The organism is Romboutsia hominis, assembly GCF_900002575.1.
Lineage (GTDB): Bacteria > Bacillota > Clostridia > Peptostreptococcales > Peptostreptococcaceae > Romboutsia_C > Romboutsia_C hominis.
Window position 1 is genome coordinate 1,903,158 of sequence record NZ_LN650648.1, and the last position, 230,686, is coordinate 2,133,843.

Genomic DNA, 230,686 nt, shown 5'->3' on the forward strand with positions numbered 1-230,686 from the left:
AATTCACTAACTAATATTTCATTAGCACTATTTAATACAGCTGAATATGTTCCACCCATTTTTAATGTTTCATATGCTAGTTTTAAGCATGGGAATGTATCCATGTCTGGATTTTCAAATGTTAATGTAGCTATTTTGGCTAAATCTAATCTTTCAAAGTCACATTCTATTCTATTTGGATATGATAGTGCATATTGTATAGGTAGTCTCATATCAGGGCATCCTAGTTGTGCTATTACTGAACTATCTATAAATTGTACCATTGAATGTATTATACTTTGTGGATGTACTACTACATCTATTTTGTCATGTTCTACACCAAATAGCCATTTTGCTTCTATTACTTCAAGTCCTTTGTTCATTAGTGTTGATGAGTCTATACTTATCTTTCTACCCATTGACCAGTTAGGATGTTTTAGTGCTTGATTTTTAGTTACATTTACAAGTTCTTCTTTAGTTTTTCCTCTAAATGGTCCACCTGATGCTGTTAGTATTATTTTTTCTATTTCTTTGTTATTTTCTCCATTTAAGCATTGGAATATTGCACTGTGCTCGCTATCTACTGGAAGTATACTTACTCCCATTTTTTTAGCTTCACTCATTACTAAATCCCCTGCACATACTAATGTTTCTTTGTTAGCTAGTGCTATATCTTTTCCAGCTTTTATTGCTTCTAGTGTAGGAACTAGTCCTATCATTCCTACTATTGCAGTTAATAATACATCTATTTCAGGAAGTGATGATATAGTTTTTAGTCCTTCCATACCACATAATACTTCTATATTTATGTCTGATGGTATCATTGATTTTAATTTTATGTAAGAACTTTCGTTGTATACTGCTACGTATTTTGGTTTAAATTCTTTTATTTGTTCTAGTAATAAGTCTACACTACTATTTGCACTTATTGCTACTACTTCAAATTTATCTTTATGTTGTCTTACTACGTCTAGTGTTTGTTTACCTATTGATCCAGTTGACCCTAGTATTGATATTTTCTTCATTTTGCTTCCCTTTCTATAATTTACTTTATTCATTATTATATTATAACACTATTTATATAATTTTTATCTAATTTGAATATATTTTCAACTATAAAAAATAAGCCTTAGTATTTAACTAAGACTTATATTATAAAAAATTCGCTTTGCTAAAATTCATTATATTATAAAGAATGATATTGCATAGTATATAAATGGTGCTACTAGTATAACACTATCAAATCTATCTAATACTCCACCATGACCTGGTATTAGTTTACCATAGTCTTTTATTCCTACGTATCTTTTTATTGAAGATGCAAATAAATCTCCAAATTGTGCTACTATACTTCCTACACTCCCAATTATAACTAATGGTAATATATTTATATTAAATATATATCCAAATACTATACAACAAATTGTGCTTCCAAGTATTCCACCTATGCTTCCTTCTATGGTTTTTTTAGGACTTACTTTTGGTATAAGCTTGTGCTTACCAAATAAATATCCACTGAAGTATGCAAATGTATCTGTTGCAAATGATATTATAAATATTAACCATACATATAAATGTCCAAATTCAAAATCTTTAAATGTTAATACTATAAAATCTAAAAATATTGCTATGTATATAATACCCATAAAAGTTATAGCTATATCTATAATGTTATTTTTACATCTTAATAAACTAATTATTGATATTAAAAATAATATAAATGCTACTGCATATGTATACTCTAATCTTAAATTAAATATATTTTTAAATGTCAAGTATATAGAAAATATATATCCTATATAATAAATTGGATGTATTTCCTTTGATTTAAAAGCTTTATAAAATTCATTAAGTGCAATAGATACTACTAAAAGTTCTGCTAAATATAGTGGTATTCCCCCAATTATAATGAATATAAATAATGGTACTAATGCTAAACCTGCAATAATTCTTGTACGCATAAATTAATCTCCTTACTTTAGGCCACCAAATCTTCTGTCTCTTTTTTGGTACTCATATATGGCTTTTTGTAGTTGTTTTTCGTTAAAGTCTGGCCAGTGAACATCTGTAAAGTAAAATTCAGAATATGCTGCTTCCCATAATAAGAAGTTACTTAATCTCTCTTCTCCACTAGTTCTTATTATAAGATCTGGATCACTTATAGACTTTGTACTTAAATAACTAGATATTGTATCTTCTGTTATTTCATCTATACTTAGTTTACCACATTTTTCATCTTTTAGTATATTTACTAAAGCATCTTTTATATCATTTCTTGCACCATAATTAAGTGCTAAGTTTAGATTAACTCCAGTATTGTACTTAGTTAATTCATATGCTCTTTCTAATTCATCTATGCATGCCTTTGGAAGTTTAGATGTATCACCTATTGTTGTTATTTTAACATTATTTTTGTGAAGTTCCCTTACTTCATTTTTTAGATATGTTGAAAGTAGGGTCATTAAAGTATCAACTTCAAGCTTTGGTCTTTTCCAATTTTCAGTTGAAAATGCATATAATGTTAAAGTTTTTACCCCTAGTCTATTACATTCTTTTAGCACTTTTCTAATAGTTTCTACACCAGCTTTATGTCCTGCTGTTCTTGGTAGAAATCTAGCCTTTGCCCATCTTCCATTTCCATCCATTATTATAGCTATATGATTAGGTACTCTGTCTAAATCTATATCATAATGCATATTGTACCTCCTAAATACGAATCTGACTCCTATTTTAAGGAGTCAGAAAAGTATGTTACTAATATTTTTACACCTTCAGAAGTCTCAGATATTTTTATGACCTTAGGAACTATTAAAGCTTCTTGATCTTTTTTACCCTTTATCTCTTCTATGGTATATTTTATGTTTTTGTCTTTAAATGTGTCTAAAACATCATTTAAGTGAAGGCCTAATAGGTTATAATATTTTTCCAATATTATACCTCCATTATATCCTTTTCTTTAGCAGCTGCAACAACATCTACTTCTTTTATGAATTTATCTGTTATCTTTTGAACTTCATCTTGTGCTTTTTTAAGTTCATCAGCAGTTAATTCTCCATCTTTTTCCATTTTCTTTAAATTATCGTTAGCATCTCTTCTTTCATTTCTAAGTCTTACTTTGAAATCTTCAGCTGTTTTATGAGCTTTTTTAGCTAACTCTTTTCTTCTTTCTTCTGTTAATGCTGGTACTGATATTCTTATAACTTCACCATCATTTGTTGGGTTAAGTCCTAAATCAGAGTTTCTTATAGCTTTTTCTATTTCAGCCATAGAAGATTTGTCCCAAGCATTTATCATTAAAGTTCTAGCTTCTGGAACAGATACTGCTGCCATTTGGTTTATTGGAGTTGGTGTTCCATAGTAGTCAACTCTTATTTTATCTAACATTTGAGCATTAGCTCTTCCTGTTCTTATTGTAGTGTATTCATATTTTAATGCTTCTATTGTCTTAGCCATTTTAGCTTCTAAGTTCTTATGTATATCTAATTTCATATTTTTCCTCCTAAATATTTTTATCTATATAAACATTATATGCTAATTTTACATTATATAAAATACTTTAGCTATAATTTTAGTTTCTATTTTACTGTTGTACCTATATTTTCTCCCATAACTGCCTTCATTATGTTTTCTGTTGATAATTCAAATACTTTTATAGGTATTTGATTATCCATACATAAAGATGTAGCAGTTGAGTCCATTACTTTTAATTCTTTTTGAAGTACATCTAAGTAAGTTAATTCATCAAATTTAACTGCATCAGCATGAACCTTTGGATCTTTATCATATACTGCATCAACATTTTTAGCAAGTAATATTACTTCAGCTTCCATTTCTGCTGCTCTAAGTGCTGCTGCTGTGTCAGTTGAGAAATATGGATTTCCAGTTCCTGCACCAAATATTACTACTCTTTCTTTTTCTAAGTGTCTAACAGCTTTTCTTCTTATATATGGTTCTGCTATTTGTCTCATTTCTATAGCAGTTTGTACTCTAGTTTGTACATCCATATTTTCTAGTGCATCTTGAAGTGCCATAGAGTTCATAACTGTAGCTAACATTCCTATGTAATCTGCAGTAGTTCTATCCATTCCTTCAGAAGTTCTTCCTCTCCAGAAGTTTCCTCCACCTACAACTACAGATACCTCTACACCTATTTCTCTTATTTTCTTTATAGCAAGTGCTATATCATTTACTATATCGTTATTTATTCCAAATCCTCTATCACCAGATAATGCTTCTCCACTAAGCTTTAGTAGTACTCTTTTGTATTTTGGCTCGATCATTAGAAAATCCTCCCTAAATTTACATTTATCTTATTTTGCTATTGTTTTTGTATTTTTTAACATTATATAAAGCTTTTAGCTTAATATAATGTCTTTTCCTTAAAAAAAGGAGAACACTTAAGTGTTCTCCTTTGGTCATTACTTAAGTTGCTTAGCAACTTCTTCTGCAAAGTTTTCTTCTTTCTTCTCTATACCTTCTCCAACTTCGAATCTAACTACGTTTCCTAAAGCTATTTCAGTTCCTAACTTCTTAGCAGTTTCAGCAACTAATTGCTTTATAGTTAAATCTCCGTTTTTAACGAAAGGTTGCTCTAATAAGCAAACTTCTTTTAATTGCTTTTCAAGTCTTCCTTTTATCATCTTCTCAACTATGTTAGCTGGCTTTCCTTCGTTTAAAGCTTGTTGAGTTAATATTTCTGTTTCATGTGCTATGTATTCTGGATCTACGTCATCTCTTGAAACGTATTTTGGGTTCATAGCAGCAGCTTGCATTGCTATATCTCTTCCCATTGCTATAACTTCTGCATCTCTGCATGGAGTTATCATTTCAACTAAAACACCTATTTTTCCTCCACCGTGGATGTATCCAGCAACTTGTCCGTTAGTAGATATCTTAGCGAATCTTCTTACGTCTAATTTTTCTCCTATTGTAGCTATTCTGTTGTTTAATACTTCAGAAAGTACACCTTCAGCATGATTTTCAGCTAATAATTCAGCAACTTCTGTGTTTTCTGTAGCTAAAGCCATTAAAGCAACATCTTTAACGAAAGTTTTGAAATCTTCGTTTTTAGCAACGAAGTCAGTTTCTGAGTTTACTTCTACTATTGAAGCAACAGTGTTATCTTCATTTATTTCTATAGCAACTAAACCTTCAGCAGCTATTCTATCAGCTTTCTTAGCAGCTTTAGATAAACCTTTTTCTCTTAGTATATCTATAGCTCTTTCCATATTTCCTTCAGCTTCTTGTAAAGCTTTTTTACAGTCCATCATTCCTGCGCCTGTAGATTCTCTTAATTCTTTAACCATTTGTGCAGTTATAGCCATTTTGAGTTCCTCCTATATACTAGTAAAGGTAAGGGTGACCCTTACCTTTTAATTTTGTAGATTAGATTTAGATTATTCTTGATCTTGTGCTTCTTCTTCTACTTCTTCTTCAGCACCTTGTCTACCTTCTATTATAGCGTTAGCCATAGCTCCAGTTATTAATTTAACTGCTCTTATAGCATCATCGTTACCAGGTATAGCGTAATCTAATTCATCTGGATCACAGTTAGTATCTACTATACCGAATACTGGAATTCCTAATCTGTGAGCTTCTTGTATAGCTATGTTTTCTTTTCTTGGGTCTACTACGAACATAGCTCCTGGTAATTCAGGCATATCTTTCATACCGTTTAAGTATTTTTCAAGCTTTTCTTTTTCAGCTCTTAATTTTATAACTTCTTTTTTAGGTAAAACGTCGAATACACCTTCGTTTTCCATTTTTTCTAATTCTCTTAATTTGTTTATTCTTGTTTGTATAGTTTTGTGGTTTGTTAACATTCCACCTAACCATCTTTCGTTAACGTAGAACATTCCACATCTTTCAGCTTCTTCTTTTATAGCATCTTGAGCTTGCTTCTTAGTTCCTACGAATAAAACTGGCTTTCCGCTTTCAGCTATTTCTTTCATAGCTTTGTAAGCTTCTTCAGCTTTCTTTACAGTTTTTTGTAAGTCTATTATATATATTCCGTTTCTTTCTGTGAATATAAATTTAGACATTTTAGGGTTCCATCTTCTTGTTTGATGTCCGAAGTGAACACCAGCTTCAAGTAATTGTTTCATTGATATTACTGACATTTTTTTCCTCCTGGTTTTTAACCTCCGGCATGATCAACTCCCAAAAAAACCTATTAGGCACCTTTTTAGGATCCCATTGCCGTGTGTGATTTTATTTTTTTACCTTTAGTAGTATATCATATCAAATTTTAAAATACAATATATTTTATGATTGATTTTATGTTTATTTTTTTCATTTGTTTTTGTTTGAAAATTTCTATTTCTTCTATTATAAATTATTCTTTATTTTTATATATTCTATACATTTTATTAGTCAGCAAATATCATCTTTATTCTATTTTTAAAGCTTACTTTATCTATATCATTATCACTTACTATATTTACACTACCTAATACTTCACCACTATCTGTAAAATATTTTATAACCCCTAATACATCTCCCTTTTTAACTGGGTATTTTATTTCTTTAAAAGTTATTTGAGATTTTAGCTTTTCTTCTTTAGATAATATTGTATATAATTCTTTGTTTGTTACTAATTTAATTTCTAGTTCATCTATACCTTTTATATACTTTTTACCTATTAATTTATTTTTGTCCATTACCTTTTTGGTGCTAAAATTTTCTTTTCCATAGTTTAGCATACTAAGAGCTGCTGATAATCTTTTTTGCTTATGATTTGCACCTAGTGTTACTCCTATTAGTCTATGCTCTTTTTCATTATTGTTATCTTCTTTTACCATCATAGAAAAAGATAAACAATATCCAGCATTTCCTGTATATCCTGTTTTAATTCCATCTACATTTGGTGATGTACTCATTAATGCTGAGTTTGTGTTATTTTTACAAAAATCTCTTTCTGGATAACTATATGTTCTCATATTAGTTATACTTACAACTTGTTTTTCATAATTATCAAACATAAACTTTCCAAGCTTTGCAATGTCTCTTGCGCTTGATATATTTTCTTTTGGTGGCTTTGTTTTATCATTAAGATCATATATAGGAAGTCCATGTGGATTTACAAAGTGAGTATTTGTCATACCTAATTCTATACACTTTTCATTCATAGACTTTACAAATTCCTCTTCACTTCCTTTTATATGTTTTGCTATTGCCACTGCTGCATCATTTCCTGATACTATCATTAGACCTTTCATAAGTTCAATTAAAGGTATTTTTTCACCTTCTTTTAAATGATAACTAGATCCTCTTACTTTAGCTATAGATTTGTCTACAGTTATAATATCATCTTTTTTAACCTTTCCTTCTTCTATAGCTTCTATAGCTAGTAAAAAGGTCATCATCTTACTTAAACTTGCTAGTGGTCTTTTAGCATCTGCTTCTTTTTCATACAATACTCTTCCAGTTAACTGGTCTATAAGTATTGATGATTTTGAAAACTTATCTACTCTATTGTTGTCATCAGAATAACTAAAAGTAGGAGTTAAAAATGCACAGATGACAATACTTACAATTAATTTTTTTACTCCTTTTTTCAATAACTTCACCTTCTTATATTGATTAATAAGTCTATATTATTTTTTTCCTATTTTGAAAATAATATATCAGTTATTATTTTACATAATAAATTTTTCAAAAAAAAATCAAACAGAAAACTAAAAATTTTCTGTTTGCTTTTTTGTAGTATTTATTTTCCTAGTATTTGAATTTCAATTGTTCTTCTTCCCCAGTTATAACATTCACTTTTACTATTCATATATATATCTATTTTATTTCCTTTTATAGCTCCACCACAATTATTTGCTATAAATGTTTTATTAAAATAAGGTATATATACTTTTGTTCCATATGGTATTACTTTAGGATCAACTGCTATTGTTCCCCATACTGGTTTTTGACCTGTTGATGTTATTCCATACCCTGTATAAGCAGTTGCTACAACATTCATTTTTTTGCTTGTTGTTCCTGTTGATGAGTTGTTGTTTTGATTATTGTTTGATTGATTTTGATTTGCTTTTATATAACGAGTACTTGACCACCCTATTTTTCCATCATGTAATTTTACTTTATACCACCCATTGCTGTTTTGAAGTATTGTTACTTTTTCATTTCTTACTACTTTATCAACTACCCTATATTTTGTTGATGGACCACTTCTTACATTTAATCTTGAAGTTGTTACTACTCCTAGTGTATCTGCAAATGTATTAGTCATTCCTAGTGCAAATATACATATACTAAATAGAAAACCCAATATTATCTTTTTATTTTTCATAGAAGCATTCCCCCATTTATAAAATTAATTTGTAACTATTTTGTAACTTTATATTTATATAGTAGCTAACTATTATCCATTTGTAAACTATTTTTAGGAAATTATTTACAAATAAGTTACATTTTTAGAATTTTAAAAAGGTCTACTTAATAAAAAATTTTTATTTATAATAAATTAAAAGCTACCTAAAACTTAGGTAATATTAACTATTTTATAGTTTAAAACCTATTTTAGATAGCTTTATTTTTATCTATTTAAAAGTATAAAATAATGACTTTCCATATTTATCTTTTCCATACTCTTTTATAGATTTTTGTACATCTTCTGACTTATAATAATCAACTAATTTATCTGTTATTTCTTTCATATTTTCTTCTAACCCATTTATTGTAACTATACTATATACATTTTTTAAACTTTCATCAGCATCTTTTACTAAACTTAAATCTAAATTTTCCTTAGTTGCTAAGTAAGTTCCTATATCTGTTAATGTATATGCACCCATTTCACTAGCAGTTTGTAAAGTAGATGCCATACCCTTACCTACTTCTTTGTAGTTCTCAAATGAATTTTCTTGTCCTATATTTTCCCATATAGATAATTCTTTTGTATGTGTTCCTGATTTATCTCCTCTAGATACAAAGTTTAGATTATTTTCTTTAATATATTTAAAAGCATCTTCAACGCTCATTTTGCTTATCTTTTCATTATGTTTTCCATCTTTTGGACCTACTACTACAAAGTAGTTATACATTATTTCATGTCTAGAATCTCCATAACCTTCCTTTATAAACTCTTCTTCTTTAGACTTAGCATGTACAAATAATACATCTGCATCTTTTCTCTTTCCTAATTCTAAAGCTTCTCCAGTTCCCTTTGCTACAACTTTAACATCTACATTATTTTCTTTTTCAAAATCTTTTAAAGTTTCTTCTAAAAATCCTGTATCATCTAAACTTGTTGTTGTAACTAATTTTATATCTTTTGGACTTTCACTTTCTTTTGTGTCTGTAGATGAACATGCTACCATAGATAAACTAAGTATACCTACCATTAATAATTTGGTTATTTTTTTATTCATTTTTTCTCCCCTTAATCTTTAAAATTTCATTACCCCATTAAAAAATACATCCGATTCATAAGTGTCTATATGTTTTAAGTTTTCCATAAATACTATGTAATCACTTATTTTTTTTGCTTGCATAAAATCATGTGTTACTAATATTACAGTTTTTCCTTCTTCTTTTAATTTAAGTATCTCTTTTTCTGCCTTTTTGATAGTGTTTAAATCCATGTTAGCCATAGGTTCATCTAGCAAATTGTACTCTTTATTCATTATTAAACTTCTTATAAACTGAGCTTTTGCTATTTCTCCACCAGATAACTTTTTTACATTGGTACTTAATTTTTTATTTAAGTCAAACTTATCTATCAATTTATAAAGATAGGATTTGTCTTTTATAAATTGTTCTTTACCATATTCATATATGTAATTAAAATTATCCATTAAGCTCCCACTTAAAAATCTACTTTCTTGTGGTGTATATGATAAATATTTATATATATTTTTATTATTCATACATTCATTATCTATATATTCATCATTTATAGTTATACTTCCATCTTGAAAATTTTCTATATTGTAGATTATTTTTATTAATGTACTTTTCCCACTTCCATTGTGTCCAACTATGGAATATATCTTACCTTTTTGAAAATTTATATTGTCTACAGTTAATACGCCTTGATTTTCTATTTGTTTTTTTAATCCATAAATACTTATCATCTTTACTCCTTATATAACCGACTGCAATTTCTTTATAATAATTGTAGATATTGTGGATATTGTTAATAGTATAAATGCTATTACCAAAGATTCATCAAAATCCCCCATAGAAGTTGAAAGTGCTATATATGTTGTCATAACCCTAGTTGAGCCCTTTATATTTCCACCAACTAACATAACAGCGCCAACTTCTGAAATTCCTCTACTAAATGTAGTTATACAAACTGTTAATAGATGATACTTTATTTCCTTTAAAAATATTTTTGGTATATTTTTGTCTTCTATTTGAAGTACCTTGCACGTTGTTAAAATATCTCCTCCAAATTTATTTAGTAAATCTATTATTAAACTCATAGCCATAGGTATCAAAAGCATAGCTTGTGCTATTATCATAGCTACAGGTGTAAATAATAATTTAAATTCTCCTAAAGGTCCTTGTCTTGATAACATTAAAAACACTAAAAGCCCCATTATAACTGGCGGTGTACTCATTAGTGCATTTACAAATGTTATTATATATTTTTTAAATCTAAAGTTTTTTAAGTATATAACTATACTTAATACTATTGCAATTATCATAGCTATCATAGTTGCTGTTGTTGTTACTATTAATGATAAGCTAATTATTTGAATTATATCATTTACTTCCATATTATCTAAATTGTCTTAATCAACCATTAACATAACAGAACTTGATTTTATAACACTTGTTACTTCATCTCCAACTTTAATGCCTAGATCTTCAATAGCATCTATTGTAACAACAGATGTTAACATTTGACCATTTATATCTATTGTTACTTTGGCATTTATAGCGCCCATTTTTATTTCCTTTACTATTCCTTTTAATTGGTTACGTGCACTTAGTTTCATTTTTATTTGCCCCCTCATTTGCTACTTTATTATATTCACTTTGAAAGTATATCATCTACCTTTTTTTACAACAATATAGTTTCGTTCATCTTTTTCATCGTTTTTTCTGTTTTATTATTACTTTTTTTACTACAAATTAATTTTTTATAATTTTAATTTTTATATAATTTTATTTTTGCATTTAAACATATAAAAAAGACCACTTTTTGTGGTCTTATAATATACTAAGTATTGTTATAAATACTAAACTAATCATTGATACTGCTAATAATATTTTACGTTTTTTAATTTTTTTGGGCCTTTCTATTGTTTCTTCTATATCTTCATTAATTTCCTCAGTATCTATTATATCTGCTTTTTCATACATTACATTACTTAAATCTATTAATATATCTTGTAAATATTCATATTTTTCATTTCTACTTAATAATTTTTTTATAATATTTATAAATTTATCATTGCCATTGATCGCTATATTTTGGTTCCAATTAATACCTTTATCTATGTTTTTTAGCATTTCTTCCTCATTTTTACCTTCTTCAAAAGGAAGCTTTTTAAATATAGATTCAAATAGTATTATTCCTAAGGAAAATAAATCACTATCTAAGTCAGTGAAATTTATGCATAGCTGATGTGGACATAAATATCTAAACTCTCCCCCAGCTCTTATATTTATTCCATTATTAGCTTTTGTTGTTTGGAAGTTTAATAAGCGTATATTATAATCTTTATCTACAAGTATATTAGTTGGGTTTAAATTTCCATGATACACATTATTTTCGTGAAGTATTTCTAATGCTTTTACAATCTGAGTTGCTATATTTATTATAGCTTCTAGGTGTAAATAGTTCCCATTTATCATATTTACTAAGGTTATTCCATTATAATATTCACTTACCATATAATAAAGTGTTGTAAGTTCTGTACAGTGAACACCTACATCGATGGTTTTTGATATGTACTTTGAGTGTATGTTATTTATCATAGTAGTTTCGTCTATTAAGTTAGTTATAAAATTACTTTCCATATACTCATTATGTTCAACTACCTTTATAAGTACTTTTTTATTGTCAAATACATCTCTTGCTTTATATATTTTATTTAATTCAAGTTGCCCATCGCAGTTTAAAAGTTCATATCTATTGCCTATAAAAGTCACATATTCCCCCCCTTTCTAAATTCTACTATTAATATTATATGTTTAATTATATCAACATTTGTATCCTTTTTCCATATGTTATATATTCATATGATTTTTTATATTATTCGGAGGAATTTTGATATTTTTTAGTGTAACTTAAATTTTCTTATTATTTATTTTCTTTTAATACAATTATTTTAATAATGTTTTTATATTTTATATATAAATATTTAATAATTATAAAATCTACTTAAGTATTTTTTTGTGTACCTATTTAAAATTTATTTTACTTATTTATGTACTATTTCTTACAAATTATAAAGTATTTATATAATTAATTTTACCCTTTTATAATCTTTATCTTTACTTTGTTTTATATTTAGATATTTTTAGGTATATTTTAACACAATTTATAATAATTTACTGTTGAACTGTTATAAAAGGAATTTAAAATATAAAATTTAATACTTATATATACTCTTATAAAGTGTGGTGATTTTAATAAAAAAAATACTAATTCCTATAATTACCTTTTTTAGCTTTTTTGCTTTAGGCTTTAATAACTCAACTTCTTCTAATTACAAGTCTGATATAGTTGTCAAGGGAATAACACTTAAAGTATCTCTTATTCAAACAGCTTATGAGTTATATAATGTCAATGTAAAAAATCCAAAAGAGTTTAATGAAGATTTATATAAAAGTACTTCTTACGATGCTTATAAGCATTATATATGGTTAAAAGATACTTATAATGATATGGATGATGATTTGAAAAATTCTCTTTATGATATATTTACTACAAATGATTCTTGGAGCTACTCTAATGCCGTTATAGGCTTAGATGATAATTCATCTTTAGAAGATATAATTAAAACTATATTAAATGATGATTATTTAAATTTATCTCCTTCTTTTTGTAAGGAGTTTGATAATTTTTTTACATCTTTTTATGAAGATTATTTTAAGTCTTATTTTTATAAAAACAAAGCTACCTATGAAAAAAAAGCTAATGATATAAATAATCTTTTAGCATCTAAAAAAGTAGATATTATAAATTTTATAGAAAGTTCATCAGGATTAGATATTGATAGTGGTTACTCATATACATTTTACTATTCTTTAAATCCTATTGAATCACAAGGATTTAAAAGCAATAAAAAATTAATATCAACAATACCTAAAAATACGCCTTATAAAGATATAATAAGTATTCCTCTTCATGAGTTTTCTCATATAATATTTGAATACTTTGTTAATAGTGATGAGTTTTTAGATGCTTATGAAAAATTAAAAGATGATAAAAAGCTAACTAAAATGTATGATAAAGTAGGAAAATATGCTTATAATTATAAAGACTTTTGCTCAGAAAACTTAATAGAAGGTTTTTCTAAATTCTTAAACTATAGATACTTTCAAGGAGTTTATGAAGAAAACATATATGTTTATGATTTAGATTTTTATAGATATTTAAGAAAGTTAAATTTTAATCCGCAAGCTTCATCTTTAAAAGATGTTAGTATAAATTTTTTGGAAAAAACATTAAACTTATACCCTTAAGCATCAATTATATACCCTAATTTAATCCCCTCTATATTTATAGAGGGGTTATTTTTAGCCACCATATCATTTTAATGATAATAAAACCTTACACATTGTATTTATCTCTTCTTTAGATAAATCATCAAACTTAGATAACCTTTTTACAATATCTTTTATTAACTCATTTTTATAATTTTCTTTACTATATATTACATTATCAGTATAAATAATTTTAGATTTTCCAAGGCTTTTTTTAATCAATTTACTATTTTTTTTAATCATTTCTGCTTTTCTTTTTCTTACCTCTTTTTTTATAAAGTAAGTTGATAGTGTAGATGTAACAGAACCTATAAAACCAATTCCCATTATCATAAGTATAGATGCAGTTAATTTACCTAATGTACTTATTGGATATACATCTCCATATCCAACTGTTGTAAATGTAACTATACTCCACCAAAGGGCAGCTCCTAAACTCATATTTTCAACAGATGACATTACGGTTGCACTTATTAGCACAATAATTATTGCTATACCTATAGTGTAATTAAAGTTATTAGTTTTCATAAATTCTGATAGTTCATTATTAGTACGTTTTATTATAGCAAGTAGTCTTATAACTCGAGTTATCTCTGATACTCTTGTTACCCTTCCTACTTTTAGTATATCTAAAGCTCTAAAGACTTTAAATATAGAGTAAAGAGGTATTATAGATATTAAATCTATTAAGTTTTTCTTAAAGAATTTTTTCTTATTTTTACTTTTATAAAGTCTAGTAAAATAATCTATTACAAATATTGACCAAACTATGAAATCTATAATTTGAAATACTAATCTAATTTGATAACTTAAATCTAATGTAAGTTCTAATATTAATATTATAGCTATAACTATAGATAAAATAGCCATAGCCAGATTATATGCAATATATTTTCGTCTCATATATTATTAATAGTATAAATAACTTCCATTTTCAAAGTGCCAATTTCCCTTATAGCCTTTTTCATATGCTCCTATTTCAAAATGAAGCATTGATATTCCTAAATCCACATCTTCATAGTTATGATTTTTTTCTTTTATTACTGCTTTTACTTTTTTATTTTTTAGTTCATATCCTATTTCTTTTTTATTTAAAGCACTTGGAGATTTTTTAGAAAGATTTATACCATTTAAAACCCAATCCGGTAATTCTTCATCTTTTTCTATTATAATATCAGAATTTTTTCCTTTGCTTATAGATTTTACAACTTTCTCTTTTATAGAAAGTTCTTTAGGTGAATGACCTATAGCTATTATACACACTAGCTCTTCTTTATCATTAAATTTAATATGTTTTTCACATTCTTTTTTATCATATGTTCCCCCAATCCAACATGTTGAAAGTCCCATAGCTACAGCTTGAAGTACTATCATTTCTCCATAATATCCTATTTTTTGCTTATAATTTAAATTTTTACTATTTCCAACTAAGCCTATATAAGATTTAGCACCACTTATAAGTCCATAAGATGCCTTAAATCCATTTAAGCCTTCATCTCCATTTTTTATAAATTGTATATTAAGTGAAGATTCCTTATTTATTTCATCTATCAAATTAATTAATGTTAATATATCACTATCACTTATTTCTCTATCACTAAAAGTTCTTCTAGATATTCTTTTGTCTACAGCCTCTATCCAAGCTTTTCTAATTTCCATATAATATCTCCTTTCTATACAGACTTATTATATAGTTTGTATATTTTTTTCTTTTATATTTATGTCCTCAAAAAAATCTTTATTATCACCTTTATGAAGTATTTTATCGCAAGTCATATTTATACCTATAGCTCCTATTGGTGCAGTTATAAGTACACTTAAAATAGCAATAGCTTGCATAATATCACCACCTGCAACTCCCATTTCTAAAGGTATAGAGGCCTTTGCTGATTGAACAGTTGCTTTTGGAAGATATGCTATCATACAAAATACTTTTTCTTTTATTGTTAAATTAGTTCCTATTAAGGATATAAATACTCCTATTGAACGAACACTTAATGATATTGTAAGTATTATAACTCCTACTATAAAATATTTTCCTACTAATGTAGGATTTATAGCTATTCCCACAAATGTAAATAAATAAAGCTTTCCTATTTTCCAAAGTCTATTCATTGTATCTAAGATTTCTTTAGAAATGTCTTTCATATAGTTTCTTATTAAAAATCCGTATACCATAACAGCAAGTAGTGAGTTAAATACCTCTACATGTAAGTTTTTTTCTATAAATCTCATACCTATACATGTTGAAAATGCTATTATTACTTTTATATTTTTATTATCAACTTTAGATATTATAAGCTTACTTATTTTAAATATTATAAAACTTAATACTAAGCTTATTATTATAGTAAGAGGTATTATCATAATTTGATTAAATATAGATACACTTTCTCCTATAGAACTTTTAGTGTATAGTGTTAAAAATGTAGTAAATAATGTTATAGCAACTGTATCATCACAGCTTGCTCCAACAAGTAACATCTGTGGTATAGCTTTATCTTGGCCTAACTTTCTCTCAATTAGTGATACCATAGCTGGAATAAGTACAGCAGGGCTTACTGCTGCTATTATAAATCCAAGTATAGCTCCTTGTATAAAAGTAAAATCTAAAAATATAGTACACAAAAATGCTATTGTAAATCCTTCTAGTGTTGCTGGTATTATACTAAGTAGTACTGCTGGTCTTCCTATTTGCTTTATTTGAGATACATTTATCCCAAGCCCACCTATAAATAATACTGTAACTAATGCTATATCTTTTATACCTGAAGATACTTCTAGTGTTTCTTTTGGAACTAAATTAAATATAGATGGACCTATCACCATCCCTAATACCATCATTCCTATTAAAGATGGTAGCTTTACCTTTTCTACTAGTTTTCCACTTATATTTGCTAATATCCCTATTATTACCAAACTAATTAATATAATCATAACTTCCTCCTTTATTTTGTAGTTCGCAAAAAAATAGACTCCTACCCTTATAAAAAGAGTAGGAGTCATTAGCTTTCGCATTTAATGGCGAACTCCATCGCCTATTTAATTAATACTTATATATGATATCATACAATGTTTTTATAGTAAATTGTTTTTATAATACTTTATATTATCTTTAGTTTAAATGTTTAATATATTTTTTATATTAACTTGTTGTGATACTATATTTATATACTATTACTAGGGGAGGTTAGTTATGATTGAAATGACTATAAAGGAACTTTTTGATGTAGGAGTAAGTTTTGAAAGTGCTGTAGGGGAAGGTACTAAATCAGAAAGAGCTAGAATACCGAAAAATTATGCTAGAATAAATTTACCTAAAGAAATTGAATCAAAAATAATGAATATTGATTTAGAATTAAATTTTTTGATCTCAGGAGAAATATGGTGTCCTGATTTTCAAATAAATACAACAATACTTAAAAAGTTTTGTGATTTAAATCCAAACTTTAATATATCTGTTATAACTATGGCTCGTGGTAAAAAATTTTTACCTCCTATATTAAATATTGATAAAGAAAATTTTAAAGGTCCTACTATAGTGGTTTTAGATAAAAATTTTAATATTATAGGATACTTTGAAGAAAGACCAAAAGCTGTTAAAGATGTAAAAAACTTTGATGATATAAAACTTGATTACTATAAAGGAAAATATATACTAGATAGCGTTAATGATTTGCTTGATATAATATGTAATATATAATTTTTATTATATTTCCTAGCTAGTACTAATATATTTTAATAAATGGCTTATCTTTTAGCTATATTAGTACTATTTAGGGGGTGTTTTTTTATTATTATAGAATTAAATATTTTACAAACGTTAATATTAGCTATTTTTATGCTTTTAATTGGTAGTATTGTTAAAGAAAAGGTAAGTGTGTTAGATAGATTTTGTATCCCTTCTCCTGTTATTGGGGGACTTTTATTTTGTATATTAAACTTACTTTTAAAATTCTTTAATATATGCACTATAACTATGGATACTAGTTTGATGAGTTTTTTTATTTCTTTTTTCTTTACTATAGTTGGTCTTTCTTTTAGCTTTTCATTAATAAAAAAAGGAGGCAAGGACTTATTTAAATATTGGATACTCTGTGGTATATTATCATTTTGTCAAAACCTACTAGCAGTAGTTTTAGCTAAATTTACTGGTATACACCCCTTACTTGGCCTTATGTGTGGGACTATATCAATGGAAGGTGGACATGGATATGCTGCATCATTTGGCTTTACTATAGAATCTCTAGGAGTAGCTAATGCATCTAGTGTTGGAATAGCATCAGCTACCTTTGGTCTAATATTTGCAGGGCTTTTAGGTGGACCTGTCGGAAAATTTCTTATAGAAAAAAATAACCTAAAATATAATAATATTAATACTTCTTTAATAAAAACATACACAAAAAACATATCCTTAACTAGAAATTCTTCTACTTTAAATTCTACTTCATTCTTAGAACAAATTTTAGTTGTTTTTCTTTGTATAAATATTGGTGAACTTATTTCTAATATAATATATACATCTACTAATATATTAATCCCTACTATAAGTGTATGCATATTTATTGCCGTAATATTTAGAAACTCTAATGATAAATTTAAAATTTTAAATCTTGATTTTGATATTTTAAATTTACTTAGTGATATTTCCTTGGGAATATTTTTGACCATGGCACTTATGAGTATTGATTTATTTAAGCTATCTAGTTTATTTGGCCCTATAATAATTATTGTTGTATCTCAAGCAATTTTTATAGTGTTATTTGCAATATTTGTAGTATATAAAGTTTTAGGTAAAAATTTAGATGCTGCTATTATGGTAAGTGGGCTTATAGGACATGGGCTTGGTGCTACTCCAAATGCATTAGCTAATATGAGTTCTGTATGTCAAATATATGGTGAATCAAAAAAAGCATTTTTAATAGTTCCTTTAGTTGCTGCATTCTTACTTGATGTATTTACTATGCCTTGTATATTATTTTTTATAAATATCTTTTCTTAAATTTATTTAAATGATTAAAAATTTTTAAGTATTGCCATACTATAAATATAATTTGCTATAGGAGGTAATAATATGGAAACTAATTTACTATGTCTAGAAAAAGAATGTGCTTTCAATAAATCTGGTAGCTGCTATGCTTCTCATATAAAAGTAGAAGGATATGATGCTTACATAACACCTGAAACTTATTGTGATACATTTAGAGACTCTTCTTCTTTTAGTTTGTCAAATTATGGTGGAAATATATCCTTAACAAGTACTCAAAATATTTCATGCAGTGCTGATAACTGCAAATATAATATAAGTGGTGGATGTAGTGCTTCTTTTGTTCAGATAAATCCACAAAATGCTAACTGCGAAACTTTTATTACAAAATAACAAAATTCGCTTCGCTCATGTCGCCAACGACTTTGTCCGTTGCTCAAAATATCATTTTTTACATTTTCAAACCTATTGATATATATTATTTTCATGAGTCATCAACAGTTTTATGCTTAATGTAATTTCCTTTAATGTAAAAAAAGGATAGATTTTATCAATCTACCCTTTTTTTATGCTACTTGTTTTAATTCTTCAACTTCTTCTAGTACCCCTAGTTTCTTAGCTACTAGTTTTGTTGTACTTGCTTGAACTATAAGAGTTACAAGTATTGTCATAAATACTACTGAAGATATTATTTCGTATCCAGGAAGTTTCATTGATACTATTATCCCTGATAATGCTGCTGGTATTACTCCTGTTTCTCTAACCCACATCATAAATAATCTTTCTTTAAATTTCCATTTAGCCTCTTTATCAAATGCTGTACATATTAAAACTACAAGCGGTCTTGCTATAAACATTAATACTAATACAACTATTAAAGATTCCTTCCAATAAGCAGAGAGTGATGTTAAATCAACTTGTGTTCCTAGGACTACAAATATCGCCATACGACATAATGCTCCTACACTCTCTCTAAATAAGTGCTCTGAATGGAAGTCATGTTCTGGTACCCAAAGTCCAAATATTTTTTTATTTCCTGCTATAAGACCTGCTATAAATACTGCCATATATCCACTACCATGTAATAATGTAGCTACTTCATAAGCTAATGCAACTTTAAGTACTGACATTATTGGTGCATATGAATGGAATATTCCCCATTTTTTATCTGATATTAATAATGAGAATATATACCCAACTGCCACACCAACAACAACTCCACCTAATGCAGATATTAATAATTCACCTGCACTTTTACCAAGAGAAAATTCTCCACTAGTTATTATTCCAAGTAATGTTGAAACAATTATAGCCCCTACAGCATCATTGAATGCTGATTCACTAACTACAGTTTGCTTTATTTTATTTTTTATAGTAACTTGTTTAAATACTGGTATAAGTGCTGCTGGGTCTGTTGATGCTATAACTGCTCCCATTAAAAGAGCTGTCATAATTTCTATATTAAATATTTTTCCTGCAAATACTCCTACAACTACAGTAGATATTAAGACTCCAATAGTTGCAAGCATTCCTACACTTATCTTGACCTTGTTAAGTACTTTTAATTTAACTTCTCTACCACCTTCATATAATATAAATGCAGATCCAAATGTAAGTATTAAATTATTTTCAATAGGAAAAGATTCTATACTAATTAGGTTTAAGACTGCTGGTCCTATTATTATCCCTGCTATTAAGTATAATATAACATCAGGTACTTTTATTATTTCACTCACTTTTCCAAGTACAATACCTGTTATTGCAATTGCAGCAAATATTAGTAACAATCTATTAGTTGCAATTGCTTCTAATGTATTTTCCATAATATCATCTCCCTTTGTCGTTTTTGTAAGTTTTTTGTCGACAATTCTAATTATATTACCGCAAATTGATGCAGTCAACCTTTTTATACAAAAATTAATTTAATTTATTATATTAATATTTCTAACCTTTTATTTTATCAAAAGCTTATATATCTAAAGTCACTTTAGTTATTTTCAAAAAAAGTGTTAAGGTATTTATCAACCTTAACACTTTTTAATTATTTATATACTCTATTTTCATATACTTTTTTAATTAATTTCATATATATATCTTTTTCTTCTTCATCAAAATCATGAGTTACTTTATCAAACCATTCTTTAAATATACCACTTAATGAACCTAAAGCTTCCTCACCTTTTTTACTTAGTGTCAGCCTATATACTCTAGTATCTATTTTATCTTGTTCTTTATTTACATAGCCAAGTTCTACAAGTTTTTTTATTCCTCTTGTTACCATAGCCTTATCTATATTAAGTTCTATAGCTATTTCATTTAAACTTATTCCACTACGTCTTTCTATTAAAAGTAAGTATCTTAAATTTGATATAGCAAAATCATAATCTTTTAACGCATTTTCTGCATACTTTCTAAAATCTTTATTTATTTCCATTTTATACTTATTTACTAACTCAATTTCCACCTTTTCACCTCTATAAAATTACTAGTTCACTCTATTATATATGATAGGATCTATAAATCCAAATGTTATTTTTGAGTTTTTGTAAAAAACTTCACTTACATATAATGTATCTTTTTCTATTCTCTCTTTTAACACAAATTTTACCTCTTTTGAAAAATAACTAACACTTTCTCCTTCAAATACTCCGTCTTTTTCAAAGTATACCATAGGTGTAAATTTGTTAGATTCTTCTAGAGTATTATAATCTAATTTTAAATCTAAGTTATCATTTCTAAAATCTTCTTTTGATATATTATTAGGTATTTCATATGATTTTAATACTACTTGATTATTTTCATTTAATTCAAATAAAAATAAATGAGGTAATATATTTTTTCTCTCTCCCATTTCATAATAGCTTTCTTCTATTATAAAATATCCTTTAAAGTCTTTTGGTAAATTTATTATTTTATCATTTGCTATACCATTTATATGCTTAGCTTTTGGGTGAGTTAAATTACCTTCTTGTTTTTGTTTATGTATTTGTTTATCATTATTAAATACTCCACATAAATTTTTTACAAACATTTCTAATACATTCATACATATTCCTCCTTTTTAGTTGATACAATCAATAATTTTTATTGATATTTATACCCCATTTTTATTTTTTCTACCAATTGAAAAATATTTCTTTATTACTTTTATACTTATGTAATATATTGCTATTATTTATATTATCATTTTTTAGATAAAAAAGGTGAATTTATATTCACCTTTTTTATTTAGACAATTTAATTAATATATTTATTTAAAAAACATAATATTTATTAAAGTCGATACTACTGTCATACTAAACCCTACCATAATCTCATAAGGAAGTAATGTAAATCTCTCTTTTATACCCATATTTACACTCTTTGCACTTGTATGAAATAATGATCCATGAGGTAACTGCTCAAAAGCACTAGAACCTGCATTTACAATGCTTGCTCCATTTAAAGCTGAAAATCCTGAACTTATTATAGCTTCTTTAAAAGTTGATGATGCTATAGTTGCTCCTGCTGTTGATGATGCCGTTGCTAAAGACATTAGCATCCCAGATATTGGTGCTAATAAAAATTGTGGTACGCTTAATACTTCAAGTACAGTTATTGTACTATTTTGAAGATTAGACATTTGTATAATACCTGCAAGTGTTCCTGTTCCTATTAATAATATACATACTCCTTGCATTTGGCTAACTCCATAGGCTAAATAGTTATTTAACTTTTTAATATTTCCTGTTGCAATTACACAAACTATTCCTCCTAAAGGTAGTGCTATTAATGGATCTATGGAAACACTAGATATATTACCTAGAAATAATAACCATATAGATACTAAAGGCCCTATCAAAGATCTAAATAAAGTAGGCATTTCCTTTTTTTCTTGTAATATATTACTTTGTTCAAACTTGCTACCTTTATCTATAATCAACTTAGTTAATATTACAGTTATAAATATTCCACATATAGCAGGCACTATATTTGATGCCATTACATTTAATAAAGTTATATTAAAATTTTCTGATACTGCTAAAGTGTTTGGATTTGGTGATATTATATTTCCAGCCTTTCCTCCTCCAGCTAAAGCTAAAAGTATAGATATTTTAGAATAAGATAACTTATTTCCTATGTACATACCTATAGGTGCAACAGTTATAATAGCTACATCTAAGTTAACCCCAACTCCTGCTAAAACCATAGTTGATATAGCTATTCCTAAAATGGCTTTATCTGTTCCTAATAACTTAATTATTTCTTCAGATATCTTATTTACTGATCCTGTTTTTATCAAACATCCTGCTAATACTCCTGATGCTAAAACTCTTAATATAGATGGTGATATATCTTTTGCTCCATTTATCATATACTCTACAGTTTGTGATAAATGACAACCTCCAATCAATCCACCAACTAAAGCTCCTAACATTAAACTATACACAGGTTGAAATTTCTTAATTATAAGAATTATAGCTGTAAAAAGTCCAAATATTGCCCCAAAAGTTGTTATCTGCATACAAATCCCCCTGTTAAATTATATTAAACTAATTAAATTTTATTTAATAAGTTTAATATAATTTTATGTTTTTACTACTATTTTGTCAACTATATATTAATTAATTAAATTCTATTTAACATTTATTAATATGCATTTTATGCTATAATAAATATATTGTTTAAGTTTTATAAAAATTTTAACTAAGGTGATTAATTATGAATGATTTAAATATTGGTATTAAAATCTGTGAAATAAGAAAAAAACAAGATTTAAGCATAAGAGACTTAGCTAAACTAGCAGGTGTTACACCATCTTTACTAAGCCAAATAGAAAGAGGGCTTGCTAATCCATCAGTTAATTCATTAAAATCTATAGCCTCTGCTTTAAATGTTCCACTATTTACTTTCTTTATGTCTGAAGTTGATAAAAGAAATTTAATAGTCAGAAAAGATAATAGAAAAAAAGTTATTCTTCCTGGAAATAATGATGTAGTCTATGAAGTATTATCTCCAGAAATTAATGATAATTTTGAATTTGCTATAATGAACCTATCTCCTAACACTAGCTCTTGTACTAATTTTATAGAACATAAAGGATATGAGATAGCTTATATATTAAGTGGTGAAGCTAACCTATACATAGATGAAGATAAATTTACTTTATATGAAGGTGATAGCGTTAAAGTTCCTATTGGTTCTAGACATCGTTGGGAAAATATAACAAATAATGATACTAAAGTAATATTTGCCGTTATATTATAAAAAGAGCCTAATGGCTCTTTTTATCTATGTTTTAAATATACACTATATTCTTTTATTGTTTCATTTATATTTATAGTTATTAAATACTCGTTATAGTGTGCATTATAAGGCTGTTTATATTTTAAGTTTATTACAAATTCACTATCTTCTAATTCTAATAACTCACTATCTTTTAAAAATTTTCTTTCTATCAATTCTAAAACTCTTTCCAAATAAATCTCCCCCTATAAGTATTTACCACTTATATACCCATTAATATATTTTACTATCTCTGTTTATATATTTTTAAAGTTTATCCTTTTTCTTATACATTTTCCAAGTATATACGCTAATCCTACTTTTATAAAATCTACAATTAAAAATGGTACTACACAAGTTAGTAGACCTTTAAAAAAACTTACTCCTGCTATTAAGCTAAATTGAAAAGTACCTATTATATAGCTTATAAAAAGTGCTATTAACATTGAAAGTAAAAGTAATATATTATTTTTATATTTTTCAAAAAAATATCCAACAATATATGAAACTATAGGAAATGATATTAAGAAACCTCCTGTAGGTCCAACTAATACACCTATTCCTCCACCCATTTGAGAAAATACAGGTATACCTATTAGTCCAAGGCTTAAATATATAACTTGAGATAAAAAACCTAACCTAGGACCAAGTAATATTCCACAAATCATAACAGAAAACATCTGCATAGTAAGTGGTACAGTTGTAAAAGGTATTGGTATTGATATTTGAGCAAGTATAGCTGTTAAACTTGCAAATATAGAACATATAACTAATTCTTTAGTTGATAATTTCATATTTTTCTCCTTAGTATTTATACTATAAAAGGATTATACCAAAATTAACTACATTTTAGTACAATCCTTTAAAACTATATATTACTAACTTTTCTTTATTATATCTTTATTTAACTATTTTTTATAACTTTAAATAAAAACACCATAGCAATTTTGCTATGGTGCCTTATTTATTATAAAACTCTCTTAGCTCCTACGTGAGCATTTTTCCAGTAACTATTGTTTATACTAGTCTTTTGAACTACATCTCCTGGTTTTGGAGCATGTATCATTTGTCCATTACCTATATATATACCAACATGAGTTATTCTTCCACTTCCATCAGTACTAGAGAACATTAAGTCTCCTGGTTGTAAGTTATTCCAACTTACAGATCTCCCTACACTATATTGAGCTGTTGAAACTCTAGGTAATGTTATTCCAACTTGCTTATATACATAGTAAGTTAATCCTGAACAGTCAAAGCTATTAGGTCCTTCTGCTCCCCATACATATGGCTTTCCTAGTTGTGCCATAGCTGTGCTTAATACCTTTTGTACTTTGCTTTGAGATGTTTGTCCATTGTCTGAACTACTATTACTTCCTGAACCTGTATTTGAGTTAGATAAGCTTATATAGCTTGAACTTCCCCATCCTACTTTTCCATTTGATAATTTTACTTTATACCATCCATTTGAGCTTTCTAATATATCTACTCTATCACCTTGATAAGCTTTAGTTATTACGCCATAGCTAGTGCTTGGGCCACTTCTTATATTTAAAGCTGCTGTTGTTATTGTTCCTTTTTTACCTGTAACAGGTGTAGAAATTTCTCCACCATTATTTGCATTATTTCCTGAACCTGCACTTGAGTCAGATAAGCTTATATAGCTTCCACTTCCCCATCCTATTTTTCCATTTGATAATTTTACTTTGTACCATCCATTTGAACTTTTTTCTAATATTTCTACCTTATTTCCTTCGTATACCTTAGTTATTATACCATAGCTAGTACTTGGGCCACTTCTTATATTTAAAGCTGCTGTTGTTATTGTTCCTGTTTTTCCTGTAACAGGTGTAGAAGTTTCTCCACCGTTATTTGCATTATTTCCTGAACCTGCATTTGAATCAGATAGGCTTATGTATCCACCATGACCCCATCCTGATTTTCCATTTGAAAGTTGCACTTTATGCCATCCATTTGAGCTATCTAATATCTTTACTTTGTCTCCTTGATAAGCTTTAGTTACTATAGAGTGAGATGTAGATGCACCGCTTCTTATATTTAAAGCTGCAGTTGTTATTGTACCCATCTTTCCTGTAACTTGGTTTGAACTATTGTTACTGCTAGATCCAGATACACTTATATAGTTTCCACTTCCCCATCCTATTTTTCCATTTGATAGTTTTACTTTATGCCATCCATTTGAGCTTTCTAATATTTCAAGTTTATCTCCTTGATGAACTTTTGTTACTATTGAGTAACTTGTACTAGGTCCACTTCTTATATTTAATGTACTAACTGTTACAGTTCCTGTTTTTCCATCTGCAAACGCACCTGTAGTCCCCATAGCTAGTCCTACTGTAGTAGCACAAACTGCTACTGCCACTTTTCTATCTAACATTTTAAACCTCCCATTTTTATTTCTTATACAATATATAATTTAAAGTTTTTATTCTCAAAATAATTCTTATATATATTATATACTTTATTTGTAAATTTGTTATGAATTTTTTTACATTTTTTATATTTTTTTATATTTTTTTCATTATTTTTAGTAAAAATGGGTATAATATTGTTTGATTTTTAATTTTAATTAATTCTTTTTACTATTTCGTATATATCCTTGTCGAATTATAGTATCATTTCTAACTTTTTTATTTATTATATTTATCTTTTTATTGCTATATTATTTTTTATAAAAAAATAAAACACTAAGAAATTCTTAGTGTTAATCTAATATTATTTTTATAATATCTCCATTCTTTCTTTCTAGGTGTGCAACTTCACCACTTATATTTTCATCTAATGCTCTTGTAACTAAGCTTATAAGTTTTTTACCATCGACTATATCATCTAAATCATTAAAAAAGTCTAGTGCATTATTTTGTATCATTTTTTTTACAAAGTTAACGGGTAATTTTATATGAATTTTATCTCCATTATGAGATAAGACTTTTACTCTTAAAAGCTTTTCATCATATACTCTTTTTATACTTTTCCCCATATAAATACTCCTTAATACTATATTTTCTTAAAATTTTTAATTACATATTTCCAAAATTATGTTTATTAAAATCCTTTAAGGGAATATAATTTTTATGTAATATAAAAACTTATACTTAATCTATATTTTATACATACTTTTTTTATTACTAATTGAACATTTTTTTATTTTGAGTTTATAATAATTTTATGCTAAAATCTTTAATTATAATATTTAAGGAGATGAAAGTTTTGTTTAATTATATAAAATTTGCAATTTATCAGTTAATTGGCTTTCTAGGAACTTTACCTAAATTGCTTAAATATAAAAATAATCCTGATAAATATACATCAAATGAACAATTTGATGTATTAAAATCACATGCTCTAAAATCACTAAAGTTAGTTGATATAGATGTAAATATTTTAGGAAAAGAAAAAATCCCTAATGAGCCAGTTTTATTTGTTGTAAATCATTCTAGTATGTTAGATAGTTTTATACTAATTTCTAGTGTGGATAGACCTATCGGGTGTGTTATAGCAGATGAGCCTATTTGGAGAAATATTCCTATTTTAAAAGATTGGACTAAACTTATAAAATGTGTATACATAAATAGAAAAAATAATAGAGAAGGCATAAAAAGTATTATACAAGCATCTAAAAATATAACCTTAGGACACAGTATGGCAGTATTCCCAGAGGGTGATTTAACTTGGGTAAAAGAACCTAATTCTTTAGTATCAACTTTTAGAAGTGGTGCTTTAAAAATAGCTTATAAGGCAAATTGTCCTATAGTTCCTTTAGTTATAAAAAACTCTCAAGGTATTTATGATGGCTATGAACCTATCGGTAAAATTCACTCAAAATCTATAGAGGTTGAATTTTTAGACCCTATATACAAACATATAGATAATACTAAGTTAAAATCTAGTATATTAGCTGACCATATAAAAAATAAAATGGAAGATAAAATGTTAGAGTTTAACTATAAAGAAGAAAAGAGTATGGCTTAAACCATACTCTCTTTTAATATTTTTACTTCATCACCTATATTTATAGTTCCTTCACTTATAACTTTTACAAATATACCTTCTCTAGGCATAACGCAGTCACCTGTAGTTCTTTTTATTTCACATCCTCCATGGCATTTTTTACCTATTTGAGTTACTTCTACTTCACATTCACCTAGAGTTAATCTAGTTCCTACAGGAAGTTTGTATACATTTATTCCTTCTGTTGTTATATTTTCTGCAAAATCACCAAATTTTAAATGATCAAATCCTCTTTCTCTCATTTTATCTATACTTTCTTTTGCTAGTAACGATATTTGTCTATGCCAATTTCCTGCATGTGCATCATTAACTATTCCATGATTTATTTTTAAAGTAGCTTTATCTACAGGTACTTTTACTACACCTTTTTTTTCACTTATATTTATAGATACGATCTTAGCCATACTCCCCATCCTTTTTTAAAATTTGAAATTTCCAGACTTACCACCACTTTTTTCTAGCAGATGTACATCCTTTATTACCATTTTTTTATCTATAGCTTTGCACATATCATATATTGTAAGTGCTGCTATTGTTACTGCACTTAAAGCTTCCATTTCAACACCAGTTTTTCCCACTGATTTACACGTTGCATATATATTTATTATATTCTCTTTTTCATCTATATTAAAATCTAAATCACAACCTACTAAATTTATCTGATGACACATAGGAATATTCATTGGTGTATTTTTAGCACCCATTATTCCTGCAACCTGTGCTACTGATAATACATCACCTTTTTTAACTTGTCCATTTAATATCTTATCTATTATTTCTTTATTTACTAATATGCTAGCTTTTGCAGTTGCAGTTCTTTTTGTATTTTCTTTATCTCCTACATCAACCATTTTTGCATATCCCTTTTCATTTATATGAGTTAGCATATTATCCTCCTATTTGATACATACTCCTTTTAGTATCACTAACTTTATTTTCATTTAAGTAATGTCTTTCTGGTTTGTCTAATATTATCTCTTTTAATACTTCTCTAAAAATTAATGGCTTATTTAAGTAGTATTTTATATCATACTCTTCTTCTGAATGAAGACATAATTTAATAGTTCCATTTTGAGTTATTCTTATCCTATTACACTCACTACAAAACGAACATGACATAGGAGTTATTATTCCAACTCTTCCCATTGAATCTTCTAATTTGTAGTATTTAGCAGTAGAATTTTCACTACTTTCTATTTTATATAATCCATCTATTTGACTTATCACATCTTGTATATTAACATATCCATTTCTATATATTTTACTAGCCTCTCCTAAAGGCATAAGTTCAATAAATCTTACATCAATATTATTAAATTTTGTCATAAGTATAAAGTCTGGTATTTCATTTTCATTAAATCCACTTATAAGTACACAATTTATTTTAACTTTCATTCCAAGTTCTAAGCATCTAGATATAGATTTTAATACTTCTTTTATATCTCCATTTCTAGTAATACTTTTATATTTATATTCTTTTAATGAATCTAGACTTATATTTACAGTTCTAAGACCACTTTCATATAATTCATATGCCATATCATAAAGACCTATTCCATTAGTAGTTATAGCTACATCTTTTATATTACATTCTTCATAAGTGTATCTTATAATTTCTGATAAACCTTCATATAATAAAGGTTCTCCTCCTGTAAATCTAATTTTTGTTATTCCTATTTGCGATAATCCATTTATAATAAATTTATAATCATTTAAACTAAGTGTATTTTCGTATTCATTAAAGCTTACATCATCTGGCATACAATAAACACATCTTAGATTGCATTTTTCAGTTAAAGAAATACGTGCATAATTTATATTTCTTCCATATTTATCAATCATAACTAGCTACCCTCTTTTTTGCCTATTTTATATAACTAATTATATACTATTTTTAGTTGTAATGGCACATTCTGTTGCCTCACCTTTTAATATTTCTATTCCATGGGGTAATACATCTAACACAAACCCTAAATTTTCTATTGCACCTTTAGGGCTTCCTGGCAAGTTAATTATAATAGAATTGTTTCTTATACCACTTATTCCTCTACTAAGTATTGCTTTTTTAGTTATTTCACTAGATTTTAATCTCATATATTCACTTATACCTGGAATTTCCCTTTCTAAAACTTCTTTTGTAGCTTCTGGTGTTGTATCCCTTTTAGAAAAACCTGTTCCTCCATTAGTAAGTACCAAATCAGCTATATTATTATCACAAATATTTATAAGTTCTTCTTTTAACATGCCCTTATCATCTTTTAACAGATTATAATGTACTACTTTGTATTCATTATTTTCTTCTATATACTCTTTTAGCTTTTTTCCCGTTATATCTTCTCTTTCTCCTATATATCCTTTATCACTAAGTGTTACTATAGCTACTTTAAACATATTTACCTCCCAATTTTATATTATTTAGTATGTTTTCTATGTGATAATTCCCCTTTATTTTTTACTAATAATAATTCAGCCATTATACCAAAGGCTATTTCTGAAACATCATTTGACGATATATTAAGACCTACAGGTGCATATACCTTATCTAATAATTCTTTTTCTACACCTTCTTTTAAAAGTTCTCCTTTTAATGTATTCCACTTTTTCTTACTTCCTATCATGCCTATATAAGAAGGATTTTTCTTTATTATTTCTCTTAATGCCTCTAAATCTTTTTCATATCCTCTAGTTGCAATTATTACGTATGTGTTTTCATCTATATTTATATCATTTAATATATTATCTATATTTCCAGAATATACTTCATCTGCACTTTCAAATCTTTCTTTATTTGCAAATTCTACTCTATCATCTACTATTATTTTATAAAAGTCTAATGTATTTGCAATTTTATATATATTATAACCTACATGTCCTCCTCCGACTATCAAAAGTCTTGGTCTTGGTTTAAATACTTTTATAAAGCCGCAAACCCTTCCACCACACTGCATAGGAGTATCTTTAGAATTTTCATCTAAAGCATGTTTAAATGCTCTATCAAACCCACTATCTAATGCTTTTTTACATTCAATTATCACTTCGTGTTCTAATATTCCTCCGCCTACAGTTCCTAGTATACTTTTATCGTTAAAGTACGCTAGTGTAGCACCTACTTTTCCTGGACTAGAACCTTTTACTTCAGTTATAGTTGCAAAAGCTACCTTATTACCACACTTTACTTCTTTACTTATTCGGTCTAATATCATCTCATCCATAATTACTTCTCCTATCTAGCTTTTGACTATTTATTATAAAACCTTACAACTTCCTCTAAAACACTTCCAGCTATACATCTAGCTTTATCTGATATTGTATAACAATTATTAACTTCTTCAATTCTTGGGTCTATATCTAGTATTTTTAATCCTTTTACTATATTAGACTTATTTCTTATAATTCCTCTTAAAACTCCATCTATATTTGCTTTTACATCAATTTTTTCATTATCTTTGTTTATTATATAAGCTAGTACCTCGTCTTTTTTTACTACACTTCCTATACTAGCTATATTTTCTATAATACCACTTTCTTTTGCATACCCGACTCTTTCTTTTCCTACACCATTTATAATTCCTGGTGTAGAAGTATTTTTTAGAGCATATCCACTATTTATGATTTTTCCTAAATTATGACCTCTCATAGTCTCGATTACTATGTCTACATCTTTACCCGCACAAAATCCTGGGCCTAATGCAATAGTGAGTTTAGCCATATCTTTATTTGTCCCTAAATTTTTTTTAGCTAGAATACAATCTATTACTATATCTGGTTTTAAATGTTTTATATACTCTCCTTTTTCATCAACAACTAAAGCTACATTCTTATCTTTTATGGCTTTTTTTATCTCATCTATATTATTACAAAACTTTGCACAAACACCTTCAACACTAAATTCTCCTTCATAAACAGCTTCACTAAAACTTACATTTCGCCTTATTGCTAATGGTTTTTCAACTTCTAAACAAACCACATCAAACCCACATCTATTTAATCTATGTATTACTCCACTGGCTAAATCTCCTGCACCTCTTACTACTATCATATTTCGACTACCCCTCCAAACATTTATCAATATAAATATTTTTATTAATAGTATTATACAATACATTTATATTTTTTTATATATTATAATTCGTAATTATTAAATATAATAATGTTTATTAAAAGCTTTAATTTTCATACAAAAAAGTATAGCCATACATATTAGTATAGCTATACTTTCTAGTTTAATATTTATCATACTTATCAAAATCTTCATTTTTCTTTTCTTTTTTTCTTTCTATTATTTTAACTATAATAAGTACTATACTTCCAACTATAATAACAAAAGGTGTTCCTACAGCAAGTATTAAAGCTATTATGAGCCCTATATTACTCATCAATAACAACTCCAGTACCATATGCTAACATTTCAGCAGCTCCTTGCATAACTGCTGCTGATGTTAATCTAAATCCAATTATTGCATTAGCACCTTGTGCTTTAGCATCTTCTACCATTCTAGCTATTGCTATTTTTCTAGCTTCTGCTAACATCTCATCGTATCCTGTAAGTTCTCCACCAACTAATTGCTTAAAACTTGCACCTATATCTTTTCCTATATGCTTTGCTCTAATTGTACTTCCTTTTACTAATCCCTTAACTTCTATAATATTCTTACCTGGTATACACTCTGTAGTTAATATTAACATATATATCCTCCATCTTATTTTATACTAAAATATTTTCCTATTACTAATGAGTATATATTATTCACCTATTTTATTCTATAAACTTTACTATTTTAATATAAAAAAATACCGATAAAAATTATCGGTATTCTTTAAACTATTTCTAAATTATTTTCCCCTGATTTTATACTAGAGTTATTTTTGTTTTTAGTACTTTTTCCTATAAACTTTCCTAGCTTTATATTTCTAAATATAGTAGATACAAATATTATACCTAATGCTAATGCACCAGATATTGCTAATGTATTTACCCCATATTCTATAGCTTTCATATAATCTCCTACTATAAACTGATACATTGTATTATATACTCCATATCCTGGAACCAAAGGAATAAGGCAACATACACTTAATGTTGTAGCTGGTGTTTTATATATTCTTGCACATATTTCGCAGTATATACTAAAGCATATAGCAGATATAAAATATGATATTACATCTGATCCTATACAATGTAGAGAAAATTTGTATGAAAACCAAGCTATTCCTCCACCTATTCCTGCTACTATTAGTCGCTTTCCTTTTATATTAAATATAATTCCAAATCCTATTCCTATAAAAAAAGATGCTATTGATTCTATAATCATACTACATCCCTCCCATCTGAAGATACATACTTATTACAAATCCTGTGCCAACTGCAATAGATACACCTATTAATAAAGCTTCTGCGACCTTAGTAAGCCCTGATATTAATTCTCCTTGCATAATATCTCTTATAGAATTTGTAAGTGCAAGGCCTGGAACTAAAAGCATTATACTTCCAGCTATTATTTTATCTATCTCATGTATAAAACCAATGTCATACATTAATACAGAAAATATAGCTACTACTCCTCCACATAAACTATTTATAAAAAATTCATTTAATGATGATTTGCTTAATTTGTTATATATATATTTTATTATTATACCAATTATAAAAGATCCTAAAATAGCATTAAAATTACCACCAAACAATAATGTAAACATAGCTGTTGATATACCTGAAAATAATAATACTGTATTATCCTTATACATATCATCGTTACATATTTTTTCTAGTTCTAGTTCACATTCATCTATGCTTAATTTATCATGATATATCTTTCTCGAAAGAGAATTTATATTATGAACTCTATTTAAATTTACACCTCTTGAGTTAATCCTTTTAACTACTGAATATATCTTACCATTAAGAAATATAGAAACCATTACCGCTGTAGGGGTTGCAAATACTTCTACTTCGTCTACATCAAAAGACTGACAAATCCTTGATATGGTTTCCTCTACTCTATAAGTTTCTCCTCCACTTTGAAGCATAAGCCTTCCTGCATTAGATGAAAAATCTAAAATTCTATCAATGTTCATAGTACACCCCCTTAAATTCACACAGATTCCATTATAGCATAATATTTATTTTTTATATTATGTTTTTGTATATTTATAATAATAAAAATTTTAGATAAATTTAGAATTTTTAAATGTAAATACTAAAGCAATATACGTTAATTTATGTTTTAAATAAAAAAATAAACTATAAAAATTAAATTATATAACTTTTATAGTTTATCTTCATTATTATATATCACAACATGCAATTCCAAGCACTCCAGGTCCTGTATGTGCACATATGCAGCTTCCTATATTTACAACAACAATGTCTTTTACATTTAAATTTTCACATAAATTATTTTTTAATATTTTTAAATCTCCTTCATTATCTCCATAACCAATTATTATAGTCTTATTAGTTAAATCTTCACCTTGTTGTTCTTTTATAATTTCTACTATATTGTTTATTACTTGTTTTTTACCTCTCGCTTGTGAAAAATGTTTAACTAATCCTTCATCTAAGCGAAGTATTGGCTTTATATTTAACATATTTCCTATTGTAGCCTTAGCTAAAGACATTCTACCACCCTTTTGCAAATACTCTAGCGTTTCTACTGTAAATAAAACAGATAAGTTATTTTTTAAATTTGTCAGATGTTTTATTATCTCTTCTATACTTTTGCCTTCTTTAGCTAACTTAGCTGCACTAAGTACTAAGCATGTACTTCCTATAGATAATGATAATGTATCAAATGTGTGTATATTTTTGTTTTCTATATCATTTTTAGCCATAACAGCACTTTGATATGTACCAGATGCGTTAGATGATCCTCCTATATACAAAATCTCTTCATATTTATCTATGTATTTTTCAAATGCATTTTTAAATGACATATACGTAACTTGAGATGTTTTTGGTAAACTTTCATTTTCCCTTAGCATTTTATAAAATTCATCTTCAGTTAGATCTACTCCATCTATATATTCTCTACCATTAAAAATTATGCTAAGTGGTACTACTTCTATATCATATTTATCAATAAATTCTTTAGGTATATCCGATAAGCTATCACATATTATTTTTATATTATTCATTTTTCCTCCAACTTTTTAACTCTTCTTTTATATCTAAGTTATTACTTTAAGTTTTAATACCAGGTATTAATATCTTAGCATAATAATATTTTTATTTCAATATTTTAAAGTTAATTTTTTACATATTTTAGATTATTTCCAAAATATTCATTAAGTTACATAAAATTTAATTTAACATAAAAAATAGCTTGATACTTTTTAGCATCAAGCTATTTTTTATTCAATATTTTATATATATTTTTCAAGTATTACAGCTCTGATATTTTCATACTTTATATAATCTGGTAGTGACTTTTTTATTACACTTATCTTATCTTCAGAAAACCTTTCACATGCATCTAATATCATTGCTTTATCTTTTTGTTCATACATACTCTCTAAATCTATATTAAAGTTTATGCAATTTCCTTCTTTTATATAATCATATATATATCCTAAAACTGTAGAAAGAGATGTTTCTATTTCTTCACATACATATTTTATATCATTCCCTTGATTCAATAAATCTAGGGCTATTTCATTATTTTTTCTATTTTCTCCATCTATTATAAGCTTAAGTCTTTTTTTATCTTCCCACTCTGGTCTTATATTTTTTTCATTTATATATGAATTTACTACATCTAATATACTTTCACCGTATCTATTTATTTTAACTGGACCCATACCACCTATATCTTTTAATTGTTCTTTAGTAGTTGGATACCTCCCACTTATTTCTTTTAAAGAATTTTTGCTAATTACCATATAAGGTATAGTCTTTTCCTTTTTTGCTATATCTTTTCTTAAATCATCTAAAATATTATATAGATTTTTATCTGTAGTAACTTCAAAATATTCATCTTTAATTTTTGTGTTGTCTTTTTTATTTGTATTATTATCTAATACTTTTTGTTTATCAATATTGTTTCTATTTATATAGGATTCTATTACATCTTTAAATCTAGAACCATACTTTTCATACTTTACTTCGCCTATACCAGATACACTAAGCATTTCTTCTTTTGATGTAGCATAAATACTTGCCATACCTTTAAGAGTTGCATCTCCAAATACCATATATGGAGCTATAGATTCTTCTCTTGCTATATTACTTCTTAAGCTTACTAATTCTTCGTATAATTCATTTTCTACATACTTAGACTTACTTGCTTTAGCTTCTTTTAATTCAACTTTTATTTCCTTTTTTATAACTCTCATTGATTGTTCATTTAATTTTATAGTTGGAAATGTTCCTCTATGTCCTAAATTTTCTACTATATCTAAAAATCCATGTGATACTAATGTATTTATAAAGTTTTTTAAATCTTCACTAGAGTACTTTTTCATAAGACCATAAGTTGATAATTTATCAAATTCTAATTCTAATACTTTTTTATTTTTAGAACCCCTAAGAACATCGACTATCATGGTTATTCCATAGCTTCTTTTCATTCTAGCAATACAAGATATTACCATCATAGCATCTAGTGTCTTATCTACTACCTCTCCATCATTTAAACAGTTGCTACAGTTATTGCATTCATCTTCCATAGTTTCTCCAAAATAATCTAGTATACATTTTCTATAGCAATCACTAGTATATATTAAATCTACCATTTGCTGAAGTTTAGTATATTTAGCTATCTTTCTTTGAGGATTTTCTATGGACGCTTCCACTAAATATTTTTGCGTATGAACATCTTGTGGAGCAAATAATAATATACACTCACTTTCTTCGCCATCTCTTCCTGCTCTACCTATTTCTTGATAGTAGTTTTCTATACTTTGTGGCATATTATAATGAATTACCCATCTTATATTTGGTTTATCTATTCCCATACCAAAAGCATTTGTTGCTACCATTATCTTAATATCATCATTTATAAACTTTTCTTGATTTTCTTTTCTTGTTTCATTACTAAGACCTGCATGATATTTAGATACTAAATAACCTCTTTTTAAAAGTCCATCATGTATATTTTCTACTTCTTTTCTAGTTGATGCATATATTATCCCACATTCATTTTCATGATTTTTAACATAATCTAATAAGTATTTATTTTTAGCAGGGGATTTAATTATATTTATAGATAAATTTTCTCTATCAAACCCTGATATAAATACTTTTGGATTATTTAAATTAAGTACTTCTACTATATCTTTTCTAACTTCATCACTTGCTGTAGCTGTAAAAGCCGTTACTATTGGTCTATTTCTTAAGTTATTTATAAAATATGGTATTTTTTTATAACTTACTCTAAAATCATGTCCCCATTGTGATACACAGTGTGCCTCATCTATCGCAACTTGACATACAACTTTATCATATATTACTGTTAAAAAATCAGAACTATCTAACCTTTCTGGTGCTACATATAATATTTTGCATTTATCATTTTTTATATTGTTAAGTACTTTTTCATATTCACTATTTGAAAGAGAACTATTTATGTACTCAGCTTCTATTCCCATAACCTTTAGTGTATCTACTTGGTCTTTCATAAGTGATATAAGAGGAGATACAACTATAGTTATTCCCTCTAGTACCATGGCAGGTATTTGATAACATATGGATTTACCTCCTCCTGTTGGCATTATAGCAAGAACATCGTTATTATTAATTATAGAATTTATAATATCTTCTTGCCCTTTTCTAAAGTTTGTATATCCATAATACCTATTTAATATATCTAACGGTGTAATATTCATTTATAACCCTCCTAACTGCATAATATATCCTTTGGAGTATTTAGATCTTAATTAATTTTAATTCTATTAATTTACTTTATCTTACCACAAGATTTTAATTTTAACTATTTAGTAACTACAAAATTTATATATTTAATATCTATATATAATTTAACTTCATTATAGAAAAAGCTTATATTATGTATTTAAAATTTTCAATATTCATATTATTAAGTAGTAATAATATATTAAATTCTCTTAATACTGGAGGAATTTATGTTAAAAGAAACCGAATATCTTTCTAAAGAAAAATATAATCTACTAAAAAAATATAACCTTCAATTAAATGATGATTTATATTGGGAATCAAACCATAAGAAATACCCTAAAGTTAAATTTTTTTCCAATAAGTTTGCTAAAAATCACTCAACTCTAGCTTTATTATTTTATATACACAAGTTATGTTATGCTAAAATAAAGTATTTTGAAAAAAATTTCAATAAATATATACCTTATAAATATGACTACAAAAAAGGATTTATAGAGTGTGAGCTATTTGATATGGAGTTTATGTTGCATATTCCTAGTAATGTAATTATTGATATTAGAAACTTACAAGAAATTAAAAATATAGATGAGTTTCATGATTTTTGTAGATACCTAGAAAGCTATGAATTATAATTAAAATTAATGATTTTAACTAAAAAAGTGCCTTTTAATTAAAAGGCACTTAAATTTATTCAATATTACATACTCTTTGTTTTTCTTATTTCAGTATTGTTCCAACACTGAACATTTTCAAGTCCTTTTATATTTGATGCATCAAATACTGGACTTTTAATTCCATTTTTCTTTTGATTAGTATAATCTTCAAGTGCTATAAAAGCATATTTTCCTAAAAGAGCTATTGCTATTAAGTTTATTATAGCCATAAGGGCCATAAATACATCTGCTAAATTCCAAACTACATCTACTTGAACTACTGAACCAAATAAAACCATACATACAACTAACACTCTAAATATATTTAAAACAGTTTTATTGCTATTCATAAACTCTATATTTGATTCTCCATAGTAATAGTTACCTACTATTGAACTAAAAGCAAATAAGAATATACATAAAGCTATAAATATATGTGCAAAACTTCCTATATGAGAAGATAGTGCTGCTTGAGTTAACTCTATTCCACTTAATCCACTAGTTGAGTATCCTGGATATAAAAGTACTATAAATGCTGTACATGTACAAATTAAGATAGTATCTGTAAATACTCCAAGTGTTTGTATTAATCCTTGTTTAACAGGATGTGATGTATCTGCAGTTGCTGCTGCATTTGGTGCACTACCCATACCAGCTTCATTTGAGAATAGTCCTCTTTTTACTCCAGTAAGTATTATTCCTGCTGTCGTACCTACTGACATTTCTCTAAAATTAAAGGCATTTTCAACTATAAGCTTAAGTACATTTGGTATTTCACCTATATTTATTACAACTACAAATAATGCTACTAATATATAAAGTCCTGCAAATATTGGAACTATTATCTCAGATACTTTAGCTATTCTATGAACTCCTCCAAATATAACTATTGCTGTAAGTATTGTAATTATTATCCCTATAGTTAATCTATCAATTCCAAATGCTGAATTAAATGCAAGTGAAACTGTATTAGCTTGAACAGCATTAAATACAAATCCAAAACATATAGTTATTAGAATAGAGAATAATATTCCCATCCATTTTTTGTTTAGCCCTTGTTCTATATAATAAGCAGGTCCACCTCTAAATCCATCTTTGTCTTTTATCTTAAATATCTGTGCTAATGTACTTTCAACAAAACTTGATGCAGAACCTATTAATGCTGTTATCCACATCCAAAATATAGCACCAGGTCCTCCAACTACAACAGCCATAGCAATCCCTGCAATGTTACCTGTTCCAACTCTAGATGAAGTACTTATACAAAATGCTTGAAACGACGATACCTGTCCTTCTTTTTTATTTTCCTTAGATGCACCTTCTCCTAAAAGCTTAAACATTTCTTTAAAATATCTAAATTGTACAAACTTAGTCTTAACACTAAAGTAAATTCCAAGTGTTACTAACATAGCTATTAATATATATGTCCATATAAAATCGTTAATGCTTAATATTAAGCTATTTAAATTTTCCAATTTCAATCCCTCCTAAATTAATTATAAATACTTTTATATAATTGCCCTTTTTAAAAATATTATTATATATTTCAAAAATTACTGGCTAATAAATATTTTTGAATTAATATTTCTTTTTTATTCATTATAACTATATTTTCAATACTTTTCAAGTCATTTTTTGCATAATTAATTTTTCCATTTGCAAATTTCTAATTTTACAATAAATTCAATTTAACTTAAACCATTGATTTTAGTTATTTTACTAACTTTTCTAAGTGTCTTTTAATTTTATTTTATTATGTTAATTTATTTTATAGGTAAGTTATTAATATAATTATTAACTTATCTCTTTATTAATATTAGCTTGTATCATATCTACATTTATTGTAAAAGTGTTTTTTATAACAGATGTATTGAAATATGGCATAAAAAAAGCACTTAGATTTTAATCTAAGTGCTTTTTTTATTAATTATTCTTTTTTTGTTCTATTTTTAATTTATCTAAATAAGCTACTGCATTTAATGCTGCTATTTGACCTTGACCAGCTGACTTTATATAAGAATATGGTTTACCAACACAGTCTCCTGCTGCAAAGCATCCATTTATACTTGTGTTCATATTAATATCAACCTTAATATGTGGTCCTTCTGTCTCTATTCCTGGCACTAATGATTTAGGCGAAGCACTATCTTTTATTACAAATACTCCATCTACGTCTATTTCTTGTTGTTTTAATTCTACTTTATTTACTAAATTTTCTCCATGGATTTGAACAGGTCTGTCATTTATAACTTCTATAGAACTATCTAAACCATCTGAAGATCTCATAAGACCTTCTCTTTTATACATAGGTATAAAGTAAGTCTTTGATGCTATTTCACTTAAGAAGTTAGCTTCTTCTTCAGACTCTTTATTATAACCTATTATAGCTACTTTTTTATCTCTATATAAAGGAGCATCACATGTTGCACAATACCCTACACCTTTACCTAGAAATTCTTCTTCACCTTTTATTGGCTTACCATACTCTACACCTGTTGCAAGTATAACTGTAGTAGCTTCAAACATTTCATCCCCTGACATTAAAGCAAAGTAATCTCCCATAGCATATACGTTATTTATTTTTTTATCTACTATTTCAATATCCATGCTTTCTATATGTGCTTTAAATTTATCTCTTAAATCTTCTCCACTTATATCATAAAATCCTAGATAATTCTCTATTGATGGAGCTTTTACTAATTTATTACTTAAATTATCATTTCCAAATACTATTATATTTTTATTTCTTATTTTTGCATTTATTGCAGCAGAAAGTCCTGCTGGTCCACTTCCAATTATTGCCATATCATATCTCATATTAACCACCTATCATTTTATAAATGTGACTTAACTTTTGATTTAATTGCTTCTTTTGGCATAAATCCTACTAATGATTCTACTGGTTTTCCATCTTTAAATATCATCATTGTTGGTACAGTAGATATATTAAATTTTTGAGCTATTTCTAAGCTTTGATCTATATCAACTTTTATAAATTTTGCATCATCCATTTCATTTCCTAATGATTCAAATACTGGTGCTAACATTTTACAAGGTCCACACCAAGTTGCAAAGAAATCTACTACAACTACCCCTTTACTTTCTTCTACTTCCCCTTTAAATTGTGATGTTTTTATTATTTTAGCCATTTTCTTACCTCCTAAATACTCTCTTATCTATAATATGAATTATATTACAATATAGTTATTATTTGTAACATTAATTTATATTATTTATATACCCCCTATATATATCACTAAACAATTTGTTTATCTAGGGATTATTAGTTTAAAATATGTATACTCATTTTCTTTAGAATCTACAGTTATTGTTATACCAAGATTTATAGCAATCATTTTTGCAATAGATAATCCTATTCCTGAGCCATCTATATCTTTATGTCTTATACTATTGCTTCTAAAAAATCTGTCAAATATATAATCGATATCTTCTTTTTTTATACCCATTCCAGTATCTTTTATATATATTATAATATCGTTATTTTGTTCATAAGCACTTATTGATATACTATCCCCACTTTTTGTGTATTTAAAAGAGTTATCTATAAATATTAATAATAACTGTCTTAACTTATTTTTATCTGTAAATATTTTTTTATTCTTTAATTTAATGTTAGTATGAAATTCTTTTTCTTGAATCTCTGCTATATCTGCATAATTTTTACTTATCTCATCTATCATTATATTTATATCTACATTTTCTTTTATAATATCATTAGTACTATCTTCTTTACTTAATGATAATAAATCACTTATCATCTTCTTTATTCTTCTTGTTTCTTTCATAGCATCAGCTATAGATTCAACTTCATCAGATATAGTACTATCTGGATGCTTTAATAAGCTTTCTAACTTTGAAGATACTATGGCTATTGGAGTTCTAAGCTCATGAGATGCATCCTGAACAAATTTAGCTTGATTATTCCAAGCAGTTTCTATTGGTATTAGTGCTTTTTTAGTTAAATAAAGTGCTACAAAATATGTTATTATTACAGCTACTAATACTCCTATTATAAATACAAATATAAGTTGTTTTAACGAGTTTCTTTCCGAATCTATATTTCTTATTATTTGTATTTTATATTTACCAATATCAATGTTTAATTCTCTAAAAGTATATCCATTTTCAGTGTACGTAAAGAAAGTATCATTCTTATTATTTTTAGGTCTTGGTAATAGTTCATTAAAATAGCCATTTTCTGTGTAATATCTTATTCTATTTCCCTCATAAACATAGACCATATTACTTGGGTCTTTTAACACTATTGGATAAAATATAGATCTATTATTAAGTTGCATAGTTATATTTTCTAATTCAGCTTTAAGATTTTTGTCTATATTGCTATATGTAAGTCCTTTAAAGTAAGAATATATAAATATAGAAAATATTATAAGAAATGCTACTACTACAGCTATATTTATTTTTATTAAACGATTTTTAGTTTTACTAAATACATTTTTATTTATCATCAAATATATAACCTACTTTTCTTTTAGTTTTTATATAGTTATCATATCCGTACTTGCTAAGCTTCTTTCTTAAATTGCTAACATAAACCTCAACTATTTCTATAGTAGCATCTGAGTCTATTCCCCAAATTCTATCATATATTTGTTCCTTTAAAAGTATTGTTCCTTTATTTATTATAAAATACTCAAGTAAATTAAACTGCTTATTTTGAAGATTTAAATCTTCACCATTTATAGATGCAGTTTTATTATTTGTATCTAAATATAAATCTTTAAATACAATTTTATTATTAGATTTTATTTTTCCATTAGTCCTTAACATTGCATATACTCTTGCTACTAATTCTTCCATATAAAATGGCTTTGTTAGATAATCATTTGCTCCTATCTCAAATGCTGATACCTTATCGTTTAAACTTTCTTTAGCAGTTAAAATAAGTACTAATGTATCTATTCCGTTTTTTCTTATAGACTTTAATATATCTAATCCTGATATATCAGGTAACATTAAGTCTAGTATAATTAAATCATATATATTTTGTTTAATATTGTATATGGCTTCTTCTCCAAAACTACATGAATCTATTTCAAAATGATTTTTTAGTTCCTCCTCTAGACTTTCTAAAAGTTTAGAATTATCCTCAACAATTAAAACCTTCATACCAATCTCCTTAATTTTAATATAAGTTTATTACTATTAATTTCCTATATAATATAAATAATTATACAATACATATATATATTTTTAAAACATTTACAGTCACCAAATAAAAAAACCTAATGTATAGCTTATAATATAAACTTAACAATAGGTTTTTCATCATTTTTAATCATAATTTTATTTTTCCTCATATTTAATGTATATAACTTTTACATCTTTAACACTGTCTAATATAGGAATGTCTATTTAAAGCCTTACTTATTAACTTTGAATATTATTTGAATTATAAGTATTTATTATGTTTACAAATTCATCAATAGAAACGACATTGTCTTTTACCATAAACTCATTGTAGTACCAATTTGCAAAATCAGGGTTAGCTAATGTTGAGTTTAATTTTTCAAAGTCTATCTCTTCTTTATTGTAATTATTTTCATTCATGTTTACCACCCCTTTTTATTTAACCTTATTATTAATCATATAAATACGATTTATTCACTTCAATCCCCTCTTTTTTATTTGTATACTTAACCCTTTATAGTAAATGTTTATTTTCCTTTAAAAAGTTTTTTAATGCTTGAGTTATTATTTCTTGTTTAGTAAAACTTGAATTACTACATAACCTTTCAAAATCTTCCCATATTTTTTTATCTACCCTTATGCTAGTTGATTTTAGTTCATCTATATTATTTTTTTCTATTACTATGTCTTTTTTAGAAGTTTTTGTCTTAGGCTTTATTGCCTTAACATCCCTAACTTGTAAGTACCAATCATATACTTCACATAACTTGTCCATATCCTCAGGTGTTAAATTTACTTTCTTATCTCTTTTAGGTTTTTGTGTTTTTCTTTTAGTATTATTTTTTTTACATTTTCCTTTTTTTCTATTTTTGTGTTTTTAATTTCATTAAATTCTATTTGTTTTTTCTCTTCTTTTATGTCATCTTTTAATTCGTACTTTCCATTTGTTAATTTGTACCCTTTTTTATTTAAGTAACTTCTTAATGTTTGTGGTTTTATCTCCATCTTATCTGCTATATCTTGAAACTTTAAGTTTTTATTTTGTAGTTGCAAAAATATTTTTATTCTTTCGTTTGCTGTCATTTTTTTCTCCTTGTAATTTAGTTAATTTATACCTACATATTATCATAAGAGTTTTATTTAGACAAAATTATGTGTTATAGTTTATATTATATATTTTTATTGTATTTTAAAATAATAATTTATTTTTTTATTATATTTTATGTATTCAATACTTTTTAGAGGTAATATTTTCATTTTTTTAAATTCAATTAACATTTACTGTAAACTTTCTTACATATTTTAAAATAATAATACATTTTTCTTTTAATTTTAGCATTTTTTTAACAAAACTATTTACAATTGTCGAAATGTGCTTTATAATCAAAATTGTCTTAAGATTTCTTTAAGTAAATATGACGTTAAGGAAAACAATACCTTAAGCAAATAAAACATTACATTTATATACTTAGGAGGAAAATTAGCATGATGCAAATACTTACAAGTACAGCATTATTATTAGTTGTACTGGCATTATTCACATTATTTAGTTACAAGGCACCTCACGGAATGAAGGCAATGGGTGCATTAGCAAGTGCTGCTTGCGCAAGTTTCTTAGTTGAAGCATTCCACGCTTCGCTATTTGGACAACAATTTGGTATATCTTTCTTAGAGAAAGTTGGAGCTGCTAACGGTTCTTTAGGTGGTGCAGCTGCTGCTATATTAGTACCTTTAGCATTAGGTGTATCTCCAGTATACGCTGTATTAGTTGGTTTAACAGTTTCAGGATTTGGAATACTTCCAGGATTCGTTGCAGGATACTTAATATCATTCGTTGTTAAGTTCTTAGAAAAGAAAACTCCTGCTGGTCTTGATTTAATAGTTATAATATTAATTGCTGCTCCTTTAACAAGAGCAATAGCAGGATTTATGGATCCTATAGTTAATGATACATTAATGCAAATAGGACAAGCTTTAACAGCTGCCTCTACTACATCTCCAATATTAATGGGTATAATACTTGGTGGTTTAATAACAGTTGTTGCTACTGCTCCATTATCATCAATGGCTTTAACATCTATAATAGGATTAACAGGTCTTCCAATGGCAATAGGTGCATTAGCAGTATTTGGTTCTTCTTTCATGAACTTTGTATTCTTCTCAAAAATGAAATTTGGTTCAAAGAAAGATACAATAGCTGTTGCTATAGAGCCTTTAACTCAATCAGATATAATAACTGCTAATCCAATACCAGTATTTGTTACTAACTTCATAGGTGGAGCATTATCAGGTGTTGTAGTTGCATTAGTAAGTTCTTATGTTGCACCACTTGCAATAAGTGTTCCTGGTATGGCAACTCCTATAGCTGGTTTCGCTGTTGCAGTTGGTCAAAACGGAACTCCTGCTTTAATAGCTGCTGTTGGATGTATAGTAGTTAGTATAATAGGTGCTTTAATAGGACATACATTATTCAAAAATACAAAAATACTTACTGCTGATGAGATACGTGGAACAGAAGAATCTTCTGCAGCATAATATATAAAAAAAAGAACGTAGATAATTCTACGTTCTTTTTATATATATTACTATCTTACAACTTTTCTCGTTAGAGTTCCTATACCTACTCCCATCATAATGATTCCTACAAGCATTTCAATATTTGCTACCATGTATGCTACTTCTGTGGGCTTTGAATTGTTAAACCCAACAGCTCCAAACATACCTACACTTAAATTTATAACCTCATTAAAATCTTTAATAAACTGTTTTAGGTTCCATGTACCAATATTACTTAAACTATATTTTATAACCTGTCCATCTAACTCAATACCTACTGCTAAAAATATAAATGCAAATATTATCATTATTACTAAAGATGATAATACACAAAGCCAAGGTCTTTCTCCATACCCACATGCTAACCAATATATATACGAATTTATTTTAGGTAAAAATTTAACACATTTTCTTTGTGTACATTTACCTATATAATAATATTCTCCAAAATTATTATTCAAGTTATTTTCCTTAAATTTTTCGGACAAAGTTTTATATGTCATATATATACCTTCATATTCATTTTTATCCTTAACTCTAGGTTCAATTTTATCAAAAAATGTTTTAGCATCAAATTTAGTTGTAAATTTATCATCAAACATTATATCTTGTATATATGTATTTGAAATTTTAAAGCCTGAAAGATCACAATCTATAATCTCAAACATATCAATTTCACTATTTATTATAATTGAAGATTTTAAATATGTTAATTCAAAACTTGTGTTACTAATCTTACATTTTTCGAAAATACAATATGATAAGTCACTATTTAAAAATTTTGCATATATATCACAATTATAGAAACTACACCCTATATTGTCTTTTTTATTTAAAGAAGGTCGTTTTTCACTTCCTTCTTTTATGAATATACAATTTTCAAATACAACTCCTCCACCGCTAAAATTGCAATCATTAAAAGTACAACCTATAAATGTGCAGTCTTTGAATTTAATATTTTTAAAATCACATTTTCTAAATTTAGCGCAAATTATATCTTGCTCTACTATTTCATAAAAATCTTGTTCGTCAAATATACCATCTTTGCCGATTAGTTTATCTTTTATTTTATTATAGCTATATTTTGAATTATTATCATAATCATTTAGTTCTATTTTTTTTGTAGTTGCATCTTTATAAAATGTTTCGTTATTTTTTTTTCTATTTGATAATTGTTCATTCACTACGGCCTTTTCTTCTTCAAAATTTATATATCCCATAGAATAACTCCTTGCTTTTAGATGAAAAGAAAACGTAAAATATATTTTACGTTTTCTTTTTTTACAATTATTATTATCTTATTTTATAATTATTATTCTATATAATACAAACTCTATTATTTTAAATAAAACTAATCCATAGTATAAATAATATTATCAACTTCTTCATACGTTTTCTTACCTAATACATGTATACCTATAAATGTAGCTAATAAAGCTATTGGTAATACTATATAAACAGGTATACCAAGTCCTGCCGGTATATATCCAAATAATACTGTTATTACGGCTGTAAATAATGCATAAGGCATCTGTGTATTAACATGATCTATATGATTACATCCAGCTCCCATTGAAGACATTATTGTAGTGTCAGATATTGGTGAGCAGTGATCTCCAAATATAGCACCTGTTAATACTGCACTAGTGCTAACTACTATAAACGACATCTCTGGATTTATAGAATAAGCTAGCGGTATTGCAAGAGGCATAAGTATTCCCATTGTTCCATAGGCTGTTCCTGTGGCAAATGATATTATAGCTCCAAGTATAAATACTACACTTGGTAATAAAAAATTTGGTAGTGTTCCAGATAATAATGTTACTAAGTATTTAGCTGTTCCTAGTTCTTTTATAACAGAACTTAATGACCATGCAAGTATTAATATAACCCCAGTCATAATAAGTCCCTTCATTCCATCTATCCAAGCATCTATAGCTTCAGAGATTGTAAGTATATTTTTACTAACTCCAAGAACTATGCCTACAATACTTGCAAATAAAGCTGACTGGAATAATGCAACCGAAGCATCTGCTCCACTAAACGCCTCTCTTATAGCATCAAATGAATATGGAGAATTAGTAAATAATTGTATTAGATTTTGGTTATCTGAGTTCATAGCTGCTGTGTATCCGCTATAATAAAAAGAAATTAACGCAGCTATTATTAATGTTCCTATAGGTATTATTGCATTCCATGAACTTAATTTTATACCTTCTTTTGGCTCTAAATCAGAATTATCATTACTAACATTGTTTGAATTGTTATTATTTTTATTAACACTTCGGGCTTTAATTTGAGCTTCTCTCATTGGTCCAAAATCCTTAGCTAGAACTGCTGATATAACTATAAATGCTAATATTAATATATTATAAAATCTATATGGTATGGTATTTAAAAATACTCCAAATGCATCAGCTTCTACTCCTATACCGTTAAATGCATCATTTATAAGTCCAACTTCAAGACCTATCCATGTAGATATTATAGCAAGCCCAGCTATAGGTGCAGCTGTAGCATCTATTATAAACGCTAGTTTTTCTCTTGATAGTTTCATTTTGTCTGCTACTGGTCTAACTATAGGACCAACTATTAATGAATTTGCATAATCATCAAAGAATACTAATAATCCTAAAAACCATGCTATAAGTTGAGTCCCTCTAGCGGTCTTTGATCTTTTGGCTAGGCTCTCTGCTATAGCTTTTGCACCACCCATTCTAGCTACTAGGCTTATAACCCCACCTATAGCTAAAACTTGAAGTATTATACCTGCATTCCATGGATCTGCTAATGAATTTAATGCCCTATTTACTATATCTAAAAATGCATTAACAAAAGCAACTATAACATTTCCAGATGACATGTTTATTATAAAGCTTCCTGAAAATATACCTACAAATAACGATATTACTACATTCTTAGTTATAAATGCTAAAACTATAGCAACTAATGGTGGTATTAAAGTTATCATCTTAAGTCTTTCTGAATTTATAGTTGATATATCATCCCCCCCTGCAAATACTAATGGCATAGACATCATAAAAATTATAATAGTCATTAATAATACCCTAAAATTTCTCTTGCTTCTCATAAAACTTCCCCCTTAAAATTGTTTAGTCTCTAGTGAATATAAGGGTATAAAAAATTCGCTTCGCTCATGTCGCCAACGACTTCGTCCGTTGCTCAAAATGTCTTTTTTACGCTCTGCAAACTGATTGGTATTACTCAACTTCAATAATTATCCACATTCTTTAAAGTATCATATTTTCCTAAAGCGTAAAAAAGTCTTGAGTATACACTCAAGACTTATAAATTTTTACATAAAGTTATACATTAACTTTTTAGACACAGCAATATAACTATACCTATGTATAAATTTTTCTCAAATGTAGCTCTTCACAAAATAAATTGTGACAGTGATACATATATTTTATGTACCCCCAGGCATATAACCTTAAAGCATCAGCTATACCCTTCGGCAATAGTTCCTTTCCTAATGATTCTACGCGCTTAACTCCTCATTAGTACTTTTAAATATTGCGACCTCTACCCTTTTTATTTTATTCACTTTTATTATTAATAGTATATATACCTTTATTTTTATTTTCAAGTATAAAAGATTTTTTTTATATCATTTATAAATAATATATAATAATTTTGTTATTTATATTTAAATTTATAAATTATTATACCTTTTGTAAATTTTTTTATAAATAGTAAACATACTAATTATGAGGTGATTTTATGAAAAAATTTTTATTTATAACTTTATTATTAACTATATTTTTTAATCCACAAAATATTTTCTCTTTATCTCCAATATATACCCCCAAAGAACCTATGCCTCTACCTTATTCTTATGATTCTCTTGAACCTTATATAGACAAAGAGACTATGATCTTACATTATGATAAACATTATAAATCTTACTTAGATAAATTAAATAATGCCATAAAAGGATACCCTGACCTTTATGCTTGTAGTATTTCTGATTTATTAACTTGTCTAGATTGTTTGCCTAGTGAAATAGCTAAAACTATAAAAGATAATGGTGGAGGAGTATATAATCATGAATTTTTCTTTGAAATAATGTCTCCTAATAGGAAAAAATTACATGGAAAATTAAAAAGTGCCATAAACAGAGACTTTAAATCTTTTGATAATTTTAAAAATGAATTTAATAAAGCTTCACTAAGTGTATTTGGATCTGGATGGGCATGGCTTGTATCTGATGACTCTGGAAATCTATCGATTATAACTACTCAAAATCAAAATACTCCTATTACATTAAACTTAAAACCTATAATTGGAATCGATGTATGGGAACATGCTTACTATCTAAAGTATCAAAATAAAAGGGCCGAATATATAAATAATTGGTTTAATATTATAAATTGGAGTAAAGCGGAAGAAAACTATATTCAAAATCTAAAATAAAAATTTATAATAATTTGTAGATTTTAAGTATATTCAATCCTTTTAAAATTATATTTTAAAAATAGTTTTTGAAAATTTTTACAATTTACTATATAATTAATACAAATATAATTATCAATAATATTATACTATCACCTAGGAGGTTTAATGGTAAAAGAAACTCATACTAAGGGAGGCTATATATTTGCACTTTTAGCGCTCCCTTATTTATATAAAACATTTTTAAATAATTATAGTGTATTTTATAAAGCTATTTTGCTTTTAATATACACATATTTTGCATATATAGGTTCATTATATCCTGATATCGATATGAGAGGTTCTTATATAAGTAAAAGATATCCTATTATATATAAATATTTTGGTTCTAGATTTAGGCATAGGAGCTTTACACATAGTCTAATTTTTATATCTTTACTTGCTTATGGTTTCAATTTTTTAATAAAATCTACAGATAGTAATATAGTATTTATATGTGTATCTTGTGGCTTTTTAGTAGGATATGTATCTCATCTAGTTTTAGATCTGCTAACTAAGGAAGGTATAGAGATTTTTTACCCTATAACCATTAATTTTTCATTCCTTCCTATAAAAACTAATTCTAAGACAGAAAAGTTAATATGCAAAGCTTTAAACTTTATAGTTATATTTTTACTAGGATATAGATTTTATATATTACTTTAATAACCCACCTAATATTAGATGGGTTATTTTATATATTCTATACATTTTCAGTTTCATTATCTTTTTCATGATTCTCTAAACTTTTCTTAACTTTATTACCTATAGTCCATGATAAAAATACTAATAAACAAAATACTAATATTTTAACAGGACTGTTTATAAAACCTTTTATGTCACTCATTGGATAACTTATAAATAAAAACATTATAAACTTTCCTGATAGCATTGCAGGTATAAAACATTTAGGATCCACTTTACAAAATGCAGATGCTATTGTTACTAAAAAACTTGGTACAAAGGGACAAGAATAAGCAAAAAATAGTAACTTAAATCCTTTTTTGTCCATCCATTTTATTGCTTTATTTACTTTTTTATTTCTAAATTTATTAAATAACTTATTATCGTTAAATCTACTAATAATTAAAAATAGCAATGCAGTACCTAAACCAGATCCTATCCAAGATAGTACAAGACCTCCAAATAGCCCAAGTAAAAGTGCATTAGCTCCTACTATAGCCATAAGAGGAAGTATAGGTAAAAAGCTTTCAATAAAGCTTGCTAGTAATCCTATTATCATGGTTAAAATCCAATAGTTTTGTGCAAAATGATTTAATTCTTGAATATATTCCATAATCTATTTCTCCTTATGTCTATTATATATTATAGTATACACTATTTTCACTTAAATTCACCATATTTTGACTAAAACTTCATATAACAATTGCTGCCATTTAACCTTTAAATAGCTCCTTCTAATATATTAATTAAAATAAATAAAAGCTAATACAGATAAACTTCCGTATTAGCTTTTATTTATAGACCTAAATCTTCCTTTTTCACATGTAAATCCATTTGTGGATAAGGTATGCTTATATTTTCTTCATCAAATCTTAATTTGACCTTCTCTAATAGGCTAAAATGTATATCCCAATAATGTTCCGATTTACACCATACTTTAACTATAAAGTCAACAGAACTTGGACTATGAGCACTAACACCTATAAATGGTTTAGGATTATCTAAAACAAACTCTTGTTTTTTTACGATATCCGTTAATACTTCCTTAACATGGAGTATATTATTTTCATATCCTACACTAAATGTTAAATCAACTCTTCTTTCTTCCTTTGCTGAATAGTTTATTAAACTACCATTTGACAATGTTCCATTTGGTATTAATATTAACTTATTGTCTATAGTTGTCAATTTAGTATAGAATAACCCTATTTCTTCAACTGTACCTTCATAAACTCCAGTTTGTATATAATCCCCTACTTTAAATGGTCTAAGTAATAATATTATAAAACCACCTGCAAAGTTAGATAAACTGCCTTGAAGGGCTAAACCTATGGCAACCCCACCAGAAGCTACAATCGCTGCAAGACCTGTCAATTTAACATCCCAATAGCCAAGAATTCCTATAAATAATATAACTTTTAACACACCTGCTGTTAATGACTGTATGAATCTTCTTAATGTTATATCAACATCTCTTTTTTCTAAAAATACTCCAAATTGTTTTACTACCTTTTTTATAATCTTTAATCCTATAGATATAACTATAAGACCTATTATAAGCTTTATTCCATATTCAGTAACCCATCCTATAAATTTTTCAATAAGTGTATCAAGTGGCATTTTACTCATTTGTTGTACCTTACTCGACACTTCTTTTGCTATTGCATCTGGATTTGTCATTTATAACCACCTCTTTTAAAACTTTCGACTTTTTACTCATACATATTACCTTATTTTTTGCAATATGTCTATATAATACAATTATTTCAAAAATATAACTATTTAAAATTATAGGTCCTTTTAATTAGCTATTGTAACTTTAACTCACATATTACCTAACTACAATATTTATCCACATTTTTAAAATATCATAATTTCCTTAAGCGTAAAAAAAGGTTGCCTAAGTTTAGACAACCTTTAAATATATTATAATTTATTTAGCATCAAAATGTCTTTGTAATAAACCTAAGAATGCTTTACCATGTCTTGCTTCATCTTTACACATTTCATGTACTGTATCATGTATAGCATCAAGTCCTAATTCTTTAGCTCTCTTAGCTATTTTTAATTTTCCTTCTGTTGCTCCGTACTCTGCATCTACTCTTGCTTTTAAGTTAGCTTTTGTATCAGCTACAACAACTTCTCCTAATAATTCTGCAAATTTAGCAGCATGTTCTGCTTCTTCAAATGCTATTCTCTTATAAGCTTCTGCAACTTCTGGATATCCTTCTCTATCAGCTTGTCTACTCATTGCTAAATACATTCCTACTTCTGTACATTCTCCAACAAAGTTTGCTCTAAGTCCTTCTAATATTTCTTCGTCTATACCTTTAGCAACCCCTATTCTATGCTCGTCAGCCCAAACCATTTCACCTTTCATTTCTTCAAACTTATCAGCTCCAACTCCACATACTGGACATTTCTCTGGTGCAGTTTCTCCTTCATGTATATATCCACATACTGTACAAACAAATTTTTTCATAATTTTATTCCTCCAAATTTATATAAATTTTATTTACTTTCTTTTAACATACTATATATATACCTCATATACATTGTTTTAAACATTTATTTGCATATTTTTTTATTTTTTAATCTATATTTTATAAATCCATATACTATAGTTATTATTAATAATAAAATAACCATTATATATGAGTATTTAGTAACTAAAGACATTACAAATTTTAAGTTATCTCCTAAAACATAACCTATACTTATTAATGAAGTATTCCAAATCCCTATTCCTATAGCAGAACACATCATAAATGTAAATATATTCATTTTTATAGACCCTGCTATTATTGACACAAATGTCCTAGCATAAGGTATTACTCTAGTTAAAATTACTGATAATTTATCATGCTTTTTTAACCAAATATAAGATGAGTTTATAATTGATTTGGTCTTTGGATACTTTTCACCTATAGTATCTATTAAAGGCTTTCCAAATTTAAATCCTAGAAAATAATTTAGCAAGGAACCTATAACCCCACCTAAAGTAGATACTACTATTACATTTACAAATCCAAAGTTATATTTATATGCAAACATACCTGCAATTGGAAGTACTACTTCACTAGGAAGAGGTACATTAGCATACTCTAGTGCTACTATTATAAATATACTTATAAGTCCATAATTCATCATAAAATGTTCTATTATATTTTTTAATTCCAATAATTTCACCTCTTTATATTTATATAGTAACAGTGATTAATATATAAAAAGACTACCTGTATAAGGCAGCCTTTATATTCTATATATTACTTAGCATCAAAATGTCTTTCTAATAAACCTAAGAATGCTTTACCATGTCTTGCTTCATCTTTACACATTTCATGTACTGTATCATGTATAGCATCAAGTCCTAATTCTTTAGCTCTCTTAGCTATTTTTAATTTTCCTTCTGTTGCTCCATACTCTGCATCTACTCTTGCTTTTAAGTTAGCTTTTGTATCAGCTACAACAACTTCTCCTAATAATTCTGCAAATTTAGCAGCATGTTCTGCTTCTTCAAATGCTATTCTCTTATAAGCTTCTGCAACTTCTGGATATCCTTCTCTATCAGCTTGTCTGCTCATTGCTAAATACATTCCTACTTCTGTGCATTCTCCAACAAAGTTTGCTCTAAGTCCTTCTAATATTTCTTCATCTATACCTTTAGCAACCCCTATTCTATGCTCGTCAGCCCAAACCATTTCACCTTTCATTTCTTCAAACTTATCAGCTCCAACTCCACATACTGGACATTTCTCTGGTGCAGTTTCTCCTTCATGTATATATCCACATACTGTACAAACAAATTTTTTCATAATTTTATTCCTCCAAATTTATATAAATTTTATTTAGTTTCTTTTTAACATACTATATATATACCTTTTGTTTTTTTATTTAAACATGTTATTTAAAATTTTTATGTTTTTTATACAATCTGTATATTTTATCTAAATAGTTTTAGTTATTTTTTACATTACTAAGAAAACATTTTTTTGATATTATTAAAATATAAAATGAAATTAAAATATAGTTGTTAAAAGGGGGAAATGGTAATGGCTAAGGTAATTTTAAAAAATATATGTAAATCATATTCAAATGGATTTAATGCAGTAAAAAATGTAAATATAGATATACAAGATAAGGAATTTGTAGTACTAGTTGGACCATCTGGCTGTGGTAAGTCTACTACGCTAAGAATGATAGCAGGCCTTGAAGAAATAAGTGATGGTGAACTTTATATAGGAGAAAATTTAGTAAATGATGTAGATCCTAAAGACAGAGATATAGCTATGGTTTTTCAAAACTATGCACTTTATCCTCACTTGACAGTATACGAAAATATGGCATTTGCTCTTAAACTTAGAAAATTGCCTAAGGATGAAATAGATAAAAAGGTTAGGGATGCAGCTAAAATATTAGACTTAGATCAATTATTAGATAGAAAACCAAAAGCACTTTCAGGTGGTCAAAGGCAAAGAGTTGCACTAGGGCGTGCTATAGTTCGAAACCCAAAAGTATTCTTAATGGATGAACCTTTGTCAAACTTAGATGCAAAACTTAGAACATCAATGAGAACAGAAATAACCAAACTTCATAAGTCTTTAGGTACTACATTTATATATGTGACACATGACCAAGTTGAAGCTATGACTATGGCAGATAGAATAGTTGTTATGAAAGATGGTATAGTTCAACAAATAGATACTCCACAAGAAATATACGATAAACCAAACAATATGTTCGTTGCGGGATTTATAGGCGCTCCACAAATGAACTTTATAAATGTTATTCTAACTGAAGTAAATGGAGAAATACATGCAAAAGCTGATGGTTTTGATATAGCATTAAATAAAGGTGAATCATCTAGTTTAATAGAAAAAGGATATATAGGTAAGGAAGTTGTTCTAGGTATAAGACCTGAAGATATACATATGGAAGATATATTTGTCGAAAATAGCTTAGATAGTACTTTTGAAGCTACTGTTGAACTTGGGGAACTTATGGGTGCTGAAATATATGCTTACTTAAAAACAGGTAATCAAAGTATAACTGCAAGATTTGATGGTAGGTATAGAGTTAAAATGGGAGATAAATTAAAACTTGCTATGGATAAACATAAAATACATATATTTGATAAAGAAACACAAGAAGCTATAAATAAATCTCTAGTTTATATATAAATATTTCTAAATTAATGATATATTTAAAGTAGGATGATTAATCATCTTACTTTTTTAATTGAAAACTTCAGGGGTGGTCTTCATGCAAAATTTGATACAATTTATAGAGGGAAAGACAAATAAAAAAATTAATTTTTTCGAGTATAATAATCAAAGTATTAGCAAAAACCAAAATGTAGTAACATTTAATGATAAAGCTTATGTTATAGAATTTATAGAAGATATAACTATAGATAATATAAAAGGTTATTTTTATATATTCTATCAACAAGACTGTGAACTAGATAATTTAAAGGGAATATTATATAACTTATATGATAATATAAAATTATTTTTATATGAAAATTTATTAATATTAAATTCAGATTATAAATTAGATATTAATTTTCATACACCAGAAATAATAGAATCAGAGACTTATAGAAATACTTATATTATTAATTTAGGTGAAATATATGATATAAATATATTTAAGTCTAGAGTATCTATTTTTAATGAAATACCTAAAGACTTCCTTATAAATAACACTTTTTTTAAAAACTACATAACTTTAAATGATTTAATAATATATAAATCTATATATTTTATAAAACACGACAGACCTTTTTACGATTTGATAGATTTTGAGTCTATAAAAACAATGGATATAAACTTGTTAAATACAGGAATATGCTTTATAGAAAATGATCAAAATATTTCTAAAACTTCATCATCATTATTTTTACATAGAAATACACTTATATATAGATTAGATAAAATTAAAGAAATACTAAATCTTGATTTGAAAAACTTTAAAGATGCTTTAATTTTTTATTTAACTATAAAATCTTATATAAATTTTAAATAATAATTTTTGCTTTAACTATTAACAGCTTAATATATTTAAGCTGTTTTTATTTTGCCTAATCTACTTATCACTAAATTACGAATATTTTTATCATATTTTTTATAAAATAAGATTAGCTATAACTTTAAACAAGGAGGATATTATGGGATTTTTAACTATATTTTTTACAGCATTTGCACTTTCAATGGATGCATTTGCCGTATCTCTTACAAAAGGTATGACTCTAAAGAATATAAATTTTTGGCTAGCTTCTAAAGTAGCTTTTTTCTTTGGATTATTTCAAGGCGGTATGCCTTTAATTGGTTATTTATTAGGTGTAAATTTTGAAAGCTATATAAAAGCATTTGATCACTGGATTGCTCTAATTTTACTAAGCTTTCTCGGTTTGAAAATGATTTTAGATGCAAAAGACAAACCTGAAGATACTACTTCATATTACATAAATAATAAAGATCTCATTATATTGTCAATTGCAACTAGCATAGATGCACTTGCTGTTGGAGTTAGTTTTTCCTTTTTAAGTGTAAATATAATTCCTATATCTATTACTATATCTTTAGTTACATTTATAGTATGTTTTTTAGGTGTTTTATTAGGAAAAAAAATTGGTAATTTATTCAAATCATCTGCTCAAATAATAGGAGGAGTATTACTTATTTTAATAGGTTTGAACATATTCAATAATCATACAGGTATTATAAATTTACTATTTTAATATATGTTACAATTTTTTAACTTTACTTTTTATTGTATAAATAATATAATATAAAATAGTTCTAAATCTAACCTTATTTAGTCAACATGGAGGTGTAAAGACGTGAAAAATATTTTTAAAATATATAAAAAAGACATAAAGGATATTTTTACAAACAAAGTATTGTTAGTAATAATACTAGGACTAACTGTCTTACCATCATTATATGCCTGGTTTAATATAAAGGCATCTTGGGATCCTTATGGTAGTACTAAAAATATATCAGTTGCTATAGTTAATAATGATAAAGGTACTGAAATAAGGGGTAAGGATATAAATGTTGGTGATGAATTAGTAAAAAAACTTAAAGAAAATGATAATTTAGGTTGGAAATTTGTAGATAAAGCTGACGCAATAAATGGAGTTAAAAAAGGTACATATTATGCCTCAGTTGAAATTCCAGAAAGCTTTTCTAAAGATTTAACTTCATTAACTTCTGATGAAGTCAAAAAAGGTAAGATAATATACACAGTTAATGAAAAAATAAACGCGATAGCCCCTAAAATTACAGATAAAGGTGCTTCAACTATACAAAATGAAGTTAATCAAACAGTAGTAAAAACTGTTAGTCAAATTATATTTGAAGTATCTAATAATTTAGGTATAGAACTTGAAAATCAGCTTCCAAAGCTATCTAATTTAGAAAGTGAACTTATAGATGTTCAAAGTAAATTTAAAGATATATATAAAACTGTAAATCTTGCTTCAGATGCTACAGATAAAGTACAAGATCTTGCTAAGGAATTAAAAAAAGATGTTCCTTTAATAACTTCTACTATATCTAATACTAAAAAGTTAGCATCAGATGTAAAAGTATTTTTACAAGATAGCAAAGGTAGCTTAGATAAAGTTGCTCCTGTAATAAAAGAAGATTTGCAAATAGTATCTAAAGTTTCATCAAGTGCTTCATCAAATATATCATCTATAATAGATGCGATAAATAACGGTGCTGATAATGTACCTCAACTTATAGATAGCTTATCATCAAAGCTTTCTACTTTATCAAGTACAAGTAATACAGTACTAGACTTTTTAAATAAACTAAATGCTATTAAACCAGGTGGGCCTCTAGAAAATGCTATATCATCTTTACAGTCTATAAATAATAGCTTAAATAATGCTACTAACGCTTTAAATGCTATAAAAGGACAGATTGCAAATGGAGAAAAACCATCTTTAGATAAGTTAAATAGTGTATTAAAGGTTGTAAATGATGTAAACCAAATTTCTACATCAATTTTAAATAATTTTGATTCAAAAATAATAAATCCTATAAATAACATATTTGAGGGAAGTTTCAATACTGCTAATGAAGTTATTAGTGTGTTAGATAAAGCTCAAGCAAAACTACCTCAAGTTGAGGATATACTAAATACTACGATATCATTATCAGATAGTGCGAAAGATAATATATCATTTATAAGAAAAAAACTACCTATAGCTAAATCAACAATTGATGAATTAGTTAATGCTATGAAAAAAATAAACTCAAGTGACGATGTTAATGAGTTAATATCATTACTAAAAAGCGATGCTATAAAGCGTGCTGAGTTCTTAAAGCAACCAGTAGAGCTAGTTACAGATAAATTATATCCAGTAGCTAACTACGGAGCTGGTATGACTCCATTTTATACAGTATTATCTTTATGGGTTGGTGTACTTTTACTAATGTCATTACTGTCTGCTAATGTACATGGAGATTACAAACCATTTGAGATATACTTTGGTAGAGGACTTACTTTCTTAACTATAGCTATAATACAAGCTTTTATCGTAAGTGCTGGTGATTTATATATTCTAAATGTTAAAGTTATTGATCCTTTATCATTTGTATTATTATCAATGTTTACAAGTATTGTATTTACAGCTATTGTATACTCATTGGTCTCTATATTTGGAAATGTAGGAAAAGCAATAGGTGTAATACTATTAGTTATACAAGTTGCTGCATCAGGAGGTACTTTCCCTATACAAGTTACTCCTCCATTTTTCCAATACGTAAACCCATTTTTACCATTTACTTATGCTATATCTGCTCTTAGAGAGACTGTAGGTGGTATTTACAAACCAGTATTGATAAAGGATATATATGTATTAATAGTATTCTTAATAATACCTATAATATTAACTATACTATTTAAAGGTATTATTAATAAATATACAAAACCTATAAGTGATAAATTTAATGAAAGTGACTTAACTGGACATTAAAATTTAATATAAAAGATTAATATATAAAAATATATATAAATCAAAAAAGTCTTCCTAAAATCTTTAGGAAGACTTTTTACTATATTAATATTTTATGTCATCGTAATGTATACCAACTCCAGGTCTATGCTTATTTTCTTCTCGTTCTTCATGTTCTCTTTCTTCTATTGCTTTATTTACATATCCTTCTAACTCTTCTTTACTTACATTTGTACAATTTTCTTCTATTATTCTATTTGAATTAAATTCATCTACTTTGGATTTTAAGTCATCGTCAAAACTATCCATGTCTTCATCACAACAATAAGCTCTGCTATCATAATCATCATAATAATAAGATTCATTTTTATAATCATTACAACAATTGAAATTTTTATTCATTCTTTTATTCTTAATAGCCTTATATGCAAAATAGCCCCCTAATCCAACTAAAACTCCTCCTGTATATACTAAGGCTTTTTTACTTTTTACGTTGACTTCATTTTTCATTTTACGTTTAACTAAGTACTTTACCATAGAACTTTTTCCTCCTTAAATGTCATATACTATATTAATAGTATTTGTATTATCTAATAAAAAATTCTTCTATTAAAAATAAAAAATAACCCTTAAATTAGGGTCATTTTTTTTTATATACATATATATAAGTTATAATTAAAGTTAATACTTCAGCAAACACAGCACTTAACCATACTCCATTTACACCTAAGAATATGGGAAGTATAGTTATACCTATTACAATTAGTATAATCCCTCTTGATAATGATATTGCATTAGATAATATCCTATGTTCCATGGATTGATAATATGCTCCATTAACTATATTTATCCCCATAAATATAAATGCTAAGAAGTAATATCTTATGGCATTCACAGTTATATCTACAATCTGACCTTTTTCACTTGTAAACACTCCTACTATAAATTGTGGAAATAATATACCTATAATATAGAAACTTAATCCAACAATTATAGAAGTCTTCAGACCTTTTTTTCTTACTCTCTTTACTCTATCTATCTTATTTGCACCATAATTTACACTTATTATAGGTTGCATAGCTTGTGATATCCCCGTAAATATAGCTGCTGCTACTAAAGATACATTTGCTATTATACTATATGCACTAACACCTATATTACCTACTATATTTAGTAATTTCAAGTTAAATATAAATATTACTATTCCAGATGATATTTCAACAATAAAGCTTGGTAAACCATTAAATAGTATCCTTGATATATCTTTTACATTGATTTTAAATTTTATAAATCTTAAGCTACATTTTTTAGATATAAAGTGAGTTAAAAGTATTAATAGGTTTATAAGTGATGCTATTGATGTAGCTAAACCAGCACCTTTTATACCCATATCAAAAATAAATATTAGTAAATAATCCAAAATAACATTAGATAAACCACTAGTTACAGTAGCTATCATAGCAAGTCTTGGATTATGATCATTTCTTATAAAAGCTGATGTAGTATGAGCTAAGATATAACTAAATGAAAATATTAAAACACCACTTAAATACTCTTTTACCATATATATATTACTTATATTAGCCCCTAGTATATACCCTATTTTCTCAGTAAATATTTTCCCTAAAGTAGATAATGTAATTCCTACTAAAATAGCTATTATAATAGATTTTGTAAATATCCTTTGTGACTCAACTATTTCTCCTTTTCCTCTACTTATACTTAAGGCTGTAGCCCCTCCCATACCAAACAAAAGCCCTAATCCATTAAATAGATTAAATATAGGTATACATATATTTAAAGCAGCTAATCCATCGCTTCCTATACCTTGTCCTATAAACATAGTATCTGCTAGTATACAGAACGATACTGCTAGCATACCCAAGACACTATTAATTAAATACTTATAAAATAACTTATTTATATCTGAATTTAAAAATACACTTTCTTTATCTTTCATTAACTTCTCCTCATACATATATTTATATATAGTATTTGCTATAATGAAAGTATATTATTCATATTAGTAAGCATTCTATAAGCTTATATTTAATATATAGATATGTTTTCTAATAAATAGTAAAAAAAATAATGACATAAAAATATGTCATTATTTTTTGTGTTTTATACTATTTTAAATGGATTTAAATCTATATTACTTTTTAAAACTTCTATATCATGTATATCATCTAAAAATCTCTTCATAACATCCTTAAATATATCTTCAGTTTCAAAGTGCCCACAATCTATTATACACATCCCCATGTCTATTGCATCTTGTGCATCATGATATTTAACATCTCCAGTTATTATAACTTCACAACCACTTCTTTGAGCTTTCTTAACCATATCAGCACCAGAACCTGTAACTAAAGCTATTTTACTTATAGTAGTATCTAAACTACCTACTACTCTAATATGTTTCATATTTAGCTTTTCTTTTATAGAATTACTTAAATCTTTTAAACTAATCTTTTCTTTTAACTTAGTAACTCTACCTAAACCAACTGAATTTCCTTTATTCTCTAGTTTATATAAATCATAAGCTACTTCTTCATAAGGATGAGCATTTATCATAGAGCTTAAGACTCCGCCTAATATTTTTTGAGGTACAATAGTTTCTATTTTTACCTCTTTAACACATTCTATCTCTCCTTTTGTTCCTATAAATGGATTTGTGCCCTCTAAAGGCATAAAGTTACCTTCTCCTCTTGATGTAAAACTACAGTGACTATAATTTCCTATATGACCTGCTCCTGCTTTTCCTAAAGCATTTTTAACCTTATCTATATGAGTCTCAGGAACATAAACTGCTAGCTTATATAATACTTCGTTATTTGTAACTTCTAATACCTTACAATCTTCAAATCCCATTAATTCCATGAAGTAATCATTTAAACCATCAAATGCTATATCAAAGTTTGTATGCATAGAATAAAGTGCTATATCATTTTTTATTAATTTATGTATAAGTCTTCCTTTTAAATCCGATGTATTTATTTTATTCATCTTTTTAAATATAAATGGATGATGAGTTATTATTAAGTCTATATTATTTTCTATAGCTTCATCTATAACTCTTTCATTTGCTTCTAGAACTACTAATACTTTTTTAATATCACTGTTAAAATCACCCACTAAAAGGCCTACATTGTCCCAGTCATAAGCTAAGTTTAATGGGTATTTAGCTTCTATATTTTTTATAAGACTTTTAAGTAACATAATATCATTCCCCTTATAAAGTTTTTAATTTTTCTAATTTAGATATATTAAGTCTACTATCTTCTATTTTCTCATCTATCCCTTTTCCACTTTTTCCTTCTAATTTATTAAGTATTGAAGTGTATGTATGTATTCTTTTATCTATAAACTCATTTAGTAATTCATCTTTATTTTCTATAAGTTTATTTCCTACTTCATAAAATATTTCATCTTCTACATTAGTATTTTTCCCAGTATATTTAGCCACTATTATTTCATATATTCTGAAATCTTCTCTAACTAAAACCTCATCTAATATCTCATATCCATTATTTAATAAATATTTTCTAAGTTCTTTTTGTGCTTGCATTGGTTGAAGTATAAATTTTTCAGTACTTTGTGCTACTTCTATATTAGCTTCTAGTAATTCACTTATAAGTATTCCACCCATACCTGCTATTATAACTTCATCAACTTCACCTTTCTTTAATACTTCTATACCTGAGCCTAATCTTAAATCAACTTTATCACTCAAATTATTATGTCTAACTTCTTTTCTTGCATTTTCAAGGGGTCCTTTATTAACATCTGCAAGTATTGCAAAATCTATGTATCCTTCATTTAATAAATGTACTGGTATATATCCATGATCTGTTCCTATATCAGCTATTTTTTTACCTTTAGTAACTAAAGATGCTATTTTTAATAATCTATCTGTTAACTTCATTTATGTAGTCCTTTCCTTATTTCTTATATGCAAAAAAACGCCTTATATAAAGGCGAGTTTTTGTATAGTCTAGTCTAAGTAGTCTTTTAATTTTTTAGATCTACTTGGGTGTCTTAATTTTCTTAAAGCCTTAGCTTCTATTTGTCTTATTCTTTCTCTTGTTACATCAAACTCTTTACCAACTTCTTCAAGAGTTCTTGCTCTTCCATCTTCAAGACCAAATCTTAATTTTAATACTTTTTGTTCTCTTTCATTTAAAGATCCTAAAACTTCTTCTATTTGTTCTTTAAGTAGTGAGTATGCTGCTGCTTCTGCTGGTGCTGGTGCTGCATCATCTTCTATGAAATCTCCTAAATGGCTATCTTCTTCTTCTCCTATTGGAGTTTCAAGAGATACTGGATCTTGAGCTATTTTCATTATTTCTCTTACTTTTTCTTCTGTCATATCCATTTCTTTAGCTATTTCTTCAGGCTTTGGATCTCTACCTAATTCTTGAAGAAGCTGTCTAGATACTCTTATTAATTTATTTATAGTCTCTACCATATGTACTGGTATTCTTATAGTTCTTGCTTGATCAGCTATAGCACGAGTTATAGCTTGTCTTATCCACCATGTTGCATAGGTACTAAATTTGAACCCTTTTTCATAGTCAAATTTTTCAACAGCTTTTATAAGACCTAAGTTACCTTCTTGTATTAAATCAAGGAAAAGCATACCTCTTCCTACATATCTTTTAGCTATACTTACAACTAGTCTTAAGTTTGCCTCAACTAGTCTTTGTTTAGCCATTTCGTCCCCTTCATTCATTCTTCTAGCTAATTCTACTTCTTCATGTGGCTTAAGTAAAGGTATCTTACCAATTTCTTTTAGATACATTCTAACAGGGTCGTCTATACTTATACCTTTAGGTAATGATAAATCTATAGCTTCTAATTCCATAGGTGTATCTTCTTTTGATAACTCTTCATCTACACCATCTTCTAGTACATCTATATCTAAATCATCATCTGATGAGAAATTAATATCGGCATTTTGAGGTTTACTTTCTATAACCTCTATACCTAAGTTTCCTAAAGTTTCATATAAATTTTCTATTTGATCTTTATCAAGTTCAGTTTCAGAGAAAGCTTCCATTATTTCCCCTAAAGTAAGAGATCCTTGCTTTTTACCTTTTTCAATTAATCCCTTAGCTGTTATTCTTTTTGATTCTTTTTTATTTGTTTTATTTTCCACACTCAGACCTCCCTTCATTAAAGCTTTTGTAGCATTCTTCTTATTTCCACGATTTTTAAAGCAATTTCCATAATCTTACCATCTACCTCTTTCGTGTCACTATTATTTTTATTTTTTTCAATTTCTTTTTGTTCTTTTAATAATCTATTCATTTTTTCATTAAGAGTATTTTTCTTTACATTCTTAATAATATCATCTACACCCTTGACATTATTCAAGCTCATATTATTCAATGATATATTTTCTATATCTTTAATGTATTCTTCGGATATGTTTAAACTTTTAATTTTGTCAATAGTTATTTTGTCCAATTCTTGATTTTTAATTATCCAATTTAAAATTTCTTTACTTTCATCTAATAAAAAATCATTGTCATTTACTTTTAGTACGATTATATCTCTTAGTTTTTTATCTTCTATCATTAATTTTATAAGATTTTTCTCAACAAACTTTTCTCCATTTGTTATAATCTTAGGTTTTTCTATTACAACTTCGTCTTTTTTTATATATTTACTTTTTTGGTATTTATTATTTCCATTTTTATTATAACTTTTTCCATATATTTCCCTTTTTATGGAATCTATACTTATTTGTATTAAATCACTTAAGTATTTAGTATAATAGTCAATTTCAACAGGACTTTTTACTTTTTTTATTATTTTAGATGCCTCTTTTGCAAATTTAACCTTATCTTCATCTTTATTTAGATTAAATTGTTTTTTTAGATTATTTATTCTAAATATTATTTGATTTATTGACTCATCTATTGCCTCTTGGTATCCTTTAACTCCATATTTTCTTATAAATTCATCTGGATCTTTGCAATCCTTTAAATTTAATACTTTAACATTTATATCTATATCACTTAATATTTCTATAGCCCTTAATGTAGCTTTTATACCTGCTTCGTCCGAATCATATGATATAATAACATTATCAGCATATCTTTTAATTAACATACCTTGTTCTTTAGTAAGTGCCGTACCTAACGTAGCTACTACATTTTTTATACCATATTGATAAAGAGATATTAAATCCATATATCCTTCAACTAATATCAAAGTCTTATTTTTTATTTCTTTCCTTGAGAAATTAAGGCCATATAAATTATACCTTTTATTAAACGTTATTGTATCTGGGGAATTTAAGTATTTAGGTAATGAATCATCAAGTACCCTACCTCCAAACCCTATAACATTTCCTCTATAATCAAATATGGGAAACATAACTCTATTTCTAAATTTATCATAAATTTTGTTACTTTCTTTTTTATGTGCTAATAGCCCACATTCTATAAGATCTTTGTTACTATAACCTTTTGATGTTAAATAGTCCATAAGTGAATTCCAAGATGCTAGTGAATACCCAAGTCCAAATTTTTTTATGATTTTGTTATCTAATCCTCTACTTCTTAGGTATGCATATCCACTATTTTTCTTAGTGTGTAGGTTAGAAAAATAAAATCTAGCCGCTTCTGTGTGTATATCTTGGAACTTTTTTATCTTTTCTAATTTTTTCTTAGATTCTTCATCCATATTAGTATTAATTTCAATTCCATACTTCTGAGCTAAAACTTTTACTGCATCAATAAAATCTAGATTTTCCATCTTCATAACGAAGTTAATTACATCTCCACCCTCTCCGCATCCAAAGCATTTATAAATTTGCTTAGATTCATTTACATAAAATGATGGTGTTTTCTCGCCATGAAAAGGACAAAGTCCCTTATAGTTTATCCCAGATGATTTAAGCTCTATATACTGGGATATTGTGCTTACTATGTCACATCTACTTTTAACTTCTTCTATTATATCTTTTATATCATTCATATTATCACCTTCTGGTGTAATTTTTTCTAACATTACTATTTTACATTATATTTTAAATTTGTCAAATCCTCATTATACACAATTCGACTTTTTTTGTTAACATCCTTCTTATTTTTTTATTTTTTTATTATTTAATTCTATCTATATATTTATTATACGTTATTTATCTACAATTTTAAAATATCACATATTTTTTGAATTAAATATGTCTTTTGCAGATTAAATCTATTCTTATATAATTTTTCCTATTTTAATATAAATACCCTTATTTTTTAATATTAATTAAATTAATTTTAGCAAAATAAAAAAAGAGGTAATTACCTCTTTTTTTATAAATTAATTGAATTCATTAAATCTTCAAATTCATTAAAGTGAAGTGACTGCATACCATCTGATAATGCATTTATAGGATCTGGGTGAACTTCTACCATTATACCATCAGCACCTGCTGCAAGAGATGCTATAGACATTGGTTTTACTAAATATCTTACTCCAGTTGCATGAGATGGATCAACTACAATAGGAAGACCTGTCTCCTTTTGTATTATAGGTACAGCTGCTAAATCTAATGTATTTCTAGTATAATCATTATATGTTCTAATTCCTCTTTCACACATGATTATTTTTTGATTTCCACCTATGGCAATATATTCTGCTGCTCCTATCCACTCACTTATAGTAGATGATAAACCTCTTTTTAACATAACAGGCTTATCTTGTTTACCTACTTCAGTAAGTAAACTAAAATTTTGCATGTTTCTAGATCCAATTTGAATTATATCAGCTACTTCATATAGTTTATCTAATTCTCTTGCATCCATAAGTTCAGTTATAACAGGCATTCCTGTTTCTTTCTTAACTGCTTTTAATATTTCTAATCCTTCTTCTTTTAATCCTTGGAATGAATTAGGAGATGTTCTAGGCTTATATGCTCCTCCTCTTAAAATATTTGCTCCTTTTGATTTAACAAATTTAGCTGTTTCTAAGAGTTGTTCATAACTTTCAATAGCACAAGGTCCTGCCATTACAAGCTTATTTTCCTTTACTATTAGCTTAGAGTTTTTATCCGTATTTATCTCAATCCTTATGTTGTCATCAAACAAATTTTTCTTCATCGCCTACGTACTCCTTTACTTGTTCTCTCTCCTCACAAGTTAGCGAATTTAAGTATTCCTCTATAGTTTTATTTTTAATTTTTAATTTTTTATTTAAATCCATAAGAGGGATAAGCACAAATGCTCTCTCACTTATTCTTGGATGAGGTATGTATAAATTTTCATCCTTCAATATTATATCATTGAAAAATAATATATCAATATCTATAGTTCTTGGTCCCCATCTTATAATTCTTTCTCTATTTAACTTTTGTTCTACCTCATGACAAAACTCAAGCAAGTCATATTCATTTAAACTTGTTTCTATTTCTAAGCACATATTTAAAAAATCTGCTTGGTCAGTATATCCCCAAGCCTTTGTTTCATATATCTTAGATTTTTTTAAAACTTTTATTTTACTGTTATTTTGTATTAATTCACAAGCAGAGTCTAAGTAATTAAGTCTATCCCCCATATTTGTTCCAAGACCCAGATATACTTTATTCATCTTTATTTCTCCTTATTTCAACGCCGAAATAGTCATATATTCCATTTACTGGAGCCTCTGGCTTTTTAACTCTAACCATTATGCCTTTAACTAAATCAAACTTCTCAAGTACTTCTTTAGCTATATTTTCTGCTACTGCTTCGATTAAATTAAATCTCTTATTTTCTACAATTTCTTTTACTACAACATATACATCAGCATAACTTACTGATTCATTCATATTATCACTTATTCCTGCTTTTTTTGTGTCTACATTTAATTCTATATCAATAAAAAACTTTTGACCTAATACACTTTCTTCCTTTAAAACACCATGATATCCATAAAAACCTAGGTTATTCATTAATATTTTATCCAATTTAATACCTACTTTCTATATATAGCATCAGCCATTTTTGCTGCCATTAAATTTTCCTTAACATCATGCACTCTTACTATAGAGATACCATCTCTAATACCTAAAACTGTAGTTGCTATAGTTCCTTCTAATCTTTCTTTTGGCTCTACATTTAATACATGTCCTATTACTGACTTTCTAGATGTTCCTAAAAGGATAGGATACCCTAATGAATTTAATTCATCAAGTCTTCTTAATACTTCTAAATTTTGTTCAACATTCTTTCCAAATCCAATACCTGGATCTAGTACTATTTTTTCTTTTTTTATGCCTGCATTAAGTCCTATTTTTATACTTTCTAATAAGGATTTTTTCATTTCTTCTATAATATCACCATCATAATTAGTACCATCTTGGTTATGCATTATACAAACGTGTGCATCATATTTTGCAATAGTACTTGCCATATCTTTATCCTTTTTTAGTCCCCATATATCATTTATCATTTCAACACCTAATTTTAAAGCTTCATCGGCAACCTTAGCTTTATATGTGTCTACTGATATGGGAACATTTACTTCTTTTTTTAATTCCTTTATAACTGGAATGATTCTTTTTATTTCTTCGTCAGCTTCAACATATTTATGACCTGGTCTTGTTGATTCTCCACCTAAGTCTATTATATCTACACCTTCTCTTACCATTTCTTTAGCACGATTTATAGCTTTATCTATATTATTAAAGTCACCGCCATCAGAAAAACTATCTGGTGTAACATTTAATATTCCCATTATATAAGTTCTCTTTGAGTAATCAAACATTTTTAATCTCCTATTACTTCATAGTTATTAAGCTCATAGCTTCTGCTCTAGCCGCTATGTCTTTTTCAAATATACCTCTTACTGCTGATGTTATAGTTTTTGAACCTGGTTTTTTAACACCTCTCATAGTCATACACATATGTTCAGCTTCAACAACAACTATAACTCCATAAGGTTCTAATTCTTGCATTATTATATCCGCTATTCCCTTAGTTATTCTTTCTTGTAATTGTGGTCTTTTAGCGAATGTTTCAACTACCCTTGCCAATTTTGAAAGACCTGTTAATTTACCGTCTTTAGGTATATATGCTATATGAGCCTTTCCAAAGAAAGGAACTATATGGTGTTCACAGCATGAATAAAAAGGTATATCTCTAACTAACACTAATTCTTCATGACTTTCATCTTGGAAAATTACTTTTAAATGCTCACTTGGGTCTTGATGAAGACCTGCAAATATTTCTTCATACATTCTAGCTACTCTATCTGGAGTTCCTATTAGCCCTTCTCTATTTGGATCTTCTCCTATAGCTTCTAATATGTCTCTTACAGCTTTTCTTATTTTATCTTTATCTACCTTGCTCATTGGTTTAGCCCCCTTGATTAGTAAGTTATTTTTATGTTTTTGCTTACTTTTATATTATTAAATGCGTAATTATGCACATTTAGTAAGTCTTCATATTTTTTTGTTTTTAGCGTTTGTTCAACTAAATTATATAGATTTATATCTTCTTTTTTTAGTGTACTAAGTAGTTTTTTATCTTTAGGTACCCACTTATTGTTTATAGTAAAATACCCAACTATTATATCTTTTAAATATAAATTCGTCAAAAACTCAAATTCAAAAAAATCTATTTTACTATTATTATTTATTCTATCTAGATTACCTTTTATTTGAGATTTTAAAAACTCTTTTTCGCTTTGTGAAAGTTTTTTAGGCCCTTCGCTTAGCTTTTTTTTACATATGCTTATTAAGTCTTTTGCTTCATCATTTAAATCGTATAATATTTTTGGATTTGACATTTCTTTTAAGAAAAAATACTCTCTTGAATCTATTAACTTATAAATACCTTCTTTTGAAAAAATATTTATATCAAATTCTAAGTTATCTATAGTTTTTATAATTCTAGTTTGAGTATTCCCCTTACTAACTATTACAAATATATCAAAATCATTTATAATCATACTACTATTTTCTATATCTATACTCTTAGAAGAACCTACTAAAAATACACTTTCTGTATTTTCATAACTTATAATTTTTTCTATTTCTTTAGTATATATGTCATAAACCCTATTTCCCATTTATTTCTCCTAATTTCTATTTATATATTTTATCTTTATATGCTTTTGTTATTTTATCAAATAATTCATTTCTATTATTGAATTTGATACCTTCTATCTCAATAACTTTCATCATTTCCATTATGCTATTTGTTATAAATACAAAGTCAAATTCTTTAATTTCATCTATGTTTATATTAGTTTCTAATAGTTGTATATTCAATTCGCCACAAATTTCTATAATCCTTCTTTTTACAGTTCCACTAAGTATAGGAAATTTATCACTTATAGTAAATATCTGTTTATCTTTAATGAAAAATATATTGCTCATAGAACATTCTAGTATGTTATCTTCTGCATCTAAAAATATACCATCATCATATCCATTTTCAGTAGCATAATTTTTAGTATATATATTTTCAAAGTAATTAGTAGTTTTATGTCTATGTATTATACTATCTCCTCTTCTTATAGGGGATATATTTAATCTAAATCCAACTTCATACATTTCTTTGTTATATAGTATATTTCTAACCGATATATTATATCCTTCATCGAATACTGTTAATCTTAAGGCTTTATTTTCAATATTATTCTCTTTAATATATTTTAATATTTCTTCTTTGTAAAATTCTTTATCATTATTAATTAAAATGTTTAACTCACTAAGTGAGTTAAACATTCTATCTATATGTATATCTATATCTATTGGGCTTTTATCTACTTTTATAGTTTCAAAAACCCCTATTCCAAATTTAGCTAAACTGCTAGAAAAATTCACATTATTCTTCATAATAGCCTCTTAATGCTTTCATTATAGATTTTGCTTTATCTAATGTTTCTTGGTATTCATCTTCTGGATTTGAATCCCAAGTCATACCTCCTCCAACTTGGAAGTATACTTTCTTATCTTGTTTTATAATAGTTCTTATTGCTATATTTAAATCCATATCACCATTAAAACCTATATAACCTATAGAACCTGTATATATATTTCTTTGAGTAGGTTCTAATTCATCTATAATTTCCATAGCTCGAATTTTAGGTGCTCCTGTTATAGATCCTCCAGGGAATGTTGCTTTTATAACATCCACACAACTTCTGTTATCATCTAGCTCTCCAACTACTGTTGAAACTAAATGATTTACATTTGCATATGGTTCTATTATAAATAATTCAGGTACCTTTACCGTTCCTATTTTAGATATTCTTCCTATATCATTTCTTTCTAAATCTACTATCATAAGCAGCTCTGCTCTATCTTTTTCACTATTTCTAAGTTCTTCTTGTAATCTTAAATCTTCCTCTTTTGTTGTTCCTCTTGGTCTAGTTCCCTTTATAGGTCTAGTTTCAACTTTTTTATCTATACATTTTATAAATCTTTCTGGAGAGTTAGATAATACATTAGTATCTTCAAAGTTTAAAAAAGCTCCAAATGGTGCTGGACTTATATTTCTTAAATCTCTGTAAAGTTCATAACTAGAAAGTGTAGTTTCTCCTTCAAACCTTTGAGTAAGATTTGCTTGGTATATATCACCTTGTTTTATGTAATCTTGTACTTTTCTAACTGAATTCATAAATTCTTCTTTAGTAAAGTTTGATTTAAGTTTTATAGGATTAACTTCTATTTTTTCATAACATATAGTGTCTATTCCCTTTTTAGTAGCTTCACCAATTCTTTTTTCTATATCAAGGGCTATTTTTCCCTCTTCCTTTTCATTTAAATTTGGTGTGGCTATATATGTCTTTTCTTCTAAGTGATCTATGACTATAACCCAATTGTATAAGCCAAAATATAAATCATAAACATTTGTATCATCTTTTGCAGTCCTAGGCAATTTTTCCATATAATTTCCTAAATCATAAGATAAATATCCAACTGCTCCGCCAATAAAAGGAAGGTGTGTATTATTTTCAACTTTATATTTATTTAATTCTTCTTGTAGATTATCTAGTGGGTTATTCTCTGTATTTTTATATTTAATAATCTTAAATGGGTTACTACTTATAAATGAATATCTACCTAGTTTATTAGGGTCCATTGCACTATCTAATATAAAACTATTACTATCATCTTTAAATATAGTAAATATTTCAAATGAGTTTAATTTAGTATCTATTAATTTTATCATTATGCTTGTCCCCCTAATCTAGCTTCGTTTATAAAGTTCTTAAGTATGTCATGCCCTTGTTCTGATAAAATAGCTTCTGGGTGAAACTGTACCCCTTCTATTAGATATTTTTTATGTCTAATTCCCATTATCTCATTTTCATTTGTGATTGCAGTTACTTCTAGTTCTTCTGGAAGATTTTTTGTATCAACTACTAAAGAATGATATCTAGTTACATTTAAAGGATTATTAAGACCTTTAAATACTCCTTTATTTGCGTGGTTTATGCTATGTACTTTTCCATGTACTGGCTTTATAGCTTTTATAACATTAGCACCAAATGCATATCCTATAGTTTGATGACCTAAACAAATACCTAGTATTGGCTTTTTACCTTTAAAATAATTTACAACATCAATACATACTCCTGCTTCATTTGGTGAACATGGTCCTGGTGATAAAACTATAATCTCTGGATTTATTCTTTCTATTTCTTCTATCGTTACTTCATCATTTCTTTTAATTATGATTTCTTCACCTAGTTCACCTATATATTGTACTAAGTTATATACAAAAGAATCATAATTATCAATCATAAGAATCATATCTATTGCCCTCCCCTAAATACTACTTTTTATTATGTTTATTCTCTTTAAGTATCTCCTATATACAATATTAATTATATATTTTTATAGAAATCTATGTCAATATAGTCATCTTTGGTCTAATTTTTTATATTTATTTATATAAAAAAAGAGAAGCTATAAACTTCTCTTTACTACTTTATATCCACTATTATAATATTTTTCTTTTTTACCTTTTTGTTTTCTAGCCTCTATTAATTCTTTAATATGATTTATATAATCATCGTCATCTGAAATTCTAACAAGACTAGATAAATAATATACATCTGTGCTTTTAGGTATTTTTTTATTTATAACCAAATCTATTGCCGTTTTTGCTGCTTCAAAATGTTTCAAATGTGTGTGACCTTCTTGAAAATCCTTTTTAGTATTATATACAACATACCCTTCTTTTACTTGAAATATTATAAAACCTTTTTTTTCATATATTTTATTATACATATATTAAATCAATCCTTTTCAAGATAGTCTTTAATATATGTATATTATCTCTTTAGTCAATTGTTTCGTTTTTTTATTATTTTTACATTATTTTTAAATTATTTTTTAGATATATCTTAATAGTAAAGTGTATATATTATAAATTATTGCTATATATTATTATTTCATATATATTAGCTATTTTCTATCATTTCTGATACAGTTACAAATTTATATCCTTTTTCTATCATCTTAGGTATTAGTATATCTAGAGCTTCTACAGTGTTATTAGTTGCGTAATCATGTAGTAATACTATATCTCCATTTTTTACATTGTTTATTATTGTATCTGCTATTTTATATGCTTTAGGATTTTGCCAATCTCTTGCGTCAACAGTTGTCCAAAGTACTATTTTATATTTATATTTACTTGCTATTTGACCTAAAGTTTTTTGATTATAACTTCCGTATGGTGGCCTAAATAAAGTAGGCTTTACCCCTACAACCTCTTTAATTATTTTTTCACATTTTACTATTTCATCTTCTAATTGTTGTTGACTTAAATTACTTATATCTGGATGATTAAATGTATGATTTCCAATCTCATGTCCTTCTTCTTTAGCTCTAATAATAGGCTTTGGATACCAATTAACATGTTTTCCTGCTACAAAGAATGTTGCTTTAACATTATATTTTTTTAATACATCTAACACTTCATTGGTTTCTTTTGGATGTGGACCGTCATCAAAAGTAAGCGCTATTAATTTTTTATCTCTTGAACCATTTTTTATAAATACTTTATCATTACAACTTACTGGATTTTTTAAACTAGCAATTAGCATTATACTTATTGCTATTGTCATAACTTTTATTATGCTATGCTTCATATTATGTCTTCCTTTCAGATTATATTATCTATAAAAGTTTTGAGTGTAATAAATATTATAATCTCCTCCAAATTCAACTCCTACTCCTATACTATTATAATTACCTAAAATATTTTTTCTATGTCCTTTAGAATTCATTAATGCTTCATGAGCATATATTGCACTAGTTTGACCTGCTGCAATATTTTCTCCTGCACTTATATATTTAATACCTTCTTCATTCATCCTATCAAAGGGTGTTTCATTTTCTTTATTAATATGATCAAAGTAGTTTTTATCTACCATATCTAAGCTATGTTTTTTTGAACTCGTAGTAGCCATTTCACTGTATTTTAACTTATTTAATCCATTTTTTGCTCTCACGCTATTAGTTAAATCTATAACTTGCATTTCAAAACTCTTTTTTAATTTTTCGCTTGGGCTTGCATATATAGATTTCATATCACTTTCATTTTTAGAATCTATAACTTGATATGAACATATTTTATATTCATCATGTATATCATAAAAGAATGTTATATATTTATTATTTATCTCTATTATGTCATATTGACCTTCCGAACTAATAATATATTTAATATTTCCTTTTTTCTTATATTCTATAGGTGTATACAACTTCCTTACATCATCTCTTTTATCACCTATATTTATATTTTCTGTTTCACATGAATTTAATGAATTACTATATATTCCTTTGACAACTTCATCTTCAATACCTACCATAAAAAAATTATTATAATCATTATTATATATATACCAATTAAATCCATATTCACTTTCATCTATTCTATCTGGTTGACCAAATAACGATAATAATTTTTCTTTACGCTCTCCAATTTTTATATTATAAATGTCTTTTGTATTACTAATATTTATAGACTTATTATTAACATTATTATTTGCATCTATCTCTTTTTTGCTATTATCTATATTTAAATTAAAAAGTAATAAGCTTGTTATTACTCCTCCTATTAATAATATACTTTTCAATGTATCACTCTCCCATACAGTTTATATTAGGATGATAGACATCTTTAAAATTATCATACATAATATATACTATATGTGATAATTTTAATAAAAAAATAACCTAGCGTTAAATAACGCAGGTTATTTTATATAAGAAAATATTTCATCCAGTGTTCTATTACATATTGATGGTTTATCAAATTTCCAAGTGCCTTCATATACCAATTCATCATCTATATAAAATATTCCAACACCATGCTTTTTCCCATGTGCAAATTCACCTTCATATCTTTTTCCATTTGGCCATATATAGGTTCCTTTACCATGAGCTAAATTATTTTTCCATTCTCCTTTATATATAAGTTCTTTTTCATGATCATAGCACTCGCCAATACCCTCCATTTTATTGTATTTAAACTCTCCAAAATATATACATCCATCACTCCATGTATATACTCCTACACCATGTCTTTTCCCACTACACCACTCACCTATATATTCATTACCATTACTATATACCATTTTTCCTATTCCGCTCATTAAATCTTCTTTAAACTCACCTATATACATATTTCCATTTGTAAATATGCATTCTCCATTTCCATCTTTCATATTATCTTTAAACTCACCACTATATTCTATTCCTTCTAAAAATGTGTATATTCCTTTTCCACTCATCTTGCCATCTATAACTGTTCCTATATATACATCTCCATTTGAAAAATTGTATACTTTACTAGCTGGTCTTCTTTGTTTTATATCACTTTCAATTGTATTCTCTTCTTCTATTGCTTTAACTTCTTCTTCAGTAGCAACTTCTTTTTTCTTTGTCTTTAACTTTTGTATAAATTTAACTTCTCTTTTTATATTATTTATAAACTTTACATACTGATTATATATATCAAAATATTCATTAGATAAACTCATATTATGTTTCTCCTATCAAATCTAAATTTATTATAGTCTAAACTTATTATATATTATAAATTATATACTTTTCTATATATTTTTAAATATAATAGATTTACATGAAATAAGATATGTTAATAAATTTATGTCATTAAAAAAGGATATATCTATTTGATATACCCCTTTTTATAACTAATTTGTGCCATTCTAATTCACCAAATCCAAATACGTTTATATTTAACTGTAGAGTTAAGTATATTTAATCAATCTCATCTATATTTTAGTTATATTTATTTTTAATTTTATAAGTACTTTTCTTTAAATCCTCTACCCTTAACCTCACTTACATCATTTACAGATATAAATGATTTTTTATCGTATTTTAAAGCAATTTCCTTTATTTTAGGTATCTCATTTGATGATACTATGCAATATATAAGTTTTTTCTTCTCATGAGTATATGCACCTTCAGCTTCTAAGAAAGTTACACCTCTATGAAGTTCACTCATTATCTCTTTTGCTATACTATTGCTTTCTCTAGATACAACCATAACTGACTTTTGATAATTCATAGCATCTTTCACAAAATTCATACAGTATGCACTTATAAACATACCTATTAATGTGTATAATGCTAAATCCATTCCAAATAATACTCCACCTATAGATACTATTAGTATATTTATAGATAGTGTTGTATCTTTCATGGGAATATTTTTCTTAAATTTCAATATTGCAGCTAATATATCTGTACCACCTTGTGATGATTTTGTTCTAAATACAATACCACTTCCAATTCCTGATAATATCCCTCCATAAACACTTTGAAGTAATACATCATTTATAGGTATATATTGAGCTATATCTTGAGTTATACCTAGTAAAAAAGAAAATATCATCATGTTTATTAAACTAGATATACAAAATTCTTTTTCTAAGTATATAAACCCTAATATAAATATAGGTATATTTATTAAAAATGTTAAAAGACCTATGTTTATTCCAGTTAAGTAATTTATAGCTGTAGAGGCACCTGGTACTCCCCCACTTAATAGATGCGCTGGTCTTAAAAAACCATTGACACCTATACATGCTACAAGCATTCCACCTATTACCACTAAATATCTTAAAAAAGCATTATCTTCTAAAGTGGTGTTAACTTTGCTCATTTTGTTCTCCCTTCAATTCGACCTAAACAAATCACCTAATAAATCAATAGGTAATTTAAATTATGCTTCTCTTTATTCATTGCACATGATATATTATATTATTTTTTTTTAATATGTCTAGTTAATTTTTTTTACCTATTTTACTTTTTTTTAACTTTTGAATAATTATAAAATTATTTAGCAATAAAAGATTTAAACGAATAATTTCTTGCATAATATATAAATACTGAACAATTTAATTCACAATAAAAGGCAAGAAACATATTTTGTTCCTTGCCTTTTATTGTGTAATATATACTTTTTAATTTGAAAATATTTTATTTTAACCTTCATTTTTTGATATTTTAGTATATATATTTTCATTTATAAGAAAAAACTTTTTATATCATATTGATTATTATAGGTATTAATATGACTGTAATTATCCCAGATATACCTATAGATAATCCACTCATAGCACCTTCTATTTCTCCTAATTCTAAAGCCTTTGATGTTCCAAGTGCATGTGCTGATGTTCCAAGTGCTATTCCTTTTGCTACAGGATGTTTTATTCTTCCAAGCTTAAATACAAGCTCTGCCATTATAGCACCAAGTATACCTGTAAATATTATTGCCACTACAGTTATAGACTCTATACCATTTATAGTATTAGTAAGAGATAATCCCATAGGTGTCGTTATAGATTTAGGTATTAAAGAATTTATTATACTAATATCTGCATCTGTAAAACCAGCTATTATCTTTATAGAAATAAATGATACTACTACACCTGTAGTTATACCTACTAATATTTCTAGTATATGTTTTTTAAATAAGTCAAATTGCTTATATAATGGTACTGCTAATATAACCGTTACAGGACCTAAAAAGTAATTTATACTATCTGCACCTTTTTTATAACTTTCATATGGTATCTTAGTTATATTTAAAAATAATATAATTCCAACTATTGCAATTAAAAGTGGATTCATTAAAGCACTTTTAGTTTTCCTTTGTATATAAAGTCCTATGTTAAAAAATATTATAGTTATTACTATCCCAAATATAGGTGTGTTTAAAACATTATACATGACTAATTCTCCTTAACTTTATTTTTAATCATCTTTTCTACTACTATTCCAGTTATGTACATAACTAAAATAGTACTAAAAAATATAGTTATTAGTAATACAAATACATTTTTTTCAATAAGACCTAACGATCTTATAAGTGAAACCCCTGCCGGTATGAAAAATAAAGCCATATTATCTAGCAATAGATTACCTATATCTTCAAGCTTGTCCACTTTTATTATATTGGCTTTTAAAAGTATAAATAGTAATATCATACCAACTATACTACCCGGTACAATTACTATATTTTGTATGAATGAGCTTATGTACTCACCTAAAGCCCATACACCTAGTATTAATACTAATTGATTAAATAATTTCATTTTTGCCTCCTTTAATTCTGACTAAATCTTTAATGAAATTGTAAAGGGAGTTACAATACTCCCCCCGTATAATACTTTATCATATTTTTAGATATTTTCAAATTTATAATAGTAATTTTCCATACTTATCTATATAATTGTTATTTTTTCCATTTATTATTTCAGAGTATCCATCTTTAAAATCAGATAGAGATTCATATATTGGAAGTATCTCTATATCACCACTTTTATTTATAAATCCCCATTTCCCACATTTATTATTATTTATTCCTCTTATGAGTGAGTTAGTATCTATATTAAACCTACCTAACCCTTCTTTAAAGCTACAAGCATAGTCAAATATAGCATCTATAACTACATCACCATTTTTGTTTATATATCCCCATTTTTCATTTATACATACAGCTGCTAATCCTTCGCTAAATGGCTTTGCTTTATCAAACTTAAAATCAATCTTTAATTTCCCATATTTATCTATATATCCCCATTTATTATTATTTCTAACAGCTGCTAATCCTTCACTAAAGTCTGTTGCTATTTCATATGTAGGTTTTATTATAAACTCCCCTTTTCTATTTATATAGCCATACTTATTTTTATATTCTACTAATGAAGTATTATCTTTAAATTGATTTGCATAAGTATATTTTGGAGCTATAATCACTTCTCCATTAGAGTTTATATACCCCCACCTCTTATTTATTTTTATATTAGCTAAACCTTCACTAAAATCACCCGCACATTCATATTTAAAATCTATGGCTAAATCTAAATTTTTATCTAAATATCCATATTTATTGTAGGCTTTGGCTCTAGATAATCCTTCATTAAAATCAGATATACTATCTATGTGTAAATAGACTTTAGTATTTCCTAATTTATCTATATACCCAAATATCCACCTATTGATTCCTCTTATTTTTTTTATATATGTAATGACACTATATCCATCTTTTAGTCGCTCTGATACATACTTGAATTTAGGCCTTACAATAACATTGCCTTCTTTATCTACAAATCCATATTTTCCATCCCTAAGTATCGGGAGAAAAAGCTCTTTATTATCCATACTTATCCTCCTCGCTAAAACTTAATATCCCCTTCTATAAGTTTATTTAAAGGTAGTATTATATATGATTGTGATTTGTAAGATAATAAAAAATAAAACTACCTATTGGTAGTTTTATTTTTCTTTTAATATATCATTAACTTTTGAATTGTTATACATACTATCTGGTACTTCATTTTTTAGCCCATAGAATGTGTTTTTTGCATTTTTTAAGTCACCCATTTTATAATAAAGCATTCCTAATTGGTAAAATGCATCATCATAATATTGATCATTCTTTGTATAAGTATTTATATATTTTTTATAATATTTTACAGCTTCATCATCATTACCTATCTTTTCATTTAATAATGCTAACTGGTATACAGCTTCTGATATATATTTCTTACTTTTTCCTTGAGATACAATATATTCGAAGTTTTTTATAGCCTCTTTATAATTTTTATCCTTAGACTCATCAACTGCTTTATTATATAAAGTTTCCTCATCAGAAACTATAACTTGTGTATCTTCTTTTTTATTTTCGCTTTTTGCATTATCTAATTCTTTTTCTTTCTCTTTTATTTCTTGTTCTTTTTCATTTAGTTTTTTATCAGCTTTATCTAGTTCTTGCTCGTGATTACTTAATTTCTCATTTAATTTATCAATTTTATTTTTGCTATACATATGATATGCACCTAATGCCAAAAGTAAACATACTCCAAATATTAAAAATGGCTTACTATTCTTAGACTTTTTCTTAGGCTTAATATCTTCTTTTTTCTCTTCTTTATCTTCCTTCTTATTTTCAAACAAAGGATTATCTTTATCTACTTCTCTTAATCTACTTAGATAATGTTCTCTCTTTTTAACGTTACCTATCTTATCATATATTAAAGAAAGTATTATATATGGCTCTATTAAATCTGGGTCATCATCTATCATATTTTCAAGTATATGTATTGATTCTTGATTCATCTCCTCATTAATAAATCTTATAGAGTGATTATATCTACCTAAGAATACTTTAAATTCATCAGATGATAACATATCTACATACTTTCTAGATAGTTCATTGTTACCATAACACATAGCAGTGTAAAAACTTTCAAAAGCCTTAGCAAAATCACATTTTAATAGAGTAAGTAATCCTTTTAAATTAAGTATATCTACATCTTTTGGATTTATCTCTATAGCTTTTTCTATTAATTCATAAGCACTAGTTAAATATCCCTTTAAAGATAAATCAAGTGCATTATTATACCTTTTATATGATTCTAACTTTAATTCTTTTGAAGTATCTTCTGAATTACTCTTTAGTGTATTTTGTAAGTTTAATATTGTTTCTTCTTTATAGTTATTAGTTACATAACTTTGCTTTAATGCCTTTAATGTCTCATTCGTTTCTTCTTCATCTATATTAAAAAATGTCAAATCACTTTTGTTATCTTCAACTAAAGATATATCTAAAATTTTTCTAGGCATTTGCTTTATATCTTTTTTGATAATTTTACCTAAAATCATATTCTCCTCCTAATTTAAATATATATTCTAAGATAACACATTTAACACTACAAGTCAAAGATATACATATTTTCATATTTTTAGGCAAATTATTATAAAAAAAGATAACCTACGTTATAGGCTATCTTTTTTTAACTAATATTATAATCTTTCTTAAGATACACTTGGTGTGTCTGGATTAGGATTTTGTTCTGGTGGTGGTGTTAAAGCTTCTGGTTGTACAGGTTTTTGTTCTTGTTGATTTGGTTTTTCTGGTCTTACAGGTTTTTGTTCTGGTGTTTTAACCTCCATAGTTCCAACAGCGATAACACCTTGCTTTTTAGGATAATATGATGTATATACTTTTTCTTTTTTTAGCACTTCTCCATTACTATTCTTATATACTCTGTAAGTTGATACTGTATATGCATTTCTTGCTTTTTCTAATTGTTTTTCTTTCCCTTTTGGAAGAGTTGGATCATCGACTCTTTTTATAGGAGCTTGAGATACTCCATCTATGTTAGTTAATATATCTACATTTTGCTTATCTGATTTACTACCATAGATTTGGCATATAACTCTATTTCCTGATACATAATTTTTTAAATATATAGGCTGCTTTAAGTTATTTTTAAATACAAAGTCTATTCCTCCATCAGTTACAGTTGCATCTCTCCCTTTTGCTACATATGTAGATGGTATAGAATGATTTTTAAGTTCTACAATTTCTAATCCTGAATATAACACCGTATTATATAGTGTAGATGATACCTGACAAACTCCACCTCCTACACCTTCTTGTACTACTCCTTGTACTATAACTGGTGCATTTTTATAACCATTTGATACAGTTCTCATTAAAGTATTTTCATTGTATGAAAATGTCTCACCAGGCATTAGCAATTTATCACTAGTTCTACTTGCTGCTAATCTTATATTAGTTGTTCTACCAGCTACTGATGAATCAAATTTGGTAGAATAGCTAGCTAATAATGTATCTATATGTTGTATATCCTCTTTTTTTACATTCTGATTAGTAACTTTTACTGCTAAATCTTCTTTTTTATTGCCTTTTTTAAGTTGACTAATTATATTTTCTACACTCTTATTTACATCAACTTCTTGTCCTTTATGTCCTGATAATACCTCTACTTTCGAGTTATTTATATCTAATTTTGCATCTTCCATATCAATATTTATATCCTTAGATATATCTTTAACGCATTTTATTAATTTCTCTTTATTATAGTCTATTTTAAGCTCAATGTTATTTTTTGCTCCGAAATTTGCTTTTATAGTTTTTTTAATATTATCTATCATAGAATCTTCTCTATTTATAGATAGTGCCTCATTAATAGTCTCGTCTAAACTATATTTTAAATCTATATCTTTACTATTTATTTTCCATAACTTATCTGAATATGAAATGTATATTTGTTTTATGTCATATTTTTTATTTAGTACATCTTTAGCTTCTTCTCTTGTCATATTTCCTATTGATATGCTGTTAACATATGTGTTTTTAAGTATTTTATTTCCGTTTATTTGAAAACTTATAAAACCTATAAAAACAATTATCCCCAATAATATTACACCCGCTGCAGCGTATACATATTTTTTTACATCTTTCATGTCTTACTCTCCTCAATCTCCCATTTTTCTCACATATTATTACTTAGCTATAAGGTTTATATATCCTCTTTTATATTTCAATATTTTAAAAAAAGTGTGTTAAAAAACACACTTTTAATATTCTTTAATCTCTTTTTGAGAAATTATATAAACTTTTTCACTATACATATTTATCATAAAAGCTTCTTTAGGTCTAAAGAATCCTTTATTTACAATTTCATAGTAATATAAGCCTTCATTTCCCTTTAATATATTTTCTAATCCTTTTTCATCTTCTACATATCTGTCAGCTTTATTTTTAGATACTTCATATATTTCTTTGTACTTTTCGTCATTTTTTTCTAATTTATTTTGAAGTATAAATTTAGCTTTTTCTTCACTTATTGCAAATTGTACTTTTCCTGAATTATCATATCTAAAATACCCATTACAGTAAGTGTTTTTGTAATCTTTATTACTATCCTTATATGAATATATTTCCTTTGTCTTCGCATTTACTAGTATTTCATCGGTTAACATTCCATACTCTAACACTTCAACACAATAATATTTTTCACCATCTATCATTTGGTAGTAAGAATTTATAGATAGGCTATTTTTAGATATGTTTCCTTTTTTAGATATTAAATTAATAATATCATCTGCTGATAATGTGTATATTGATAATTTTTCCTTATACTTTTTCTCTAAATTTAGTATATTTTCATCATCTGGATAATATTTTTTTACATACTCTATGTATCTTAATGCACTTTCATAGTCTCCATCTTTGTTACTTTCATCAGCCTTTTCTATATAATCATCATACATAAGGTCTATACATTCATCTTTTTCTTTTTGTGCTTTTTTATAATATTTATCATCTTTGTCTAGTACTTTATCATAATCTTGTATTGCTTCATAATACATGTGGTTTTCTTTGTTTTCATTTGCTTTTTCATACACCAATCTAGATTCATGTATTTGTTCTATATTACTTTTATATCCATCTAATTCATTTGAAATTCCATTTAGAGTAGATGCCATACTTATATAAGATAAAGCTGTATCATAATCTGTATTTTCTTCCTTATACATATCAGATACTCTTTGAGATTGTTCTATTATACGACCTACATCTACCTCAATATTTTCTATTGCATTTATGGTATTTATCATACCTACATATTGTTCCTTTGTAATTTCTTTATTTACGTATTTATCTCCACTTTCAAGAAGTAATTTATTTATCTTTTTAGATAATGTTTTATCAATTCTTTTCATTTTAGAATCAGAAAATTTCTTTTCGTAGTTAGAGTAATTGTCAATAGCTATATTGTATCTACGATTTTCTATATTTTCCAATAATGTATCAACCTCTTTTTGTACGCTTAATTCATCACTACTTATGAAAAATACTATAACTAATACTATTACACCTAATACTGATAATGAAATTGTGATTATATTTTTTTTATATATATCTATAAAATCTACACATTTATAAAATAATTCTTTAAAATTCATTATCGTTTCCTTTCCTATTTAGTTTTTATGTAAATATCATTATTTATTATATCATATATGTATATCTTTAACCATATTTTATATTATTAGTAAATATATGTATTTTAATTGTTTATAAATAAAAATAAGTCAATATAATGTCTATAAAACTTTTTAAATACATAATATTGACTTATTTTTTTATTTATATTAAAAACACAATGCTTATATCATCCTGACTTTTTTGCTTGCTTAACTTACTTAGTCGCTGTTTGTAAGTTCTTTTTAGAACTTCCCTAGAAAATACACTCTTATTGTACATATATATTGTATCATTAAGGCTTTTGTACAATTCATTTTTATTGTCAAAAGACTGCTCATATCCATCTGTAAATATAATAATATTTTCTTTGTATTTATTTATTTCATCATCTATATAATACATAATATTTTTATATGAATCTATTCTTCCTAAAGAATCAACTGTATCACTTTTTCTAGTTTCTAATACTTCTTTAAACTCAGTATCATCTTTTATTATAATATTTCCATCTCCTATTTTTAAATATAGCCTAAATCTATTAGTTACCAACACTGCTATTAATGTTGTAGAATATTTTATATATTCTGTTTTAAAAACTAATGGATGAAATCTTTCAAAATCTAACTTAACTAAATCCATCCATTTTGATTGAATTTCCATTTGTATTTTTTTTTTCTTCTAGCATATTAATTAAATCTTTTGTATCTAAATCTGCCAAATCTTTAAGCATGCCTACTGCAATATTACAAGCTATTTTAGCTCCTCTATCACTATATTTGAAAAAATCATTACTATGACCATCAGACACAGCAAAAACTATTCCTTTATCAAAAAAATCGAAATCTAAATAATCTTGAGATTTCGATTTTTTTAATATATTTTTATAACCAGTTACCATTTCTGAAAATATATTGTATTCCATAAGCAACCTCTCCTATAATTGTTCTTAATTATCTTTTATTATAGGTTTTATATATTTATAACTAAAATTTTATTTTCTTAAATAAAATTTTAACTTTATTTAAGTGACTTTATCTATTACCGAAAAGTTCTTTTTTGCTACCGTGTAAAGTGGTATCATTACTTTTTAACCTATTACTATAAATTCAATAATTATGCATAATTTATAAATAGATATAATAATTAATAAGCAAAAAAGACACCATAGTTTATTTTATTGTGCCTTTTTAAATCATTTTAATATTAAGATATTTTTCTTTTTGCTTTAACAACTTCTTTTGTATTTCCTCTTTTAATATTTTTACTCTTGCTAACTTTAGTCTTTTGTATATGTTTTTTATTTTTAAATATTCTATTGTAGTCTACAACTACTAACATAACTGTTAAACATAAAGTTAATCCTGTAAATAACATAAAGTAATATTCTAACCCTATAAACACTCCCATAATAGCATTTAACAGTATAAGTCCAAATGTTATAACAAAAGATATAATAGATGATAGAACTAAAACCTTAAATATACTTTCTATCTTTCTTAGGATAGATTTCAACATTCTCACCCCGTATAATAACAAATCTTTACATTTATCTATCTTTAAATATATCAAATATGCACATAAATAGCAATTCTTATTAGTTATTTTTCTAAAAGTATTTACAATTATATTTTCTTCGTAACAATATCACCCCTTAATTAATAAAATATAATTAGGTTATATTTTATTAATTAAGGGGTGATATATATGCCATGCCTTCCAAGTTTAGGATCGAAAGCTCCTGATTTTAAGGCTAACACAACATTTGGGCCTATAAAATTATCTGATTATAATGGTAAATGGGTAGTTTTATTTTCTCATCCTGGAGATTTTACTCCAGTATGCACTACAGAATTTCTATGCTTTGCTAAATACCATAATGAATTTAAAAAAAGAAACACAGAATTAATAGGCCTAAGTGTTGACAGTAATGCGTCTCATCTAGCTTGGATGTATAATATATTTACTATGACAGGTATTGATATTCCTTTTCCAGTTATAGATGATAATGATAAATATGTAGCTAAGCTATACGGTATGATTTCAGAACAAATGAGTAATACTTCTACAGTACGATCTGTTTTTATAATAGATGATAAACAAATACTCAGAACTATACTTTACTATCCTCTCACAACTGGTAGAAATATTCCTGAGATTTTAAGAATTATAGAAGCACTTCAAACTAGTGATAAAGATAAAGTAGTAACTCCTGCTAACTGGTTTCCTGGTATGCCAGTCATAACACCATCTCCTAAAACTTATAAAGAGTTAAAAAATAAAATTAAAAACTGTGAGAAAGAATATGCGTATATGGACTGGTATCTTTGCTTTATGCCTGATAAGGATAGACCAACTATTAATGTGAAACATAATAAAGATATATTTATAAAATCTAAAAATACTAAAAAGTGCCAAAGACCTGAAATAACAGACCCAGATAAACAGCCTGCTATAAGTTGTCCTGATGTTAGTCCAATAGTTATGGAGTATGTATTTGGTAATCCTGGAAACGTAGATCCTAATTTACTTGATGCTGTAATCTATGCATTCGTAGAAATTAATGAAAATGGAACATTACGAGTTCCTACTCCTAATTATTTAAATCAACTTATAAGTCTTAAAAATATTAAGCCTACTTTAAAAGTTATTGCTGCCATTGGTGGATGGGGAGTTGAAGGTTTTTCTGATGCTGCTTTAACTCCTGCATCTAGATATGCATTTGCTAGAGAAGCAAATAAGCTTATAAAGCAATATAATTTAGATGGTATTGATATTGACTGGGAATATCCTGGAAGTAGTGGTGCGGGTATAAAATCTAGACCTGAAGATAAAGAAAATTTTACACTTTTACTAACCGCTCTAAGAGATGTTATAGGAGATAATAAGTGGTTAAGTGTTGCTGGTACTGGAGATATTGGTTATATAAATAGAAGTGCTGAAATATCTAAAATAGCTCCTTTAATAAACTATTTTAATCTAATGAGTTATGATTTTACAGCTGGAGAAACAGGTGAGAATGCTAAGAAACATCATGCTAATTTATATCCTTCTAATTTATCTTTAAGAGGATATAGTGTAGATTCTATGGTACAAAATTTAATAAATGCCGGTATGCCTCGTGAAAAAATACTACTTGGGGTTCCTTTTTATGGTAGACTTGGAGCTGCAATTACAAGATCATATGATCAACTTAGAAGGGATTATATAAATAAAAATGGTCATACAGTAATGTTTGATAGAGATGCTAAAGTACCTTATCTAGTAAAAGATGGAGAGTTCTCAATGTCTTATGAGGATACCCTTTCTATTTATATAAAAGCTCTATATGTATTAGATAATTGTCTTGGTGGCATTTTTTCTTGGACATCGACATATGACCAGGCAAATATTTTGGCAAAAGCTATGTATGATGGTATAAATAGACCTTCTTTTGTTTTAGCTGAATTAGAGGATTTTGGATTAAGTTAAAAATAAAGTCTTGCAAAATACTTTGCAAGACTTTTATATTCCTATAGCTTTCTTTGCTAATTTATCAGCTTCATCGTTATATTTATTACCACTATGTGCTTTTACTTTTACAAACTCAACATTTAACTTATCTTTTATATTATCATAAAATTTCTTATATTTGGTAGTTCCTTCTTTATTAGTTTTCCATAATCCTAAGCACCATTTCTCTATTCCTTCATAATCAAAATATAAAATCAAATTATTTATGTTATTATCTATACAATAATTCATCGCAATCTTTGCAGCTTCTATTTCACCTGCGACATTTCTCATTCCAACTAAATCTTTATCATTTCCTTTTTTGCTATAAGTTTTTATAACTTCTTCATTTTTTATTATAACTACCCCTGAACCATATTCTCTTATTGAATGTTCATAACTACCATCAACATAAGCTTTTACAAGTTCTTTTCCCTCTTGTATTTTTACGCTACTTTCACCATCTATATATGCTTTTGCTTCCTCTATTGTAGTAAAGCTTTTATACTCAGCACCTGAAAAACCATTTATTTGTTCCTTACAATCATTCCATGTATTGTATACTCCATTGTTTCTTCCTTTTCTTACTGCATAAAACTTAACTTTAGCCAAATTTTTCACTTCCTTTAATATAACTATTTATATAAAATTTATTTTCTTCTTAAATTATACATTTAATAACTATTCTATATTAAAATCAATGCTTTTAAAAGATTTATTATTTTACATATTCTTATGAAAATTTCCTTAATTTTTACATTCCTAAATATTTCATACTTTATTTTTTTTGAATTTATGGTATAATCTTTATTATCAAATAAATCGAATATAACTATTGGTAGAGGTCGCATTGTTAAATAGTAGTTTTGTGGAGGTAAGCACGAAGAAGCAAAATAAAAGGTAACTATGCCGAAATATATAAGGGAAGCTTTAAACTTATATATTGGGGTTATGCAAAATATGTATAACACTGTCACATTCATATGTGGAGTGCTATCTTTAGATTAAGCGTATTTTTAATTATACGATTGAATGCTTAAGTCTAGGATAATATCTTTACACCTAGACTTTTTTTATTATCTCTTTTCTCCTTAACGTTATATTCGGTATGAATTTTAGGAGGACTTTTATGACAAAAAAGATTAAAAAACAAGCAACTTTGTTTGATGCACTACTTTGTGTTTCTGTTTTAGTTGCGGTTTTGGTGACATGTTTAGTATTTTTAAGAAAGTATGAAATATCTGCTCATATACCACTTATAATAGGTGCTACATTTGCAAGTGGTGTTGCAGTTTTTAGATTAGGTTTTACTTGGAAAGAATTAGAAGAAGGTATACTATCTACTATAAATACGACAATGCAGTCAATACTTATACTTTTAGTAGTTGGTATGATAATAGGTACTTGGATAGCTGGTGGTATAGTTCCTGCTATGATATATTGGGGTCTTAAAATATTATCACCTGGAATATTCTTAGTGGCAACTACTTTAATCTGTGCTATAGTATCTATTTCTACTGGTTCATCTTGGACAACAGCTGGTACTGTAGGTATAGCTCTTTTAGGTATCGGTAGTGCCTTAGGTATACCTGGTAAAATAGTTGCAGGTGCTATAATATCTGGAGCTTATTTTGGGGATAAGATGTCTCCTTTATCTGATACAACAAACTTAGCTCCTGCTATGGCTGGTTCTACTTTATTTGATCACATAAAACATATGGTATATACAGCTGGTCCTGCTCTTTTAATTTCACTTGTATTATACGGTATAATAGGAATGAAATACGCAGGTTCTGAAATGGATATATCTCAAATAAACCAAATTCAAAATGCTTTATTGAGTAATTACAATACATTATCTCCACTTTTGCTTTTAGTTCCTGTTGCTGTTATAGCAATGGTTATATTTAAAGTGCCTACAATACCAGCACTTATAGGTGGTGTTATATTAGGTGGAGTTTGTGCTGTAGCATTCCAAGGTGCTTCTGTCGCTGATATACTTGTAGTTGCTAAGACTGGTTATGTTTCATCTACTGGAATGAAGTTTGTTGATGATCTTCTTACTAGAGGTGGACTTGACAGTATGTTAGGAACAGTATCGTTAATACTTTGTGCTTTAACTGTAGGTGGGGTATTAGAAAAAACTGGTATGTTACAAGTTATAGCACAGTCTATACTAAAATTTGCAAAGGGTACTTTTGGACTTATAGCTGCTACAATATTTACTTGTATCGGTACTAACTTAGCAGTTGCAGACCAATATTTAGCCATAGTTATACCAGGAAGTATGTATAAGGATGCATTTATAAGACAAGGTTTATCTCCTAAGAATCTTTCTCGTGCTTTAGAAGATAGTGCCACTATAACGTCTCCACTTATTCCTTGGAATACTTGTGGAGCATATATGTCAGCAACACTTGGAATTGGATCTTTCGTATTTTTACCATATGCATTCTTTAACTTAATTTGTCCTTTAATATCATTATTCTATGGATTAACAGGATTAACAATAGAAAAACTTTCTGATGAAGATTTAATAGAAGAATTTGAAAACGGAATAGCTTAAAATAAAAAAGAGTCTTTAAAGACTCTTTTTTATTTTCTTATTATTATAAATGTCATATATAATATATACATTATAACTAATAATATACCTTCTTTTTTATTTATACGTTGCTTAGTTCCTGCAAATATATATGTTAATATTGTTATTATTATCATAATCATCATATCAACAAACACTATGCTATGAACTTGTATATTGCTTATAAATGAGGATATACCTAAAACAAATAATATATTAAACAGATTCGAACCAACTACATTACCTATAGCTATATCACTTTCACCTTTTCTAGCCGCAACTATACTCGTTACGAACTCCGGAAGAGATGTTCCTATAGATACTATAGTTAAGCCTACTAGATTTTCACTCATACCCCAAGCTAAAGCAATATTGCTTGCACTATCTACAACAAACTGACCACCTACTATTATTCCAATTATACCAAAGATACTCATTAGTATACTTTTACTCATAGGTATGCTCTCATCAGCTTGATCTATTTCCATTTCCTCTTTAGATGTTATGGCCATCTCTACTAAATAATACATAAATATACCAAATAAAGTTAGTAGCATCAGCCCATCTGCTCTTGTTAAAGCATTTTGAGTATACCCTTGAAACTTTATATCGTGAGATAATATAGATAGTACTATAGTTGCAAGTACTGCAAATGGGAATTCTTTAATTATAGTGCTCTTTTGTACCTTTATAGGATTTATTATTGCTACGACTCCCAAAACACATAAAAAGTTAAATATATTAGACCCTACTACATTGGCTATAGCCATATCATTACTTCCTTTTAATGCTGCTGTTATACTTACTGCAGCTTCTGGTGCACTAGTACCAAAAGCAACTATTGTAAGCCCAATTATAAGTGTTGGGACCTTTAATGTTTTTGCTATAGATGATGAGCCAACTACAAATACATCTGCTCCTTTTATAAGAATTAAAAAACCTATTATAAGTAATATATAACTCATATTTACATCCTTTCTTTTAACTACTTTTATAAGATTTATTTTTTCTTAAATATCTAATCTTATTCAATAATTAAAATATAGGTAAAGTCTTTTTATAATCTCATACCTTAGATTTTAATTTGATTTTTTCTTTTGGTATAGTGTATCTATGATTAAAGTACTTTATATTTAATTTATCATGATTATTTGAAGTAACTCTGCACTTTATATACCTTTGATTCATTTGCTCAACTACAAACTGTTCTATATCTTTTATGTCATCTATATCTGTAATTGTTAATAAGTTCCTAACATCTACTAATACCTCTCTCATAACCTGCTTTCTACATATATTTAGATGATTATTAGTATAGTTTTGTATATTATTTTTGCTAACTATATTTATTTTACAACCATGAAGATCTCTCTCTAATTTTTTTAAAGTATGCCCATTAGTTCCTATGTCAAAGATTATAAAACATCCGTAATCATATTTGCTTCTTAAGATCCTTCCCATAGCTTGTTTTACTTTAATAGCCATCTGAGGGTAGTTTATAGATTGATAGGTCAAGCCATATTTTTTCATAATAGTTGAGTATAAAGGATCTTTCGGATTTAGATTAGGAATTTTATCTAAGGTTACACACACAAGTCCATCCCCTGGAACATCTACACCTTCAAAGCATCCTTTCGACCCTAATACCACACAATTTTGATTCATATTCTTTAAATTTCTAATTCCTTTTTTGTTTTTGTATATATCTATGTTTTTTCCATTTAATATATGAGTTAGATCTTCGTATGTTTTATCCAATCTATCTGTACTATTAAATAATGATAATAAGTGTCCATGTGTTACCTCACATATTTTGTATATAGTATTTGATATGTCTGTTGTAAAGTTTTTATTATTATAATTTGATAAATCGCTTAGCCCTAATGTTAATACTTTGTTTTTATAATTATATAAAGGCTCTATCACTTTTTCGATATTTTCAACCCTATTTATACCGAGAGTATTTTTAAAATAATTCATATTGTTTTCTACACTCAAAGTAGCAGATATAAATATACCACTTTCCACTTGACTTAATATATTTTCTTCAAACAATTTAGCTAGTTTTAAAGGAACAACTTTAGCCTCAAAGTTAGTATAATTTTTATCTATTTCAATAATTCTTGCAAAATCGTCTTCTTCAGTAAATTCCATAAATAGTTCAAATGTAGTCCTTATATCTTCTAGTTCTTTTATTCTTGCTTTACCAAATTTATATATATCAGATTCCTTATCTATACTATCATCATCTATATTTCTATCAATTATAACTAATATAGCTATTAAATTTCTTAGTATTTTATCAAAACTATCTCTAATCTTATTACTATAACTTAAATATGTTAATTCTATATATTCATCTTCTTTTTTTACATTTCCTAGCACTTCACTTTGTTGTAGATTAAATTCCCACCTTAAGTTATATTTACTTAAATAATTATAATCTGATTCTATACCAAATCTTAGAACAGAGTTAAGTTCCTCTAAAATTAAATTTATATTCCTACTTATTTTTTCTTTTATATCTCTTCCAAAGTGAACATGATGATAAAACTTATCAAAATACTTTATCTTTCTAGATGTTTTATACTTTTCATATATAAAAGGACTATTTCCTATATATTCATATGGATATATTTCTTTTAAAAAATATTTTAGTGCTTTGTATTCTATAGTACTTGAGAAAAAATCATATCCCTTTTCAGCTAAATTATGACCCTCATCCACTATAATATTTTCTAGTGGTTTCTCTTCTTTATAAGGCCACTTTGCTAATAAAGAGTGATTTATAACAGTTATATCTTCTTCTTTTAATTCTTCTACCCTATTTTTGTATAGACATTCTTTATTACACTTTTTAGGTCTACATAAATTTGGATCACAACTAACATGTTTTATATGATCACCTATTACATTAAATTCATTTAATATAGAAGGACTTATCTCCTCTATATCACCGTGTTTTCCTTCCTTAACTATTTGTTCTAGTAGTAATATCCCTAGTATTTCTTTTTTAGTTGGTTTTTTAGAGGTATATTCATGTTTATACTGTTCTAATTTTTCTACACATATATAGTTGTTTTTTCCTTTTATGTATCCATACTTTATCTTTCCCATAAGACCTAATGAGTTTAATACATTAGGTATATCTTTATTGATCAATTGTATTTGAAGCTCTTTAGTGTCTGTAGATATTATCATTCTCTTTTTGTTTAACCTTGCTTCTAATATAGCTGGAAGTAAATATCCTACACTTTTACCTATTCCTGTTGGTGCCTCTATACATGCTATTTTATAAGTAGTAGCACTACTTATAGTTTCTCTTATAGTTTTGGTTAGTTCATACTGCCCTGGCCTGTATTCATATATAAATCCTTCTTTTTTAGCCCATATGCTTTCATCTTTTAATAATTCTTCATAATTTCTTTCATTTTCATTTAGTTTTCTTATTACTAGCTTTTCTTTTTTATTATCTTTTAATTTTTTTCTGCTTTTTTTTCTAAACTTCCTAATTTTTTAATATCATCTACACTATCTATTAACTCACTCCACTCCCAATTAGGTAGTGAAAATTTATTTAAGTAAGAATTTATCTTAAATGTTAAAGGCTCTAATGTTAATTTATCTTCTTTTTTTATACTTATTATTATATTGTTTACAATGTTTACAATACTTATTAAATCACTTATATACTTATCATTTGTTAATATATCATTTAAATCCTTAATATTATAATCACTATAATAGGGCTTAATTACATGCACTAACTCTTTTACATCTAATATCTTATCGTTTATATAATTCTCTATAAACTTTTTATTAGATGATAAATCAAACATTGCTATATAGCTATCTCCTATAAAATCATTTAAACTATTTATATTATAAATTTTATCATCATTATTTATTATTTCCTCAAAAGTGTATACTTGATTATTAAAAAACTTCACTCCTATTAACTTAATTTTATTTGAATTTTTGCTAGCTTCTATATCTAAATAAGTTATATTATCTAAAACACTATATAACTTACTAGTTAATTGATGTATAAATTTCTCCATTTCATTTACCTTCCATCAAATATGTCTATACTTAAACATATTTATTTCATTGTCTTGTATACATAATTATATGATAAGTTTATCCAAAAAGTAAAAATATAATTTCCATTTACTTTTATTAGTATATTTTTAACTTAATTATTAAAACTATATATAAATTTACTACACTACTAGAGGTGACTTTATGAATAAAAAAAATACAACAAACTATCTACTAATAGGATTTTTCTTACTTATATTTACATTAATATTTACTACAAATTTTAATATAGTAAATAAATCTAAAACTCAAATATTAAATCCTATAAATACAGAATATAACTGGTACTTCAATCCAAGAAACGATGGAAAACAACCAGAACCTATTAAAGAAGCTAATTTCTTTAAAAAGTATAATTCATATTATGTCGGTGATAAGGATAAAAAAATAATATACTTAACATTTGATGCAGGATATGAAAATGGAACAACTGAAAGTATACTAAATACATTGAAAAAACATAATGTAAAAGCCCACTTTTTCGTTGTAGAAAGCTATATAAGAAATAACCCAGAGCTTATAAAAAGGATGGAAAAAGAAGGTCATTTAGTTTGCAATCATTCTAAAAATCATCCTTCAATGGCTAAAATAACAGATTTTGAAAAATTCAAAGATGAAATAACAAGTGTAGAGGATGCTTATAAAGATGTCACTGGTAAAGATATGCCTAAGTTTTTCAGACCACCTATGGGAAAATTTAGTGAGCAATCATTAAAATACACACAAGACTTAGGATATAGTTCTATATTTTGGAGCTTTGCTTATGTAGATTGGTATAATGATAATCAACCTACGCCTGAATATGCAAAGGAAAAAATCTACTCAAGAACTCATCCTGGTGCTATAGTTTTACTTCATCCAAACTCTACTACTAATACTCAAATATTAGATGAAGTTATAACTCATTGGAAGGAAGAGGGATATAAGTTAGAAACACTTGATTATCTAGTTAAAAATAAATAGTTTATAAGGATACAGATATCTCTGTATCCTTTACTTTAAGCATCTATTAGTATATTTTTTCCCCTAAAATTTGCTACCCAATAAGGTTTATAAATACTCTTAACTTCTTTTATATTAATATCTTGAAGGTTAACTTTTTCTATTTCAAGTTTACTTTTTTTATTTTTTAAAAATCCCATTATCTCACATTTAACATTTTCAACCATATACTCTTCCGATATTTTTGATCTTTTTATATAACTCTTATCTACATACTTACTTATTGTACTTGGTATAATATTAACAGACTCTGAGTATCCATTATAGGTATTAACTAACATAGTTATTTTATATGTACTTATTTTGTTTCTAAATATGCCAATACTTCTTTCTTTACTTATTATTTCATAGCTAAGAACTTTAATTTCAACATATTCTAAATGTATATCTTTTATTAACATATTAAATTGTAAAACTCTGCTCATTAAAGGCATCTTTTTTAATATATATTTGAGTATATCTTTTTTATTTGTATTAACTTCCATTGCCTCTATTCTCATACTATCCTCCTATAGTATTTGATATTAATAAATTATATTAATACTACCTATATTTTCATGTATGTATATATAAAAAATACATATGATAAATAACACAATATAAGGTAAAGGAATTGATTATTTATGAGATTAAACCTTCTATTAACAATTTTAATTTTATTTATATCTTTTACATTTTCTATTTTAGGCTTTAATAGAAATATATTACATGTTAATTATTTAAATAATGATTCTGTACATGTTGGTTCTTTTGATAATACTCCTCCTACTATAAAATCTATATCTCCTGGTAAATGTTCTGAATATATAGTGTCAAAACCTACTATAAAAATTAAATACTTTGATGAAAGTAAAATAGATAAATCTTCAATTAGATTACTCGTCAATTATGAAGATGTAACTAATAAATCCACTATTTCAGATTCTAGTATAACTTATATACCAGATAAAAAATTTAAAAGAGGAAACCAAGTAGTAAGTCTTGAAATAAAAGATTTATCTCCAAATAAAAATAAGTCTAATATTGAGTGGTATTTTACAGTTGGAACACCTGTTTATAAGCATTATAGAGGTCTTTTACATTCTCATACTAGTGCAAGCGATGGTCATGGTAGTTATAGTGATGCTTATTATCTAGCTCGTGATAAAGCTAATTTAGATTTTTTCTTCATAACGGAGCATTCTAATATGCTAGATAATAACTCAAAGTGCGATATAAATAATGCTTCTAAAAGTAATAAATGGTCTGAGCTTGTAAAAGTTAGTGATAAATTTACATGTGAAAAAAATTTTTTAGGTCTATATGGATTTGAAATGACCTATCCTTATAATGTAGATAATCCTATAGGACATATTAACATATTTAATTCTAAGGGATTTATAACTGAAAAACATGGTGATATGATGAATTTAGATAATTTTTATAATTATATATATAACCAAGAAAATTTAATAGGTCAATTTAATCATCCTGGTGAAAAATTTGGAGATTTCAATAATTTAGAGTATTCACCTAAAGGAGATGCTATTATCTCATTACTAGAAGTAAGAAATGGATATAATTCTGATGATAGTAAAAATATTAAGTCTTATGATATGTATCAGTTAGCATTAGATAAAGGATGGCATGTCGCGCCTACATGCAATCAAGATAATCATAGAGTTAATTTTGGTATAGCAAATGAATTTAGAACAGTAGTATTATGTAGTGAACTTACTAAAGATGCTTTATACGACGCTTTAAAAAATATGAGGGTATATGCATCTGAAGATAAAAATTTAAAAGTAGATTACACTATAAATAATCTTCCTATGGGAAGTAAAATAACTAAATGTTCAAGACTAAACTTCTATATAAGTGCTGTTGATAATGACAAAAATGATAAGATAAAAGAGATACAAGTTATAAGTAACAAAGGTAAAGTAGTAAAGAGTAAAAATTTCGATTCTAATATAGCTAGATTAGAATTTTCAATGAAGTCTAATAAAAATAGTTTTTATTATGTAAAAATTATTCAAGACAATGAAAAAACATCTGTAACATCACCTATTTGGATTAAGTAAATAACATATATAAAATTTATCCAAAGATGTAAATAAGTCATTAAAATATATCCTTTTTATTTGTAAATACTATAATTGAATAAATTTTTATGGAGGTATTTATGAATAATCAATCTTTCAATACAAACTATAAAATAGCAAATGTATCTAGGGATGAAGAAAAAGCAATAAAAAAAATAGAGGAAGAATTAAGAAATATAACTAAAAAAGATTTTGTTATTATAGCTTGGGAAAAAGAACAATAGATATATAATACCTTATTATTTTAAAGAATAAATTTATCTAAAAATTAATAAAGCTATAAATATATAATTTTATATACTTATAGCTTTATTATTCTTAATTAAGTTTTTATTTTTAAATTTATATTTAGATTAACTTAATATAAAAAAAGTACCAATAACAAGAAGTATTGCTCCTATGTATTTATAAAGATGTATACTTTCTTTTAAAAGAGTAGCGTCTATAAAAAAACCTATTAACATCTGGGATACTACTATAAGTGTTAATGTATTAGATACACCTAAACTTGGAACTGATTTTACTGTAAAATATATAATTAACCCACCAAGTATACCACCTATTAATAGTTTAGGATTTATACTATTTATATTAGCTAAATCCTTAAAATCTCCAGCTAATAATATACTTATTAAAAAAAATAATGCTCCTACTACTAAACTTATAAATGTAGCTATTAATGCAGTTGTATTTTTTCCAAGTTCTCCATTTACAAATGCTTCTATTGCTGTAGAAACTCCTGCTAATATAGCAAATAAAACTGCCCCTAAATTCCCCACTATATCCCTCCTTTAAATGTTCTCTATTTAATCTATGATATAGCTTGTCTATTAATGCTTACTTACAATTTATTTTTCACTATTTAATAAATATCTATTTTTTGTTATAATTACTTTAAATTTATATAAAATAATGTTAGAGGTGACAATCTATGTTTCAAATGTTTAATATAAACTTTAGTAACATGTATAAAAAAGAAAACTCGGTTAAGTTTATGATTATAGGAGTATTACTTATAGGCTTTGGTGTTTTATCTTTTATAAATAAAGGAATCGGAATTAAACTACTTTCTTTTGCTTTTTCTTTATTACTTTTATTTTTTGCATACTTAAATTTAAAGAATATAAATGAACTTAGAAGATATGCTCCTAAAGAGGAAATTAAACCTTTTATTGGTATACAATGTATACTTTTGATTTCTGCCATATTATTGATAGTATTCCCTACTAAAATTCAAATTTTTATCTCCTCAATATTTGGAATATATATAATATATTCTCAAATAATAAACTTAATTAGAAATAAAAATAACCCTTACTATAGATTCGGTACTTTTAATTTAATTAAAGTCATATTTGGATTTATATTAATATTTTCACCATTTTTCTTATCTAGATTTATAGTTTCTATATTATCATTAATATTGATACTTATAGGTTTTAGTATATTATCAGTAGGTAATAAATTAAAAAATATTGACATATTATAAAAATTTAATGTGATTATATTATAAATAAAGTTGATTAAATTTTATAATTAAAAAGAGGAGACATTCTCCTCTTTTTATCTATATACACTAGTATCTATATGTTTTTCATATACTTTTTTCCCTTTCTCATTATATCCATACAAATACGTATTAGCTACTTTTCCACTAGAATATCCTACAGCTTCATACTCTATTCCATCTAAAGCTTTTTCATTTGACCAAAATTCTATAGTTAATAAGTTATTACTTGTTTTAGTATTTATAACTATTGGATATTCTAAAGTATTTTTAAACTTATAATCTATACTCCCTGTAGCTAATGTAGCATCTAATCCTCTTGGCACATAGCTAACTGGCTTTGAATGGTTTCTTCTCTCTGTAGGTAGTATTCCAGACTTTAATTGAGTATTATATAACGTTGATGAAACTTGACATACACCACCACCAATTCCATCTTTTAAATCTCCATTTATTATTACAGGTGCATTTTTATATCCATTTTCTCTATCTATTGGTCCCAAAGCTTTTTCATATGAAAATTCTTCTCCTGGCATAAGTAATAAATCATCTATTTTTTTTGCTGCAACTTCTATATTATCTCCTCTTCCTCCACCTGATGCATATGAAGTTGAGTATGATGATATCTTATGATTAATATTCTTTAAACTATTTATTTTTATTGTAGGCAGTTCATTTATTTCTTTACAGTTTATAACCATGTCCTCTCTGTATATATTTTCATTATTAATGTTATATAAAATATTTTTTACAAGTCTATTTAAATCTAATCTTTTACCAGTTTTACCTTCTTTCAATTTTACAACTTCATTGTCTATAATTACTTTAGGTTCTAGTGGCTTTTTAGAATTTTCTTTATCTATAATATATCCACATCTTACTATCTTATCTTCATTTATATCTATGTTAAACTTATAATTTTTTTCTTTGTTTTTTATTATAGTCATAAATTTTTCTAATATATTTTTATTTTTATTTTCATTAACTATATCTTCATATAATTTATCTGTATTATAATTTGATACAATGTCATTCATACTAAGTACATATGTATTTTTTTTTATTTTTATTTTCACCTCTTTTTCATTTATTTCTTTTTTTAATACCTCTAACTTTTCTCTTAGTTCATTATAATTCATTCCAGATATGTCTTCTTGGTATATACTAACTCCTGGGTAAACTCTTTTGTCATACTTAGCTACAACTATATTTATGCACACACATAATGATATAACAAAAAAAACTATGATTATTATACATTGTTTTTTAGTTATACCATTTATTTTGCTTTTTATAGTATTTAAGCATTCTTTTATTATCTCTTTATATGATTTTTCTTCTTTATTACTACTCATTTTTGCCCCCCTAATACTTTGTTAATAAATATTATTAAAGAGATGTTATTTGTATTCTAAATTTTATGTAACAGTATTGTAATTCTTATTTTTAGACTAGTTATTCTAGTTTGTACATATACTTTTTTTATGGTAATATAGATAGATATAAATTATATTGATTAGAAAAGGTGATAAATTTGACGAAGTTTAAATATGCTTTTGATAATAAAAGATACCATACATGGAATTATTATCTTAGAAATACATTTGGCGAGAAAGTTTTCAAAGTTTCTATAAATGCAGGTTTTACTTGTCCTAATATAGATGGTAAGGTTTCTTATGGTGGATGTACTTATTGTAGTAAAGAAGGTTCTGGAGATTTCGCTGGAAATCCAAAGGATAATCTTATAAAACAGTTTAATGATATAAAAGAAATGATGCATAAAAAATGGCCATCAGCTAAATATATAGGATACTTCCAAGCATATACTAATACTTATGCTCCTTTAGAGGTTTTAAAGGAAAAATATGAAACAATATTAGAGCTTGATGATGTCATAGGTCTTTCTATATCTACAAGACCTGATTGTCTTCCTGATGATGTTGTTGATTATTTAGATGAGTTAAATCAAAAGACTAACCTTTGGGTTGAGTTAGGGCTTCAAACTATTCATGATAAAACATCTAAACTTATAAATAGAGGTCATGATTATGAAGAATTTTTAAAAGGTGTTGAAAAGTTAAAAGCTAGAAATATAAAAGTTGTCGTTCATATAATAAATGGACTTCCTGGAGAAGATTATGATATGATGATGGAAACTGCTAAAGCAGTTGCAAATATGGGTGTTGATGGTATAAAAATACACCTTCTTCATGTAATAAAAGATACGCCTATGGAAAAAATGCTTCAAAATGGCATGCTTAATCTAATGGATAAAGATGAATATATAAAACTTGTATGTGATCAACTAGAAATACTTCCTGATACTATGATAGTTCATAGATTAACAGGTGACGGTAAAAGAGATGAACTTGTCGGGCCTTTATGGAGTTTAAAAAAATGGGAAGTGCTAAATGATATAGATGCAGAACTAAAAAGACGTGACTCTTATCAAGGTATTAAATTTAATAATAAATAAAATTGTAGATATTTATTTACTAAAAAAAGGATATGTAAACTTGCTTTAGCAAGTTTACATATCCTTTTTTTAATATTTTTGTTAAGCATTTTTATTATAAAAATTAACTAACATTTCCTCTCTTATTTCTTTCGCTTTTTCTTCATACCCTAATGCTTTAAGTAGTTCTAAAGAAAACTCAATAGCTGTTGCTGGTCCTCTACTAGTTATTATATTTTCATCTCTTACTACTATTTCTTCTACATAAGATACACTAGATTTATCCTTTATAAATCCTGGATAAGATGTACACTTTCTGTTTTTTAATACTTCAAATTCTTCTAATGTTTCTGGTGCTGCACATATTGCTGCTACTATTTTACCTGATTTATGTAACTTTTGTACAAAATCTTTAACTCTTTCGTCTTTTAAATTTGTAGCACCTGGTAAACCACCTGGAAGCACTATGGCATCATACTCATTAACATTTATATCATCTATACTGCAATCTGATTTTAAAACTATATCATGATTTCCTCTTACGTATTCTTTTTTTATTGAGCACATATCACATACAACATTTGCTCTTCTTAATACATCTACCACTGATATTGCCTCTATTTCTTCAAATCCATCTGCTAACATAACTAATACCTTTTTCATTATTTAATCCTCCTTCTTATTTACAATTTATGTAATTTATTGTTTTTATAGCTTCAGCTACACTATCTACAATATAGTTTGCATGTTCTTTTACGCTATCTCTAGAATTTTTCATTGCAAAACTATATTTTACTCCACTTAGCATATTTATGTCATTAGGAGAATCACCTATAGTAGCTATTTCATCTTCTTTTATTCCTAAAGATTTACATATATACTCTATACCCTTTCTCTTAGATACATTTTTAGGAGTAATATTTAATGTATTTTCTGATGAAAAATATATATCTAATACTTCATTAAACTCTGCTTTTAAGTCTATTTCTATTTTGCTTAGTTCCTCTATATTTTCTGATACTACACCTATATTTCCTATTAGATTATCAAAACTTTTTCTATGGATAAATTCTTTATCAAGGATATAATTATTAGTATACTTACTAAATACATTACATTCTTCGCATAGTATTACAGTTTGATTATACTTAAAATATAATTTTGCATCATTTGACTCAAATCTGGCTATAACTTTTCTAACTATCTCATCATCTATAGTACCCTTAAATACTAATTCTTTATCTTTATTATAAATATAAGATCCATTTTCGCATATATAGTAACCTTTTATTTCAATCTGATTATCTATAATATTTAATGCATGTGGAAATATTCTACCTGTTGCTATGTTAAATACTACATCTTCCTTCTGAACTTTATTTATCTCATAAATATCTCTATCATCTATATGTCCATTATATAAAGTTCCATCTAAATCACAAAATATATACTTTATCATATGTCCTCCTAAGATAGCTCTAATAATTTTAGTCTTAATTCATTGAGTATAGTTTTAGTAGCCCTTAACCTTATCATTTGTCTATCACCATTAAAAATTTGACCTATAGCATATGTTTTACCATTTATATATATACCCATATATACAAGTCCTACCGGTTTTTTTTCACTTCCTCCATCAGGACCTGCAATACCTGTTGTTGATATTCCGATATTAGTATTAAATTTACTTGCTATGCCATAAGCCATCTCTTTTGCTGTCTCTTCACTTACTGCTCCATATTTATCTAAAGTTTCTTTTTTAACACCTAACCTTTCTCTCTTAGCTTCATTTGAGTATGTAACACATCCTTCAACGAAAACTTTAGATATTCCTGGGTAATTTATAAGAGTTGAACTTACCATACCACCAGTACAAGATTCTGCTACTGATATGGTCATATTTTTATCTATTAACATATTAGCTATAACATCTTCTAAATTTATGTCTCCTACTGCATATATGCAATTTCCAAGCCTTTCTTTGATTTTATCTACAAAAGGTTCTATTAAACTACTTGCTTCATTTTTAGTTTTAGCTTTTGCTGTTATTCTAAGACTAACTTCTCCTTCTTTTACATATGGCGCTATTGTTGGATTATTTTGTTCTTTTATGATATCTATCAAATTTTTTTCTACCAAAGACTCTCCCATACCAAGTATTTTTATATTCTTTGACATTAATACACTTTTAGTTTTATCTTGTAGATATGGCTTAACAAACTCCTCAAACATAGGCTTCATTTCCTTAGGCGGTCCTGGAAGTATTATTATAATTTTATTATTATTTTTTAGTATTGCACCTGGTGCTGTACCATTTTTATTCTCTAGTACCATAGCATTTTCTGGGAAATAAGCTTGTTTTTTATTACTATCACTTATCTCTATATTCATCTTTTTAAAATATTTTTCTATATTTTGAAGTGATGGCTTATGAAGTACTGGTGTTTGATTAAAAAATTTACAAGCCACCTCTTTAGTTATATCATCGCTAGTTGGACCAAGTCCTCCTGTAGTTATAACAATATCACTTCTACCTAAACTTTCCTCAAATGATTTTAAAAGTCTTTCTTCATTGTCTCCTACACTACTTTGGTAGTATACATCTACTCCTATACTTGCTAATTCTTTTGCTAAATATTGAGAATTAGTATTTATTATATCCCCAAGAAGTATTTCTGTTCCTACTGTTATTATTTCAGCTTTCATCTTCATCACCCTGACCAGTTTTGTTTTATTAATACTATAATAATCCATTTTTTTTAAGTATTTCTAAAGAATTTATTAGTTCATTTGTATCAACTATTTCTAAAGATATACTTGAATTTTTTAAATTTTTGTTTATGTATTTTATAAGTTCTATTATATTTATATTACCACTTTCTATACTACTGTGGCTATCTTTTGACCCATAATTATTGTGTATATGAAAGTGCTTAATTCTATCTCCCAATCCTTCTAACCATTCATTAACACTTATATTAGAAAATACATTTACATGACCTATATCTAAGCATACTGAAAAATTTTTATGATTTACATTATCAACTAACTCTTTTATAAAAAGATAATCTTCTTCCATAGTGTTTTCTATATGTATGTCTATATTGTCATCTTTATCTGCTAAAAAATCATTCCAAAAGGTTATTGCATTATTAAGCCATTCTTCCTTAGTGTATGTATTTGGTGTATATCCATTATGATATACTATTTTTTTAGCACCTAGTTCTTTAGCTATACTATACCCTTCATTTAATCTTTTTTTAGTTACTTTTACTATATCTTTATCTCTGCTTCCTACAGATAAATCTGCATAAGGTCCATGTATTGATATATTAGTTTTTCCATATATATCTTTTATTTCATCTTTATATGTTTGTAAATACATGTCTTTATCATCAAGTATATAAGGACTTGCAAATTGAACAACTTCTAATCCCACATTGTATTTTTTAATAATTTTAAGTATCTTTTGTGTTTCGTCTAATTGTGATATATATATATCCATCGCTTATCCCCCATTTTCTATTTAAAATACCTTAGTATATTTAACACTTATAAGATATAATATAATTATGTTTTTCTCAAATTATATTATATGCATTTTAAGTTTCACTTCTTTATATAGATTATACTCTATTATTTTTACATGTAAAATTAATTTAGTTAATAACTATTTACCTCATCATGTAATTTATATAGATTATTTTTGGTTTTAATGTCTATATTTAATAGTTTATTAAACATGCATAAATATAATCTCTTATATAGATTTATTTAAATAAAAAATCTATTATCAAAATTAATATGAATTTAGGTGATTTTATGAATTTAATGACTTTAGAAAATATATGTAAAAGTTATTCGGAAAAAACATTGCTAGAAAATATATCCTTTGGTATTAATGAAGGAGAAAAAATAGGTATTATAGGTGTTAATGGTACTGGTAAATCTACATTACTCAAAATAATAGCAGGAGTTGAAGTTCCAGATAGTGGTACTGTTACTAAAGCTAATAGAGTTAGAGTTGAATATCTACCTCAAAATCCTGACTACAATGAAGAGTTCACTGTATTGCAGCAAGTATTTAAAGGTACATCTAGCGAAATGAAACTTTTATTAGAATATCAAGAAACTCTTGATAAACTTAATAAAGCTTACAATGAAGATATAAACAATAAGCTAATATCTCTACAAGAAAAAATAGATACGCTTGGTCTTTGGGATTTAGAAAGTGAAGCTAAGATGATTTTAACAAAACTTGGCATAACTAATTTTAGCCAAAAGGTAAAAGAACTATCTGGTGGTCAAAGAAAAAGAATATCACTAGCTTCAGCACTTATAACCCCTTGTGACTTATTAATACTAGATGAGCCTACTAACCACTTAGATAATGAAACTATCGATTATTTAGAAGAATATCTAAATTCTAGACGTGGTTCACTAGTAATGATAACTCATGATAGATATTTCTTAGATAGAGTTTCTAATAGAATAATTGAATTAGATAAAGGTAGACTATTTAGTTATGATGGTAACTACTCTTTATTTTTAGAGAAAAAGATGGAAAGACTTACACTTGAAGCTAGTATGGAAGAAAAGCGTCAAAATTTAATGAGAAAAGAACTTGCATGGGTTAGACGTGGTGCTAAAGCTCGTACTACTAAGCAAAAAGCTAGACTTCAACGTTTTGATGACTTAGTTAATCAAGATATTATAAAACCAGATGAGCAAATGGATATATCTGTTGGCTCTACTAGACTTGGTAATAAAATAATAGAAATACACAATATATCTAAGTCTTTTGATGGAAAATGTCTTATAAATAACTTAGACTATACTCTAGCTCGTACTGATAGAATAGGTATTATTGGTAAAAATGGTATGGGTAAATCAACGTTAATTAATATATTAAATGGTAAATTAAGCCCCGATAGTGGTCATATAGAAGTTGGTGAAACCGTTAAAATTGGATGTTTCTCACAAGATGACTCCCACATGCATCCTGATATGAGAGCTATAGATTATGTTAAAGAAGGAAGTGATTATATAGAAACTTCTGATGGAAGTAAAATATCAGCCTCTCAAATGTGTGAAAGATTTTTATTTAATTCAACACTTCAGTATAGTTTAATAAATAAATTATCTGGTGGAGAAAGACGTAGACTTCATCTACTTAGAACTCTAATGACTGCACCTAATGTACTATTATTAGACGAACCTACAAACGATTTAGATATAGAAACACTAAATAGACTAGAAGATTATTTAGATGAATTTAGAGGTGTTGTTATAACAGTATCTCATGATAGATACTTCTTAGATAGAATATGTAATAAAATATTTGCATATGAAGGTATGGGAAATATTCATATATATACTGGTAACTATAGTGATTATCAGGTTTATAAGGAAGTACAAGGTATAGAATTTGAAGATGAAAAAATTATAAAAGAAAACTCTACTCCTAAGAAAGAAAAACCTAAATCAGCCAAAAAACTTAAGTTCTCATATAACGAACAAAGAGAGTTCGAAACTATAGATTCTGATATAGAAAAATTAGAACAAAAAATCGAACAATTAGAAAGTGATTCTACTAAATATGCAACTGACTTTGTTAAACTTCAAGAAGTTCTTGATGAAAAAGCTAATCTTGAAAAAGAACTAGAATTTAAATATGAGAGATGGGAATATTTAAATAATCTAGCCGAAGAAATAGAAAATAGCAAAAACTAATTATTAATAAAAATTTTCTAAATATTTTAATTTTACGAAATAAAATTGTTGACATTTAAAATTATTTATTTTAAGATTATAGAAAATAAATAATATAAATTCAATGAAAAAGAGAGTACATTAAATGAATTTTATAGAGAGCCGAGGATGGTGGAAGCTTGGCATTGAAGTTTAATCGAAGAGAGCTTTGGAGAAGATTATCTGAAACTAAGTATGGTAATCGGGATATCTCACCTTACGAGACTTAAGTGAGTAATATATGCGCATATATTATTAATAAGAGTGGTAACGCGGAATTTTCGTCTCTTGGTCTTTTGACCAAGGGACTTTTTTAATATTTAAATTTAATTTAGGAGGTTTGATTTATGCAAGGAAATTTAGTAGGTTCTACATCGAAAAGTAGTTTTTTTAAATTTTTAATACCGTCATTATTTGGTTTATTATTATTTGTTATTCCACTACCTTATGGTAGTATGATTCCTTTAGAAGGATTATCTTCTATAAATATTGGGATAGGATTTATTGCTGAGCTTATAAAAATAGTTTTTGCTGATTATATGTTAAACATAGCCTTAGTTGTTATTATTACTTCTGCTATTTTATCTATATTGAGTAAATTTATAAATATAAAAAATGAGTTTTTAAATAGTGTTTTAAATGTCTCTCCATTTTGGCTATTATGTAGAATACTTGGTGCTATATTTATAACTATGACTTTATTTAATGTAGGTCCTAAAGTTATAATATCTGATGTTACTGGTCAAACAATAATAGGACTTTTACCAAGTCTTCTTGCAATATTTTTAGTATCAGGTTTCTTCTTACCTTTAGTGGTTGACTTTGGTCTTATGGATTTACTTGGAACTTTAATATCTAAATTTATGTATAAATTATTTAAAGTTCCTGGTCGTGCTGCTGTAGATGCTGTTTCTTCTTGGCTAGGAGATGGTACTTTAGGAGTTATGATTACTAGCACTCAGTATAAACAAGGTTATTACACTACTAAAGAAGCTGTTATAATATCTGTTTGTTTCTCTTTAGTGTCACTGCCATTTTCTACAGTTATAGCAGATCAACTTGGGCTTATGTCAATGTTTGTACCATTTTATGGAACAGTTTGTATTGCATCACTAGCTTGTGCACTTATAATGCCTCGTATATATCCATTAAATAAGTTTAGTGATTCTACTTATAACGGAGTGGCTCATTTAAAGGAAGAATTAGTTCCTAGTGGTAAAAATGTTTTTGAATTTGCTTTTGAAAAAGCTTTATATAGAGCAGAAAATGCACCTTCTTTTAATACTATTATAATACAAGGAATAAAAACTGTTATAGACATGTACTTAGGATTACTTCCTTTAGTTATGGCTTGGGGGACATTAGCACTTATAGCTGCAGAGTTTACACCAGTATTTAATATAATATCTTTACCAATAGTTTATGTATTAAACTTATTACAAATACCTGATGCTCATATAGCAGCTCCTGCTGTATTAGTCGGATTTACAGATATGTTTTTACCATCTATTATGGTATCTGGGGATGGAGTTAGCCAAATAACTCAATTTATAATAGGTGCTTTATCTATAAGTCAATTAATATTTTTAACTGAAACTGGAGCTGTAATATTAAAATCAGATATACCATTAAACCTAAAAGATTTATTTATTATCTTCTTAATACGTACAGCTATAGCACTACCAATTATAACTTTAATAGCTAATCTATTATTCTAAATTAGTATCAATTTATATATAAAGTGCATAATATATATTAAGAGGAATGTATTTGACCTTTTAGCAGATAACTAATTCCTCTAAAGAGCTATCTTCAACTTTGAAGATAGCTCTTTTATGTCTTGACACCTGTATTATATATATGTAAAATAACTATAATTAGTTTATATATAAGGGGTGTATTATGGAAAATCTATTAAATGAATTAAAATCTATTAAAAACAATATTGATAACATTAAATCTAAAAATATTAATGATTTAAATCTAAATGAAACTGAGTTATTTATAGTTGACATGAATAATGGATTTGCAAAAGGTGGTTCCCTTTATTCACCTAGGATAAATGCTTTGATAAATCCTATTTATAATTTTACAAAATATTTATCTAATAAAGTGTCTGATATAACTGCCTTTACAGATTGTCATACTACTGATTCTATAGAACTTTTAAGTTATCCTCCTCACTGTATGGTAGATAGTTTTGAAAGTGATATAATAGATGAACTTAAGTCTATAGAAAACATCAAAGTTATTCCGAAAAACTCTACTAATGCCTTTTTCACATTAAAAGATATAAATTTTTCAAATACTAAAAATATAATAGTTGTAGGGGATTGTACAGATATATGTGTATATCAATTTGCAATAACGTTAAAGTCATACTTTAATCAAAATAATATAAGTAAAAATATTATAGTTCCTATTGATTTAGTAGATACATATGATAGCGAAGTTCATCCTGCAAATCTTCTAAACATGGTATTTTTAAATAGTATGCTACAAAATGGAATAGAAGTTGTAAAAACTATAAATTATTAATAAAAAAGTGTATGATTAAGTAAAATTAATCATACACTTTTTTTATTATGAGATGAAGCGAATTTTTTATTAATAATCATACTCTGTACAATTTTCACAAAGTACTACTTTTATTTTATTATTAAATACATTTTTATATCCTAGTAAAAATTCATTTAACTCAGCATCAACTAAATTTATTTTCTTACTACTACATAATGTAACTTTTTCTTTATCTATTATAACTTCTATATCATTTGTATCATTTTTTATATAAGTAGTTACACAACCTTTAGTTTGTATTTTATTAGCATATTTTTCATAAAATGATGTTGTATTCTTTATAGAATTTATACTCTCTTCACTAATATTAGACATGTCTAAATTTGCTGGATCTATTCCAAAATTTTTAAGTTGATCTTCTACTTCTTGAGGATTCATACCATATCTTTCCATAAATTTTTTTTGTATATTCATAAACTTCTCATAAGATATATTATTATCCTTCATATAATCAAATATCTTCTTAGAAAATTCAGCCATTGTCATACTTCCATCCATTACTGAAAAATATAAATTATATATATACTGTTCAAACTTATCTACATCAGAATCTTTAGCCTTGTTTTTTAAATTGTTAAAATCTATCACTCTATCGTCAGACATATTTATCCTCCTTTAAAAATCTTTACTTGTATATGATTATAACATATTTATATAGTTTTAAATTATTATTTATATAATATATTTGACCAATTTCAATAAATAAAAACTCTCCATTTATTATTTAACTTATCATCATATACATCTTATGTTTATCTATATTAGAATTGGAATTTATTTCACTTAATTGTTTAATAATTTTACTTTATATGATATATTTTTATATGTAATGTGATTTATTGGAATATTTTTAACTTGGAGGTAAAATTATGGAAATAAAAAGATTTGAAACAACTGAAAGAATGAGTAAAGCTGTTGTTCACAATAATACTCTTTACTTATGTGGTCAAGTTCATGCTGAAGGTGATATAAAGGAGCAAACAGCTAAAGTATTAGAGAAAATAGAAGATTTATTAAACAAGTATGGTTCAGATAAAAATCATATGTTATCAGTTACTATATATATAAAAGATATGAAAGATTTTGCTGATATGAACTCTGTTTGGGATGCTTGGATTGAAGAAGGATTTGCTCCAGCTAGAGCATGTGTTGAAGCTAAGATGGCTAGAGAATGTCTTCTTGTTGAGATGAGTGTTGTAGCTGCTATAAAGGAGTAATATAACATAAATAAAAAAGATGGTTTGATACCATCTTTTTTATTCCTCTTCTTCTTCCCACTCCATAGCTCTTTTTACAGCTTTTTTCCAGGTTTTATATAATTTCTCCTTTTTGCATTTATCCATTTTAGGAGTAAACTCTTTATCAACTCCCCACTTAACCTTTATATCATTCTTACTTTTATAAAATCCTACCGAAAGTCCTGCCAGATAAGCAGCTCCTAGTGCTGTTGTTTCTATAACCTTTGGTCTATCTATATTTACATCTAATATATCTGATTGAAATTGCATTAAAAAATTATTGCTACTTGCTCCTCCATCTACCTTTAAAAACTTAAGATTTATATTTGAATCTTGTTCCATAGCATTTAATACATCTTTAGTTTGATATGCTATAGATTCTAAAGTAGCTCTTATTATATGTTCTTTTTTAGCTCCTCTACTTAAACCTACAATGGTTCCTCTAGCATACATATCCCAGTAAGGTGCTCCAAGACCTGTAAATGCCGGAACAACATATACTCCATTGGTATCATCAACCTTTGATGCATAACTTTCACTATCCTTAGCTTCTTTTATCATTCTTAATTCATCTCTAAGCCACTGAATAGAGGCACCTCCCATAAATATACTTCCCTCTAATGCATAAGTAATTTTATTGTCTATCCCCCAAGCTATAGTTGTTATTAAACCATTTCTAGATTTAACTATTTCTTCACCTATGTTCATAAGTAAAAAACAACCTGTACCATAAGTATTTTTTGCACTTCCCTTTTCAAAACATGTTTGTCCAAACAACGCAGCTTGTTGATCCCCTGCACATCCTGATATTGGAATTTCTGCACCTGCCATCATCATAGAATCAGTGTGTCCATATACATAACTAGATGGGTATACATTTGGGAGCATTGATTTTGGTATATCAAGTTCTTTTAATATATCTTCATCCCACTTTAGCTCTTTTATATTATACATCATAGTTCTCGATGCATTAGAGTAATCTGTAGCATGAACTTTTCCCCTAGTTAAATTCCATATAAGCCAAGTGTCAACAGTTCCAAATAGTAATTCACCATTATTTGCTTTTTTTCTCGCGCCTTCTACATTGTCTAATATCCATTTTACTTTAGTAGCTGAAAAATAAGCATCTATTAAAAGACCTGTTTTATCTTTTATTATTTCTTCTAATCCTTTGTCTTTTAATTCTTTACATATATCTGATGTTCTTCTACACTGCCAAACTATTGCATTATATATAGGTTTTCCTGTATTTTTATCCCATACTATAGTAGTTTCTCTTTGATTAGTTATTCCTATTGCAGCAATTTCTTCCGGTCTTATACCCTTAGTTTCTATTACTTCTCTCATTACCCCACTTTGAGTTCCCCATATTTCCATAGGATCATGTTCTACCCATCCAGATTGTTTATATATTTGAGTAAATTCTTTTTGCGATTTACTTACTATTTCTCCATTTTCATCAAACAATATAGCTCTTGAACTTGTTGTGCCTTGATCTAGAGATATTATATATTTCTTTTCCATATTAATCTCCTTACTTTATTAATGAATATATACATATATATTACCACAATAAACAAAATAGCTAAATTATATTATTAAAGAATGAGATTATGTTAATTTATACTACTATATATATTTATCAAGTTTTTATAACTCATTTATTTCCTTTTTTTTAATTATATGATAAAATAATTAATATATTTTGCTTTGCTTGAATATAAATTTTAATAACAAACTTGTACATAATATAAATGTAATGACCTTTAAGTTTCAAGCATGACATCGTTATTATATCTAATATTAATTAAATTAGGAGGATTAATATGGGCTTAAAAGACAAATTCGCAGAATCATTTGCTAGATCAAAAACAATGACTGGCCCTGAAAAAAGAGCTAATGAAATAATGGGCAAACTACTTATGAAAAAAGCTATAATTCCTATTGTTTTAATGGTTATCATTATGATAGTTGGTATGGTTGCTAAGATAAATGGTTGGGCTATACTTGCAGTTAACTTATTAGTTGCTCTTGGGACTTACTTCTACATAAAAAAAGCTGGGGAAAAATATCAAAACTTCAAGCCTTATGTTGGTAACTTAATCAGTCTAGAGAAAAAAGGTAAAAATGAGTACGTAGCTATAATAAAACAAGGTAAAATGCCAGTAAAATTAGAAATAAACTATGGTGGAGAAGACCTTGCTGGACTTAAGAAAAATCAATTAGTTCAAGTTAGTTACAATCCTGATGCTAAAATAGCTATAGTTGTAACTAAGTAATAAAAAAGTCTTCGTTAGAAGACTTTTTTATTTATTATAAACATATTTCTTATATATTTTAAGTGCTTTAGCTAATTGATCAGGGCAAGATGTTCCTCTATTCTTACATGGTATATCTTCAAGATTTTTTATTATATCATCAATATCTTTACCTTCAACTAGATGCTTTATTCCTATAGTATTTCCACTACATCCACCCTCGAAAACTACGTCTTTTAATATATTCCCTTCAATATCCATTAATATAGACTTTGAACATACACCTTTAGTATAATATCTATACATACTTATCCCACCTTAATATATTTTATAAATTAATTTCTTAATTAATATATATACTAATTAAACAATAAATATTTCATATATTTTTTTTATATAGATATAATAATGGTAGTATTTGATTAATTTGTATGCTTTAATTTATTTATAGATTGAATTTGAAAGGATGTGTTTATTATTTCAAAAGAATTTCTTGATAAATATTTTAAATTTTTATTCTTATTTTTTTGGCCTATAGTTTGGTACGACTATGTTTCTATTGCTGCTATGAGGATTGAAATATTTATGTTTCTATTATTTTTAACAGCATCTATAGTTTATATAATAATGATTCTAAAATCTATTAATAAAATAGAAGATATAGATGTATTATATAGAATAACTACAATCTTAGCATTTATACTATTTTTATGTAGCTATTTATTATTCTCTAAAAACAGAATATTACTTATTTTTAAACTAATATTTTTATTTATATACTTTTATGTTTCTTGCATAAAAAATTTTAAATACAATGAAAATGAAGGTGTCGTTGGAATGCTATCATCACTTTTACTTATAACTATTACTTTTTCATATTAATACATATTTAGTATAAAATTTGGAAATGTTAGACATATAAGTTTTTTTCTGATATCATTTAAATTGAAAGTAATATTAATTATAAACTTACATAAAGGAGTAACAATTATGGAAAGAAAAGTTTTAGCAACAATTGGAGAAAAAGAAATCACTAACTACGATGTTGAGAGTGCTCTACAAAGCTTAGAACCATATCAAGCTATGCACTTTAATAGTGAGCAAGGTAAAAAGCAATTATTAGATGATTTAGTTAACCAAGAATTATTCTATATGGAAGCTAAAGAAAATGAATTACATAACGATGAAGAGTTTAAAAAAGAATTACAAAGAGTTCAAGAAAATATGTTAAAGCAATATGCTATAAACAAAGTATTAACTAGTATATCTTTAACTGAAGAAGAAAAGAAGGCTTTCTTTGATGCTAATAAAGATAAATTCCATAAGCCAGAAACAGCTACTGCTAAGCACATATTAGTTGAAACTGAAGAACAAGCTAATGATTTATTAAATAAAATAAAAGCTAATGAAGTATCTTTTGAAGATGCAGCATCAGAACATTCTACTTGCCCTTCTAAAGAAGCTGGTGGAAACTTAGGATCATTCCCTAGAGGACAAATGGTTCCAGAATTTGAAGAAGCAGTATTCAATATGGAAAAAGGTGAAGTAGCAGGACCTGTTAAAACTCAATTTGGATACCACTTAATAAAATTAGAAGATTTAAATAAAGGTGGAGAATCTGAATATGAAGAAGTTAAAAATGAAATAGAAAGAACTTTAATGTATCAAAAGCAAACAGAAGTTTATTCTAAAAAATTAAATGACCTTAGATCTAAATATGGAAATATGATCAAGTTAAATGACTAAAAATAAGACCTAGTATATACTAGGTCTTATCTTATTCTTTTAATTTATTGTAACAATACTCTATAATGTCTTTTCTTTTTATTATACCAATAAAAATTTCTTGATCGTCTATAACAGGAACAAAGTTCTGATTCATAGATTTTGAAATTAAATCTTCTATATTAGCGTTAACATCAACAGGAGAATTGTCTTTTCTTCTATTTACTTCTTTGATAGGAATATCCTCTACTCCCTTTAAATCTAGCGAAAATTTATTTTTTAATGTCCACAATAAATCTCCTTCTGTTATAGTCCCAACATACTTCCCCTCATCATTAATTATGGGAATAGATGAATATCTATGATATTCCATCTTCTCTAGAGTTTGCCTCATAGTGTAGTTTTCATATATATATGCAACTTCACTCTTAGGTGTTAGAAAAAATAATATATTCACTATACTGCACCTCCAATAAGTAAACATTAATTAATTTATATACAAAAGTATTATATTCTTCTTTCTCTCAACTATAATTTTAACATATTTTTATATATATTTTAATTTAAAATATGTTAAAATTATTTTTTTTATTTAAATTATCTTTTATGGGTATATATTAAATAAAAATTATTTATGTTTTAAATTTGGAGGTATAACAATGAAATTTGATTATAATATAGAAGTTAATAGTTTTTTAAATAAAATATATGAACACAAGGTATATGAAATAGCATATGAAAATAATTTATACAATATAGATGCTAAAGTTTTAAAAGATAGATTTGATTTATTAAAAAACACAAAAATATATTTAGGAAGCGATATGCATGAATTTATAGTAAATTTAATTCCTAAAGATAAAGATGGATACTACTTTAGATGTGAAATAGCTAACTATCACAACTACTCTGTTCCTAGAATTTATGACTATAAAGGAGAGCCTATAAAAAATACTAATTACAATAGATATGGTGTACAACTTTGGGAATCTCATATGAATGAATTACTTATAGAAGATATTGAAAGTAAATTTAATCAAGCTGATTTTATTTATTTTATAGATAATAATTTATTAAGCATTGTTGATAAAATAAATGACTATATTAAATCTCGTAGAGATAAAGAAAAGATAGTTATAAAATTTGAAGATAAGAATGAAATATTAGATATAGTGAAATCCCTAATATTAAATGGAAGTCTTGATTTATCTTATGCTGAATTTTTAATTGATATGGACAAATTAAGAGATGAAATGATTAAGTTTAGTACTCCTTTTCATATGTACAATGAATTTGATAAATTAGAAGATGATACTCTTTATTGTTTAGATAATTTCTGTAAATACAATTCTTTAGATTTATTTGATGCTTTGATTAATGAAAAAGGATTTAAATTTATAAATGGAGTTGGACTTGTAAAAGAATAAGTTAATAGTGAAATTAAAAACGCCGCTTAATTGCGGCGGGTGTTTCACATACTACTAGACTTACTAATATATATATGAAATTAATTATAATTTAACTACGTTAGCAGCTTGAGGACCTTTAGCACCTTCAACTATTTCGAATTGAACGTTTTGTCCTTCTTCTAAAGACTTGTATCCATCAGCAGCTATAGCTGAGAAATGTACGAAAACATCTCCTTCACCTTCTACAGATATGAATCCAAATCCTTTTTCATTATTAAACCATTTAACTACACCAGTTTTCATTTAATAGATCCTCCTAAAAACACACAAAAATTATTTAGCTACAAATGTTTGCAACTTTATTATTACTTTAACATATATACATATCATTGTCAAATGTTATTAAGTTTATACACATCAACTTATAGATTCTAGTTTCTAGTAATGTACCTTAATTAAATGAAATCTTATAGCCTTATCACTCCACCCTAAATCCCATGGTACTAGTAATCTATCTGTATTGTGACAAGTTACTAAAGGATATCCTTTTGAGTCAAGTCCTGTTACAGTTGATACGTGAGTTATTCTGCCTCCTTTTTCATATGCCACAAAATCCCCAGGTCTTAAATTATAGGCTTCTTTATAAATATCTTCATAACTTCCTTTTGCTATTAAACTTCCTCTACCACTATATACTATATAATTTTTAAAAGCTTGTGCATTTACCCATGCCTTAGTTCCTGCACCATCTGCGTAATTCCATGTATCATTTTTTTTGAATCTCCCACTTTCAAACATTATTTGAGATGCAAAGTTTGCGCAGTCTCCACCTTCTGGATTATAATCTCTGTAATTTGAGTTGAATTTTAAACCATTTTCTTCATCAGCAGCTGCTCCACAATATTTATGTGCATATTCTATGGCTTTTATTTGCTCTTGCTTTAAATCTAATATTGTAGGCTTTTGCATACTTATATAATTTTTTATGTCTTCAGATTTTATATTATCTAAGTTTAAAGAATCAGCAAATGGATCTGTATACCATTCTTTAGTTATTATATATTGATCATCTATTATTTTGACATTTATATAATGATAAGTTCCTATTCTACACATATTTATAATATCTGGTTCTTTATCATATGAATACTTATACTCTGTTGAAACTGTACATATAATGCCGTATAAACCTTCTTCCTTTTCTTTTACTTTTTTGATTTTCACTTTTGCTTTTATATCATTAAACTTAACTCCTTGTTTACTAGACCAATTTTCTAGGTATTTCATCTTTTTTACTTCATGTTCCCATGCCCATAAACCAAACTTTTTATCTACCTCATATAATTCTTTTAGCCCTTCTTCATTTTTATCAAGTATTGCTTTATTTCTATGATCAAATAGTTCTTCAAGAAGAAGCTTGTATTTATTATTTTCGCCATCTTCTATTTTACTTACTTCGGTAGAGTTTGATTTTATTATTAATTCACCTTCTTTTATATATGAATATAATCCAATAGCTATCGTTAATGATAATGATATAATTATAATTTTAGCATACTTATTTTTAATATTAAGTTTTATCAATGTCAGACCTCCTAAAAGCAATTTATGTATTCTCTTGATTTATATTATTATATCCAAACATATTAAAAATAATTTTAATTTATTTAAAGCTTTTACTCTCTCAAATCTTTGTAATATATATTTAAATAAATTGTAACCATACATTTTATTTTTTGTAATTATATATTTGTTTTTGAATTTTTTAGTAGTAATATATTTATATAAATATTTTTATAGGGAGGTGCTATTTTGAAGAAAATAGCTGCTATTCATGATTTATCAGGTATAGGTAGATGTTCTTTAACTGCTGCAATACCTATATTATCTGCATTAAAAACTCAATGTTGTCCTTTTCCTACAGCAATTTTATCTAGTCAAACAGGCTATCCTAAATATAGTTTTTTAGATTTTACTGATCACATGAGAGAATACTCTAATGTTTGGTCTGAGCTTAATATTAATTTTGATTATATCTATAGTGGTTTTTTAGGTTCTAAAGACCAAGTAGATATAGTGATTGACTTTATAAAGAAAAATAATAATTCTTTTGTAATAGTGGATCCTGTAATGGGAGACAATGGAAATATGTATTCTATATTTGATAACGATATGTGTAAAAAAATTAAAAATTTAGTAAAGATATCTAATCTTACGACTCCAAATATAACTGAAGCATGTCTATTAACCAATAGAAGTATTTCTGATATTGGTGATTTGACTAAAAAAGATATTATTAATATGGCCAAAGAAATTTCTGAATTAGGCCCTGAAAATGTAATTATAACTGGAGTAGTTCAGGATGGTTATATACTAAATATTGGATATGATAAAATCAGTGATAATTGTTTTATTACTTCATTTGAATATAATAATTTATCTTATAGTGGCACTGGTGATATATTCACATCTATTATATGTGGCTTAATAGCAAATGGTCATGATTTAGAATTTGCTATTAATAAATCTAGTTATTTTGTTCATAAAGTAGTAAACTATACATCCAAATTTGACACTGATAGAAATGATGGTATTATGTTTGAATACTTTTTAAATGAATTAACTCGCTTATAATGTAAATTATATTCCTTTTAAATATGTAGTATATATTATCTTCTTAAATTATAAAATGTAATATAGTATTTTTTATAAATGGAGGTATATATGGATATAAATAAAAAAGCACTTGAACTTGCTAATTCGATTAAATCTAGTGATGAATTTAAACTTATGAAGAAATCTAAATCCCAACTTGATAAAAATAAAAATTTAAAAAGACAACTTGATAATTATATAGATAAAAAAAATAAGCTTTACTCTAATAATAGAATAGAAGATGCATCAAGTAAATTAGTAGAACTTAACAAGGAATATCAAGAATTTTTTAATTTACCTCTAGTTTCTAGCTATATGAAATCTACTAGAGATTTTAATAATCTCATGGAAAAAGTATATAAGTCTATAGAAAAAGAATTATTAAAATAAGTATAATTTTCTTTAAGAATAAATAAAGAATGCCTGCAGGCATTCTTTATTTATTCTTAGTATTTTAATATCTTGGCCATCCCATATTTTTCATCATATTTTTCATATTCATATAATAGTGCATCCACATATCATTTGCGTCTTGACAATGATTAGAGCAAGCATTCATATAAGGCATTCCGACCATTGGATATTCATCTGCCATATCCCCTATATAGTGCATATTACACATATCATACATAGGGCTTACATAAGTTGCACAATCACAATCTATATACACATCTTCTTTGCAATGTGGCTTACAATATTCTGGCTTTAGACCTATATCACAATATTTCTCTTTATTTTTTTTGCAATATGATTTACTTTCTTTAGTATCGCATGTACAATATTTTTTGTGATCACAATCTATATATTTTTTCATATCCATTTCACACTTATCTAACTTGCTACTACATTTTTTTATCATTTCTTCACATTTTTTAGATTTATGTCCATATTCTTTTATTTTATCTTCTGCAGATTTATAACATTCTAATGCTTTTTCATCAAATTTTAAAGCTTTAGCATATAAACACTTAGCTTTTTCACTGAATTCTTGTGCTCTGTCTCTTAAATCATTTGCTTTTTCACACTTACATCTAGCTTCATTCTCTATTTCTTCAGCTTCTTTATGCAAGCATTTAGCCTTTTCACAAAGTTCTCTAGCTTTTTCCATTAATTCTTTGGCTTTACATTCTGCTGCTCTAGATTCATTCTCGTTGCATTGTGCTTTTTCTCTTAAATCATTAGCTTTTGCTGCTAATACATTTGATGATTTTTCACACTCTCTAGCTTTTTCCATTAACTCCTTAGCTTTACATTCACAGCGTGATGCTTCATCAAATAAATCTTCTGCTTTTTGTGCTAGTTCTAAGCACTTATCTACACATGTAATCTCAAAATGCTCATCACATTTGCAATCGTCCATAAAATCACATTTACTCTCATGATCACAATCTATATATTTTTTTGAAGGTTTTTTGCAACAAACATTTGATTTGTGTGAGTTACATGATTTACATGATTTTACTTTGTCATTGCATACATTGAAATTGTCACACTTAGGTTGACATCCACACCCTTGGCTTTTCTTTTTCTTCATAATACGTCAAAACCCCTTTTGCTGTAATATTCAACTCGCATAATAAACTTATGCTGTCTAATATAATTATATGAAAATCTTAAAATCTGGTTACTAGTTCTTTTAATAATATTATTAAAGTAAATAATCCTAAAATCATAAATATTTTTAATATATCAGTTTTAGATTATATTTTTTTATCATTTACACATCCTATTTATATATTAAAATTTAATTAATTTTTAATATATAAATTATATCTTGATGGGAGTGACACCATGGATAAAGATAATCAATTATTAAAAGGTATTTTAATAGGTTCTACTACATTAGCTGCTTTGAGTGTAATTAGTCCTTCAATTAGAAAAATAACAACTTCAACAGTTAAAGCAACTTGCAAGCAACAAATGAAGCTTCTCGCTGGTATAGGTGTATTATCTATAGCTAACTATATATCAAATCTTGATGATGATATATATACAATAGATGATATATAATTTATATGATAATTGTTTTTACTTTATATTTCTTTGAAATACATATAGAAATATAAAGTAAATTAAAAACAAAATAATCATAAAAACATAAAAAAGTCAGTATTAGAAATACTTCTAATACTGACTTTTAATCTAATGATATTAACTTACCATCATAATATAATTGTACCTCTTTTATCCAATCGCCTTTATAATCTTCTTGAATTATATTTTTTACAATTGTATTTATTGTGTACTCTTTTGTTGTTTCATTTAGATAATCTTTCTTCCAAGATACTCTACTCTCTGAATCAGTCTTTGGTTCTATCAATTCAATCCTTACTTTACTATTACCAGGATAAAGCTTAACTTTCATTGGTAAACTATTAAAGCACTCTTTAGATAATACCTTTATAATACTTTCTATCTTTTCTTGAAGTGTACTATCTTTTTTAACTTCTATATACTTAACCTCTTTAGGATCATCTTTAAGTATATGTATAGGTATGTTAATGCTATCTGAATTTTGCTTAATTTTATCCGATTCCTTTAGTGTTGCTTCACTTTGAGATATTTCACTTTCTACTGCAGAAGATGGTTTAACTTCTACTTTATTATCATCATTTACGCTTTTATCACTACATCCTATAACTAAAAATGAAGTAAAAGCTGTTATAAAACTTAATGCTAATTTATTCATAAGTATACCTCTTCTTTTTATATTTATAAATATTATAACATAGTATACTTTATATTTTTAGCATTTTTTATTGGAGTTAATTGATTATTCTATATTTTTTGGCTATAATTTCATTTATTTAATGTAAATTTATATTATCCGCTTTTACATTTATAATATATTTCTCTTCATTATTTAAATTTTCTTTGTTTAAAGTTCCCTTTAACTCTTTTAAATTTTCATCATTTCTATAATGCTCATCAATAAGCATATTACTTGCATTTATACCTGATATAGACTTCATATCTACACTAAAATTATAATTTTTACTTGGTATGTTTATATAAACGCTTGAATTGTATGCATTTATATTTAATTCTTTAGCTATTGGTATATTTGTATCTATATTAATATTTGAACTACTATTACTATTTTGAGTTATATTTATAGTTTTTGGTATAAATTTTTCAATATCATCTACAAATATTTCATTTTGAGCTGAATATATTTCAATTCCACCACTTTCTATATTAACGTTATCTATTCCTATTAATTCCTCTGTAGATAAATATATATGTCCATTAGATTTTATATCTAGGTTTTTAAGTGTTTTCATCCCTTTAGGCAGTGATATATACCCATTTATAGTCTTATAATATACACTATCTAGTAATAGATTATTTTCTATACTTAATCTTGCATAATCAGTAGATGCATTTACATTTATATTATTTGGAACATATATAATTAAACTTTGACTATTATTATAGTAAAATGCATTAATCACATTTTCTATAAATTCTTCTAAATTGTTGCTTATTTTATAATTATATTCATTTTCATTTTCAACTATACTCAATTTATTGCCATCTTCTTTAATATTGTAGTTACTTGTACCTTTTTTTACTACTTTAACTTCATGTCCTTCATATTTTTCTATTATTATATTACTAACTTTAGTATTTACATCTAAATTTTCTATACTTATATTTTTATTATAAATTACTTGCTCTTTATCTAAGCTTTTTTCTATATTAGATATAGTTTGAGTAAAATAAGGGACAGATGATATAGAAAAGTATATAGTGCCAACTATACCAATTACTATTAATATTATTGAAAATATGGTTACCTTTTTATTCATCATCTTTCTCTCCTTCCTTAAAACTATTCTCTTCTTTATTATTAGCTTCTTTTTTCTTACTAGCATTTATATATAGTTTTCTTGTTTTCATCCAACTTTTATATCTATTTACGCTTGTTTTATATATAGATATTATAAATATATATATTTGCCATGCTAGTATCTGACCACCTACAAATGCAATAGACATAAATACATAAAGTCCCATTACCTCATGTGTTTGAGATATAAAATTCATTATTATAGGCATTGTAGCTACATATAAACCAATTAATGAAACTAATATAATACCAACTACAGATAAAAATAATACTATTAAAAATCTTGGAATGAATACTATTAAAGATAGTATACTAAGACCTAATTGTATTATTTTTCTTTTATTTTGGTCATTATTTTCAATATCTAAAGTTAATTTTTCACTAACTCTATCTTTTAAGTTTATATATTGTCTTTTAAAATTTGACTTTATTATATTTATTTTTAGTCTTATACTATTATCTTCTTCTTTATTTTTAGTCTCTGCTATAAGTTCACTAGCTATAGTTTTAGGTGAACCTAGAGATTTTATTATTTCTATATCGCTTTTTCCCTCTATTGTTCCATCTAAAAAGTATTCTTCATAGTCTCTTAATATATCTCCTATTTCTTCTTCTGAAAAACTACCTTTAAGATAATCTCTTAATATATCTAAAAATTCAGCTCTATTCAATATTATCACTCCTTTTACTCTATTAAAATATTTACAGCCTTTACGAAATCTTTCCACTCTACAATTAACTTATTTAAGTTTTCTTTTCCCAAGTCTGTTAATTTATAATACTTCCTAGCAGGTCCCTCACTCGATTCTAATATATATGTGTCAAAATATCCCTCTTTTGTAAGTCTTCTAAGAATAGGGTATATAGTTCCTTCATTAACTTCTATAACTTTAGATATATTTTGCACTATCTCATATCCGTACATGTCCTTTTTAGAAATAAGAGCTAGTACACATATTTCAAGTACTCCTTTTCTAAACTGAGTATTCACAAAACTCCTCCTCTCATTAAGCAGTCTACTGTGTATAACACACTACATTGTTTTATTACAATAGTGATTATATAATAGCACAGTACTTTGTTTTGCACAATAGTAATTTATAATAAGTTAATATTAAAATTATCCTTTAAGTTGATAATTTTGAAAAAGGAGCTATTTTAAGCTTAAATAGCTCCCTATCTTATATTAAATATCCACTATACAAGTAAGCTATAAATATGTATATTATTATAATTAAATTTATTCTAAGTAAATAAGATATTATAAACTCTTTTATATTTATTTTTAATGCCATTTTATTATTAGCTATATATATAATATTTGTGCTAATAGATGTACAACTTAAAATTCCTATTATACAAATTAAAATTTTGGTTTGTATACTTATACTTTTATCTACATTATTTATTCCTATTATAGTGTTATAAAATACATCTATTATAAATCCTACTAACTCATTTATATTTTTAACTTGCAAAATATCTAATACTGGATTAATCAAAATCTTTATTATTTCTATTATTATCTCACTATTTAATATTATCTGCCCTATATATAGAAATATAACTATATTTGGTATAAGATTTATAGATATACTTATGCTTTCTTCTAAATTATCTATAATTGCTTTAAATAGACCTTTACTATCACTATTAGATAAATAATATTTTATTATTTTTTTTAATTTATCCTTTTTAGGGTAACTATTTTTTTTATTACTTTTTAAATAATATGATTTTTTCTTCTTAGATATTGGATATATTCTACTTAATACTATATTTATTAATATTAATACAGTAGTTGACACCGTAATGGCATAAGCTAGATTTATATTTAGATATCCACATATATAAATAACTATTGGGTATGAAAGTATTGAAAAATTTAATATTATATTACAAGCTTCATATTCCTTTAATTTACCTTCTCTATATAATTTATTAGTCATAAACATTCCACAAAATGGATTTGTAAAAATATATACCAATATATTTAAAAAGCTTATACCATCTATTCTAAATAACAATTTTGTATATTTATTTAGATAAACACTTGTTAATTCTAACAATCCATATTCTAAAAATGGCATAAATAAAACACCTATAGTAAATACAATTATTGTATTTAAGACTACTTCTTCTATAAGAAGATATACATTATCATTTCCTAAAAGTCCGTTTTTACTTCCAAAAAATATATTTACTAAGAAAATTAATGCTACAATTCTACTAATAATAAGAATATTTTTATTTTTCAAGTTACATTTTAATATTTCTTTAAACATTCCTATAATTAAATAAAATACAATACACACTTCTATGAAATGTTTCATATTACTTTGAAGCTTATATGATATATGATATATTAAATTCAATACTTGTCCATTTAATTTAATAGGTATAAAAAATATAATTATTCCAATTGCTGTGTATACTATAGATTTTGATAATTTTATAAAATATTCTCTATTATAATCATCTTTTACATTAATTTTATTAATATTTTCCATATCACCACCTCATTTATTATTTTCAATTCTTATTTGATATTTCCTCTATAAAATTTTAAATTACAAATTATTTATATACATTTAGAAGCTAACATCAACTTCTATTATTGCTTATTTTTCCTTATATGGTTATAATAAATTATACTTATTAAGGTAATTTTTTAGAGGTGAATATTTAATGGATATAGATAATAAAAAGACTGTACTAATTCTTACTGCTCAATTTGGTGCAGGACATATAAGTGCAGCAAATGCCATAAAAGACTATATTTTAGAAAAGGATTCTTCTGTTAATGTAATAATAGAAAATTTTATAACAGCTAGTATACCTAGGATGAATAAACCAATGGTAAAACTTTATGAAAACAATACTAAATATGTTCCTGGACTATATAACTACTATTATTATTTAAAAAAGTCCTTTGATTCAAAACATGATATAGCTCATAAATTATATACTCCTAAGCTTATCGAATTTATATTAGATGTAAATCCTGATGTTATTATATCAACGTTTCCTCTTGCTGCTGCTTGTGTGTATAATTTTAAAATTAAATACCCTAGTATTAATATTCCCACACTAACAGTTGTCACAGATGTAGTTGATAGCCTCGAATGGATATATCCAGATACAAGCATGTATTTTGTACCATCATTAGAAATAAAAAATAGATATGTTCAAAAAGGTATTAATCCAGAATCTATAAAAGTAACTGGTGTACCTATAAACAAAAAATTTTGTATTGAGAATAAGACAAAAGAATCTAATAAGTATAAAATTTTATTACTTGGTGGTGGTAGAGGTTTATTTGATATAGATGAAGATTTCATGTATTGGATTGATGAATTTATAGAAAATAGCTGTAATAACATAGAAATAGCTATTGTTACTGGTAAAAATAAGAAGCTTTATGATATATTAAAAGAAAAAAAACCTTTAAACAATATTAAAGTTTTAGGATTTGTTACTGATATGCACAATCTGCTAAGAGAGTATGATTTAATGATAACTAAACCTGGAGGGGCAACACTTTTTGAGGGAATTCTTTCTCAAACACCAGTTGTCGTTAAGCTTCCTAAGGTAGGACAAGAAATAGAAAATGCCCGATTCATAATAGATAAAGGAATTGGATTAGTATATACAAATGATGAAGATTTAAAAGATATTTTTAATAGTATAGCTTCAAATAAATTTGATTCTATATTTAATTTTATGAAGTGCAATATGAAATCTTTTAAAAACACTATAGAAAATGAAAGTATTGGAGACAGTATTTTAAATCTAATAAATAACAAGTAATACACTTGTTATTTATTAGCTTTTTTACATTTATCTAAATATATTATATTGTCTTTTTTGCTTTCTAATACCTTTGTATTTTTATTTCTTAACTTTTTACTAGCATGATTAAATATATTATATGTTATATATATTTCTCCTATAAGAAATAATATATTTACTAACATCTCTAATGTTAATGTTATTTTGTAACTTTCGTTGCTATAATTTATTATAGTGTAATACTTAATAAATATTATAGCTAAAATATGAATATTTATTATATTTGAAATTCTATTAAATTCATTACAAAGATTATACTTTCTTATATTATTTTTTATAATATACTTACTATGACCATTAGCTCTTAGTATATCTGTGTATAAAGCACTTGCTATATCTTTTTTTAATAAATTACTAATAATTATAGCTACTAATATTCCTATTAGGATATATATATCATATGCATATTTTTCAAAGCTTGAATCCATATCTTTTTTTACTAAATGTATTATTATATATATGCAAGAAAATATTATTGCTGTAATGTTTAATCTATGTTGGCTTTTAAATGTATAAAGTGAATAAAGTATTCCTGGCACTATTAATAATATAGCTATATACTCTAGACTTTTCCATTCACTTATATAGCAAACCCCCAAAGGTAAAAGTATATAACAAAGCATATCTAATAGAAAATCTTTTTTCATGGCATCATCCCTTTTTAAATTTTCTAAATTTTCTAAATTTTTAACTTATAGATTAGGCTTATGTTTTTTGATTACTTTATTATAATTTATTTTATGCTAAAAAGAAGGGTATATTACCCTCCTTTTTAATATATTTAAATTATTTTATTACTCCATCAATAGGATTTGTAGTTTCTCCATTTAATAAAATCTCAAAGTGGACATGATTACCAGTTGAATTTCCTGTACTTCCAACTTCCGCTATAGCTTGTCCTTTTTTTACTATATCACCTTTATTAACTCTATTATATGAGTTATGTGCATATACTGTTGTCTTTCCATCAAAATGTTTTACCTTCACAACATTACCATACCCATTTTGACTACCAGAAAACTCTACTATTCCATCATCACTAGCTAATATTTCAGTAGACTTAGGAGCAGGTATATCTATCCCTCTATGAAAATTTGCTTTTTTAGTTATTGGATGTATTCTTTGTCCATATGCAGAGCTTATTTCATAATATGATTTTAAAGGCCATATGCCAGGTATAAAACTTAAATTATTTTTATCTAAATACTCTTTCTTCTCTTTCTCTATGCTCTTTTGGATTTGTATACTATCTATCATTATATTTTCTAATTCTTTTTCTAATGCTTTTTTGTTTTCTTGTAATGAATATTCTTTTTCTTCTACTAGATCCATATCTTCTTCTAAAAAGCTTATACTTATAACTTCTATAGATTCACTTTCTTCTTTTTTTAATTCTAAGTCTAGTTCATTTATTTTTTTAGATATTTCCTTTTGCTTTTGCTCATTTTCTATTAGTCTATCAATTTGTAATTCTGTTGATGCATGTACATTATTGTATGGCAAAATACATACTAATAAAATTAACATATAAGTAAATATATTTTTTCTCATTTTTTCACTCCTTTTAAAACTATTTATCAGTATTAACTATTTTTTACATTTTTATTACATTTTTTATTCAATTTAAGAATTATTGTTAAGTAATAAAGTAAACTTTCCTAATTTTTTATTATAAAAATTTACTTCACCTAAGCGACATGTAGATAAAATACTTTATGCCGTCAACGACTTTGTCAGTTGCTTAAAATATAATTTTTTGTATATAAAAAAGAGCTATTCTCTATTTGAGATAGCTCCTTTACTTTAGTAAATATTTTTTTTGTAATCTGCATATAGTGCTTGAATATCTTCTATATATCCATTTAATTCTAATTGTAACTTTGATACTTTTTCAAAATCATTAAATTCTATAGCTTCTTTTATTTCTGTAAATAGTGATTTTTTAGTTAATGTATCTTTCATAACTTTAAACTTTATATCACATATTTTATTCCATGTAACTTCATCTAAAGCGTCCATATTTTCATTATTATGTAATTTTACACAATTTCTTATTATTTCTCTATCATTTTGTATTATTCTATTATTTAATTCCTTTGTCCACTTGTCTATAGCACCTGTCTTAAATGAATCTATTATAGCTTCTGTGAATACATCTCCCATTTTTAACACGTCTACCTTAGATTTATCTATTTCTAGATTTCTCATATTTTCATAAACAGTTGCTGGTGGTACTGAGAATCTTTCATTTCTCTCTTCAATTGTATAATACTCAAATACATCATTTTCATCTCTGTATGATCTATTTTTTTCTAAATAAAAACTTTCTTCTCCTATATCTTTAGATATTTCTTTTTCAAGTTCCTTAGTTGTTAATTTACTTTTAGCTACTGCTTTTATTCCATCTAACATAGTTTGGTAACATCCAGCTACAACTAAGTATGTATTTGAAAGTGGATTTGGAGATCTTAGTTCAAATCTTACTGTTTTAGGGTTTTTAATATCTCTTACTAACCCTACTAATACAGATCTATTTCTTGATGGTAGTTTATAGCTATGACCTAGAGATGTAACTATACAAACAGGTGCTTCAAACCCTGGAACCAGTCTATTAAATCCATCATTAGTTGCCGTTACTATAGGATTTAATACTTCATAGTTTTTAAGGATACCCATAAGTGCTCCATAACCAATTTCACTTACATAATCTTTATTCATATCTCTTGGCGCAAATAAATTTTTTATACTTCCATCCTTTAATTTTGCACTAACTCCTACGTGAGTGTGTCCTCCACTACCTGCAACTCCATGTATAGGTTTTGCTTTAAATGTTACTTCAAGTCCATGAGACGTAAATACGTCTTCTATTATCTCCCTTACTAATAACTCATTGTCCGCTGTTTGTATAGGGCTAGAAAATTTCCATGATATTTCTAATTGCTCCATCGCGTGGTTAGTTTTACCATCTATACTTATAGAACTATTTATTCCCCCTACTTCTTTATGTGCCATTTCTGGATTTATTCCCATTTTTTGAAGTACTATTATTGACTTTTCTAGGCACGTTCTTATTATTCCATGTGTTCTTTTCCAGTACTGTTCTTTTAAGCTTTGAGATACCGATAATTTCTCTAAGTCAGCTTTATCTTCTGGAGTATTTACCCAAAACTCTAATTCAGTTGCAGCTGTTAGTATTATATCTTCTATATCATCTGCTTTTTCTATTCCTATATTATTTATAAGATGTGGATATTCCCTAAATAACTCTATTATAGAGTTTTTAAAATATTTTTCTGATTTTTTAAGTATTCCCCTTGAACAAACTTTTTTATTTTCATGTATTAAAAATGCAGGTATTCTAAGGGTACCTACAGGCAAATTAGTTTCTTCATCTATATGCTCAAAATTATAATCTATAAACCATGTACACTCTGTATCTGGCATTAAATCTACCTTAGCATTGTTTAATGTAGCAATATTATAAAGCTCAACACTTGAACCATCAGTTTGAACTGCCGATTCTAAGAAATTATCTATATCATCTAAAAACAATTCCATAGGTATTTTTTCATCAGTTGCATTTCCACCTAAGTCAACACCCATTAATGATACAAACTTTATATGCTTGTTTTTACTTAATATATCTCTAAGATTTTTTTCATTATGATTATCTCTTTCTATTGTATATAATAGTTTTTGCATTTAAGCACACTCCCCTATAAGATATGTATTTTGTACTGAAAAATATACACGATACCTAAAACTTTTATATTTTAATTTTTATAAATCGTTTTGTTCGTATTTTAATTTATACTTATTATATATTAAGCTTTTAAAGTTCGCAATATTTTTATTAATTTATATTTTAAACATATTCACGATATTACTTATTACTGTTTTTTATACATTTATTTAACATTTTTATCAATATAGGGTATACTAAAGTAAGATGTATTTTTATATATTAATACAAGTAATTTTATAATTTAATTATACATTTTATCACAAGATAAGATTATTAGGAGAGAAGTATTATGGAATATATAGTTTTTGACTTAGAATTTAATCAAGGCTTTGACAAAAAAATTAATAAGACAGTATCTAATGAAAAATGTCCTTTTGAGATAATTCAAATAGGTGCAATTAAATTAGATAGCAATTTTAATCTAATAGATACCTTTAATAGCTATGTAAAACCTCAACTATACAAAAAAATTCATCCTTTTGTTGGTAAAATGACTAATATCACTATAGATGATGTTTTAGATGCACCTACCTTTCCACAAGTTTATAAGGATTTTAAAAAATTTATTTCTACTAAAAATCCTGTGCTTTGTGTATGGGGAACTGGTGATTTAAAAGAGCTATATAGAAATATAAATTACTATAGTCTACCTTCTAAAACTTTGCCTAAATCATATATAAATATACAACATCACGCTTCAAATTACTTTAATAATCCCGCTGGAAAAAGTATTGGTCTTCAAAATGCTATTAATATATTAGGATTAAATCAAGACAAATCATATCATAATGCTTTAAATGATGCATATTATACTTCTCAAGTGTTTATTAAAATATATAATCCAAGTATAGTTCCTGATGTATATATGTATACTACAGTTAAAGCACCTTGTTCTTCTAAAAGAAGTCAAAAAAAGCAATTAGATTATGATAAACTATTCAAAGAATTTGAAAAACTTCTTGAAAGACCATTAACTCGTGAAGATAAAAAAATTATTGATTTAGCATATAAGATGGGGAAAACTGGCCAATTTTTAAGTGGTGAACCTAAATATAAAAAAAGATAGAGTATATACTCTATCTTTTTTTATTTAAATATTTATAAATAGCATCTTCATAAGCTCATACTGAGCAAATTCTACACTTTTTATTTCTTTACTTTCACTTCTATTTAGCTCTTTTTCTCCTATAAATACATCTTTATCACCTATATTGGCATATAGTTCATTTAATATATTTAAAAAGTCACATACCTTAACAGATTCTTCTTTTGACTTTAGCAAGGTTATATATTCATTCTCTCGATCTTCATATAAACACTCTATTCCATATAGTATATTATCTTCTTTTATATAAATAACCTCTCCGCCTAAAGATTCTCCTTTTTCTAATTTATGCTTAAGCTCTAATAATTTCATTTTGTCCCCCTTAATATAAATTTTTCTTATGATTTAATATAATCATGCTACTATACATTATATTAAGGTGATATAAAATTTATTAATAATTATTTTATGACTAATTCTATAGGACAATGATCAGATCCTAATATTTGTGTATGTATATCAGCACTAACTAATCTATCTTTCATATCATCACTTACTACAAAGTAATCAATTCTCCATCCAGAATTATTTTTTCTTGCATTAAATCTATAAGACCACCAAGAATATACGCCTTCTTTATCTACATTAAAATATCTATATGTATCTATAAATCCAGAATCTAAAAGTTCTGTAAATTTATTTCTTTCTTCATCTGTAAATCCTGCATTTTTTCTATTAGTTTTAGGATTTTTTAAATCAATCTCTTTATGAGCAACATTTAAATCTCCACATACTACAACAGGCTTTTTAGTATTTAATTCTAATAAATAATTTCTAAAATCATCTTCCCATTTCATTCTGTATTCTAGTCTTTTTAATTCACTTTGAGAGTTTGGTGTATATACTGTTATAAAGTAAAAGTCATCAAATTCTAAAGTTATTACTCTTCCCTCTTTATCATGTTCTTCTATATTTAACCCATAAGATACACTTAAAGGTTCTATTTTAGAAAATATAGCAGTTCCTGAATATCCCTTTTTTTCTGCATAATTCCAATATTGGTGATATCCTTTTAAATCAAGGTCTATTTGACCTTCTTGAAGCTTTGTTTCTTGTAAACAAAATATATCTGCATCTACTTCATTAAAGTAGTCTAAAAATCCTTTTGTTACACACGCCCTTATTCCATTTACATTCCAAGATATTAATTTCATTTATTCCTCCTAAGTTTATTATTGTATTTTTATATTACCCAGTTTTAATTATTATCAATCTATATTATTAAACCTTAATTTATTTGCAAATTCTGAAGGATTAATTGATGATACATATAGCCCTGTACTTAATTCAAATCCTCCAAAACTATATTTCCTAGGTATTATATGCATATGAAAATTATAATACTCATCACATTTTATTTTATTTGGATGTGTATGTATATATAGATTAAAAGGACTATATCCTCTTACCTTATATAGTTTTTTAAATAATTTTTCAAATATTTTAGATAATTCATCTATATGTTTGTCTTCCATGTTTTCAAATCTAATTTTGTCTTTTGATATAATTCTTATCTCACCGCTATATCTAGTGGCATAAGGAACTAAAGCTAAAAAGTATTTACCATTGTATATAGTTCTTTTAAATTCTTTAATTTCTTTATTTATTGTATCTTCATATAAAGATGATTTATTTTGATTATAATAATCCTTTGCTATATTTATTTCATTGTATATTTCTGGTGGTACAATTGATAGAGATATGATTTGAGTATGAGGATGATCTAATGATGCACCTGATTTTCTTAAAAAGTTTTTAAAAATACTAACATACTCTATCCCTTTATCATTTATTAAATTTTTATATCTATTTTTATACATCTCAAACATATGAATAAACTCTTCTTTAGTCATGTTATAAAAATTACCATTGTGCCTATAGGTATCTATCATTACTTCGTGAATGCCATATATGTCTTCTTTTTCATCATTTATTATAGGAAATTTATTATTTACAGATTTTACAAGCCATCCATTTTTATCACATACCTTATATTTTTCATCCTCTATAAATTCTTCATTTCCTCTACAAAAAGGACATTTTACTTCATACTCATTGTATATTTCCACTTCTTCATAATTTTTAGCTTTATCCATAGGCCTTTTTGACCTATCCTTTGCTACTATTATTTTATCATTATTCATGTTATCTATTATTAAGTTACTCATTTATAACACCTCTTAGAAATACATTCTTTATTATAAAAGCCTTATACTATTGATTTTACATTATATATCCATTTTTTTGCTACTTTTTTAATATCTTTAACTATTTGTGTATATTCTTATATTTATGTATACAAGATTTTTCACGCCATATATGCTACTATAATCTTGAAATTATAAATTGACTTTTTAAAGCTATCTATGGAAAATCTACTATAAAGCTTTATCGTCATAATATTATTTCCTATGGGCTATAAAATTGTCTGGTTATTTTAATTATATAGGAGGTAGTTTAAATGAAATATTCACAGAGAGTATCTGCTATGCAGTCTTCTCCAATAAGAAAGTTAGTTCCTTATGCACTTGATGCAAAATCTAGAGGAATTAAAGTTTATCATTTAAATATAGGCCAACCAGATATAAAGACTCCAAAAGGATTTTTTGAAGCAGTAAAAAACTTTGATAGTAATGTATTAGAATATGCTGTATCTAATGGTATTCCAGAATTAATAAAATCACTTCAAGATTATTATACTACATATGATATGCATTTTGATAAAGATGAAATACTAATTACTAATGGAGGTAGTGAAGCAATACTTTTCACTCTTATGGCAATATGTGATCCAGGAGATAATATAATAGTACCAGAACCTTTTTATACTAACTACAATGGCTTTAGTCAGTGTATAAATGTAGAAGTAAATCCTATAACAACTAAAGCTGAAAGAGGATTCCACTTACCATCTAAAGAAGAAATCACATCAAGAATCAATTCGAAAACTAAGGGTATATTACTTTCCAACCCAGGTAATCCAACAGGAACAGTTTATACGAAAGAAGAAATAGATATGATAGGTAAAATAGCTATAGAAAACAACTTATGGATAATAGCAGATGAAGTTTATAGAGAATTTGTATACGATGGTCTTTCATATACAAGTTTCGGTAATGTAAAAGAAATAGAAGATAGAGTTGTTATAATAGACAGTGTATCTAAAAGATACAGTGCTTGTGGAGCAAGAATTGGTTCTATAGCATCTAAAAATAAAGGGCTTATAGCACAAATATTAAAACTTTGCCAAGGAAGACTTTGTGTACCTACATTAGAACAAATAGGCTCAGTTGAGCTATATAAGACTCCAACTTCATACTTTAAAGAAGTTAATGAGGAATATAGAAGAAGAAGAGATGTTTTATATAATGAATTAATGAAGGTTGATGGTGTAGTTTGTAAAAAGCCTACTGGTGCATTTTATATAGTTGCTAAGCTTCCTGTTGAAAATGCTGAAGATTTCGTTATATGGATGCTAAAAGATTTTAATAAAGATAATGAAACAGTTATGGTTTGTCCTGCTGAAGGATTCTACTCAACAGAAGGCTTAGGTCGTGATGAGATTAGGCTTGCATATATATTAAATGAAGATGACTTATTAAAAGCTGCTTCTATATTAAAAGAAGGACTTGAAAAATACGTAGAACTAAAAAAATCTCAATTATCATCTGCTGATGCTTAATATAATTTCCTTGTATGTAAAAAAAGAGGTATAATTTTTACCTCTTTTTTATTTATTTTCATAATATAAAATTTTTCTTATATATTTATCTGAAGTTTTCTTGATTTAGTATATCTTCTAAAGTATTTATAGCGTCCTATATCTTTTTATATCTTCATCATTTAATTTACTTAATTTATCTTCTAGTTTTTGGCTTAACTTTTCCATAAAATCTGATGCAAGATTCATTCCCTTGTCTGTTATACTTATTAAATACTTTCTTCTGTCTGATAAATCTCTAGTTCTTATTACATATCCTTTTTCTGTTAAATCATCAACCATGCTAGTTAAACTCCCCTTTTCTATGTTTAACTTTGAACATAGATCGGTCATACTTATATCCCCATAGTTTTTGATAAACATCAAAGCTCTTAATTGCGTTTTATTAACATTTTTTATAGAAGAATATTCTTTTAAATATTCTAAATATAAACTTGAATATATTTTTGGAAATGTTCTTGATAAAAACGCGATTGTATCTGATACTACGTGGTTCATTTTGCCTCCTTAGATGTTTATATATATTTCTTTTTCTAACTATTAGTTTACATTATAAATCTAATTAAGACAATACTTTTTATTTTATTTTAAAATAATTTTATTATATATTTTTATTTTGTATTATTTTATATTAAAAAAGTACCATATAATATGGTACTTTTAAAAATTTATACGTGTAAGTCTATTGTCATTCCTATTTGCTCTTTAAACTCTTCTATTGCAGGATCTAAATATTCTTTTACAAATTCTACAACTTGTTCTGGAGCTCTACCTATGAAGTTTTTAGGATCCATTACAGATAGTATTTCTTCTCTAGACATTTTGAAAGAATCATCATTTATTATAAGCTCTATTAAGTTGTTATCTTTACCTTCTTGCTTTACTCTATAAGCTGCTTGCATAGAGTACTCTCTTATTATTTCGTGAAGTTCTTGTCTATCTCCACCTCTTTTTACAGCTTCCATAAGTATATTTTCTGTAGCCATAAATGGAAGTTCTTCATTTATATGTTTATTTATCATGTTTTCGTAAACTACTAATCCATTAGTTACATTTATACCTATTTCTATTATAGCATCTGCTGCCATAAATGCTTGTGGTATAGATAATCTCTTGTTTGCTGAATCATCTAAGCTTCTTTCTAACCATTGAGTAGCTTGTACTAATGCAGGACTTATTGATTCTGCTATTATATATTTAGAAAGTGATGCTATTCTTTCACTTCTCATTGGGTTTCTCTTATATGCCATAGCAGATGATCCTATTTGATTCTTTTCAAATGGTTCTTCTATTTCTTTTAAACTTTGTAGTAATCTTATATCATTAGTCATTTTATGCATACTTTGTGCTATACCAGATAATACACTTAACACTTGATAATCTAATTTTCTAGTATATGTTTGTCCACTTACTGCATAAGAAGATTTATATCCCATCTTTTCACAAACTAACTTATTAAGTTCTTTTACTTTTTCATGATCTCCTTCAAATAGACTTAAGAAACTTGCTTGAGTTCCAGTTGTACCTTTAACTCCTCTTAGCTTCATATTATCTATTCTGTAGTTTATATCTTCTAAATCTAGTATTAAATCTTGAGCCCATAATGTAGCTCTTTTACCTACTGTTGTAAGCTGTGCTGCTTGGAAATGTGTAAATCCAAGTGTTGGAACGTCTTTATACTTTAATGCAAACTCTCTTAAGTTGTTTATTAAGTTTACAAGCTTTATTCTTATAAGTTTTAAAGCCTCATCCATTTGTATAACATCTGTATTATCTCCAACATAAGCTGAAGTAGCACCTAAATGTATTATACCTTTAGCGCTATCACATTGAAGTCCATATGCCTTTACATGACTCATTACATCATGTCTTACTTCTTTTTCTATCTTTCTAGCTTCATCAAAATTTATATTATATATGTTAGCTTTTAATTCTTCTATTTGTTCATCAGTTATATTTATTCCTAATTCCTTTTCACCTTCTGCAAGTGCCACCCATAACTTTCTCCAAGTTGAGAATTTAAATTGTGGAGAGAATATATAGCTCATATCCTTGCTACAATATCTATCTATTAAAGGGTTTTGGTATGTACTATATTTTTTATCTATCATAATTTTTCGCACCTTCCTTAAGTTGTTATATAATAATTATATAAAATATTACGAACCATAACAAGTTTTTTTTTATTTATGTTCATTTTATTTGTTATTTAACGTAAGATTTTCTTTTTGCATCATATAATCTATACTTTCACTATCAACAAAATTTAATACATATTTATACCTTATAGCATAGTATTTATCACTCCAACCTAATTGCTTCTTTATATCAGATTCATTAGCACCTAGTCTTAGTGCTATAGCAGCATAAGAGTGTCTAAAATCTTTTGCAGAATATTGGCAAAGCCCAGCATTATCTAACGCTTTTCTAACTATTAATCTGACATTTCTATCGGTTATAGAATTACTTTTTTGAGTTGTAAATACAAAATCTTCTGTAGGCATTATAACCTCTGATAATCCAGAATAATTTCTGTAATCCTCTAATAGCTTAAAACAATATGGATGTAATTTTACTATCCTTTCTTTTCTTTTTTTGCCAAGTCTTACATAGTGGTTATCTTTTTCATCTACCATAAGATCTTTCCATTTTAAACTAACTACTTCATTTAATAAACATCCTGTTGTTACTAAAAATACTATTATAGCTCTATCTCTTATAGTTAACTTATATATGGAATCTACTAGTTGATTTATTTCTTGAATACTTAACACATCATCTTTAGTTTTTATTCTAGTTACTTCAGGCTTTTCTACATATCTAAATGGGTTTACTTCTATATATTCTTCTTTCATTAAAAAATTATAGAAACTATGTAAATAACTATATATCTTTTCTGATGTTGACTTTGCATAGTTTTCTTTTACATTATCGATAAATTTTTGACAATCTTCTTTATCTACATATAAGAGTTCTTTATCATCTATAAACTCTTTAAATGCTATTATTTTTGATAAGTAATCATGCCTAGTTGCTGGGTTAAGTTTTTTCGAAAAGTTTTTAAAAATCTCATATTCATAATCATCTAATTCTATAATTTTATTCATATATTTATCCTTTCATTTCATATATTATATTTAGTTGACACCTTATAATTTTTATTGGTATACTCTAAGTTGACGTTAATTTAGTATATTAAAATTTTATGTTGGAGGAACTTTTTAATGGCAAATTTAATAGAAATTTTCAAAGCCGTAATACTTGGTATTGTCGAAGGTATAACTGAATGGTTACCTGTAAGTAGTACTGGCCATATGATACTAGTAGATGAATTTATGCACCTTAATTTTTCGGATACTTTTGTAAATACATTTTTAGTTGTAATACAACTTGGTGCAATACTAGCAGTCATTATCATATTCTTTAAAAAACTAAATCCTTTTGATAGTTCAAAAACTTCTATTCAAAAGAATGAAACAATAAGCTTATGGCTTAAAGTTATAGTAGCTGTTTTTCCATCTGCAATATTAGGATTTTTGTATGATGATAAAATAGAAGCAGCTTTCTTTAATGCTACAACAGTTGCTATTGCACTTATAGTATACGGTATAATCATGATACTACTTGAGAATAGAAATAAAAAACCTAAGTATAATGATTTCTCTCAAGTAACTTATAAGTTAGCTATCGGTATAGGTTTATTCCAGTGTTTAGCTTTAATACCTGGAACATCTAGATCTGGATCTACTATAATAGGTGCAATACTTCTTGGTACATCTAGATATGTAGCTGCAGAATTTTCATTTTTCTTAGCTATACCTACTATGCTTGGGGCTAGTGCACTAAAACTTGCTAAAGCTGGTTTAGCATTTAGTGGACTTGAGTGGGTTGTACTTCTAACTGGTTCTATAGTGGCTTTTGTAGTTTCAGTATTTGTTATAAAGTTTTTAATGGATTATATCAAAAAGCACGACTTTAAAGTATTTGGATACTATAGAATAGTCCTAGGTATAATAGTTTTAGCTTATTTTTACCTTATAAAATAGTATCTTTATAAATTTTATATAAATATAAAAGTCTTCATTTGATTATCTAAATGAAGACTTTTATAATGCATATTAAACCTGATAATACTCTTATAATGTTTATAATGTTTTATTTACTATAAGAAAATACTTATGTTTTTCTTATAGTTTCAAACTTATATATTTGATTCTATAAGAAGTTTTATTATATCACTAGATTCTTCATTAAATGCAGTTATTATAGTCAAATCATCACAAGCTCTATTTATAGCCGAATATACTTTATTTAAATCTCCTACAAAATCGTTTATTTGATAATCCTGACTTCTATCTATTATTTTATGATTGTATAACATTTCTAACTCACATAATATTAAAGCTTTGTATTCTAAATTACTCATATTATAAATATTAGAAATGGTTATTCCAAACTTTTCACTCATATTAGTTAAGTCTTCATCTGCACATATATAAGGTATTTCTGCTTCATCTAATGCCTTTCTTAGCATATATTGGAAGTATATCATTTTTCCACTTTTTAATTTCTTTTTATTGTATGGATATACTATTCCTATATCACTATAATTTAATCCTTTATCTTCTACTAAATGCTCTATCTCCCATATTACAGAGCTTATTTGTTCATCTAAATCACTAACTTTTATTATATCTACAGATTTACCTTCTTCTCTTTTAGATATACTTTTATAAAATTCATTATAAGTTTTATTTTCTCTTAAAGAATGTATATAATTATTTGCATTTTCAGAGAAATTATTTACAAATTCCACTAATCTTTTAGTTTGTTTATAATTATCTTTTAATTCTATTATTTCATCAAACGCTAGATTGTTTACATTGGGTTTGAATATGTTTAAATCATTACTTATATTTGAACTCTCACATGAATACACATTGAATATGTGTTTAGTTTTATATAAGAATTCTTTTAAGAAATATATTTCCTCACTTGAATACTGTTCGCCTTTATCTACAAATATTCCTTTAAACATCTTCTTATTTTTTATTATATTTTTAGCTTGCTTTATAAGGTTTTCAAAAGCTTTTTCATAGTCCTTTTTTAATAAACTATAGTTTATTACTAAATTGTATTTTTTAGCTAGCTTAAATATAAAAGAGCTATATGTATGTATTTCTAAATTGTTATTATTTTTATATAATAATTTAACCTTTTCTCTAAGCTCATTACATCCTTGTTTTGATGGTGTTATTATTAAAAATTTATGATGTGGATATATTCTAGCTAATTTTATAGCTCTAGATAACATTATTGCTGTTTTACCAGTACCTGGTGCTCCTTTTAAGAGTATATCACCATATTTTATAGATATACTTTTAATAAGCTGACTTTGATTTAGCATAGTCGCACTATACTCATAGTCATCACTATAAAAAGATATCTTTTTAAAATTTTTATTTAAGTGATATTTACTATTAAGTAAATAATACTCAGGGCATACGTCCATCATAAATAAATTTAATGTTACTTCATTATTTGATTCTTCTAGGTAATTATCTAGTAGTTTTTTATCATTCATTATTTCTTCAAGTTTACTTTTGTCTATTATATGTTTATATATAAATTCGCTAAATCCATAATCTTCTTCTATATCTACATATGGCATAACAAAAACATAATTATATTTTATATCACTATGAGACTGCTTCATTTTTAAACTTAACAGGTCATTTTCTTCACTCATAACCTCTAATAGGTCTTCTTCTAGGATATAGAATATATCTTCTGTTGTATCCATAAATTTTATAAATAGCGCTTTATTGTCTTTTATATATAACATATCTGTATTGATCCCTTTAAATGGTGTTACTTTAGGTATTATTTTTACATCTCTTTCTATATTTTCATAGAATACTTTTTCTACTTCTTTTATTTTTAAAGCATCTAGTTCAGAGTCAATATTTATGTAATTTTTCACCTGATATTCCCCCTCGCTTACTAATAATTATAGCATTTAAACTTATAATTTACTATATTTACTATGTATTCTATAAACTTCTTAATTTATATTAATTTAATTATATAAATTGTATCATTATATTATAGTTTTTACAAAAATAGGGAAGTTTATAACTCCCCTTAAAATTTTTAATGTCTATAATGTTCTTCCATCCAAATATTCATTTTTCTTCTTACTTCATTTTCTTTTACTTCATCAAAATAAGCATCATCTATATTATAAGTATCTACTAGATTGTATGATTCTATAGGGTATTCTAAAAAGTTGCCATTTTTATTTATAAATCCTATTGTCATTATTTCATAATTATCTTCATTTTTATTAAGAACTACTCCATATTCAACTTCTTTTTCTTTATCATTAACTTTAGTCATTTTTACATACTGATTTTTTGATAATTGTTTTAGCATACTAGCACTCCTTTTATTTATAATAAACTTACACATATTTAGTATTTCCAATTTTCTTGCTTATATTTAATCTTTATATACATAAGTATTGTACTATATTGTATTTTTGTTTCTTTATATAAAAAAATGCATACTTATAAAATTTTAAGTATGCACTCTTTTTAAAGCTATATTATTTTTTTAAGTTTATGACTTCATCAAGTACTACATCACTACCTATTTCTTCGTATGTTCCTGGTTGTGATTTTAACTCTTTATATTTAGGTTTTTCTATCACTACTCTAATGTTTTTGCTATCTTTTGGTGATTGTAAATAAGTTTTATCACCTTTATTATCATTATCTGCTGTAGACTCTGATTGTTCTAGTTTTTTTCCTTTGTCATCAAATACTGTCATTCTATATTCATCCCACGTACCTTTTTTGTAAGAATTTTTGATTATCATATCAAAAGGTGTTATAGAAATTGAATTAACTTTTACAAAATCATTTTCAACATTTTCTAAATTTATAATATTTCTTAATTCTTTATTTACTTTTACTGGAATGTTAAAAGCCCAAGTTCCCCAAGTTACATCATCTTTATCACCTTCATTTATAGCATAGTTATCTATAACTTTTAATTTAGTCTTAAATGTAAATTCATTTGGTACTTCTTCTTTTATTTCATTTATTTTATATTTTTGTACTCCAACAAATGTATACTCATCAATAAATTTTCCTTCTAACCCTGCAAATCCAGTTGAATCTAGTTCTTTATCACTAAAGCTAACTTTATTATAAGCTTCTTCTATTATTAATTGATTCATATCTAGTTTTTTCCCATTTCCCCAAGAAGTATATTTAAATGGTTTTTCATTTTCAACTACATAAGTTATATATAATGATTGCCCATCGCATACAACTTCTGAAAGTGTAACCCCTATCCCATTTGAATATGCTGTTTCATTAATAGCTGTAGAATATTGAGAATAATTTCCTGGGAAGTAAATATTTTTTTCTATTGCTTCAAAAACATTACCTACAAAAGGTATTTTAGATGCTAACGCTGGGTTTAAAGCTCCTAGTGTAAGTATTCCAACTAAGCTTGCAGCAGCTATTTTAGGCAAATTATTTCTTTTATGATTTTTATTTTTCTCTTTTAATGCCTTTGATACTCCCTTTTCTATAGCTTCATCTATATCTAAAGGTATATTTATATTATCATATTTCTTATTGCTCATTTATCTCGCCCTCCATTAATATTTCCTTTAGTTGCTTCTTTGCTCTTCTCATATGGCTTTTAACTGTATTTATTGGTATATCCATATTTTGAGAAATCTCTTCAATAGTCATGTCATTAAAGTACTTTAAAATAATAACCATTTTGTATTGCTCTCTTAAACTATCTATTGCATCATATAAATCTAATTTTTCTTCTATTGAAATTTCCTTTGCTTTTTCAACTATATTTGCTTCTTCTTCTATGTAAACTATCTTGTCTTCCTTCTTTGAATAATCTATAGCTACATTTATTAGCACTTTTGTTATCCAAGTTTTAAAAAATTTTGGTTCACTCAATTTATTTATATTTAATAATCCCTTGTAAGTAGTCTCTTGTAATATATCTAAAGCTTTTTGCTCATCTTTTACGTAACTATATGCAATTTTGTAAAGAGATGCTTTATGAACTTTCATCAATTCTGTAAATGCTTTTGAGTCCCCTTTTATAGCCTTTTTAACTAGCTTTATATTAGACTCTCCTTTTTTTCTTCCTTGCCAAGGCAATGTTAATACATTTCCCATATGTTCCTCCTTTTTTTCAATGTGCCATGACACAAAATGTATACAACAATTAGACTGACATAAATACTAAAAAGTTGCAAATTTTTATATTTTTTATAAATTTATATATGATTAGAAAATTTAAATATTAATAAAGGGCTCTAATACTAACTTTTATACAAATAAAAAAAGAGAGTAAATTACTCTCTTTTTTACTTAGCATATTCAATTGCTCTTGTTTCTCTTATTATACTAACTTTTATTTGACCTGGATATTCTAATTCATCTTCGATTTTCTTAGTCATATCACGAGCTAATAAATGTATATCTTCATCGCTTACATTTTCAGGTTTAACCATTATTCTAACTTCTCTACCTGCTTGTATAGCAAACGATTTTTCTACACCATCATAAGAGTTTGCGATCTCTTCTAGCTTTTCAAGTCTCTTTATATACGCCTCTAATGTTTCTCTTCTAGCACCTGGTCTTGCTGCTGATATAGCATCTGCCGCAGTTACTAAAACAGCTTCTATTGTTTGAGGTTCATAGTCTCCATGGTGAGTACTCATAGCATGTATAACTTCTTTAGATTCTTTATATCTTCTTAATAAGTCCATACCTATTTCTACATGTGTACCTTCCATTTCATGGTCAACAGATTTACCTATATCATGAAGTAAACCAGCTCTTTTAGCTAATTTTATATCAGCTCCTATTTCAGCTGCCATTATACCTGCTATATGTGCAACTTCAATAGAATGTTTAAGTACATTTTGTCCATAACTAGTTCTGTAGTTAAGTCTACCTAATAGTCTAATTAACTCTGGATGAAGTCCGTGCACTCCTGTTTCAAATGCTGCTTGTTCCCCATATTCCTTAATTATATTATCTACTTCTTTTCTAGCTTTTTCTACCATTTCTTCTATTCTAGCTGGATGTATTCTTCCATCTGCTATTAGCTTTTCTAAAGCTATTCTTGCAACTTCTCTTCTTATAGGATCAAATCCTGATAAAATTACAGCTTCTGGAGTATCGTCTATTATTAAATCAATTCCTGTTAAAGTTTCTAGAGTTCTTATATTTCTTCCTTCTCTACCTATTATTCTACCCTTCATTTCATCATTTGGTAAATTAACTACTGTAACAGTTGTTTCTGCAACATGGTCTGCTGCACATTTTTGTATAGCATAACCTATTATTTCTCTTGATTTTTTTTCAGCTTCTTCCTTAGCTTGAGATTCTATCTCTTTTATCATTATAGACATTTCACGTCTTACTTCTCTCTCAGCATTAGTTAATATTATCTCTTTTGCCTTATCAGAAGTTATACCTGATATGTTTTCTAATTTTTCAAGTTGCTTTACTTTTATTTCTTCTACTTCTTCTTCTTTTTTTGCTACATTTTTAAGCTTATCACTTAAACTATTTTCTTTTGATTCTAGGTTATATAATTTCTTATCTAGAACTTCTTCTTTTTGTATTATTCTTCTTTCGTATTTTTGTAAGTCATTTCTTCTTTCTTTGTTTTCTCTTTCAGCTTCAGTTCTCCACTTGTGGATTTCTTCCTTAGCTTCTAGTTGCTTTTCTTTTTTAATAGTTTCTGAGTCTCTATTTGCTTTATCTATAATTTCTTTGGCTAAGCTTTCTGCTTGTCCAATTTTAGTCTCAGATATATTTTTTCTTACAAAATATCCAGCTATAATACCTATTGCTGCCCCTATCAAAAGCATTACTACAGTCTCTATGACATCCACCTCCTTTAGTTAATATCCCAAAATGTCACTTCTAAGATTTTAATCGTTAAAGTACAATCATAACTATGATATACGTTTATAAACTATAAGTATTTTCATAATCTATGTTGTAATAACAACAAAATACCTTTATTTATATTTATCTAAGAATATTTATATATAGAACTAAATTTAGATATTTTATTTCTCTTTAATTTTATAATTTTTTCTAACTCATGTCAAGTTAATAGGAGGTGTATGTTTAAGTTATTATTGCTTATCTATTTCATCTTCTAATGGTGCATTTTCTTTATTTTCATCTAATTTGTAGTGTGCTCTTACCTTCTCATCTATTTCTGCTATTAAATCAGGATTATCTGATAAGAATTTCTTAACATTTTCTCTACCTTGTCCTAATTTTATATCATTATAGCTATACCAAGCTCCTGACTTTTTAACTACATCTATATCTGCTGCTATATCTAATAAATCTCCAACCTTAGATATACCTTCACCATACATTATGTCAAACTCTGTTTGCTTAAATGGTGGTGCAACTTTATTTTTAACTACTTTTACTCTTGTTCTACTTCCGATTACTTTATCGCCTTGTTTTATACTATCTACTCTTCTAACATCAAGTCTTACAGATGAGTAGAATTTAAGCGCACGCCCACCTGTTGTTGTTTCTGGATTTCCAAACATTATACCAACTTTTTCTCTTAATTGGTTTATAAATATTGCAACACAATTAGATTTTTTTATTGAACCTGTTAATTTTCTAAGCGCTTGAGACATAAGTCTAGCTTGAAGACCAACGTGAGAGTCTCCCATGTCCCCTTCTATTTCAGCTCTTGGAACAAGTGCTGCAACTGAATCGACTACTATTATATCTATAGCTCCACTTCTTATAAGTGCTTCTGCTATTTCTAGTGCTTGTTCCCCTGTATCTGGTTGAGATATTATTAAGTTATCTATGTCAACTCCTAATGCTTTTGCATATACTGGGTCAAGTGCATGTTCTGCATCTATAAATGCTGCTATTCCACCTTGTTTTTGAGCTTCTGCTACTGTGTGAAGTGCAACTGTTGTCTTACCTGAAGATTCCGGTCCATATACTTCTATTATTCTTCCCTTTGGTAATCCACCTATACCAACTGCAATATCTAGCCCTATTGAACCTGTTGGTATAACATCTATATTCATAGATGTAGCTTCTCCTAATTTCATTACTGACCCTTTCCCAAAGTCTTTTTCTATTTGACCTAACGCTTGGTTAAGTGCTTTTAATTTATCTTGTTCTATACTCATTTATATCCATCCCTTTCTTTCGCTTTTTACAAACATTTGTTCTGTAATATAGATTATATACTAATTTTTAATTACAGTCAATTAATAAAAATTTGTTTTTACATTTATATTATTTTCCTATATTAAAATTTTACCATACTAATTTTATTTATAAACCTTTATTTACATTTTTATACATTTTATATAAAACTTATGTTTTAGTATAACTTGTATCTGTGTAAATTAATATTTACACTTTAGCTTATATTTAAAACTGTATTTTGTATAAAGTAAAAAGCGGGCAGTTTATGCCCACTTTTTATTATTTACTATTCATGAATAATTCTTTATTTTTATATAAGTATTCCCATCCTGAGTAAAGTGTTAGAAGTGTTGCTATTAATATAGATATATCTCCTATCATAATTAATAGTGAATTGTTAAAGTTTGCTCCTAATAATAATACTATTATAGCTACCATTTGGCTTATAGTCTTTAACTTTCCTCCTCCACTAGCTGCTATTACTTTTCCATCAGCTGCTGCTATTGCTCTTAGTATACTTACTGTTAGCTCTCTCGCTACTATTATTATTACCATCCAACTTGCTACTAAGCCACTTTCTATCATACATATTAATGCTGATAAAACTAATAACTTATCTGCAAGTGGATCCATAAATTTCCCAAAGTCTGTAACTAGATTATGCTTTCTTGCTATGTGTCCATCCATAGCATCTGTTATTGATGCTACTACAAATATTATACAAGCTATTAAATATTTGTTAGGTATGTTAAGTAACATTACTATTATAAATACTGGTATTAAGAATATCCTAAATAAAGTTAATTTATTTGGTAAATTCATTTATAATACATCTCCCATTAAATCATATTCTAAAGCTTTATCTATTCTTACTTTTACAAAATCCCCTACATTAAGTTGATCTTCAGATTTTACGTAAACTATACTATCTATTTCTTCTGCATCGCCTTGAGTTCTACCTATATATACTTTATCTTCTATTTGTTCTTCTATTAAAACTTCGTAAGTGTTTCCTACTTTAGCTTCATTTAATTCTTGAGATATTTTTTGTTGTTCTAGCATTAATTTATCTCTTCTTTGTTCTTTTATTTCTTGTTCTATGTGATTAGGTAATTTATCTGCTGGCGTATCTTCTTCTCTTGAATATGCAAATGCACCTAATCTATCAAATTTAACTTCTTTTGCAAATTCTACAACTTCATTAAAATCTTCTTCAGTTTCACCTGGGAATCCTACTATTATAGTTGTTCTTATTGTAGCATCTGGTATATGCTTTCTTATCATTTCTATTTTAGATAATATATCTTCTTTAGTTGTTTTTCTATTCATTAGCTTTAGTATTCTGTTACTTGCATGTTGTATAGGCATATCAAAGTAGTTACATATATTATCATATTTTTTCATTACCATAACTAATTCTTCGCTTATTGATTCTGGGTAAGAATACATTACTCTTATCCACTTTATGCCTTCTACTTTAGCTAATTCTTCTAGTAAAGTTGGTAACATTTCTTTGTTGTATAAATCAAATCCATACTTAGTTGTATCTTGTGCTATAACTACTAATTCTTTAACACCTCTAGCTGCTAAATCTTTAGCCTCTTTAACTATATCTTCCATTTTTCTACTTCTATATTTACCTCTTAATTTTGGTATTATACAGTAAGTACAATGGTTGTCACAACCTTCACCTATTTTTAGGTATGCCATATGATTTGGAGTTGTAACATATCTTGGTAATTCTTCGTTGAAAGCAAATTCTATATCATTTAAGCTAACAACTTGCTTTTCTTTTTCTAAGTCTTTTATTATTTCGTCTATTTGTTGATAACTTCCTGTACCTACTATTGCATCTATTTCAGGTATTTCTGCTTTTAATTCTTCTGAATATCTTTGTGCTAAACATCCTGTTACTATAAGTATCTTTAGATTTCCATCTACTTTGTATTGTGCTAAGTCAAGAATAGTATCTATTGATTCTTGCTTTGCTGATTCTATAAATCCACATGTATTTACAAGTATTATATCAGCCTCAGAAAAATCACCTACTAACTTATAACCTTTTCTATTTAGTATTCCCATCATTATTTCTGCATCTACTAAGTTTTTCGAACATCCTAGTGATTCTAGTGCTATCTTTAACATCTTTATTGCTCCTTTTTGGCCTTCTCGTGATATTTTATGCTTTCATTTAGTCCTTTAGTCATATCATCAAAGTTTATAACTTGATTATATTTATACTTATCAACCGAATGCATATATAAAGGGTCATAATACTCTACTAAATATCTTTCTACTAATTCCTCGTATTTTCCTTCATCTAATAGATTAATATATTCATCTACTCTCTTATGACCTAATCTTTTTCTAAATTTATTTATACAATCTTTTAAAGTTTGTATGTTTTCTTCTTTATTTTTTTGATTATGTATATAATCTCTACATAATCTTTTAACTCTATTTTCAGTACTACATTCTAATAATATATGATGACCATCTCTTATAATAGCATCATATATTTCATTAGGTACACAAACATGACCTACTCTTTTACTTTCACTTTCTATAAATATATAATCTGAGTTTGAGTAAAATAATTCTTCAAATATTTTAGTTTCGAATTTCTTTTGACTTGGTGGTTTTTGGTCAAATGTTATAAATCCAAATGTAGAACCACTATTTTTAGCTATTCCTTCTAGATCTATATTGTCTATGTTATTTTCTTCTAACATTTTAAGTAAGTCGGTTTTTCCGACTCCCGTAAGTCCATGAACTACTATAAATTCTTTTGTATTCATTATATTTCTTAGATAATCTAATACATAATTTCTATAAGATTTATATCCACCTTCTAATTGGTATACATTTATGCCTAGAGAAGAAACTAAGTTAACTACCGATCCACTTCTCATTCCTCCTCTAGCACAATAAACTACTACATTGTCATGATTTTTTGCAGCTTCTAATACATTAAGATATATATCTTTTAATTTATATCCAACATAATCAAATCCTATTTTTATAGCTTCATGTTTTCCTTGCATTTTATATATAGTACCTACTTCATTATGTTCATTGTCTTTAAATAATGGCATGCTAAATGCATCTAATATATTATCTTCTTCATGCTCTGATTCAGTTCTTACATCTATAAAAACTACATTTTCCAACTTAAGTGCGTCTTCTATTTTTATTGTCTTCAATTTTACTCACCTTCTAAATTTTGTAAGTCTTGTTTACTTATTAATACTTTTCTTGGTTTACTTCCTTCGCTTGGTCCAACTATACCTCTTTCTTCCATAGAATCTATAAGTCTTGCCGCTCTATTAAATCCTATTTTAAACTTTCTTTGTAACATAGATGATGAACCTTGTCCACTTTCAACTATAAATTCTATAGCTTCACTTAATAATTCATCTTCATCACTTGATTTTGCTATATTAGCTTTTGATATAGTCTCCATTATATCTTCTTCGTACTTTACTTCGTTACCACTAACTTGTGATTTTACAAAGTCTATAACTCTTTCAGATTCACCTTCTGATATAAACGCACCTTGAAGTCTAACAGGTTTTGCTGCTCCTAATGGATAGAATAACATATCACCTTTACCTAATAGTTTTTCAGCTCCACCCATATCAAGAATTGTTCTTGAGTCTGTTTGTGATGAAACAGCAAATGCTATTCTAGATGGTATGTTAGCTTTTATAACTCCTGTTATAACGTCAACAGATGGTCTTTGTGTTGCTACTATTAAGTGCATTCCAGCTGCTCTTGCCATCTGTGCTAATCTACATATATAATCTTCAACATCATTTGAACTTACCATCATTAAGTCTGCAAGTTCGTCTATTATTATTACTATCTTAGGGAGTTTTTCTTCTGCCTTTTGATTGTAACTTGTTATATCTTTTACTTGTGCTCCTGCAAATAACTTGTATCTTCTATTCATTTCTGTTACTGCCCAGTTAAGTGCATTAGCAGCTTTTTTAGGATCTGTAACTACTGGTATAAGTAGGTGTGGTATCCCATTATAGTTTGCAAGTTCAACTACTTTAGGGTCTATAAGTAATAACTTTACTTCATCAGGCTTTGCTTTATAAAGTATACTACTTATTAGTGTATTTACACATACACTTTTTCCTGAACCTGTTGATCCTGCTATTAACATATGAGGCATTTTTCCTATATCTGCTATTACAGTTTTTCCTGCTATATCTTTACCTAGTGCCATAGCAAGTGGAGATTCAAAGTTTCTAAATTCTTCACTTTCTAATACTTCACGAATTCCTACCATTTGTGCATTTTCATTTGGCACTTCTATACCTATTGCACTTTTACCTGGTATTGGAGCTTCCATTCTTATACTTTTAGCAGCTAAGCTTAGTGCTATATCATCTGTTAGATTTACTATTTTACTAACCTTAACTCCTGGGCTTGGCTGTATTTCATATCTAGTTATAGTAGGTCCTACTGTAACTTGATTAACCTTTGCTTCAACTCCAAAATCAGATAAAGTCTTTTCTAAAAGAGATGCATTTTTAAGTACTTTTTTTCTTCCTCCGTCATCACTTTTTTTATCTATTTTGTTTAAAAGGTTAAAGCTTGGCATTTTATAGTTTTCATAACTCATATTTGAAGCTACATTTATATCTTGAGTTTTCTCCATATCGGAATTGAATGTTTTAGATGTTTTTATAGGTTGTTCCTTTACATCTTCTACAACTCCTGTTTTAAAGCTTTGTAATTCCTTTATTGTATCTAATTCTGGCATATTTTGAGTACCTTCTAATATTTCTAGGTATTCATCTTCTGCCTTATTAAACCCAACTATTTTTATAGTTTTATCTCCTATATCATCTTCGTCTTGGTCTATTACATATTCTTCCTCTTCTTTAGAGTTTTTAGACATAAAGCCTTTAAATAGACCTTTTTTATCAACCATAGTTTCTTCATCTACTTCTTCTGTCATCATATCTATTGCTGATTTTTTCATATTAGATACTTTTTCTTTTAAGTTTAGGTTTCCATTTTTAGCACTTGATGATTTTGCTTTTATGTTTAATATTAAATCTTTAACTGATATGTTAAAGATAAATAATATAGTCATTACAAGTGCAAATATACTTATCATCCATCCACCAGTTAATCCAAACATTTTAACGATATAGTAAGTTATAGTGGTAGATACAAGTCCACTTCCTTCTCCACTTACCCCCATATCCATAACGCCTTTAATCATGTCTGAGCTTAAAGGAGAATCTACAGGCAAACTTTTTGCATTTAATAATCCATAGAATATAAACATAAATAATATTACTACATAGTATGTTTTAGTATTTTTTAATCTATATATATATTCGTTGCCTTCAAAGAATCCAAGTATCCCTATAATAATTACTATAAATGGTATTATTACAGAAAGAGAACCAAATAATCCTTTAAATAAAGATTGCATCATAGATCCTATAAATCCCATTGAACTTGAATTTAAACTATATAATAAAAATATACCTATAAATATAGTTACCAAATTATGATATTCCTGATTAAAGCTTAATTTCTTTTCTTTTTTCTTGCTTTTTTTCTTTTTAGCCACTCATCTCACCTCTTATCTTACTTTAAGTATATCATAGCAAAAAGTGTTAATGCCTTAACACTAACACTTTTATTTTATCATTTAATTATATCATACAACATATATTTATAACAATTTTTATTTATCTTGATTCTTTTCATCTTCTTTTATAAGTTCTTTTAACTTACTTAATGCTTCTTTTAATCCTCCAACTTCATTTATAAGCCCAACATCTACAGCTTCTTTTCCTATTAATACACTTCCAACGTCATTTACAAGTTCGTCTTTTGAGTGCATTATCCTGTCTAATTCATCTCTATCTATATTAGAAGTTCTAGTTATGAAATTACTTATTCTTTCTTGCATTTTTTTAAAGTATTCAAAAGTTTCATTTACTCCTATTACAAGTCCGTTAGTTCTTATAGGATGAACTATCATGGTAGCAGTTGGTGCTATAAATGAATAGTCTCCTGCAGTTGCAAGAGGAACTCCTATACTATGACTTCCTCCAAGTACTAATGTTACTACTTTTTTAGAGATGCTATTTAAAAGTTCTGCTATAGCAAGACCTGCTTCTACATCTCCTCCTACTGTATTTAATATGACAAGTATGCCTTTAGTATCTGCATTTTCTTCTACTGAATAAAGCATTGGTATTATATGTTCATATTTAGTTGATTTTTTTTGAGGATTTCCTACGTAGTGACCTTCTATCTCTCCTATTATAGTTATACATTGTATATCTTTTTTAGGCTGTGGTGGCATATCAGGCACACCCATTTGTTTTATGTTTTGTATATCTTTAGTTTCATTTACTGGATTTTCTTCATTTTCATTTTTTATTTGTAATGTACTTTTTTCTCTACCTCTATCACGGCTAAATTCTATATGATTATTGTAGTTAATGTTATCTTCATAATATCTCATGTATGTAATACTCCTCTCAAACTCTGCTTTCATGTTATTTTATCCAAATATATACAAAAAATTCTTTGAATGCTAAGTTTTAAAGTATTACATTTTTATTATATCTTTTAATTATTTTAATAGAATTTTTGATTTATTACATACTTTACTTAATTAATTTAAGTGAAATTCATTATGAATTGCATGCACTGACTTTGATATATCATTACTATCTACTAAACAAGATATTGTCATACTAGAATCAGATGTTTGAAGTAATGGTATATTTTCTTTTGATAAAGCTTTTACTAATCTTGACATAACTCCTGGTATGCCATTTATCTTAGCACCTATTAAAGTTACTTTTGCACAATTTTTTCTTATGGAATATTCTATATTTGATTTTTTAAGTATATTTTCAAGTTGTTCTATATACTCTTCTTCTACTACAAATGCTTTTTCTTCTATAAAAAAGTTTATCATATCTATACTTATGTTTTCTTTTTCTATATCATTTAATATATTTGTAAAATCATCTTCACTTGCTTTTATTTTAACTTGTGCTACTTTATCCTTGTGAGCTACAGCTGTCATTAGGCTATTTTTTACTTCATACTCCATATATTCCCTTTGGCACTCTGTACATATTCTAGTTCCTGCAAACTCTGGATTTAATGTATTTTTTATTGAAAGTGTTATATTTGCACTCCTTGCAAGAGATACTGCTCTTGGATGTATAACTTTAGCTCCTTTTTCTGCCATTTGAAATACTTCTTCATAATCTATACAATCTAATACCTTAGCATCAGGTTCTATTCTTGGGTCTGCTGTCATTATTCCATCTACATCTGTATATATCTCAACCCTAGAACAATTTAATGCTTTGCCTATTGCAACAGCCGATGTATCACTACCCCCTCTTCCTAGTGTTGTTATTTCTCCATCTTCTGTTTTACCTTGGAATCCAGCTATTACTACTACATTGTTATCATTTAACTCTTTTAATATTCTTTCTGTATTTATATCTAATATTTTTGCATCTGAAAAATTATTAGTTGTTATTATTCCAGCTTGATATCCTGTCAAGAAAGTAGCCTTTATATTTCTAACCTGTAACATGTTTGTAAGTACAGTTCCTGATATTATTTCGCCACAGCTCATTATCATATCTAGTTCTCTTTTGTTTGGTTGATCGTTTATTTCACTTAATAAAGAAATTAATGTATCTGTTGCATATGGTGAACCCTTTCTTCCCATAGCTGATACTACTACAACTAGCTTTAAATCCTTATAAGTTTCTTTATATGCTTTTATTATTTTGCATACCTCATTCATTTTTTCGTAAGATCCAACTGATGTACCACCAAATTTTTGAACTAAGATTTCCATAATGCCCCCCTAGTATATTCCGTCATATTCAATTATTATCATATCATTTCCTATTTTTCTAACATTTCTCCAAGGTACTTCAAGTACTGATTTATCCTTTCTAATACCAAAGAATCCTTTTTCCCTTGGTATTAATAATGCTAGTATCTCTCCTGTAGTTTCATCTATTATCATGTCACACTCTCCAATTACACCTAATCTTTCTCCTGTAACTAGATTTACTATTTCTTTACCTGCTATTTCAGATAAATTCATGTTTATCCCCCCATTTTTTCTTTTATAGTAAAATATCTCAAAGCATTTTGTAATATAAAAGTAAGTTAAATATTAGTTCACTTTTATATGATTATATTTACCTTAATTTTTATATTAATTTTAATCAACTTTGAGATATTCTTCATTCGTTTATTTTATTGTTTAAAGTATTATAGCTTTATGTTTTCTACATCTCTACCAACTATACATACTCCTATTTTATCTAAATTAAATACTTTATCTATTACCTTTTTTATAGTTTCTCTATCTATATTATCTATAGATTTTAATATTTCATCACTATTTCTTACCTTTTTATTTAGTAGCATTGCCTTACCTATTGCCATCATTCTGCTACTTGTACTTTCTAGACCTAGCATATAACTTCCCTTTAATTGTTCTTTAGTTAATCTTATCTCTTCATCACTTAGGTAATTGTTTTTAAGATCTTTTATTTCCTCTATAACTAAATTATATACTTCTTCTAGATTTTCGTTACTCATACTAGCAAATATTCCTAACTCTCCACATTGTCTATATAAACTTTGAGATGAATATATTGAATAAACTAATCCCTCTTCTTCTCTTATCTTTTGGAATAGCCTAGAACTAATGCTTCCTCCAAATATAGTGTTTATTATAGCTAATGCATAGGCTTCTTCTGTTTCTTCAGATGCTATAGCTTCTAAACCAATTGCTAGATTAACTTGTTCAGTATCTTTATTTTTCGTTATATAAGTATTTTTAAAATCTGCCTTAGTAAAGTTTATATCTACTTCTTTTTTATTCCATGATTTAAACTTATCTTCTATTTCTTTTACTATTTCTTCAAAATTAAAGTTTCCACATATAGATATTACTGAATTATTAGGTACATAATAATTGCCAAAATACTCTTCTATTTCTTTTTTGTTTATATCAAATAAAGACTTTTCTGTCCCTATTATGTTGTATCCTAAAGAATGCCCTTTATATATTCCTTCACTCAATAAGTCATAAGCTAAATCTTCTGGAGAATCTTCATACATCTTTAATTCTTCAAGTATTACTAATCTTTCTTTATCTATATCAGTTTGATTAAACAGTGGATTTAACATCATATCACTTAATATGTCTATTCCTTTATTTATATGAGAATCTAATAATTTAACGTAATAACATGTACATTCTTTGCTTGTAAAAGCATTTATTTGTCCACCTAAATTATCTATCTCATTTGCAATATCTTTTGAAGTTCTATTTTTAGTGCCTTTAAATAGCATATGTTCTATAAAGTGAGATATACCACTTATTTTCTCATCCTCTATTCTTGAACCTGCGTTTATCCATACCCCTAGTGCAATAGACTTTAAATAAGGTATCTCTTCACCTATTATTGTTAGTCCATTATCTAATACGTGTGTTTTATACATACTTCCCTCCATTTATAATGTCATTTTATAATTTAATATATTTATAAAGTTTTTTATTTTTACTTAGTGCTTTACATGAGATATGTAGTAAATATCTATACCCTAATATAAAAAATCTAAATATTAGTAGTTTTTATTAAACTACATGTATTAAATTATAAGTTACTATTTTTATTTATTCAACTATTACTATCCTAAAATACATCACTTAGCTTACCTGGTTTTAACCCCTTGTCCCTAATTATATTTATAATATCATCTACACATTGGACTGTTGCATTTGTTGGATGCATTAAAACTATACTATTATCTACTATGTCTTTTTTCTTAATTCTTTCAATTATAACATCTGGTTCTTCTCTATTTTTCCAGTCTATTGTGTCTATATCCCACTTTATAGATGTATATCCCATTTCTTTTGCTGCTTTTACAGTGTTGTCCCCAAATGAACCTGATGGTGCTTGGAAAAATTTAGTTTCTTCCTTTATTATATCTTCTATTATTTTCTTTGATGTTTTTATTTGTTCTAAATTTTCTTCATAAGATAAGTTTGCATAGTCTAAATGTTTATGTCCATGGTTTCCTATTTCGTGTCCTTCTTCCTTAATTTTTAGAAGTAATTCTTTATTGTTTTCTGCCCATCTACCAGTTACATTAAAGGTTATCTTTACATCTTCTTTTTTTAGTGCTTCTAGTATTCCCTCTACATATTCACTTTCCCATCCTAGGTCTACGTTGCAAGTTAATGCAACGTATCCACTTTTAACTTTTGTTCCTTGGTAGTATGGCTGATTTGCTACATCTAAGTTTAAGGTTGGTTTTGTCTCTCTTTTCATAAAGTATAACCCAGAAATTACAATTAATATAACTGCTATTAATCCTATAATGACTTTTTTTAATTTTTTCTTATTGATTACTATCATCATAATAGTTTTCCCCCTAATCAAGCCTTAATTATGTACAACTTCTTATATATTTTATTAGGTTGTATTAATATTTATGACTCTATTTCTTTGAGATTATTTTTGTATTGTATATTACTTTTAATCAAACTAAAAGACTGTAGAAAATTAGTTCTACAGTCTTTTTGTATTAATATATTATTTTTCTTCTTTTTTCTCAGGCTTTGGTAAAAGTACTTTTCTAGATAAGTTTACTCTTCCTTTTTCATCTATTTCAGTTACTTTAACTTCTACTTCATCTCCTATGTTTAGTACATCTTCAACTTTAGCTACTCTTTCGTGTGCTATATGAGATATATGAAGTAATCCTTCTTTTCCTGGAAGTATTTCAACAAATGCTCCAAAGTTCATTATTCTAGTTACTTTACCAGTATAAGTTTTTCCAACTTCAGCTTCAGCAACTATATCATTTATAAGCTTTTGAGCAAGTTTTATCATATCAGCATCTATTCCTGCTATGAATACTTCTCCTGTTTGTTCTATATCTATTTTAACTCCAGTTTCATCTATTATCTTAGTTATAACCTTTCCACCAGGTCCTATAACGTCTCTTATCTTATCTGGGTTTATATTCATTGTTACTATCTTAGGTGCATACTTAGATAATTCAGGTTTTGGCTCACTTATTGTCTTTCTCATTTCATTAAGTATGTGTATTCTACCAGCTTTAGCTTGAGTTAATGCATCTCTTAGTACTTGCTCATCTATACCAGCTATTTTTATATCCATTTGTATAGCTGTTATACCTTTTTCAGTACCTGCAACTTTAAAGTCCATATCTCCTAAGTGGTCTTCCATACCTTGTATATCTGAAAGTACTGCTACTTTATTGTCATGCTTTATAAGACCCATTGCAATTCCTGCTACCATATCTTTTAGAGGAACACCAGCGTCAAGTAGTGATAATGTTGAACCACAAACACTACCTTGAGAAGTTGAACCATTTGAGCTAAGTACCTCAGATACAACTCTTATTGCATATGGGAATTCTTCTTTAGATGGTAATACTGGAAGTAAAGCTCTTTCAGCTAAAGCTCCGTGACCTATTTCTCTTCTCCCTGGACCTCTTGATGGTCTAGCTTCACCAACACTGTATGCTGGGAAGTTGTAGTGATGCATATATCTTTTACTTTCTTCTTCATCAAGTCCGTCAAGTATTTGAACATCCCCTAAAGCTCCAAGTGTAGCTATAGACATTACTTGAGTTTGACCTCTTGTAAATAATCCAGAACCATGAGTTCTTGGTATAAATCCATTATCACACCATATAGGTCTTATTTCATCTAGCTTTCTGTTATCTGGTCTTACATTTTCATGTACTATTAATTTTCTAACTTCTTCTTTTATTATAGCATGAAGAGTTTCTTCTATGTCTTGTTCAAATTCTTCAGCTATTTCTGCAAAATGTTCAAAAGTTTCAGCTTTAACAGCATCCATCTTTTCCATTCTTTCTAACTTTTCAAATGTTTTTATAGCTTTAGCCATTTTTTCGCTTGCAAATTCACGAACAGCTTTTTCTATATCTTCATCTACTTGATGAAGTACAACTTCCATTTTTTCTTTTCCAACTTCAGCTACTATTTGTTCTATAAATTCAACTATCTTTTTGATTTCTTCATGAGCAAATAATATAGCTTCAAGCATTATTTCATCTGGTATTTCTTCAGCCCCTGCTTCAACCATCATTATAGCATCTTTAGTTCCTGATACTACAAGGTGCATAGAACTCTTTTCTCTTTCCTCTGCTGTTGGGTTAACAACAAACGCCCCGTCAACAAGTCCTATTAAAACAGAACCTGTTGGTCCATTAAATGGTATATCAGATATAGATAATGCTACTGAAGAACCTATCATTGCTACTATGTCAGGAGTACAGTCTTGGTCTACTGATAAAACTGTTGCAACTACTTGTACATCATTTCTAAATCCTTTAGGGAATAAAGGTCTTATAGGTCTATCTATAAGTCTTGATGTAAGTATAGCTTTTTCCGACGGCTTTCCTTCTCTTTTTAAGAATCCTCCTGGTATTTTACCTACTGAGTATAACTTTTCTTCATAATCTACACTTAGTGGGAAGAAATCTATTCCATCTCTTGGTGCAGAAGACTTAGATACGTTAACCATTACCATCGTATCTCCGTATCTAAGTATAGCACTACCACTAGCAAGTTCTGCTATTTTTCCTATTTCAACAGAAAGTTCTCTCCCTGCTAAATCCATTTTAAATATTTTATGTTCAAACATTAATTGCTTGCCTCCTCTTTAAAAAACACGTTTATCATCCTATGTATTATATTATCAAAAATAGTATAAATTAACAACATAAAAGTAATTTACTATATTTGAGATAGCTTTGTTTAAATAACCTATTATTAATTTATTATTTACTTATTGATATAAATTTAGTCATATATGTTTTAATCAATTAATATATTCTTTTTAAATAAAAAGTCTGTGTTTAACTTAAAATACTTTAAGTCAAATACAGACTCTTTATATTAATATAAATATCTATCTCTTAATTCTTTTAGATCTTCTACTGTTAATCCAAATTCATTGTATAAATATTCTTCTGTAGTTTTATAATCTTCATCTATTCTTCTAAATGCTTCGTTTATATAATCTTCATTTACACCAAATAAATATTTTAATTTTTCCTCAGGAACATTTTTTAACTCAGGTTGTACTTTCATTATCTCTTCTATGGCATCTTGTGCTGATTGATTGCTTTTTAAATAATCTTTTATTATATCTTCTCTACTTACACCTAATATCATTAAAATTATAGCACATCCTACTCCAGTTCTATCTTTTCCTGCTGTACAGTGAGTTAAAATTGGTAGGTTATTTTCATCTCTAATAAGTTCAACTAATCTTTTATATGATTTGTTATTTACTGGTAAATCATAATATCTTTCTTTTAACATATTAAAAGCATTTTCATTTTCAAACATATTTAATAACATTTCTTTGACAGATCCAAACTTAGCCGCGCTCATATCATCCATATTCATAGCAGATACTCTTATGTACTCTATATTTTCTATTTCTTCTGTTGGATTTTCTTTACTTTCTTCTTCGCTTCTATAATCAAATACTAACTTTATGTTTAAATCTCTTAATGTCTGTATATCATCACTACTTAAATTAGCTAAATTTCCAGATCTGAAAAATAATCCTTTTTTTACAGTTCTTCCATCTGACGACTTACATCCTCCAATGTCTCTAAAGTTTATCAAAACTTATCCCTCCTTATCATTTACATTTGATACATACCCTAAATAATTATAATAAAACATAGGTATAATTTTCTATAAAAATCACATTTTAGAAATATATTTTATATAAATTTTTAAGTATACTTGAAATATTTAATTAAGAGTACTATAATCTAATTAAGTAATCACTTAACTAAAAGGAGTGAACATGAATAATTTAGCTAAAGTATTTAAGGCACTAAGTGATGAAACAAGACTTAAAGTTCTTTTGTTAGTTTCAAAAAGAGATATTTGCCAAAAAGGAATCTCTAGGTACTTAGGTATAACTGATTCATCAGTATCTCAGCACATAAAGGTTTTAAAGGAAGCTGAGATAATAAGAGGATATAAAGAAGGATACTACGTTTTTTATCATATTAATGAAAATGTTTTTAATGAATGTATATCATTTTTTAATTCTCTAGGAAATATTAATGAAAACTTATTAGATTTATCAAACATTAATCTTATAAGTACAGACTGCAGTACTAACTGCAAATCTATAAAAAAATGTTGTAAAAGAAGGGATGTTTAATTATGAAAATTTGTATGCCAGTAGAAGTAAATGAAGGTCTTTTAAGTAAGCCATTTGGACACTTTGGTTCAGCTCCAATGTTTTTAGTTTACGACTCAGAAACTAAGGAAGTGTCTGCTTTAGATAATGGAGATTTAGGGCATGAACATGGAAAATGCCAACCTATAAAAGCTTTATCAGGAAATGTTGTAGATGCAGTTATAGTTGGTGGTATAGGTCAAGGTGCTATAGTTAAATTAAATTCTATGGGAATAAAAGTGTATAAGGCTTTAGGAGCTACTTTAAAAGAAAATATAGATTTATTCAATGAAAACAAATTAAATGAATTCCCAAGTAATCACACATGCTCTCATGATGGATGCAACCATCATTAGAATATAAGTTTTGCATAATTATCAACATATAAAAGCCTCTTATTAAATCTTTAATAAGAGGCTTTTTATATAATTCTTAACTACAGTAGTTAACCACAGTTTTTTAAGTATAATAATTTTCTTAAATGCAAAAAAGTTATCTCTTACGAGATAACTTTTTATATATAGAAAAATTATTATTTTCTTAATCCTAACTTAGCTATTAACGCTCTGTATCCTTCTAAGTCTCTGTCTTTTAAGTAAGCTAATAAGTTTCTTCTTCTACCAACCATCTTTAAAAGACCTCTTCTTGAGTGGTGATCTTTTTTGTGGATTTTTAAGTGGTCGTTTAATTCGTTTATTCTAGCTGTTAATAAAGCTATTTGTACTTCTGGAGAACCAGTATCTCCTTCACTTCTTCCGAATTCTTTTATTATTTCTAATTTGTTCATTTGAATACCTCCATAATATTTAAAAATCGCCTATTACTAAGCACGAATTGGAGTAATTCTATGCCGAGTAATGGTTTACTCCAACTATTTTACCATACATTCACTAATATTGCAAACATAGTTTTCTCTTACATAGTTGGTATCTTTTTTCAATTGTTGTTTTAGTTCTTCTAAGGATGAAAACTTACGCTCATCTCTAATTCTTTCTAAAAACTCAACTTTTATAATCTTGCCATATATATCTTCATTAAAATCTAATATATTAGTTTCTATTGATAGCTTATCCCCATTTACAGTAGGATTAAAGCCTATATTTGTTGCGCCATAGTAAGTATTACCATCAATATATACTTTTGTTGCATATATACCATTTTTAGGTATTATCATATTTTTATCGCCTTGAATATTAGCTGTTGGAAAACCTATAGTTCTTCCAAGTTTTTTAGCGTGTATAACTTCTCCTTTTATTTCATAGTTATGTCCTAAATATTTTTTTACTTTAGATACTTGTCCATCTTTTATAAGATTTCTTATATAAGTACTGCTAACTCTTATATCATCTATTTTTATAGGATTTACTATCTCTAGTTCAAAGTTATACTCACTACATAACTCCTTTAATAAATTTACATTTCCTTCTTTATTTTTTGCAAATGTAAAGTCATATCCAACTATTATTTTCTTAACGCCTAACCTATCTATTAAGATGTCTTTTACAAACTCTCTTGGAGATATTTTAGTCATATATTCATCAAAAGGTATACTTATTATTAAATCTATACCCATATCTTTTATTCTTTGTTCTTTTTCTTTACTGCTTATAATATTTTTTATTGAGTTTTTTATAAAATAATTTGCTGGATGGTTGTCAAAGGTAAATACTACACTTTTTATATTGTTTTTAAATCCATATTCTACTGCTTTTTTAACTAAGACTTGATGACCTTTATGAAGTCCATCAAAGTTACCAATTGTAACTACACTTTTATTTATGTTTTGTATTTTATCTATAGATTTTATAATATCCATAATGAGTCCCCACTAAATTATAGTATTTTTTTAGTTTTATACTATAAATAGTTTATCACTCTTTACACTTATTTCGCTACCTTTTTTAATTAATTTACCACTACCTAAAAATTCACCTTCACAGTAAACTCTTACAATTTCATCATTTTCATTGAAATCTTTTTGTGTAAATCTTCTTGCATCTATTATTCCACCATTTACATAATACTTTCTTGCATTAGGGTGTATAGATAGACTGTTAAAGTTTGATAATACGTAGTCTATGTCATATAAATGTTCTTCTAAAGTGTTGTTTTCCTTGTATTCTTGTAATTGTTCTAAAGTTATAGCATTTTCTAAATTAAATTTACCTGAAGATGTTCTAAGTAAGAAAGACATATGACCTCCACAACCTAGAACTTGTCCTATATCATAACATATACTTCTGACATAAGTTCCCTTTGAACACATTACATAAAACATTATTTTATTGTCATTTATGCTAAGTATTTCTAGTTTTTTAATATGCACTGGTCTAGTCTTTAGCTTTATTTCATCTGCTCTTCCGCTTCTAACTAAATCACACATTCTTTTTCCATTTACCTTAAGTGCAGAATACATTGGAGGTAACTGATCTATATATCCTCTTTGAGTTTCAAAAGCTTTTTCTATTTCTTCTTTAGTGTAGTTAAAGTTGTCAACTCTATCTATTATCTCTCCTGAAGAATCGTAAGTGTCTGTAGTTATACCAAGAGTTAATTCACAAATATAGCTCTTATCTTTATTTAGTATAAGTTCACTTACTTTAGTTGCTTTTCCTATACATATAGGTAATACCCCTGCCGCATCTGGGTCAAGGGTACCTGTATGTCCAACTTTCTTTATATTTAAGGTTTTTCTTACTACACTAACAACATCATGAGATGTCATTCCTGTAGGCTTTATTATGTTTACTATTTTGTTCATGTTTTTATCACCTTAGATTGTTTTTAATACAGCTTCTAATACCTGTTTTTTTGCATTTTCAACACTATCATATATAGTGCATCCTGCTGCTCTTACGTGCCCTCCACCATTAAAGCTTTGTGCTATAAGGCTTACATCTACGTAATTTTTAGATCTTAAGCTTATTTTTACTTCGTTTTCTTTTTTCTCTTTAAGAAGTATTCCAACTTCTACTCCTTCTATATCTCTAGTGTAAGATGTTATTCCATCTACATCATTAAAGCTTATTATATTATTTTTTAACATTTCTTTTGTTATACATATACTAGCGACTTTTCCATTAACTATATCTAAAGTATTTAGAGCTTCTCCTAATAACTTATAGTAGTTATATGGATTACTTTGAAATACTTTTTGGATTATCATATCTCTTTTAGCACCTTTTATAAGTAGTTCTTTTGCCATTTCAAAACTACTTGGATGAGTGTTTGAATATGAAAAATTCCCAGTATCTGTAGCAAGACCTGTATATAATGCTGTTGCTATTTTTTCGTCTATTAAGTCTATGTTTTTAGTTTCATTATATCTTACTAATAAATTGTATACTAGCTCACAAGTAGATGATGCATTTATATCTATGTAATTAAAATCTCCATAATTATCATTACTTGCATGATGATCTATACATATAACTTTATTAGCATTATTTATTATATCTTCTTCTAAACATATTCTTTTTTTATCTCCGCAATCAAGGGCTATTAATGAATAATTATTTTCATTAAACTCATTAGATTTAAGTATGTTTATACCTTCAACTAAAAATTCTAAATTTCTAGGTGCATTATCATCTAAGACATAGTAAACGTTTTTACCTAGCTTTTTTAGGCTATAATACATTCCTAGAGTTGAACCTATATTATCACCATCAGGACTAATGTGAGAAGTGACAACAAAATTGTCACTTCCATTTATATAATCTATTATATTGTCTAGATTATTCTTCATCAAACATTTCCTCGTCTATTTCATTTGCAGTTTTTCCTTCATTAACTTTCTTTATTAATGTATCCATATACATTCCATTTTTTATAGAATCGTCAACTTTAAATATTATTTGAGGAGTATGTCTTAATTTAACATTTCTACTTACTTCTCTTCTAATGTAGTTTACTGCACTTCTTAGTCCTGTTAATGTAGATTCTTCATCTCCACCTAGTATACTTATATATACGTATGCATAACTTAAGTCACTTGTAACTTCAACGTCAGTTACACTTACCATAGAGTTTATTCTAGGATCTTTTATTCCACTTATAAGCATTGTACTTATAACTTTTTTTATTTCTTCTGCTATTCTTTTTGTTCTGCTATATGATGCCATAAATATCGACCTCTTTTACTTCTATTTTAGAATAGCACATTAGAAATTATATTTATAGCAAATATAATTTCTTTAATGTGCTTTGATTTTATCTATTAATTTATTAGCCATAATTATTTACAACATATTACATAGTTTTAAAACTTAAAAGTTTTTGTAATACATTATTATATGACTTAAAATATCTTTTTGTTATTATTGTCTATTTATATAAAACTTATTATAAACTTTTTCTTTCTACTTCTTTAGTTATATAAGCTTCTACTATATCTCCGATTTTTACATCGTTGTAGTTAACAAAGCTTAATCCACATTCGTATCCGTGGTTAACTTCTTTAACATCATCTTTGAATCTCTTAAGAGCTGCTAATTGTCCATCGTGGATTACTATACCATCTCTTACTATTCTTACCTTAGAACCTCTAAATATCTTACCACTTGTTACATAACATCCTGCTATTGTTCCAACACCTGATAATTTGAATGTTTCTCTAACTTCAGCTTTACCAGTATCTTCATCTTTAAGCTCTGGATCTAGCATTCCAAGCATTGCAGCTTGAACATCTTCTATAGCTTTGTATATTATTGTGTAACATCTTATATCAACAGATTCTTTCTTAGCTATAGTTTCAGCAGTAGCTCCAGGTCTTACGTTAAATCCTATTATTATAGCATTAGATGCAGCAGCAAGCATAACGTCTGACTCAGTTACAGCACCAACACCACCATGTATAACTCTAACTGCTACTTCTTCAGTAGATAATTTTTCAAGTGATTGTTTAACAGCTTGAACAGAACCTTGAACGTCAGCTTTAACAACTATGTTTAATTCTTTAACGTCAGCATCGTTCATATGGCTGAAGAAATCATCAAGAGACATTCTTTGGTTAGATTTTAACATTTCTTCTCTAGCCATTTGAGCTCTCTTTTCAGCTACACTTCTTGCTATCTTTTCAGTAGCTACAGCAACAAATTGATCTCCACCTTGTGGAACTTCTGATAAACCTAATATTTCTACAGCAGTAGATGGTCCAGCAGTTTTAACTCTTTTTCCTTTAGAGTTTATCATTGCTCTTACTTTACCACTTGCAGTACCACATACTATTGGATCTCCAACTTTAAGTGTTCCACCTTGAACAAGTACAGTAGCAACTGGTCCTCTTCCCTTATCAAGTTCTGCTTCTACAACAGTACCAACAGCTCTTTTATCAGGGTTAGCTTTGAATTCTTCAACTTCTGCAACTAATAATATCATTTCAAGTAAAGTGTCTATTCCTTCACCTTTAAGCGCTGAAACTGGAACTGCTATAACGTCTCCACCCCAGTCTTCAACTAATAATCCTTGGTCAGCTAATTCTTGCTTAACTCTATCAGGGTTAGCTGCTGGTTTATCTATTTTGTTTATAGCTACTATTAATGGTACTTCAGCAGCTTTAGCATGGTTTATAGCTTCAACAGTTTGAGGCATTATACCATCATCTGCTGCAACAACTAATATTGCTATGTCAGTTACTTGTGCTCCTCTAGCTCTCATTGCTGTGAAGGCTTCATGTCCTGGAGTATCTAAAAATACTATCTTTTGTCCATTTACCATTACTTCAGAAGCACCTATATGTTGAGTTATTCCACCTGCTTCTCTTGAAGTTACGTTTGTTGATCTTATTGCATCAAGTAAAGATGTTTTACCGTGGTCAACGTGTCCCATAACTGTAACAACTGGAGGTCTAGGCTTTAAGTCTTCTTCTTTATCTTCTTCTATTTCCATTAAAGCATCTATTGCTTCAACTTCTTCTTCATCTGCTCCTCCAACTACTAATTCAAATCCGTAGTCCTTAGCAACAAGTGAAGCTATTTCGAAGTTTAATTCTTGGTTTATTGTAGCCATAGTTCCCATTTTCATAAGCTTCATTATTATTTCTGAAGCTGACTTATCAAGGGCATTAGCTAACTCTTGAACAGTTAATTTTCCTTCTATTTTTAATATATTTCCTTTAGCCGCTGCTATTTCTTCTTTTAATATGTCTATAACTAACTCTAATTCATCTTCTGCTATTTCAGAATTTTCGTTTTCTACATCTATATCTAATTCTTTTAACTTTTGTATCATTTCTTCATTTGATACTTTCAATTCTTCTGCGATTTGGTATACTCTTGTTGACACAAGACCACCCCCTATTATATTTTTTGTGTTTCCATCAACTCACTGATTTTATCAGCAAAGTTTTTGTCCTTTATACCTATGACTGCTCTAGGAGCTTTTCCTATAGCTAGCCCTAGCTGTAACTTTGTTGAGAAGTATACATACGGTATACTTCTATATGATGATTTATCTTTATATAATTTTTTAGTATTATCAGATGCGTCATCTGCTAATATAACTAGATTTACCTTCCCTTTTTTAAGGTCAGCTAAAGTAGATTCTCCAGACACTATCTTCCCTGCTCTTGTGGCAAGGCCTAAAAATGAATATATTTTTGCTTCACTAGTCTTCATAACTTTCTAGCTCCTTAAGTAGATTGTCATATACATCAGATGGAACTTCCATTTTGAATGCTCTATTTAAAGCTTTACTTTTTATAGCTTTTTTTAGACATTCTACATCCTTACATATATATGCACCTCTACCGTTTGCCTTTCCTGTTGGGTCTAAAAATATTTGACCTTCCTTAGTCTTAACTATTCTTATTAGCCCTTTTTTTGCATCTCTTTCTTGACATGCTATACATTTTCTTTGAGGAACCTTTTTTTGTTTTTGCAAAGAGTACCCCTCCTTTATTACTCAGCGTCTGTGTTAGTTTCTTGAGGCTCTAACCCTGCTTGAGATTCGCTTTTTATATCTATTTTCCAGTTAGTAAGCTTAGCTGCAAGTCTAGCATTTTGTCCTTCTTTACCTATTGCAAGTGATAATTGGTAATCAGGTACTACTACTAAAGCAGATTTTTCTTCTTCATTTATATCAACCTTAACAACCTTTGATGGGCTAAGTGCTGCACATATAAATTCAGCTGGATCATCACTGTATTTTATTATATCTATCTTTTCGTCACCTAATTCATCAACTATGTTTTTAACTCTTGAACCTTTAGGTCCTACACAAGCTCCAATTGGATCTATCTTTTCATCTATTGACTTAACTGCCATCTTAGTTCTTGAACCAGCTTCTCTTGATATAGATTTAACTTGAACTATACCTTCAAATATTTCTGGAACTTCAAACTCGAATAATCTCTTAACTAATCCTGGATGGCTTCTTGATACTACTATTTGAGGTCCTTTATTAGTTTTCTTCACCTCTAATATGTATACCTTTATTTTTTGACCAGCTCTGTATGTTTCACCAGGTATTTGGTCTTGTGGAGTCATTATTGCTTCTATTCTTCCAAGATTAACATGAACTATGTTTTTGTTTACTCTAGCTACTTCTCCTGTAACTATTTCATTTTCTTTATCCATAAATTCATTGTATACTATTTCTCTTTCTGCTTCTCTTATTCTTTGAACAACTACTTGCTTAGCAGTTTGAGCAGCTATTCTTCCAAAGTCCATAGGAGTTACTTCATTTTCTATTATATCTCCTAATTCGTAGTTTGGACTTATTTCTCTAGCGTCTGCTAATTCTATTTCTAAGAATGTATCGTATAAATCTGATTCATCAACTACTACTCTTTGAGAGAATACTTTAACGTCTCCTCTTTCTCTATCAAACTCAACTCTTACGTTTTGAGCAGAACCAAAGTTTTTCTTGTATGCTGTTAAAAGAGCTTGTTCTATAGTGTCTATAAGTATTTCTTTATCTATTCCTCTGTCTTTTTCTAACTCATCTAATGCTTCTATAAATTCGTGGTTCATTTTATTTTTACCCTAAGCTATCTTATTAAAACTTTATTGCAAGTCTTACAAGAGCTACTTCCTTTCTATTAAATTCAACTTCTTCATCATTTATTATAACTTTTATAGTATTTTCATCTGTTAATCCAACTAATGTACCTTCAAATTGCTTTGAACCATTTAGTGGTTTGTATAATTTTATTTCAACGTCTCTTCCAGCGTATCTTACAAAGTCTTTATCTTTTTTAAGCGGTCTATCAAGTCCTGGTGAAGATACTTCTAAGAAGTAGTTATCTTTTATAGGATCTTTAACATCTAAAACTTCGCTTAATTGTCTACTTACAGCTTCACAATCATTTAATGATATTCCGCCTTCTTTATCTAAGAATACTCTTAAGTAATACTCTCCAGCTTCTTTTACATATTCTACATCTACTATTTCAAAATTAAGTGGTTCAGTTATTTCTGATACTAATTCTTCTATAGTAGCTTCTATACTCTTTTTCATATTTTTCCCTCCTATTCAGTTGTCAGTTTATTTAAAACAAAAGAGTGAGAACTTCTGGTCTCACTCTTAGTGTTTGCAAAATGTATTATTTTATATACTATAATAACATATATAAGGTTTAATTGCAAATTTTTTGAAATTACTATATTTCTAAGCCATCTTTATTAATAATTTAAATCCTAATTTTACATATTTTCTTTATACTTAGCTTTTGATATGATATGAGTTATAGTTCCCATTGGACAATAAACACACCAAGAGCGAGGCTTGTATAAAAGCATTGTAACTACACCTAATATTGTAGATGTAAGCATAATACTATAAAATCCAAATGCAAACTGTGCTACCCAAGGGCTTACCATACTTACATTAGCCACTTTCCATGGCATTTTGAATGTCCAAAGTATTGTTATAACTTCTTTTAGACTATTAGTTTGATTAAATACTAAGTATGTCATAAACAACATATTTATAAACATTGTCATAAAGAATATTAAAAATCCATATCTAAACCACTTACTTTTTAAAAACTTAGGAATATTATTGTATTTTGATAATTTCATTTTATTTCCCATTAAATCTAATAATTGACCTCTTCCACAGTAAGTATTGCAGTATGATTTACCTTTTCCTAATATTGCCATAGCTAAAGGTATTGTAAAGCATAGTAATCCAAGCCATGCAAATAATACATTAAATAATCCTAGGAATAAATATAATGCACTTAATATCCACATATACTCTTTCCAAGTTTTCTTTTGCTTTTTCATTATATACATTCCTCCATGCTTTTTATTTCTATAACAGATGCAGGACATGCTTTAGCACATTTTCCACATCCTACACATTTATCTAAGTTAACTTTAGCAAATACACCTTGTTCTATGGTTATAAGGTTTAGTGGGCATTCTTTTATACAAGTTCCACAGGCTACACAATAATTCTTGTCTATAATTGCTTTTTTTCTTATTTTCATAATTATTCCCTCCTATATTCCTTATAGAAGTATTATATTAATTTTTAATTTTTAGTTCTATGACTTTGTCACATTAAAATAATTTATTTATAAAATAAAAAATACCTTAAAATAACTATAAAAGTTATCCTAAGGTATTTTATTATTTCATTGTATATATATTTATTTTGTCGTATAAATCACTAGGCACTATGTACCATACACTAGTCTCTCCTATATCTCTTCTGGCCAATCCTTTATCTTTGCTACATAAACCTAGTCTATTTCCATCATTGTCTTTTATAAATAAGTCTGGCTCTAAATCTACATCACTTTCTCCATTCCATCTAGTTATATGTATAGAATTAAGTTCTTCCATTAATTTGTGTTTTTCATATATATCATATATGTCATCTATTAATACACGTTTATTATTATTTATATTTTCTATAGTTATTTCTACATCTTCATAATTTTCTTCGTTAGAAAATATTTCATAGTTTGTTAGGTAGTATTTGTAGTCTATGTTACTCCATGAGCCTTCACTTACTTTTTCCATAGGAATGTACATAATACCACTAGCCTTAATTATATCACTATTAGGATATAGTTTATCAGTTGAATAATTAGATGAATTAACTATATATGCTTTTTTATTTTCTATATAACTTAAATCATTTTCATATTTTATAGTATAAATATCTGCTTTATCATATTTTTTTAATTCTATATTATCTATGATTTCTAATAGTTCTTCAGTTGTCGTGTTAAATTCATTCTCTACAATCTGACCTTTGTTGCTTATTTTGCTTTGTTTTACAGAATAATCACCATTATATATTCCTATACTTACAAGTTTGTTATTTACTTTATCCTCTATATACATATCTAGTAATTTTATTTTTTTATTATTGTCATATTTTACTTCAAAATTTACTATATCCGTTTCCCATGATAATCCTAATTCATTTTTTATTGTTTCATAATCTTCTTTTAATGTATCCATAGATATATTTTTTATATCAAATTTTATATCTCTATAATCTGCTACATCATATATGATATTGCTTAATATAGTTGAATATAACATTAAAACTCCTAGGATTGTTGCTTTTTTCTTTATAATACTATTTGGTCTTTCTTTGTTTTTTAATAAAAACCAATATAATAAAAATCCTGCTGGTATTATTATTGGATACCAGTTAAATGCAAATTCTAATCTAAATCCCCCAAGTATAAAAAATCCTACTAATTTTAAAGCTAGGTATTTTTCATTTTCTTCTTTTTTATAATATATATGTATTAGATATGCTATTATAGCTCCCCAAAATATTAAATTTATCATACCACTTTCTTCTGCAAACTCTATAAATTTGTATATATACTCCACATAACCCCTCCATAATCTTTATCATATATATGATATATTAATTTTAATTATATATGGTAAAGATTTGATTACAAAATAATTTAGTTAAATATTTTATCCCCCCGTCGTTTTTTCTTACCCCCACTTTTCAGCTTTAGTTTGTTTATCTTCAATAAAAAAACCTTGTAATTTACAAGGGTTTATAGTTTTCTATTTATTTTTCTAAGCACCGTTAATACTTATCTCATATTTTTTATCCATAACTTTATAGGACTTTTTCATAAGTTTAATTCCAATAAATAAGGTAATTAATTCTGCAAAAGGTACACTCATCCATATACCATTTATTCCAAATATATTAGGTAATGTAAATATGCCTATAATTATAAATATTAAACCTCTACATGAAGCTACTATTACTGATTCTTTAGCATATCCTATAGCTGTAAAGTATCCAGAATTAACTATATTAAATCCATTTACGAAAAATGCAAATGCATATATTTTTGCTCCTACAGATGCTATATTTAATATTTCTTCATTTCCATTTACAAATATATTAACTAAATTTCTTCCAAAGAAGAATAATAAAGTAAATATTATTATTCCTATGGTTATTATAACTTTATCAGATAATTTCATTATAGCTTTTACTCTATCAAATTTCTTACTTCCATAATTGTAGCTAACTATAGGCCCTATACCATCAGATATACCAAACATTGAAAGTACACCAAATTGAGCTACATAATTTATAGCAGTAAAAGCTGCTACGCCTGTCTCTCCTGCTATATTCATAAATGCCATATTGAATAAATATGCACTAGTGGCTGTGGCTATTGAATTTATTCCCTCTGATGAACCATTATATATTACTGGAAATATTACAGATTTATCAAACTTTCCAACAAATACGTTTATAATGTTTTTTTTGTTTAATGCAGGCCACACTACAACTAAAAACGCTAAAGAGTATGCTAATCCTGTGGCAGTTGCTGCTCCTACGATTCCAAGCTTTAGCTTATATATTAATGTATAGTTTAATGTTATATTTGCAAATAAACTTAATATAGAACCATAAAAGTAAAGTTGAGGTTTTTCCATTATTCTTCCCGAAAAACCAAATAAAAACATTAAAGACATTGGTATTGTAAATACTGAAAGTGTCTTAATATATAAAGAAACATCTTTTAATAATATATCACTAGCACCTAATACATATGCTATTTGTGAGTTCATTGTAAATCCAAATACTGTTATACCAAATCCAAAAACTAATATAAATATCATAGCTGTCTTAAATATATTTTGTGTCTTAGCTACATTACCATCTCCTAAACTAAGCCCCATATAACTTTGTGATCCTATACTCATTATCATGGATAAAGCTATTATAACTTGCATAAATGGTGCTGCTATATTTACACTAGCCATTGCGTTTGGTCCTAGTACATTTCCTACAAATATTCCATCTACAACTGCCTGCATGCCTGTAATTACCATAGCTATTATAGCTGGTATAGAATATTTTATAAATAATCTAGGTATTTTTTCACTACCTAATATATTCTCTTGCATATTATCCCCTCCTAATCTATCAATCTTTATATTTGTTAATACAAGATAAACTATATATGAATTACTTTCTTTGTATAATAATAAAGTCTTGACTAACTCCATAGTCAAGACTTTATCTAATATTTTCTATATAAATTTTTACGAAGTATATGTTTTTTTTACTCTTTTTTAATAGTGTAAATAAACATTCTATAAATACATTTATATTTTTTTCTATATTTTTATCTTTATAAATTTCCTTTATACATTCTTCTATAAACTTTTCTATGTTAGATGCAGTATCTTTTCTAGTTAATAAAATATAATTTCCCTTATATTTAATTTTTTCGTATTTTGCATCATTACTAATAACTTCATTATCTAGTTCAAATCCAATTATATTTTCATTAAAAAGTATATTCTCATTATTAATATTATCTATTTTTAATATTAGATTTTTTTTATTTAAAAATTTTCCAAAGTGGTTATAATCATTTTGATTAAAATATATAATATCCTTTTCTATATATACATTTTCAAATTTTTCTTTTTCCTTATTAGAAAAGTTTTTCATTTGAGTTGTTACATCTATAGAGTGTTGTACTTCATCCTTTAATTTTGTCAAATACTCTATTTTTTCTTCTAACAACTTTTTATGATTTTTAAATAATTCTATGTAACTACTTTCATCTTCCTTTTTTATAATATCTTTTATGTCTTTTATTGGTATTTCTAGTTGCTTTGCTACTAATATTATCTCAAGTAATTCTATTTCTCTTATTGTGTAATATCTGTATCCATTATCTTTTTTTAAACTTGGCTTTAATAGATCTATTTTATCGTAATATCTTAGTGTGTCATGACTTATGTTATACATTTTAGCCACTTGTCCTATAGTAAATATCAAAATAATCTCCTCCAAAACTTTCCTTTATTATTAATTTATTTTATCACACATCTAACTATATTATTTTAATATAGTTTTTTACTTTATATAAAATAAAAAGGCTGATTTTAGTCAGCCTTTTTATTTTTAAATTGATACTTTATTAAAATTATTATCTAAATCTATATAAAAGTTAGTAATAGTTAATTGTATATATGGCCCTAACCATAAGTATCCTATACCTAAAGTAATAATACATAAAAGTGCCCATCCTATAAAACTTAGGTTAATAACAAATAAATTCCATTTATTGCCTTTCATCATTTTTATACTAAGTTTTATTGAATCAATTAAACCAAGTTCTTCTTTATCAACAAAGATATATGGTGTCATAGCTAAAGCTAATTCAAGTATAACAATAGGTATAGATAATACTACTCCAACTATTAATGCTCCTACTATCATACCAGTAGATACACTTTCACTAAAAACTATCATAGATGATGTGGCAAAAACTATTATAATACCTAATACAATTCCTATAACAAACATTAAAGCAAATAATCCTAATGATTTTAATATTGATTTTTTAGATACTAATAAGTCATCAAACTTAGCTTTTCCATCAGTTTCGCTAAATCTTAAAAAGAAATTAGCAAATCCTACAGAAAACCATATTGCTAATCCAATTAAAAATATTGTACTAATTAAGTATATACCCATTGAACTTGAAAATTCAGACATAAAAGAAAGAGCCATGGTTGCTATGGTATATACTAACATGACTAATACTGGGGTTTTCCAATTGCCTTTAAGTTGACTCTTAGAAAGTTGTTTTAATTCTACTCTAGTCAAAATCTCATCCCTCCTTAAACTTTTACTTACAATATATATATATTCAAATGTATGACCAATAGTTCTAAGATTTGCTAGTCTAAATTTAAAAAAATATAATAAAAAATGACCTATAAATAGGTCATTTTAATTTCATGTACAATTTTAAGTATATTACAAATACGTTTAGATATATCATTAACTAAATTAAATATGTTCGCGAAAAAATATGTTTCACTAAACATATAAAATAGAATAATATATTAACATTAATTATCCTAAATAGACTTGTTCTCTTTATTTTTTAGTAATTTATTAACCTTATATGCTTTATAAAAACAACCTATTGCCAATAAAATATTAATATTCGGAATCATTATATCAATTTTGATAATAGTAACTAATAAAATACCCATCAAAATACATATATTTCTCTTTATAGTTAAATTCATAAATTATCCCCCTTAATGAAACTAAATACATACTTTAAATCAGATAACTATTGTTAATCTAATTATAACAGTACTTGTAATTTTTATAAATGTCCACTAAAACAGATGTTTTTTAACATATTATATAAACTAACTGTGTAAAAATTTATTTATATGTTTTTACTAATATTTAATTACAATAAAAAAAGACACATAATGTGTCTTTTTCCGAACATATATATATATTATAATATAGTTACATTCTCCGCTTGAGGACCTCTAGCACCTTTAACTATATTAAAGTTTACTTTTTGACCTTCTTCTAATGATTTAAACCCATCAGTTTGTATAGCTGTAAAATGTACGAATACATCATCTCCACCTTCTACTGATATAAAACCAAATCCTTTTTCATTGTTAAACCATTTTACTATTCCATTTATCATTAAAAAATACTCCTGTGAACCTATTTCTAGGTCTCTCTTAATTTATTTGTGTATCGATTTTGTATCGCTACAAGTATTATTATAGCACATGCTATTAATAATAGATAGCTTTTTATTTTATTTTCTTTTAAATGCTTTCTATTTAACTTAAATTAACCTTGTTTAAATGTACTATTTTAAACGATTTGCAAGAATTTTTCATCATAATTATCAATATAAATTTATAAAAATTACAATAAAAAAGGAGCTTAAATTAAGCTCCTTTTACTTTTAATCTATATGTTTAGCGTTATATTCTTTATCTAGTTCTTTATAGAAGTTAGCCATAGTTAAAGTAAAGTATGGTGATAACCATAAAAATCCTATTCCTAAAGTTAATATACTTAATATAGCCCATCCTATAAAGCTTAGCCATATAACGAATAATCTCCATTTATGACCTTTCATCATTTTTATACTAAGAGATATTGATTTAAATACTCCTACTTCTTCTTTATCTGCAAGTATAAATGGTACCATAGAAATTGCTAATTGAATTACTATTGATATTAACCATAATATAATACCTACAATTACCATTGGTGCTATAGCTTCAAATAAATCATTTGCATTTAATACACTTATTGTAAATCCACCTACAAAACTAAACATTAATACAATATATACTATTATTAATATTATACCTACTAATACAGAAAATCCTAAAGATTTAAAGAAAGTTTTATTTGATACTGATAAATCACTAAAATCAACGCTTTCATCTTCTATAAGGTTTAGAGATAATTTCGGATATGCTACAAAGAACCATGATTCTATAACTAAAGCAAGTATTATTCCAATTAATGATACAAATAAAGACTCGCTATTATCTAGATATGATACTAAAAACATTACTATTGAATAAGCTAACATAGCTAATACTGGTACATTCCAATTACCCTTTAGTTGACTTTTAGAAAGTTCTTTTAACTCTTTCCTATTCATAAAAATTCCTCCAATGATTGTTACTTAATGTCTATGAGTTTAATATACCCTATTATTTTTTATCTAAAACATTTATTGTTAAAAAATGGATTATTTAAATTTGTACTTTTTTTAAACTATAAATTATAAATAGTTTTTAAATAAAAAAGCTTAGGTTATACCTAAGCTTTAATGTATTTTATTACTATTTTTTTTAAAATAAAGATAATTGGTTTTCGTCACTCATATTATTAAGTGAACCGTGACTAGTTAATGTTTCTATAACGGTCTTAGAAATCTTGGTTCTCTTTCTTAAGTCTTCTTTAGAAATAAATTCTCCATTTTCTCTTTCTTTTTGTATATTTATTGCTGCATTTTCCCCAACCCCTTGTAGGGCTATCATTGGAGGAAGTAGCATCTTTTCTCCTGCAACTTGGAATTTACTTGCATCTGATTTATATATATCAACTGGAAGTATTTTTATACCTCTTGCATACATTTCAAGTGCAACTTCAAGTACTGTAAGCATATTTTTTTCTTTAGTTGTTGCGTCATTTCCTAAACTTTCTATTTCATTTATTCTAGCTTTAATTGCAGGTAGTCCCTTAACTATTAAATCAGCATCAAAGTCTTCTGCCTTTGTTGTAAAGTAAGTTGCATAGAAAGCTTCTGGATAATGAACCTTACAGTATGCTAGTCTAAATGACATCATAACATATGCTACGGCATGTGCTTTAGGGAACATGTACTTTATTTGTTTACATGACCATATATACCATTCTGGTACGTTGTTAGCTTCCATTAGCTCAACATGTTCAGGCTTTAATCCTCTACCTTTTCTAACATTTTCCATTATGGTGAATGCCATCTTTGGTGGAAGTCCTTTAAATATAAGGTAGTTCATTATATCGTCACGTGTTGATATAACATCTTTAAGTCCAACTATTTCCTTTTGAACAAGCTCTTGTGCATTGTTTAGCCAAACGTCAGTACCATGAGAAAGTCCTGATATACGTACTAGTTCTGCAAATGTTGTTGGTTTTGTATCAAGTAACATTTGTCTAACGAACTTTGTACCAAACTCAGGTATTGCAAGTGAACCTATAGGACAGTTAATTTCCTCTGGTGTTACTCCTAATGCATCTGTTGAAGTAAATAGTGACATTGTTTCTTTGTCATCTAAAGGTATTTCTGTTGCATCTATTCCTGTTATATCTTCTAACATTCTTATTATGGTCGGAACGTCGTGCCCAAGTATATCTAGCTTTAGTATTCTACCACTTATAGAGTGGTAGTCAAAGTGTGTTGTTATTACTCCACAACTTGTATCATTGGCAGGATATTGTATTGGTGTAAAATCATATACATCCTTATAATGTGGTACAACCATAACTCCACCTGGATGCTGTCCTGATGTTCTTTTTACTCCTGTACACCCATTAGATAGTCTTACTACCTCTGCTGTTGGTACTTGTATATTATTTTCTTCTACATATTTTCTAGCATATCCAAAGGCTGTTTTTTCAGCTACTGTACCTATTGTACCTGCTCTATAAACATATCCTTCACCAAATAGTTCTTCTGTGTATTTGTGTATTACTGGTTGGTATTCTCCAGAGAAGTTAAGGTCTATATCTGGTTCTTTATCCCCTTCAAATCCAAGGAAAACTTCAAATGGTATATCATGTCCATCTTTTTTAAGCTTTCTTCCACACTTTGGGCAATCCTTGTCTGGTAAATCTACTCCAGAACCCCATTCACCTATTTCATAGAAATATGAGTATTTACAATCTTCATTTTCACATATATAGTGAGCTGGAAGTGGATTAACTTCTGTTATATCACTCATTGTCGCTGCTACTGATGAACCAACTGAACCTCTTGAACCAACTAAGTATCCATCTCTTAATGACTTTGTAACCAGCTTTTGGGCGATAATATACATTACGGCATATCCATTTTTTATTATAGAGTTTAGCTCTCTATCAAGTCTATTTTGAACAACTTCTGGAAGTGGATCTCCATATATTCTTTTTGCCTTGTTGTAGCACATTTCTCTAAGTTCTACATCTGAACCTTCTATTTCTGGAGGATATGTTCCATCAGGTATTGGTAGTATATTTTCTACCATATCAGCTATTTTATTGGTATTAGTAACTACAACTTCATAAGCTAGCTCTTCTCCTAAGTAACTAAACTCCCTTAGCATTTCATCTGTTGTTCTAAAATGAAGATATGTTTCTTCTTCATCTACTTTAAATCCTTGAGAGTATTTAAGTATTGTTCTAAGAACAGCTTCGTGTTCATCTAAGAAGTGAACATCTCCTGTAGCTACTGGTATTTTTCCAAATTTATGTGCTACCTCTACCATTTTTCTATTTAAATCTCTTAGTTCTTCTTCATCTTCTACTTCACCTTTGTGAATCATAAATTTATTATTATCTATTGGCATTATTTCTATATAATCATATAATTCTATAATTTTTGCCATTTCTTCATCATCAACATTTTTCTTTACTGCTTGATATACCTGTCCATTTTCACAAGCAGAACCTATTATAAGTCCTTCTCTATGTTCTTGTAAGAAGCTTTTTAGTATTCTTGGTGCTCTGTAAAAATGATTAACATGGGCATCTGATACTATTTTGTATAGATTTTTAAGCCCTGTGTAGTCTTTTGCAAGTAAAGTTATATGATTAGTTCCTAGCTTTGTATAATCAACTTTACCTAATATTTCATTTACTTCTTTTAAGGTATTTGCACCTTTTTTTACTAGCATATCTAAAAACTTTTGAAATATTAAAGCAGTAGCTCTTGCATCATCTACAGCTCTATGGTGATTTAAAAGTGGTACACCTAGTGCTTTTGCTACTACATTTAATCTATGCCTTTTTAAATCTGGAAGTAATATTCTAGCTAGTGTAAGTGTATCTATACTTTTATTATTAAATTCTATATTTTGTTGTCTACATTTTTCTCTTATAAATCCAATATCAAATTCTGCATTGTGAGCAACTAGCACACTATCTCCTATAAACTCCATAAATTTAGGTAGTATTTCTTCTATTGTTGGTTTATCTTTTACCATATCATTAGTTATACCTGTTAGTTCTTGGATTTTATATGATATATCTTTTTGTGGGTTTATAAGTTCACTAAAATTGTCTACTATTTCAAAGTTTTCTATTTTAACTGCACCTATTTCAGTTATTTTATCATTAGTATTAGAAAACCCTGTTGTTTCTATATCAAATACCACAAAGCTTTGTGATAGTTCTTTATCATTAGCATCTTCTATTATATCTTTTGAGTCTTCTACTAAATATCCTTCTACACCATATAATACTTTTATATCATTAGCCTTAGCTGCACCCATAGCCTCTGGGAAAGCTTGAACCACTCCATGGTCAGTTATTGCTATTGCTTTGTGTCCCCATTTTGCAGCTCTTTCTATAAGCTTTTTAGTAGAACAAAGTGCATCCATTGATGACATTTGAGTATGTGCATGAAGTTCAACTCTTTTATTTTCAGATAAATCTTTTTTCTCTTCTTTTTCTTCTTTTCTTATACCACTTATAGTCATTGTAAGTTCTCTTTGGTAAGTGTCATACATAACATCACCTTTTATTTTTACATGTGAACCTTTTTTAACATTATCAATGACTTTATCTTTATTAGTATCGTTTAAGAATAATTTACAGCTTACAGAACTTGTGTAATCTGTAATAGATGCTATAAATAATATTTTACCATTTCTAAGTTCTTTAATTTCTATATCAAATATATCACCAACTACTGCTACTGTACCTGACTCTTGGTTAAGAGATTCTATTTTTTCTACCATAGCATGTACATTTTCACCATATATTAGATGTTCATCAAATTCAGGTCTTATAACATAAGCCTCTTCTTCATCTTCTTTAGGTTCATTAGTTGCTTGTATTTCTAAATCTTTAATCTTATCTTCTATTATTTTATCGCTTTTTCTTAATATTCTTTCAATGTTTACATCTTCATCTATAGCCCTTTCCATGACTATATTAATATCTATTCCTAACTCCTCACTTAACACACTTTTTAATACATATACTACATTTTGTTTTATAAGTCTTTCATAAAATATTCCTTTTGGAATTTTTATTTTTAGTAAATCATCTATACACATATACTCAACTTGCCTATACCATCCTGCTATAGATGGGCAAAGTCTTTTTAAAATATATAATATATTTACCCAGTACATTTTTATAATGTCTTTATTAGCTTTTCTATCAAGCCCTGTATATCTTATTTTTATTTTTATATCTTTAAAGTAGTCTAGCTTATTGTGCAAGTCTTCCTTTAACATATCAAGTACTTCATAGGATATTATAGATTTTGAGTTTAAATAAAAATATACTATTTTGTCTTCTTTAAAGTAAGTTACTTTGTTTATATAAACTTCTTTTAGTTGTTTTTTTAATATATTATTGTTTATTTCTAGTTTATCTAAGTATTCACTAACAGTTTCCATAGTATCCTCCCTTCAAAACTTAGTAATATATTATATCACAGTTTTTAAGTTTTAGAGTTATCTATATTTATACCCATATATACTATTTTAATTTGGATTAGCTACAAATTGCACCTATTTTAATATTATATTAAAAGACTATATAATTAGGCGGTGTTAATATGGCTACCTTTAACGAAAATAATTATAGAAAAATAACAACTTATTATAAAACATTAGGCGAAAAAAAATTATTTAAATCTTCTTTAAGTAGTCTAAACCTAAACAAAAGAGTATTTTTATTTTATTTTAAATATAAAAATATTCCTATATGTGCCTTACCTAGACTAAGATCAATACTTGCTTCTAGACATAGCTTTTTATCTTTTTGCTATAATTTTTTTAACTTTGTAAACTCAAATGGTGTTTGTGTTGAAATTAGCGAAGATTCTATATCTCTAATTGCTAAGTTTGTTGTATCTCACGAGATTGGTCATATTGTAGATAAAAATATATATAAATCTAAGGAACAATACAGCGCTATAATATATTCAATAATAGATAAAATAATAGAATACGATATAGACGTTAGTAATAACAATATCCATAAAGAAAATATTCCTGATGATTTAGAAAAAAACCTTATTGCTTTAAAGAAAAATCTTATTAATCGAGAAGTTACAGCTTGGAATAATGCTAAATCTATGGTAAACATTAAAAATAGCCATGAAGAGTTTATATTTAACAAGGTAAAAGAGTATGCACTTGCTACTTATAACTTTGGAAATCTTAAAAGTGTTGTAAGAGAACATAATATAGATACTATTTTACGATATACAAAAAAAGTTGCATAGCTTTACATACTCTTATATTTTTTAAATTAAAAATGTCTCAAAATAATAATTTTGAGACATTTTCCCTAAATATTAAAATATATTAATTATTTTGACATTATTATGTACATAGATATTATAAGCCCTATACATCCAGTACAAAACATTATGTCAATAACCTTTTTATTCATTCTCCCCTATTTCCCCCTATTTATTAAGTAATGGTTTTATTACATTATTAGGTATAGTAAATTCAACTAATCCCATATACCCTGGCGCTACGTCATACTTATCAAAGCATATAACAAGTTCACCATTTTTATTTATATAAAAATCTTGATTTTTATCAATAAACTTAAAATTCATTTCTTTTATTTCATCATCTATCCAATAATGTTTATTCTTATCTTTTTTCATATTGTCTCTCATTTGTTCTTTTATATTTTGACTTATAACATTTATATAGTCATTATTTTTAAACATCCCCTCTAAAGACAATACTGTTTCATTTTTTTTATCTATATTATAAAATTTTCTTATTGTATTTGATGAACCTTGTGCATAATGAGTGTAAACTACTACTGAAAACAAATCTTCGTTATCTGTTAATACTTCATACCAAGATTCTACTAAGCTATGCCCTTGTACTTTATCTGATTTTAATATTTCCATTTCTTCTAAGAAATCTTCGTATAATTTTTTTCCTTCTTTTTCAAACTCACTATTTAATTTGTACTCTAATTTTTTATCTGTTAATCCGCTTATTTTTGGAACATCTATTGATGCCTTATATCCATTTTCATCTATACTGTAATTTTTTATAGTTATTATTTTTACTAAATTTCCTATTATCGGTATTTTAGAAAGAGTTTGAGCAAATGCTGGGCTAATATTTATGCCTAAAACAACAAGTAAAAGAGATGCTGCTATTACCATTTTGTTTTGATATTTTCTATATTTTATATTGCTATTTAGTGCATCATTTACTACATCATCTAATTCTTTTGGTATTTTAATATTATCATAATCTTTCTTTAACATTTTCAAGCTATCTTTATCCTTCATTATTAACCATCCTCTCTCTTGATGTCTATTTTTATTTTAAGCTTACTAAGAGCCTTATAAATTCTAGTTTTTATTGTGCTTATATTTTGGTCTAATGTCTTTGCTATATCCTCTATTTTCATATCTTCAAAGTATCTAAGTATTATAACTGTTTTATAAATTTCATCTAAGCTATCTACTGCCCTTAGTAGATCTATATCACTATATTTATCATAATCTATTTTAGAATCTTCTAAAACATCATCACTTACTACTATGTATTTTTTATTTTTCCTTATGTAGTCTGTTGTAGTATTTATAAGTATTTTATAAAACCATGGCTTTATATTATCCGTATCTTTTAATGTATCTATTTTAGAAAGAGCTTTACATATAGCATCATGAACTATGTCTAGGGCATCATATTCATTTTTAACATAGCTATAAGCTATTTTGTAAAATGACTCTTTGTTTTTAACTATATAGTCTTTTAATTTTTTTTCTTTTAAATCTTTGCTTAAGCTTAGCAGTTTCATTAATAATTTAAACCTTCCTTTCTTGTACATATATATAGACGACTTATGTACACTAAAAAGTTGCTTATTTTTTAATTTTTTAATTTAATATATAAAATACCCTCATCTTTTAACTTAGATGAGGGTATTTTTTTATTTATCTGCTATATTTTGGAATATCAAATACTAAATTGCTTCCTTTATCATACATGCCAACTATTTTTACCATTACTCCTGATATACCATTTGCCCAGTTTACATCTGTTGCATATTGATGCCATGAGTAATCATAGTTAAATTTCATTTTAAATATGTTATTTTGCTTATATTTTGTATTTTTTATGTAATTTTGAGCTATCCATTTAGCTGAACCATCAATTGTTGCCTCTACACTTGTCCAACCATTTGAATAAGCAGCTTCAGCACCGCTTACGTTTGCACTATGGTCTATTGCACCTATACCAAAGAAGTTGTAAACCTTAACTGGTGATGGTAGTGGTTTTCCTTTGTATGATGTTATAGTTTGACCTTGTGCTAAAGTTGATCTTCCATAAGCTGTTTCCCACATAGCATGAGATACTAAATAAGCTAAATCTATATCATATCTTTTAGCTGCATTTATAAAAGTTTGCCCTTGATTATAAAATACATTAGTTCCTGAAGATGCTGGTCTTAAAGAGTTTAAATATGAGTTTAATTCACTAGCAGTAACTCCACCTTTATATGAATCTGTTCTTAAAAACTGCATCATTCCCTTTGTACTACCTGTAAAGTTATTTGGGTTTAAGTAGTATTCTAAGTCTGCTCTACTAGCAGTAACAAATCCTCTTTTTATAGATGAATCTATAACATTTCCACCTACACGTGCTCTTTCTAATTGAACTACTACATGATCTTCTAATGTATATCCTAGTTGTATATGATTTACAGTTGCTCCATTTATATTGGCAGTTCCTCCACCATTATCTGGAGTTTCACTTCCTCCACTAGAACCTATGTTACTTAAATACATACTAGAAACATATGCATTACTTCCTCTGTAATCTATTTTTGACCATCCATTACTTTCTTCTTTTACTTTTACTTCATCACCCTTGCTTAAAACACCTATTTTAGAGTGAGATGTTGATGGACCACTTCTTACGTTTAGGAAGTCGTAGTTTACTACTTTTACTGTATGATTATCTGGATTACTTGGTACCTCTGGTGTTGTACTTTCACTACTTAAGTACGAACTTGATACATATGCTACCTTTCCATTGTATTTTATTTTACTCCATCCATTACTTTCTGATATTACTCCTACTTTATCTCCTTTTTTTAGTGTTCCTACTTTTGAGTGAGATGTTGATGGTCCACTTCTTACATTTAAAAATTCATAGTTTACTACTTTTGTTTCTTTTATACTTTCACCTGGGTTACTTGGTACTTCTGGTGTTGTATTTTCTTTACTTAAATATGTACTTGATACGTATGCTACTTTTCCATTATATTTTATTTTACTCCATCCATTGCTTTCAGATATTACTCCTACTTTATCTCCCTTTTTTAATGTTCCTATTTTTGAGTGAGATGTTGATGGTCCACTTCTTACATTTAAAAATTCATAGTTTACTACTTTTGTTTCTTTTATACTTTCACCTGGGTTACTTGGTACTTCTGGTGTTGTATTTTCTTTACTTAAATATGTACTTGATACGTATGCTACATTTCCATTGTATTTTATTTTACTCCATCCATTGCTTTCAGATATTACTCCTACTTTATCTCCCTTTTTTAATGTTCCTATTTTTGAGTGAGATGTTGATGGTCCACTTCTTACATTTAAGAAGTCATAGTTTACTACTTTTGTTTCTTTTACGCTTTCATTATTTGAATCTGGCTTTTCAGGATTTGTATTTGATAGATTACTTAAATATCTACTAGATACATAAGAAACTTTTCCATTGTAATTTATTTTACTCCATCCATTACTTTCTGATATAACCCCTACCTTATCTCCTCTATTTAGTTTACCAACTATAGAATGAGATGTTGATGGTCCACTTCTTACATTTAAGAAGTCATAATTTACTACCTTTGTAGTATTCGCTCTAGTATTTATATTAGAATCTGAAACTTTTTCTAAATAATCACTATATACATAGCCTATTCTTCCATCATATTTAACTTTAGACCATCCATTGTTTTCTGATATTAATTCTAATATTGTTCCATTTTTTAATTTAGTTATAGCTCTATAACTAGTACCTGCACCATTTCTCATGTTAAGTCCTTCTATTGTAACTCTTCTTTGGTTATCTGAAGAAGGATTATCATTTGATTCATTATTAGATAATGATATGTATGTAGATGACGCCCATCCAGTATTTCCTGTATTAGTTTTTATTTTGTACCATCCGTCTGTTTGTTCTTCAATTGATACTTTTTCATCCTTTTTAACACTAAATATTACTGCATGACTAGTTGAAGGTCCACTTCTTACATTTAAATAACTTGTTGTAACAATTCCTGTTAAATCAGAAGCATAAACACTACTTACGGTCATAGGCACTGCTGCTAGTGCTGCTAATGCTATCTTTTCTTTCATCTATATTCTCTCCTTGTGGATAAATTTGACATTATATACGATTAGTATAATTATACGACAGTATATTTTTTTAGTAAATCTTATCCGACAAATAAAACTAAAATTTTGTAGTTTTTTTGTAACTTTTTCTAGAAATATAGAGAAATTTATATTTAAAAACATTTTTATTTGAAATATTTTTTATTAAGTACCTCTGCACATTTTACACCATATGGAACTTTTTTAAGTCCAGTTTCTTTTTTAAATACTTCTACTAAATTTTTATTATTTTCAATATAGCTTTTATGATTTGGATAAATTATTGGATATTCTAAATAAGACATAAAGTACTCTAAATCTCTTCCACTACATCTTTTCCAATATCCATCCCATAATGTATTGTTTATATAGTCCCATTGTTCTATTGCCTTTCCATTTTCTATAAAGTATTTTATAGGGTCTGGAATAGGACTTGTATTTTTTTTAAATTCAAAGTCTAATTCACATAATTCTTTTATATATTCTGTTATTTCTTCATTTAAATTTTTCATATTCTTTTCTAATTTTTCTATTCTTACTAAATCTACTTTTAATGAACTTTTCTTATATGCCTTTGCATATATTTCTAGTAATTTATAATCTTTATCATTTATCATATATCTCTACCCCTAAAAATATATTTATTATAATATTTTGATAAACTCTATTGTTTACCTCTTTTTTAAACGATAAATTGTTTGTATTTCTATATTTTATAAATTCCTTCTATCATAATATATACTATGTTATAGTAAATTCATAATATGTAATTAATTTAGTGGTTTTGGAGGATATTTATGAAGATAGGAGTTGTAGGACCTTTAGATTCTAGTAAAAAAATAAAAGAATATTTAAATGAAATAGATAATGATTTAGAGATAAAATTATATATAAGAGAAAAGTTAGTAGATGCACCAGAAGTAATAGTAGATTGTGAAAATGAATGTGATGGAATAATATTTACAGGTTGTGGAGTTTATGAATCTGTTAGGGCTAAGCATAAAATAAACTTGCCTAATGTTTTTGTATCAAGAGGTAATGCAAGTATTGTTAAAGCTCTATGGCAAATAAAAAACAGTAATATAAATTTTAATAAGTTTAGTATAGATGTAGTTGATAATGAGATTTTAAGTGATGCTTTATATGAAATTGACTTTGATATTAATAATGTATATTCTATGCCTTATTCTAATGATATTTCTGAAATGGATTATGCTAAATGGCATATTGATTTATTTGAAAGTAAAAAAACAGATGTAATGTTAACTGGACTTGCAAATGTTTATAATTGCTTAAAGTCAAAAGGATATCCAGTATTTAGACTAGAAGCAACTAGACCTCTTATAAGAGTAAGTTATAATGAGCTAAAAAGTAAATATGAATTAAATAAAGCTAAACACTCTCAAATAGGTGTAGAGATTCTTAGCTTAGTAGATTATAAAGAAAGTATGGACAAGTATTACTCTAACATGATTAAAAGATGTGACCTTGATAAAATTATAGTTGAATATGTTAGAGATATACAAGGTTCTGTATTTAATTTTGGTAGAGATGAATACATAATATTTGCTCATAAAGGTGCTATTGAAAATGATATAAACTACAATAAATTATTTAGTTTAAAAAATAAAATAAAGTCTATTGGATTTTCTCTTGCTGTAGGTATTGGTATTGGAAATACTTCATATCAAGCTGAAACAAATGGATATAAAGCATTAAAGCGTTCTTTAGATTCTTCTGATTTTGATATATATTTAATTGATGAAAATAAGTTTTTAAAAGGTCCTCTAGGGTTAGATAGTGAAATTAACTATTCACTTATAGCCTCTGATGAATATACAATAGATATTTCTAAAAAGTCAGGACTAAGCTGTGAATCAATATCAAAAATTATAGCAATAAGTAATACTAGACAAAGTAAAATATATGATACAAAAGAGTTAGCTACACACTTAAATATAAGTGATAGAAGTGCTCGAAGAATTTTAAATAAATTAGTTTCAAAAGAACTAGCAAGAGTGTGTGCAAAGGGAACTAGTGAGGGGGTCGGTAGACCTAAAAACCTTGTAGAACTTTTATTTTAGTACAAAAAAGGGCTTATTAAAAGCCCTTTTTTTATTAATTATATAGTTCTATCGTATTTTTCTAAGAAGCTTAAGTACTCTTCTTTAGTCATTACAGGAGTGAAGTTATTTAATATTTCATTAGCTTCTTTTGCTCCATCAAATAATAAATCTACAACAGTCATAGCCATAGACTTTGCAGGTACTATGTATGCTAATTCTTCATCTACTATTTCATACTCTCTAGTATGAAGTGCCCCTTTTACACCACCTACCATTGGGTGAAGTGTTGGCATTAGATGAGATATATCACCAAAGTCAAATGAACCTGTAAAATCTCCACCGTCAACTATTTTTTCTGATTCTATTCCTAAATCAACTAAGTTATCACTAAATAATTTATCCATATCTCTATAACGAAGTATTGGTAAATATCCTGGTATTTCAGTTAATACTACCTCTGCTCCTACTGCATTACCACCTGCTATTAAAGCTCTATTTATTCTCTCACTAGCATCTATCATACCATCTATAGTTCTAGCTCTTACATATGATTCCATTTGAACATCAGCAGGTACAACATTTACTATATCTCCAGCTTTAGTTAAAATTGGATGGAATCTAACTCTTTCAGATTCTTTAAATGTTTCTCTTAGTGCATTTACATTATTTATAGCAAGCATTGCTGCATTTAAAGCATTTATTCCTTCATGTGGTGCTGAACCTGCATGTGATTCTTTTCCTATAAATTGAACTTTCTTTCCTATAAATCCATTACTTTCTGGACCTACTAATGCCTTATTTTCTCCCATATCTAATGAATGGAACATCATAGACATATCTATATTATCAAAGTATCCTCTTTTAACAAGTTCTTGCTTTCCACCAAAGTAAGTTATTTCACCTTTATTTTTTAATGATTGTCTATATTCTAACTCTATAAATTCTTCTGCTGGAGTAGCCATAAAAGATACTTTTCCATCAAGATTATCTAATACACCACTTTTAACTAATCCAACTGCAGCACCTAACATACCAGCTATTTGTATATTATGTCCACAAGTATGAGATGCACCTATTTCATTAGAGTGTTTATGCTCTTTACAAGATATTCCGTCTAATTCACCTAATATAGATACATGTGGTCCTTTTTTATCACTATTTGCAGTAGCCATACATCCTGTAACAGCTATATTTTTTTCTACTTCTAGTCCTAATTCTTCACTTAAAAAGTTTGATACAGCTTCAGTAGTTTTATATTCTTTATATCCGTATTCTGGATTTTCATATATTCCACGACCTACTTCTATTATTTTATCTCTATTTTCATCTATTGTTTTTATAATTAATTCTTTTAATTTAGCTTTATTCATAATTAATTCCTCCCAAAATATATAAATATTTGTATTATATTAAACTATATAACCCCTTGCATTTTTAGTACTATATGTCCTATAGATGCACAAGCAAAGAATATTGTTGTGAAAACTACTAAAGATATAACTACTATTTTCCAAGACATTTTCTTTAATTCTTCTATTTTATTACCTACAGATATTCCAGCAAATGCTAGTAGCGGTGTAGTTATAGCCATAAAGTTTATATTTGCAACTTGTTCATTAAATACATCTGATACTGGGTTTCCTGGAATACTAAGTATTAACCCTATTATTGTTGCAAATCCAAATGCAGGAAATATTGATTTTGGAAACATATCTTTTAATATCATTGCTGCCATAGCCGCTGCTATCATTATTAACATTCCTGGAAGAGCTGTAGTTATTGCTACTCCCTTACTTATATACTGTCCTATTAAAATCATAGCCCCAACCATTAGCATTACTATAAGTTGATTAAAACTTTTTTTAACATTTATATTAGCAAACATTTTTTATCCCTCTCTTTACTAAGCTACACTATTTTTTGATGTTTCTTTAGACTTTCTACCTATTTTAGGCTCTAAAACTTTATATAACTTATTTGTAAATGGTAAAGTTATAAATACTAAGAATATTAGTCCAGTTAAACTAGACATCATATTACTTGTAGCCCCATATGAAAGTATAGTATCAACCATAGCAGGATCAGCTGCTATTTCTGGTACTTTTGTAAGTGCTGCTGAAGCTGCAGTCATCATACTACCACTACCAACTCCTGTTGCCATACCAAGTGCATATGGATGAAGACCTGTATATATTGAAACAGAACCTAGTATAGAGAAGTATATAGTTCCTATTACTGTTCCCATTAAATATGTACCTAAAACACCACTACCTTCTGGTGAATTTATTCCGTATTTTTCAGATATAACTCCTAAAGAAGTTTCACGACTTATACTAGAGCAAGCCCCCACAGCTTCTCTTTTAAAACCAAATAGTAACGCTAAAGGAAGTGCTACTATAGGTGCTAATATATGTCCAAATTCTTGAGCTAAAAATGCTGGACCTGCTTGTATTATTTTTGCAAGGTTAGGACCAACTGTTGAACCATACTTTATACCAAGTAAAACAAGTGCGATACCAACAACATCTCCAGCTATATTTATTTCTTTTTCCCCAACCATTTCTTTTAATACTTTTATTTTCTTTCCTAATAAATCTGGTGTGATTATAATTCCTATAATTACTGCGTATAACATTGGGAATAATACTAAGGCTACAGAACCTAGCTTAACTGTATACTCTCCAATAAATTCGCACCCTACAACTATTAATAAAGTTGCAAGCATAACTTTCATAAGACTTTTGTTATTTTCCATATTTCCTCCCTAAAAAATATAAGTATTTAACTAAGACAAAGTTCCCCTTTTTAAGAATACGTTTGCCTATTTTCAAAAATAAAAACTTTACATAAAATATTTAAAGCTTTATTTTTGACATGTCATTAAGTTGTCCGTAATTAAAGAATAAAATATTTGGAGATTTTTGTCAATATATTTTTCATCTTAAACATTTGTATTTAAAAAATATTTATTTCAAAATGTTATTGACAAAATTTGTATAAAGTGATGATTTTTAAAAGTCAACTTTAGTATAGATTAACTTAATGTTAACTAATATCAAGAAAAGGGGTAGGTAAATTGAAGAAAAAATTAGTTGGTATCTTAGTAGCATCTAGTATGATGTTAATGGTTGGCTGTAGTGCAAAAGAAAGCAATAAAACGGAAGCTGAGGAAATCAAAAAAGTATTTATATATGGTAGTTTAAGAAGTGATATGTTTAACTACGATATATATTTAGACGGAAAAGTAACGAAAAATGATAAAGCTACTATAAAAGGTGATTTATCCCATATAGAAAATAAGGGGTACCCTGCTGTAACACCAGGAAATGGTGAAGTAATTGGGGAGTTAATGGAATTTAAAGATTTTGATTCTACTTTAAAAGAATTAGATGAATTAGAAGCTTATGAAGTAGGAAAAGAAAATGAAAATGAATATAATAGAGAAATAGTAGATGTTAAGTTAGAGGATGGAACTACAGAAAAAGCTTATTATTATGAGTATAATCCTCCAGCTGAATACAATAAAGATGATAAATTAGTTCCAGTTAAACATGGAGACTGGAAAGTATATATGGAAGAAAATAATAAAAAATAATAATTATATTAAGAAATAACACTCCATGTATATTATATGGAGTGTTATTTTTTAATTATTTAATAAACTAATTTAAATATTATTTTCTATTTTCTAAGAATTTAACTAAGTTATTAACTGTAGCCATGTCACTTCTTTCTAAGTCTGTTGGTTGAAGTACTATTCCTAATCTAGATTCTATTTCAAGTAATACTTGTATTATAGCTAGTGAGTCTAAAAGCTCTGCTTCAAATAAATCAAAATCTAAATCATCTCTTATTTCATCACTACCTAAAACATCTTCAAATATTTCTATAACTGTTTCTTGCATTTTGTTGTCCTCCTTAAATTAAGCAAAATATCCTGAGAATATTAATAGTCCAAAACATGCTATATTAAATGTTACAAATATTTGCACATATTCAAACCATTTCTCTTTTTTATGCTTTTTGTAGAATTTGGATTTTTTCTGATATATATCTGTAAGAACTAATGCTAGACCTTGATATATACCATATACTATATAAAACCATGTTAAACCATGCCAAAATCCCATAACTAACATTGTTATCATTTGAGCAACACGACCTGCTGTAGCTCTACTTTTAAATCTTTTCTTTCTCATAGAAGATATTAAATATCTTGAGAATATATAATCTCCAAACCATCTAGAAAGACTTATATGCCATCTTGTCCAGAATTCTTTCATATCTTTACTTATAAATGGTTTGTTAAAGTTATCTGGTGCTTTTATACCAAATATATAACTTGTACCTACTGCAAATAAACTATATCCTCCAAAGTCAAAGAATAAATATAAACTATAAGCATACATATAGCTTAGTGCATTTTTAAAAGTTATATCAGTAGGTATTTTTGACATCCAGTAAACATTTATTAAAAATGCTATTACAAACTTATATCCAATCCCCATAAATATTTTTTTAATACCTGGAGCTAAATATTCATTTACATATTCGCTTCTTGATATATTTTTTTCTAATTCTTTTTCAAATCTTCTTGATCTATCTATTGGTCCTGAACTTAATGTTGGGAAAAATAGTACAAAGTAAATCATATCTAATAATTTTACTTCTTTTATTGCCCCATCATAAATTTCTATAACCATTTGTATTGTTCTAAAGTTTAAATAAGATATTCCTATAAAACCAATAGTCCCCATTGATGTATATGGTGATAATTTATTAATTATTATTGGAGACATTGATGCTAATAAAAATAATCTATATACAAGCTTACTGTCTGTTTTCTTTCTTACATATTCATATCCTTTAACTACTATAACTTCAATTACCATAAAGGCTATTAAGAATTTTAGGTGTACATTTACTCCAACTATTAAAAGTATCATAAATGCAGTTGCTATCATTCCATAGTACTTTATCTTTTTTTCACAAAGTCCTAATATTATAGCTGGTATTGACGTTAATAATAATATATAAAGATAAAAATAATCTCCATATTGTGAAAAAGTCATTAAATTTCCTCCATAAGTTTCTTTCTATCTATTTTTCCGTTTATGTTTGTTGGGAATTCATCTATAACCTTTATATTTCTAGGAATCATATATGATGGTATATATTTTCCTAATTCTTTTTTGATTATCATCCCATTTTTAAGATTGCTTAGGGAGTTCTTTTCCTTTAATTGTACTATACCTGTTAAGTATGCTATTTTTTCATCCTTATAAACTGGTATAACTACTGCATTTTTTATATTTTCAACTTTTCTTAAGTTGTTTTCTATATCTTCTATTTCTATCCTAAATCCGTTTAATTTTATTTGGAAATCTTTTCTACCGTAGTAGTATATTCTTCCATCTAGAAGATATCCTATATCTCCTGTTTTATAAGCTCTATGTTTTACTCCATCTATTTCATCAAAGTAAAATACTTCATTAGTTTTTTCTTCATTGTTGAAGTATCCTTTTGAAACTGAAGGTCCTATTATTACTATTTCACCTTTTTCACCTTCACCTAGTTCATTTCCCTCTTCATCTATAATTTTTATCTTACAGTTTTCCATAGGGAATCCTACAGGTAAGCTTTTTTCATCTTCTACTAATTCCATAGTCATATCATTTACACTTACTCCAACAGTAGCTTCAGTTGGTCCGTATCCATTTATAACTCTAGTATTTTCAAATCTTTCTAAAAGTTCTTTTGTTAAACTCTTTGGAAGTGCTTCACCTATAAATATCATAGATTCAAGTTTTGGTAACATTTCACTATTAAAGCTCTTTTCTGTTACACAAACTCCTGCAAATGATGGTGTTGAAACCCATACTGCCATATCAGATTCACCAAATTGTCTAAATAGTTCCTTGTAGTCTGCTAATACTTTCTTTGTTAAAGAGAATAAAGTAGCACCATGAACTAATCCTGGATATATAGATGTAACTGATAAGTCAAATGAATATGCTGCTTGATTCATTATTACTTTTTCACTTCCATCTATGTTTAAATATGGACTAATCCAATCAACAAAGCTATCTAAGTTATTTGAACTTATTTGAACTCCCTTTGGTTTTCCTGTACTTCCTGATGTAAATAAGATGTATGCATTTTCATCATCTTTTACCCAGTTAGATTTATCTATTTCTTTATTTTCATATTTTTTTATAATTTCTTTTAATTCATTTTCATTAACTACATTTAAGCCTTCTAAGTTTACTTCACTAAAGTTAAATACAACTTTTGGCTTAATTTCACCAGTTACATCATATACTCTATCTAGTGGGAAACTTATATCAAGTGGTACATATGCTCTTCCTGATTTTAGGGCACCTATCATACATGCCATTATCATATTTTCCTTGTTTCCATATATAACTATTGGTGTGTTATCTTCATGTATCTCTTTTAAATATAAAGCTATTGCTTCTGAGTACTTATCTAAATCTTTATAAGAAAGACTTTCATCATTACATTTTAATGCTATCCTGTCTGTATTTGCGTATTTTTTTATACCTTCAATGATTTTCATTAGTAATCCTCCTTATTAAAATTCATTATATATAAATGGTAATTCTTTAAATGATGTAAATGTCATCACTAATATAGCCATTATTATAACTATTGTTAATGTAATACTTATCATTAAGTATTTATTGTTGATTAAGTTTTTTAAATAATTTTTCACAAACATCTACCCATCCTTTCGTACCAAGGTGCATAACGTCTCTTAAGTAATACTTTTCAGTTTCTTTGTCTCTTAAATCTATAACATCAAAACCTTTTTGTTTTGCCATATTTTCAGCTTTATCATAAAAAGCATGTCTTTCTTCTTTTGATATTCCTGTTAAGTTATAGAACTTGTCCATAGCTGGAAGCATAACAACTACTGGCTTTATTCCTAAATCTTTACATACTGATAATGTTAACTCATAATCATCAAATTCTCTTGATTCTAATAGATTAACATAATCGTATCTACCTTTCATCTTGTCTAGGTTTTTACCAAAGTTTTTCTCATAGTACATTTTGTCTATACATAAATCATTGTTTCCAACCCTCTTTTTAGCATCTTCAATTGCTTGTTTTGTCTCATTTTCCCAGTTAATAGGCTCTCCTTTTTTAACTTCTTTTTTCATAGGAGCTCTTAATAACTTTTTAAATAACATTCCCTTGTCTTTTAACACTACTTCAAATTGTCTTGCTTTAAAGTAAGGGTATAATATAGTTTTTTCTACTTTTGAAGTGAACGAATTGTCATTATATAACTTTGCATATACAGCTTCTGGCTTAAACTCTCCAGATCCAGCTAATAACTCACTTGCTCTTTTTGCAAACTCCTCTTTATTTTTCTTTGATATTTCAGGATTTTGTAAAAAGGCATAAAATTGAACAGGTGAAAATCTACCTTGGTAGTGGTGAGCTGTAACACCGCCTTTATCCATAAACCACTGCATAGAAAGTAGTAATACAACTTTTTTATCTTTTATATTAGGGTCTGTACTCCCAATTATAGTTGCATCTTGTAAGTTTTGAGTATATGCCTTTCCTATTATAAATACTTTATTTTTGCTTCTATTTGTATTGAAATAGTAAGTAGGATGTTGCTTTGTAGCATGTCCTAGTTCTGATGAACCTATCATCATAATGTCATTTTGTTTTAAAAGATGATTATTTAATATAATTCCCTTATCCTTTTCCACGCTTAGAGGATAATCCATTACAGGAATTAAATCTTTTTTATTTAATAGGTCTTTTATCTCATGATCTAGGAATTTGTCTAATCCGAATAAAAATAATCCTCCTATTAATACCGGCACAATGAAATAAGTTATTTTTTTCATATTTCTCTCCTCTAATTTAATCGTAATACCTAACTATTTTATTACTTTATCGACATATATTCAATAACACTTTTGTAACTTTATGTTTTTTTAAGGTATTTTTAAGATTTTTTTAAATTTTTTTTAAAATAATTTCAATCTTAAATATTTTATTTTTAGTATATTTCAAATAAAAAATATAAGTTTTTTATAATTTTTCTTTTAGTTAATAAAAATTTGCATAAAAAAAAGTATAGATATATATCTATACTTTTACCTTTTGTTTTAATTTTTTAGTTTTTAATAGTTTTATATTAAAAAACCTTAATTATTTAAGTTTAGTTATTTTTCTAATATTTAAATACTATATTTATATAATTAGTATTTTTGTTATCAATAAATATATAAATATATTTTTATTATAATGTATAATTTAATTTTTTAATAATTTTGTAACCTAATTTTTTTAAATTCTATCAATTTTGTCATTTATAATATTTCTAACTTGAACTTCACTTATGCCAAATTTTCTAGACAGTTCCTTGTAATTACCATTAAAATCTTTTTTCATAATTTTATTCCTAACAGATTTAGTAATACTACTTTCATTAGGAATGTATACGCTACTTCCCCCAGCAAACTTAACAAGCTTTTTAAAGGAATCTATTCCAATAACATCAGCTAAATCCTTAATAGACTCTGGTAAATCATCTTTAGTCAAATAATCTAGCATAAAATAGCACCTCCACCTTTAACTTAAATTATACTTAACTTTCAATATTTTTTAATATACTTCCTTCTATTTTTAATTATAAAATACAATACCCTACGTCGTGTTTTCATACATAGGTATTTAAATTTTTTTATAAAAAACTTTAATTTCTATTAAAACTCAAAATACCTATACTTATTATCAAGAACTACAAAAAAGGGGGAATGATTATGGCAGTAGTAGCAACTAAAAATCTATCAGGATTAAAGATAAGATTTGACTGTGGTATGGATGATGTAACTGGAAAGACAAAGGTAAAAAGTAAGACTTACTCTAATGTTGACCCAGAAGCAACAGATGATGATGTATATGCTGTTGGATCTGTTATAGCATCACTTCAAAATAATACGTTACTTGAAGTAGCTATAATAGATAACACTACATTATCAGAATAGGTTATTAAATTATATGGAGGTGTATTATGGAAATTACAAAGAAATTATTAATGAGCTTTATGACAACATCAGGAAAAAAAGTTTCTATATCAGTAGATGACCCTAGAGAAAATTTAACTGAATCAGAGATAAAAACAGCTATGACTACTATACTTTCTAAAAATATATTTAAACCAGGTGGAGAAAACTTTGCATCTTTAGTAGAGGCTAAAGTTGTTGAAACTGGAACTACTGAGTACGACTTGGTTTTATAGTTAATAAGGCTATGCTATTTTTAGCATAGCTTTTAATTTATTGAAAGGATGTGTTTTTATGAATTCTGAATTACAAAATCTTATAGCTTCTGTTGGCTTTCCTATAGCCCTTAGTATGTATTTGCTTGTAAGGATTGAAGGAAAGCTTCAGGTTCTATCTGATAGTATTAATGAGTTATCTAAAAATATAATAGGAATGAAATAAATGAGCTGTAAAATACAGCTCATTTGTTGTTTATATTAAGTTATCATAAAATCAACTTCTATTTACTCATGGCCTACTTTAAACACTTATCTACTATGTTTTCTACTATAATCATATACTTTTCAATTGACTCTATAAACTCTTTAATTGTGATATTTTCATCTATTGGTATATTAATAGATGCTATCGTGTTAGACCCGTTGTAAGGTTTTATATTACTATCTCCAAGCTCATGAATTTCATTATGTACTAAACCTTTTACATAATCTCTTTTAGTTATATATTTTTGATAATCTTCTTCATTTGTTTTTTCTATTAATCTTTTTCTAGGTATATATGGTCTAGGTTCATAATGTAGAGGTAATGTCATCTTTTTATTAAAAATATCAAAAGATGCTTCTAGATGTATATCATAACAATCTTTTGTTATTTTATAAGTATTATTTATAAATCGTGCTTCCTCTTTTCCTATCCAACTATCTTTAGATATTTTTGCATAATAACTTAACCTACCATTTCCACCTGCCTTTCCAATTTCTCTAACACTTAGTCCACTTTTACCGTTTATATTTTTTACTATATTTTTAAACTTTATAAATGCCCTAGTTTTATCTTCTTCATTAAAACAACTATCTATAAGTTTATCATATTCATTAATATCTAAATCTTTATAGAAATCTTTTAATATTGATACAAAATCACAATATACTCTTTTTAATACTTCATCTTCAATATCTACGTCTACATTTTCAATTAAATCTTTATATGTTATGTTTTTAAATTTATCCCCAGTAGGTATTTGTTCAGGAATTAAAGTTAAAAATATAAACTCTGTTGTTAAATCTTTATTTTTTAATTCCAATAACTTATTATCTACTAAATCCTCTATACATTTTTCATCTGAATACCTTAAAGTTTGATTAAACCCTTCATCTGCCTTTAACTTATTTTCCACTATTAATAATCTTGAATCTTTTTCATTTTCTAATGTTACAATTATATCTGGAATACCAGCTGATGTTGCTATTCTTGTATAAGCCTTAACTTTAAAATCTGATGGATTTTCTATATTTAAAATATTTTTAATAAATGAGTTTCTAAATACTTTAGATTCATTTATTAATCCAACTATTAAGTTGCTTATTATATCTTCTTTGTACGTTATTCCTAATAAGTTTACTATATTCATTTTATCCCTCATGTTTTATAATTTATAAACAATATTTATTTTTTAACTGTAATATTATACCATATTTTATATTTACCTGAATCGCAAATGAAAACATTTACAATTATTCTAATGTATATCCATACTTTTTATGATTTATAATTAAGTCTAAATCATCTAATATATTTTATTCTAATTATTTATTTATAAATTTTTTGTATATTAATTCCATTTTAGGGCATACTTTAAATATCCTACTAAAATAAATCCATTATTATTTTTTATTCTTTTTATTTAATATAATTTTCACTAATTAAAAAAGACAGGCATCGGAAACCTGTCTTTTTTATTACTTAAATTGTTTATTTTTGCTATTTATAATAAATTAAATTCTAATAACCCGAACCATCAATTTTCCAATTGCCTGCTTTATTATCTCTTATCAATGTCCATTGATAGTCTGTGTATGTGGTATTTGGCTCTAAAACAGGATTGTCACCAGAGCCATCAACATCAAAATCTGATAGTAAAACAATAACATTTTCTGCCCTAGCTCCATTTTCCAAACCACGTCCATATTCTAAATAAGCATCAACCCAATGATTAGATTTCTCTTCATCATACCATATCTTTGTTAAAGTAGATCCTTCAAAACTAAAATTATCTTTAACACATTTAATTGCATTATCTATTTCCTCTTTAGAAAATTTAGTAGATTCACTAACTTCAATTTTAATATCATTAGATACTTTTCCTTTATTACAGCCAACTAATGAAAATATTGATAATATAAAACAAAGACATATAATAAGTTTTTTCATATAACTCCCCTTTTATTTAATAATTTGTTATTACTATTATTTTACATAATTTTGTAATATATCTCAATTTTCATATTATATAAACTTAGTTTCTCTATCCCCTCATCCTATAATTAAGCTTCTTTCCTCTAATCTCACAAATATAATCACCACACATCTCAACAATCCTACTACCAATAGCCTCATCAATATCTATAAGCTCACTAACTTTCTTTTCACAACTAACAATAACAGGCAAATTATTAAAATATCTATGATTTACAATCTCAAAAATAATATTAACATCACTATGGCTTATCCTACCCTTAAACAAATCATCAATCAAAAGGACTCTAGCATTTTTATACCTATTCATAACATTGTTATAATAAACTTCATCCATAATATTTTGCTTAAGCCTAGTTATAACATCCCTATAACCCATATACACAACACCAACACCACTATCCATAAGCTCATTACAAATAGCAAGACTTAAGTGAGTCTTACCAGAGCCTACTTGTCCTAAAAACATAATAGAATTTCCTCTATCATTTTCAATTTCATTAAAAAACTTTACATAATCACTAGCCTTTTTATAAGCATCCATTAGAATCATATCTACTGAGTAGTCAAAGTTATCAAATCTTTTATTTCTAAACTTTTCACTTATTCCACTCTTTTTTAAAATATCTTCAGCTTCTCTAACTTTTCTACAACTACAAGGAATTGCTACACCATCATTTATAATAAAAGTCATATCTCTACACTTATAACATCTATATTCTTTTAAGTTCTTCTCTAAACTTTCTAAGTTGTTCTTCACTTGGCTTTTTATAAAGTACTCCATCCTCTTTTTCATATTTTGTGGTACATTTAAATTTTTTAAACTCATTTTTATACTTTCCATCACTACCACCCCTATTTATCTCATCATCTCTATATTTTTCTTTTTCTTTTTGTTTTTCTTTTTGTTTTTCTTTTTCCCCATACCCATACTCAAAGTTATTTTCTACTTTAGTTATGGGTATAGATACACTATCCATAGTGGTAATATTTTTATTTTTTATGTCTATAGCGTATCCATACCTATGACATTCTTTTAAAAATAAATTTATAAGGTCAATGCTTTTAATATCTAAAAGTTCTTTTTCTACGCATTTTTTAACCTTTGGACTTACCACCTTGTTGTGCTTAAGCCAATTCTTAATAAAAATCTCCTTACTTTCCTCACTATAAATAATTTTTCCATAGTCCTCAAATCTTTTAAGAAGCTTTTCTACTGTTTCTCTGTTGTATCCTGTTTCTGTTTCTATAATCCTTTTAGGTAATTCATATATTCCACATTGGCTAGTCTTGCTATTTGTCATAAGGTAAATATAAAAATATTTCTCCTCTGGTGTTAAATCAAGTACAAAACCATCTTGCCAATAATCTATGTGTATATGCCTATAAACTGCCATATTAATCCCCCTAATTTTAAGCTTTTAAATCCATAATTAATTTTTCCTTAAATTCTAAACACTCTTGATGTAGTAGTTTTCATGTACTTTTTAGCTAAATCAGGATGTTCTTTTTTTAATCTTTTAGAATCTAATATATTTTTACTTTGCTTTTTCCAACTAATTTTTCTATCCCCAATATAAGCTATTTCATACTCTTTCATTTGACTTTGTATATATTGTTCTATAGCCTTTTTCTCACTATCTAACTCTTTTATAAGACCTACTACATCATCATATCTATTTAAGTAATTTTCCTTTTCAAATAGTATTATCTCTTCTTCTTTGCTTTCTTTATAAAGATTTTTAAGTACCTTTGAATAATCATCACTTCCATCTGGTATTGGGATATTATCTCCTAGTACACACTTTTCCCAAAACATTTTCTCTAACTTCATAATATCTTCTATTATTTCTTCATCTCTATCAATCTTATGAATAACCAAATCTTCATTACCTATAAGTGCTGCTACATAACAATGAGTAGCTCCTGTAACTGCCATATAATGATAACATTGTACTTTATAATTAATTGGCACCCCATTTTTCCATTCTCCTTTAAAGTAGCTTCCACTTACCTTGCACTCTAAAAATGCTTTTTCTCCTACAATAGCTCTATCAATATTTGCTATTGCAAATGGATATTTATCATTTTTAAGTATCCCATTAATATTTCTGACTTTCTTATTAGTTTTTAAGGCAAATTCCTTAGCTACAAAATCCTTTAACTTATTACCTAGCTCTATTTTGTAATTTGTATAAATAGTATCTTCAATATGTTGTGTATTTTTATTTAACATACTATTTATAGTTTTATCATCTATATTGTTTATGTTATTTTTTATATAGTTAAGTTTTTCTAAATATACACTTACAGAGCTTTTGTATGGATTAAGCCCAACTACGCTAGATGCATCACTTCCACCTATACCTTTTCCCCTTTCCTTTAACCACTCATATTTACTCATTTTCTTTGTATTATGAGTTATATTAGCCTCTAAAAATTTTCTCATTAGTTTATCCCCCTTTATATTTATTTGTAAGTTTTTTCCTAGTAATATATAATACTTCTGAGGTGATTATTTGAAATTAACTGATAAACAGCAATTTATAATATTTTTATTACTTGCCATAGGTTTAAGTATATTTGATGCTATATTTTTACCTAATACCAACTTTAGTTCTTATAATTCTCTAATTAGCGTATTTGTTGTAATTATATTAATTAGAGTACTTTATAGATTTTTTAAAGATTTTAAATCATTTACAAAAGTAGATATACTAGGATATATAGTTGTTTTTATTATTGGTTTATCTTTATTATTTACTGTTAATACTTAAGGTGGTTAATTTTAACCATTATTTTTTTATCTATTTATAAGTTTTTTCTAAAAAATATTTTTGACCTTTTCCAGTTATAAGTGTTGTTGTTGATATTATTTCACCTTCACTTGTATTTAAAATACTTTCAGATACTTTAAAAAGCCCTCTTTCTATATACACTTGCTTTGGCATGTTCTTTTCTTTACCACTTTTTATAAGATAACCATTTGCTCTTAACATACTAAATAGTCTATTTCTTCCTATTTTTATGTTATTGTTGTTTAATATTTTAGCAAACTGTCCTATTGTTATAGCATCTTCACTTGTAGCTATAGTTTTTGCAAAATTTACAAGTGGCTTATCTAGTTCTATAGTTTTTTCAAGCTTTCTAGCCTTTTTCTCTACTAACATTCTTTGATTTCTTTCTTCCTTTAACTTAGTTACCATTTGTATTATAAAGTCTGGATTTTCTAAAGCTTTTTCAATAACATCTTCATTCATATAAGCTCCATTTTTTCTAATAGAAGGTATTACTTCTTCCATTATCCACTTTTCAAATCTTTTTGCACTAGGTAGTTTTGACCTAATAATTAATCTATACACATTACTTTCATCTATAAATTTCTTTCTAACAAATTGTATTATTTCACTTTTATTATCTCTAAAACCAGTAACTACCCCCACGTCGGAAAAAATTACCCCCTCTTTTTTACAATGTCTTATTATTGCATCTCTAGGATTTACATATCCTAATATCTTAGCTATTCCTATAGCCTCTATATATTCCTTGTTATTTACTACTATTACATTTATTTCTCCAAATTCCTTATTAAAAAATACCTTTAAATCTCTCATATAAATCCCCTTTGTATATATTTATTATCATTTTTTATAATTTAGCTATTTTTATTACCTTTTGGTAATATAATAAGTAAAAATTTTTGTATAACTAATTCTCAATATCTAAATTTAAAAATATCTCATTTACTTCTTTAATATTAAGATTTAATACCTTACTTATTTTTACTACTTCCTCTAATGAAAAATCTACCCTTCCATTTTCTTTAAGATTATAAGTTTTTGTATTCATCCCCATCATATTTGCTACTTTAACTTGTGTTAATCCAAATAATGCCCTTTTTGATTTAAGTATTCTAAGTCCCATTATTTTACTCCCCTATCTCTATTTTATTTTTTTATGATAAATATTTTTTTGCTCCTTTGTAACTAAATATTACATCCATATTTTGTAAGTGTCAATTAGTTTTTGGTAATTTTATTATACAAATTATCATTTTTTTAGTAATTTGTATATTTTGTATATTTTTATTACCGTATGTACATTTTTATTTCCTTTTTAATAACACTGTGATATTATTAAAATATAACTAAATAATGTTAATTTTAACCAAAGGAGCGTGAAGAATTTGGAGACTATTGCACAGAGAATTTCTAGAGCTAGACGTTATTTAAATTTAAATCAAAAAGAATTAGCAAAAAGAGCAAATATAACAGAAGCTAGTTTATCTAGATATGAAAATGGATTAAGAGAACCAAAATCTGCCGTACTTTCAAGACTTGCTGATGCACTTGAAGTGTCTACTGACTACTTACTAGGCCTTACTGATGAAAGAACTTATGATGAATGTGATATAACTAAAAAAAGTGAAAAAGATATTAAAAACATATTAGAAAATGCTGAAGAAATGTTAAAGCAAGATGGATTAATGTTTTGTGGTAAGCCAGCTTCTAAAGAAGCCATAGATGGGGTTTTACAAGCTATTAAAATGGGGATGCTTTTAGCTATAGACAAAGAAAAGAATAAATAGTAATAACTTTTAATTTTTTGAGCGAAGCGATTTTTGAGCAACGGACGAAGTCGTTGGCGACATGAGCAAAGCGATTTTTATGAAGGGGAGATTAATTTTGAATTTAAAATATATAAAAGAAAAAGTGAGAATTCTAAAGAAGTATTATCCAGGATATAGTGCATTAGAATTACTTCATCAATTTAAAGTTGTTACTTCTTGTTTTGATGATATTTTGGGGACTGACTTACCTGAGGGGTGTTATTTTAAGATTGGTAATACAAAGTATGTACTTATAGACCCTAATCTTTCTGATGAAGATAAAAAAAGAGTTTATACTCATGAACTTGGACATGTACTACTTCATCCAGATATAAATACTTTAGAGGTTGAAAAATATGATCCGATTCTTTATGAAAAACTTGAAAAGGAAGCTGATACTTTTGTAGCTGAGTTTTTATTAGATGATGATGTCTTTATGAAATACTTTACTGGTTGTAATTATAAAATAGCAAATCATGAAAAAATACCTGTTAGGTATGTTAATATCAAAGTAAATAATTTAGATAAATCTGTTAAAAAACACTATGAACAACTTTTTGCTACAAATTCTCACTATGTTTCATATTAAATAATATTGGTAATACTTTTTACCAATTTATTTTTATGCCTAATTTTAGATATTTATAAAAATTTTTTAAATAAAAAAGAGCAATATTTCTAATGCTCTATTAGTTTTAGTATATTAAATTTGACCCTCTTCAATTAACTGAGAATGTGTATTATCTATCATAATTTTTATTTTACCTCTATACATAAGTTTAAATATGCCCCACGCTATAATCCCACCTAATGTATTTAATATTAAATCTTCAACATGAACAACTCTTGTATATGTAAGTCCAAATATATTCATAACTAACTGAGTTAACTCTATTGATAATGATATTAAAAAAGTTATCTTAGTAGCGGATTTTAAATCTCTTGATTTTTCACTTTTTGCACATATATACAGTATAAATGGCATTAATAAAATTAAATTTCCAACTATATTTCTTATTATACTTCCAAGGTAATTTGCACCTTTAAAATAATCTATAAATGGAACTATGTTTATATTACACCTTTCTATAAAGCTTAATTCCTGTAAATATGGAGACATTTCACCTATAGTTATAGGTAAAATAGTTATTCCTATAAGTAAAAATAAATATATAACAAATAGATTAGTTAAAATTTCATCCCCAATGTTAAATTTAATCCCCTTTTTCTTTCTGTTCATTAAGATTATTATTCTTGCAATTATCCATATTGGTAATCCAAAAATAAATAATCCACGCAGTTCAAATGAATACATATCTTACTCCCCTTCAACTATTTTCCAAAATTTACAATACTTAATATACCATGATTGTAAATTTATATCAATTAGGTCATAAGAATATTCACTTGCCTTTTATTGTTTCAAATAATTATTTTATTTCTTTTTCAAAAATAATTTGATAACAATATGATGCTTGATATGGTGCTATACCAGTATTTTCATTTACTGGAACAATAACTTGCTTTAATCTCCATCCATTTTTTACTTCTTCTTGAATAGTATTTTTACATTCCTCAAAAGTATCACCAGTTTTAATATTCCATCCTTTTTTTAATGGCACTTTTATAAATTTATACTCATACATATAACTCCCCCCCCCTTTATTTAATTATAGCAATTGTTACAGGTAATATATAACAATAAAATAGAAGCAAATGCTCCTATCTTATAAAATAATAGTATCTATTTAAATTTATATAATAAATAAAATATCATTTTGATAGTAATTTATTAAGTACCCTTTTTTTGTATTTTCCTATTTTAGATACATCATGAGTTTCTGAATATATCCCAATAAATATTAATGTAAAACCTAATCCAACACATATCCCTTTTATAAACTCTGGAAGTAAATTAGTGCAATTTCCTAACAAGAAAATAATGTTGAATAATAATCCAAAATTTATATAATTATTTAATCTCTTCATATATATCACCTCCACCCCTTTTATAATATATTCTATACAGAAATTTAACTTTCGCAACTATATAATCCTCTATAAAAAAGGCTAGGCAAAATGCCTAACCTATAACCTTCTTATCATATATACCTTCCAGACTAGCCTTTCTAACCCTATCCCTTATAACATCCTTATCTATAGTATAAAATCCTAGCTCCTTCATCCTATTAAAATAAATACTTCCTGCAAATGTAAATCTTAACTTATCTCCACCTTCTTTTTGCATTTCATTATTAGAATAAGCTAAAAAATCACCTATTAATAAATTCGTTGGAAGTTGAAGTAAATACATTCCAACACAGCTTCTAGCTGCATTATGTCCTGCCAAGCTTCCTGTACATATTGCCTCTGTATGACCTACATAAAATCCTGATTTTTCTCCACCAACAAATAAATTATTTATACCTTTAGCTCTCATATAGTTATCTCTTTTAGCTACAGATAAATATCTAATAGAATTACCCTTACCACCAGCATATGGGTCAACTATACAAGCATTCTCAAAGCCTTTAACTTTTCTTAGTTTTTCTATAGCAAAAAATGGACTCATAAGTTTTGCATGACCTGTATCTAGTAAAACTATATTATCAGAAAATGCAGGTAGAGCATATTGTTGACATACCTTTAAGTCTAACTTCTTTTCATTTTTAAGTTCATCAGGTAGCGCTATTACTGCACATCCTTTTTCATTTAATTCCTTTTGTATATCTTCACTTAAAGATTCTTTTAATAGTTTCATAGAACCACTAAATGCACCAAAGTCACCATTATTTCTTCTTCCCATCATATCTTCTAATCCACAAGTTTCACTTATACTCACTCTTCCTCCAAAAGATGGACATCTTAGTACACACATTGCACACCCATTACCATACTTTGTACAGTTACCCATAGGACCTGCTGAACCTGTTGTTTCAACAAATGCTTCACCATATACTTTTTCTCCATCTTCTAAAATTACAGCTTTTATATTACCGTTTTCAACCTCTGCATCTACAACTCTGCTAAATAATCTAACGTCTATTCCCATTTCTATTAACTTATTTCTTACTTGTCTTTCTACCTTTGTTACATTATACAATGTAGCATGATCATGTCCTGGGAAATTTATATCTTTATGAGTACAATATTTATCAGTGATTTCAAATAACTCTCTAGCACCTAGTGCTATTGCTTCTTCTGCTGCTGTATATCTTCCGTTATTTCTCATTATTCCACCAACATTACCTAGACCTATTAATAAGTCTGTTTTTTCTAATACGGTAACATCAGCACCTGCTTTTTTAGCAGATATGGCAGCAGCACATCCTGACCATCCACCACCAATAACAACTACTTTAGGCATTACAACTCCCCCTATACATTGTTAGAATTTAAAAAATCTCTACTGTTTATTTGCATCTTACAAGATTTAACTTTTTCTCCATTTACATTGATTATGCAAGCACCACATATTCCTTCACCGCAACATATTAAGTTATTGTTTGATATAGCAAATTTTATATCTTTGCTGTATTCATCTACAATATCCATAATATATTTATTAAATCTATTGCCTCCAGCTGAATACACTAGGCTTATATCATTTCTTTTTATATAGTCTAATAAGAAGTCTTTATTTTCATTTATATCAGTTATATATACATTTATTCCTAATTTTTCTAACTTATCTACTACTTCATCTAATATATCTGCTTGGTTATTTATAAACACTTCTACCTTGTTATTATTCTCTATAAGTCTTTTAACTACATTTATAGAGTTTACTAAAGATAATCCATTGCCTATTACAACTACATTTTCTCCGGATGTAGATTTTATTTCTTTAATCCCAAATATTCCATTAAAATACGGTCCTTTTACTCTTATTTTTTTAAAGTTTATTATATTTTTAGTCTTTACTCCTACTGGCTTTATGATTATTTCTAGTATGTTTTCTTTATCATCCACATCCATAACAGATATAGGCGTGTTAAATATATCTCTATCCTTGTCTATCCCCTTAATAAGCATGTAAGCGCCTGGGCTTTTTAAATCTATTATGATATTTTTAGGAACTTGTATTTTTATAAGGTATACATTATCCTTAATTTCTTTTATATCTTTTATATCACAGATATATTCTTCTCTTTGTTTAATTTTTGAATTCTCACTATGCTTAAGTTCATTATAAATACATACTCCTTGCCATGAACAACTTGAGCATTTTTCTCCTCTTATAAGAGGACATTTTATACAATCCCCTGAGTACGCAAGATGACACGGGCAATACTTGCTCCCAGCATCTGCACATATTTTCCCACTACCCTTTTTCAATATATTCACATCCTTAAATTGTTTATTTTTTAATGTCTTGAATAGTATATTATCAATTTATTATTTTAATTTTTTTTTGTTACACTACCACAAATTAATACAAATTTTATTACTTCTATTTTTGTAGCCTCAAAATATACTTTAGTATATATAAAATTTTTGGATATGCCGTATACTTGATTTTATTAAATTTATCTTAGGAGAGTTATTTATGAATGGAGATTTCATTTTTTCTAAAGAACATCTAACTATACTTTTATTATTTTCAATATTTCTATATGTTTGTCCAAAGCTTACTAAAAATTTATTACCTTATAGTTATATTGTTGAGAAAGTAATATGTGCACTTATTATATTAGAAATAGTATCTGAACAAGTTTCATTAATATCTATGGGAGGCTATGATACATTAAATTCACTACCTATTGGACCAGGTCGATTTTGTTCTTATATTTGCATAGCAATTTTATATTTTAAAAGATATCAATTGTTTAATGTATTTTTTTCATGGAGTTTGGTTTGTTCTATAGGTGAGATAATATTTTTTAAAAGTATTCCTTATAGGTTTCCAAATATACTTTATTTCTTACTTATATTTTCTAAAATGATATTAGTATATGCTAATGTATATCTAATAGAAGTTAGAAAATTTAAGGTAAGCTCTAGTGCTATTAAAGATAATTTAATTACTTGTATAATATATTTTTCATTTTTATTTTTCTTAAATATTTTTACAAACTTTAATTTTAATCGTGATTTTTCCAATTTTAATATTTTAAATATCATTGTATTTATAATTTCAACTAATATAGTATATATACCAGTACTTTTATTTGATAAATTTAATTTTAATATTAAAAGGTAAATTTTTAAACCTATTAATATATATTATTTTCATGAGTTATCAATAGATTTATGCTTAATATAATTTAATTACATGTAAAAAAATGCTCGCTAATTTAGCGAGCAAATATACTTTTATTTCCTAATAATAAATGTAAGAAGAAAATAAAAATCTTAGGTTATTTTCATTATAACATAATTTGGTATGATTTTTTATTTTATTTTATAATAATTCCTTAAATATAACGCTTGATTCAACCATACAGTTGTATAACCTTTCTTTTTTATCTTCATCTAACTTTTCTATTCTATGACCTATTACATCTAGTAAATGGTCTACTTCAGCTTTGATTAAAACATGCCCTTTTTCAGTTATACAGTAGAAAGTATTTCTTCTATCCTTTGGATCTTCTTCTCTGTACACATATCCTTGTTCCACCAATTTGTTTAATAATATACATAAACTAGAAGTTGATACATATAAATCTTTACTTAAATTTTTAAGCTCGATTTTTTTATGCATATTTATTCTGCTTAATGTAACAAATTGCCTCTCTGTTAAAACACTATCATGTTGCACCCTCTCCGCACTTATAAGCTTTACTAAGTTAGCAAAGTCATTCATACTGTCCACCATTAATGTAGAAATTTCTCTGTTGTTCATAGCTCTTCACCTCGAAATTTTGCTCTATACACCCTATAATACCCTCTACATTAGTTAGTATTTTAACTATACACTTTATTATACTACACAATTTTAATATTTACCAATTAAATTATTTGCTTTCAAAGTATTTGCTAAAATAAAGCTATCTATAATTTATTTATTTTAAACTCTAGATAGCCCTAATTTACTTACTATTAGCATTGTTTTTTGTTTAAATCATCCTTCTTAGATAACTTTTGAATTTTTTCTATAACCTTTGGTGTAACTGCTAATATATTGTCTACCATATTTATATTGTTATCTAAGCTCATAAGTCTTGTTTCACCATCTTCAACTACTACAAATGCTACGGGTTGTATAGATATGGCTCCTGCACTTCCTCCTGCAAAGTTTGTTTCATTGTCCCATTCTACTTTTGAAATTCTATTTTCTTTATGTGGACCTCTAGAGTAATCTCCTCCACCTATACCAAATCCTATTGTTATTTTTGATATAGGTACAACAACTGTTGTATCTGTTTTTATAGGGTCTCCTATTACTGTATTTGCATCTATTGAGCCTTTAATAGTTTCAAATGTTGTCTCCATAAGACTTTTTATTGAGTTTGTCGATTTCAATATTACCACCATTCCTTTTACCTTTATTAATTTTAATGTAAATTTTATATATAGCAATCGATATTATTATTATATCTTTTATTGTCGGTTTTATTTCTATCTTTGAATCACAATTTATAAAGTTTTTAGTAAAATCTGGTTTTACATTTAAATATACCTTATTAGAGTTTATAATGTTTATTATGCTAGAATAAATAAAATTTATAAGTACATATATAAAACTTGTAAAAGGTATATTTTCACTGCCGAAATTTATATCTATATATATTTCTTCTATCTTAACTCTTTTTAGTAACCCAAATACTACTTTTATTTCTTTTAAATTTGAATTGTATATGCTTCTATTTCTTTTAATTTCTCCCTTCTTAGTTTTGGTACATTTTTTATTAGTTGGATAAAGTGGTATATTTATATTTATTATATTAAAGAAATACTTTATCCTTAAATCTACCCTTATATGTTCATTCTTTACTTTAGAAATGATTAATATATGTAACTTTGAGTTAAATAGTATTAGTAATAATACTATTACTATACAAATAATTAATAACACACTGTATCTCATAGTTTTATTATTTCTAAATATTGAATATATATACAAAAAAATACAGATATTAATTTAAATATAAAGTTATATAAGCAGTAATTTCATATACTTTTATATAGAATTTTAATATCTTGTATTATATTTTAAATTACGTATATCCTATTTTATAAATACAACAAATGAAAGGATGTATTCTATGAATAAACCAATTAACCAAAATGCAAAACAAGCTTTAAATATGCTTAAAATGGAAATTGCTAATGAACAAGGATTTAACTACAATGAAGTTAGTGATAAAATTGAAAGTAATGCCCCTCAAAACACACTAGAAGGGATATATAAGAATGTTCTTGCTGGAGAGCTAGTTGGAGGAGCTATGACTAAATCATTAGTTACTAAAGGCGAAGAAATACTTTTAAAGATGTATAAAGAAAAGTAAGTTTTTATTAAAATTAATATAATTAAAAAAATTCGCTTCGCTCATATCGCCAACGACTTTGTCCGTTGCTTAAAATATTATTTTTTACATTTTCAAAGCTATTGAAATATCTTACCTTTATGAGTTATCAATAGTTTTATACTTAATATAATTATCTTGAATGTAAAAAATCCAATAGGATAAACCTATTGGATTTCTTTTTCTTCATTTAATGGTGGTAAATCATCTAAGCTTTCTATGCTTAGTAATTTTAAAAACTCATCAGTAGTTTTATATATTATAGGTTTCCCTATTTTTTCTAACCTTCCAGCTTCTTTTATAAGTTCATTTTCAAGTAAAACAGATATTGCTCTATCACATTTTACTCCTCTTATATTTTCTACTTCAACCTTTGTTATAGGTTGTTTGTAGGCTATTATAGTTAGTGTTTCAAGAGTTGCCTGACTTAGTGTTTTCTTTTTTTTGGTTCTAATAATTTTTTTATAAATCCTGCATACTCTTTGTTAGTAGTCATTTGGTATTTATTTTCTAATTTTATTATTTGTATACCTCTATTGTTTTCCTTATACTCTTCTATTAAAGAGTTTAACATTAACTCTATCTCTTTGCTTGATAGCTCTTCATTTATTATACTATTTAGCTCACCAATACTTATAGGTTCTGAGTAAGCAAACATTATAGCTTCTATAATATTTTTAATATCTTCACGTCTCATTTTATCACTCCGAGCTTTTCTTTATTATTATGTCATCAAAGAATAAGTCTTGTTCTACTATTACTTCTTTTCCTTTTATCATTTCTAATATAGATAAAAATGTTGCTATAACTTCATCTTTATCACAAGACTCTATTATCTTTGTAAATCTTACTTCTTTTTCTACTTCTATTATACTTCTTATAAAAGATATCTTTTCTTCAACAGGTATTATTCTACCTCTTACTATTTTGTCTAATCTTTTATCTTCTACTTTTTCATCTTCAACAGATTTTACTTTAAGTATTAAAGGAAGTATATTTTTTATAGCCTCTATAGATATATCTTCTAATTCTACTTTTTCATCTGTTATTATTTCTTCTTTTTTTCTAAAGAATAATTCATCTATATAAGTTATGTTATCTTTTATAGAATCTGTTGCTAGCTTGAACTTTTTATATTCTTCTAATTGTTCTACTAATTCAAGTCTAGGGTCAACACTTTCTTCATCTTCTTTTTGTTTATATAATAAATACTTAGATTTTATTTGAAGTAACTTAGATGCCATTGTTATAAATTCACTAGTTACCTCTAAGTCCATTTTCTCTAGCATTTTTATATAATTTATGTATTGTTTTGTTATTTCTATTATTGATATGTCCTTTATATCTATCTTTTGCTTAGATATCATATCATATAATAAATCTAGTGGTCCATCATAAACCTGTAAATGTATATTATACTTCATGGATTACCTCTTAAATTATGCAAATAAAAATACTATGTTAATTATTATATCTCTTATTGGTTCTACAAATATACCAACTAATCCTGTAAATATTAAAACTAAAAATATTATACTACTCATATTTTCATATCTATAAACATATTCATTGTATTTATATGGTATAAATGTTGATACTATTCCCCATCCATCAAGTGGAGGTAGGGGAAGTAAGTTAAATGCAGCAAAACCTACATTATATATCATAGTCATAGAAGCTATTAAATTAATAGCATACATATTTATATACTTATTTATAAGCACACATATTATAGCAGTTATAATGTTTGCTATAGCTCCTGAAAATGAAACTAACACATTTCCTATCTTGTAGTTTTTAAAATTATTTGGATTAACAGGAACAGGTTTTGCCCAACCTATTTTAAATATAATCATCATTAAAAGCCCAATAGGGTCTATATGCTTAGCTGGATTTATAGTCATTCTTCCATACATCTTAGCCGTATCATCCCCCAGTAAGTGTGCCGAATACGCATGACCAAACTCATGAACGCTTATAGCAACAGCAATTGCAACTACCGTTGACAATATATAATCTAAATTCATTTTTTCATCTCCTATATTTAGTTTTAATTTTATTATATCAAGTAATTAATTCATAATCAAAACTTTTGTATAATCAGATACTTATATGTTAACCACTAATCTATTACATTAAAAGGCAGCTACTAATTATTTATTAATAGCTGCCTTTTTAATTTATATATTATTTATAATGTGGTGTAAGTGGTGTTAATACTTCACAACCATCTTCAGTAACTAATATCATATCTTTTATATTAAATCCACCAAATCCAGATATATAACATGGTGTTTCTATACAAAGTATCATACTAGCTTCTAGTTTTCTTTTTTCGATTAATGATATAAATGGTGTCTCCACCGTTTGAGGTCCCATACTTATACTATGTTCTAAATGACCTCTTTCATAGAACTTATACTTTTCCTTTACATAATTAAATCCTATTGAGAATAATTCATTAAAACCAAGTACTGGCTTAACTAAATCTATCATAAGCCTTTGAGCTTTAACTATCCAACTTCTAGATAAATCTGTTGTATAAAAGTTAGTGTCTCCATTTACCCCCCGTCGAATTTAACTACGCTCCATTTTTTATTATCCTGTCGGTTGAATGACAAAATAAAGGTTACAATTTAAGTTCTTTAAAATTGAAATATAACTATCTATTTTCGCTAATAACATGTTTTGATTCATTATAAGCACATGTTAATTGTTGAATAGGAGTATCATATGGCTTAATCCATCCCTTATTAAGACTTAATTCAGTAAGTGCTGTATGACCTCCAACCATTTGAGTTAATGATGCTGAATATAGCGCTCTTAATTCTGGTGTACTACTTGTTAATGTAGAATTAAGATACATGTCTGCAGCTTCTTTTGCAGATGAAAGCATACCTAAAGCTATTATTTCATCGTTTAGATCTGCATTATCTTTTATTAAATTTCCTAGCATATTTCTCATAGTATCTATTCCTCCTCAGTAGCTGGTATTTTATTCTCAACTATAAATTGTTGTATTGCTTTAATTCTTCCTTCTGTTGCTAATATACTAGCCTCTGATTGTCTCTTTAAGTCTTCATCTGATATTAAAGAATCTATTGCTCTTTGCATAATTAAACCATCAGATTCCATTTTTAACACTGCTGCTAAAGATAGATTTTCTATTTCTGAAAGTGCTCTCATTCAATTACCTCCTACAATATATTTTCATATAATATTATGCGTATTAATATTTAAAAGTAATCATGTTAATATCTACCTTATTAATAAATTCAAAATAAATATATAAACTTACTATACAACAATTTTTCATAACTTTTAAAATATTATAATTTCATCAGTATATAAAAAGGTAGTGTTAAGCACTTTAACACTACCTTTTATTTTTATTTATAATGTGGTGTAAGTGGTGTTAATACTTCACAACCATCTTCTGTAACTAATATCATATCTTCTATATTAAATCCACCAAATCCAGATATATAACATGGTGTTTCTATACAAAGTATCATACCAACTTCTAGCTTTCTTTTTTCGCTTAATGATATAAATGGTGCCTCTGCCGTTTGAGGTCCCATACTTATACTATGTCCTAGATGACCTCTTTCATAGAACTTATACTTTTCTTTTACATAATTAAATCCTATTGAGAATAATTCATCAAAACCAAGTCCTGGTTTAACTGAATCTATCATAAGCCTTTGAGCTTCAACTAATCTTTGCTTTAACTCACTAAGTACTGGGTGAGCATCTCCAACTATCCAACTTCTAGAAAAATCTGTTGTATAAAAGTTAGTGTCTCCATTTACCCCCCCGTCGAATTTTACTACATCTCCATTTTTTATTATCCTATCAGTAGATCGACAAAGTCTTCCTGAATTTTCACCTGCACAAAATGATGACCATCCACTTGGGAAGCATATTCCTGATTCCATTACCTTTTTACAGTATATATCAAACAGTTCTCTTTCACTTACTCCCTCTTTAACAAACTGACTTGTATGTAAAAGTGCCTCATCAGCTACTCTAGCTAACTTTCTAAAGTATTCTATTTCATCATCTTCTTTAACACTTCTAGCTTCTATAAATAAATTAGAAACATTTACAAAATCCACATTAGGAAGAGCTCTCTTTAAAGAATCAAAATATGTTGCTGATATAAAATCAAGTTCTATACCTACTTTTTTATCTTCAAGATTTAATTCTTTTATACTTTCAACTACTACATCTAATGAAGTTACAAAAGTTTTATTAGATACAACTTCTTTATTAGCTAAAACTTCTTCAAAAGTTTTTCCCCCAACCCATGTACTATATTTTTTAACTATACAGTCCATATAATCAGAAAATGCTTCACTTTCAAAATCCATTCCTATAGCTATAGCCCTACTTTCTTCTTTGTTATCTAATACACTTACAGCAAAATGTGCTTGTCTAGATACTGTATGTTGATGTGAAGAATAAGCTGTTATATAAGTAAAATTTTCCGGAGAGTTTACTATAACTCCATCAATATTATTTTCTCTTAATAATCTCTTTATTTTTTGAACTTTAGGTTTCATATTCACTATCTCCTAATTTAAATTATGCTCCGTAAAATAATGGTGATCCTGGTCCTATTGGTAAACCAAATGTATACCAAACTATAAATAATAACGTCCATCCTATTAAAAATGCTATTGAGTATGGTAACATTGTTGTTATTAATGTACCAACCCCAGCTTTTTTCTCATACTTTTGACAAAAGGCTACTATAAGTGCAAAGAATGGCATAAGTGGTGCTATAACATTAGTACATGAATCTCCTATTCTAAATACTAATTGAGTAAGCTCTGGTGATAATCCTATTTGCATAAACATAGGAACAAATATTGGAGCCATTAAAACCCATTTAGCAGAGTCAACAGCTATTATTATATTTAAAAGAGCTGTTAAAACTATAAAGCATATTATAAGTGGTAATCCTACAAAGCCTGTATTTTCTAAGAAATGTGCTCCATTAACTGACATTATAGTTCCAAGCTTTGAATAGTCAAAGAACTTTATAAATTGTCCTGCAAAGAATACTAAAACTAAAAATCCTGCTATACTAGTTACACCTTTTATCATTAACTCTATAACATCTTTATCATTTTTTATAACCTTAGCTCCTATTCCATAGAATATTCCAGGTACCAAAAATAAACATGCCATTATAGGTATAATACTACTCATAAATGGTGAAGTTAATATTGAACCAGTTTCTGGGTCTCTAAGTACTCCATTTTGAGGAAGTACTAATAATCCTATAAATGCTATATAAACTATTAATGATAATACTCCCCACTTCATACCTCTTTTTTCAAGGTCTGTTATATCTTCAACTACTGCGTCTTCATCTGATACATATTTTCCAAGTCTTGGCTCTACTATTTTTTCTGTTACAAATGTTCCTACTGCTACTATTAAGAAAGTTGATGCTATCATAAAGTACCAGTTAGCTGTTGGTTGAACAAAGTATTCTGGATTTATCATATTTGCAGCTTCTGTTGATATACCTGCAAACATTGGGTCATTTGTACCTATAAGTAAGTTTGCACTCCATCCTCCAGATACTCCTGCAAATGCTGCTGCCATACCTGCTATTGGATGTCTTTTAAAACTCATAAATATTATTGCTCCTAATGGAACTAATACAACATATCCAGTAGATGATGCTACATTTGACATTATTCCCAAGAATATTATCATAGCTGTAACCATCTTCTTTGGTGTAACTTTTGCTACTTTTCTTAAGGCTGCTGATAAAAATCCTGTTCCTTCTGCAACTCCAACACATAGTATTATTACAAATACTGGTCCTAGTGCAAAAAAGCTAGTAAAGTTTGATACTATAGAAGTAAACATATATCTAATACCATCTGGTGATAGTAAACTTTCTGCTACAACTTGAGTTTCAACTATAGCTCCAGTTGCTTGGTCATAAGCATCATAACTTACAGAAAGACCCATACTACTTGCAATAGCTGATCCTAATATTACAACTGCTGTTAATATTATAAATATTGTCGCTGGATGAGGTAGCGAATTACCTACTCTTTCAACTGTGTCTAAAGATCTTAAAAGAAAGCTCTTTTTTGACTTTGCCTGTGCTTTAATTTCCATAATAAACCCCCGTATTATAAAATTTTATTTAAAACAATGTATAAAACCCTTTTCCTTTTGAGCAAAATTATTATTAGTTATATAAATCATTAACTCTTAGATAAATTTATTTTCAAGAGATTATAACTAAACTAGCTATAATCCCTTATTTTAAAACCTATACTCCCCTATAAGTTTTTCTTATCTACTGCTTCTTTTAATTGATTCATAGCTTTTTCTAATAACTTTCTAGAACAAGCTACATTTAATCTCATATAGCCTTCTCCACCTATTCCAAAACTTCTTCCATCATTTAATCCAAGTCTAGCTTCATTTGTAAAGAAATCAACTAATTTATCTCCCTCTAGCCCTAAATCCTTACAATCTAGCCACATTAAATATGTACAGTCTGGAGTATTTGGCTTTATTTGTGGTATATGTTCTTTACAGAAGTTATTTATAAACTCAACATTACCTTCTAAGTAAGTTAATAATTGCTCTAACCATTCTTCACCATGAGCATAAGCTGCCATATTTGCCACTACACTAAATGCATTGTTTCTTTTAGAATCCAACTTTCCTTGTACATCTTCATATATCTTTTTCATTTCTAAGTTAGGAAATACTGTAGTTGATACTTGAAGACCTGCTAAATTAAAAGTCTTTGTAGCTGACATACAAGTTATAGTATTCTTTTTAAAGTTTTCATTTATAGATGCCATTGGTATATGCTTGTTATTAAATAATATTAAGTCTGAATGTATTTCATCAGATATAACCATAACATTGTTTTCTAAACATAAATTACCAAGTTTAGTTAGTTCTTCTCTACTCCAAACTCTCCCAACTGGGTTATGAGGATTACAAACTATTAAAAACTTAGCCCCATCTTTAAGCTTCTTTTCTAAGTCTTCAAAGTCCATTTGATAATCTCCATCTACTAGCTTTAAAGGATTGTATACTAATTCTCCTCCCCAATCTTTTACAGCTGTAAAGAATTCCGAATATACTGGTGGTTGAACTATAACCTTATCACCTTCATTTAAAAACTCTCTCATAAAATGACACATCATTGGCATTACTCCTGTAGCATGTGCCATATACTTTGTATCAACATCCCAATTATTTCTCTTTAATTGCCACTCTCTTACTAATTCAAAGTATCTTTCTGGTCTTGATACATATCCAAACATCCCTTGATTAGCTCTTCCTATTATTGCATCTATTATAGGCTGTGCTGTTTTTAAATCCATATCAGCAATCCAAAGAGGTATTATATCATCTCTCCCAAATTTATTTTTAGCCTCATCATACTTTGCTGAAAAATTGTTACTACGATCCATTATTTCATCGAAATTATATATCATATTACTCCTCCAAATTGTCCCCTAATTAAAATTATATTGTGTAACTATAGGCTTTCTATTTTTAGTCTTATCATTAAAATATTCATATAAGCATATACCTAAAAAGCTTCCAGCTATATTATATACATTTTCAAATCCTAACTGCTTAAGTGCTAATACTGCATTATAACTTCTTTGTGCACTTCTACAGTGTACATATAATGTTTTATCCTTTGGTATTTCATCTAATCTATCTCTTAATTGACTTAAAGGTATGTTTTTAGCCCCTACTACATGACCTAATTCAAATTCATTTTCTTCTCTAACATCTATTATATATTCCCCATTTTCTACTAGCTCTCTAACCTTTGTAACAGGTACTTGCTTAAATGTATTGTTAAGTAAATTAGATGCTACATATCCAGCATGGTTTACTACATCCTTTGCAGTTGAAAATGTTGGTGCATAACATAACTCTAAATCTTTTAAATCTTCTACAGTTGCACCAAATTTTATAAGAGTTGCTATAACATCTATTCTTTTGTCTACACTTCCTTTACCTATAGCTTGTGCTCCTAGTATTTTTCCTGTTGGTACTTCAAATATTAATTTAAAGTGCATTGGACTTGCTCCTGGCATTAATCCAACTTTATCTGAAGGTATAACCCTTGCAACTTCATAGTCTATATTAATGTCTAATTCCTTTATCATATTTTCATTAAGACCAGTAGATGCTCCATTTAAATCAAATACTTTTATAACTGAAGAACCTATAAATCCAGTATTTCTAACTTGAATATTGTTTATATGATCTGCAACAGCTCTTGCTTGTTTTTGAGCAGGCCCTGCAAGTGGCAATCTAGTCTTTCTATGAGTTAAAGCGTTATATACTTCTATTGCATCCCCTACTGCATATATGTCTTTATCATTTGTACAGTAATTATGGTCTACCTTTATAGATCCATTTTCACCTATATCTAACCCTGCTTGTTTAGCTAACTTATTATCAGGAGTAACTCCTATAGCCATAATAACTACGTCTGACTTTATTTTTCTTCCTGAATTTAAAACAGTATGTCCATCTTCAAATGCTACTACCTTATCTTCTAATATTAAGTTAACTCCTTTATCATCTAACTCTTTATGAAGTATTTGTACCATATCATAGTCAAATGGCTTCATTATTTGCTTAGATGCTTCTATTAATGTTACATCATATCCAGCTTCTCTAAGATTTTCAGTAACTTCAACTCCTATAAATCCTCCACCTATTACAGTTACTTTATTTTCATATGACTTATTAGCAAAATATTTTAATTTTGCTATATCAACAACATTTCTAACTGTAAATACATTTATATTTTCAATTCCAGGTATATTAGGTACTATTGGATTTGCACCAGGAGATAATATTAACTTATCGTAACTTTCTTCATACTCTTTATTATTTATTAAATCTTTAACTTTAATTTTTTTATTTGTTCTATCTATATCTATAACTTCATTATTTATTCTTGTATCTATTCTATATTGATTAAAGAACTTATCTGGTTGCATAAGAACTAAAGACTCTGCATCCTCTATAACTTCACTTAAGTGATATGGTAAACAGCAATTTGAGAAAGATACATGTGGCCCTTTTTCAAACATTATTATTTTATCATTTTCATTAAGTCTTCTAAGCCTAGCAGCAGCTGAAGCTCCACCTGCAACTCCACCTACTATTAAAATTTTCCTACTCAATTTCTTCACCTCTTTGAAATATTTTTTATAATATTAATTACTCGTTAATTTTATATCAAACCTATATTTAAATATTAACATAGTTTTTATATCATTTTATATAAGTATTTGTTATATATGATAACGTTTTGTTATATAATGTATTTATTGTAAGAATTAATTATCATTATTTGAAAAACTTTTAGGAGAGTGTTTATGAATCTTATACATTTACGTTCGTTTTACAATACTGTTAAATTTAAAAGTATATCTAAAGCTGCTAAGATGCTTCACTTAAGTCAGCCTGGTCTTAGTATGCAAATCCAAAGTCTTGAAAATACTCTTGGAGTATGTCTATTAAATAGAGGACGTCGAGGCGTTGAACTTACTGAAGAAGGTAAGATAGTTTATGATTATGCAGATGCTATATTAGCACTTGAAGATAATATACATCTTTCTTTAAAAAAACTTGAAGAAAGAAATACTGATTTAAATATAGGTTCATGTAGGAGTATGGGGGACTATGCCCTTCCTTGTACTTTATATACTTTTAAACAAATATACAGTGATATAAATATATCCATGCATATAGATAGTACTTTTTCAATTATAAAAAAAATACAAGATATGACCCTAAACTTAGGAATAATTCAAGAATCATCTGTTCCTAATGACTTAGAATGTGTATCTATACTTTCTGATGAACTTGTTTTAGTTGCAAGTCCAGATTCTACTTATAATAAAATATCTATAGATGATATTTATAATATACCAATAGTAATGAGAGAAGATTCATCTGCTACTAGGCTTAATTTAGAGAATATACTTAGAAAAAATGGTTTAGATGTTGATAAACTAAATATAATATTTTCATTTAATTCCCCTGAAGCAATAAAACAATCTGTAGTTTCTGGTAGAGGACTTTCTTTTGTTCCTAAAATTACAATTAGACAAGAACTTAGAAATCAAACTCTAAAAAAAGTTGATGTAAAAGAATTAGATACTAAATTTAATTATTATATATCTTATAGAAAAAATCATAAATTTAGTAAATCAGAAGAAATTTTTATGAAATTTATAACATCTAAATCTAGATGTTTTTGTTATTAGTAAAAATAGGTGCCTTATTCTAACTATAAAAGTTGTTTAAGGCACCTATTTTTTAAAACATGTTTTCTATAACCCTTTGTAGCATTTTCATATATCCAGCTTTATTTATATCTTTATTATTTACTAAGTCCACTTTCCCTATAGACTTTTTATTTTGATATATTTCCATCTGTCCAAGTACACTTCCCTTTTTGATAGGAAGTTTTAGGTTTTCATTTAACTTAACTTTTCTTTCAAAGTTTTTATTTCCACCCTTTTTGATTAAAAGGCTTAAATCATCTTTTGCAACTAATTCTATATTTTCATCTTCAGCTTTATCTATCTTTATGTTTGCTATTTTATCATCTTTTGTACAAAGATTAACACTTTCATAATTTGCAAATCCATAGTTTAGTAAGTTAGAAGAATCTTTAAATCTTTCTGGTGAAGTTTCTGCACCTAATGTTACTGCTATTAAATGAGTATTTCCTCTTTTAGCTGATGCAGATAAACAATATTTTGCTTGTTGTGTAAATCCTGTTTTAACACCTGTTGTACCTTGATAGTGTTTTACCATCTTATTAGTATTAGCAAGTCCTACTTCTACCTTTTTCTTTCCTACTACAACCTTGTCCATCCAAGTTGTAAGGTACTTACTTATAGCTTCATGCTTTAATAACTCTCTAGACATTAAAGCTATATCATAAGCAGTAGTGTAGTGATTATCAACTGGAAGACCATTAGTGTTTACAAAGTTAGTATCCTTCATACCTAATTCTTTAGCCTTTTTATTCATCATATCTACAAAGCCTTCTACACTTCCTCCAATATGTTCTCCCATAGCTACACAAGCATCATTTGCTGATGCTACTGCTATACCTTTTATTAACGTATCTACATCTTGTACTTCTCCAGCTTCTAAAAATATCTGACTTCCACCCATACTAGATGCATTTTCACTTATTTGCACTTCATCTGTTAATTTTAGCTTACCACTTTCTAGTGCTTCCATACATAAAAGCATAGTCATTACTTTTGTTACACTAGCTGGTGGCAACTTTTCATGTGCTTGTTTTTCATATAAAACTTTTCCGCTACCTACATCCATAAGTACTGCGGATTTTGAGGATACATTTATGTTTCCCGTATCATTTGCAAAACTTGTATTAATAGGTATAATAGCCATTATAAATGCAACTAATATACTAGCTAGCTTTTTCATATTATACACCTCTTATGCTTAAGTTATATTAATTTTGATTATTTAATTTGTTAGAAAAATAAGTCTTATGTTCTTCTACTCTTTTTAAATGATTAGCTAAAACTTCATTTACATGTGCATTTTCTATTATTTCAAATGCATCATCATAAGTCATCCCATAATCAGCTGCAACTTCCATTTTTAGTTGCTTTAGAGCTTTTTTTGCATTTTGCTTGCTCATATTTTTACCTCCTATTAGTAAATTTCTATATGTTTTTATCTTTTACTAATATAAGGTATTTATGATTGTTATTTTTTGTAATAAAAAAAGGACTTAACTTTAAGTCCTTTTTAGTAATTTATTATTTCTTCTTCTATTTCAAATATTAATGCATCAGTATTATCTTCTATAAAGTTTATTATTTTTTCTTTTATTGAATCACACATACTAAATTCTAAACTTATACTACATATTCCTATTGATATTATCTGATGAACATCTTGATTATCTACTTCTATAATAGATACATTAAAATTATTTTGTAGTTTTTTTATTATACTTTTTACTATCATTCTTTTTTCCTTAAGGGAATGAACCCAATTTGCTCTTAAACTTATTTTTAAGACTAGTATCTTCATATATTATTTTCTCCTTAGTGAGTCTATGAAATTTATTAATAGTATTTCTATTTATAATCCTTTTCAACACTTTTAGCAAGTATTTTATTTATATCATCCATCATAGATTTAAATTTTTGCTCACTATTTAAGTAGTTATATAATTTTTTATTATTAGATACCTTTTTTCCTACAGATTCTAATTTCATAATGACTTTTTTATCTACCTCTTGGTTTCTTAGTACATATCCTTGTGCTTTAATTTGAATATCTTGATATTCCTTTAAAAGTTTTTCACAAGATTTATCTTTTTTTACTTCATTCATATTTTTTCTAAAGTCTTTATATTCCTTACTATTTCTTATTTCATTTGCTAATTTCATAGCGCTATCTTTTACTGACATAGTTTCCCCCCATAAAAAAAGATTGAATATAATAAATTATATTCAATCTTTTCTAATTATACCTCCATTATTATAGGAAGTATCATAGGATTTCTCTTTGTTCTTTGGTATAAATATTCTTTTAAGTTTTCTTTTATACTATTTTTTAAATAAGCCCACTCTTTAATATTTTTATCTTCGCAGTCTCTTAATACATCTTTTATAACATTTTTAGCTCCATCCATTAAATCTTCAGATTCTCTTACATATACAAATCCTCTAGATATTATGTCTGGTCCTGCTAATACTCTTCCTTCTTCTTTAGATATAGTAACTACAACTATCATAAGTCCATCTTCTGATAAATGCTTTCTATCTCTTAAAACAATGTTTCCTACATCTCCCACACCTAATCCATCAACTAATACATTTCCTGTTTGTATAGTTCCTGTTACCTTAGCTGAATTTCTATCTATTTCTAAAACATCTCCTGTTTTATTTACAAATATATTTTGACTAGGCATACCTAATTCTTCTGCTAGTTCCGCATGCTTTTTAAGCATCCTATACTCACCATGTGCTGGCATGAAAAACTTAGGTCTAGCTAATCTATGGATTAACTTTAATTCTTCTTGCTTAGCATGTCCTGATACGTGTATGTCTACTTCATCATAGACAACTTCTGCCCCTTTTTCAAATAAGCAGTTTATTACTTTAGATATTAATTTCTCGTTTCCTGGTATTGGATGAGCTGATATTATTATAAAATCTCCATTTCTTATTTCCACTTTCTTATGATCAGAACTTGCCATTCTAGCAAGAGCTGACATTGGCTCTCCTTGAGAACCTGTAGTTATTATAACTACTTCACTATCTTCATATCTGTGAAGATCGTTTAGATCTATTAGCATATTTTCAGGTACGTCTAAATATCCTAATTCACTAGCAACGCCTACTACATTTACCATAGATCTTCCTGAAACTGCAACTTTTCTTCCAAATCTTTCTGCTGCATTTATTATTTGTTGCAATCTGTGTATATTAGATGCAAATGTTGCAACTATTATTCTATTATTTTCAGCTTTTCTAAATAAATCATATAATCCTAATCCTACTGTCTTTTCAGATAATGTAGATCCTGGTCTTTCAGCATTAGTACTATCAGCTAACATTAAAAGTATACCTTTTTTACTTAGCTCACATATTCTATGCATATCCATTACATCCCCATCAATAGGTGTTAAGTCTATTTTAAAGTCACCTGTATGATATATTATTCCTTGATCTGTATGAACAGCTATAGAACAAGCATCCGGTATACTGTGATTATTTCTTATGAATTCAACATCCATATGATCTAACTTTATTATTTGTCTTGGTGTAGTAACGTTTAACTTAACGTTATTTAACTTATGTTCCTTTAACTTAACTTGTATAAGACCTATGCTTAACTTAGAACCGTACACAGGTACATTAATTTTTTTAAGTATATAAGGAAGCGCTCCTATGTGGTCTTCATGTCCATGTGTGATGAATATACCCTTTATTTTATCTCTGTTTTTGATTAAATAAGTTATATCTGGTATAACTATATCTACCCCTAACATATCATCATCTGGAAAACTTAACCCCGCATCTATAACAATTATTTCATCTTTGTATTCGATAACTGTCATGTTTTTGCCGACTTCGTTAAGACCGCCTAGTGCCATTACTTTTATCTTATTGGCGCTTTTTTTGAACAACTGCATCATCTCCTCTATGTCTATTCAGTTTTTATTAAAATTTCAACACGTTCTAAAATTTTAAATAATATCGATTCACGCACTCTTTACCAGTTATTATCATTGTACCATAATTTCATCAATAAATTAAGTAGTATTTGAAATACATTTATTGTATTATTTTGACAAAGTCAAATTATTCTGATATTCTCAAACTATAAAATAAAATATTATTATATACTTAAATATGCATTTTATTTAGGTATTGATTAAATAAAATTTAGCGATAAATATACATTATATTTATCTAAATTATAATGGGAGGTTTTATGAGGGGTAAAACTCATTGTACTATAGGTGTTTTAAGTGTTATTCAAGCCTCATTATTATTTAATATACCAATATCTATTTTTAATATCATATTATCTGCATTTTTCTCTATTCTACCAGATTTAGATGAATCAAATTCAATAGTATCTGAAATGTTTTTAAAAAAGAATACTTCTAAGTTTATTTTAAAAATCACAATATATTTGATAAATGTATTTATATTTTTTATATCACTTAAAATAAATGATAACTTTTTTTTAAGCTCATTAATAACATTTATATCTATTTTTATAATAGAGTCAAAGCTTAATCATACTTTCTTAAGAAAAGTATTTATATCATTAATATTTATACTTCTCGGATTTTGTCTTTATTTAGTTAATATTAAAATATACTTTTCTATATTTTGCTTTATGCTTGCCACATTTCCTTGGCTAAAACATAGAAGTTTTTCTCACAGTATATTTGCAATAATTATAGTATATTTTTTATTAAAACAAATCGAGCTAATAACTAATATATTAAATTTATCATTTTTTGGAACTATAAGTTATGCTAGTCATATATTTTTAGGAGATTTATTTACAAGATCAGGTATTCCTCTTTTATATCCTATTAGTGATAAAAAGTTTTCTCTAGGATTTTTTAAAGTAGGTGGCTTTTTAAATAACGCTATAGAAATAATATTTATTATGATTTTAACTACATTGGTAGTTTTCACTATAATAAATAAGTTTAATTTATTAAATTTATCAATATTATAATAGTATTTATTAAAAAATACTTAAAATATTAAAGCTTAGTTGTATATAAAAAAGATATTAACACAATTTGTGCTAATATCTTTTTTAATTCTAAATTATAGCTACTATAAATATTCAGTAACTACACTAGTAATATTTAAATTAATAATTTTATGTAAATTGTTAATTAGAGCATATATGTTTTATTTTTTGTTATTCTCAACTTCATTAAACTTAGAATTTAATATTAATATATCCACTCTTCTATTTTTAGCCTTACCTTCTACTGTATTATTATCAGATTTTGGTCTATATTCTGAATAACCTATTGCTGATATTTTTTGAGGATTTATTCCACCATTATTTATTAAAATCTGCGCTACGTTACTAGCCCTCATTACTGATAAATCCCAGTTAGATTTAAATATTTCATTGTGCATAGGCACATTATCTGTATAACCTTCAACTCTTATATAACTATCCTTTACTAAGGATTTATTTATAATCTCACTTATTTTAACAAGTTTATTAACTTGATCTGGTTTTACGTCTGCTTTACCACTATTAAAGAATAATGAATCATTAAAGCTAACAACTAATCCTCTTTTTTCTATTGTTGTATTAACACTACCTGAAAGATTATTTTCTTTTAGATACTTATCTAACTTTTCTTTTACTTTCTCTAACTTTTCATTTTCACTTAGGCCATTTCCAGTTTCTCCACCCATATTGCTTCCAGTATCTGCTATAGCTGTTCCATCACCCATAGCCTCATTTAAAGCAGTTGTAAGTTTTTCATATTTCCCTTTATTTATACTACTCATTGCATACATTATAATGAAAAATATCATTAATAATGTTATAAAGTCTGCATAGGAAAGCAACCAACGTTCATGGTTTTCATGCTCTTCTTCTTCTTCAAATCTATTTCTTTTTTGCATGATTAACCCTCCAATTCAACGTGTTCTAAATATCTTTCTTCTAACTTAGCTTGATCCTTTTTATCTAAAAAACCTTTAAGAGTTTCTATAAATATTGTTGAGCTTACTTCTTGTTGAATTAATGTTATACCTTCCATTATAATTTCTTTTTCTAATTGTTCATTTTTTCCTAAATTTTTAAGTCTAGTTCCAATTGGAAGGAATATTAAGTTGGCACTTCCAAGTCCATAAAGAGTTGCTAAGAATGCAGCCGATATACTACCTCCTAGTGCATTCATATCTGCACTTGCTAGTCCTCCAAGAACGTGTATAAGACCTAAAACTGTACCAACGATACCCATAGTTGGTGCTGTTCCTCCAGCAGAGTCAAATATAGCTGCACCAACCTTATGTCTTTTAAAACTCATTGATGCTTCAATTTCTAACATATTTCTAAGCTCTTCAGGGTGAACCCCATCAATAGCTGATAAAAGTGCCTTTTTCATAAAAGGATCCATTTTTTCTTCTTCGTCTACTTCAGCTTCAATACTTAAAAAACCTTCTTTTTTTACTTTGTCTAATACATGATTAAGATATGCTATTACTTCTACTAAGTCTGCTGATTTTCTAGTAAAAGCAACTTTTAAAATTCTACCTATATTTTTTAATTGTTTAGGAGTAAATGATGTACCTAAGGAACCAATTGTTCCTCCAAATACTATTACAAGAGGCGTCCAAGAAACAAGAGCACTAGCATGCCCTCCTTCACCCATGAAACCTAGTAATAAAAATCCAAAACCTAAAAATAATGATATTAAACCAGTCATAATTCAATGTCCCTTCTATATTTTTTGTATCTTTAGAAAGCTTTACTATACTAATATTTATAATTTATATTATCGGCTTTTATCATCATATATTAAGTATGTTTTTATATATTTAACATGTTTTTATTTATATAGCTTATGTAGCTTTTATACATTATTAAGTAAACACATTTAATAAATATCCATAATCAAAAAGGCATCTATCTTTTGATAGATGCCTTTTTATCTAGTAAAAAATATAATTATATTTTTATTTAGAACAATCTTCACATAGTCCGTAAAACTTTAAATCATGATCCATTATTTCAAATTTGTATGTTTCTTGTATTTGT

The 230,686-nt window shown here is 26.9% G+C and carries 247 protein-coding genes, 2 pseudogenes, 3 riboswitches and 1 other annotated feature (2 of these 253 only partly in view); of the genes and pseudogenes, 51 read left to right on the plus strand and 198 right to left on the minus strand.

From position 1 onward, the window contains the following. The 15 genes from FRIFI_RS09215 to FRIFI_RS09285 form a co-directional block, all read right to left on the minus strand. Nucleotides 1–1,004, minus strand: partial view of a 1-deoxy-D-xylulose-5-phosphate reductoisomerase gene (locus tag FRIFI_RS09215; protein WP_166505697.1) — the 5' portion only. 148 nt of this gene lie to the left of the window's left edge; 1,004 of the gene's 1,152 nt are visible here — the first part of the coding sequence; it begins with the start codon at nucleotides 1,002–1,004; the stop codon falls past the left edge of the window. A 156-nt stretch (nucleotides 1,005–1,160) separates the two neighbouring features. Next, nucleotides 1,161–1,940, minus strand: a complete 780-nt coding sequence (locus FRIFI_RS09220; protein WP_092925072.1) for a phosphatidate cytidylyltransferase — start codon at nucleotides 1,938–1,940, stop codon at nucleotides 1,161–1,163. A gap of 12 nt (nucleotides 1,941–1,952) precedes the next feature. Further along, nucleotides 1,953–2,675, minus strand: coding sequence for an isoprenyl transferase (locus tag FRIFI_RS09225; protein ID WP_092925070.1), 723 nt, complete (start codon nucleotides 2,673–2,675; stop codon nucleotides 1,953–1,955). Between the two features lie 29 nt (nucleotides 2,676–2,704). Then, nucleotides 2,705–2,908: a hypothetical protein gene (locus tag FRIFI_RS09230; RefSeq protein WP_092925068.1), complete on the minus strand. Its 204-nt coding sequence runs from the start codon at nucleotides 2,906–2,908 to the stop codon at nucleotides 2,705–2,707. Between the two features lie 2 nt (nucleotides 2,909–2,910). Next, the gene (gene frr, locus FRIFI_RS09235; RefSeq protein WP_092925066.1) at nucleotides 2,911–3,468 is read right to left on the minus strand and encodes a ribosome recycling factor; all 558 of its coding nucleotides are present in this window, start codon (nucleotides 3,466–3,468) and stop codon (nucleotides 2,911–2,913) included. An 86-nt stretch (nucleotides 3,469–3,554) separates the two neighbouring features. After that, on the minus strand, nucleotides 3,555–4,259 hold the full coding sequence (pyrH, locus tag FRIFI_RS09240; protein ID WP_092925064.1) for a UMP kinase: 705 nt from the start codon (nucleotides 4,257–4,259) through the stop codon (nucleotides 3,555–3,557). 138 nt (nucleotides 4,260–4,397) lie between these two features. Then, nucleotides 4,398–5,303: a translation elongation factor Ts gene (gene tsf, locus FRIFI_RS09245; RefSeq protein ID WP_092925062.1), complete on the minus strand. Its 906-nt coding sequence runs from the start codon at nucleotides 5,301–5,303 to the stop codon at nucleotides 4,398–4,400. Nucleotides 5,304–5,375: 72 nt separating this feature from the next. After that, the gene (gene rpsB / locus FRIFI_RS09250; RefSeq protein ID WP_092925060.1) at nucleotides 5,376–6,098 is read right to left on the minus strand and encodes a 30S ribosomal protein S2; all 723 of its coding nucleotides are present in this window, start codon (nucleotides 6,096–6,098) and stop codon (nucleotides 5,376–5,378) included. A gap of 249 nt (nucleotides 6,099–6,347) precedes the next feature. Then, a complete protein-coding gene (locus tag FRIFI_RS09255; RefSeq protein ID WP_242977243.1) occupies nucleotides 6,348–7,547 on the minus strand; it encodes a D-alanyl-D-alanine carboxypeptidase family protein in 1,200 nt (399 codons plus the stop codon). Between the two features lie 140 nt (nucleotides 7,548–7,687). Continuing rightward, on the minus strand, nucleotides 7,688–8,275 hold the full coding sequence (locus FRIFI_RS09260) for a 3D domain-containing protein (RefSeq protein ID WP_166505699.1): 588 nt from the start codon (nucleotides 8,273–8,275) through the stop codon (nucleotides 7,688–7,690). A 250-nt stretch (nucleotides 8,276–8,525) separates the two neighbouring features. Continuing rightward, the gene (locus FRIFI_RS09265) at nucleotides 8,526–9,356 is read right to left on the minus strand and encodes an ABC transporter substrate-binding protein (protein ID WP_240275692.1); all 831 of its coding nucleotides are present in this window, start codon (nucleotides 9,354–9,356) and stop codon (nucleotides 8,526–8,528) included. A gap of 18 nt (nucleotides 9,357–9,374) precedes the next feature. Next, on the minus strand, nucleotides 9,375–10,061 hold the full coding sequence (locus FRIFI_RS09270; protein ID WP_166505700.1) for an ATP-binding cassette domain-containing protein: 687 nt from the start codon (nucleotides 10,059–10,061) through the stop codon (nucleotides 9,375–9,377). 9 nt (nucleotides 10,062–10,070) lie between these two features. Continuing rightward, nucleotides 10,071–10,712, minus strand: a complete 642-nt coding sequence (locus FRIFI_RS09275; RefSeq protein WP_092925052.1) for an ABC transporter permease — start codon at nucleotides 10,710–10,712, stop codon at nucleotides 10,071–10,073. Between the two features lie 15 nt (nucleotides 10,713–10,727). Beyond that, the gene (locus tag FRIFI_RS09280; protein WP_092925050.1) at nucleotides 10,728–10,934 is read right to left on the minus strand and encodes a TOBE domain-containing protein; all 207 of its coding nucleotides are present in this window, start codon (nucleotides 10,932–10,934) and stop codon (nucleotides 10,728–10,730) included. A gap of 214 nt (nucleotides 10,935–11,148) precedes the next feature. After that, complete coding sequence (locus FRIFI_RS09285) at nucleotides 11,149–12,093, minus strand: protein kinase domain-containing protein (protein ID WP_092925048.1); 945 nt, start codon at nucleotides 12,091–12,093, stop codon at nucleotides 11,149–11,151. A 474-nt stretch (nucleotides 12,094–12,567) separates the two neighbouring features. Here FRIFI_RS09285 and FRIFI_RS09290 point away from each other — a divergent pair, with 474 nt between their 5' ends. After that, nucleotides 12,568–13,632 carry a hypothetical protein gene (locus FRIFI_RS09290; protein ID WP_166505701.1) on the plus strand — a complete coding sequence of 355 codons (1,065 nt, stop codon included), beginning with the start codon at nucleotides 12,568–12,570 and terminating at the stop codon, nucleotides 13,630–13,632. Between the two features lie 66 nt (nucleotides 13,633–13,698). Here the strand turns inward: FRIFI_RS09290 and FRIFI_RS09295 are convergent, their stop codons facing one another. From FRIFI_RS09295 to FRIFI_RS09305, 3 genes are read right to left on the minus strand one after another with little or no spacing between them, the layout of a single operon-like run. Then, the gene (locus FRIFI_RS09295) at nucleotides 13,699–14,556 is read right to left on the minus strand and encodes a potassium channel family protein (protein WP_092925044.1); all 858 of its coding nucleotides are present in this window, start codon (nucleotides 14,554–14,556) and stop codon (nucleotides 13,699–13,701) included. 6 nt (nucleotides 14,557–14,562) lie between these two features. Further along, on the minus strand, nucleotides 14,563–15,312 hold the full coding sequence (locus tag FRIFI_RS09300; RefSeq protein ID WP_166505702.1) for a nitroreductase family protein: 750 nt from the start codon (nucleotides 15,310–15,312) through the stop codon (nucleotides 14,563–14,565). Between the two features lie 27 nt (nucleotides 15,313–15,339). Further along, nucleotides 15,340–16,590: a cation:proton antiporter gene (locus FRIFI_RS09305; RefSeq protein WP_166505703.1), complete on the minus strand. Its 1,251-nt coding sequence runs from the start codon at nucleotides 16,588–16,590 to the stop codon at nucleotides 15,340–15,342. A gap of 52 nt (nucleotides 16,591–16,642) precedes the next feature. Then, nucleotides 16,643–16,701, minus strand: a riboswitch (Fluoride riboswitch). Nucleotides 16,702–16,849: 148 nt separating this feature from the next. Here FRIFI_RS09305 and FRIFI_RS09310 point away from each other — a divergent pair. From FRIFI_RS09310 to FRIFI_RS09320, 3 genes are all read left to right on the plus strand, one after another. Further along, on the plus strand, nucleotides 16,850–17,356 hold the full coding sequence (locus FRIFI_RS09310) for a thioredoxin family protein (RefSeq protein WP_166505704.1): 507 nt from the start codon (nucleotides 16,850–16,852) through the stop codon (nucleotides 17,354–17,356). Nucleotides 17,357–17,398: 42 nt separating this feature from the next. Continuing rightward, nucleotides 17,399–18,655: a sodium/glutamate symporter gene (gene gltS, locus FRIFI_RS09315; protein ID WP_166505705.1), complete on the plus strand. Its 1,257-nt coding sequence runs from the start codon at nucleotides 17,399–17,401 to the stop codon at nucleotides 18,653–18,655. A gap of 72 nt (nucleotides 18,656–18,727) precedes the next feature. Then, complete coding sequence (locus FRIFI_RS09320; RefSeq protein WP_166505706.1) at nucleotides 18,728–19,033, plus strand: DUF1540 domain-containing protein; 306 nt, start codon at nucleotides 18,728–18,730, stop codon at nucleotides 19,031–19,033. A 173-nt stretch (nucleotides 19,034–19,206) separates the two neighbouring features. Here the strand turns inward: FRIFI_RS09320 and FRIFI_RS09325 are convergent, their stop codons facing one another. From FRIFI_RS09325 to FRIFI_RS09340, 4 genes are all read right to left on the minus strand, one after another. Then, a complete protein-coding gene (locus FRIFI_RS09325) occupies nucleotides 19,207–20,463 on the minus strand; it encodes a cation:proton antiporter (protein WP_166505707.1) in 1,257 nt (418 codons plus the stop codon). 218 nt (nucleotides 20,464–20,681) lie between these two features. Further along, nucleotides 20,682–21,104, minus strand: a complete 423-nt coding sequence (locus tag FRIFI_RS09330) for a MarR family winged helix-turn-helix transcriptional regulator (protein WP_092925032.1) — start codon at nucleotides 21,102–21,104, stop codon at nucleotides 20,682–20,684. 21 nt (nucleotides 21,105–21,125) lie between these two features. Further along, the gene (locus FRIFI_RS09335) at nucleotides 21,126–21,686 is read right to left on the minus strand and encodes a hypothetical protein (RefSeq protein ID WP_092925030.1); all 561 of its coding nucleotides are present in this window, start codon (nucleotides 21,684–21,686) and stop codon (nucleotides 21,126–21,128) included. A 204-nt stretch (nucleotides 21,687–21,890) separates the two neighbouring features. Beyond that, nucleotides 21,891–23,144 carry a GntP family permease gene (locus tag FRIFI_RS09340; protein WP_176579608.1) on the minus strand — a complete coding sequence of 418 codons (1,254 nt, stop codon included), beginning with the start codon at nucleotides 23,142–23,144 and terminating at the stop codon, nucleotides 21,891–21,893. 197 nt (nucleotides 23,145–23,341) lie between these two features. On the opposite strand from FRIFI_RS09340, the gene FRIFI_RS09345 reads away from it, so the two are divergent. Beyond that, on the plus strand, nucleotides 23,342–23,887 hold the full coding sequence (locus FRIFI_RS09345; RefSeq protein WP_092925026.1) for a helix-turn-helix domain-containing protein: 546 nt from the start codon (nucleotides 23,342–23,344) through the stop codon (nucleotides 23,885–23,887). Between the two features lie 20 nt (nucleotides 23,888–23,907). Here FRIFI_RS09345 and FRIFI_RS09350 read toward each other — a convergent pair whose 3' ends face one another. The 4 genes from FRIFI_RS09350 to FRIFI_RS09365 form a co-directional block, all read right to left on the minus strand. Next, a complete protein-coding gene (locus tag FRIFI_RS09350) occupies nucleotides 23,908–24,099 on the minus strand; it encodes a hypothetical protein (RefSeq protein ID WP_092925024.1) in 192 nt (63 codons plus the stop codon). Between the two features lie 63 nt (nucleotides 24,100–24,162). Continuing rightward, nucleotides 24,163–24,699: a biotin transporter BioY gene (locus FRIFI_RS09355; protein WP_166505708.1), complete on the minus strand. Its 537-nt coding sequence runs from the start codon at nucleotides 24,697–24,699 to the stop codon at nucleotides 24,163–24,165. Nucleotides 24,700–24,872: 173 nt separating this feature from the next. Next, nucleotides 24,873–26,303, minus strand: coding sequence for an SH3 domain-containing protein (locus FRIFI_RS09360; protein ID WP_166505709.1), 1,431 nt, complete (start codon nucleotides 26,301–26,303; stop codon nucleotides 24,873–24,875). 327 nt (nucleotides 26,304–26,630) lie between these two features. Then, on the minus strand, nucleotides 26,631–26,906 hold the full coding sequence (locus tag FRIFI_RS09365; protein ID WP_166505710.1) for a hypothetical protein: 276 nt from the start codon (nucleotides 26,904–26,906) through the stop codon (nucleotides 26,631–26,633). Between the two features lie 230 nt (nucleotides 26,907–27,136). Between FRIFI_RS09365 and FRIFI_RS09370 the strand changes: the two genes are divergently transcribed. After that, the gene (locus tag FRIFI_RS09370; protein WP_166505711.1) at nucleotides 27,137–27,898 is read left to right on the plus strand and encodes a lysophospholipid acyltransferase family protein; all 762 of its coding nucleotides are present in this window, start codon (nucleotides 27,137–27,139) and stop codon (nucleotides 27,896–27,898) included. Here FRIFI_RS09370 and FRIFI_RS15020 read toward each other — a convergent pair. The 12 genes from FRIFI_RS15020 to recQ form a co-directional block, all read right to left on the minus strand. Next, nucleotides 27,895–28,341, minus strand: coding sequence for an MOSC domain-containing protein (locus tag FRIFI_RS15020; protein ID WP_176579609.1), 447 nt, complete (start codon nucleotides 28,339–28,341; stop codon nucleotides 27,895–27,897). The two genes, FRIFI_RS09370 and FRIFI_RS15020, sit on opposite strands and share 4 nt — an antisense overlap. Before the next feature lie 15 nt (nucleotides 28,342–28,356). Next, the gene (gene moaC / locus FRIFI_RS15025; protein ID WP_176579610.1) at nucleotides 28,357–28,824 is read right to left on the minus strand and encodes a cyclic pyranopterin monophosphate synthase MoaC; all 468 of its coding nucleotides are present in this window, start codon (nucleotides 28,822–28,824) and stop codon (nucleotides 28,357–28,359) included. A gap of 1 nt (nucleotide 28,825) precedes the next feature. After that, a complete protein-coding gene (gene moaA, locus FRIFI_RS09380; protein ID WP_166505712.1) occupies nucleotides 28,826–29,779 on the minus strand; it encodes a GTP 3',8-cyclase MoaA in 954 nt (317 codons plus the stop codon). 39 nt (nucleotides 29,780–29,818) lie between these two features. Continuing rightward, complete coding sequence (locus tag FRIFI_RS09385; RefSeq protein WP_092925008.1) at nucleotides 29,819–30,328, minus strand: MogA/MoaB family molybdenum cofactor biosynthesis protein; 510 nt, start codon at nucleotides 30,326–30,328, stop codon at nucleotides 29,819–29,821. A gap of 20 nt (nucleotides 30,329–30,348) precedes the next feature. Then, a complete protein-coding gene (locus FRIFI_RS09390) occupies nucleotides 30,349–31,149 on the minus strand; it encodes an XdhC family protein (RefSeq protein ID WP_166505713.1) in 801 nt (266 codons plus the stop codon). 26 nt (nucleotides 31,150–31,175) lie between these two features. Beyond that, complete coding sequence (gene yqeB / locus FRIFI_RS09395; RefSeq protein ID WP_166505714.1) at nucleotides 31,176–31,976, minus strand: selenium-dependent molybdenum cofactor biosynthesis protein YqeB; 801 nt, start codon at nucleotides 31,974–31,976, stop codon at nucleotides 31,176–31,178. Between the two features lie 184 nt (nucleotides 31,977–32,160). Further along, nucleotides 32,161–32,313 (minus strand): hypothetical protein, encoded by a 153-nt coding sequence (locus FRIFI_RS09400; RefSeq protein WP_166505715.1) that lies wholly within the window; start codon nucleotides 32,311–32,313, stop codon nucleotides 32,161–32,163. Beyond that, nucleotides 32,306–32,623: a heavy metal-binding domain-containing protein gene (locus FRIFI_RS09405; protein WP_092925002.1), complete on the minus strand. Its 318-nt coding sequence runs from the start codon at nucleotides 32,621–32,623 to the stop codon at nucleotides 32,306–32,308. Before FRIFI_RS09405 ends, FRIFI_RS09400 begins: the two co-directional genes overlap by 8 nt. Nucleotides 32,624–32,754: 131 nt before the next feature. Beyond that, nucleotides 32,755–33,249, minus strand: coding sequence for a threonine/serine exporter family protein (locus FRIFI_RS09410; RefSeq protein WP_092925000.1), 495 nt, complete (start codon nucleotides 33,247–33,249; stop codon nucleotides 32,755–32,757). A 1-nt stretch (nucleotide 33,250) separates the two neighbouring features. Further along, nucleotides 33,251–34,012: a threonine/serine exporter family protein gene (locus FRIFI_RS09415; RefSeq protein ID WP_166505716.1), complete on the minus strand. Its 762-nt coding sequence runs from the start codon at nucleotides 34,010–34,012 to the stop codon at nucleotides 33,251–33,253. A 210-nt stretch (nucleotides 34,013–34,222) separates the two neighbouring features. After that, nucleotides 34,223–35,071: a DegV family protein gene (locus FRIFI_RS09420; protein ID WP_092924996.1), complete on the minus strand. Its 849-nt coding sequence runs from the start codon at nucleotides 35,069–35,071 to the stop codon at nucleotides 34,223–34,225. Nucleotides 35,072–35,299: 228 nt separating this feature from the next. Beyond that, nucleotides 35,300–37,759 carry a DNA helicase RecQ gene (gene recQ / locus FRIFI_RS09425; protein ID WP_166505717.1) on the minus strand — a complete coding sequence of 820 codons (2,460 nt, stop codon included), beginning with the start codon at nucleotides 37,757–37,759 and terminating at the stop codon, nucleotides 35,300–35,302. 255 nt (nucleotides 37,760–38,014) lie between these two features. Between recQ and FRIFI_RS09430 the strand changes: the two genes are divergently transcribed. Beyond that, nucleotides 38,015–38,419 (plus strand): hypothetical protein, encoded by a 405-nt coding sequence (locus FRIFI_RS09430; protein WP_240275683.1) that lies wholly within the window; start codon nucleotides 38,015–38,017, stop codon nucleotides 38,417–38,419. A gap of 65 nt (nucleotides 38,420–38,484) precedes the next feature. Here the strand turns inward: FRIFI_RS09430 and FRIFI_RS09435 are convergent, their stop codons facing one another. From FRIFI_RS09435 to FRIFI_RS15180, 8 genes are all read right to left on the minus strand, one after another. Then, nucleotides 38,485–39,915, minus strand: coding sequence for an alanine/glycine:cation symporter family protein (locus tag FRIFI_RS09435; RefSeq protein ID WP_092924990.1), 1,431 nt, complete (start codon nucleotides 39,913–39,915; stop codon nucleotides 38,485–38,487). A 448-nt stretch (nucleotides 39,916–40,363) separates the two neighbouring features. Further along, nucleotides 40,364–41,257, minus strand: coding sequence for an NAD(P)/FAD-dependent oxidoreductase (locus FRIFI_RS09440; protein ID WP_166505718.1), 894 nt, complete (start codon nucleotides 41,255–41,257; stop codon nucleotides 40,364–40,366). 17 nt (nucleotides 41,258–41,274) lie between these two features. Beyond that, entirely contained in the window at nucleotides 41,275–41,589 is a 315-nt protein-coding gene (gene trxA / locus FRIFI_RS09445) for a thioredoxin (RefSeq protein ID WP_092924986.1), read from the minus strand. 120 nt (nucleotides 41,590–41,709) lie between these two features. Next, the gene (locus FRIFI_RS09450) at nucleotides 41,710–42,930 is read right to left on the minus strand and encodes a sensor histidine kinase (RefSeq protein WP_166506271.1); all 1,221 of its coding nucleotides are present in this window, start codon (nucleotides 42,928–42,930) and stop codon (nucleotides 41,710–41,712) included. After that, nucleotides 42,920–43,591: a response regulator transcription factor gene (locus tag FRIFI_RS09455; RefSeq protein ID WP_092924982.1), complete on the minus strand. Its 672-nt coding sequence runs from the start codon at nucleotides 43,589–43,591 to the stop codon at nucleotides 42,920–42,922. Before FRIFI_RS09455 ends, FRIFI_RS09450 begins: the two co-directional genes overlap by 11 nt. A gap of 261 nt (nucleotides 43,592–43,852) precedes the next feature. Then, a complete protein-coding gene (locus tag FRIFI_RS09460) occupies nucleotides 43,853–44,032 on the minus strand; it encodes a hypothetical protein (RefSeq protein ID WP_092924980.1) in 180 nt (59 codons plus the stop codon). A 94-nt stretch (nucleotides 44,033–44,126) separates the two neighbouring features. After that, nucleotides 44,127–44,387 (minus strand): hypothetical protein, encoded by a 261-nt coding sequence (locus tag FRIFI_RS15175; RefSeq protein ID WP_242977245.1) that lies wholly within the window; start codon nucleotides 44,385–44,387, stop codon nucleotides 44,127–44,129. 17 nt (nucleotides 44,388–44,404) lie between these two features. Continuing rightward, complete coding sequence (locus FRIFI_RS15180; protein WP_242977246.1) at nucleotides 44,405–44,695, minus strand: hypothetical protein; 291 nt, start codon at nucleotides 44,693–44,695, stop codon at nucleotides 44,405–44,407. Between the two features lie 402 nt (nucleotides 44,696–45,097). Between FRIFI_RS15180 and FRIFI_RS09470 the strand changes: the two genes are divergently transcribed. Beyond that, a complete protein-coding gene (locus FRIFI_RS09470; protein ID WP_330405514.1) occupies nucleotides 45,098–46,147 on the plus strand; it encodes a PTS sugar transporter subunit IIC in 1,050 nt (349 codons plus the stop codon). Between the two features lie 50 nt (nucleotides 46,148–46,197). Here the strand turns inward: FRIFI_RS09470 and FRIFI_RS09475 are convergent, their stop codons facing one another. Next, a complete protein-coding gene (locus FRIFI_RS09475; RefSeq protein ID WP_092924976.1) occupies nucleotides 46,198–47,388 on the minus strand; it encodes a pentapeptide repeat-containing protein in 1,191 nt (396 codons plus the stop codon). 131 nt (nucleotides 47,389–47,519) lie between these two features. Beyond that, a complete protein-coding gene (locus FRIFI_RS09480) occupies nucleotides 47,520–49,259 on the minus strand; it encodes a Na+/H+ antiporter NhaC family protein (protein WP_166505719.1) in 1,740 nt (579 codons plus the stop codon). 290 nt (nucleotides 49,260–49,549) lie between these two features. Then, nucleotides 49,550–49,725, minus strand: a riboswitch (Lysine riboswitch). 187 nt (nucleotides 49,726–49,912) lie between these two features. On the opposite strand from FRIFI_RS09480, the gene FRIFI_RS09485 reads away from it, so the two are divergent. Then, nucleotides 49,913–50,605 (plus strand): superoxide dismutase, encoded by a 693-nt coding sequence (locus tag FRIFI_RS09485; RefSeq protein ID WP_092924972.1) that lies wholly within the window; start codon nucleotides 49,913–49,915, stop codon nucleotides 50,603–50,605. A 147-nt stretch (nucleotides 50,606–50,752) separates the two neighbouring features. Beyond that, nucleotides 50,753–51,289, plus strand: a complete 537-nt coding sequence (locus FRIFI_RS09490) for a metal-dependent hydrolase (RefSeq protein ID WP_092924970.1) — start codon at nucleotides 50,753–50,755, stop codon at nucleotides 51,287–51,289. 37 nt (nucleotides 51,290–51,326) lie between these two features. Here FRIFI_RS09490 and FRIFI_RS09495 read toward each other — a convergent pair whose 3' ends face one another. The 5 genes from FRIFI_RS09495 to FRIFI_RS09515 all read right to left on the minus strand — a co-directional run bounded on the left by FRIFI_RS09495 (nucleotide 51,327) and on the right by FRIFI_RS09515 (nucleotide 55,122). Continuing rightward, nucleotides 51,327–51,920 (minus strand): TVP38/TMEM64 family protein, encoded by a 594-nt coding sequence (locus tag FRIFI_RS09495; RefSeq protein WP_092924968.1) that lies wholly within the window; start codon nucleotides 51,918–51,920, stop codon nucleotides 51,327–51,329. Nucleotides 51,921–52,102: 182 nt separating this feature from the next. Further along, a complete protein-coding gene (locus FRIFI_RS09500; protein ID WP_330383719.1) occupies nucleotides 52,103–52,987 on the minus strand; it encodes a mechanosensitive ion channel family protein in 885 nt (294 codons plus the stop codon). Between the two features lie 253 nt (nucleotides 52,988–53,240). After that, nucleotides 53,241–53,789 (minus strand): NADH peroxidase, encoded by a 549-nt coding sequence (locus FRIFI_RS09505; protein ID WP_092924966.1) that lies wholly within the window; start codon nucleotides 53,787–53,789, stop codon nucleotides 53,241–53,243. An 86-nt stretch (nucleotides 53,790–53,875) separates the two neighbouring features. Continuing rightward, nucleotides 53,876–54,487, minus strand: a complete 612-nt coding sequence (locus tag FRIFI_RS09510) for a DedA family protein (protein WP_092924964.1) — start codon at nucleotides 54,485–54,487, stop codon at nucleotides 53,876–53,878. Nucleotides 54,488–54,573: 86 nt separating this feature from the next. After that, entirely contained in the window at nucleotides 54,574–55,122 is a 549-nt protein-coding gene (locus FRIFI_RS09515; protein WP_092924962.1) for an NADH peroxidase, read from the minus strand. A gap of 237 nt (nucleotides 55,123–55,359) precedes the next feature. Here FRIFI_RS09515 and FRIFI_RS09520 point away from each other — a divergent pair, with 237 nt between their 5' ends. From FRIFI_RS09520 to FRIFI_RS09535, 4 genes are all read left to right on the plus strand, one after another. After that, a complete protein-coding gene (locus FRIFI_RS09520; RefSeq protein WP_092924960.1) occupies nucleotides 55,360–56,487 on the plus strand; it encodes an ABC transporter ATP-binding protein in 1,128 nt (375 codons plus the stop codon). A gap of 82 nt (nucleotides 56,488–56,569) precedes the next feature. Continuing rightward, on the plus strand, nucleotides 56,570–57,334 hold the full coding sequence (locus FRIFI_RS09525; protein WP_166505720.1) for a PucR family transcriptional regulator: 765 nt from the start codon (nucleotides 56,570–56,572) through the stop codon (nucleotides 57,332–57,334). Nucleotides 57,335–57,476: 142 nt separating this feature from the next. Further along, nucleotides 57,477–58,049, plus strand: coding sequence for a manganese efflux pump MntP (locus tag FRIFI_RS09530; RefSeq protein ID WP_166505721.1), 573 nt, complete (start codon nucleotides 57,477–57,479; stop codon nucleotides 58,047–58,049). Nucleotides 58,050–58,151: 102 nt separating this feature from the next. After that, entirely contained in the window at nucleotides 58,152–60,299 is a 2,148-nt protein-coding gene (locus FRIFI_RS09535) for a YhgE/Pip domain-containing protein (RefSeq protein ID WP_166505722.1), read from the plus strand. Nucleotides 60,300–60,383: 84 nt separating this feature from the next. Here the strand turns inward: FRIFI_RS09535 and FRIFI_RS09540 are convergent, their stop codons facing one another. The 29 genes from FRIFI_RS09540 to FRIFI_RS09680 form a co-directional block, all read right to left on the minus strand. Then, nucleotides 60,384–60,815, minus strand: coding sequence for a hypothetical protein (locus FRIFI_RS09540; RefSeq protein ID WP_166505723.1), 432 nt, complete (start codon nucleotides 60,813–60,815; stop codon nucleotides 60,384–60,386). A 103-nt stretch (nucleotides 60,816–60,918) separates the two neighbouring features. Then, on the minus strand, nucleotides 60,919–62,238 hold the full coding sequence (locus FRIFI_RS09545) for an MATE family efflux transporter (protein WP_166505724.1): 1,320 nt from the start codon (nucleotides 62,236–62,238) through the stop codon (nucleotides 60,919–60,921). A 164-nt stretch (nucleotides 62,239–62,402) separates the two neighbouring features. Next, nucleotides 62,403–63,500, minus strand: a complete 1,098-nt coding sequence (locus FRIFI_RS09550) for a Nif3-like dinuclear metal center hexameric protein (RefSeq protein WP_092924948.1) — start codon at nucleotides 63,498–63,500, stop codon at nucleotides 62,403–62,405. Between the two features lie 13 nt (nucleotides 63,501–63,513). Continuing rightward, complete coding sequence (locus FRIFI_RS09555; RefSeq protein ID WP_166505725.1) at nucleotides 63,514–64,206, minus strand: tRNA (adenine(22)-N(1))-methyltransferase; 693 nt, start codon at nucleotides 64,204–64,206, stop codon at nucleotides 63,514–63,516. A 69-nt stretch (nucleotides 64,207–64,275) separates the two neighbouring features. Continuing rightward, nucleotides 64,276–65,439 (minus strand): RNA polymerase sigma factor RpoD, encoded by a 1,164-nt coding sequence (rpoD, locus tag FRIFI_RS09560; RefSeq protein ID WP_240275679.1) that lies wholly within the window; start codon nucleotides 65,437–65,439, stop codon nucleotides 64,276–64,278. 17 nt (nucleotides 65,440–65,456) lie between these two features. Further along, complete coding sequence (gene dnaG, locus FRIFI_RS09565) at nucleotides 65,457–67,268, minus strand: DNA primase (RefSeq protein ID WP_166506273.1); 1,812 nt, start codon at nucleotides 67,266–67,268, stop codon at nucleotides 65,457–65,459. 329 nt (nucleotides 67,269–67,597) lie between these two features. Continuing rightward, nucleotides 67,598–68,383 (minus strand): 3-deoxy-7-phosphoheptulonate synthase, encoded by a 786-nt coding sequence (gene aroF, locus FRIFI_RS09570; RefSeq protein WP_166505727.1) that lies wholly within the window; start codon nucleotides 68,381–68,383, stop codon nucleotides 67,598–67,600. Next, nucleotides 68,364–68,870, minus strand: a complete 507-nt coding sequence (gene folK / locus FRIFI_RS09575; protein ID WP_092924942.1) for a 2-amino-4-hydroxy-6-hydroxymethyldihydropteridine diphosphokinase — start codon at nucleotides 68,868–68,870, stop codon at nucleotides 68,364–68,366. Before folK ends, aroF begins: the two co-directional genes overlap by 20 nt. Then, nucleotides 68,863–69,228, minus strand: a complete 366-nt coding sequence (gene folB, locus FRIFI_RS09580) for a dihydroneopterin aldolase (RefSeq protein ID WP_092924940.1) — start codon at nucleotides 69,226–69,228, stop codon at nucleotides 68,863–68,865. Before folB ends, folK begins: the two co-directional genes overlap by 8 nt. 8 nt (nucleotides 69,229–69,236) lie before the next feature. Then, entirely contained in the window at nucleotides 69,237–70,028 is a 792-nt protein-coding gene (gene folP / locus FRIFI_RS09585) for a dihydropteroate synthase (RefSeq protein ID WP_166505728.1), read from the minus strand. A 13-nt stretch (nucleotides 70,029–70,041) separates the two neighbouring features. After that, nucleotides 70,042–70,614, minus strand: coding sequence for a GTP cyclohydrolase I FolE (gene folE / locus FRIFI_RS09590; protein ID WP_092924936.1), 573 nt, complete (start codon nucleotides 70,612–70,614; stop codon nucleotides 70,042–70,044). 17 nt (nucleotides 70,615–70,631) lie between these two features. Beyond that, complete coding sequence (locus tag FRIFI_RS09595) at nucleotides 70,632–71,333, minus strand: hypothetical protein (RefSeq protein ID WP_166505729.1); 702 nt, start codon at nucleotides 71,331–71,333, stop codon at nucleotides 70,632–70,634. 16 nt (nucleotides 71,334–71,349) lie between these two features. Then, nucleotides 71,350–72,105, minus strand: coding sequence for an aminotransferase class IV (locus FRIFI_RS09600; RefSeq protein ID WP_166505730.1), 756 nt, complete (start codon nucleotides 72,103–72,105; stop codon nucleotides 71,350–71,352). Next, nucleotides 72,095–73,444, minus strand: coding sequence for an aminodeoxychorismate synthase component I (gene pabB / locus FRIFI_RS09605; protein ID WP_092924930.1), 1,350 nt, complete (start codon nucleotides 73,442–73,444; stop codon nucleotides 72,095–72,097). The genes FRIFI_RS09600 and pabB overlap by 11 nt, the downstream gene beginning before the upstream one ends. Then, complete coding sequence (locus FRIFI_RS09610) at nucleotides 73,444–74,028, minus strand: anthranilate synthase component II (protein WP_092924928.1); 585 nt, start codon at nucleotides 74,026–74,028, stop codon at nucleotides 73,444–73,446. Before FRIFI_RS09610 ends, pabB begins: the two co-directional genes overlap by 1 nt. A 156-nt stretch (nucleotides 74,029–74,184) precedes the next feature. Beyond that, entirely contained in the window at nucleotides 74,185–74,508 is a 324-nt protein-coding gene (locus tag FRIFI_RS09615) for a hypothetical protein (RefSeq protein ID WP_092924926.1), read from the minus strand. Nucleotides 74,509–74,681: 173 nt separating this feature from the next. Next, complete coding sequence (locus tag FRIFI_RS09620; protein WP_092924924.1) at nucleotides 74,682–75,374, minus strand: polysaccharide deacetylase family protein; 693 nt, start codon at nucleotides 75,372–75,374, stop codon at nucleotides 74,682–74,684. Between the two features lie 24 nt (nucleotides 75,375–75,398). After that, nucleotides 75,399–76,364, minus strand: coding sequence for a CAP domain-containing protein (locus FRIFI_RS09625; protein ID WP_166505731.1), 966 nt, complete (start codon nucleotides 76,362–76,364; stop codon nucleotides 75,399–75,401). Nucleotides 76,365–76,484: 120 nt separating this feature from the next. Beyond that, nucleotides 76,485–77,270, minus strand: coding sequence for an MORN repeat-containing protein (locus FRIFI_RS09630; protein WP_092924920.1), 786 nt, complete (start codon nucleotides 77,268–77,270; stop codon nucleotides 76,485–76,487). A 284-nt stretch (nucleotides 77,271–77,554) separates the two neighbouring features. Beyond that, a complete protein-coding gene (locus FRIFI_RS09635; protein ID WP_092924918.1) occupies nucleotides 77,555–78,421 on the minus strand; it encodes a YitT family protein in 867 nt (288 codons plus the stop codon). 380 nt (nucleotides 78,422–78,801) lie between these two features. Continuing rightward, a complete protein-coding gene (locus tag FRIFI_RS09640) occupies nucleotides 78,802–79,491 on the minus strand; it encodes an LrgB family protein (RefSeq protein ID WP_092924916.1) in 690 nt (229 codons plus the stop codon). 2 nt (nucleotides 79,492–79,493) lie between these two features. Further along, nucleotides 79,494–79,856 carry a CidA/LrgA family protein gene (locus FRIFI_RS09645; RefSeq protein WP_092924914.1) on the minus strand — a complete coding sequence of 121 codons (363 nt, stop codon included), beginning with the start codon at nucleotides 79,854–79,856 and terminating at the stop codon, nucleotides 79,494–79,496. Between the two features lie 103 nt (nucleotides 79,857–79,959). After that, nucleotides 79,960–80,925: a WG repeat-containing protein gene (locus FRIFI_RS09650; RefSeq protein ID WP_092924912.1), complete on the minus strand. Its 966-nt coding sequence runs from the start codon at nucleotides 80,923–80,925 to the stop codon at nucleotides 79,960–79,962. A gap of 114 nt (nucleotides 80,926–81,039) precedes the next feature. Next, nucleotides 81,040–82,428 carry a tetratricopeptide repeat protein gene (locus tag FRIFI_RS09655; protein ID WP_240275678.1) on the minus strand — a complete coding sequence of 463 codons (1,389 nt, stop codon included), beginning with the start codon at nucleotides 82,426–82,428 and terminating at the stop codon, nucleotides 81,040–81,042. Between the two features lie 153 nt (nucleotides 82,429–82,581). Then, nucleotides 82,582–84,039, minus strand: coding sequence for a VanW family protein (locus tag FRIFI_RS09660; protein WP_166505732.1), 1,458 nt, complete (start codon nucleotides 84,037–84,039; stop codon nucleotides 82,582–82,584). A 114-nt stretch (nucleotides 84,040–84,153) separates the two neighbouring features. Beyond that, the gene (locus FRIFI_RS09665) at nucleotides 84,154–85,545 is read right to left on the minus strand and encodes a UbiD family decarboxylase (protein WP_166505733.1); all 1,392 of its coding nucleotides are present in this window, start codon (nucleotides 85,543–85,545) and stop codon (nucleotides 84,154–84,156) included. Nucleotides 85,546–85,729: 184 nt separating this feature from the next. Beyond that, nucleotides 85,730–86,227, minus strand: a complete 498-nt coding sequence (locus FRIFI_RS09670; RefSeq protein ID WP_166505734.1) for a protein phosphatase 2C domain-containing protein — start codon at nucleotides 86,225–86,227, stop codon at nucleotides 85,730–85,732. After that, nucleotides 86,193–86,489, minus strand: a complete 297-nt coding sequence (locus FRIFI_RS15280) for a protein phosphatase 2C domain-containing protein (protein WP_166505735.1) — start codon at nucleotides 86,487–86,489, stop codon at nucleotides 86,193–86,195. The genes FRIFI_RS09670 and FRIFI_RS15280 overlap by 35 nt, the downstream gene beginning before the upstream one ends. A gap of 281 nt (nucleotides 86,490–86,770) precedes the next feature. Next, nucleotides 86,771–87,082: a hypothetical protein gene (locus FRIFI_RS09680; RefSeq protein WP_141664380.1), complete on the minus strand. Its 312-nt coding sequence runs from the start codon at nucleotides 87,080–87,082 to the stop codon at nucleotides 86,771–86,773. Nucleotides 87,083–87,271: 189 nt separating this feature from the next. On the opposite strand from FRIFI_RS09680, the gene FRIFI_RS09685 reads away from it, so the two are divergent. Further along, the gene (locus FRIFI_RS09685) at nucleotides 87,272–89,035 is read left to right on the plus strand and encodes a peroxiredoxin (protein WP_166505736.1); all 1,764 of its coding nucleotides are present in this window, start codon (nucleotides 87,272–87,274) and stop codon (nucleotides 89,033–89,035) included. Between the two features lie 33 nt (nucleotides 89,036–89,068). Here FRIFI_RS09685 and FRIFI_RS09690 read toward each other — a convergent pair whose 3' ends face one another. After that, on the minus strand, nucleotides 89,069–89,668 hold the full coding sequence (locus tag FRIFI_RS09690; RefSeq protein WP_166505737.1) for a ribonuclease H1 domain-containing protein: 600 nt from the start codon (nucleotides 89,666–89,668) through the stop codon (nucleotides 89,069–89,071). Nucleotides 89,669–89,887: 219 nt separating this feature from the next. Beyond that, a riboswitch (Lysine riboswitch) is annotated at nucleotides 89,888–90,060 on the plus strand. A 125-nt stretch (nucleotides 90,061–90,185) separates the two neighbouring features. On the opposite strand from FRIFI_RS09690, the gene nhaC reads away from it, so the two are divergent. After that, nucleotides 90,186–91,622 carry a Na+/H+ antiporter NhaC gene (nhaC, locus tag FRIFI_RS09695; RefSeq protein ID WP_166505738.1) on the plus strand — a complete coding sequence of 479 codons (1,437 nt, stop codon included), beginning with the start codon at nucleotides 90,186–90,188 and terminating at the stop codon, nucleotides 91,620–91,622. Between the two features lie 29 nt (nucleotides 91,623–91,651). Here nhaC and FRIFI_RS09700 read toward each other — a convergent pair whose 3' ends face one another. The 4 genes and pseudogenes from FRIFI_RS09700 to FRIFI_RS15185 form a co-directional block, all read right to left on the minus strand. Then, the gene (locus tag FRIFI_RS09700) at nucleotides 91,652–92,605 is read right to left on the minus strand and encodes a calcium/sodium antiporter (protein ID WP_166505739.1); all 954 of its coding nucleotides are present in this window, start codon (nucleotides 92,603–92,605) and stop codon (nucleotides 91,652–91,654) included. A 100-nt stretch (nucleotides 92,606–92,705) separates the two neighbouring features. Further along, nucleotides 92,706–94,841, minus strand: a complete 2,136-nt coding sequence (locus FRIFI_RS09705) for an ATP-dependent DNA helicase (protein WP_242977247.1) — start codon at nucleotides 94,839–94,841, stop codon at nucleotides 92,706–92,708. Nucleotides 94,842–94,850: 9 nt separating this feature from the next. Next, a pseudogene (locus FRIFI_RS15480) lies at nucleotides 94,851–95,153 on the minus strand (hypothetical protein); the annotation flags it as partial. Further along, nucleotides 95,117–95,701 (minus strand): hypothetical protein, encoded by a 585-nt coding sequence (locus tag FRIFI_RS15185; protein ID WP_242977248.1) that lies wholly within the window; start codon nucleotides 95,699–95,701, stop codon nucleotides 95,117–95,119. The pseudogene FRIFI_RS15480 and the gene FRIFI_RS15185, both read right to left, overlap by 37 nt. Nucleotides 95,702–95,885: 184 nt before the next feature. On the opposite strand from FRIFI_RS15185, the gene pdaA reads away from it, so the two are divergent. Further along, nucleotides 95,886–96,704 (plus strand): delta-lactam-biosynthetic de-N-acetylase, encoded by an 819-nt coding sequence (gene pdaA / locus FRIFI_RS09710; RefSeq protein ID WP_092924892.1) that lies wholly within the window; start codon nucleotides 95,886–95,888, stop codon nucleotides 96,702–96,704. Nucleotides 96,705–96,739: 35 nt separating this feature from the next. Here the strand turns inward: pdaA and FRIFI_RS09715 are convergent, their stop codons facing one another. Next, nucleotides 96,740–97,243, minus strand: coding sequence for a hypothetical protein (locus FRIFI_RS09715; RefSeq protein ID WP_166505740.1), 504 nt, complete (start codon nucleotides 97,241–97,243; stop codon nucleotides 96,740–96,742). Between the two features lie 123 nt (nucleotides 97,244–97,366). Between FRIFI_RS09715 and FRIFI_RS09720 the strand changes: the two genes are divergently transcribed. Further along, nucleotides 97,367–98,806: a CehA/McbA family metallohydrolase gene (locus FRIFI_RS09720; RefSeq protein ID WP_166505741.1), complete on the plus strand. Its 1,440-nt coding sequence runs from the start codon at nucleotides 97,367–97,369 to the stop codon at nucleotides 98,804–98,806. Between the two features lie 101 nt (nucleotides 98,807–98,907). After that, nucleotides 98,908–99,051 (plus strand): hypothetical protein, encoded by a 144-nt coding sequence (locus FRIFI_RS09725; RefSeq protein ID WP_166505742.1) that lies wholly within the window; start codon nucleotides 98,908–98,910, stop codon nucleotides 99,049–99,051. A gap of 129 nt (nucleotides 99,052–99,180) precedes the next feature. Here the strand turns inward: FRIFI_RS09725 and FRIFI_RS09730 are convergent, their stop codons facing one another. After that, a complete protein-coding gene (locus FRIFI_RS09730; protein WP_166505743.1) occupies nucleotides 99,181–99,606 on the minus strand; it encodes a DMT family transporter in 426 nt (141 codons plus the stop codon). A 152-nt stretch (nucleotides 99,607–99,758) separates the two neighbouring features. Between FRIFI_RS09730 and FRIFI_RS09735 the strand changes: the two genes are divergently transcribed. Further along, the gene (locus FRIFI_RS09735; RefSeq protein ID WP_166505744.1) at nucleotides 99,759–100,316 is read left to right on the plus strand and encodes a DUF308 domain-containing protein; all 558 of its coding nucleotides are present in this window, start codon (nucleotides 99,759–99,761) and stop codon (nucleotides 100,314–100,316) included. Nucleotides 100,317–100,390: 74 nt separating this feature from the next. On the opposite strand, the gene FRIFI_RS09740 is transcribed toward FRIFI_RS09735, so the two are convergent. Continuing rightward, nucleotides 100,391–101,689: a VanW family protein gene (locus FRIFI_RS09740; protein WP_092924882.1), complete on the minus strand. Its 1,299-nt coding sequence runs from the start codon at nucleotides 101,687–101,689 to the stop codon at nucleotides 100,391–100,393. 179 nt (nucleotides 101,690–101,868) lie between these two features. Between FRIFI_RS09740 and mnmL the strand changes: the two genes are divergently transcribed. Next, complete coding sequence (mnmL, locus tag FRIFI_RS09745) at nucleotides 101,869–102,810, plus strand: tRNA modification radical SAM protein MnmL/YtqA (RefSeq protein ID WP_092924880.1); 942 nt, start codon at nucleotides 101,869–101,871, stop codon at nucleotides 102,808–102,810. A gap of 81 nt (nucleotides 102,811–102,891) precedes the next feature. Here mnmL and FRIFI_RS09750 read toward each other — a convergent pair whose 3' ends face one another. Genes FRIFI_RS09750 through FRIFI_RS09765 form a run of 4 tightly spaced genes read right to left on the minus strand, consistent with a single transcriptional unit; the run spans nucleotide 102,892 to nucleotide 106,294 of the window. Then, entirely contained in the window at nucleotides 102,892–103,452 is a 561-nt protein-coding gene (locus FRIFI_RS09750; RefSeq protein ID WP_166505745.1) for a DJ-1 family glyoxalase III, read from the minus strand. A 16-nt stretch (nucleotides 103,453–103,468) separates the two neighbouring features. Further along, nucleotides 103,469–104,248 carry an HAD family hydrolase gene (locus tag FRIFI_RS09755; RefSeq protein ID WP_166505746.1) on the minus strand — a complete coding sequence of 260 codons (780 nt, stop codon included), beginning with the start codon at nucleotides 104,246–104,248 and terminating at the stop codon, nucleotides 103,469–103,471. An 8-nt stretch (nucleotides 104,249–104,256) separates the two neighbouring features. After that, nucleotides 104,257–105,495, minus strand: a complete 1,239-nt coding sequence (locus tag FRIFI_RS09760) for a competence/damage-inducible protein A (protein ID WP_166505747.1) — start codon at nucleotides 105,493–105,495, stop codon at nucleotides 104,257–104,259. Between the two features lie 34 nt (nucleotides 105,496–105,529). Then, a complete protein-coding gene (locus FRIFI_RS09765) occupies nucleotides 105,530–106,294 on the minus strand; it encodes a sugar phosphate isomerase/epimerase family protein (protein ID WP_166505748.1) in 765 nt (254 codons plus the stop codon). 317 nt (nucleotides 106,295–106,611) lie between these two features. Between FRIFI_RS09765 and FRIFI_RS09770 the strand changes: the two genes are divergently transcribed. The 3 genes from FRIFI_RS09770 to FRIFI_RS09780 all read left to right on the plus strand — a co-directional run bounded on the left by FRIFI_RS09770 (nucleotide 106,612) and on the right by FRIFI_RS09780 (nucleotide 111,078). Continuing rightward, a complete protein-coding gene (locus FRIFI_RS09770) occupies nucleotides 106,612–108,522 on the plus strand; it encodes an ABC-F family ATP-binding cassette domain-containing protein (RefSeq protein WP_166505749.1) in 1,911 nt (636 codons plus the stop codon). A gap of 94 nt (nucleotides 108,523–108,616) precedes the next feature. Continuing rightward, nucleotides 108,617–108,832 (plus strand) — a binding site (T-box leader). Between the two features lie 55 nt (nucleotides 108,833–108,887). Beyond that, a complete protein-coding gene (locus FRIFI_RS09775) occupies nucleotides 108,888–110,258 on the plus strand; it encodes a YjiH family protein (protein WP_240275671.1) in 1,371 nt (456 codons plus the stop codon). A gap of 184 nt (nucleotides 110,259–110,442) precedes the next feature. After that, nucleotides 110,443–111,078, plus strand: coding sequence for a cysteine hydrolase family protein (locus tag FRIFI_RS09780; protein WP_092924870.1), 636 nt, complete (start codon nucleotides 110,443–110,445; stop codon nucleotides 111,076–111,078). A gap of 69 nt (nucleotides 111,079–111,147) precedes the next feature. On the opposite strand, the gene FRIFI_RS09785 is transcribed toward FRIFI_RS09780, so the two are convergent. Next, nucleotides 111,148–111,723, minus strand: a complete 576-nt coding sequence (locus FRIFI_RS09785; RefSeq protein ID WP_092924868.1) for a DUF3867 domain-containing protein — start codon at nucleotides 111,721–111,723, stop codon at nucleotides 111,148–111,150. Between the two features lie 266 nt (nucleotides 111,724–111,989). On the opposite strand from FRIFI_RS09785, the gene FRIFI_RS09790 reads away from it, so the two are divergent. Further along, entirely contained in the window at nucleotides 111,990–112,337 is a 348-nt protein-coding gene (locus FRIFI_RS09790; RefSeq protein ID WP_092924866.1) for a RidA family protein, read from the plus strand. Between the two features lie 39 nt (nucleotides 112,338–112,376). Here FRIFI_RS09790 and glpK read toward each other — a convergent pair whose 3' ends face one another. Further along, nucleotides 112,377–113,882 (minus strand): glycerol kinase GlpK, encoded by a 1,506-nt coding sequence (glpK, locus tag FRIFI_RS09795; protein WP_092924864.1) that lies wholly within the window; start codon nucleotides 113,880–113,882, stop codon nucleotides 112,377–112,379. 302 nt (nucleotides 113,883–114,184) lie between these two features. On the opposite strand from glpK, the gene FRIFI_RS09800 reads away from it, so the two are divergent. Next, complete coding sequence (locus tag FRIFI_RS09800; protein ID WP_092924862.1) at nucleotides 114,185–114,637, plus strand: hypothetical protein; 453 nt, start codon at nucleotides 114,185–114,187, stop codon at nucleotides 114,635–114,637. A gap of 27 nt (nucleotides 114,638–114,664) precedes the next feature. Here the strand turns inward: FRIFI_RS09800 and FRIFI_RS09805 are convergent, their stop codons facing one another. Next, nucleotides 114,665–114,922, minus strand: coding sequence for a TIGR03905 family TSCPD domain-containing protein (locus FRIFI_RS09805; RefSeq protein ID WP_166505750.1), 258 nt, complete (start codon nucleotides 114,920–114,922; stop codon nucleotides 114,665–114,667). Nucleotides 114,923–115,201: 279 nt separating this feature from the next. On the opposite strand from FRIFI_RS09805, the gene FRIFI_RS09810 reads away from it, so the two are divergent. Both FRIFI_RS09810 and FRIFI_RS09815 read left to right on the plus strand, forming a co-directional pair. Next, entirely contained in the window at nucleotides 115,202–115,498 is a 297-nt protein-coding gene (locus FRIFI_RS09810; protein WP_092924858.1) for a hypothetical protein, read from the plus strand. A 108-nt stretch (nucleotides 115,499–115,606) separates the two neighbouring features. Beyond that, complete coding sequence (locus FRIFI_RS09815; RefSeq protein ID WP_166505751.1) at nucleotides 115,607–116,362, plus strand: peptidylprolyl isomerase; 756 nt, start codon at nucleotides 115,607–115,609, stop codon at nucleotides 116,360–116,362. A 31-nt stretch (nucleotides 116,363–116,393) separates the two neighbouring features. On the opposite strand, the gene FRIFI_RS09820 is transcribed toward FRIFI_RS09815, so the two are convergent. Next, nucleotides 116,394–116,798: a CBS domain-containing protein gene (locus FRIFI_RS09820; RefSeq protein WP_092924854.1), complete on the minus strand. Its 405-nt coding sequence runs from the start codon at nucleotides 116,796–116,798 to the stop codon at nucleotides 116,394–116,396. 202 nt (nucleotides 116,799–117,000) lie between these two features. On the opposite strand from FRIFI_RS09820, the gene FRIFI_RS09825 reads away from it, so the two are divergent. Further along, nucleotides 117,001–117,768, plus strand: a complete 768-nt coding sequence (locus FRIFI_RS09825) for a hypothetical protein (RefSeq protein ID WP_092924852.1) — start codon at nucleotides 117,001–117,003, stop codon at nucleotides 117,766–117,768. Between the two features lie 84 nt (nucleotides 117,769–117,852). On the opposite strand, the gene FRIFI_RS09830 is transcribed toward FRIFI_RS09825, so the two are convergent. Both FRIFI_RS09830 and FRIFI_RS09835 read right to left on the minus strand, forming a co-directional pair. Continuing rightward, the gene (locus tag FRIFI_RS09830; protein ID WP_092924850.1) at nucleotides 117,853–118,053 is read right to left on the minus strand and encodes a cold-shock protein; all 201 of its coding nucleotides are present in this window, start codon (nucleotides 118,051–118,053) and stop codon (nucleotides 117,853–117,855) included. A 135-nt stretch (nucleotides 118,054–118,188) separates the two neighbouring features. Further along, complete coding sequence (locus tag FRIFI_RS09835; protein ID WP_092924848.1) at nucleotides 118,189–119,334, minus strand: amidase domain-containing protein; 1,146 nt, start codon at nucleotides 119,332–119,334, stop codon at nucleotides 118,189–118,191. Nucleotides 119,335–119,562: 228 nt separating this feature from the next. On the opposite strand from FRIFI_RS09835, the gene FRIFI_RS09840 reads away from it, so the two are divergent. Then, the gene (locus FRIFI_RS09840) at nucleotides 119,563–120,384 is read left to right on the plus strand and encodes a pyridoxamine kinase (RefSeq protein ID WP_207733536.1); all 822 of its coding nucleotides are present in this window, start codon (nucleotides 119,563–119,565) and stop codon (nucleotides 120,382–120,384) included. Between the two features lie 90 nt (nucleotides 120,385–120,474). Next, complete coding sequence (locus FRIFI_RS09845) at nucleotides 120,475–120,795, plus strand: YlbF/YmcA family competence regulator (RefSeq protein WP_092924844.1); 321 nt, start codon at nucleotides 120,475–120,477, stop codon at nucleotides 120,793–120,795. 64 nt (nucleotides 120,796–120,859) lie between these two features. On the opposite strand, the gene FRIFI_RS09850 is transcribed toward FRIFI_RS09845, so the two are convergent. Next, nucleotides 120,860–121,939 (minus strand): hypothetical protein, encoded by a 1,080-nt coding sequence (locus FRIFI_RS09850; protein ID WP_092924842.1) that lies wholly within the window; start codon nucleotides 121,937–121,939, stop codon nucleotides 120,860–120,862. A 257-nt stretch (nucleotides 121,940–122,196) separates the two neighbouring features. Between FRIFI_RS09850 and FRIFI_RS09855 the strand changes: the two genes are divergently transcribed. Continuing rightward, nucleotides 122,197–122,415: a hypothetical protein gene (locus FRIFI_RS09855; protein ID WP_092924840.1), complete on the plus strand. Its 219-nt coding sequence runs from the start codon at nucleotides 122,197–122,199 to the stop codon at nucleotides 122,413–122,415. Between the two features lie 127 nt (nucleotides 122,416–122,542). Here FRIFI_RS09855 and FRIFI_RS09860 read toward each other — a convergent pair whose 3' ends face one another. The 5 genes from FRIFI_RS09860 to FRIFI_RS09880 form a co-directional block, all read right to left on the minus strand. Then, nucleotides 122,543–123,094, minus strand: coding sequence for a hypothetical protein (locus tag FRIFI_RS09860; RefSeq protein ID WP_092924838.1), 552 nt, complete (start codon nucleotides 123,092–123,094; stop codon nucleotides 122,543–122,545). 118 nt (nucleotides 123,095–123,212) lie between these two features. Further along, nucleotides 123,213–124,220: a hypothetical protein gene (locus FRIFI_RS09865; RefSeq protein ID WP_166505752.1), complete on the minus strand. Its 1,008-nt coding sequence runs from the start codon at nucleotides 124,218–124,220 to the stop codon at nucleotides 123,213–123,215. Continuing rightward, nucleotides 124,210–124,929: a DUF1700 domain-containing protein gene (locus FRIFI_RS09870; protein ID WP_166505753.1), complete on the minus strand. Its 720-nt coding sequence runs from the start codon at nucleotides 124,927–124,929 to the stop codon at nucleotides 124,210–124,212. The genes FRIFI_RS09865 and FRIFI_RS09870 overlap by 11 nt, the downstream gene beginning before the upstream one ends. Nucleotides 124,930–124,943: 14 nt before the next feature. Then, the gene (locus FRIFI_RS09875; protein WP_092924834.1) at nucleotides 124,944–125,249 is read right to left on the minus strand and encodes a PadR family transcriptional regulator; all 306 of its coding nucleotides are present in this window, start codon (nucleotides 125,247–125,249) and stop codon (nucleotides 124,944–124,946) included. 190 nt (nucleotides 125,250–125,439) lie between these two features. After that, on the minus strand, nucleotides 125,440–126,768 hold the full coding sequence (locus tag FRIFI_RS09880) for a hypothetical protein (protein WP_166505754.1): 1,329 nt from the start codon (nucleotides 126,766–126,768) through the stop codon (nucleotides 125,440–125,442). A 178-nt stretch (nucleotides 126,769–126,946) separates the two neighbouring features. Here FRIFI_RS09880 and FRIFI_RS09885 point away from each other — a divergent pair, with 178 nt between their 5' ends. Continuing rightward, nucleotides 126,947–128,068 (plus strand): MGDG synthase family glycosyltransferase, encoded by a 1,122-nt coding sequence (locus tag FRIFI_RS09885; RefSeq protein WP_166505755.1) that lies wholly within the window; start codon nucleotides 126,947–126,949, stop codon nucleotides 128,066–128,068. Nucleotides 128,069–128,076: 8 nt separating this feature from the next. On the opposite strand, the gene FRIFI_RS09890 is transcribed toward FRIFI_RS09885, so the two are convergent. The 3 genes from FRIFI_RS09890 to FRIFI_RS09900 all read right to left on the minus strand — a co-directional run bounded on the left by FRIFI_RS09890 (nucleotide 128,077) and on the right by FRIFI_RS09900 (nucleotide 131,812). Beyond that, nucleotides 128,077–128,757: a hypothetical protein gene (locus tag FRIFI_RS09890; RefSeq protein WP_166505756.1), complete on the minus strand. Its 681-nt coding sequence runs from the start codon at nucleotides 128,755–128,757 to the stop codon at nucleotides 128,077–128,079. Between the two features lie 139 nt (nucleotides 128,758–128,896). Beyond that, on the minus strand, nucleotides 128,897–129,661 hold the full coding sequence (locus tag FRIFI_RS09895) for a M23 family metallopeptidase (RefSeq protein WP_092924828.1): 765 nt from the start codon (nucleotides 129,659–129,661) through the stop codon (nucleotides 128,897–128,899). A 252-nt stretch (nucleotides 129,662–129,913) separates the two neighbouring features. Next, on the minus strand, nucleotides 129,914–131,812 hold the full coding sequence (locus tag FRIFI_RS09900) for a glutamine synthetase (RefSeq protein ID WP_166505757.1): 1,899 nt from the start codon (nucleotides 131,810–131,812) through the stop codon (nucleotides 129,914–129,916). 332 nt (nucleotides 131,813–132,144) lie between these two features. On the opposite strand from FRIFI_RS09900, the gene FRIFI_RS09905 reads away from it, so the two are divergent. Further along, entirely contained in the window at nucleotides 132,145–132,921 is a 777-nt protein-coding gene (locus tag FRIFI_RS09905) for a 3'-5' exonuclease (RefSeq protein WP_092924824.1), read from the plus strand. 24 nt (nucleotides 132,922–132,945) lie between these two features. Here FRIFI_RS09905 and FRIFI_RS09910 read toward each other — a convergent pair whose 3' ends face one another. The 3 genes from FRIFI_RS09910 to FRIFI_RS09920 form a co-directional block, all read right to left on the minus strand. After that, complete coding sequence (locus FRIFI_RS09910) at nucleotides 132,946–133,272, minus strand: hypothetical protein (protein WP_092924822.1); 327 nt, start codon at nucleotides 133,270–133,272, stop codon at nucleotides 132,946–132,948. An 89-nt stretch (nucleotides 133,273–133,361) separates the two neighbouring features. Next, nucleotides 133,362–134,114, minus strand: coding sequence for an exodeoxyribonuclease III (locus FRIFI_RS09915; protein WP_092924820.1), 753 nt, complete (start codon nucleotides 134,112–134,114; stop codon nucleotides 133,362–133,364). Nucleotides 134,115–134,168: 54 nt separating this feature from the next. Next, on the minus strand, nucleotides 134,169–135,128 hold the full coding sequence (locus FRIFI_RS09920) for a galactose-1-phosphate uridylyltransferase (RefSeq protein WP_166505758.1): 960 nt from the start codon (nucleotides 135,126–135,128) through the stop codon (nucleotides 134,169–134,171). Nucleotides 135,129–135,421: 293 nt separating this feature from the next. Between FRIFI_RS09920 and FRIFI_RS09925 the strand changes: the two genes are divergently transcribed. Then, complete coding sequence (locus tag FRIFI_RS09925) at nucleotides 135,422–136,642, plus strand: pyridoxal phosphate-dependent aminotransferase (protein WP_092924816.1); 1,221 nt, start codon at nucleotides 135,422–135,424, stop codon at nucleotides 136,640–136,642. A 126-nt stretch (nucleotides 136,643–136,768) separates the two neighbouring features. Here the strand turns inward: FRIFI_RS09925 and FRIFI_RS09930 are convergent, their stop codons facing one another. The 3 genes from FRIFI_RS09930 to FRIFI_RS09940 form a co-directional block, all read right to left on the minus strand. Beyond that, nucleotides 136,769–137,179: a MarR family winged helix-turn-helix transcriptional regulator gene (locus FRIFI_RS09930; protein ID WP_242977249.1), complete on the minus strand. Its 411-nt coding sequence runs from the start codon at nucleotides 137,177–137,179 to the stop codon at nucleotides 136,769–136,771. A gap of 170 nt (nucleotides 137,180–137,349) precedes the next feature. Further along, nucleotides 137,350–138,792, minus strand: a complete 1,443-nt coding sequence (gene purB / locus FRIFI_RS09935; RefSeq protein ID WP_166505759.1) for an adenylosuccinate lyase — start codon at nucleotides 138,790–138,792, stop codon at nucleotides 137,350–137,352. Nucleotides 138,793–138,879: 87 nt separating this feature from the next. Then, nucleotides 138,880–139,788: a tyrosine-type recombinase/integrase gene (locus tag FRIFI_RS09940; RefSeq protein ID WP_166505760.1), complete on the minus strand. Its 909-nt coding sequence runs from the start codon at nucleotides 139,786–139,788 to the stop codon at nucleotides 138,880–138,882. Nucleotides 139,789–139,905: 117 nt separating this feature from the next. Between FRIFI_RS09940 and FRIFI_RS09945 the strand changes: the two genes are divergently transcribed. Continuing rightward, the gene (locus tag FRIFI_RS09945; RefSeq protein ID WP_166505761.1) at nucleotides 139,906–140,727 is read left to right on the plus strand and encodes an undecaprenyl-diphosphate phosphatase; all 822 of its coding nucleotides are present in this window, start codon (nucleotides 139,906–139,908) and stop codon (nucleotides 140,725–140,727) included. Between the two features lie 155 nt (nucleotides 140,728–140,882). Here FRIFI_RS09945 and FRIFI_RS09950 read toward each other — a convergent pair whose 3' ends face one another. From FRIFI_RS09950 to FRIFI_RS10025, 17 genes are all read right to left on the minus strand, one after another. Then, complete coding sequence (locus FRIFI_RS09950) at nucleotides 140,883–142,664, minus strand: UvrD-helicase domain-containing protein (RefSeq protein WP_166505762.1); 1,782 nt, start codon at nucleotides 142,662–142,664, stop codon at nucleotides 140,883–140,885. 170 nt (nucleotides 142,665–142,834) lie between these two features. Beyond that, on the minus strand, nucleotides 142,835–143,116 hold the full coding sequence (locus FRIFI_RS09955; protein ID WP_092924804.1) for a hypothetical protein: 282 nt from the start codon (nucleotides 143,114–143,116) through the stop codon (nucleotides 142,835–142,837). Between the two features lie 172 nt (nucleotides 143,117–143,288). Next, complete coding sequence (locus FRIFI_RS09960) at nucleotides 143,289–144,338, minus strand: DUF4179 domain-containing protein (RefSeq protein WP_166505763.1); 1,050 nt, start codon at nucleotides 144,336–144,338, stop codon at nucleotides 143,289–143,291. Beyond that, on the minus strand, nucleotides 144,328–144,900 hold the full coding sequence (locus tag FRIFI_RS09965) for a sigma-70 family RNA polymerase sigma factor (protein WP_166505764.1): 573 nt from the start codon (nucleotides 144,898–144,900) through the stop codon (nucleotides 144,328–144,330). Before FRIFI_RS09965 ends, FRIFI_RS09960 begins: the two co-directional genes overlap by 11 nt. Nucleotides 144,901–145,091: 191 nt before the next feature. Continuing rightward, a complete protein-coding gene (gene rny / locus FRIFI_RS09970) occupies nucleotides 145,092–146,633 on the minus strand; it encodes a ribonuclease Y (protein ID WP_092924798.1) in 1,542 nt (513 codons plus the stop codon). 249 nt (nucleotides 146,634–146,882) lie between these two features. Beyond that, nucleotides 146,883–147,923, minus strand: a complete 1,041-nt coding sequence (gene recA, locus FRIFI_RS09975) for a recombinase RecA (protein WP_092924796.1) — start codon at nucleotides 147,921–147,923, stop codon at nucleotides 146,883–146,885. A gap of 301 nt (nucleotides 147,924–148,224) precedes the next feature. After that, complete coding sequence (gene pgsA / locus FRIFI_RS15030) at nucleotides 148,225–148,767, minus strand: CDP-diacylglycerol--glycerol-3-phosphate 3-phosphatidyltransferase (protein ID WP_092924794.1); 543 nt, start codon at nucleotides 148,765–148,767, stop codon at nucleotides 148,225–148,227. Then, a complete protein-coding gene (rimO, locus tag FRIFI_RS09980; protein WP_176579612.1) occupies nucleotides 148,768–150,090 on the minus strand; it encodes a 30S ribosomal protein S12 methylthiotransferase RimO in 1,323 nt (440 codons plus the stop codon). It lies immediately after the preceding gene. A gap of 2 nt (nucleotides 150,091–150,092) precedes the next feature. Beyond that, nucleotides 150,093–151,148 carry a tRNA 2-selenouridine(34) synthase MnmH gene (mnmH, locus tag FRIFI_RS09985; RefSeq protein WP_166505765.1) on the minus strand — a complete coding sequence of 352 codons (1,056 nt, stop codon included), beginning with the start codon at nucleotides 151,146–151,148 and terminating at the stop codon, nucleotides 150,093–150,095. A 2-nt stretch (nucleotides 151,149–151,150) separates the two neighbouring features. Continuing rightward, on the minus strand, nucleotides 151,151–153,544 hold the full coding sequence (locus tag FRIFI_RS09990; RefSeq protein ID WP_166505766.1) for a DNA translocase FtsK: 2,394 nt from the start codon (nucleotides 153,542–153,544) through the stop codon (nucleotides 151,151–151,153). A 117-nt stretch (nucleotides 153,545–153,661) separates the two neighbouring features. Continuing rightward, nucleotides 153,662–154,450, minus strand: coding sequence for a ClpP family protease (locus FRIFI_RS09995; protein ID WP_176579613.1), 789 nt, complete (start codon nucleotides 154,448–154,450; stop codon nucleotides 153,662–153,664). Between the two features lie 153 nt (nucleotides 154,451–154,603). Beyond that, entirely contained in the window at nucleotides 154,604–155,818 is a 1,215-nt protein-coding gene (gene dapG, locus FRIFI_RS10000) for an aspartate kinase (RefSeq protein WP_092924786.1), read from the minus strand. Nucleotides 155,819–155,827: 9 nt separating this feature from the next. After that, nucleotides 155,828–156,073 (minus strand): YlmC/YmxH family sporulation protein, encoded by a 246-nt coding sequence (locus tag FRIFI_RS10005; RefSeq protein WP_092924784.1) that lies wholly within the window; start codon nucleotides 156,071–156,073, stop codon nucleotides 155,828–155,830. 170 nt (nucleotides 156,074–156,243) lie between these two features. Next, the gene (locus FRIFI_RS10010) at nucleotides 156,244–157,485 is read right to left on the minus strand and encodes a M16 family metallopeptidase (protein WP_092924782.1); all 1,242 of its coding nucleotides are present in this window, start codon (nucleotides 157,483–157,485) and stop codon (nucleotides 156,244–156,246) included. Nucleotides 157,486–157,679: 194 nt separating this feature from the next. After that, a complete protein-coding gene (locus tag FRIFI_RS10015; RefSeq protein ID WP_242977250.1) occupies nucleotides 157,680–158,411 on the minus strand; it encodes a polysaccharide deacetylase family protein in 732 nt (243 codons plus the stop codon). A gap of 174 nt (nucleotides 158,412–158,585) precedes the next feature. Further along, on the minus strand, nucleotides 158,586–160,691 hold the full coding sequence (pnp, locus tag FRIFI_RS10020; RefSeq protein ID WP_166505767.1) for a polyribonucleotide nucleotidyltransferase: 2,106 nt from the start codon (nucleotides 160,689–160,691) through the stop codon (nucleotides 158,586–158,588). 254 nt (nucleotides 160,692–160,945) lie between these two features. Continuing rightward, nucleotides 160,946–161,686 (minus strand): tyrosine-protein phosphatase, encoded by a 741-nt coding sequence (locus FRIFI_RS10025; RefSeq protein ID WP_166505768.1) that lies wholly within the window; start codon nucleotides 161,684–161,686, stop codon nucleotides 160,946–160,948. A gap of 187 nt (nucleotides 161,687–161,873) precedes the next feature. Between FRIFI_RS10025 and FRIFI_RS10030 the strand changes: the two genes are divergently transcribed. Both FRIFI_RS10030 and FRIFI_RS10035 read left to right on the plus strand, forming a co-directional pair. Next, entirely contained in the window at nucleotides 161,874–162,239 is a 366-nt protein-coding gene (locus tag FRIFI_RS10030; RefSeq protein WP_166505769.1) for an ArsR/SmtB family transcription factor, read from the plus strand. A 2-nt stretch (nucleotides 162,240–162,241) separates the two neighbouring features. Continuing rightward, on the plus strand, nucleotides 162,242–162,613 hold the full coding sequence (locus FRIFI_RS10035; protein ID WP_166505770.1) for a NifB/NifX family molybdenum-iron cluster-binding protein: 372 nt from the start codon (nucleotides 162,242–162,244) through the stop codon (nucleotides 162,611–162,613). A gap of 176 nt (nucleotides 162,614–162,789) precedes the next feature. Here FRIFI_RS10035 and rpsO read toward each other — a convergent pair whose 3' ends face one another. The 20 genes from rpsO to FRIFI_RS10135 all read right to left on the minus strand — a co-directional run bounded on the left by rpsO (nucleotide 162,790) and on the right by FRIFI_RS10135 (nucleotide 182,671). Continuing rightward, complete coding sequence (gene rpsO, locus FRIFI_RS10040; RefSeq protein WP_092924772.1) at nucleotides 162,790–163,044, minus strand: 30S ribosomal protein S15; 255 nt, start codon at nucleotides 163,042–163,044, stop codon at nucleotides 162,790–162,792. A gap of 84 nt (nucleotides 163,045–163,128) precedes the next feature. Beyond that, a complete protein-coding gene (locus FRIFI_RS10045) occupies nucleotides 163,129–164,073 on the minus strand; it encodes a bifunctional riboflavin kinase/FAD synthetase (RefSeq protein ID WP_166505771.1) in 945 nt (314 codons plus the stop codon). 36 nt (nucleotides 164,074–164,109) lie between these two features. Beyond that, the gene (gene truB, locus FRIFI_RS10050) at nucleotides 164,110–165,018 is read right to left on the minus strand and encodes a tRNA pseudouridine(55) synthase TruB (RefSeq protein ID WP_166505772.1); all 909 of its coding nucleotides are present in this window, start codon (nucleotides 165,016–165,018) and stop codon (nucleotides 164,110–164,112) included. Between the two features lie 12 nt (nucleotides 165,019–165,030). Continuing rightward, nucleotides 165,031–166,005 (minus strand): DHH family phosphoesterase, encoded by a 975-nt coding sequence (locus tag FRIFI_RS10055; RefSeq protein WP_166505773.1) that lies wholly within the window; start codon nucleotides 166,003–166,005, stop codon nucleotides 165,031–165,033. Continuing rightward, nucleotides 165,995–166,381, minus strand: a complete 387-nt coding sequence (gene rbfA, locus FRIFI_RS10060; protein WP_092924764.1) for a 30S ribosome-binding factor RbfA — start codon at nucleotides 166,379–166,381, stop codon at nucleotides 165,995–165,997. Before rbfA ends, FRIFI_RS10055 begins: the two co-directional genes overlap by 11 nt. 220 nt (nucleotides 166,382–166,601) lie before the next feature. Next, on the minus strand, nucleotides 166,602–168,542 hold the full coding sequence (gene infB / locus FRIFI_RS10065) for a translation initiation factor IF-2 (RefSeq protein ID WP_166505774.1): 1,941 nt from the start codon (nucleotides 168,540–168,542) through the stop codon (nucleotides 166,602–166,604). A gap of 14 nt (nucleotides 168,543–168,556) precedes the next feature. After that, nucleotides 168,557–168,874, minus strand: coding sequence for a L7Ae/L30e/S12e/Gadd45 family ribosomal protein (locus tag FRIFI_RS10070; RefSeq protein ID WP_166505775.1), 318 nt, complete (start codon nucleotides 168,872–168,874; stop codon nucleotides 168,557–168,559). Continuing rightward, a complete protein-coding gene (rnpM, locus tag FRIFI_RS10075) occupies nucleotides 168,864–169,139 on the minus strand; it encodes an RNase P modulator RnpM (protein WP_092924758.1) in 276 nt (91 codons plus the stop codon). Before rnpM ends, FRIFI_RS10070 begins: the two co-directional genes overlap by 11 nt. 17 nt (nucleotides 169,140–169,156) lie before the next feature. Next, complete coding sequence (gene nusA / locus FRIFI_RS10080) at nucleotides 169,157–170,230, minus strand: transcription termination factor NusA (RefSeq protein ID WP_166505776.1); 1,074 nt, start codon at nucleotides 170,228–170,230, stop codon at nucleotides 169,157–169,159. 25 nt (nucleotides 170,231–170,255) lie between these two features. Beyond that, entirely contained in the window at nucleotides 170,256–170,717 is a 462-nt protein-coding gene (gene rimP / locus FRIFI_RS10085) for a ribosome maturation factor RimP (RefSeq protein WP_166505777.1), read from the minus strand. Nucleotides 170,718–170,902: 185 nt separating this feature from the next. Continuing rightward, on the minus strand, nucleotides 170,903–171,487 hold the full coding sequence (locus tag FRIFI_RS10090; protein ID WP_166505778.1) for a 4Fe-4S binding protein: 585 nt from the start codon (nucleotides 171,485–171,487) through the stop codon (nucleotides 170,903–170,905). Next, complete coding sequence (locus FRIFI_RS10095; RefSeq protein ID WP_176579614.1) at nucleotides 171,487–171,693, minus strand: 4Fe-4S dicluster domain-containing protein; 207 nt, start codon at nucleotides 171,691–171,693, stop codon at nucleotides 171,487–171,489. The genes FRIFI_RS10090 and FRIFI_RS10095 overlap by 1 nt, the downstream gene beginning before the upstream one ends. Before the next feature lie 142 nt (nucleotides 171,694–171,835). Further along, nucleotides 171,836–173,062, minus strand: coding sequence for a hypothetical protein (locus FRIFI_RS10100; RefSeq protein WP_166505779.1), 1,227 nt, complete (start codon nucleotides 173,060–173,062; stop codon nucleotides 171,836–171,838). A 201-nt stretch (nucleotides 173,063–173,263) separates the two neighbouring features. After that, the gene (locus FRIFI_RS10105; RefSeq protein ID WP_166505780.1) at nucleotides 173,264–174,619 is read right to left on the minus strand and encodes an MATE family efflux transporter; all 1,356 of its coding nucleotides are present in this window, start codon (nucleotides 174,617–174,619) and stop codon (nucleotides 173,264–173,266) included. A gap of 112 nt (nucleotides 174,620–174,731) precedes the next feature. After that, on the minus strand, nucleotides 174,732–175,505 hold the full coding sequence (locus tag FRIFI_RS10110; protein ID WP_166505781.1) for a MerR family DNA-binding transcriptional regulator: 774 nt from the start codon (nucleotides 175,503–175,505) through the stop codon (nucleotides 174,732–174,734). Between the two features lie 126 nt (nucleotides 175,506–175,631). Continuing rightward, the gene (locus FRIFI_RS10115; RefSeq protein ID WP_166505782.1) at nucleotides 175,632–176,339 is read right to left on the minus strand and encodes a DUF975 family protein; all 708 of its coding nucleotides are present in this window, start codon (nucleotides 176,337–176,339) and stop codon (nucleotides 175,632–175,634) included. Between the two features lie 257 nt (nucleotides 176,340–176,596). Continuing rightward, entirely contained in the window at nucleotides 176,597–176,770 is a 174-nt protein-coding gene (locus tag FRIFI_RS10120; protein ID WP_166505783.1) for a hypothetical protein, read from the minus strand. 224 nt (nucleotides 176,771–176,994) lie between these two features. Continuing rightward, a complete protein-coding gene (locus FRIFI_RS10125) occupies nucleotides 176,995–177,195 on the minus strand; it encodes a cold-shock protein (protein ID WP_092924729.1) in 201 nt (66 codons plus the stop codon). A 270-nt stretch (nucleotides 177,196–177,465) separates the two neighbouring features. Next, on the minus strand, nucleotides 177,466–178,179 hold the full coding sequence (locus FRIFI_RS10130; RefSeq protein WP_166505784.1) for a DUF975 family protein: 714 nt from the start codon (nucleotides 178,177–178,179) through the stop codon (nucleotides 177,466–177,468). A gap of 193 nt (nucleotides 178,180–178,372) precedes the next feature. Continuing rightward, nucleotides 178,373–182,671 carry a PolC-type DNA polymerase III gene (locus FRIFI_RS10135; RefSeq protein ID WP_166505785.1) on the minus strand — a complete coding sequence of 1,433 codons (4,299 nt, stop codon included), beginning with the start codon at nucleotides 182,669–182,671 and terminating at the stop codon, nucleotides 178,373–178,375. Nucleotides 182,672–182,832: 161 nt separating this feature from the next. On the opposite strand from FRIFI_RS10135, the gene FRIFI_RS10140 reads away from it, so the two are divergent. Further along, a complete protein-coding gene (locus FRIFI_RS10140) occupies nucleotides 182,833–183,504 on the plus strand; it encodes a hypothetical protein (protein ID WP_166505786.1) in 672 nt (223 codons plus the stop codon). A gap of 186 nt (nucleotides 183,505–183,690) precedes the next feature. Here the strand turns inward: FRIFI_RS10140 and rsiV are convergent, their stop codons facing one another. From rsiV to FRIFI_RS10160, 4 genes are all read right to left on the minus strand, one after another. Then, nucleotides 183,691–184,548, minus strand: coding sequence for an anti-sigma-V factor RsiV (gene rsiV / locus FRIFI_RS10145; RefSeq protein WP_166505787.1), 858 nt, complete (start codon nucleotides 184,546–184,548; stop codon nucleotides 183,691–183,693). A gap of 2 nt (nucleotides 184,549–184,550) precedes the next feature. Next, nucleotides 184,551–185,063, minus strand: coding sequence for an RNA polymerase sigma factor (locus FRIFI_RS10150; RefSeq protein WP_092924719.1), 513 nt, complete (start codon nucleotides 185,061–185,063; stop codon nucleotides 184,551–184,553). Nucleotides 185,064–185,199: 136 nt separating this feature from the next. Beyond that, nucleotides 185,200–187,632, minus strand: a complete 2,433-nt coding sequence (locus FRIFI_RS10155) for an SH3 domain-containing protein (RefSeq protein ID WP_092924717.1) — start codon at nucleotides 187,630–187,632, stop codon at nucleotides 185,200–185,202. A gap of 164 nt (nucleotides 187,633–187,796) precedes the next feature. Beyond that, entirely contained in the window at nucleotides 187,797–188,267 is a 471-nt protein-coding gene (locus FRIFI_RS10160; RefSeq protein WP_092924715.1) for a hypothetical protein, read from the minus strand. Between the two features lie 180 nt (nucleotides 188,268–188,447). Between FRIFI_RS10160 and FRIFI_RS10165 the strand changes: the two genes are divergently transcribed. Continuing rightward, the gene (locus tag FRIFI_RS10165) at nucleotides 188,448–189,734 is read left to right on the plus strand and encodes a transcriptional regulator (protein ID WP_092924713.1); all 1,287 of its coding nucleotides are present in this window, start codon (nucleotides 188,448–188,450) and stop codon (nucleotides 189,732–189,734) included. A 38-nt stretch (nucleotides 189,735–189,772) separates the two neighbouring features. Here the strand turns inward: FRIFI_RS10165 and FRIFI_RS10170 are convergent, their stop codons facing one another. Genes FRIFI_RS10170 through FRIFI_RS10180 form a run of 3 tightly spaced genes read right to left on the minus strand, consistent with a single transcriptional unit; the run spans nucleotide 189,773 to nucleotide 192,471 of the window. Further along, complete coding sequence (locus FRIFI_RS10170; RefSeq protein WP_166505788.1) at nucleotides 189,773–191,086, minus strand: M20 family metallopeptidase; 1,314 nt, start codon at nucleotides 191,084–191,086, stop codon at nucleotides 189,773–189,775. Nucleotides 191,087–191,130: 44 nt separating this feature from the next. Continuing rightward, nucleotides 191,131–191,601 (minus strand): hypothetical protein, encoded by a 471-nt coding sequence (locus FRIFI_RS10175; RefSeq protein ID WP_166505789.1) that lies wholly within the window; start codon nucleotides 191,599–191,601, stop codon nucleotides 191,131–191,133. Between the two features lie 18 nt (nucleotides 191,602–191,619). Continuing rightward, nucleotides 191,620–192,471 (minus strand): DUF3100 domain-containing protein, encoded by an 852-nt coding sequence (locus FRIFI_RS10180; protein ID WP_092924707.1) that lies wholly within the window; start codon nucleotides 192,469–192,471, stop codon nucleotides 191,620–191,622. A 321-nt stretch (nucleotides 192,472–192,792) separates the two neighbouring features. Between FRIFI_RS10180 and FRIFI_RS10185 the strand changes: the two genes are divergently transcribed. Further along, a complete protein-coding gene (locus FRIFI_RS10185) occupies nucleotides 192,793–193,311 on the plus strand; it encodes a gamma-glutamylcyclotransferase family protein (RefSeq protein ID WP_166505790.1) in 519 nt (172 codons plus the stop codon). Nucleotides 193,312–193,390: 79 nt separating this feature from the next. Here the strand turns inward: FRIFI_RS10185 and dltC are convergent, their stop codons facing one another. The 6 genes from dltC to FRIFI_RS10215 form a co-directional block, all read right to left on the minus strand. Then, nucleotides 193,391–193,621, minus strand: a complete 231-nt coding sequence (dltC, locus tag FRIFI_RS10190) for a D-alanine--poly(phosphoribitol) ligase subunit DltC (RefSeq protein ID WP_092924705.1) — start codon at nucleotides 193,619–193,621, stop codon at nucleotides 193,391–193,393. 18 nt (nucleotides 193,622–193,639) lie between these two features. Next, nucleotides 193,640–194,788 (minus strand): D-alanyl-lipoteichoic acid biosynthesis protein DltB, encoded by a 1,149-nt coding sequence (gene dltB / locus FRIFI_RS10195; protein WP_092924703.1) that lies wholly within the window; start codon nucleotides 194,786–194,788, stop codon nucleotides 193,640–193,642. Continuing rightward, the gene (gene dltA / locus FRIFI_RS10200) at nucleotides 194,788–196,296 is read right to left on the minus strand and encodes a D-alanine--poly(phosphoribitol) ligase subunit DltA (RefSeq protein WP_166505791.1); all 1,509 of its coding nucleotides are present in this window, start codon (nucleotides 196,294–196,296) and stop codon (nucleotides 194,788–194,790) included. The genes dltB and dltA overlap by 1 nt, the downstream gene beginning before the upstream one ends. Nucleotides 196,297–196,311: 15 nt before the next feature. Then, the gene (locus FRIFI_RS10205; RefSeq protein WP_166504659.1) at nucleotides 196,312–196,452 is read right to left on the minus strand and encodes a hypothetical protein; all 141 of its coding nucleotides are present in this window, start codon (nucleotides 196,450–196,452) and stop codon (nucleotides 196,312–196,314) included. Then, the gene (dltD, locus tag FRIFI_RS10210; RefSeq protein ID WP_166505792.1) at nucleotides 196,418–197,608 is read right to left on the minus strand and encodes a D-alanyl-lipoteichoic acid biosynthesis protein DltD; all 1,191 of its coding nucleotides are present in this window, start codon (nucleotides 197,606–197,608) and stop codon (nucleotides 196,418–196,420) included. Before dltD ends, FRIFI_RS10205 begins: the two co-directional genes overlap by 35 nt. A 445-nt stretch (nucleotides 197,609–198,053) precedes the next feature. Beyond that, complete coding sequence (locus FRIFI_RS10215) at nucleotides 198,054–198,320, minus strand: Mor transcription activator family protein (RefSeq protein ID WP_092924697.1); 267 nt, start codon at nucleotides 198,318–198,320, stop codon at nucleotides 198,054–198,056. A gap of 209 nt (nucleotides 198,321–198,529) precedes the next feature. Here FRIFI_RS10215 and FRIFI_RS10220 point away from each other — a divergent pair, with 209 nt between their 5' ends. Genes FRIFI_RS10220 through FRIFI_RS10230 form a run of 3 tightly spaced genes read left to right on the plus strand, consistent with a single transcriptional unit; the run spans nucleotide 198,530 to nucleotide 199,213 of the window. Then, complete coding sequence (locus FRIFI_RS10220) at nucleotides 198,530–198,754, plus strand: DUF1659 domain-containing protein (RefSeq protein ID WP_092924695.1); 225 nt, start codon at nucleotides 198,530–198,532, stop codon at nucleotides 198,752–198,754. A 26-nt stretch (nucleotides 198,755–198,780) separates the two neighbouring features. Next, nucleotides 198,781–199,008, plus strand: coding sequence for a DUF2922 domain-containing protein (locus FRIFI_RS10225; RefSeq protein WP_092924693.1), 228 nt, complete (start codon nucleotides 198,781–198,783; stop codon nucleotides 199,006–199,008). 58 nt (nucleotides 199,009–199,066) lie between these two features. Continuing rightward, nucleotides 199,067–199,213 carry a YvrJ family protein gene (locus FRIFI_RS10230; RefSeq protein ID WP_092924691.1) on the plus strand — a complete coding sequence of 49 codons (147 nt, stop codon included), beginning with the start codon at nucleotides 199,067–199,069 and terminating at the stop codon, nucleotides 199,211–199,213. Between the two features lie 73 nt (nucleotides 199,214–199,286). Here the strand turns inward: FRIFI_RS10230 and FRIFI_RS10235 are convergent, their stop codons facing one another. The 5 genes from FRIFI_RS10235 to FRIFI_RS10255 all read right to left on the minus strand — a co-directional run bounded on the left by FRIFI_RS10235 (nucleotide 199,287) and on the right by FRIFI_RS10255 (nucleotide 203,696). Beyond that, nucleotides 199,287–200,402, minus strand: coding sequence for a PD-(D/E)XK nuclease family protein (locus FRIFI_RS10235; protein WP_166505793.1), 1,116 nt, complete (start codon nucleotides 200,400–200,402; stop codon nucleotides 199,287–199,289). 371 nt (nucleotides 200,403–200,773) lie between these two features. Further along, nucleotides 200,774–201,202 carry a DUF4829 domain-containing protein gene (locus tag FRIFI_RS10240; protein ID WP_166505794.1) on the minus strand — a complete coding sequence of 143 codons (429 nt, stop codon included), beginning with the start codon at nucleotides 201,200–201,202 and terminating at the stop codon, nucleotides 200,774–200,776. Nucleotides 201,203–201,296: 94 nt separating this feature from the next. Further along, entirely contained in the window at nucleotides 201,297–202,076 is a 780-nt protein-coding gene (locus tag FRIFI_RS10245) for an ATP-binding protein (RefSeq protein ID WP_240294397.1), read from the minus strand. Beyond that, on the minus strand, nucleotides 201,961–202,644 hold the full coding sequence (locus FRIFI_RS10250) for a replication protein (RefSeq protein ID WP_166505795.1): 684 nt from the start codon (nucleotides 202,642–202,644) through the stop codon (nucleotides 201,961–201,963). The genes FRIFI_RS10245 and FRIFI_RS10250 overlap by 116 nt, the downstream gene beginning before the upstream one ends. A gap of 47 nt (nucleotides 202,645–202,691) precedes the next feature. Continuing rightward, nucleotides 202,692–203,696, minus strand: coding sequence for a YqaJ viral recombinase family nuclease (locus FRIFI_RS10255; RefSeq protein WP_166505796.1), 1,005 nt, complete (start codon nucleotides 203,694–203,696; stop codon nucleotides 202,692–202,694). Between the two features lie 70 nt (nucleotides 203,697–203,766). Here FRIFI_RS10255 and FRIFI_RS10260 point away from each other — a divergent pair, with 70 nt between their 5' ends. Beyond that, a complete protein-coding gene (locus tag FRIFI_RS10260) occupies nucleotides 203,767–204,024 on the plus strand; it encodes a hypothetical protein (RefSeq protein WP_166505797.1) in 258 nt (85 codons plus the stop codon). Nucleotides 204,025–204,054: 30 nt separating this feature from the next. Here FRIFI_RS10260 and FRIFI_RS10265 read toward each other — a convergent pair whose 3' ends face one another. Both FRIFI_RS10265 and FRIFI_RS10270 read right to left on the minus strand, forming a co-directional pair. Beyond that, nucleotides 204,055–204,861, minus strand: a complete 807-nt coding sequence (locus FRIFI_RS10265; protein ID WP_166505798.1) for a phage antirepressor KilAC domain-containing protein — start codon at nucleotides 204,859–204,861, stop codon at nucleotides 204,055–204,057. A 94-nt stretch (nucleotides 204,862–204,955) separates the two neighbouring features. After that, nucleotides 204,956–205,171 carry a helix-turn-helix transcriptional regulator gene (locus tag FRIFI_RS10270; protein ID WP_092924677.1) on the minus strand — a complete coding sequence of 72 codons (216 nt, stop codon included), beginning with the start codon at nucleotides 205,169–205,171 and terminating at the stop codon, nucleotides 204,956–204,958. Nucleotides 205,172–205,433: 262 nt separating this feature from the next. On the opposite strand from FRIFI_RS10270, the gene FRIFI_RS10275 reads away from it, so the two are divergent. Together FRIFI_RS10275 and FRIFI_RS10280 are read left to right on the plus strand one after the other, a co-directional pair. Further along, nucleotides 205,434–205,835 carry a helix-turn-helix domain-containing protein gene (locus FRIFI_RS10275; protein WP_092924675.1) on the plus strand — a complete coding sequence of 134 codons (402 nt, stop codon included), beginning with the start codon at nucleotides 205,434–205,436 and terminating at the stop codon, nucleotides 205,833–205,835. A gap of 97 nt (nucleotides 205,836–205,932) precedes the next feature. Next, complete coding sequence (locus FRIFI_RS10280; RefSeq protein WP_166505799.1) at nucleotides 205,933–206,445, plus strand: ImmA/IrrE family metallo-endopeptidase; 513 nt, start codon at nucleotides 205,933–205,935, stop codon at nucleotides 206,443–206,445. Nucleotides 206,446–206,559: 114 nt separating this feature from the next. Here the strand turns inward: FRIFI_RS10280 and FRIFI_RS10285 are convergent, their stop codons facing one another. The 5 genes from FRIFI_RS10285 to FRIFI_RS10305 all read right to left on the minus strand — a co-directional run bounded on the left by FRIFI_RS10285 (nucleotide 206,560) and on the right by FRIFI_RS10305 (nucleotide 210,194). After that, nucleotides 206,560–207,171 carry a VanZ family protein gene (locus FRIFI_RS10285; protein ID WP_166505800.1) on the minus strand — a complete coding sequence of 204 codons (612 nt, stop codon included), beginning with the start codon at nucleotides 207,169–207,171 and terminating at the stop codon, nucleotides 206,560–206,562. Between the two features lie 115 nt (nucleotides 207,172–207,286). After that, the gene (locus FRIFI_RS10290) at nucleotides 207,287–207,502 is read right to left on the minus strand and encodes a DUF4177 domain-containing protein (protein WP_166505801.1); all 216 of its coding nucleotides are present in this window, start codon (nucleotides 207,500–207,502) and stop codon (nucleotides 207,287–207,289) included. 127 nt (nucleotides 207,503–207,629) lie between these two features. Further along, nucleotides 207,630–207,845: a hypothetical protein gene (locus tag FRIFI_RS10295; protein WP_166505802.1), complete on the minus strand. Its 216-nt coding sequence runs from the start codon at nucleotides 207,843–207,845 to the stop codon at nucleotides 207,630–207,632. A 94-nt stretch (nucleotides 207,846–207,939) separates the two neighbouring features. Then, a complete protein-coding gene (locus FRIFI_RS10300; RefSeq protein WP_166505803.1) occupies nucleotides 207,940–209,223 on the minus strand; it encodes an FAD-dependent oxidoreductase in 1,284 nt (427 codons plus the stop codon). Between the two features lie 11 nt (nucleotides 209,224–209,234). Beyond that, nucleotides 209,235–210,194 (minus strand): hypothetical protein, encoded by a 960-nt coding sequence (locus tag FRIFI_RS10305; protein ID WP_207741702.1) that lies wholly within the window; start codon nucleotides 210,192–210,194, stop codon nucleotides 209,235–209,237. A gap of 211 nt (nucleotides 210,195–210,405) precedes the next feature. Between FRIFI_RS10305 and FRIFI_RS10310 the strand changes: the two genes are divergently transcribed. Then, nucleotides 210,406–211,059 carry a TMEM164 family acyltransferase gene (locus FRIFI_RS10310; RefSeq protein WP_092924661.1) on the plus strand — a complete coding sequence of 218 codons (654 nt, stop codon included), beginning with the start codon at nucleotides 210,406–210,408 and terminating at the stop codon, nucleotides 211,057–211,059. Between the two features lie 201 nt (nucleotides 211,060–211,260). On the opposite strand, the gene FRIFI_RS10315 is transcribed toward FRIFI_RS10310, so the two are convergent. From FRIFI_RS10315 to FRIFI_RS10325, 3 genes are all read right to left on the minus strand, one after another. Continuing rightward, nucleotides 211,261–211,701: a MarR family winged helix-turn-helix transcriptional regulator gene (locus FRIFI_RS10315; protein WP_092924659.1), complete on the minus strand. Its 441-nt coding sequence runs from the start codon at nucleotides 211,699–211,701 to the stop codon at nucleotides 211,261–211,263. A 197-nt stretch (nucleotides 211,702–211,898) separates the two neighbouring features. Then, nucleotides 211,899–212,291, minus strand: a complete 393-nt coding sequence (locus tag FRIFI_RS10320; RefSeq protein ID WP_242977251.1) for a spore germination protein GerW family protein — start codon at nucleotides 212,289–212,291, stop codon at nucleotides 211,899–211,901. Beyond that, entirely contained in the window at nucleotides 212,275–212,886 is a 612-nt protein-coding gene (locus FRIFI_RS10325; RefSeq protein WP_166505806.1) for a DUF2953 domain-containing protein, read from the minus strand. Before FRIFI_RS10325 ends, FRIFI_RS10320 begins: the two co-directional genes overlap by 17 nt. A gap of 178 nt (nucleotides 212,887–213,064) precedes the next feature. Here FRIFI_RS10325 and FRIFI_RS10330 point away from each other — a divergent pair, with 178 nt between their 5' ends. Further along, nucleotides 213,065–213,307, plus strand: a complete 243-nt coding sequence (locus FRIFI_RS10330; protein WP_242871303.1) for a small, acid-soluble spore protein, alpha/beta type — start codon at nucleotides 213,065–213,067, stop codon at nucleotides 213,305–213,307. A gap of 185 nt (nucleotides 213,308–213,492) precedes the next feature. Here FRIFI_RS10330 and scpB read toward each other — a convergent pair. The 10 genes and pseudogenes from scpB to FRIFI_RS10380 all read right to left on the minus strand — a co-directional run bounded on the left by scpB (nucleotide 213,493) and on the right by FRIFI_RS10380 (nucleotide 222,540). Next, nucleotides 213,493–214,022, minus strand: a pseudogene (scpB, locus tag FRIFI_RS15485) (SMC-Scp complex subunit ScpB). Nucleotides 214,023–214,026: 4 nt separating this feature from the next. Next, nucleotides 214,027–214,749 carry a segregation and condensation protein A gene (locus FRIFI_RS10340; RefSeq protein ID WP_092924651.1) on the minus strand — a complete coding sequence of 241 codons (723 nt, stop codon included), beginning with the start codon at nucleotides 214,747–214,749 and terminating at the stop codon, nucleotides 214,027–214,029. Between the two features lie 15 nt (nucleotides 214,750–214,764). Then, complete coding sequence (locus FRIFI_RS10345) at nucleotides 214,765–215,352, minus strand: site-2 protease family protein (protein ID WP_092924649.1); 588 nt, start codon at nucleotides 215,350–215,352, stop codon at nucleotides 214,765–214,767. 160 nt (nucleotides 215,353–215,512) lie between these two features. Then, a complete protein-coding gene (locus tag FRIFI_RS10350; protein WP_330405626.1) occupies nucleotides 215,513–215,902 on the minus strand; it encodes a M24 family metallopeptidase in 390 nt (129 codons plus the stop codon). A gap of 85 nt (nucleotides 215,903–215,987) precedes the next feature. Beyond that, on the minus strand, nucleotides 215,988–216,290 hold the full coding sequence (locus FRIFI_RS10355; protein ID WP_166505808.1) for a spore coat protein: 303 nt from the start codon (nucleotides 216,288–216,290) through the stop codon (nucleotides 215,988–215,990). A gap of 5 nt (nucleotides 216,291–216,295) precedes the next feature. Further along, a complete protein-coding gene (locus tag FRIFI_RS10360; RefSeq protein WP_092924643.1) occupies nucleotides 216,296–216,511 on the minus strand; it encodes a hypothetical protein in 216 nt (71 codons plus the stop codon). 203 nt (nucleotides 216,512–216,714) lie between these two features. Next, a complete protein-coding gene (locus FRIFI_RS10365) occupies nucleotides 216,715–217,890 on the minus strand; it encodes a M24 family metallopeptidase (protein ID WP_166505809.1) in 1,176 nt (391 codons plus the stop codon). A gap of 22 nt (nucleotides 217,891–217,912) precedes the next feature. After that, nucleotides 217,913–219,472, minus strand: coding sequence for an AbgT family transporter (locus FRIFI_RS10370; RefSeq protein WP_092924639.1), 1,560 nt, complete (start codon nucleotides 219,470–219,472; stop codon nucleotides 217,913–217,915). 167 nt (nucleotides 219,473–219,639) lie between these two features. Then, entirely contained in the window at nucleotides 219,640–220,818 is a 1,179-nt protein-coding gene (locus tag FRIFI_RS10375; protein ID WP_166505810.1) for a MalY/PatB family protein, read from the minus strand. 21 nt (nucleotides 220,819–220,839) lie between these two features. Beyond that, on the minus strand, nucleotides 220,840–222,540 hold the full coding sequence (locus tag FRIFI_RS10380) for an FAD-dependent oxidoreductase (RefSeq protein ID WP_166505811.1): 1,701 nt from the start codon (nucleotides 222,538–222,540) through the stop codon (nucleotides 220,840–220,842). Nucleotides 222,541–222,735: 195 nt separating this feature from the next. Here FRIFI_RS10380 and FRIFI_RS10385 point away from each other — a divergent pair, with 195 nt between their 5' ends. Next, on the plus strand, nucleotides 222,736–223,629 hold the full coding sequence (locus FRIFI_RS10385; protein ID WP_166505812.1) for a LysR family transcriptional regulator: 894 nt from the start codon (nucleotides 222,736–222,738) through the stop codon (nucleotides 223,627–223,629). 52 nt (nucleotides 223,630–223,681) lie between these two features. Here FRIFI_RS10385 and FRIFI_RS10390 read toward each other — a convergent pair whose 3' ends face one another. The 5 genes from FRIFI_RS10390 to FRIFI_RS10410 form a co-directional block, all read right to left on the minus strand. Beyond that, on the minus strand, nucleotides 223,682–224,830 hold the full coding sequence (locus FRIFI_RS10390) for a D-alanyl-D-alanine carboxypeptidase family protein (RefSeq protein WP_092924631.1): 1,149 nt from the start codon (nucleotides 224,828–224,830) through the stop codon (nucleotides 223,682–223,684). A gap of 28 nt (nucleotides 224,831–224,858) precedes the next feature. After that, the gene (locus FRIFI_RS10395) at nucleotides 224,859–225,050 is read right to left on the minus strand and encodes a CD1290 family small acid-soluble spore protein (protein ID WP_092924629.1); all 192 of its coding nucleotides are present in this window, start codon (nucleotides 225,048–225,050) and stop codon (nucleotides 224,859–224,861) included. Between the two features lie 110 nt (nucleotides 225,051–225,160). Beyond that, complete coding sequence (locus FRIFI_RS10400) at nucleotides 225,161–225,448, minus strand: DUF503 domain-containing protein (protein WP_166505813.1); 288 nt, start codon at nucleotides 225,446–225,448, stop codon at nucleotides 225,161–225,163. 47 nt (nucleotides 225,449–225,495) lie between these two features. Next, nucleotides 225,496–225,831, minus strand: a complete 336-nt coding sequence (locus FRIFI_RS10405; RefSeq protein ID WP_092924625.1) for a YlbF family regulator — start codon at nucleotides 225,829–225,831, stop codon at nucleotides 225,496–225,498. Nucleotides 225,832–225,887: 56 nt separating this feature from the next. After that, on the minus strand, nucleotides 225,888–227,561 hold the full coding sequence (locus FRIFI_RS10410; RefSeq protein ID WP_092924623.1) for a ribonuclease J: 1,674 nt from the start codon (nucleotides 227,559–227,561) through the stop codon (nucleotides 225,888–225,890). A gap of 302 nt (nucleotides 227,562–227,863) precedes the next feature. On the opposite strand from FRIFI_RS10410, the gene FRIFI_RS10415 reads away from it, so the two are divergent. Beyond that, nucleotides 227,864–228,628: a metal-dependent hydrolase gene (locus FRIFI_RS10415; RefSeq protein ID WP_166505815.1), complete on the plus strand. Its 765-nt coding sequence runs from the start codon at nucleotides 227,864–227,866 to the stop codon at nucleotides 228,626–228,628. A 182-nt stretch (nucleotides 228,629–228,810) separates the two neighbouring features. Here the strand turns inward: FRIFI_RS10415 and FRIFI_RS10420 are convergent, their stop codons facing one another. The 3 genes from FRIFI_RS10420 to FRIFI_RS10430 all read right to left on the minus strand — a co-directional run. Further along, nucleotides 228,811–229,548, minus strand: a complete 738-nt coding sequence (locus tag FRIFI_RS10420) for a flagellar motor protein MotB (RefSeq protein ID WP_092924619.1) — start codon at nucleotides 229,546–229,548, stop codon at nucleotides 228,811–228,813. Between the two features lie 2 nt (nucleotides 229,549–229,550). Next, a complete protein-coding gene (locus FRIFI_RS10425; RefSeq protein ID WP_166505816.1) occupies nucleotides 229,551–230,354 on the minus strand; it encodes a motility protein A in 804 nt (267 codons plus the stop codon). A gap of 250 nt (nucleotides 230,355–230,604) precedes the next feature. Further along, on the minus strand, nucleotides 230,605–230,686 hold the final stretch of the coding sequence (locus tag FRIFI_RS10430; protein ID WP_092924614.1) for a Fur family transcriptional regulator. It continues 356 nt past the right edge of the window; only the last 82 of its 438 coding nucleotides appear in the window; its start codon lies off the right edge, out of view — the gene reads right to left on this strand; it ends in the stop codon at nucleotides 230,605–230,607.

What these genes read in the sequence shown, in the direction of transcription:
- FRIFI_RS10170 (WP_166505788.1), bottom strand. Translation starts at nt 191,086, where the DNA reads ATGAATAAAGCTAAATTAAAAGAATTAATTATAAAAACAATAGATGAA.
- FRIFI_RS10135 (WP_166505785.1), bottom strand. Translation starts at nt 182,671, where the DNA reads ATGGAAACTGTTAGTGAATACTTAGATAAACTAGAAATAAACAATAAT.
- FRIFI_RS09415 (WP_166505716.1), bottom strand. Translation starts at nt 34,012, where the DNA reads ATGAACATTGATAGAATTTTAGATTTTTCATCTAATGCAGGAAGGCTT.
- folP (WP_166505728.1), bottom strand. Translation starts at nt 70,028, where the DNA reads ATGTTTGATTACTCAAAGAGAACTTATATAATGGGAATATTAAATGTT.
- FRIFI_RS09940 (WP_166505760.1), bottom strand. Translation starts at nt 139,788, where the DNA reads ATGAATAAAATTATAGAATTAGATGATTATGAATATGAGATTTTTAAA.
- FRIFI_RS15020 (WP_176579609.1), bottom strand. Translation starts at nt 28,341, where the DNA reads ATGGCTAAGATCGTATCTATAAATATAAGTGAAAAAAAAGGTGTAGTA.
- FRIFI_RS10370 (WP_092924639.1), bottom strand. Translation starts at nt 219,472, where the DNA reads ATGGAAATTAAAGCACAGGCAAAGTCAAAAAAGAGCTTTCTTTTAAGA.
- pabB (WP_092924930.1), bottom strand. Translation starts at nt 73,444, where the DNA reads ATGATAAAATTAATAGATACTAAATTAAACTCATTTGAAATATTTACT.
- FRIFI_RS09615 (WP_092924926.1), bottom strand. Translation starts at nt 74,508, where the DNA reads ATGTATAATAAAATATATGAAAAAAAAGGTTTTATAATATTTCAAGTA.
- FRIFI_RS09600 (WP_166505730.1), bottom strand. Translation starts at nt 72,105, where the DNA reads ATGAAGAATAATGTGAATTTTTCTAGCAGTTTAGCTAAATTTGGAATA.
- FRIFI_RS10105 (WP_166505780.1), bottom strand. Translation starts at nt 174,619, where the DNA reads ATGCAAGAGAATATATTAGGTAGTGAAAAAATACCTAGATTATTTATA.
- FRIFI_RS09440 (WP_166505718.1), bottom strand. Translation starts at nt 41,257, where the DNA reads ATGAGATATGATATGGCAATAATTGGAAGTGGACCAGCAGGACTTTCT.
- FRIFI_RS09360 (WP_166505709.1), bottom strand. Translation starts at nt 26,303, where the DNA reads ATGTTAGATAGAAAAGTGGCAGTAGCAGTTTGTGCTACTACAGTAGGA.
- FRIFI_RS09700 (WP_166505739.1), bottom strand. Translation starts at nt 92,605, where the DNA reads ATGAGTTATATATTACTTATAATAGGTTTTTTAATTCTTATAAAAGGA.
- nhaC (WP_166505738.1), top strand. Translation starts at nt 90,186, where the DNA reads ATGACAAAAAAGATTAAAAAACAAGCAACTTTGTTTGATGCACTACTT.
- FRIFI_RS10310 (WP_092924661.1), top strand. Translation starts at nt 210,406, where the DNA reads ATGAATGGAGATTTCATTTTTTCTAAAGAACATCTAACTATACTTTTA.
- FRIFI_RS09390 (WP_166505713.1), bottom strand. Translation starts at nt 31,149, where the DNA reads ATGGATGAGATGATATTAGACCGAATAAGTAAAGAAGTAAAGTGTGGT.
- FRIFI_RS09550 (WP_092924948.1), bottom strand. Translation starts at nt 63,500, where the DNA reads ATGTTACTTAAAAGTCTTATAAAAAATATAGAAGCTAAATACCCATTA.
- FRIFI_RS09270 (WP_166505700.1), bottom strand. Translation starts at nt 10,061, where the DNA reads ATGATAAGTATTTATGGATTAAAAAAACAAATAGAAAATCAAGGCGTA.
- FRIFI_RS10160 (WP_092924715.1), bottom strand. Translation starts at nt 188,267, where the DNA reads ATGATAAATGATAAAGATTATAAATTACTAGAAATATATGCAAAGGCA.
- FRIFI_RS10090 (WP_166505778.1), bottom strand. Translation starts at nt 171,487, where the DNA reads ATGAAAAAGCAAAAGAAAACTTGGAAAGAGTATATGTGGATATTAAGT.
- FRIFI_RS09945 (WP_166505761.1), top strand. Translation starts at nt 139,906, where the DNA reads ATGGCAAATTTAATAGAAATTTTCAAAGCCGTAATACTTGGTATTGTC.
- FRIFI_RS09355 (WP_166505708.1), bottom strand. Translation starts at nt 24,699, where the DNA reads ATGAAATTATCAACTAAAGAATTAGTTATATGTTCTATATTTGCAAGT.
- FRIFI_RS10140 (WP_166505786.1), top strand. Translation starts at nt 182,833, where the DNA reads ATGGCTACCTTTAACGAAAATAATTATAGAAAAATAACAACTTATTAT.
- recQ (WP_166505717.1), bottom strand. Translation starts at nt 37,759, where the DNA reads ATGAATATTACACCGTTAGATATATTAAATAGGTATTATGGATATACA.
- FRIFI_RS10055 (WP_166505773.1), bottom strand. Translation starts at nt 166,005, where the DNA reads ATGAAGAATAATCTAGACAATATAATAGATTATATAAATGGAAGTGAC.
- FRIFI_RS10125 (WP_092924729.1), bottom strand. Translation starts at nt 177,195, where the DNA reads ATGATAAATGGAATAGTAAAATGGTTTAACAATGAAAAAGGATTTGGT.
- FRIFI_RS10130 (WP_166505784.1), bottom strand. Translation starts at nt 178,179, where the DNA reads ATGAATAGGAAAGAGTTAAAAGAACTTTCTAAAAGTCAACTAAAGGGT.
- FRIFI_RS09715 (WP_166505740.1), bottom strand. Translation starts at nt 97,243, where the DNA reads ATGAGAATAGAGGCAATGGAAGTTAATACAAATAAAAAAGATATACTC.
- FRIFI_RS09755 (WP_166505746.1), bottom strand. Translation starts at nt 104,248, where the DNA reads ATGATAAAGTATATATTTTGTGATTTAGATGGAACTTTATATAATGGA.
- FRIFI_RS09455 (WP_092924982.1), bottom strand. Translation starts at nt 43,591, where the DNA reads ATGAAGGTTTTAATTGTTGAGGATAATTCTAAACTTTTAGAAAGTCTA.
- FRIFI_RS09460 (WP_092924980.1), bottom strand. Translation starts at nt 44,032, where the DNA reads ATGAATGAAAATAATTACAATAAAGAAGAGATAGACTTTGAAAAATTA.
- FRIFI_RS10410 (WP_092924623.1), bottom strand. Translation starts at nt 227,561, where the DNA reads ATGCAGTTGTTCAAAAAAAGCGCCAATAAGATAAAAGTAATGGCACTA.
- FRIFI_RS09525 (WP_166505720.1), top strand. Translation starts at nt 56,570, where the DNA reads ATGCAAAATTTGATACAATTTATAGAGGGAAAGACAAATAAAAAAATT.
- FRIFI_RS09480 (WP_166505719.1), bottom strand. Translation starts at nt 49,259, where the DNA reads ATGAGAAGCAAGAGAAATTTTAGGGTATTATTAATGACTATTATAATT.
- rsiV (WP_166505787.1), bottom strand. Translation starts at nt 184,548, where the DNA reads ATGAAGGATAAAGATAGCTTGAAAATGTTAAAGAAAGATTATGATAAT.
- FRIFI_RS10290 (WP_166505801.1), bottom strand. Translation starts at nt 207,502, where the DNA reads ATGTATGAGTATAAATTTATAAAAGTGCCATTAAAAAAAGGATGGAAT.
- FRIFI_RS09345 (WP_092925026.1), top strand. Translation starts at nt 23,342, where the DNA reads ATGAATGATTTAAATATTGGTATTAAAATCTGTGAAATAAGAAAAAAA.
- FRIFI_RS10355 (WP_166505808.1), bottom strand. Translation starts at nt 216,290, where the DNA reads ATGAGAAATATGCTAGGAAATTTAATAAAAGATAATGCAGATCTAAAC.
- FRIFI_RS09420 (WP_092924996.1), bottom strand. Translation starts at nt 35,071, where the DNA reads ATGAATAATATAAAAATAATATGTGATAGCTTATCGGATATACCTAAA.
- FRIFI_RS10120 (WP_166505783.1), bottom strand. Translation starts at nt 176,770, where the DNA reads ATGAATTTAACTATAAAGAGAAATATATGTATTTTGATGGGTATTTTA.
- FRIFI_RS10295 (WP_166505802.1), bottom strand. Translation starts at nt 207,845, where the DNA reads ATGAAGAGATTAAATAATTATATAAATTTTGGATTATTATTCAACATT.
- FRIFI_RS10045 (WP_166505771.1), bottom strand. Translation starts at nt 164,073, where the DNA reads ATGGATATTATAAAATCTATAGATAAAATACAAAACATAAATAAAAGT.
- FRIFI_RS10285 (WP_166505800.1), bottom strand. Translation starts at nt 207,171, where the DNA reads ATGTATTCATTTGAACTGCGTGGATTATTTATTTTTGGATTACCAATA.
- pyrH (WP_092925064.1), bottom strand. Translation starts at nt 4,259, where the DNA reads ATGATCGAGCCAAAATACAAAAGAGTACTACTAAAGCTTAGTGGAGAA.
- rpsO (WP_092924772.1), bottom strand. Translation starts at nt 163,044, where the DNA reads ATGAACAAATTAGAAATAATAAAAGAATTCGGAAGAAGTGAAGGAGAT.
- FRIFI_RS09895 (WP_092924828.1), bottom strand. Translation starts at nt 129,661, where the DNA reads ATGAGAAAAAATATATTTACTTATATGTTAATTTTATTAGTATGTATT.
- FRIFI_RS09300 (WP_166505702.1), bottom strand. Translation starts at nt 15,312, where the DNA reads ATGGAAATTAGAAAAGCTTGGATAGAGGCTGTAGACAAAAGAATATCT.
- FRIFI_RS09645 (WP_092924914.1), bottom strand. Translation starts at nt 79,856, where the DNA reads ATGAAATTATTTAATCAATTAGTATTAATACTAGGTGTATGGGCTTTA.
- FRIFI_RS09280 (WP_092925050.1), bottom strand. Translation starts at nt 10,934, where the DNA reads ATGAAACTAAGTGCACGTAACCAATTAAAAGGAATAGTAAAGGAAATA.
- FRIFI_RS09405 (WP_092925002.1), bottom strand. Translation starts at nt 32,623, where the DNA reads ATGTTAATATTAACTACAGAGTGTATACCAGGTAAGAATATTATAGAA.
- FRIFI_RS09225 (WP_092925070.1), bottom strand. Translation starts at nt 2,675, where the DNA reads ATGCATTATGATATAGATTTAGACAGAGTACCTAATCATATAGCTATA.
- FRIFI_RS09750 (WP_166505745.1), bottom strand. Translation starts at nt 103,452, where the DNA reads ATGAAAAAGGTATTAGTTATGTTAGCAGATGGATTTGAAGAAATAGAG.
- FRIFI_RS09855 (WP_092924840.1), top strand. Translation starts at nt 122,197, where the DNA reads ATGGATAAAGATAATCAATTATTAAAAGGTATTTTAATAGGTTCTACT.
- FRIFI_RS10405 (WP_092924625.1), bottom strand. Translation starts at nt 225,831, where the DNA reads ATGTCAGTAAAAGATAGCGCTATGAAATTAGCAAATGAAATAAGAAAT.
- FRIFI_RS09305 (WP_166505703.1), bottom strand. Translation starts at nt 16,590, where the DNA reads ATGATTATATTAATTAGTTTGGTAATAATAGGGATATTAGCAAATATA.
- FRIFI_RS09340 (WP_176579608.1), bottom strand. Translation starts at nt 23,144, where the DNA reads ATGCAGATAACAACTTTTGGGGCAATATTTGGACTTTTTACAGCTATA.
- rimP (WP_166505777.1), bottom strand. Translation starts at nt 170,717, where the DNA reads ATGAAAAAGAGTATAGAAGCTACTATAGAAGAATTAGTATCAGAAATA.
- FRIFI_RS15185 (WP_242977248.1), bottom strand. Translation starts at nt 95,701, where the DNA reads ATGGAGAAATTTATACATCAATTAACTAGTAAGTTATATAGTGTTTTA.
- FRIFI_RS10365 (WP_166505809.1), bottom strand. Translation starts at nt 217,890, where the DNA reads ATGAAACCTAAAGTTCAAAAAATAAAGAGATTATTAAGAGAAAATAAT.
- FRIFI_RS10340 (WP_092924651.1), bottom strand. Translation starts at nt 214,749, where the DNA reads ATGAAGTATAATATACATTTACAGGTTTATGATGGACCACTAGATTTA.
- FRIFI_RS10320 (WP_242977251.1), bottom strand. Translation starts at nt 212,291, where the DNA reads ATGGAGACAACATTTGAAACTATTAAAGGCTCAATAGATGCAAATACA.
- FRIFI_RS15280 (WP_166505735.1), bottom strand. Translation starts at nt 86,489, where the DNA reads ATGGAATACAATATATTTTCAGAAATGGTAACTGGTTATAAAAATATA.
- FRIFI_RS09410 (WP_092925000.1), bottom strand. Translation starts at nt 33,249, where the DNA reads ATGATTATAGAATCAATAGCATCTTTTTTTATAGGAATAGGATTTGGA.
- FRIFI_RS10345 (WP_092924649.1), bottom strand. Translation starts at nt 215,352, where the DNA reads ATGAATTTAGATTATATATTGTCAACGGTAGTTGCAATTGCTGTTGCT.
- FRIFI_RS09490 (WP_092924970.1), top strand. Translation starts at nt 50,753, where the DNA reads ATGGTAAAAGAAACTCATACTAAGGGAGGCTATATATTTGCACTTTTA.
- FRIFI_RS09545 (WP_166505724.1), bottom strand. Translation starts at nt 62,238, where the DNA reads ATGAAAGATAAAGAAAGTGTATTTTTAAATTCAGATATAAATAAGTTA.
- FRIFI_RS10425 (WP_166505816.1), bottom strand. Translation starts at nt 230,354, where the DNA reads ATGACTGGTTTAATATCATTATTTTTAGGTTTTGGATTTTTATTACTA.
- FRIFI_RS09365 (WP_166505710.1), bottom strand. Translation starts at nt 26,906, where the DNA reads ATGGGGAAAAGTATAAAAAGAGTATATGATGAAAAGCTTTTAAGAGTA.
- FRIFI_RS09955 (WP_092924804.1), bottom strand. Translation starts at nt 143,116, where the DNA reads ATGCTAAAACAATTATCAAAAAATCAGTATGTAAAAATGACTAAAGTT.
- FRIFI_RS09810 (WP_092924858.1), top strand. Translation starts at nt 115,202, where the DNA reads ATGTTTCTATTATTTTTAACAGCATCTATAGTTTATATAATAATGATT.
- FRIFI_RS09400 (WP_166505715.1), bottom strand. Translation starts at nt 32,313, where the DNA reads ATGAGTAATATAGGGCTCATAATAGCTTTAATACTTGCTGTAGGAACA.
- purB (WP_166505759.1), bottom strand. Translation starts at nt 138,792, where the DNA reads ATGATAGATAAAAAATATAGTACATACCAAAACCCTTTAATAGATAGA.
- FRIFI_RS09785 (WP_092924868.1), bottom strand. Translation starts at nt 111,723, where the DNA reads ATGTCTGACGATAGAGTGATAGATTTTAACAATTTAAAAAACAAGGCT.
- FRIFI_RS09325 (WP_166505707.1), bottom strand. Translation starts at nt 20,463, where the DNA reads ATGGAAAATACATTAGAAGCAATTGCAACTAATAGATTGTTACTAATA.
- FRIFI_RS09790 (WP_092924866.1), top strand. Translation starts at nt 111,990, where the DNA reads ATGGAAATAAAAAGATTTGAAACAACTGAAAGAATGAGTAAAGCTGTT.
- FRIFI_RS10415 (WP_166505815.1), top strand. Translation starts at nt 227,864, where the DNA reads ATGAGGGGTAAAACTCATTGTACTATAGGTGTTTTAAGTGTTATTCAA.
- FRIFI_RS10030 (WP_166505769.1), top strand. Translation starts at nt 161,874, where the DNA reads ATGAATAATTTAGCTAAAGTATTTAAGGCACTAAGTGATGAAACAAGA.
- FRIFI_RS09890 (WP_166505756.1), bottom strand. Translation starts at nt 128,757, where the DNA reads ATGAAAAAAGATTTTCTATTAGATATGCTTTGTTATATACTTTTACCT.
- FRIFI_RS09930 (WP_242977249.1), bottom strand. Translation starts at nt 137,179, where the DNA reads ATGAACCACGTAGTATCAGATACAATCGCGTTTTTATCAAGAACATTT.
- FRIFI_RS09770 (WP_166505749.1), top strand. Translation starts at nt 106,612, where the DNA reads ATGAATTTAATGACTTTAGAAAATATATGTAAAAGTTATTCGGAAAAA.
- FRIFI_RS09450 (WP_166506271.1), bottom strand. Translation starts at nt 42,930, where the DNA reads ATGATAAATAAAAATGTATTTAGTAAAACTAAAAATCGTTTAATAAAA.
- FRIFI_RS10300 (WP_166505803.1), bottom strand. Translation starts at nt 209,223, where the DNA reads ATGCCTAAAGTAGTTGTTATTGGTGGTGGATGGTCAGGATGTGCTGCT.
- FRIFI_RS09660 (WP_166505732.1), bottom strand. Translation starts at nt 84,039, where the DNA reads ATGAAAGATGTAAAAAAATATGTATACGCTGCAGCGGGTGTAATATTA.
- FRIFI_RS09735 (WP_166505744.1), top strand. Translation starts at nt 99,759, where the DNA reads ATGTTTCAAATGTTTAATATAAACTTTAGTAACATGTATAAAAAAGAA.
- FRIFI_RS10220 (WP_092924695.1), top strand. Translation starts at nt 198,530, where the DNA reads ATGGCAGTAGTAGCAACTAAAAATCTATCAGGATTAAAGATAAGATTT.
- FRIFI_RS15180 (WP_242977246.1), bottom strand. Translation starts at nt 44,695, where the DNA reads ATGACAGCAAACGAAAGAATAAAAATATTTTTGCAACTACAAAATAAA.
- FRIFI_RS09620 (WP_092924924.1), bottom strand. Translation starts at nt 75,374, where the DNA reads ATGAAGCATAGCATAATAAAAGTTATGACAATAGCAATAAGTATAATG.
- FRIFI_RS09495 (WP_092924968.1), bottom strand. Translation starts at nt 51,920, where the DNA reads ATGGAATATATTCAAGAATTAAATCATTTTGCACAAAACTATTGGATT.
- FRIFI_RS09920 (WP_166505758.1), bottom strand. Translation starts at nt 135,128, where the DNA reads ATGAGTAACTTAATAATAGATAACATGAATAATGATAAAATAATAGTA.
- gltS (WP_166505705.1), top strand. Translation starts at nt 17,399, where the DNA reads ATGGCTTATCTTTTAGCTATATTAGTACTATTTAGGGGGTGTTTTTTT.
- FRIFI_RS10175 (WP_166505789.1), bottom strand. Translation starts at nt 191,601, where the DNA reads ATGTTTGCTAATATAAATGTTAAAAAAAGTTTTAATCAACTTATAGTA.
- FRIFI_RS09610 (WP_092924928.1), bottom strand. Translation starts at nt 74,028, where the DNA reads ATGATTCTTATGATTGATAATTATGATTCTTTTGTATATAACTTAGTA.
- FRIFI_RS09475 (WP_092924976.1), bottom strand. Translation starts at nt 47,388, where the DNA reads ATGGGATATATAAATTTTGAAGAAGAAAAGGCCGTAGTGAATGAACAA.
- FRIFI_RS09320 (WP_166505706.1), top strand. Translation starts at nt 18,728, where the DNA reads ATGGAAACTAATTTACTATGTCTAGAAAAAGAATGTGCTTTCAATAAA.
- FRIFI_RS09220 (WP_092925072.1), bottom strand. Translation starts at nt 1,940, where the DNA reads ATGCGTACAAGAATTATTGCAGGTTTAGCATTAGTACCATTATTTATA.
- FRIFI_RS10390 (WP_092924631.1), bottom strand. Translation starts at nt 224,830, where the DNA reads ATGAAAAAGCTAGCTAGTATATTAGTTGCATTTATAATGGCTATTATA.
- FRIFI_RS10180 (WP_092924707.1), bottom strand. Translation starts at nt 192,471, where the DNA reads ATGGAAAATAACAAAAGTCTTATGAAAGTTATGCTTGCAACTTTATTA.
- dltA (WP_166505791.1), bottom strand. Translation starts at nt 196,296, where the DNA reads ATGAAAATCATTGAAGGTATAAAAAAATACGCAAATACAGACAGGATA.
- FRIFI_RS10400 (WP_166505813.1), bottom strand. Translation starts at nt 225,448, where the DNA reads ATGAAGATACTAGTCTTAAAAATAAGTTTAAGAGCAAATTGGGTTCAT.
- FRIFI_RS10240 (WP_166505794.1), bottom strand. Translation starts at nt 201,202, where the DNA reads ATGAAAAAACTTATTATATGTCTTTGTTTTATATTATCAATATTTTCA.
- FRIFI_RS10315 (WP_092924659.1), bottom strand. Translation starts at nt 211,701, where the DNA reads ATGAACAACAGAGAAATTTCTACATTAATGGTGGACAGTATGAATGAC.
- FRIFI_RS09555 (WP_166505725.1), bottom strand. Translation starts at nt 64,206, where the DNA reads ATGAAGTTAACAGATAGATTATTAAAAATAGCATCTTTAGTTACTAAA.
- FRIFI_RS10095 (WP_176579614.1), bottom strand. Translation starts at nt 171,693, where the DNA reads ATGAAAATAAGAAAAAAAGCAATTATAGACAAGAATTATTGTGTAGCC.
- FRIFI_RS09670 (WP_166505734.1), bottom strand. Translation starts at nt 86,227, where the DNA reads ATGGAAATTCAATCAAAATGGATGGATTTAGTTAAGTTAGATTTTGAA.
- FRIFI_RS10235 (WP_166505793.1), bottom strand. Translation starts at nt 200,402, where the DNA reads ATGAATATAGTAAACTTATTAGGAATAACGTACAAAGAAGATATAATA.
- FRIFI_RS09720 (WP_166505741.1), top strand. Translation starts at nt 97,367, where the DNA reads ATGAGATTAAACCTTCTATTAACAATTTTAATTTTATTTATATCTTTT.
- FRIFI_RS10250 (WP_166505795.1), bottom strand. Translation starts at nt 202,644, where the DNA reads ATGGCAGTTTATAGGCATATACACATAGATTATTGGCAAGATGGTTTT.
- recA (WP_092924796.1), bottom strand. Translation starts at nt 147,923, where the DNA reads ATGAGTATAGAACAAGATAAATTAAAAGCACTTAACCAAGCGTTAGGT.
- FRIFI_RS09740 (WP_092924882.1), bottom strand. Translation starts at nt 101,689, where the DNA reads ATGAGTAGTAATAAAGAAGAAAAATCATATAAAGAGATAATAAAAGAA.
- FRIFI_RS09635 (WP_092924918.1), bottom strand. Translation starts at nt 78,421, where the DNA reads ATGAGCAAAGTTAACACCACTTTAGAAGATAATGCTTTTTTAAGATAT.
- FRIFI_RS09925 (WP_092924816.1), top strand. Translation starts at nt 135,422, where the DNA reads ATGAAATATTCACAGAGAGTATCTGCTATGCAGTCTTCTCCAATAAGA.
- moaA (WP_166505712.1), bottom strand. Translation starts at nt 29,779, where the DNA reads ATGATTGATAAATATGGAAGAAATATAAATTATGCACGTATTTCTTTA.
- FRIFI_RS10070 (WP_166505775.1), bottom strand. Translation starts at nt 168,874, where the DNA reads ATGAAGACTAGTGAAGCAAAAATATATTCATTTTTAGGCCTTGCCACA.
- pdaA (WP_092924892.1), top strand. Translation starts at nt 95,886, where the DNA reads ATGAATAAAAAAAATACAACAAACTATCTACTAATAGGATTTTTCTTA.
- FRIFI_RS09655 (WP_240275678.1), bottom strand. Translation starts at nt 82,428, where the DNA reads ATGATTTTAGGTAAAATTATCAAAAAAGATATAAAGCAAATGCCTAGA.
- FRIFI_RS09260 (WP_166505699.1), bottom strand. Translation starts at nt 8,275, where the DNA reads ATGAAAAATAAAAAGATAATATTGGGTTTTCTATTTAGTATATGTATA.
- FRIFI_RS10010 (WP_092924782.1), bottom strand. Translation starts at nt 157,485, where the DNA reads ATGTATAAAACACACGTATTAGATAATGGACTAACAATAATAGGTGAA.
- FRIFI_RS09430 (WP_240275683.1), top strand. Translation starts at nt 38,015, where the DNA reads ATGTTAAAAGAAACCGAATATCTTTCTAAAGAAAAATATAATCTACTA.
- FRIFI_RS10325 (WP_166505806.1), bottom strand. Translation starts at nt 212,886, where the DNA reads ATGAGATACAGTGTGTTATTAATTATTTGTATAGTAATAGTATTATTA.
- nusA (WP_166505776.1), bottom strand. Translation starts at nt 170,230, where the DNA reads ATGAACCACGAATTTATAGAAGCATTAGATGAGTTAGAAAAAGACAGA.
- FRIFI_RS09335 (WP_092925030.1), bottom strand. Translation starts at nt 21,686, where the DNA reads ATGAATGTATTAGAAATGTTTGTAAAAAATTTATGTGGAGTATTTAAT.
- FRIFI_RS09540 (WP_166505723.1), bottom strand. Translation starts at nt 60,815, where the DNA reads ATGGTAAAGTACTTAGTTAAACGTAAAATGAAAAATGAAGTCAACGTA.
- rbfA (WP_092924764.1), bottom strand. Translation starts at nt 166,381, where the DNA reads ATGGCATCATATAGCAGAACAAAAAGAATAGCAGAAGAAATAAAAAAA.
- FRIFI_RS09650 (WP_092924912.1), bottom strand. Translation starts at nt 80,925, where the DNA reads ATGGATAATAAAGAGCTTTTTCTCCCGATACTTAGGGATGGAAAATAT.
- FRIFI_RS09630 (WP_092924920.1), bottom strand. Translation starts at nt 77,270, where the DNA reads ATGAGTTTATCTAATGAATATTTTGATATATATAATCAGTATGTAAAG.
- FRIFI_RS09830 (WP_092924850.1), bottom strand. Translation starts at nt 118,053, where the DNA reads ATGAAAACTGGTGTAGTTAAATGGTTTAATAATGAAAAAGGATTTGGA.
- FRIFI_RS09765 (WP_166505748.1), bottom strand. Translation starts at nt 106,294, where the DNA reads ATGGATATATATATATCACAATTAGACGAAACACAAAAGATACTTAAA.
- tsf (WP_092925062.1), bottom strand. Translation starts at nt 5,303, where the DNA reads ATGGCTATAACTGCACAAATGGTTAAAGAATTAAGAGAATCTACAGGC.
- FRIFI_RS10225 (WP_092924693.1), top strand. Translation starts at nt 198,781, where the DNA reads ATGGAAATTACAAAGAAATTATTAATGAGCTTTATGACAACATCAGGA.
- FRIFI_RS09815 (WP_166505751.1), top strand. Translation starts at nt 115,607, where the DNA reads ATGGAAAGAAAAGTTTTAGCAACAATTGGAGAAAAAGAAATCACTAAC.
- FRIFI_RS09640 (WP_092924916.1), bottom strand. Translation starts at nt 79,491, where the DNA reads ATGTATAATGTTTTAAACACACCTATATTTGGGATAGTAATAACTATA.
- FRIFI_RS09780 (WP_092924870.1), top strand. Translation starts at nt 110,443, where the DNA reads ATGGAAAATCTATTAAATGAATTAAAATCTATTAAAAACAATATTGAT.
- FRIFI_RS09915 (WP_092924820.1), bottom strand. Translation starts at nt 134,114, where the DNA reads ATGAAATTAATATCTTGGAATGTAAATGGAATAAGGGCGTGTGTAACA.
- FRIFI_RS09665 (WP_166505733.1), bottom strand. Translation starts at nt 85,545, where the DNA reads ATGAATTTTAAAGAATTATTTTATAAATGTGTAGATTTTATAGATATA.
- FRIFI_RS09515 (WP_092924962.1), bottom strand. Translation starts at nt 55,122, where the DNA reads ATGAAAAAATTTGTTTGTACAGTATGTGGATATATACATGAAGGAGAA.
- FRIFI_RS10005 (WP_092924784.1), bottom strand. Translation starts at nt 156,073, where the DNA reads ATGAATTTATCTGAAATAGCAGGTAAAGAAATAGTAAATCTAGTTACA.
- dnaG (WP_166506273.1), bottom strand. Translation starts at nt 67,268, where the DNA reads ATGAATGATATAAAAGATATAATAGAAGAAGTTAAAAGTAGATGTGAC.
- trxA (WP_092924986.1), bottom strand. Translation starts at nt 41,589, where the DNA reads ATGGCTAAAATAATAAAAACATCACAATTTAAAGGGGAAGTAGAAGAA.
- FRIFI_RS09900 (WP_166505757.1), bottom strand. Translation starts at nt 131,812, where the DNA reads ATGCAAAAACTATTATATACAATAGAAAGAGATAATCATAATGAAAAA.
- FRIFI_RS09530 (WP_166505721.1), top strand. Translation starts at nt 57,477, where the DNA reads ATGGGATTTTTAACTATATTTTTTACAGCATTTGCACTTTCAATGGAT.
- FRIFI_RS09385 (WP_092925008.1), bottom strand. Translation starts at nt 30,328, where the DNA reads ATGTTTAAAGTAGCTATAGTAACACTTAGTGATAAAGGATATATAGGA.
- FRIFI_RS09275 (WP_092925052.1), bottom strand. Translation starts at nt 10,712, where the DNA reads ATGGAAGTAAATGATATAATTCAAATAATTAGCTTATCATTAATAGTA.
- FRIFI_RS09965 (WP_166505764.1), bottom strand. Translation starts at nt 144,900, where the DNA reads ATGGGAAATGTATTAACATTGCCTTGGCAAGGAAGAAAAAAAGGAGAG.
- FRIFI_RS09520 (WP_092924960.1), top strand. Translation starts at nt 55,360, where the DNA reads ATGGCTAAGGTAATTTTAAAAAATATATGTAAATCATATTCAAATGGA.
- FRIFI_RS09295 (WP_092925044.1), bottom strand. Translation starts at nt 14,556, where the DNA reads ATGAGACGAAAATATATTGCATATAATCTGGCTATGGCTATTTTATCT.
- FRIFI_RS10165 (WP_092924713.1), top strand. Translation starts at nt 188,448, where the DNA reads ATGAAGATAGGAGTTGTAGGACCTTTAGATTCTAGTAAAAAAATAAAA.
- FRIFI_RS09850 (WP_092924842.1), bottom strand. Translation starts at nt 121,939, where the DNA reads ATGAAGAAAAAGAAAAGCCAAGGGTGTGGATGTCAACCTAAGTGTGAC.
- FRIFI_RS10245 (WP_240294397.1), bottom strand. Translation starts at nt 202,076, where the DNA reads ATGAGTTTAAAAAATTTAAATGTACCACAAAATATGAAAAAGAGGATG.
- FRIFI_RS15175 (WP_242977245.1), bottom strand. Translation starts at nt 44,387, where the DNA reads ATGGACAAGTTATGTGAAGTATATGATTGGTACTTACAAGTTAGGGAT.
- FRIFI_RS09760 (WP_166505747.1), bottom strand. Translation starts at nt 105,495, where the DNA reads ATGAAAGCTGAAATAATAACAGTAGGAACAGAAATACTTCTTGGGGAT.
- moaC (WP_176579610.1), bottom strand. Translation starts at nt 28,824, where the DNA reads ATGCTAACTCATATAAATGAAAAGGGATATGCAAAAATGGTTGATGTA.
- FRIFI_RS09310 (WP_166505704.1), top strand. Translation starts at nt 16,850, where the DNA reads ATGATTGAAATGACTATAAAGGAACTTTTTGATGTAGGAGTAAGTTTT.
- FRIFI_RS09505 (WP_092924966.1), bottom strand. Translation starts at nt 53,789, where the DNA reads ATGAAAAAATTTGTTTGTACAGTATGTGGATATATACATGAAGGAGAA.
- FRIFI_RS09500 (WP_330383719.1), bottom strand. Translation starts at nt 52,987, where the DNA reads ATGACAAATCCAGATGCAATAGCAAAAGAAGTGTCGAGTAAGGTACAA.
- FRIFI_RS10155 (WP_092924717.1), bottom strand. Translation starts at nt 187,632, where the DNA reads ATGAAAGAAAAGATAGCATTAGCAGCACTAGCAGCAGTGCCTATGACC.
- FRIFI_RS10375 (WP_166505810.1), bottom strand. Translation starts at nt 220,818, where the DNA reads ATGATATATAATTTCGATGAAATAATGGATCGTAGTAACAATTTTTCA.
- FRIFI_RS10150 (WP_092924719.1), bottom strand. Translation starts at nt 185,063, where the DNA reads ATGAAACTGCTAAGCTTAAGCAAAGATTTAAAAGAAAAAAAATTAAAA.
- FRIFI_RS09995 (WP_176579613.1), bottom strand. Translation starts at nt 154,450, where the DNA reads ATGAGATATTATGAAGATAACATTAACTACAATAATCATATAGAATTT.
- yqeB (WP_166505714.1), bottom strand. Translation starts at nt 31,976, where the DNA reads ATGATAGTAGTAAGAGGTGCAGGAGATTTAGCCAGTGGAGTAATACAT.
- FRIFI_RS09805 (WP_166505750.1), bottom strand. Translation starts at nt 114,922, where the DNA reads ATGTATAGATATTATACTAAAGGTGTATGTTCAAAGTCTATATTAATG.
- FRIFI_RS10270 (WP_092924677.1), bottom strand. Translation starts at nt 205,171, where the DNA reads ATGGGACTTAGAATACTTAAATCAAAAAGGGCATTATTTGGATTAACA.
- FRIFI_RS09680 (WP_141664380.1), bottom strand. Translation starts at nt 87,082, where the DNA reads ATGTTGAAATCTATCCTAAGAAAGATAGAAAGTATATTTAAGGTTTTA.
- FRIFI_RS09885 (WP_166505755.1), top strand. Translation starts at nt 126,947, where the DNA reads ATGGATATAGATAATAAAAAGACTGTACTAATTCTTACTGCTCAATTT.
- dltD (WP_166505792.1), bottom strand. Translation starts at nt 197,608, where the DNA reads ATGAAAAAAATAACTTATTTCATTGTGCCGGTATTAATAGGAGGATTA.
- FRIFI_RS09705 (WP_242977247.1), bottom strand. Translation starts at nt 94,841, where the DNA reads ATGATAATATCTACAGACACTAAAGAGCTTCAAATACAATTGATCAAT.
- FRIFI_RS09265 (WP_240275692.1), bottom strand. Translation starts at nt 9,356, where the DNA reads ATGAATAAAAAAATAACCAAATTATTAATGGTAGGTATACTTAGTTTA.
- FRIFI_RS09880 (WP_166505754.1), bottom strand. Translation starts at nt 126,768, where the DNA reads ATGGAAAATATTAATAAAATTAATGTAAAAGATGATTATAATAGAGAA.
- FRIFI_RS09910 (WP_092924822.1), bottom strand. Translation starts at nt 133,272, where the DNA reads ATGAAATTATTAGAGCTTAAGCATAAATTAGAAAAAGGAGAATCTTTA.
- FRIFI_RS09470 (WP_330405514.1), top strand. Translation starts at nt 45,098, where the DNA reads ATGATGCAAATACTTACAAGTACAGCATTATTATTAGTTGTACTGGCA.
- FRIFI_RS09775 (WP_240275671.1), top strand. Translation starts at nt 108,888, where the DNA reads ATGCAAGGAAATTTAGTAGGTTCTACATCGAAAAGTAGTTTTTTTAAA.
- FRIFI_RS10230 (WP_092924691.1), top strand. Translation starts at nt 199,067, where the DNA reads ATGAATTCTGAATTACAAAATCTTATAGCTTCTGTTGGCTTTCCTATA.
- dltB (WP_092924703.1), bottom strand. Translation starts at nt 194,788, where the DNA reads ATGACTTTTTCACAATATGGAGATTATTTTTATCTTTATATATTATTA.
- pnp (WP_166505767.1), bottom strand. Translation starts at nt 160,691, where the DNA reads ATGTTTGAACATAAAATATTTAAAATGGATTTAGCAGGGAGAGAACTT.
- FRIFI_RS10330 (WP_242871303.1), top strand. Translation starts at nt 213,065, where the DNA reads ATGAATAAACCAATTAACCAAAATGCAAAACAAGCTTTAAATATGCTT.
- aroF (WP_166505727.1), bottom strand. Translation starts at nt 68,383, where the DNA reads ATGAAGAAAAATTTGTTTGATGACAACATAAGGATTGAGATAAATACG.
- FRIFI_RS10420 (WP_092924619.1), bottom strand. Translation starts at nt 229,548, where the DNA reads ATGCAAAAAAGAAATAGATTTGAAGAAGAAGAAGAGCATGAAAACCAT.
- FRIFI_RS10015 (WP_242977250.1), bottom strand. Translation starts at nt 158,411, where the DNA reads ATGATGATAGTAATCAATAAGAAAAAATTAAAAAAAGTCATTATAGGA.
- FRIFI_RS10215 (WP_092924697.1), bottom strand. Translation starts at nt 198,320, where the DNA reads ATGCTAGATTATTTGACTAAAGATGATTTACCAGAGTCTATTAAGGAT.
- FRIFI_RS09905 (WP_092924824.1), top strand. Translation starts at nt 132,145, where the DNA reads ATGGAATATATAGTTTTTGACTTAGAATTTAATCAAGGCTTTGACAAA.
- FRIFI_RS09825 (WP_092924852.1), top strand. Translation starts at nt 117,001, where the DNA reads ATGAAATTTGATTATAATATAGAAGTTAATAGTTTTTTAAATAAAATA.
- FRIFI_RS09595 (WP_166505729.1), bottom strand. Translation starts at nt 71,333, where the DNA reads ATGGGAAATAGGGTTTATGACATATATACTAAAGAAATAGAAAAAATT.
- rpsB (WP_092925060.1), bottom strand. Translation starts at nt 6,098, where the DNA reads ATGTCAGTAATATCAATGAAACAATTACTTGAAGCTGGTGTTCACTTC.
- FRIFI_RS09860 (WP_092924838.1), bottom strand. Translation starts at nt 123,094, where the DNA reads ATGAATAAATTAGCATTAAGTTTTATAACAGCTTTTACTTCATTTTTA.
- FRIFI_RS10265 (WP_166505798.1), bottom strand. Translation starts at nt 204,861, where the DNA reads ATGAGAGATTTAAAGGTATTTTTTAATAAGGAATTTGGAGAAATAAAT.
- FRIFI_RS10395 (WP_092924629.1), bottom strand. Translation starts at nt 225,050, where the DNA reads ATGAGCAAGCAAAATGCAAAAAAAGCTCTAAAGCAACTAAAAATGGAA.
- FRIFI_RS09725 (WP_166505742.1), top strand. Translation starts at nt 98,908, where the DNA reads ATGAATAATCAATCTTTCAATACAAACTATAAAATAGCAAATGTATCT.
- FRIFI_RS09865 (WP_166505752.1), bottom strand. Translation starts at nt 124,220, where the DNA reads ATGATGAATAAAAAGGTAACCATATTTTCAATAATATTAATAGTAATT.
- FRIFI_RS09800 (WP_092924862.1), top strand. Translation starts at nt 114,185, where the DNA reads ATGGGCTTAAAAGACAAATTCGCAGAATCATTTGCTAGATCAAAAACA.
- rimO (WP_176579612.1), bottom strand. Translation starts at nt 150,090, where the DNA reads ATGTTAAAGATAGCACTAGAATCACTAGGATGTTCGAAAAACTTAGTA.
- FRIFI_RS10035 (WP_166505770.1), top strand. Translation starts at nt 162,242, where the DNA reads ATGAAAATTTGTATGCCAGTAGAAGTAAATGAAGGTCTTTTAAGTAAG.
- truB (WP_166505772.1), bottom strand. Translation starts at nt 165,018, where the DNA reads ATGAACAAAATAGTAAACATAATAAAGCCTACAGGAATGACATCTCAT.
- FRIFI_RS09485 (WP_092924972.1), top strand. Translation starts at nt 49,913, where the DNA reads ATGAAAAAATTTTTATTTATAACTTTATTATTAACTATATTTTTTAAT.
- FRIFI_RS09960 (WP_166505763.1), bottom strand. Translation starts at nt 144,338, where the DNA reads ATGAGCAATAAGAAATATGATAATATAAATATACCTTTAGATATAGAT.
- FRIFI_RS10360 (WP_092924643.1), bottom strand. Translation starts at nt 216,511, where the DNA reads ATGAGAGCACTTTCAGAAATAGAAAATCTATCTTTAGCAGCAGTGTTA.
- FRIFI_RS10255 (WP_166505796.1), bottom strand. Translation starts at nt 203,696, where the DNA reads ATGAGAAAATTTTTAGAGGCTAATATAACTCATAATACAAAGAAAATG.
- FRIFI_RS09685 (WP_166505736.1), top strand. Translation starts at nt 87,272, where the DNA reads ATGCCATGCCTTCCAAGTTTAGGATCGAAAGCTCCTGATTTTAAGGCT.
- frr (WP_092925066.1), bottom strand. Translation starts at nt 3,468, where the DNA reads ATGAAATTAGATATACATAAGAACTTAGAAGCTAAAATGGCTAAGACA.
- dapG (WP_092924786.1), bottom strand. Translation starts at nt 155,818, where the DNA reads ATGGAAATCTTAGTTCAAAAATTTGGTGGTACATCAGTTGGATCTTAC.
- FRIFI_RS10385 (WP_166505812.1), top strand. Translation starts at nt 222,736, where the DNA reads ATGAATCTTATACATTTACGTTCGTTTTACAATACTGTTAAATTTAAA.
- folE (WP_092924936.1), bottom strand. Translation starts at nt 70,614, where the DNA reads ATGAGCAAGGTAGATAAAGATAAAATAAGAAAAGCTGTAAGAGACATA.
- glpK (WP_092924864.1), bottom strand. Translation starts at nt 113,882, where the DNA reads ATGGAAAAGAAATATATAATATCTCTAGATCAAGGCACAACAAGTTCA.
- folK (WP_092924942.1), bottom strand. Translation starts at nt 68,870, where the DNA reads ATGAATAAAGTATATCTGGGTCTTGGAACAAATATGGGGGATAGACTT.
- pgsA (WP_092924794.1), bottom strand. Translation starts at nt 148,767, where the DNA reads ATGAATTTACCAAATAAATTAACTTTATTTAGGATATTCTTAATACCA.
- dltC (WP_092924705.1), bottom strand. Translation starts at nt 193,621, where the DNA reads ATGCAAGAAACAGTTATAGAAATATTTGAAGATGTTTTAGGTAGTGAT.
- FRIFI_RS09845 (WP_092924844.1), top strand. Translation starts at nt 120,475, where the DNA reads ATGGATATAAATAAAAAAGCACTTGAACTTGCTAATTCGATTAAATCT.